Annotated in this window: 199 protein-coding genes, 1 tRNA gene, 4 pseudogenes and 1 riboswitch (1 of these 205 only partly in view); of the genes and pseudogenes, 111 read left to right on the forward strand and 93 right to left on the reverse strand. The window is 65.7% G+C overall.

The genetic code is table 11. The features are described from left to right. Positions 1–78: 78 nt before the first annotated feature. Entirely contained in the window at positions 79–1,521 is a 1,443-nt protein-coding gene (locus AC1C2M_RS09400) for a helix-turn-helix domain-containing protein (protein WP_495436097.1), read from the reverse strand. 123 nt (positions 1,522–1,644) lie between these two features. Between AC1C2M_RS09400 and AC1C2M_RS09405 the strand changes: the two genes are divergently transcribed. The 5 genes from AC1C2M_RS09405 (at position 1,645) to AC1C2M_RS09425 (ending at position 5,884) form a co-directional block, all read left to right on the forward strand. Next, positions 1,645–3,522 carry a phosphoenolpyruvate carboxykinase (GTP) gene (locus AC1C2M_RS09405; protein ID WP_495436099.1) on the forward strand — a complete coding sequence of 626 codons (1,878 nt, stop codon included), beginning with the start codon at positions 1,645–1,647 and terminating at the stop codon, positions 3,520–3,522. A gap of 227 nt (positions 3,523–3,749) precedes the next feature. After that, positions 3,750–4,082 (forward strand): hypothetical protein, encoded by a 333-nt coding sequence (locus AC1C2M_RS09410; RefSeq protein WP_495436100.1) that lies wholly within the window; start codon positions 3,750–3,752, stop codon positions 4,080–4,082. A gap of 54 nt (positions 4,083–4,136) precedes the next feature. Continuing rightward, the gene (locus AC1C2M_RS09415) at positions 4,137–4,676 is read left to right on the forward strand and encodes an ArsR/SmtB family transcription factor (RefSeq protein ID WP_495436102.1); all 540 of its coding nucleotides are present in this window, start codon (positions 4,137–4,139) and stop codon (positions 4,674–4,676) included. Further along, positions 4,676–5,542 carry a M23 family metallopeptidase gene (locus AC1C2M_RS09420; protein WP_495436104.1) on the forward strand — a complete coding sequence of 289 codons (867 nt, stop codon included), beginning with the start codon at positions 4,676–4,678 and terminating at the stop codon, positions 5,540–5,542. The genes AC1C2M_RS09415 and AC1C2M_RS09420 overlap by 1 nt, the downstream gene beginning before the upstream one ends. 84 nt (positions 5,543–5,626) lie before the next feature. Further along, positions 5,627–5,884, forward strand: a complete 258-nt coding sequence (locus tag AC1C2M_RS09425) for a zinc-ribbon domain-containing protein (RefSeq protein WP_495436106.1) — start codon at positions 5,627–5,629, stop codon at positions 5,882–5,884. 10 nt (positions 5,885–5,894) lie between these two features. Here AC1C2M_RS09425 and AC1C2M_RS09430 read toward each other — a convergent pair whose 3' ends face one another. Continuing rightward, on the reverse strand, positions 5,895–7,835 hold the full coding sequence (locus AC1C2M_RS09430; RefSeq protein ID WP_495436107.1) for an ABC transporter ATP-binding protein: 1,941 nt from the start codon (positions 7,833–7,835) through the stop codon (positions 5,895–5,897). A gap of 36 nt (positions 7,836–7,871) precedes the next feature. After that, positions 7,872–8,087, reverse strand: a complete 216-nt coding sequence (locus AC1C2M_RS09435) for a hypothetical protein (RefSeq protein ID WP_495436109.1) — start codon at positions 8,085–8,087, stop codon at positions 7,872–7,874. A 141-nt stretch (positions 8,088–8,228) separates the two neighbouring features. Between AC1C2M_RS09435 and AC1C2M_RS09440 the strand changes: the two genes are divergently transcribed. Beyond that, positions 8,229–8,900 carry a GAP family protein gene (locus tag AC1C2M_RS09440; protein ID WP_495436111.1) on the forward strand — a complete coding sequence of 224 codons (672 nt, stop codon included), beginning with the start codon at positions 8,229–8,231 and terminating at the stop codon, positions 8,898–8,900. A gap of 152 nt (positions 8,901–9,052) precedes the next feature. On the opposite strand, the gene AC1C2M_RS09445 is transcribed toward AC1C2M_RS09440, so the two are convergent. From AC1C2M_RS09445 to AC1C2M_RS09485, 9 genes are all read right to left on the reverse strand, one after another. Beyond that, entirely contained in the window at positions 9,053–9,880 is an 828-nt protein-coding gene (locus tag AC1C2M_RS09445; protein ID WP_495436113.1) for a class I SAM-dependent methyltransferase, read from the reverse strand. A gap of 160 nt (positions 9,881–10,040) precedes the next feature. Next, positions 10,041–11,396, reverse strand: a complete 1,356-nt coding sequence (locus tag AC1C2M_RS09450) for an MFS transporter (protein WP_483405498.1) — start codon at positions 11,394–11,396, stop codon at positions 10,041–10,043. A gap of 164 nt (positions 11,397–11,560) precedes the next feature. Beyond that, a complete protein-coding gene (locus AC1C2M_RS09455) occupies positions 11,561–12,577 on the reverse strand; it encodes an alcohol dehydrogenase catalytic domain-containing protein (RefSeq protein WP_495436114.1) in 1,017 nt (338 codons plus the stop codon). Positions 12,578–12,670: 93 nt separating this feature from the next. Further along, a complete protein-coding gene (locus AC1C2M_RS09460; protein ID WP_483405500.1) occupies positions 12,671–14,068 on the reverse strand; it encodes an Nramp family divalent metal transporter in 1,398 nt (465 codons plus the stop codon). A gap of 227 nt (positions 14,069–14,295) precedes the next feature. Next, positions 14,296–14,766 (reverse strand): 6,7-dimethyl-8-ribityllumazine synthase, encoded by a 471-nt coding sequence (gene ribH / locus AC1C2M_RS09465; protein WP_483405501.1) that lies wholly within the window; start codon positions 14,764–14,766, stop codon positions 14,296–14,298. After that, positions 14,763–16,043, reverse strand: coding sequence for a 3,4-dihydroxy-2-butanone-4-phosphate synthase (ribB, locus tag AC1C2M_RS09470; RefSeq protein ID WP_495436116.1), 1,281 nt, complete (start codon positions 16,041–16,043; stop codon positions 14,763–14,765). The genes ribH and ribB overlap by 4 nt, the downstream gene beginning before the upstream one ends. Continuing rightward, positions 16,040–16,699, reverse strand: a complete 660-nt coding sequence (locus tag AC1C2M_RS09475; RefSeq protein WP_495436118.1) for a riboflavin synthase — start codon at positions 16,697–16,699, stop codon at positions 16,040–16,042. The genes ribB and AC1C2M_RS09475 overlap by 4 nt, the downstream gene beginning before the upstream one ends. Position 16,700: 1 nt before the next feature. Next, entirely contained in the window at positions 16,701–17,756 is a 1,056-nt protein-coding gene (gene ribD / locus AC1C2M_RS09480; protein WP_495436120.1) for a bifunctional diaminohydroxyphosphoribosylaminopyrimidine deaminase/5-amino-6-(5-phosphoribosylamino)uracil reductase RibD, read from the reverse strand. Positions 17,757–17,855: 99 nt separating this feature from the next. Further along, a riboswitch (FMN riboswitch) is annotated at positions 17,856–18,005 on the reverse strand. A gap of 76 nt (positions 18,006–18,081) precedes the next feature. Beyond that, positions 18,082–19,053 (reverse strand): sugar-binding transcriptional regulator, encoded by a 972-nt coding sequence (locus AC1C2M_RS09485; protein ID WP_483405505.1) that lies wholly within the window; start codon positions 19,051–19,053, stop codon positions 18,082–18,084. Between the two features lie 192 nt (positions 19,054–19,245). Here AC1C2M_RS09485 and AC1C2M_RS09490 point away from each other — a divergent pair, with 192 nt between their 5' ends. The 3 genes from AC1C2M_RS09490 to glpK all read left to right on the forward strand — a co-directional run bounded on the left by AC1C2M_RS09490 (position 19,246) and on the right by glpK (position 23,481). Continuing rightward, the gene (locus AC1C2M_RS09490) at positions 19,246–20,973 is read left to right on the forward strand and encodes a glycerol-3-phosphate dehydrogenase/oxidase (protein WP_495436122.1); all 1,728 of its coding nucleotides are present in this window, start codon (positions 19,246–19,248) and stop codon (positions 20,971–20,973) included. 153 nt (positions 20,974–21,126) lie between these two features. Further along, a complete protein-coding gene (locus AC1C2M_RS09495) occupies positions 21,127–21,879 on the forward strand; it encodes an MIP/aquaporin family protein (RefSeq protein WP_495436498.1) in 753 nt (250 codons plus the stop codon). Between the two features lie 87 nt (positions 21,880–21,966). Beyond that, positions 21,967–23,481 carry a glycerol kinase GlpK gene (glpK, locus tag AC1C2M_RS09500; protein WP_495436123.1) on the forward strand — a complete coding sequence of 505 codons (1,515 nt, stop codon included), beginning with the start codon at positions 21,967–21,969 and terminating at the stop codon, positions 23,479–23,481. 63 nt (positions 23,482–23,544) lie between these two features. Here glpK and AC1C2M_RS09505 read toward each other — a convergent pair whose 3' ends face one another. The 4 genes from AC1C2M_RS09505 to AC1C2M_RS09520 form a co-directional block, all read right to left on the reverse strand. Next, positions 23,545–24,300, reverse strand: a complete 756-nt coding sequence (locus tag AC1C2M_RS09505) for an HAD family hydrolase (RefSeq protein WP_495436126.1) — start codon at positions 24,298–24,300, stop codon at positions 23,545–23,547. After that, positions 24,297–24,893 (reverse strand): GNAT family N-acetyltransferase, encoded by a 597-nt coding sequence (locus AC1C2M_RS09510; protein ID WP_495432812.1) that lies wholly within the window; start codon positions 24,891–24,893, stop codon positions 24,297–24,299. The genes AC1C2M_RS09505 and AC1C2M_RS09510 overlap by 4 nt, the downstream gene beginning before the upstream one ends. 54 nt (positions 24,894–24,947) lie before the next feature. After that, positions 24,948–25,952: a tryptophan--tRNA ligase gene (gene trpS, locus AC1C2M_RS09515; protein ID WP_495432813.1), complete on the reverse strand. Its 1,005-nt coding sequence runs from the start codon at positions 25,950–25,952 to the stop codon at positions 24,948–24,950. A gap of 119 nt (positions 25,953–26,071) precedes the next feature. Beyond that, on the reverse strand, positions 26,072–26,923 hold the full coding sequence (locus AC1C2M_RS09520; protein ID WP_495432814.1) for an exodeoxyribonuclease III: 852 nt from the start codon (positions 26,921–26,923) through the stop codon (positions 26,072–26,074). Between the two features lie 184 nt (positions 26,924–27,107). On the opposite strand from AC1C2M_RS09520, the gene AC1C2M_RS09525 reads away from it, so the two are divergent. The 8 genes from AC1C2M_RS09525 (at position 27,108) to AC1C2M_RS09560 (ending at position 42,651) form a co-directional block, all read left to right on the forward strand. Continuing rightward, the gene (locus AC1C2M_RS09525; protein ID WP_495432815.1) at positions 27,108–28,403 is read left to right on the forward strand and encodes an FHA domain-containing protein; all 1,296 of its coding nucleotides are present in this window, start codon (positions 27,108–27,110) and stop codon (positions 28,401–28,403) included. Positions 28,404–28,525: 122 nt separating this feature from the next. Then, positions 28,526–29,947 (forward strand): serine/threonine-protein kinase, encoded by a 1,422-nt coding sequence (locus tag AC1C2M_RS09530; protein ID WP_495432817.1) that lies wholly within the window; start codon positions 28,526–28,528, stop codon positions 29,945–29,947. Continuing rightward, positions 29,917–35,787 carry an Ig-like domain-containing protein gene (locus AC1C2M_RS09535; RefSeq protein WP_495436128.1) on the forward strand — a complete coding sequence of 1,957 codons (5,871 nt, stop codon included), beginning with the start codon at positions 29,917–29,919 and terminating at the stop codon, positions 35,785–35,787. Before AC1C2M_RS09530 ends, AC1C2M_RS09535 begins: the two co-directional genes overlap by 31 nt. 53 nt (positions 35,788–35,840) lie before the next feature. Beyond that, positions 35,841–36,809, forward strand: a complete 969-nt coding sequence (locus AC1C2M_RS09540; protein WP_495433073.1) for an AAA family ATPase — start codon at positions 35,841–35,843, stop codon at positions 36,807–36,809. A 9-nt stretch (positions 36,810–36,818) separates the two neighbouring features. Beyond that, on the forward strand, positions 36,819–38,219 hold the full coding sequence (locus tag AC1C2M_RS09545; RefSeq protein ID WP_495436130.1) for a DUF58 domain-containing protein: 1,401 nt from the start codon (positions 36,819–36,821) through the stop codon (positions 38,217–38,219). Next, complete coding sequence (locus AC1C2M_RS09550) at positions 38,216–40,507, forward strand: transglutaminase TgpA family protein (RefSeq protein WP_495436132.1); 2,292 nt, start codon at positions 38,216–38,218, stop codon at positions 40,505–40,507. Before AC1C2M_RS09545 ends, AC1C2M_RS09550 begins: the two co-directional genes overlap by 4 nt. A gap of 49 nt (positions 40,508–40,556) precedes the next feature. After that, complete coding sequence (gene ptsP / locus AC1C2M_RS09555) at positions 40,557–42,191, forward strand: phosphoenolpyruvate--protein phosphotransferase (RefSeq protein ID WP_495436133.1); 1,635 nt, start codon at positions 40,557–40,559, stop codon at positions 42,189–42,191. A 52-nt stretch (positions 42,192–42,243) separates the two neighbouring features. Next, positions 42,244–42,651 carry a hypothetical protein gene (locus AC1C2M_RS09560; RefSeq protein WP_495436135.1) on the forward strand — a complete coding sequence of 136 codons (408 nt, stop codon included), beginning with the start codon at positions 42,244–42,246 and terminating at the stop codon, positions 42,649–42,651. Positions 42,652–42,741: 90 nt separating this feature from the next. Here AC1C2M_RS09560 and AC1C2M_RS09565 read toward each other — a convergent pair whose 3' ends face one another. The 4 genes from AC1C2M_RS09565 to sdhC are packed head-to-tail and all read right to left on the reverse strand — an operon-like array spanning position 42,742 to position 46,131. Continuing rightward, positions 42,742–43,503, reverse strand: a complete 762-nt coding sequence (locus AC1C2M_RS09565) for a succinate dehydrogenase iron-sulfur subunit (RefSeq protein WP_495436137.1) — start codon at positions 43,501–43,503, stop codon at positions 42,742–42,744. Positions 43,504–43,505: 2 nt separating this feature from the next. After that, positions 43,506–45,308 (reverse strand): succinate dehydrogenase flavoprotein subunit, encoded by a 1,803-nt coding sequence (sdhA, locus tag AC1C2M_RS09570; RefSeq protein ID WP_483405530.1) that lies wholly within the window; start codon positions 45,306–45,308, stop codon positions 43,506–43,508. Between the two features lie 28 nt (positions 45,309–45,336). Beyond that, positions 45,337–45,783 carry a succinate dehydrogenase hydrophobic membrane anchor subunit gene (locus tag AC1C2M_RS09575; RefSeq protein WP_483405531.1) on the reverse strand — a complete coding sequence of 149 codons (447 nt, stop codon included), beginning with the start codon at positions 45,781–45,783 and terminating at the stop codon, positions 45,337–45,339. A 15-nt stretch (positions 45,784–45,798) separates the two neighbouring features. After that, positions 45,799–46,131 (reverse strand): succinate dehydrogenase, cytochrome b556 subunit, encoded by a 333-nt coding sequence (gene sdhC, locus AC1C2M_RS09580; protein ID WP_232528915.1) that lies wholly within the window; start codon positions 46,129–46,131, stop codon positions 45,799–45,801. 276 nt (positions 46,132–46,407) lie between these two features. On the opposite strand from sdhC, the gene AC1C2M_RS09585 reads away from it, so the two are divergent. After that, complete coding sequence (locus AC1C2M_RS09585; protein ID WP_495436139.1) at positions 46,408–47,523, forward strand: mannose-1-phosphate guanylyltransferase; 1,116 nt, start codon at positions 46,408–46,410, stop codon at positions 47,521–47,523. 46 nt (positions 47,524–47,569) lie between these two features. Here the strand turns inward: AC1C2M_RS09585 and AC1C2M_RS09590 are convergent, their stop codons facing one another. Together AC1C2M_RS09590 and AC1C2M_RS09595 are read right to left on the reverse strand one after the other, a co-directional pair. Further along, positions 47,570–48,745, reverse strand: coding sequence for a hypothetical protein (locus AC1C2M_RS09590; protein WP_495436141.1), 1,176 nt, complete (start codon positions 48,743–48,745; stop codon positions 47,570–47,572). Between the two features lie 96 nt (positions 48,746–48,841). Continuing rightward, positions 48,842–49,798, reverse strand: a complete 957-nt coding sequence (locus tag AC1C2M_RS09595; RefSeq protein ID WP_495436142.1) for a 5'-3' exonuclease — start codon at positions 49,796–49,798, stop codon at positions 48,842–48,844. Positions 49,799–50,071: 273 nt separating this feature from the next. Between AC1C2M_RS09595 and AC1C2M_RS09600 the strand changes: the two genes are divergently transcribed. From AC1C2M_RS09600 to AC1C2M_RS09625, 6 genes are all read left to right on the forward strand, one after another. Continuing rightward, a complete protein-coding gene (locus AC1C2M_RS09600) occupies positions 50,072–51,157 on the forward strand; it encodes a BMP family lipoprotein (RefSeq protein ID WP_495432826.1) in 1,086 nt (361 codons plus the stop codon). Between the two features lie 81 nt (positions 51,158–51,238). Next, entirely contained in the window at positions 51,239–52,753 is a 1,515-nt protein-coding gene (locus AC1C2M_RS09605; protein ID WP_495436144.1) for an ABC transporter ATP-binding protein, read from the forward strand. Beyond that, positions 52,750–54,021 carry an ABC transporter permease gene (locus tag AC1C2M_RS09610; RefSeq protein WP_495436146.1) on the forward strand — a complete coding sequence of 424 codons (1,272 nt, stop codon included), beginning with the start codon at positions 52,750–52,752 and terminating at the stop codon, positions 54,019–54,021. The genes AC1C2M_RS09605 and AC1C2M_RS09610 overlap by 4 nt, the downstream gene beginning before the upstream one ends. After that, the gene (locus AC1C2M_RS09615; protein ID WP_495436148.1) at positions 54,018–55,298 is read left to right on the forward strand and encodes an ABC transporter permease; all 1,281 of its coding nucleotides are present in this window, start codon (positions 54,018–54,020) and stop codon (positions 55,296–55,298) included. Before AC1C2M_RS09610 ends, AC1C2M_RS09615 begins: the two co-directional genes overlap by 4 nt. Before the next feature lie 2 nt (positions 55,299–55,300). Then, complete coding sequence (locus tag AC1C2M_RS09620) at positions 55,301–55,720, forward strand: cytidine deaminase (RefSeq protein WP_483405538.1); 420 nt, start codon at positions 55,301–55,303, stop codon at positions 55,718–55,720. Continuing rightward, positions 55,713–57,014: a thymidine phosphorylase gene (locus AC1C2M_RS09625; RefSeq protein WP_495436149.1), complete on the forward strand. Its 1,302-nt coding sequence runs from the start codon at positions 55,713–55,715 to the stop codon at positions 57,012–57,014. The genes AC1C2M_RS09620 and AC1C2M_RS09625 overlap by 8 nt, the downstream gene beginning before the upstream one ends. Before the next feature lie 33 nt (positions 57,015–57,047). Here AC1C2M_RS09625 and AC1C2M_RS09630 read toward each other — a convergent pair whose 3' ends face one another. Both AC1C2M_RS09630 and uriH read right to left on the reverse strand, forming a co-directional pair. Then, positions 57,048–57,824 carry an HAD-IIB family hydrolase gene (locus tag AC1C2M_RS09630; RefSeq protein ID WP_495436150.1) on the reverse strand — a complete coding sequence of 259 codons (777 nt, stop codon included), beginning with the start codon at positions 57,822–57,824 and terminating at the stop codon, positions 57,048–57,050. A 94-nt stretch (positions 57,825–57,918) separates the two neighbouring features. Then, on the reverse strand, positions 57,919–58,863 hold the full coding sequence (uriH, locus tag AC1C2M_RS09635; protein WP_495436152.1) for a uridine-preferring nucleoside hydrolase UriH: 945 nt from the start codon (positions 58,861–58,863) through the stop codon (positions 57,919–57,921). Between the two features lie 96 nt (positions 58,864–58,959). Between uriH and AC1C2M_RS09640 the strand changes: the two genes are divergently transcribed. The 3 genes from AC1C2M_RS09640 (at position 58,960) to AC1C2M_RS09650 (ending at position 60,917) form a co-directional block, all read left to right on the forward strand. Continuing rightward, a complete protein-coding gene (locus AC1C2M_RS09640; RefSeq protein WP_495436153.1) occupies positions 58,960–60,081 on the forward strand; it encodes an adenosine deaminase in 1,122 nt (373 codons plus the stop codon). Positions 60,082–60,189: 108 nt separating this feature from the next. Beyond that, entirely contained in the window at positions 60,190–60,648 is a 459-nt protein-coding gene (locus AC1C2M_RS09645) for a PTS sugar transporter subunit IIA (RefSeq protein WP_483405543.1), read from the forward strand. Then, positions 60,645–60,917 carry a PTS sugar transporter subunit IIB gene (locus AC1C2M_RS09650; protein WP_483405544.1) on the forward strand — a complete coding sequence of 91 codons (273 nt, stop codon included), beginning with the start codon at positions 60,645–60,647 and terminating at the stop codon, positions 60,915–60,917. The genes AC1C2M_RS09645 and AC1C2M_RS09650 overlap by 4 nt, the downstream gene beginning before the upstream one ends. Positions 60,918–60,943: 26 nt before the next feature. Here AC1C2M_RS09650 and AC1C2M_RS09655 read toward each other — a convergent pair whose 3' ends face one another. Together AC1C2M_RS09655 and AC1C2M_RS09660 are read right to left on the reverse strand one after the other, a co-directional pair. After that, positions 60,944–62,653 (reverse strand): phospho-sugar mutase, encoded by a 1,710-nt coding sequence (locus AC1C2M_RS09655; protein WP_495436155.1) that lies wholly within the window; start codon positions 62,651–62,653, stop codon positions 60,944–60,946. Continuing rightward, a complete protein-coding gene (locus tag AC1C2M_RS09660; RefSeq protein ID WP_483405546.1) occupies positions 62,653–63,483 on the reverse strand; it encodes a purine-nucleoside phosphorylase in 831 nt (276 codons plus the stop codon). Before AC1C2M_RS09660 ends, AC1C2M_RS09655 begins: the two co-directional genes overlap by 1 nt. A 147-nt stretch (positions 63,484–63,630) precedes the next feature. On the opposite strand from AC1C2M_RS09660, the gene AC1C2M_RS09665 reads away from it, so the two are divergent. Continuing rightward, the gene (locus AC1C2M_RS09665) at positions 63,631–65,067 is read left to right on the forward strand and encodes an NAD(P)H-quinone dehydrogenase (RefSeq protein WP_108390358.1); all 1,437 of its coding nucleotides are present in this window, start codon (positions 63,631–63,633) and stop codon (positions 65,065–65,067) included. 112 nt (positions 65,068–65,179) lie between these two features. Here the strand turns inward: AC1C2M_RS09665 and AC1C2M_RS09670 are convergent, their stop codons facing one another. Further along, positions 65,180–66,946 (reverse strand): acetyl/propionyl/methylcrotonyl-CoA carboxylase subunit alpha, encoded by a 1,767-nt coding sequence (locus AC1C2M_RS09670; RefSeq protein ID WP_495436157.1) that lies wholly within the window; start codon positions 66,944–66,946, stop codon positions 65,180–65,182. 133 nt (positions 66,947–67,079) lie between these two features. Then, complete coding sequence (locus tag AC1C2M_RS09675; RefSeq protein ID WP_495436159.1) at positions 67,080–67,718, reverse strand: Maf family protein; 639 nt, start codon at positions 67,716–67,718, stop codon at positions 67,080–67,082. A gap of 76 nt (positions 67,719–67,794) precedes the next feature. On the opposite strand from AC1C2M_RS09675, the gene AC1C2M_RS09680 reads away from it, so the two are divergent. Genes AC1C2M_RS09680 through AC1C2M_RS09695 form a run of 4 tightly spaced genes read left to right on the forward strand, consistent with a single transcriptional unit; the run spans position 67,795 to position 72,085 of the window. After that, the gene (locus AC1C2M_RS09680; protein ID WP_495436161.1) at positions 67,795–69,066 is read left to right on the forward strand and encodes a class I SAM-dependent RNA methyltransferase; all 1,272 of its coding nucleotides are present in this window, start codon (positions 67,795–67,797) and stop codon (positions 69,064–69,066) included. 46 nt (positions 69,067–69,112) lie between these two features. After that, on the forward strand, positions 69,113–69,760 hold the full coding sequence (locus AC1C2M_RS09685) for a response regulator transcription factor (protein ID WP_495436162.1): 648 nt from the start codon (positions 69,113–69,115) through the stop codon (positions 69,758–69,760). Further along, the gene (locus AC1C2M_RS09690) at positions 69,750–71,075 is read left to right on the forward strand and encodes a sensor histidine kinase (protein WP_495436164.1); all 1,326 of its coding nucleotides are present in this window, start codon (positions 69,750–69,752) and stop codon (positions 71,073–71,075) included. The genes AC1C2M_RS09685 and AC1C2M_RS09690 overlap by 11 nt, the downstream gene beginning before the upstream one ends. After that, positions 71,072–72,085, forward strand: a complete 1,014-nt coding sequence (locus AC1C2M_RS09695) for a DUF8320 family protein (RefSeq protein WP_495436165.1) — start codon at positions 71,072–71,074, stop codon at positions 72,083–72,085. The genes AC1C2M_RS09690 and AC1C2M_RS09695 overlap by 4 nt, the downstream gene beginning before the upstream one ends. A gap of 271 nt (positions 72,086–72,356) precedes the next feature. On the opposite strand, the gene AC1C2M_RS09700 is transcribed toward AC1C2M_RS09695, so the two are convergent. Next, on the reverse strand, positions 72,357–72,638 hold the full coding sequence (locus tag AC1C2M_RS09700; protein WP_483405553.1) for an acyl-CoA carboxylase subunit epsilon: 282 nt from the start codon (positions 72,636–72,638) through the stop codon (positions 72,357–72,359). Next, the gene (locus AC1C2M_RS09705; RefSeq protein WP_483405894.1) at positions 72,635–74,206 is read right to left on the reverse strand and encodes an acyl-CoA carboxylase subunit beta; all 1,572 of its coding nucleotides are present in this window, start codon (positions 74,204–74,206) and stop codon (positions 72,635–72,637) included. Before AC1C2M_RS09705 ends, AC1C2M_RS09700 begins: the two co-directional genes overlap by 4 nt. Before the next feature lie 145 nt (positions 74,207–74,351). On the opposite strand from AC1C2M_RS09705, the gene AC1C2M_RS09710 reads away from it, so the two are divergent. The 5 genes from AC1C2M_RS09710 (at position 74,352) to AC1C2M_RS09730 (ending at position 78,991) form a co-directional block, all read left to right on the forward strand. Beyond that, a complete protein-coding gene (locus AC1C2M_RS09710) occupies positions 74,352–75,170 on the forward strand; it encodes a biotin--[acetyl-CoA-carboxylase] ligase (protein ID WP_495436167.1) in 819 nt (272 codons plus the stop codon). An 86-nt stretch (positions 75,171–75,256) separates the two neighbouring features. Continuing rightward, positions 75,257–75,808 (forward strand): PH domain-containing protein, encoded by a 552-nt coding sequence (locus tag AC1C2M_RS09715; protein WP_495436169.1) that lies wholly within the window; start codon positions 75,257–75,259, stop codon positions 75,806–75,808. A gap of 161 nt (positions 75,809–75,969) precedes the next feature. Continuing rightward, a complete protein-coding gene (locus tag AC1C2M_RS09720) occupies positions 75,970–77,103 on the forward strand; it encodes a 5-(carboxyamino)imidazole ribonucleotide synthase (RefSeq protein ID WP_495436171.1) in 1,134 nt (377 codons plus the stop codon). Positions 77,104–77,120: 17 nt separating this feature from the next. Beyond that, the gene (purE, locus tag AC1C2M_RS09725; RefSeq protein ID WP_495436172.1) at positions 77,121–77,630 is read left to right on the forward strand and encodes a 5-(carboxyamino)imidazole ribonucleotide mutase; all 510 of its coding nucleotides are present in this window, start codon (positions 77,121–77,123) and stop codon (positions 77,628–77,630) included. Continuing rightward, on the forward strand, positions 77,627–78,991 hold the full coding sequence (locus AC1C2M_RS09730) for an LCP family protein (protein ID WP_495436174.1): 1,365 nt from the start codon (positions 77,627–77,629) through the stop codon (positions 78,989–78,991). The genes purE and AC1C2M_RS09730 overlap by 4 nt, the downstream gene beginning before the upstream one ends. Before the next feature lie 474 nt (positions 78,992–79,465). Here AC1C2M_RS09730 and AC1C2M_RS09735 read toward each other — a convergent pair whose 3' ends face one another. Both AC1C2M_RS09735 and rfbD read right to left on the reverse strand, forming a co-directional pair. Beyond that, positions 79,466–80,602, reverse strand: coding sequence for a glycosyltransferase family 4 protein (locus AC1C2M_RS09735; protein WP_495436176.1), 1,137 nt, complete (start codon positions 80,600–80,602; stop codon positions 79,466–79,468). Next, entirely contained in the window at positions 80,599–81,474 is an 876-nt protein-coding gene (gene rfbD, locus AC1C2M_RS09740; RefSeq protein WP_495436178.1) for a dTDP-4-dehydrorhamnose reductase, read from the reverse strand. The genes AC1C2M_RS09735 and rfbD overlap by 4 nt, the downstream gene beginning before the upstream one ends. 87 nt (positions 81,475–81,561) lie before the next feature. Here rfbD and AC1C2M_RS09745 point away from each other — a divergent pair, with 87 nt between their 5' ends. Together AC1C2M_RS09745 and rfbA are read left to right on the forward strand one after the other, a co-directional pair. Then, positions 81,562–82,170 (forward strand): dTDP-4-dehydrorhamnose 3,5-epimerase family protein, encoded by a 609-nt coding sequence (locus AC1C2M_RS09745; protein ID WP_495436180.1) that lies wholly within the window; start codon positions 81,562–81,564, stop codon positions 82,168–82,170. A 3-nt stretch (positions 82,171–82,173) separates the two neighbouring features. Continuing rightward, positions 82,174–83,034: a glucose-1-phosphate thymidylyltransferase RfbA gene (gene rfbA / locus AC1C2M_RS09750; RefSeq protein ID WP_495436182.1), complete on the forward strand. Its 861-nt coding sequence runs from the start codon at positions 82,174–82,176 to the stop codon at positions 83,032–83,034. A gap of 24 nt (positions 83,035–83,058) precedes the next feature. Here the strand turns inward: rfbA and AC1C2M_RS09755 are convergent, their stop codons facing one another. From AC1C2M_RS09755 to AC1C2M_RS09790, 8 genes are all read right to left on the reverse strand, one after another. Continuing rightward, positions 83,059–83,622, reverse strand: coding sequence for a GtrA family protein (locus AC1C2M_RS09755; protein WP_495436184.1), 564 nt, complete (start codon positions 83,620–83,622; stop codon positions 83,059–83,061). A 54-nt stretch (positions 83,623–83,676) separates the two neighbouring features. Then, complete coding sequence (locus AC1C2M_RS09760) at positions 83,677–84,606, reverse strand: glycosyltransferase family 2 protein (RefSeq protein ID WP_495436186.1); 930 nt, start codon at positions 84,604–84,606, stop codon at positions 83,677–83,679. A 50-nt stretch (positions 84,607–84,656) separates the two neighbouring features. Next, entirely contained in the window at positions 84,657–85,790 is a 1,134-nt protein-coding gene (locus AC1C2M_RS09765) for a glycosyltransferase family 4 protein (RefSeq protein WP_495436187.1), read from the reverse strand. Between the two features lie 13 nt (positions 85,791–85,803). Further along, positions 85,804–86,952 (reverse strand): glycosyltransferase family 4 protein, encoded by a 1,149-nt coding sequence (locus AC1C2M_RS09770; protein ID WP_495436189.1) that lies wholly within the window; start codon positions 86,950–86,952, stop codon positions 85,804–85,806. After that, positions 86,949–88,736 (reverse strand): hypothetical protein, encoded by a 1,788-nt coding sequence (locus tag AC1C2M_RS09775; protein WP_495436191.1) that lies wholly within the window; start codon positions 88,734–88,736, stop codon positions 86,949–86,951. The genes AC1C2M_RS09770 and AC1C2M_RS09775 overlap by 4 nt, the downstream gene beginning before the upstream one ends. A gap of 86 nt (positions 88,737–88,822) precedes the next feature. Further along, the gene (locus AC1C2M_RS09780; protein WP_495436192.1) at positions 88,823–89,782 is read right to left on the reverse strand and encodes a GDP-mannose 4,6-dehydratase; all 960 of its coding nucleotides are present in this window, start codon (positions 89,780–89,782) and stop codon (positions 88,823–88,825) included. Beyond that, positions 89,782–90,774, reverse strand: a complete 993-nt coding sequence (locus AC1C2M_RS09785) for a GDP-mannose 4,6-dehydratase (protein ID WP_495436194.1) — start codon at positions 90,772–90,774, stop codon at positions 89,782–89,784. Before AC1C2M_RS09785 ends, AC1C2M_RS09780 begins: the two co-directional genes overlap by 1 nt. Before the next feature lie 94 nt (positions 90,775–90,868). Then, positions 90,869–93,013: a carbohydrate binding domain-containing protein gene (locus AC1C2M_RS09790; RefSeq protein ID WP_495436195.1), complete on the reverse strand. Its 2,145-nt coding sequence runs from the start codon at positions 93,011–93,013 to the stop codon at positions 90,869–90,871. A gap of 207 nt (positions 93,014–93,220) precedes the next feature. Here AC1C2M_RS09790 and AC1C2M_RS09795 point away from each other — a divergent pair, with 207 nt between their 5' ends. The 7 genes and pseudogenes from AC1C2M_RS09795 to AC1C2M_RS09825 all read left to right on the forward strand — a co-directional run. Continuing rightward, positions 93,221–93,964 carry a polyprenol monophosphomannose synthase gene (locus tag AC1C2M_RS09795; protein ID WP_495436197.1) on the forward strand — a complete coding sequence of 248 codons (744 nt, stop codon included), beginning with the start codon at positions 93,221–93,223 and terminating at the stop codon, positions 93,962–93,964. A 34-nt stretch (positions 93,965–93,998) separates the two neighbouring features. Then, positions 93,999–95,732: a hypothetical protein gene (locus tag AC1C2M_RS09800; RefSeq protein WP_495436199.1), complete on the forward strand. Its 1,734-nt coding sequence runs from the start codon at positions 93,999–94,001 to the stop codon at positions 95,730–95,732. Between the two features lie 7 nt (positions 95,733–95,739). Further along, entirely contained in the window at positions 95,740–96,099 is a 360-nt protein-coding gene (locus tag AC1C2M_RS09805) for a hypothetical protein (RefSeq protein ID WP_495436200.1), read from the forward strand. Beyond that, positions 96,096–97,613 (forward strand): glycosyltransferase family 4 protein, encoded by a 1,518-nt coding sequence (locus AC1C2M_RS09810; RefSeq protein WP_495436202.1) that lies wholly within the window; start codon positions 96,096–96,098, stop codon positions 97,611–97,613. The genes AC1C2M_RS09805 and AC1C2M_RS09810 overlap by 4 nt, the downstream gene beginning before the upstream one ends. Beyond that, entirely contained in the window at positions 97,613–99,100 is a 1,488-nt protein-coding gene (locus AC1C2M_RS09815) for a glycosyltransferase (RefSeq protein WP_495436204.1), read from the forward strand. Before AC1C2M_RS09810 ends, AC1C2M_RS09815 begins: the two co-directional genes overlap by 1 nt. 1 nt (position 99,101) lies before the next feature. Beyond that, complete coding sequence (locus AC1C2M_RS09820; RefSeq protein ID WP_495436206.1) at positions 99,102–100,028, forward strand: ABC transporter permease; 927 nt, start codon at positions 99,102–99,104, stop codon at positions 100,026–100,028. After that, positions 100,028–100,759, forward strand: a pseudogene (locus tag AC1C2M_RS09825) (ABC transporter ATP-binding protein); the annotation flags it as partial. The gene AC1C2M_RS09820 and the pseudogene AC1C2M_RS09825, both read left to right, overlap by 1 nt. Positions 100,760–100,812: 53 nt before the next feature. Here AC1C2M_RS09825 and AC1C2M_RS09830 read toward each other — a convergent pair. The 3 genes from AC1C2M_RS09830 to AC1C2M_RS09840 all read right to left on the reverse strand — a co-directional run bounded on the left by AC1C2M_RS09830 (position 100,813) and on the right by AC1C2M_RS09840 (position 105,125). Then, on the reverse strand, positions 100,813–102,120 hold the full coding sequence (locus AC1C2M_RS09830; protein WP_495436208.1) for an O-antigen ligase family protein: 1,308 nt from the start codon (positions 102,118–102,120) through the stop codon (positions 100,813–100,815). After that, on the reverse strand, positions 102,117–103,490 hold the full coding sequence (locus tag AC1C2M_RS09835) for an O-antigen ligase family protein (protein WP_495436210.1): 1,374 nt from the start codon (positions 103,488–103,490) through the stop codon (positions 102,117–102,119). The genes AC1C2M_RS09830 and AC1C2M_RS09835 overlap by 4 nt, the downstream gene beginning before the upstream one ends. 78 nt (positions 103,491–103,568) lie before the next feature. Next, on the reverse strand, positions 103,569–105,125 hold the full coding sequence (locus AC1C2M_RS09840) for a glycosyltransferase (RefSeq protein ID WP_495436211.1): 1,557 nt from the start codon (positions 105,123–105,125) through the stop codon (positions 103,569–103,571). Positions 105,126–105,348: 223 nt separating this feature from the next. Here AC1C2M_RS09840 and AC1C2M_RS09845 point away from each other — a divergent pair, with 223 nt between their 5' ends. After that, the gene (locus tag AC1C2M_RS09845) at positions 105,349–107,448 is read left to right on the forward strand and encodes a glycoside hydrolase family 43 protein (RefSeq protein WP_495436213.1); all 2,100 of its coding nucleotides are present in this window, start codon (positions 105,349–105,351) and stop codon (positions 107,446–107,448) included. 69 nt (positions 107,449–107,517) lie between these two features. Further along, the gene (locus tag AC1C2M_RS09850) at positions 107,518–108,660 is read left to right on the forward strand and encodes an acyltransferase family protein (RefSeq protein WP_495436215.1); all 1,143 of its coding nucleotides are present in this window, start codon (positions 107,518–107,520) and stop codon (positions 108,658–108,660) included. Between the two features lie 55 nt (positions 108,661–108,715). On the opposite strand, the pseudogene AC1C2M_RS09855 reads toward AC1C2M_RS09850, so the two are convergent. Continuing rightward, positions 108,716–110,071: pseudogene (locus tag AC1C2M_RS09855) on the reverse strand (glycosyltransferase); the annotation flags it as partial. Positions 110,072–110,305: 234 nt separating this feature from the next. Continuing rightward, positions 110,306–111,484 (reverse strand): acyl-CoA dehydrogenase family protein, encoded by a 1,179-nt coding sequence (locus AC1C2M_RS09860; protein ID WP_495436216.1) that lies wholly within the window; start codon positions 111,482–111,484, stop codon positions 110,306–110,308. Between the two features lie 210 nt (positions 111,485–111,694). Here AC1C2M_RS09860 and manA point away from each other — a divergent pair, with 210 nt between their 5' ends. After that, positions 111,695–112,918 (forward strand): mannose-6-phosphate isomerase, class I, encoded by a 1,224-nt coding sequence (gene manA, locus AC1C2M_RS09865; protein ID WP_495436218.1) that lies wholly within the window; start codon positions 111,695–111,697, stop codon positions 112,916–112,918. 2 nt (positions 112,919–112,920) lie between these two features. On the opposite strand, the gene AC1C2M_RS09870 is transcribed toward manA, so the two are convergent. After that, the gene (locus AC1C2M_RS09870) at positions 112,921–113,895 is read right to left on the reverse strand and encodes a GlxA family transcriptional regulator (RefSeq protein ID WP_495436220.1); all 975 of its coding nucleotides are present in this window, start codon (positions 113,893–113,895) and stop codon (positions 112,921–112,923) included. Positions 113,896–113,980: 85 nt separating this feature from the next. Here AC1C2M_RS09870 and AC1C2M_RS09875 point away from each other — a divergent pair, with 85 nt between their 5' ends. The 5 genes from AC1C2M_RS09875 to AC1C2M_RS09895 all read left to right on the forward strand — a co-directional run bounded on the left by AC1C2M_RS09875 (position 113,981) and on the right by AC1C2M_RS09895 (position 120,557). Further along, complete coding sequence (locus AC1C2M_RS09875) at positions 113,981–114,121, forward strand: hypothetical protein (RefSeq protein ID WP_495436221.1); 141 nt, start codon at positions 113,981–113,983, stop codon at positions 114,119–114,121. Between the two features lie 82 nt (positions 114,122–114,203). Then, on the forward strand, positions 114,204–115,163 hold the full coding sequence (gene galE, locus AC1C2M_RS09880) for a UDP-glucose 4-epimerase GalE (protein ID WP_495436222.1): 960 nt from the start codon (positions 114,204–114,206) through the stop codon (positions 115,161–115,163). A 238-nt stretch (positions 115,164–115,401) separates the two neighbouring features. Then, positions 115,402–115,719: a WhiB family transcriptional regulator gene (locus AC1C2M_RS09885; protein ID WP_483405592.1), complete on the forward strand. Its 318-nt coding sequence runs from the start codon at positions 115,402–115,404 to the stop codon at positions 115,717–115,719. A 226-nt stretch (positions 115,720–115,945) separates the two neighbouring features. After that, a complete protein-coding gene (locus AC1C2M_RS09890; protein ID WP_495436224.1) occupies positions 115,946–119,146 on the forward strand; it encodes a glycosyltransferase family 2 protein in 3,201 nt (1,066 codons plus the stop codon). Continuing rightward, the gene (locus AC1C2M_RS09895) at positions 119,136–120,557 is read left to right on the forward strand and encodes a DUF5719 family protein (protein ID WP_495436226.1); all 1,422 of its coding nucleotides are present in this window, start codon (positions 119,136–119,138) and stop codon (positions 120,555–120,557) included. The genes AC1C2M_RS09890 and AC1C2M_RS09895 overlap by 11 nt, the downstream gene beginning before the upstream one ends. 50 nt (positions 120,558–120,607) lie before the next feature. Here the strand turns inward: AC1C2M_RS09895 and AC1C2M_RS09900 are convergent, their stop codons facing one another. Then, positions 120,608–121,048, reverse strand: coding sequence for a metallopeptidase family protein (locus AC1C2M_RS09900; RefSeq protein ID WP_483405595.1), 441 nt, complete (start codon positions 121,046–121,048; stop codon positions 120,608–120,610). Positions 121,049–121,121: 73 nt separating this feature from the next. Between AC1C2M_RS09900 and AC1C2M_RS09905 the strand changes: the two genes are divergently transcribed. Next, on the forward strand, positions 121,122–121,331 hold the full coding sequence (locus AC1C2M_RS09905; protein WP_108390403.1) for a DUF3499 family protein: 210 nt from the start codon (positions 121,122–121,124) through the stop codon (positions 121,329–121,331). A 40-nt stretch (positions 121,332–121,371) separates the two neighbouring features. Continuing rightward, positions 121,372–122,862, forward strand: a complete 1,491-nt coding sequence (ahcY, locus tag AC1C2M_RS09910) for an adenosylhomocysteinase (protein ID WP_495436228.1) — start codon at positions 121,372–121,374, stop codon at positions 122,860–122,862. 312 nt (positions 122,863–123,174) lie between these two features. On the opposite strand, the gene AC1C2M_RS09915 is transcribed toward ahcY, so the two are convergent. Next, positions 123,175–124,026, reverse strand: a complete 852-nt coding sequence (locus AC1C2M_RS09915) for an RDD family protein (RefSeq protein WP_495436230.1) — start codon at positions 124,024–124,026, stop codon at positions 123,175–123,177. A 17-nt stretch (positions 124,027–124,043) separates the two neighbouring features. Between AC1C2M_RS09915 and AC1C2M_RS09920 the strand changes: the two genes are divergently transcribed. Both AC1C2M_RS09920 and AC1C2M_RS09925 read left to right on the forward strand, forming a co-directional pair. Next, a complete protein-coding gene (locus AC1C2M_RS09920) occupies positions 124,044–125,039 on the forward strand; it encodes a stage II sporulation protein M (protein ID WP_495436232.1) in 996 nt (331 codons plus the stop codon). 166 nt (positions 125,040–125,205) lie between these two features. After that, entirely contained in the window at positions 125,206–125,655 is a 450-nt protein-coding gene (locus tag AC1C2M_RS09925; protein ID WP_495436233.1) for a hypothetical protein, read from the forward strand. A gap of 93 nt (positions 125,656–125,748) precedes the next feature. Here AC1C2M_RS09925 and AC1C2M_RS09930 read toward each other — a convergent pair whose 3' ends face one another. Next, positions 125,749–126,732, reverse strand: a complete 984-nt coding sequence (locus tag AC1C2M_RS09930) for a DMT family transporter (protein WP_495436235.1) — start codon at positions 126,730–126,732, stop codon at positions 125,749–125,751. Between the two features lie 34 nt (positions 126,733–126,766). Here AC1C2M_RS09930 and AC1C2M_RS09935 point away from each other — a divergent pair, with 34 nt between their 5' ends. Further along, positions 126,767–127,384, forward strand: a complete 618-nt coding sequence (locus AC1C2M_RS09935; RefSeq protein ID WP_495436236.1) for a TetR/AcrR family transcriptional regulator — start codon at positions 126,767–126,769, stop codon at positions 127,382–127,384. On the opposite strand, the gene AC1C2M_RS09940 is transcribed toward AC1C2M_RS09935, so the two are convergent. From AC1C2M_RS09940 to AC1C2M_RS09960, 5 genes are all read right to left on the reverse strand, one after another. Beyond that, a complete protein-coding gene (locus AC1C2M_RS09940; protein WP_495436238.1) occupies positions 127,362–128,669 on the reverse strand; it encodes a DUF58 domain-containing protein in 1,308 nt (435 codons plus the stop codon). The genes AC1C2M_RS09935 and AC1C2M_RS09940 overlap by 23 nt on opposite strands. Next, positions 128,670–129,755, reverse strand: coding sequence for an AAA family ATPase (locus AC1C2M_RS09945; RefSeq protein WP_495436239.1), 1,086 nt, complete (start codon positions 129,753–129,755; stop codon positions 128,670–128,672). A 68-nt stretch (positions 129,756–129,823) separates the two neighbouring features. Continuing rightward, entirely contained in the window at positions 129,824–131,068 is a 1,245-nt protein-coding gene (locus AC1C2M_RS09950) for a DUF4350 domain-containing protein (RefSeq protein ID WP_495436241.1), read from the reverse strand. Then, positions 131,065–131,769, reverse strand: a complete 705-nt coding sequence (locus tag AC1C2M_RS09955) for a DUF4129 domain-containing protein (RefSeq protein ID WP_495436242.1) — start codon at positions 131,767–131,769, stop codon at positions 131,065–131,067. Before AC1C2M_RS09955 ends, AC1C2M_RS09950 begins: the two co-directional genes overlap by 4 nt. After that, the gene (locus AC1C2M_RS09960) at positions 131,760–133,082 is read right to left on the reverse strand and encodes a proline-rich domain-containing protein (protein ID WP_495436243.1); all 1,323 of its coding nucleotides are present in this window, start codon (positions 133,080–133,082) and stop codon (positions 131,760–131,762) included. The genes AC1C2M_RS09955 and AC1C2M_RS09960 overlap by 10 nt, the downstream gene beginning before the upstream one ends. Positions 133,083–133,336: 254 nt before the next feature. Between AC1C2M_RS09960 and mtrA the strand changes: the two genes are divergently transcribed. From mtrA to secA, 6 genes are all read left to right on the forward strand, one after another. Continuing rightward, the gene (gene mtrA / locus AC1C2M_RS09965) at positions 133,337–134,023 is read left to right on the forward strand and encodes an MtrAB system response regulator MtrA (RefSeq protein ID WP_483405608.1); all 687 of its coding nucleotides are present in this window, start codon (positions 133,337–133,339) and stop codon (positions 134,021–134,023) included. An 8-nt stretch (positions 134,024–134,031) separates the two neighbouring features. After that, positions 134,032–135,738 carry an MtrAB system histidine kinase MtrB gene (gene mtrB, locus AC1C2M_RS09970; protein WP_495436245.1) on the forward strand — a complete coding sequence of 569 codons (1,707 nt, stop codon included), beginning with the start codon at positions 134,032–134,034 and terminating at the stop codon, positions 135,736–135,738. Further along, positions 135,735–137,441, forward strand: coding sequence for an LpqB family beta-propeller domain-containing protein (locus AC1C2M_RS09975; RefSeq protein ID WP_495436247.1), 1,707 nt, complete (start codon positions 135,735–135,737; stop codon positions 137,439–137,441). The genes mtrB and AC1C2M_RS09975 overlap by 4 nt, the downstream gene beginning before the upstream one ends. 87 nt (positions 137,442–137,528) lie before the next feature. Continuing rightward, complete coding sequence (locus AC1C2M_RS09980) at positions 137,529–138,305, forward strand: ComF family protein (RefSeq protein WP_495436248.1); 777 nt, start codon at positions 137,529–137,531, stop codon at positions 138,303–138,305. Between the two features lie 70 nt (positions 138,306–138,375). Further along, complete coding sequence (hpf, locus tag AC1C2M_RS09985) at positions 138,376–139,041, forward strand: ribosome hibernation-promoting factor, HPF/YfiA family (RefSeq protein WP_483405612.1); 666 nt, start codon at positions 138,376–138,378, stop codon at positions 139,039–139,041. A gap of 212 nt (positions 139,042–139,253) precedes the next feature. After that, positions 139,254–142,061 carry a preprotein translocase subunit SecA gene (gene secA / locus AC1C2M_RS09990; RefSeq protein ID WP_495436249.1) on the forward strand — a complete coding sequence of 936 codons (2,808 nt, stop codon included), beginning with the start codon at positions 139,254–139,256 and terminating at the stop codon, positions 142,059–142,061. A 139-nt stretch (positions 142,062–142,200) separates the two neighbouring features. On the opposite strand, the gene AC1C2M_RS09995 is transcribed toward secA, so the two are convergent. Continuing rightward, positions 142,201–142,758 carry an Rv3235 family protein gene (locus tag AC1C2M_RS09995; RefSeq protein ID WP_495436250.1) on the reverse strand — a complete coding sequence of 186 codons (558 nt, stop codon included), beginning with the start codon at positions 142,756–142,758 and terminating at the stop codon, positions 142,201–142,203. A 268-nt stretch (positions 142,759–143,026) separates the two neighbouring features. Between AC1C2M_RS09995 and AC1C2M_RS10000 the strand changes: the two genes are divergently transcribed. Next, positions 143,027–143,635, forward strand: coding sequence for a hypothetical protein (locus AC1C2M_RS10000; RefSeq protein ID WP_495436251.1), 609 nt, complete (start codon positions 143,027–143,029; stop codon positions 143,633–143,635). Positions 143,636–143,646: 11 nt separating this feature from the next. Here the strand turns inward: AC1C2M_RS10000 and AC1C2M_RS10005 are convergent, their stop codons facing one another. After that, positions 143,647–143,940, reverse strand: a complete 294-nt coding sequence (locus tag AC1C2M_RS10005) for a helix-turn-helix domain-containing protein (RefSeq protein ID WP_483405616.1) — start codon at positions 143,938–143,940, stop codon at positions 143,647–143,649. A 128-nt stretch (positions 143,941–144,068) separates the two neighbouring features. Between AC1C2M_RS10005 and AC1C2M_RS10010 the strand changes: the two genes are divergently transcribed. From AC1C2M_RS10010 to AC1C2M_RS10020, 3 genes are all read left to right on the forward strand, one after another. Then, complete coding sequence (locus AC1C2M_RS10010; RefSeq protein ID WP_495436252.1) at positions 144,069–144,695, forward strand: SAF domain-containing protein; 627 nt, start codon at positions 144,069–144,071, stop codon at positions 144,693–144,695. A gap of 5 nt (positions 144,696–144,700) precedes the next feature. Continuing rightward, positions 144,701–145,948, forward strand: a complete 1,248-nt coding sequence (locus tag AC1C2M_RS10015) for a CpaE/TadZ family protein (RefSeq protein WP_495436254.1) — start codon at positions 144,701–144,703, stop codon at positions 145,946–145,948. 110 nt (positions 145,949–146,058) lie between these two features. Next, entirely contained in the window at positions 146,059–147,552 is a 1,494-nt protein-coding gene (locus AC1C2M_RS10020; protein ID WP_108390421.1) for a sensor histidine kinase, read from the forward strand. A 130-nt stretch (positions 147,553–147,682) separates the two neighbouring features. On the opposite strand, the gene AC1C2M_RS10025 is transcribed toward AC1C2M_RS10020, so the two are convergent. After that, a complete protein-coding gene (locus AC1C2M_RS10025) occupies positions 147,683–147,931 on the reverse strand; it encodes a WhiB family transcriptional regulator (RefSeq protein ID WP_090711166.1) in 249 nt (82 codons plus the stop codon). 307 nt (positions 147,932–148,238) lie between these two features. Here AC1C2M_RS10025 and AC1C2M_RS10030 point away from each other — a divergent pair, with 307 nt between their 5' ends. After that, positions 148,239–148,568 (forward strand): hypothetical protein, encoded by a 330-nt coding sequence (locus tag AC1C2M_RS10030; RefSeq protein WP_495436255.1) that lies wholly within the window; start codon positions 148,239–148,241, stop codon positions 148,566–148,568. Between the two features lie 344 nt (positions 148,569–148,912). On the opposite strand, the gene bcp is transcribed toward AC1C2M_RS10030, so the two are convergent. From bcp to aroA, 3 genes are read right to left on the reverse strand one after another with little or no spacing between them, the layout of a single operon-like run. Then, a complete protein-coding gene (gene bcp, locus AC1C2M_RS10035; RefSeq protein WP_495436256.1) occupies positions 148,913–149,416 on the reverse strand; it encodes a thioredoxin-dependent thiol peroxidase in 504 nt (167 codons plus the stop codon). Positions 149,417–149,425: 9 nt separating this feature from the next. Beyond that, complete coding sequence (rsgA, locus tag AC1C2M_RS10040; protein WP_483405621.1) at positions 149,426–150,484, reverse strand: ribosome small subunit-dependent GTPase A; 1,059 nt, start codon at positions 150,482–150,484, stop codon at positions 149,426–149,428. Beyond that, positions 150,481–151,842 carry a 3-phosphoshikimate 1-carboxyvinyltransferase gene (gene aroA, locus AC1C2M_RS10045; RefSeq protein ID WP_495436257.1) on the reverse strand — a complete coding sequence of 454 codons (1,362 nt, stop codon included), beginning with the start codon at positions 151,840–151,842 and terminating at the stop codon, positions 150,481–150,483. The genes rsgA and aroA overlap by 4 nt, the downstream gene beginning before the upstream one ends. A gap of 152 nt (positions 151,843–151,994) precedes the next feature. Here aroA and AC1C2M_RS10050 point away from each other — a divergent pair, with 152 nt between their 5' ends. The 3 genes from AC1C2M_RS10050 to AC1C2M_RS10060 all read left to right on the forward strand — a co-directional run bounded on the left by AC1C2M_RS10050 (position 151,995) and on the right by AC1C2M_RS10060 (position 155,242). Continuing rightward, on the forward strand, positions 151,995–152,609 hold the full coding sequence (locus AC1C2M_RS10050) for a sigma-70 family RNA polymerase sigma factor (RefSeq protein ID WP_483405896.1): 615 nt from the start codon (positions 151,995–151,997) through the stop codon (positions 152,607–152,609). Next, positions 152,606–152,851: an anti-sigma factor family protein gene (locus AC1C2M_RS10055; RefSeq protein WP_483405623.1), complete on the forward strand. Its 246-nt coding sequence runs from the start codon at positions 152,606–152,608 to the stop codon at positions 152,849–152,851. Before AC1C2M_RS10050 ends, AC1C2M_RS10055 begins: the two co-directional genes overlap by 4 nt. 147 nt (positions 152,852–152,998) lie before the next feature. Continuing rightward, on the forward strand, positions 152,999–155,242 hold the full coding sequence (locus tag AC1C2M_RS10060) for an MMPL family transporter (protein WP_495436258.1): 2,244 nt from the start codon (positions 152,999–153,001) through the stop codon (positions 155,240–155,242). Positions 155,243–155,364: 122 nt separating this feature from the next. Here the strand turns inward: AC1C2M_RS10060 and AC1C2M_RS10065 are convergent, their stop codons facing one another. After that, a complete protein-coding gene (locus AC1C2M_RS10065) occupies positions 155,365–157,086 on the reverse strand; it encodes a cation:proton antiporter (RefSeq protein WP_495436260.1) in 1,722 nt (573 codons plus the stop codon). Positions 157,087–157,223: 137 nt separating this feature from the next. Further along, complete coding sequence (locus AC1C2M_RS10070; RefSeq protein WP_495432891.1) at positions 157,224–160,913, reverse strand: multifunctional oxoglutarate decarboxylase/oxoglutarate dehydrogenase thiamine pyrophosphate-binding subunit/dihydrolipoyllysine-residue succinyltransferase subunit; 3,690 nt, start codon at positions 160,911–160,913, stop codon at positions 157,224–157,226. A 134-nt stretch (positions 160,914–161,047) separates the two neighbouring features. Between AC1C2M_RS10070 and guaB1 the strand changes: the two genes are divergently transcribed. The 3 genes from guaB1 to AC1C2M_RS10085 all read left to right on the forward strand — a co-directional run bounded on the left by guaB1 (position 161,048) and on the right by AC1C2M_RS10085 (position 165,010). Further along, positions 161,048–162,487, forward strand: coding sequence for a GMP reductase (gene guaB1, locus AC1C2M_RS10075; RefSeq protein ID WP_495436262.1), 1,440 nt, complete (start codon positions 161,048–161,050; stop codon positions 162,485–162,487). Between the two features lie 179 nt (positions 162,488–162,666). Beyond that, positions 162,667–163,968 carry a hemolysin family protein gene (locus AC1C2M_RS10080; RefSeq protein WP_495436501.1) on the forward strand — a complete coding sequence of 434 codons (1,302 nt, stop codon included), beginning with the start codon at positions 162,667–162,669 and terminating at the stop codon, positions 163,966–163,968. Continuing rightward, positions 163,961–165,010 (forward strand): hemolysin family protein, encoded by a 1,050-nt coding sequence (locus AC1C2M_RS10085; RefSeq protein WP_483405628.1) that lies wholly within the window; start codon positions 163,961–163,963, stop codon positions 165,008–165,010. Before AC1C2M_RS10080 ends, AC1C2M_RS10085 begins: the two co-directional genes overlap by 8 nt. Here AC1C2M_RS10085 and AC1C2M_RS10090 read toward each other — a convergent pair. Then, positions 165,007–166,113 (reverse strand): NADH:flavin oxidoreductase/NADH oxidase, encoded by a 1,107-nt coding sequence (locus AC1C2M_RS10090; RefSeq protein ID WP_495436264.1) that lies wholly within the window; start codon positions 166,111–166,113, stop codon positions 165,007–165,009. The two genes, AC1C2M_RS10085 and AC1C2M_RS10090, sit on opposite strands and share 4 nt — an antisense overlap. A gap of 75 nt (positions 166,114–166,188) precedes the next feature. Here AC1C2M_RS10090 and AC1C2M_RS10095 point away from each other — a divergent pair, with 75 nt between their 5' ends. From AC1C2M_RS10095 to AC1C2M_RS10120, 6 genes are all read left to right on the forward strand, one after another. Then, on the forward strand, positions 166,189–167,028 hold the full coding sequence (locus AC1C2M_RS10095) for an ADP-dependent NAD(P)H-hydrate dehydratase (protein WP_495436265.1): 840 nt from the start codon (positions 166,189–166,191) through the stop codon (positions 167,026–167,028). A 121-nt stretch (positions 167,029–167,149) separates the two neighbouring features. Then, a complete protein-coding gene (locus AC1C2M_RS10100; RefSeq protein ID WP_495432894.1) occupies positions 167,150–167,584 on the forward strand; it encodes an FMN-binding protein in 435 nt (144 codons plus the stop codon). Further along, a complete protein-coding gene (locus AC1C2M_RS10105) occupies positions 167,574–168,566 on the forward strand; it encodes an FAD:protein FMN transferase (protein ID WP_495436267.1) in 993 nt (330 codons plus the stop codon). The genes AC1C2M_RS10100 and AC1C2M_RS10105 overlap by 11 nt, the downstream gene beginning before the upstream one ends. 54 nt (positions 168,567–168,620) lie before the next feature. Then, complete coding sequence (locus AC1C2M_RS10110) at positions 168,621–170,159, forward strand: FAD-dependent oxidoreductase (RefSeq protein WP_495436268.1); 1,539 nt, start codon at positions 168,621–168,623, stop codon at positions 170,157–170,159. A 291-nt stretch (positions 170,160–170,450) separates the two neighbouring features. Next, positions 170,451–171,728, forward strand: a complete 1,278-nt coding sequence (locus tag AC1C2M_RS10115) for a glycosyltransferase 87 family protein (protein ID WP_495436269.1) — start codon at positions 170,451–170,453, stop codon at positions 171,726–171,728. Positions 171,729–171,746: 18 nt separating this feature from the next. Continuing rightward, complete coding sequence (locus tag AC1C2M_RS10120) at positions 171,747–172,061, forward strand: thiamine-binding protein (protein WP_495436270.1); 315 nt, start codon at positions 171,747–171,749, stop codon at positions 172,059–172,061. Positions 172,062–172,124: 63 nt separating this feature from the next. Here the strand turns inward: AC1C2M_RS10120 and AC1C2M_RS10125 are convergent, their stop codons facing one another. The 6 genes from AC1C2M_RS10125 to AC1C2M_RS10150 all read right to left on the reverse strand — a co-directional run bounded on the left by AC1C2M_RS10125 (position 172,125) and on the right by AC1C2M_RS10150 (position 178,916). Beyond that, entirely contained in the window at positions 172,125–172,772 is a 648-nt protein-coding gene (locus tag AC1C2M_RS10125) for a response regulator transcription factor (protein WP_108390437.1), read from the reverse strand. 28 nt (positions 172,773–172,800) lie between these two features. Beyond that, entirely contained in the window at positions 172,801–173,976 is a 1,176-nt protein-coding gene (locus AC1C2M_RS10130) for a hypothetical protein (RefSeq protein ID WP_483405636.1), read from the reverse strand. Further along, positions 173,973–175,169 carry a sensor histidine kinase gene (locus AC1C2M_RS10135; RefSeq protein ID WP_495436271.1) on the reverse strand — a complete coding sequence of 399 codons (1,197 nt, stop codon included), beginning with the start codon at positions 175,167–175,169 and terminating at the stop codon, positions 173,973–173,975. Before AC1C2M_RS10135 ends, AC1C2M_RS10130 begins: the two co-directional genes overlap by 4 nt. 127 nt (positions 175,170–175,296) lie before the next feature. Further along, the gene (metX, locus tag AC1C2M_RS10140; protein WP_495436273.1) at positions 175,297–176,511 is read right to left on the reverse strand and encodes a homoserine O-acetyltransferase MetX; all 1,215 of its coding nucleotides are present in this window, start codon (positions 176,509–176,511) and stop codon (positions 175,297–175,299) included. A 63-nt stretch (positions 176,512–176,574) separates the two neighbouring features. After that, positions 176,575–177,471, reverse strand: coding sequence for an oxygenase MpaB family protein (locus tag AC1C2M_RS10145; RefSeq protein WP_495436274.1), 897 nt, complete (start codon positions 177,469–177,471; stop codon positions 176,575–176,577). A gap of 122 nt (positions 177,472–177,593) precedes the next feature. Next, the gene (locus AC1C2M_RS10150) at positions 177,594–178,916 is read right to left on the reverse strand and encodes a bifunctional o-acetylhomoserine/o-acetylserine sulfhydrylase (RefSeq protein WP_483405640.1); all 1,323 of its coding nucleotides are present in this window, start codon (positions 178,914–178,916) and stop codon (positions 177,594–177,596) included. Between the two features lie 206 nt (positions 178,917–179,122). On the opposite strand from AC1C2M_RS10150, the gene AC1C2M_RS10155 reads away from it, so the two are divergent. Then, a complete protein-coding gene (locus tag AC1C2M_RS10155) occupies positions 179,123–179,902 on the forward strand; it encodes an SDR family NAD(P)-dependent oxidoreductase (protein WP_495436276.1) in 780 nt (259 codons plus the stop codon). 30 nt (positions 179,903–179,932) lie between these two features. Further along, positions 179,933–180,679, forward strand: coding sequence for a phosphotransferase (locus tag AC1C2M_RS10160; RefSeq protein ID WP_483405642.1), 747 nt, complete (start codon positions 179,933–179,935; stop codon positions 180,677–180,679). On the opposite strand, the gene AC1C2M_RS10165 is transcribed toward AC1C2M_RS10160, so the two are convergent. After that, on the reverse strand, positions 180,676–181,968 hold the full coding sequence (locus AC1C2M_RS10165) for a GNAT family N-acetyltransferase (protein ID WP_495436277.1): 1,293 nt from the start codon (positions 181,966–181,968) through the stop codon (positions 180,676–180,678). The two genes, AC1C2M_RS10160 and AC1C2M_RS10165, sit on opposite strands and share 4 nt — an antisense overlap. 56 nt (positions 181,969–182,024) lie before the next feature. Between AC1C2M_RS10165 and AC1C2M_RS10170 the strand changes: the two genes are divergently transcribed. The 5 genes from AC1C2M_RS10170 to AC1C2M_RS10190 all read left to right on the forward strand — a co-directional run bounded on the left by AC1C2M_RS10170 (position 182,025) and on the right by AC1C2M_RS10190 (position 185,035). After that, entirely contained in the window at positions 182,025–182,540 is a 516-nt protein-coding gene (locus AC1C2M_RS10170; protein ID WP_495436278.1) for a phosphoribosyltransferase, read from the forward strand. 9 nt (positions 182,541–182,549) lie between these two features. Then, positions 182,550–183,275, forward strand: a complete 726-nt coding sequence (locus AC1C2M_RS10175) for a type 1 glutamine amidotransferase family protein (RefSeq protein WP_483405645.1) — start codon at positions 182,550–182,552, stop codon at positions 183,273–183,275. Further along, positions 183,272–183,976, forward strand: coding sequence for a uracil-DNA glycosylase (locus AC1C2M_RS10180; RefSeq protein ID WP_495436279.1), 705 nt, complete (start codon positions 183,272–183,274; stop codon positions 183,974–183,976). Before AC1C2M_RS10175 ends, AC1C2M_RS10180 begins: the two co-directional genes overlap by 4 nt. A gap of 104 nt (positions 183,977–184,080) precedes the next feature. Further along, the gene (locus AC1C2M_RS10185) at positions 184,081–184,659 is read left to right on the forward strand and encodes a GNAT family N-acetyltransferase (protein ID WP_483405647.1); all 579 of its coding nucleotides are present in this window, start codon (positions 184,081–184,083) and stop codon (positions 184,657–184,659) included. A gap of 7 nt (positions 184,660–184,666) precedes the next feature. After that, complete coding sequence (locus AC1C2M_RS10190) at positions 184,667–185,035, forward strand: hypothetical protein (protein ID WP_495436280.1); 369 nt, start codon at positions 184,667–184,669, stop codon at positions 185,033–185,035. 531 nt (positions 185,036–185,566) lie between these two features. Here AC1C2M_RS10190 and AC1C2M_RS10195 read toward each other — a convergent pair. From AC1C2M_RS10195 to AC1C2M_RS10205, 3 genes are read right to left on the reverse strand one after another with little or no spacing between them, the layout of a single operon-like run. Beyond that, a complete protein-coding gene (locus AC1C2M_RS10195) occupies positions 185,567–186,385 on the reverse strand; it encodes a hypothetical protein (protein WP_495436281.1) in 819 nt (272 codons plus the stop codon). After that, positions 186,382–187,296 carry an ABC transporter ATP-binding protein gene (locus tag AC1C2M_RS10200; RefSeq protein WP_495436282.1) on the reverse strand — a complete coding sequence of 305 codons (915 nt, stop codon included), beginning with the start codon at positions 187,294–187,296 and terminating at the stop codon, positions 186,382–186,384. The genes AC1C2M_RS10195 and AC1C2M_RS10200 overlap by 4 nt, the downstream gene beginning before the upstream one ends. Next, a complete protein-coding gene (locus AC1C2M_RS10205) occupies positions 187,293–187,655 on the reverse strand; it encodes a GntR family transcriptional regulator (protein ID WP_483405651.1) in 363 nt (120 codons plus the stop codon). The genes AC1C2M_RS10200 and AC1C2M_RS10205 overlap by 4 nt, the downstream gene beginning before the upstream one ends. Before the next feature lie 104 nt (positions 187,656–187,759). Here AC1C2M_RS10205 and AC1C2M_RS10210 point away from each other — a divergent pair, with 104 nt between their 5' ends. The 3 genes from AC1C2M_RS10210 to AC1C2M_RS10220 all read left to right on the forward strand — a co-directional run bounded on the left by AC1C2M_RS10210 (position 187,760) and on the right by AC1C2M_RS10220 (position 190,444). Beyond that, positions 187,760–189,193, forward strand: coding sequence for an amidase (locus tag AC1C2M_RS10210; RefSeq protein ID WP_495436283.1), 1,434 nt, complete (start codon positions 187,760–187,762; stop codon positions 189,191–189,193). Positions 189,194–189,319: 126 nt separating this feature from the next. Next, positions 189,320–189,904, forward strand: a complete 585-nt coding sequence (locus AC1C2M_RS10215) for a carboxymuconolactone decarboxylase family protein (protein ID WP_495436284.1) — start codon at positions 189,320–189,322, stop codon at positions 189,902–189,904. 66 nt (positions 189,905–189,970) lie between these two features. Continuing rightward, positions 189,971–190,444, forward strand: coding sequence for an SIP domain-containing protein (locus AC1C2M_RS10220; RefSeq protein ID WP_495436285.1), 474 nt, complete (start codon positions 189,971–189,973; stop codon positions 190,442–190,444). A 208-nt stretch (positions 190,445–190,652) separates the two neighbouring features. On the opposite strand, the gene AC1C2M_RS10225 is transcribed toward AC1C2M_RS10220, so the two are convergent. Beyond that, positions 190,653–192,926 carry a hypothetical protein gene (locus AC1C2M_RS10225; RefSeq protein ID WP_495436287.1) on the reverse strand — a complete coding sequence of 758 codons (2,274 nt, stop codon included), beginning with the start codon at positions 192,924–192,926 and terminating at the stop codon, positions 190,653–190,655. A 144-nt stretch (positions 192,927–193,070) separates the two neighbouring features. On the opposite strand from AC1C2M_RS10225, the gene AC1C2M_RS10230 reads away from it, so the two are divergent. Next, positions 193,071–193,901 carry an aldo/keto reductase gene (locus AC1C2M_RS10230; protein ID WP_495436288.1) on the forward strand — a complete coding sequence of 277 codons (831 nt, stop codon included), beginning with the start codon at positions 193,071–193,073 and terminating at the stop codon, positions 193,899–193,901. A 37-nt stretch (positions 193,902–193,938) separates the two neighbouring features. Here AC1C2M_RS10230 and AC1C2M_RS10235 read toward each other — a convergent pair whose 3' ends face one another. The 4 genes and pseudogenes from AC1C2M_RS10235 to AC1C2M_RS10250 form a co-directional block, all read right to left on the reverse strand. Continuing rightward, the gene (locus AC1C2M_RS10235; RefSeq protein ID WP_495436503.1) at positions 193,939–194,970 is read right to left on the reverse strand and encodes an LLM class flavin-dependent oxidoreductase; all 1,032 of its coding nucleotides are present in this window, start codon (positions 194,968–194,970) and stop codon (positions 193,939–193,941) included. A gap of 237 nt (positions 194,971–195,207) precedes the next feature. Beyond that, positions 195,208–195,603: pseudogene (locus tag AC1C2M_RS10240) on the reverse strand (Fe-S oxidoreductase); the annotation flags it as partial. Next, entirely contained in the window at positions 195,564–196,991 is a 1,428-nt protein-coding gene (locus AC1C2M_RS10245) for a dihydrolipoyl dehydrogenase family protein (protein WP_495436290.1), read from the reverse strand. The gene AC1C2M_RS10245 and the pseudogene AC1C2M_RS10240, both read right to left, overlap by 40 nt. Positions 196,992–197,029: 38 nt before the next feature. Beyond that, on the reverse strand, positions 197,030–197,845 hold the full coding sequence (locus tag AC1C2M_RS10250) for an arginase family protein (protein WP_495436292.1): 816 nt from the start codon (positions 197,843–197,845) through the stop codon (positions 197,030–197,032). 136 nt (positions 197,846–197,981) lie between these two features. Between AC1C2M_RS10250 and AC1C2M_RS10255 the strand changes: the two genes are divergently transcribed. Then, the gene (locus AC1C2M_RS10255; protein WP_495436294.1) at positions 197,982–198,728 is read left to right on the forward strand and encodes a gamma-glutamyl-gamma-aminobutyrate hydrolase family protein; all 747 of its coding nucleotides are present in this window, start codon (positions 197,982–197,984) and stop codon (positions 198,726–198,728) included. A gap of 178 nt (positions 198,729–198,906) precedes the next feature. On the opposite strand, the gene AC1C2M_RS10260 is transcribed toward AC1C2M_RS10255, so the two are convergent. The 4 genes from AC1C2M_RS10260 to AC1C2M_RS10275 all read right to left on the reverse strand — a co-directional run bounded on the left by AC1C2M_RS10260 (position 198,907) and on the right by AC1C2M_RS10275 (position 203,421). Next, positions 198,907–199,689, reverse strand: a complete 783-nt coding sequence (locus tag AC1C2M_RS10260; protein WP_483405660.1) for a PspA/IM30 family protein — start codon at positions 199,687–199,689, stop codon at positions 198,907–198,909. A 40-nt stretch (positions 199,690–199,729) separates the two neighbouring features. Next, entirely contained in the window at positions 199,730–201,838 is a 2,109-nt protein-coding gene (locus AC1C2M_RS10265) for a TPM domain-containing protein (protein ID WP_495436296.1), read from the reverse strand. Between the two features lie 136 nt (positions 201,839–201,974). Then, positions 201,975–202,766, reverse strand: coding sequence for an alpha/beta fold hydrolase (locus AC1C2M_RS10270; protein ID WP_495436298.1), 792 nt, complete (start codon positions 202,764–202,766; stop codon positions 201,975–201,977). A 79-nt stretch (positions 202,767–202,845) separates the two neighbouring features. After that, the gene (locus AC1C2M_RS10275) at positions 202,846–203,421 is read right to left on the reverse strand and encodes a hypothetical protein (protein ID WP_495436299.1); all 576 of its coding nucleotides are present in this window, start codon (positions 203,419–203,421) and stop codon (positions 202,846–202,848) included. Between the two features lie 138 nt (positions 203,422–203,559). Here AC1C2M_RS10275 and AC1C2M_RS10280 point away from each other — a divergent pair, with 138 nt between their 5' ends. From AC1C2M_RS10280 to AC1C2M_RS10290, 3 genes are all read left to right on the forward strand, one after another. Then, positions 203,560–204,081, forward strand: a complete 522-nt coding sequence (locus AC1C2M_RS10280; RefSeq protein ID WP_495432920.1) for an NUDIX hydrolase — start codon at positions 203,560–203,562, stop codon at positions 204,079–204,081. A 223-nt stretch (positions 204,082–204,304) separates the two neighbouring features. After that, a complete protein-coding gene (locus AC1C2M_RS10285) occupies positions 204,305–205,087 on the forward strand; it encodes a class I SAM-dependent methyltransferase (RefSeq protein WP_495432921.1) in 783 nt (260 codons plus the stop codon). A gap of 434 nt (positions 205,088–205,521) precedes the next feature. Next, positions 205,522–206,364 carry a DUF3097 domain-containing protein gene (locus AC1C2M_RS10290; protein WP_483405666.1) on the forward strand — a complete coding sequence of 281 codons (843 nt, stop codon included), beginning with the start codon at positions 205,522–205,524 and terminating at the stop codon, positions 206,362–206,364. A gap of 5 nt (positions 206,365–206,369) precedes the next feature. Here AC1C2M_RS10290 and AC1C2M_RS10295 read toward each other — a convergent pair whose 3' ends face one another. Genes AC1C2M_RS10295 through AC1C2M_RS10305 form a run of 3 tightly spaced genes read right to left on the reverse strand, consistent with a single transcriptional unit; the run spans position 206,370 to position 210,476 of the window. Beyond that, positions 206,370–207,374 carry a DUF2804 domain-containing protein gene (locus AC1C2M_RS10295; RefSeq protein ID WP_495436300.1) on the reverse strand — a complete coding sequence of 335 codons (1,005 nt, stop codon included), beginning with the start codon at positions 207,372–207,374 and terminating at the stop codon, positions 206,370–206,372. Then, complete coding sequence (locus tag AC1C2M_RS10300; protein ID WP_495436302.1) at positions 207,361–209,157, reverse strand: glycoside hydrolase family 2 protein; 1,797 nt, start codon at positions 209,155–209,157, stop codon at positions 207,361–207,363. The genes AC1C2M_RS10295 and AC1C2M_RS10300 overlap by 14 nt, the downstream gene beginning before the upstream one ends. Further along, on the reverse strand, positions 209,154–210,476 hold the full coding sequence (locus AC1C2M_RS10305) for an MFS transporter (protein ID WP_495436304.1): 1,323 nt from the start codon (positions 210,474–210,476) through the stop codon (positions 209,154–209,156). The genes AC1C2M_RS10300 and AC1C2M_RS10305 overlap by 4 nt, the downstream gene beginning before the upstream one ends. A 226-nt stretch (positions 210,477–210,702) precedes the next feature. On the opposite strand from AC1C2M_RS10305, the gene AC1C2M_RS10310 reads away from it, so the two are divergent. The 3 genes from AC1C2M_RS10310 to AC1C2M_RS10320 all read left to right on the forward strand — a co-directional run bounded on the left by AC1C2M_RS10310 (position 210,703) and on the right by AC1C2M_RS10320 (position 212,288). After that, the gene (locus AC1C2M_RS10310; RefSeq protein ID WP_495436306.1) at positions 210,703–211,041 is read left to right on the forward strand and encodes a PadR family transcriptional regulator; all 339 of its coding nucleotides are present in this window, start codon (positions 210,703–210,705) and stop codon (positions 211,039–211,041) included. Next, positions 211,034–211,621, forward strand: a complete 588-nt coding sequence (locus AC1C2M_RS10315) for an HAAS signaling domain-containing protein (RefSeq protein ID WP_495436307.1) — start codon at positions 211,034–211,036, stop codon at positions 211,619–211,621. The genes AC1C2M_RS10310 and AC1C2M_RS10315 overlap by 8 nt, the downstream gene beginning before the upstream one ends. A gap of 337 nt (positions 211,622–211,958) precedes the next feature. Then, positions 211,959–212,288, forward strand: coding sequence for a hypothetical protein (locus AC1C2M_RS10320; protein ID WP_495432928.1), 330 nt, complete (start codon positions 211,959–211,961; stop codon positions 212,286–212,288). Between the two features lie 14 nt (positions 212,289–212,302). On the opposite strand, the gene AC1C2M_RS10325 is transcribed toward AC1C2M_RS10320, so the two are convergent. From AC1C2M_RS10325 to AC1C2M_RS10340, 4 genes and pseudogenes are all read right to left on the reverse strand, one after another. Continuing rightward, a complete protein-coding gene (locus AC1C2M_RS10325) occupies positions 212,303–213,439 on the reverse strand; it encodes an amidase (protein WP_495436309.1) in 1,137 nt (378 codons plus the stop codon). Then, positions 213,384–213,716, reverse strand: a pseudogene (locus tag AC1C2M_RS10330) (hypothetical protein); the annotation flags it as partial. The pseudogene AC1C2M_RS10330 and the gene AC1C2M_RS10325, both read right to left, overlap by 56 nt. Before the next feature lie 86 nt (positions 213,717–213,802). Then, positions 213,803–213,875: transfer RNA gene (locus AC1C2M_RS10335), tRNA-Arg, on the reverse strand. Positions 213,876–213,948: 73 nt separating this feature from the next. Beyond that, positions 213,949–214,380, reverse strand: coding sequence for a hypothetical protein (locus tag AC1C2M_RS10340; protein ID WP_483405674.1), 432 nt, complete (start codon positions 214,378–214,380; stop codon positions 213,949–213,951). Between AC1C2M_RS10340 and AC1C2M_RS10345 the strand changes: the two genes are divergently transcribed. The 7 genes from AC1C2M_RS10345 to thrB all read left to right on the forward strand — a co-directional run bounded on the left by AC1C2M_RS10345 (position 214,367) and on the right by thrB (position 222,156). Further along, positions 214,367–214,573, forward strand: a complete 207-nt coding sequence (locus tag AC1C2M_RS10345; RefSeq protein WP_483405675.1) for a hypothetical protein — start codon at positions 214,367–214,369, stop codon at positions 214,571–214,573. The two genes, AC1C2M_RS10340 and AC1C2M_RS10345, sit on opposite strands and share 14 nt — an antisense overlap. A gap of 134 nt (positions 214,574–214,707) precedes the next feature. Further along, a complete protein-coding gene (locus AC1C2M_RS10350; RefSeq protein ID WP_495436311.1) occupies positions 214,708–216,375 on the forward strand; it encodes an arginine--tRNA ligase in 1,668 nt (555 codons plus the stop codon). 2 nt (positions 216,376–216,377) lie between these two features. Further along, complete coding sequence (locus AC1C2M_RS10355) at positions 216,378–217,214, forward strand: LmeA family phospholipid-binding protein (protein ID WP_495436313.1); 837 nt, start codon at positions 216,378–216,380, stop codon at positions 217,212–217,214. A 214-nt stretch (positions 217,215–217,428) separates the two neighbouring features. Then, a complete protein-coding gene (lysA, locus tag AC1C2M_RS10360; RefSeq protein ID WP_495436314.1) occupies positions 217,429–218,832 on the forward strand; it encodes a diaminopimelate decarboxylase in 1,404 nt (467 codons plus the stop codon). Beyond that, entirely contained in the window at positions 218,829–220,139 is a 1,311-nt protein-coding gene (locus AC1C2M_RS10365) for a homoserine dehydrogenase (RefSeq protein ID WP_495436315.1), read from the forward strand. Before lysA ends, AC1C2M_RS10365 begins: the two co-directional genes overlap by 4 nt. Before the next feature lie 2 nt (positions 220,140–220,141). Next, positions 220,142–221,224 (forward strand): threonine synthase, encoded by a 1,083-nt coding sequence (gene thrC, locus AC1C2M_RS10370; RefSeq protein WP_483405680.1) that lies wholly within the window; start codon positions 220,142–220,144, stop codon positions 221,222–221,224. Continuing rightward, positions 221,221–222,156: a homoserine kinase gene (gene thrB / locus AC1C2M_RS10375; protein ID WP_495436316.1), complete on the forward strand. Its 936-nt coding sequence runs from the start codon at positions 221,221–221,223 to the stop codon at positions 222,154–222,156. The genes thrC and thrB overlap by 4 nt, the downstream gene beginning before the upstream one ends. Before the next feature lie 167 nt (positions 222,157–222,323). Here thrB and AC1C2M_RS10380 read toward each other — a convergent pair whose 3' ends face one another. Next, a complete protein-coding gene (locus AC1C2M_RS10380; protein ID WP_495436318.1) occupies positions 222,324–223,325 on the reverse strand; it encodes an SRPBCC family protein in 1,002 nt (333 codons plus the stop codon). Continuing rightward, positions 223,322–223,567 carry a hypothetical protein gene (locus AC1C2M_RS10385; RefSeq protein ID WP_483405683.1) on the reverse strand — a complete coding sequence of 82 codons (246 nt, stop codon included), beginning with the start codon at positions 223,565–223,567 and terminating at the stop codon, positions 223,322–223,324. Before AC1C2M_RS10385 ends, AC1C2M_RS10380 begins: the two co-directional genes overlap by 4 nt. A 346-nt stretch (positions 223,568–223,913) precedes the next feature. Here AC1C2M_RS10385 and rho point away from each other — a divergent pair, with 346 nt between their 5' ends. Both rho and prfA read left to right on the forward strand, forming a co-directional pair. Beyond that, positions 223,914–226,325: a transcription termination factor Rho gene (gene rho, locus AC1C2M_RS10390; protein ID WP_495436320.1), complete on the forward strand. Its 2,412-nt coding sequence runs from the start codon at positions 223,914–223,916 to the stop codon at positions 226,323–226,325. A gap of 117 nt (positions 226,326–226,442) precedes the next feature. Next, positions 226,443–227,522, forward strand: a complete 1,080-nt coding sequence (gene prfA / locus AC1C2M_RS10395) for a peptide chain release factor 1 (protein ID WP_108390484.1) — start codon at positions 226,443–226,445, stop codon at positions 227,520–227,522. Between the two features lie 97 nt (positions 227,523–227,619). Here prfA and epsC read toward each other — a convergent pair whose 3' ends face one another. Further along, complete coding sequence (gene epsC / locus AC1C2M_RS10400; RefSeq protein WP_483405685.1) at positions 227,620–228,183, reverse strand: serine O-acetyltransferase EpsC; 564 nt, start codon at positions 228,181–228,183, stop codon at positions 227,620–227,622. 2 nt (positions 228,184–228,185) lie between these two features. Beyond that, positions 228,186–229,124 (reverse strand): cysteine synthase A, encoded by a 939-nt coding sequence (cysK, locus tag AC1C2M_RS10405; RefSeq protein WP_483405686.1) that lies wholly within the window; start codon positions 229,122–229,124, stop codon positions 228,186–228,188. A gap of 165 nt (positions 229,125–229,289) precedes the next feature. Between cysK and prmC the strand changes: the two genes are divergently transcribed. Continuing rightward, positions 229,290–230,165 (forward strand): peptide chain release factor N(5)-glutamine methyltransferase, encoded by an 876-nt coding sequence (prmC, locus tag AC1C2M_RS10410; RefSeq protein ID WP_495436321.1) that lies wholly within the window; start codon positions 229,290–229,292, stop codon positions 230,163–230,165. 172 nt (positions 230,166–230,337) lie between these two features. After that, positions 230,338–230,686: the 5' portion of an L-threonylcarbamoyladenylate synthase gene (locus tag AC1C2M_RS10415; protein ID WP_495436323.1), read on the forward strand. 338 nt of this gene lie beyond the right edge of the window; the window shows 349 of its 687 coding nt (coding positions 1–349); the start codon lies at positions 230,338–230,340; the stop codon falls past the right edge of the window.

The following is a 230,686-nucleotide window of genomic DNA, read 5'->3' on the forward strand; positions in this document are numbered from 1 at the left end:
GGTGCCCTGCCGAGCAGGGGTCCCGCGGGGCGCTGTCGGCGTGCTGCCGGAGGCGCCTACTCGGTGCGTACTGGGTGCTTACTCCGTGGAGTGCCTTTCCAGGAAGGTGTACACCTCGGAGTCGTCGACACCGGGAAAAGTCCCGCTCGGCAGCGGAGCGAGCACGTGCGCGTGCAACCTCGCACTCGGCCAGGCGTTGTCGCGCCAGCGCTCGGCGAGCGTGGACGGCGGACGGCGGCAGCACGACGGGTCGGGGCAGGTCGACGTCGCGCGCGCCGTCGTCTCCCGCCCGCGGAACCATTTCGCCTGGTTGAACGGCACCCCGACCGAGATCGAGAATTCGCCAGCGCTGGTCGTGCCCGTCTGTGTTGCGCACCAGAAGGTGCCGGCGGGAGTATCGGTGTACTGGTAGAGCTCCGTCGTGCGGTTGGTGCGTTCGAACGCACTTCGGGCGCTCCACTTGCGGCACACCAGCTGGCCCTCGATCGCGCCGGTGACGTCGACGGGAAGCGGAAGGTTGTCGTTCTCGTAGCCCTTCGCGAGGGAACCGTCCTCACCGACCCGCAGGAAGTGGAATGGCATGTCGAGGTGCCTCGTCGCGAGGTTTGTCAGCCGGAGCGCCGCGGCCTCATGGGTCACGCCGAACGCGTCACGGAAGTCCTCGACCGCCAGGTTCCGTTCGCGTTTCGCCTGGGTCAGGAAGTCGACGGCGGCTTTCTGCGGCATGAGACAACAGGCGGCAAAGTAGTTGATCTCGAGCCGTTGCTGCAGAAACGCGGCGTAGCTCGTCGGCCGGGTGTGCCCGAGCAGCCGGTGCGCCATCGCCTGGAGTGCCATCGACCGGAGGCCGTGACCCCCGGGAATGGAGGCTGGCGGCAGGTAGATCCGGCCGTTGGCGAGGTCGGTGACACTTCTCGCTGAGTGCGGCAGGTCATTGACGTAGATCAGGCTCAGGCCGAGTTGTTCGGCCATGATGCTCACCGTGCGGTGGGTGAGCGCTCCGCGCACGTGACCCGCCGCTGCGAGGCGGGCTTCAGCGAGCTCCTCGATCTCCGGCAGGTAGTTGTCGCGCTCGCGCATGTTTTCCCGCAGCTCGGTGTTCGCGCGACGGGCCTCCTCGGGCGTGGCGATCGCCTCCGTCGCCTTCCGCTGGAGTTCGCGGTGCAGGCCGACGAGTGCTGCGAGTGCGTCATCGCTCATGCCTTTCGTCGGTTTGACGGCGGGCAGGCCCAGCTCGGTGTACAGCGAACTCTGCTGGAAGCGTCGCAGTTCGATCTCGAGCGCCGCCCTCGGGTTCGGTGCCTCGTTCGACAGCAGATCGGTCAGCGCCACACCGAGGGCGGTTGCGATCGCCTGGAGCGTCGAGAGCTTGGGTTCGCGCTTGCCGTTCTCGATGAGGGAGAGCTGGCTTCCGGCGAGATCAACGCGCTCCCCGAGATCATCGAGTGTCAGGTTGTGCTCGGTTCGAAAGTGACGGATGCGATGCCCCAGCGTGGAGAGATCGGAGGTCGGTCGAGTCATGCCTTTACCGTAACCGAAAGAAGGGCGATTCTTAACGTCACTTTCTTGATTATCCGGGGGATTTCTTTGTGAGAGTGGATGCAGGTCAACTTTTACAGCACGCAACGCAGCAGAGGAGCTCCCATGTCGATCGCCGAAGTCGACCGTCTCACGGTCACCACTCCGACCCCCGGGCTCCTCGAGACGGAGTCCGCCCCGACCGCTGGCACCGAAGCATCCGCCCCCCTCGACAAACTTCGTGCCTGGGTCGACTCGATTGCCGCACTGGCGCAGCCCGACGAGGTCGTCTGGTGTGACGGGTCGGTCCGTGAGAGTGACAGGCTGACCAAGCAGATGGTCGCCGAGGGCAAGTTCATCAAGCTCAACCCTGAGTGGCGCCCCAACAGTTACCTCGCCAGGAGCGCGCCGAGCGATGTCGCCCGGGTCGAATCCCGCACTTTCATCTGCTCGGACAGGGAAGAGGACGCGGGGCCGACGAACAACTGGCAGGACCCCGAGTCGATGCGTGGTGAACTGGATGCTGTCTTTTCGGGAAGCATGCGCGGTCGCACGATGTACGTCGTTCCGTTCTCGATGGGCGCTGTCGGTGGCCCGCTCTCACAGCTCGGGGTTCAGATCACCGATTCCGTCTACGCCGTGCTCTCCATGGGCATCATGACCCGCGCGAGCGACACGGTTCTCGACCTCATCGCTGACGGTGTTCCCTGGGTGAAGACCGTGCACTCGGTCGGTGCGCCGCTCGGCCCAGACGATGAAGATGTGCCCTGGCCGTGCAGCGAAACCAAATACATCGTGCAGTTCCCCGAATCGCGAGAGGTGTGGTCGTACGGCTCCGGTTACGGCGGCAACGCCCTGCTGGCCAAGAAGTGCTTCGCGCTGCGCATCGCGAGCGTCATGGGGCGCGACGAGGGCTGGCTCGCCGAACACATGCTCCTCGTTCGCATCATCTCGCCCGAAGGCAAGAAGTACCACGTCGCTGCCGCGTTCCCGTCCGCCTGCGGCAAGACGAACCTCGCGATGCTGCGCCCCACGATCCCGGGCTGGCGCATCGAGACCCTCGGTGACGACATCGTCTGGCTCCGCCCCGGTGAGGACGGCAGGATGTGGGCCATCAACCCCGAAGCCGGATTCTTCGGCGTCGCCCCCGGCACCGGCCAGTCGACCAACGTCACCGCCGTTGAAACGCTCTGGGGCAACACGATCTTCACCAACGTTGCGCTGCGTGACGACGGGGACGTCTGGTGGGAGGGCCTGACCGATACGGCTCCCGATCACCTCATCGACTGGGAGGGCAACGACTGGACGCCCGACTCCGGGCGGCTGGCGGCTCACCCGAATTCCCGCTTCACCGTGGCAGCAGCCCAGTGCCCGTCGATCGCCGATGACTGGGAGGATGCCGTTCCTCTCGACGCCGTACTGTTCGGCGGGCGGCGCGCCACCAATGTCCCTCTTGTCGTCGAGGCCACCGACTGGACCCACGGCGTATTCATGGGCGCGACCATCTCAAGCGAGAAGACGGCGGCCGCCGAAGGAACCGTCGGTGAGCTGCGGCGCGATCCGTTCGCGATGCTCCCGTTCTGCGGGTACAACATGGCCGACTACTGGGCGCACTGGCTGGCGGTTGGTCAGAAGCTCCGCTTCGACCGGGCCCCGCGAATTTTCCAGGTCAACTGGTTCCGCAAGGGCGCCGACGGCGGTTTCCTCTGGCCGGGCTTCGGCGAGAACTCGCGGGTGCTCGAGTGGATCGTTCGCCGCATCGAGGGACAGGTGCCGGCGCAGGAGACGCCCGCGGGTCGCATCCCGGTGCTCGCAGACCTCAACCGGAACGGTATCGACGTCTCCGATGACGCTCTTGAGGCGCTGTTCGCCATCGATCCTGAGTCATGGCTGGTCGAGGCCGACCTGACCGAAGAGTTCTTCAACACCTTCGGCTCCAGGGTGCCACCGGCCCTCCGCGCCGAGCTCGCCTCGCTGCGTTACAGGCTGCACCAGAGCCGGTAGCCAGGCCATGCAGCCAGCCTGACAGGGATGCCGCGAGGTGCCCGGAAGTGTTCTGAGACACCTTGGCGGGACCGTCTCAGAGCACTTCCCGGTACCTCGCGGTCGCTGTGGTTGTGGTCCGATGTCGGCGACCGGTTCCGCGGCAGTCGCTGGCCTCCTCGCCGGTGGTGGTCCTAGGATGGCGCCGTGCTGTCGATGACTGCGAGGACGGGGCGAGCATGAGAAACGTGCCGGAAGAATCAGTCGAGATTCTCTACCGGATCGCGGCCGCGCTCGAAAAGGACGGCCCCATCGAAGTGGGGACCATGTTCCGGAGCCCCGGGCTCAGAGCGGGAGAGGCGATCGTGGCGTTCCTGGGATCGGAGAACCGCTTTCTTGTGAAGCTGCCGCGGGAACGCGCGGATGCCCTGGTTGACGCGGGTGATGCTGAACCGGTCACCATGGGAGCGCGCACCATGCGCGAGTGGATCGCGATCCCGCCAGCGGACGGAGTGCCGGAGACAGAGGCCAGGTGGAGTGCGTTCGCCCGCGAGGCGTTCGCCTACGTCCGAAGTCTCTGAGGCCCCTGCAGCGTGAGTTTTATTCGTTACTACGTTTTATCGTAGTATCGACCGGTGGATGATCAGAGTGAACTACAGACGCTGAGGGAACAGATACTCGCGCTTGCTTCGCGGGTGGCGACGCTTGAGAGCGGTGCGACGACCCACCCGCGGGTGGCTGAGCCTGGAGCCGAATCCGCTGGCGCATTCTGGGCGCTGTCAGGCCTGCGCTCGCGGTTAGCGGACCACGCATCGACGCGGGATGGCGCGGTGCTGCTTGTCGGCGCCGTGACGCTCCCGACCGGGGCGCCAGTTGAGTGGCAACAGGGCGCCGGCACCTCCGGGCTGTTCGAGGTGGAGTGGAGCGATCGGGCTGCGGCATTCGCGGCGCTCGGACACCCGGTGCGACTGGAGCTGCTGCGACACATTCTCTCGGGCACCCACGCGACCGCCGACCTCGCCGCGCTCCAGTCGCTCGGAACCACGGGCCAGCTCCACCACCACCTGCGGCAATTGGTCTCGACCGGATGGGTGACGCAGAGCGGGCGGGGCAGCTACGAGGTCCCCGCTCGTCGCGTTGTCCCCCTGCTCGCGTGTCTCGTGGCGGTGGAGTAATGCGGTCGCTTATGGGGCTCTACCGCGTCCGAAGCGTGATCCTCGTGGTCTCCGCCGCACTCATCGTCGTGGAGGGAGTCCTGGATGCTGTGATGGAGGACGGTCCGGTCAGCAGAGTGCTTGGTCTGCTCCCGTTGGTTGGCGCACTCGGACTTCTGGCGGTTCTCCTCAGTATCGCCCTGGCCGCCAAACGGCTTCCCGTGCGTCCTCCGGTCACCGTCACTTCGCCGGTCGGCGGGCGCTGGCTGGGAATCAACAGCCCAGAGACCAAGGTGCCAAGTCACGGCATCCGTGCGTATGGGCAGGCGTATGCCATCGACCTTGTCCATGAGCCTCTGGATCGGGAGCGACCCGCATTTGGTTCGGGATCGCCGATGCGGCCTCCGGCCGACTACCCGGCATTCGGGCAGCCGGTTCGGGCGATGATCGACGGCGTCGTTGTCAGCGCGTCGGGCAGCCACCGCGACCACCGCGCGCGCTCCACCTGGCTCGGGGTGATCTACATGATGGTCGAGGGAGCTCTCCGTGAGGTCGGCGGGCCGGGGTTCATCGTGGGAAACCACGTCACGATCCGGGGCGCCGATGGCGTGTACGCCCTGGTCGCACACCTGAAAAAGGACTCGTTGCTCGTGGCGGAGGGCGACAGGGTCGAGGCGGGCCAGCTCATCGCCGCGTGTGGAAACACGGGAAACACGAGTGAGCCGCACGTCCATGCCCAGCTCATGGACCGCCGTTCGCTGTGGACAGCGCAGGGCATCCCTTTCCGGTTCGCAGGCATCCGTGTCGATGACGACGGTGAGTCACGGGAGGCTCTTCCCGGCGACGGCCAGCACATGGACGCCGCCTGCGTGGTGGAATCGCGCTGACCGGGATGCGTTCTGCCCGGAAGTGGTAAGCGGCGGCGGCGCAACCCCTCCTCGTGGCCGCCGTGGATTACCTACACTCGACGGATGCTCCTCATTTTCGGAACAACGCTCCGCAACCGGGTACTCGTCGTTGTGAACTTCCTCTGCCAGTTCTGCGGAACACATGCCTCGCAGGACGTCATCGAGAGCGCAACGAAGGTCTCAGTGTTCTTCATCCCGCTGTTCACGCTGCGCAAGCAGTACTTCGTCACCTGCTCGAACTGCGGGGGAACCACCCCGCTCACCAGGGAGCAGGCCACCCACGGAATCGAGTGGGCGGCCCGTAACCGCCAGGTCAGCTGACCCGCCGCGCCTAGACCAGGAGCTGGTGCTTGGCGAGTTCCTTGTAGAGGGGGACGGATGCCACAAGCTCGGAGTGCGTACCCGAGCCGACCACGCGGCCCTGATCAAGCACCACGATCGTGTCGCTGTCGACGACCGTCGAGAGGCGGTGCGCGATCACGATGAGTGTGCGGTCCTCGGCCACTGCGTCGATCGCGAGCCGCATCTTCTGTTCGTTCACGCCGTCGAGCGACGACGTGGATTCGTCGAGCAGGAGGATCGGGGGAGCGGAGAGCAGCGCTCGCGCGATGGCGAGGCGCTGACGCTCTCCACCGGAGAGCATGATGCCCTCCTCGCCGACCGGTGCGTCGAGTCCGAGCGGGTTGCGGTCGAGCACGTCGGTGAGGTTGACCGCGTGCAGTACGCGGATGCAGTCCTCGTCGGTGGCGTCAGGGGTCGACAGCAGCAGGTTGTCGCGGATGGATCCGGCGAGCACTGGGGCGTCCTGTTCCACGTACCCGATCTGCGAGCGGAGTTCCGTGCGCGGCATCGTACGGATGTCGACGCCGCCGAAGCGGATCGCCCCGGCTTCAGGGTCGTAGAACCGCTCGATGAGACCGAGGATCGTTGACTTGCCTGCCCCGGACGGGCCGACAAGTGCGGTGCGCTGACCCCGAGCTGCCGTGAAACTGACCCCGCGCAGCACCGGGTCGCCCGGCCGGCGTTTGTCGGTGTTGGCAACCGGCGCGAGGTCGCTCGTCCGGTCGCTGGGTGTGAGGGTGTCGCGGTGCGGGTCGACGCCAGCGGCGGCATCCTTGTCCGTCCCGGTTCTGTCATCGACGGCCGCAGCCGGGTAGGAGAAGACCACCGAATCGAACTCGATCGCGGGCGCGCTGGCGGAGCGGATTCCGGGGGCGGCGACGGTCGCGGCGATGGCGGCATCCGCATCGTCTTCGCGTGGCAGGTTGATGATCTCCTGGATGCGGCCGAGGGCGCCGAGCGCCTGGTTGGTCGCGGAGATCGCACCGAATGCCTGGCCGAGCGGCATGATCATCATGAAGAGGAACAGGATGAAGGCGACGAGGCTCGCGATGGTGATCGCGCCGCTCGCCACCCGGAACCCGCCGACGCCGAGCACGACGAGGAACGACACCTGCATGGCGATGCCGGCGACGGGGACGACGAGGGCGGACACCTTCGCGACCTGGATGCCCATGCGCCATGCGCCCGTGGCGTCGTTGTCGACGGTGGCGATCTCGCGATCCGTTGCGTTCGATGCCCGCACGGTTCGAACCGAGCTGATGGCGCGCTCGACCGATGCGGCGAGGTCGCCGACCTTGGCCTGCGCGCGCTGGCTCGCGACCCGGATCTTTCCGGAGAGCGCGACGACGGTGACGATCGACACGGCGATGACGAGCGCGGTGAGGCCGAGCAGCACCGGGTCGATGATGAGCATGGCGATGAGGGCGCCGATAAATGTGATGATGCCACCGACGGCCTCGACGAGGCCCTGGGTCAGCACGGCGCGGAGGAGCGTGGTGTCGCTGCTCACCCGGGACACGAGGTCGCCCGTGCGGCGGGTGTCGAACTCGGAGATCGGCAGGTGCAGCATGCGTGCGACGAGTTTGCGGCGGCTGGAGAGGACGACGCCCTCACCGGTGCGCTGCAGGAGGTAGTGCTGGTAGCCGGAGATGACCCCGGAGACCACGACGAGCGCGATGAGTGCCCAGACCAGCCCGCCGAGCGCCTTGCCCTGCTCGACGATGCCGATGACCTGGCTGACGAGAAGCGGCTGGGCAAGCGATGCGGCCGAGCCGAGGATGCTCAGCGCGATGATGAACCAGAGGATCCGTTTGTGTTCGAAGAGGTAGGGGATCAGTTCACTGAACCGGGCGCGGGGGCCCTCATCGGTTTTCGGCGATCGTCCGGAGAGAGAGCGGCGGGCGGGCCGTGTACTGCTGGGGGCTGACATGCGGGTGTCCTTGGATCCTTGGGGAATGACGGGAGGTCAGCTTCGACCATACTTCTTGTGAACTGCTTGTTTGCTCACACCGAGTGCGAGCGCGATCAACTGCCAGGGTGCGTTGGCGTTTCGAGCCCGGCGGACGGCGATTGCTTCGACCTGGTCGAGTTCCTTGCGGAGTTTGGCGATGGCCCGGAGGGCCGCGATCGGGTCGTCTGAACCTGCTTCCCCGGCCAGTGTCGCGATGGTTCCTGTGCTCATGGCGTCCACGATAGTTGACGAGTTGCAGGCCGTCAACCTTTGTTGACGAACGCGGCCATGCACGGCTGCCGTGACGTTTGCAACCCGCCTCCCCGCGCCAACGACGCGGATAAGCTGGATACCCTTCCAGAAGGAGCACACATGGGTTCGGTAATCGGCGAGATCCTCACAGCCGCAGTCGGTATAGCGCTCAGCCCTATTCCGCTGGTGGCAGCGATTACGCTGATGCTCACGCCGAAATCTGTTCCGGCGGGCCTTGGTTTCCTCGGTGGATGGCTGCTCGGTGTGATCGTGCCGGTCGTCGCTATCACCGCGATCGCCAACGTCCTCCCGGAAGACGCGGGGGATGACTCGACGCCGATCGCGGGGATCGTGAGGCTTGTGCTCGGTGCGCTCCTCGTTTATCTCGCCGTCGGACAGTGGCGGCTTCGCCCGCTGCCCGGCCGCGCCGGCGTATTGCCGCGGTGGATGGCCGCTGCCGAGGAGATGACGGTTACGCAGGGGATCGCGCTCGGCTTCGGGCTGGGAGCGCTCGCGCCCAAGAACCTCGCGCTCGGGATCGCAGCAGGACTCACCATCGGCGGGGCCGAACTCAATCTCCGCGACACGATCGTCAGTGTGCTCATCTTCGTCGTTATTGCAATTTCGACCGTGCTGATCACCATCGTCGGGTACCAGATGGCCACAGATGCGTGGCAGAAGCCGCTCGCGGATCTGCGCACCTGGCTCGTCCGGAACGGCCCGACCGTGCTCGCGGTCGCGCTCCTTCTCCTCGGCGCCGAACTCATCGGGGATGGCATCAGCTCATTCTGAGCCGCCCCGCCGCGAGAACATCAGTTCCGGTCGAAAGCATCCGGCGGAACTGATGGGTTCGACCGGAAGTGATGCTCTCGACCTTTTGGTGCTTCGCAGACGCACAAAACGGATGCCGTCCCGCGCGACACGAGGGACGGCATCCGTTCGCTCTATGGGGCTCTCGTCGCGGTGACGAGCAGGTACTCCCACTCGAGCGTGCAGCCGCCGGCGTCGAACCGATTGACCAGGTCGACCAGATCGCGGTCGAGGGCCGCAATCCGGTCGGCGTCATCGCCGATGTTCTTGTACGTGACGATCGTCGGGCCATAGCGCGCTTTGAAGTAGTCGCGCAGTTCTTCGGCTGAGTTGAATCGCGTCACCTGCAGGATCTTGTGAGTCGAGGTGAACTCGGTCACCCGATCACCGATCAGCGACTTGACGTGCTCCTCCGAACCCCAGAGCGGCGGGGGAGAGGCGCCTGGTGGAGGCGGGGGAGCGTACGGCTTCATCGTCGCGAACATCTGCCCGATGAAGCCCTCGGGGGTCCAGTTGATGAGCCCGATTCTGCCGCCGGTCCGGCACACGCGGAGCAGCTCGCCGGCGCTGACCTCGTGCCGAGGGGCGAACATGATGCCCACCGTCGACATGACGGTGTCGAACGCGCCGTCGGCGAACGGCAAAGCCTCGGCATCGGCCTGCCGCCAGTCCAGCTGGACCCGAAGCTCTTCCGCCCGGCGTGACCCCGCCTCGAGGAGCTCAGGAGTGAGGTCGCTTGCGACGACATCGGCTCCCGCCTGCGCTGCGGGGATGGCGGCGTTGCCTGACCCGGCCGCGATGTCGAGCACGCGCTGGCCGGGCCCGATCCGGAGCGCTTCCACGATCGTTGCGCCGAGGTCCGAGATCAGGTCAGCGGCGAGTTCGGGGTAGTTCCCCAGAGCCCACATCGTGCGATGTTTGGCTTTCAATGCCTTGTCGGCATCGGTGGTGACGTCGGTCATTGTCTTCCTTTCGTTCGCGCGGGGCCGGTACCAGCTCCGCTGGTGTTGTGCCCTCAGTATGGGACCGGCGGCGGTGCGGCGAAACGGGGTCGTGAGCCTTAAACGACGGATGCCGCCCCCGCGTGAGGCGAGGGACGGCATCCGTTGTTGAGACGTGAACTTATCGGTCGATGTCGACGTCCTTGGTTTCCTTGCCGATGATGAGCGCCACCAGTGTGATGAGGCCCATGACGGCGAGGTAGACGCCGACGAGGACCGGGCTTCCGTCGGCTTCAGCCCACAGCCACACGGCGATGAACGGGGCGACAGCGGCGCCGAGGATCGACGACACGTTGTAGGAGATGCCGGATCCGGTGTAGCGCACGTTGGTCGGGAACAGCTCGGGCAGGAGTGCACCCATCGGACCGAAGGTCATGCCCATGAGGCTGAACCCGATGATGAGGAACGCCATCACGCCGACGAACCCGCCGCTGAGCAGCGGCACCCAGAGCAGTCCGAACACGATGATGCCCGACGTGACGATGATCAGTGTCTTGCGGCGGCCGAACTTGTCTGCCCACGGGCCTGACAGCAGCGTGAAGATACCGAAGAAGACCACGCCGGCGATGAGCATGAGCACAAACGTGTTGTAGCTGTAGCCGAGGCCTGGCTGCTGGCCCTCCGCCGGGTCGATCGGTGCGCGGCCGTAGCTCAGCGAGAACGTCGTCATCAGGTAGAACAGCACGTAGGTGGCGAGCATGAAGAAGGTGCCGAGGATGAGCTCGCGCCAGTTGGTCTTGAAGACCAGCTTGAGCGGCAGCTTGGAGACCTTGCCCGACTTCACGGTCTTGGTGAAGGCGTCACTCTCGACGAGCTTGAGTCGTACCCAGAGTCCGACGATGACCATGACCGCGGAGAACAGGAACGGGATGCGCCAGCCCCAGTCGAGGAACGCGTCAGACGGCCGCGACGGGTCTTCGGAGGGGAGGACGAAAGCGATGATCAGGAACAGGCCGTTCGCGATGATGAAGCCGATCGGGGCGCCAAGCTGCGGGAAGGTGCCGTACCAGGCGCGCTTGCCGACCGGTGCGTTCTCGGTAGCGACGAGAGCGGCACCGCTCCACTCGCCACCGAGCGCAAAGCCCTGGGCGAGCCGCAGCACGACGAGCAGCAGCGGGGCGAACCAGCCGATGACGAGGTACGTCGGGAGCAGACCGATGAGGAAGGTAGCGATACCCATCGTGAGGAGGGCAGCGACCAGCGTGGTTTTGCGCCCGACCCTGTCGCCGAGGTGCCCGAAGAAGACGGCTCCGAGCGGACGGGCGACCATGGCGGCACCGAAGATGGCGAACGACGACAGCAGGGCGGTCGTCTCGTTGCCGGCAGGGAAGAAGAGGTACGGGAAGACCAGGACGGCGGCCGTCGCGTAGACGTAGAAGTCGTAGAACTCGATGGTCGTCCCGATGAGGGACGCGAGGACGACCCGCGACTTCGGGTTGGCTGGAGCCTGTGAGGGGATGGTGGCTGAGGCTGACATGGTGCTCTCTCGTCGGTGAAGGAGCCATTGGAGGCGCGGGCCGGTCGCGTCTGCCAACCCCAATGGCGGAACATACAGTGGGTCGCGCTTGTGGCGCGGCTTTCACACCTTACGCCCAGTCTTCTCGAGGGCAAAAACCCCATAGCCGTGATCGGTGCAAATCATCAGGAGCCGTTAAATTCGATCAGTACCTTGCAACTCGCAGCGCCGTCGGCGGCGACCGCGAATGCTTCCCTGGCGCGCTCGAGTGGGAACGTGTGTGTGATCAGGTCGTCTGCCATCGGCGTATCTCGCAACACAGCAAGCGCGCGATCCATCTCATCGGTGAAACGGAAGGCCCCGCGAAGGTCGAGTTCATGGCTCACCAGGAGAGCGAGTGGCAGTGCAATCGGGTCGAGCGGAAGATTGCCTACCTGCACGATGGTCCCGCCGACGGCGACCGTCCGAAGCAGCTGTGCGAGAGAGGCTGGCGCCCCCGACGCTTCCAGCGCGACAGCGAATTCGTCTGACGCAGCCTGGCCAACGTCGAAGACCTGATCAGCGCCGACCCGGCGTGCCCGATCGCGCGCCGCATGGGCCAGGTCTGTCGCGAGGATTTTCCGCGCTCCCGCGGCTCGCAACGCGATGATCGACAGCGCACCCACCGGGCCGCACCCGCTCACCATCACGGTTTGTCCCTCGACATCACCCGCTCGGACCACCGCGTGCAGCGCCACGGAGAAGGGCTCCGCCAGCGCCGCCCTGCGCAGGCACAAGCCCTCGGGGACGAGTCGTACCTGATCGTGGTGAACGACAATTTCCTCGGCGAAAGCGCCGTCTCTGTGCGGGAACACCGCCGCAGAGCCGAGGTAGGTGAGATTCGGGTGCAGGTTCATTCGTCCGGTCAAGCGCGCCGGCAGAACTCCGCTCGTGGACGCTGGGTGAACGACTACCCGCGCTCCCTCGTCAATCGAGGTCACAGCCGCGCCAACAGCGGTCACTGTGCCCGACAGTTCGTGGCCAGGAACGAACGGATGCTCCTGCACAGCGCTTCCGGATCGGCCCGATTTCCAGTACGAGATGTCTGAACCGCAAATGCCTGCCCATGCCACTCGGATCAGAACCTGGTCTCGGCCGACAACCGGGGCGGGGCGGCTCGTCAGCCGCAGGTCGCCTGGTGCATGGAGTTCGAGGACGCGCATAGGACTTTCCCAACTGCGAGGCCGACACGGTGATCGGCGTGGACAGGAAACTACTCAGGAGATTGCCGGCGGTGAAACGGGTTGAGTCCGATGTCAGAACGCGTTGACCAGTCCGATCACGCCGACGGCGATGATGGATAGCGCCGAGATGAGCAGCATGACCGTTGTCGCCCGGCCGTCCTTAACCCGCTGGTCCGTTTGGGTGCGTGACAGGTAAACGGTCGCGATGGCAACGCCGATGAGGAAGACGGCGTTGAGTAATCCGGCGATAATCACGAGCGGCAGCGGCGATGAGACGATCGTTCCGAAGAGCCCCCAGATGATCGGCAACACGATCATGATCCAGCGCATCCAGCGGTCCCGCTGCTTCTGGTTGAACCAGTCGAACGCACCGAAGAGCGAGAGGGTGTTCCCGATTTGGCGGCCGAGGCTCGGAACGTTCGCGATGATGGTCTTGAACAGCGCTACCCCGGCGCCGAGCAGGAAGACCGTTGCGCCCCATGCCCCGACGCCGGCCTCGAAGGTTCCAGAGAGCGTCGTCATGACCTCTGTGCCCTCCGGCACAATGCCCTGCGGATGCAGGACGGCTGCCCCGAGCATGTAGAAGGCGGCGGTGCTGATGGTGTAAATCACCCAGGACACCCAGGCGTCAACTTTCATGACACCGATCCAGCCGCGGGCTCGACGCTCCCAGGCTTCGGACGCGTCCTTGGGGCCGGTCCACGCTGCGTAGCCTTTTTCGACACACCAGTAGGTGTATGCCGTCATCTCTCCGGCCCCGACCCCGGTGAGTCCGAACATCGACAGGGCAATGCCCATGGCGCCGACGGCGATCTGGAACTGGAATCCCTCACCGAGGTCGGCGCCGGTCCAGGCGAACTCGGTCCTCTGGATCAGGAACACCATCGCGACAGCGAAAGCCGTCACGATGAAGACGAGAACCGTCGACACCCGCTCGACGACTGTGTACTTGTTGGCGATATGGATGAGGATCGCGAGGACCGCGAGGATCGCGACCCACGATCCGATCGAGACCAGCGAATACGGATCGTCCCCGAAGGGAAACAGCGTGCTGAAGGCGAATGCTGCAGCGCTGATTACTCCGGCCTGGCTCGTGAGGAACTGGAGGAACATGAGCAGGACGAGCCAGGCCATCCACCCGCGCTTACCGAGGCGCGGTGGTACGTCGTCGTAACCGGCAACGGCGACGCGACCGGTCGATATCGTCCATCGCGCAAGCTCGATCTGCACCCAGACTTTGACGAACGTCGACACGAAGACCAGCCAGAACAGCGTGAAGCCGGCCTGAGCGCCGAGGGCGGTTGCCGTCAGCAGTTCTCCGGAGCCGACGACCGCGGCTGAGGTAATCATCCCTGGCCCAAGGAAACGGAACCGGCCGGCGAGCGTTGTCGGCGGCTCCTTGACCTGAGTCCCGTCGAGAATGTACGGATCTGAGCGGGTGATCGTGGTCGCGTCAGATGGCGTCGTCATGATGGCCTCCTTGCCAACTCGCGCCGGTGTCGGCCCGACACACCGGCCAAGTTAGCAGTTCACTCGACGGGAGGCCAGAGGGTGCACCTGAAGCGGAGGCGGGTGCACCCTGGGAGGAGAATCGTGGGGTCTGCGGCCGATAGCCGGTTAGCCCCCGCGATGTTCCTCCCGAACCGTCGGCGCCGGGGCGCATGGCGCAGGGTGCGGGGCGGGTGCGTCGCGGCGCGCTACCCCCGCAGCTGACGGAGCAGCACGGCGGTCGCGACGGCGGCCTCGGCGGCCTCACGGCCCTTGTCCTCCTTCGAGCCGGGCAGGCCGGCGCGGTCGAGCCCCTGCTGCTCGTCGTCGAGGGTGAGCACGCCGAATCCGACGGGCTTGCCCGTCTGCAGGGTGACGTGCGTGAGGCCGGAGGTTGCGGCATCCGACACGTACTCGAAGTGGGGAGTGCCGCCGCGGATGATCACGCCGAGCGCCACAACCGCGTCAGCTCCCGCCTCCAGGGCGACCTTCGCCGCGACGGGCAGCTCGAAGCTGCCGGGAACCCTGACCAGGGTGTAGCTCGCTCCGGATTCGTCGAGAGCCTTCGTCGCTCCCGCGATCAACCCGTCGGTGATCTCGGTGTGCCACTGGCCAGCCACGACGACGATGCTGAGGCCCTCGCCGTTCGCGGCGATAGCGGGGGATCCGTGTCCACTCATGAGCGGGTTCCTGCTTCCTGGCCCTCGGCCATGATCTGTGCTGGTGCGTATTCGTGACCCATGCGGTCGCGCTTGGTTTGGAGGTACGACTCGTTGAGTGCGCCGACGCCGACGACGAGCGGCACCCGTTCGGTAACGGTGATGCCGAACTCTTCGAGCTGACGGGCCTTCTCCGGGTTGTTGGTGAGCAGGCGGATCTCGGTCAGCCCGAGGTCCTGAAGGATGGCGGATGCCGCCTGGTAGCTGCGGGCGTCTCCCGGGAGCCCGAGCGCGAGGTTGGCGTCGAGGGTGTCGAGTCCCTCCTCCTGCAGCTGGTACGCACGCAGCTTGTTGATCAGGCCGATACCGCGTCCCTCGTGGCCGCGCAGATAGATGACGGCCCCGTCGTGTCTCCGGATCGTGTCGAGTGCAGCGTCGAGCTGTGGGCCGCACTCGCACTTGAGCGAACCGAAGGCTTCGCCGGTGAGGCATTCCGAGTGCACGCGCACAAGCGCGCCCGGTTTCGGATCCCCGGCGATGATGGCGACGTGATCGGCTCCCGTGTTCCTGTCCCGGTACGCCCGGATGCGGAATGTGCCGTGCGTCGTTGGAACGTTCGTCTCGACCTCGAAGAGGACGGGAGAAGACGGGGCAACGGGCGTCAGCTCTTCCGACGGTTCCGGGCCCGCCTCCTGCTCGGTGACGAAGTCGATGAGCGCCGCGATCGTGATCACAGGGAGGTCGTGCTCCAGTCCGAGCTCGATCAGCCCGGGCAGGCGCATCATGTCGCCGTTCTCGTCGATGACCTCACAGATAGCGCCGACGGGGCTGAGCCCGGCGAGTCGCATGAGTTCGACGGCGGCCTCGGTGTGACCGGCGCGTTCCCGCACTCCGCCATCGACCGCGCGGAGCGGCACGATGTGGCCCGGCCGGATGAGATCGGTCGCCAGGACGCCCGGGTTGCCGAGCACCCGAAGCGTTGTGGCACGGTCGGCCGCGCTGATGCCCGTCGTGACATGCTCAGCGGCGTCGACGGTGATCGTGTATGCCGTCCGGCGTACGTCCTGGCTCGCGGGAACCATGATCGGAAGCTCGAGCCGGTCGGCGAGTTCGTTCGACATCGGAGCGCAAATGTAGCCGCTGGAGTGCCGCACGGTCCAGGCGACCCAGTCCCTGGTTGCAAGCTCGGCAGAGAGAATGATGTCTCCCTCGTTCTCGCGTCCTTCATCGTCGGCCACGAGTACCGGTTTGCCCTCACGCAGCGCTCTCAGCGCCTGGGGGATTGTCGCGAGGCTCATGCGTCGCTCCTTTCACCGGCGAGTTGAACCGCCGGCATCCGTTCTGCAGTCGACCGCAGGGCGAGCATCCGCTCGACGTGCCGTGCGACGATGTCTGTTTCGATATTGACGGTGTCTCCGACGCCGCGGGCACCGAGGGTGGTCGCGGCGAGCGTCTCGGGAATGAGGGAGACCTCGAACCACTGGTCGCTCTCGGTGGGGGGCGACACGTCGCTCACGGTGAGCGAGATGCCGTCGACGGCAATCGAACCCTTGCGCGCGACGAGGGGCGCAAGCTCCGGGGCCAGACTGAACCGCACGACCCGCCACGCGCTGCCGTCGGTCACCTCGAGGATCGTTGCGGTCCCGTCGATGTGGCCCTGCACGATGTGGCCACCGAGCCGGCCGCCGACCTCCGCTGCCCGTTCGAGGTTGACCGCGCGGCCGGGCGCGACGTCGTCGAGTGTGGACATCCTGAGTGTCTCAGCCATCACGTCGACGGTGAAGGTCTCGTCGGTGCGGTCCACAACAGTCAGGCATACGCCCGACACGCTGATCGAGTCTCCGTGGCGCGCACCGGTCACGGCGACCGGCCCCCGCACGGTGATGCGAGCGGCATCCGTCGAGCGGTCGACCGCGGTGACCTCGCCGATCTCTTCAACTATTCCGGTGAACATGTCAGAGGTTTCCTTTCGGGAGTGCGACGATCAGCAGATCGTCGCCAAGCGTCTCGACCGACTCGATCTCCAGGCGGCGCATCTCGTCGATCGAGCCGACGCCGATGTCGCCGAGCGCCGTTCGAGGGCCGCCCAGGAGTGCCGGGGCGATATAGAGGAGATATTCGTCAACGAGGCCAGCGGCCGTCAGCGCGCTGATCAGCGTCGGGCCTCCTTCGACAAACAGTGAGCGGATGCCGCGCTGCGCCAGGCTCTCGAGGTCGGCGGCGAGGTCCCCGCCACTCAGCAGAACGGGGGAGTGCGGGTGGTCGAGGAGTCGGGCGTTGTCGGGAACCGCGCGCGTCCCGAAGATGACGGGGATGGGCTGGTCGGGGAGAAGTGCGCCGTCCTCGGTGCGGGCGGTGAGCGCCGGATCGTCGGCGAGGACGGTACCCGTCCCGACGCCGATCGCATCGGCGGCGCCACGTCGGCGGTGGACGTCCGCTCGGGCAACGGGGCCGGTGATCCACTGGCTCGAGCCATCGGCGGCGGCACCGCGACCGTCGAGCGACTGTGCCCACTTCGCGATGACGTACGGGCGGCCGAGGCGGGTGGCGCGCAGCCAGTCGGCGATCAGCGCTTCTCCTTCGGCCGTGAGCACGTTCGGGATTACGTCGACACCGGCAGCCCGGAGGCGGCCTGCGCCACCGCCGGAGTGGCGACCCGGGTCGGCCACCGAGTACGCAACGCGCGAGATTCCGCGGTCGATGAGCGCCTGGGTGCACGGGCCGGTTCGCCCGGTGTGATTGCACGGTTCGAGGGTGACCACCGCCGTTGCACCGGCAGGAACTGGCCCGTCGAGGTGCGAGAGCGCATCGACTTCCGCGTGGGCAGTGCCGGCGCCGCGGTGCCAGCCTTCGGCGATGACGGCACCGCTCGCGTCGGTGATGACGCAGCCCACCTGCGGGTTCACCCCGCGTTGCGGCCCACGCCGGGCGAGGTCGAAGGCCCGGCGCATGGCTCTGTCGAGGACAGCGTCGCCCGAAGCGGTTACGGCTTCGGCTGTGTCGCTCACCATTCGGATCTTCTCTCGTCTCGCAAGAGCTCCGGGGGTTGCCGCGACCGGCGCGTGGCGCCGTTCGAGCCGCGCCACCCGGCAGATGGCTGCCCAGTGTCGCGCGTGCTGCCTCCCATCCGGACTGAGCGTTGCTTTCGCAACCCATTACCGTCGGTGCTGGAGTTTCACCAGCTCAACCAGTCGCATTGCTGCGACCGGCTCGCGGACTGTCACCGCCGGTTCGGACTTTCACCGACCCCGGAGCACGTTTCTGATGTCCATCGTAGGTCAACAGTGGCGAGCCTGGTCTATTCCCATCGGTTTCCGTCACGCACCGCGGATGGCGTCAGCCGCTGACGAGCATTCTGGCCGTGCCCGAGTCGACGATGAGGTCTGTGACGAGGCCGGCAGCGAGAGCGCCCCTGAGGCTCTGCAGTTTGGTCTGGCCGGCGACGACGCACACACGCCTCGCGGTGGCGGCGAGCACGTCGATGCTTGGACCGCTCGAGCGGTCATTGAGCGGGATGCCGTCGGTCGAGCCGTCTTCGCGGTAGAACACTGTGGCGACATCGCCAACGACACCGGCCGCGCGGAGCTGGGCGAAGTCGTCGTCGTCGAGGTAGCCGCCGATGTAGACGTGGCTTGGAACGCCCGAGAACGGCGAGCCCAAGCCGAAAACGACGACGTCGAGGCTGTTCTGCAGCTCGACGACGCGGCTGATACTCCGCTCCCGCCAGAGTGCTGCCTTCGTCGCAGGGTCGTCGAAGACTGCCGGGACCGGGAACTGCTGCACTGTTGCGCCGTACGCGGCACCGAACCGCTGAAGGATCTCGCTCGCGTAGAGAAGACCCGTTGTGCGCGGGTTCGCGGCGCCATTGAGCTGGACGATCGACGTGTTGTGCGTCGGCTTGGCGAGCAGGTGCCTGGACAGGGCACTCATGGTCGATCCCCAGGCCACTCCCATCGACATGTTCGAGTCGAAGAACCCGCCGAGAATCCGTGCAGCGGAGATCGCCACCCGCTCGAGGCGGTCAACGTCGCTCGTCTGGTCGGGGACAGGGACGACGTGTGCAACGACACCGAACGCCGCCTGGATATCGCCCTCGAGTTGACGGGGCATGTCGAGGGGGGACTTCACCTGGATCTCCACGAGGCCGGTTTCGCGGGCGTGCCCGAGGAGCCGCGATACCGACGAGCGGGAGGTATGCAGTTCGTGAGCGATGGCCTCCATCGTCAGGTCCTGCAGGTAATACAGCTGGGCGGCCGTCAGAGCGTCCCTGGTCTTGGGGGACAGTGAAACGGCAGGTGACTGATTCATGAACTCTCCTTGCACATCTGTGCACTGAGTTTGCACAGAAGTGAATATAGCCGAAGAATCTGATGGGACCACGAGAGCGCGACGTTCTCGACGCCAATACGTTCCCCACGCCGGCAGCAGCGCGCCGACCAACACCCCAACGAGCTTCCCGGCAGCAGTGTGCCGACCCGCACCACAAGAAGGAGTCACACGATGAACGACCACGACGCCCGCCGGCCGGAGCGCAGGAAAGCCGTGGAAGCGCTTCGCGCCCACCCCAACTCGAAGGTGCTCATCATCGGCGGCGGGATCAACGGTCTGGCGACCTTCCGCGACCTCGCTCTGCAGGGTATCGACGTCACGCTCGTCGAGCGCAACGACTACTGCTCCGGAGCATCCGCAGCGTCAAGCCACATGATCCACGGCGGCATCCGCTACCTGGAGAACGGCGAGTTCCGCCTGGTCAAGGAATCGGTCACCGAACGCAACGGGCTCATCAAGATTGCGCCGCACTACGTCAAGCCGCTCGAGACCACGGTGCCGATCTTCTCGACCTTCTCGGGGATCATCAGCGCCCCCATGCGCTTCCTCACCCACAAGCAGGGCAAGCCGCAGGAACGCGGTGCGCTCCTGATCAAGGTCGGCCTCACTCTCTACGACGCATTCTCCCGCGACGGCGGTAGCGTGCCGCGCCACCGCTTCGTCGGTAAGAAGAAGGCGCTCAAGGCGTTGCCGCAGCTCAACGATGGCATCAAGTACACGGCGACTTACTTCGACGCATCGGTCCACGACCCTGAGCGCCTCGCACTCGACGTGCTGCACGACGGACTCGCCGCAGGCCCCCACGCGCGGGCAGCGAACTACGTCGAGGCAGTGGGACTGGACGGCGGCTCGGTTCGCCTCCGCGACACGGTCTCCGGCGAAGAGTTCGTCATGGCGGCCGACGTCGTGATCAACGCGTCTGGTCCGTGGACCGACCTCACCAACGCCGCTCTCGGTCAGGAGACCGCGCTCATGGGCGGAACCAAGGGCTCGCACATCGTCCTCGACAACCCGGAACTCCTCGCGGCCACCGGCGGTCGCGAGATCTTCTTCGAGCACAAGGATGGCCGCATCGTCCTCATCTACCCGCTCAAGGGCAAGGTCATGGTCGGAACGACCGATCTCGAGGCCGACCCGCGCGAGAAGGCCGTGTGCACCGAAGAAGAGGTCGACTACTTCTTCGAACTCATCGAGCACGTCTTCCCGAATGTTCCCGTGAATCGCAGCGAGATCGTGTACCGGTTCTCCGGCATCCGACCGCTCCCGGGTCACGGCGACCTCGCTCCCGGCTTCGTCTCCCGTGACTACCGGATTGTGTCGTCTCAGCTCGGCACATCGACGATGCTCAGCCTGGTCGGCGGCAAGTGGACGACGTTCCGCGCACTCGCGGAGCACCTGGCGAACGATGCGCTCGCGTTGCTCGGGGCCAGCCGCTCCGTGTCCACGCTCGGTACCGCGATCGGTGGCGGAGTCGGATTCCCCAGGACGGATGCCGCGATGCGCGTCTGGATCGCCGACAACTCGCGCGAGGTCGGCAGGGTGCGCGCGACGCAGCTGCTCGAGCGCTACGGAATGCACGCGAGTGCGATTATCGAAGAGTTCGCCGAGTCGGGAGACACCCCTCTCCGGTTCGCTCCCGACTACAGCGTCCAGGAGATCCAGCGGATCGCGCGCACCGAGTCGGTGGTTCACCTGACCGACGTTGTCCAGCGCCGGACGAGCATCGCCTTCACCGGGGGTGCGTCGATGGGCCTCCTGACGGAACTGGCCGGCATCCTTGCTCCCGTGCTGTCCTGGACCGAAGAGGAGACGCTGCGGCAGATCACGACCGCGGCCAGTGTTCTCCGCACGGAGCACGGCGTCGCCCTCGCGACCGACGAGTCGATTTCGAGCCGGTAACAGCGACGGCGGAACCCGTGGAATAACCGTCCGTATTCTCACCTCGTGCCCTTGTCTCGCCCCGTACTTCGTCTGTACGTTTCACTGTGAATCGAAAAACACCCCTATCCGGGGGCATTCGGCTCGGAGCTAAACAAGGAGGTCAACGTGGACATCACATTAGGACAGGTCTTTCTCTCGGAGGTCGTCGGAACGGCGCTCCTCATCCTTCTCGGTGGCGGAGTCGTCGCCAACGTTGTGCTGTCGAAGACGAAGGGGTTCAACGGCGGCTGGCTGCTGATCAACTTCGGTTGGGGCTTCGCCGTCTTCATCGGTGTGCTCGCCGCTTACCTCTCGGGTGCCCACCTGAATCCGGCAGTCACTGTCGGTCTGGCTGCCGCGGGGACCGAGGAATTCGTGCCGGGGATTCCTGTCGATTTCTTGTCGGTTCTGACCTACTTCGGTGGGCAGATGCTCGGTGCCTTCCTCGGAGCGGTTCTCGTGTTTCTCACCTACAAGCAGCACTTCGACGAGTCGGATGACCCGGCTGCAAAGCTCGCTGTTTTCTCGACAGGCCCCGCCATCCGCGGCTACGTGTGGAACACCATCACCGAGGTCGTCGGCACGTTTGTGCTCGTGTTCGCCGTGATCTCGTTCAGTCGACAGGGTGAGACGCCGGGGCTCGCTGCTCTCGGCGCGCTGCCCGTTGCTATCGTGGTTGTTGCCATCGGTATTTCGCTCGGTGGACCAACCGGATACGCCATCAACCCAGCCCGTGACCTCGCCCCCCGGATTGCACACGCCGTCCTGCCGATCAAGGGCAAGGGCACAAGCGACTGGAGCTACGCCTGGGTGCCGGTCGTCGGTCCGCTTCTCGGTGGGGCGATCGCCGGCTGGTCATCGCTCGTTCTGCTTCCGGTGATCTAGCCGGGCCCCCAGCACGGCGGAGCTCGCACCGCCGTGCTGCACACATCTGTTCACTACGAAGACACGACACATACAAGGGAGTACGACATGGCGGATTACATCATCGCAATCGACCAGGGAACCACGAGCACCAGGGCGATCATCTTCGACAAGTCAGGATCGATCATCTCGACGGGTCAGCTCGAGCACGAGCAGATCTTCCCGAAGGCCGGTTGGGTGGAGCACGACCCCACAGAAATCTGGAACAACACGCGTGAGGTGATCGGTCAGGCGCTCTCGAAGGCCAACCTCACCAGGCACGACATCGCATCCGTCGGCATCACCAACCAGCGTGAGACCGCCGTCGTCTGGGACAAGACCACGGGAAAGCCTGTTTACAACGCGATTGTCTGGCAGGACACGCGCACCCAGCCGATCGTCGACCGGCTCGCGGCTGACGGGGGAGTCGAGCGGTTCAAGCCGACCGTTGGCCTCCCGCTCGCCACCTACTTCTCGGGAACGAAGATCGTCTGGATCCTCGAGAACGTTGAGGGTGCGCGTGAGAAGGCGGATGCCGGCGACCTGCTGTTCGGGACGACCGACAGCTGGGTGCTCTGGAACCTGACCGGCGGAACCGATGGCGGCGTTCACGTCACCGACGTGACCAACGCGTCGAGGACCCTGTTCATGGACCTCGAGACGCTGCAGTGGGACGACGAGATCCTCGCGGCGTTCGACGTGCCGCGGTCGATGCTCCCCGAGATCAAGTCCTCGAGCGAGATCTACGGGCACGCCCACAGCCACAGCCTCCTCCGCGAGACGCCGATCTCCGGCATCCTGGGCGACCAGCAGGCAGCGACGTTCGGCCAGGCCGCGTTCGACACTGGCGAGTCCAAGAACACCTATGGCACCGGTAACTTCCTCATCTTCAACACCGGCGAGGAAATCGTGCACTCGAAGAACGGGCTGCTCACGACGCTGGGCTACAAGCTCGGGGACGCGAAACCGCACTACGCGCTCGAGGGATCGATCGCCGTGACCGGGTCACTCATCCAGTGGCTGCGCGACAACCTGGGTCTCATCAACTCGGCGCCCGAGGTCGAAACGCTCGCGAGGACGGTCGACGACAACGGTGGCGTATACATCGTGCCCGCGTTCTCCGGACTGTTCGCGCCGTACTGGCGCCCCGAGGCGCGCGGCGTGATCGTTGGCCTCACCCGGTTCGTCAACAAGGGTCACATCGCTCGGGCAGCGCTCGAAGCAACGGCTTTCCAGACCCGTGAGGTCCTCGACGCGGTCAACGCTGACTCCGGTGTGGACCTGAGCGAGCTCAAGGTCGACGGTGGCATGGTCCAGAACGACGCACTGATGCAGTTCCAGGCCGACATCCTTAACGTTCCCGTCGTCCGACCGGTGGTCGCTGAGACCACCGCGCTCGGTGCGGCATACGCCGCCGGCCTCGCCGTCGGCTTCTGGGACAGCCTCGACGACCTGCGCGGAAACTGGCAGGAAGACAAGCGCTGGGAGCCGAAGATGGACGCCGAGGAGCGCGACCGGACGCTCCGTCTGTGGAAGAAGGCAGTGACGAAGTCATTCGACTGGGTGGACGAAGACGTCCAGTAGTTCACGGTCGAACGGGCCCGTCCTCTCCGGAGGGCGGGCCCGTTCGCGTTTGCCGCGGCGCGGCTACAGCTCGTCGAGTGACCCGATGATGCGCACACCGGCGGCAGCTGCCGCTTCCCGGGCCGCAGCGATCGCACTGGTTCCCACCGGCGTCCCGTGCCCGAGTGCCCCGGCGACGACGTTCTCGCCGAACCGGTTGAGCCACACGCCGGTGAGTCCGGCATGAGCGGCGCCGATGGCATCCGTTTCCAGGCGGTCGCCAACGTAGGCGGCGTCCGATGGCGCGACACCGAACAGGCGGCATGCCTCGTGGAAGATCCGCGGGTCAGGTTTCGCGAATCCCACAGCGCCCGACGCGATGACGTGTTCGAACCGGTCGGCGAGGCCGGTGCGGTCGAGCTTGACCTGCTGGTAGTCCGGTTCACCATTGGTGATGACGCCGACGCGGGTTCCGGCATCCGCCAACCGATCCAGGCAGGGGAGCGCGTCGTCGAACAGTCGCCAGCTCATCCGGTAGCTGTCGAAGTAGGTGTCGAACCAGGTATCGGCCTCGGCGTCGCCGAGTGAGACGCCGTGCGCGGCTGCAAAGTCCCGGGCACGCGCGCGGCGCTGGCCGGCGAAGGTCAGCTCCCCGGAGAGGTAGCGGTGATAGTGCTGCTCCTCGAGCGAGTGCCAGAGAGTCACGGCGGCGTCGCGGTCGTTGACCTCGAGATGCCCGGGAACGAGATCGACGTGGCGCAGGATGCCACGGGAGACAGCACCGCGATGGTCGAGCAACGTGTCATCGAGGTCGAACAGAACGACGGAAGGAGCGCTCACCGTGAGAGGACCTCTGCTGGCCAGCCCGCCGCGGGGCCCGGCCTGTCGGAGACGGTGAGCTCAGCGCGGTGGCTCGGCGCAAACTCACCGAACCGGGCGACCTCGGCACGACTGACGCCGGTGTACCGGAACCCGACCTTGCGGGCGACGAGCGCCGACGCAGGGTTGCCGATGAGCGCTTCCCAGACGATGGTGGTCTTCGGCCGGGCGCTGTCAGCGAACCACTCACTCTCGAACGCCCAGTCGCAGACCGCGGCGACGGCCTCGGGCATGTAGCCCTGGCCGCGCCACGGCGCGCCGAGCCAGAACCCGATCATGGCCTGGGAGTCGTTCCAGTCGCGCAGGGACACCACGCCAAGGATCGTCGGCTCGTTCCGGCGGCGGAGGGCCCAGGTCAGCTCCTTGCCGCTCGTCCAGCCCGGCTGGACCACCCTGGTCAGGAAGTTCTCCGCGTCGCGCAACCGGTACGGCTGCGGCACCGTCGTGAAGTCCTGGATGAGATCATCCTGACAGTACGCAAAGATGAACGGGACGTCTGCCTTCGCCGGCTCGTCGAGGATCAGCCGGTCGGTTTCGATGCGCACAACGTCCATGGAGTCAGCCTACCGGCGAGCTTTGTGTCGACGACGGCCTGCGTTGATCGGAGGCTACGAGCGCGGCAGCAACCCGACGCGCTCGTATGCGGCCGCGAGTGTCTTCTCGGCGACCTCGTTGGCCTTCGCGGCGTTCTGGGCGAGTAGCCGGTCGAGCTCGGCCGGGTCGTCGAGCAGTTCCAGTGTGCGGGTGCGCACCGGCTCGAAGACGGCGTTCACGGCGTCGACGACGCCCTTCTTGAGGTCGCCGTACCCCCGTCCGGCGTACTCGTCCACTATCGCGTCGATGGTCCAGCCCGACATCGCCGCGAAGATTGTGAGCAGGTTGGACACACCAGGCTTGGCCTCGCGGTCGAACCGGATCGACGCTTCGTCGTCGGTTACCGCGCGCATGATCTTCTTCTGGTTCACCTTGGGGTCGTCGAGAAGCTTGATCAATCCAGCCTCGCTCTCGGCCGACTTCGACATCTTCGACTCCGGGTGCTGCAGGTCGTAGATCTTCGCCGTTTCCTTGAGGATGATCGGCTCAGGCATCGTGAAGGTATCGCCAAACCGGCTGTTGAATCGCCCGGCCAGGTCGCGGGTCAGCTCGAGGTGCTGCCGCTGGTCTTCTCCGACGGGCACCACGTTGGTCTGGTACAGCAGGATGTCGGCCGCCATGAGCACCGGGTAGGTGAACAGGCCCACCGTGGTCGAGTCGGCACCGAAGCGCGCCGACTTGTCCTTGAACTGCGTCATCCGCCCGGCCTCGCCGAAGCCGGTGATGTTGTTGAGCACCCACGACAGCTGCGCGTGCGCCGGCACGTGCGACTGCACATACAGCGTGCTCTTCGACGGGTCGATTCCCGCCGCGATGTACTGCGCGGCCGTCGACCTGGTGCGGGCCCGCAGCTCGTCGGGGTTCGGCGAGCTGGTCAGCGCGTGCAGGTCGACGACGCAGTAGTAGGCGTCATACTCGGCTTGCAGCGCAACCCACTGCTGCAGCGCCCCCACGAAATTGCCGAGGTGAAGTGAGTCGTTCGACGGCTGCATTCCGGAGAACAGTACGGGCTTGGTCATGAGGGTCCTTTGGTAGCTGTGCCCGGTGTGGGCGAAAGTTTTCTTCGGTAGAACGGATGCCGCTGGGCGCTCGAATCGATCGGCTCACGATATCGCGCCGCCTGCGCTGCGAGAGGCTGTCAGATCGCGTAGTCAACAACGACGGGGGCGTGATCGCTCCATCGCTCGGCGTGGCTGGCCGCCCGGTCGACCCGGTAGTCCTTCACCGTTGCGGCGAGCTCGGGAGTGGCGACGTGGTAGTCGAGTCGCCAACCGGTGTCGGTGTCGAACGCGCGCCCGCGCTGCGACCACCAGGTGTATGGTCCTTCCACCTCACCGGCCCAGGTGCGGCCGACGTCGACCCAGCCGAGTCCCGGACCGGTTGTTCCGTCGACGCACTCGACCTCTTCGCCGCGCTGGCCGAAGAACCTGTCGAAGTACGCACGCTCCTTCGGGAGGAAACCGGCGTTCTTCCGGTTGCCCTTCCAGTTCTTGATGTCGAGTTCACGGTGCCCGACGTTAAGGTCGCCGAGCACGACCGCATATTTCGAGTGTGCAGCAATCTCGGGAAGGCGCGCGGTCATGGCATCCAGGAACTTGTACTTCTCCACCTGCTTCGGTGTGTTGTCCTCGCCGGAGTGAACGTAGGTGGACACCACTGTGATGATCTGGTCGCCGACCTCGTAGTCGGCTTCGAGCCAGCGGCCCGCGCTGTCGAAGTCTTCGGCACCGAACTCGACCCGGTGAATGTGTGCCTTGGCGCGGCTCACAATGGCGACACCGGCACGTCCTTTGGCCGTCGCCGGGTCGTGCAGGATGTCCCACTCCGAGCCGAGCAGGTTTTCGAGGTCACTCGTCGCTGCCCGGACCTCCTGAAGAGCGAGGATGTCGATGTTCGAGGCGTCGAGCCAGTCGCCCATTCCCTTGCGGAACGCCGCTCGTACTCCGTTTGTGTTGACCGAGGCAATGCGAAGCGGGGAGGAAGTTGACATTCCTCCAGTTTAGATCAGGGCGGTGGCACGCCCCTGAGCGGCCGCGGAGACTTGCAGAGGTGGGCGCCCCGCGTCAAGGGAATACCATATTGGGCGGGTGAAGGGGCAGAATGGTGCGACAGGCGCGCTCCGAGGGCTGAGGGGTACCCGGCCTGTACTGTTTTGAGACGGTTTGAGGGACGAAGTGACGACACTGCAGCGCACACGCATACGACCGGACTACCGCTATGCCATGACGAACCAGGGCCAGCCGTGGATCTACATCGCCGGGGACTCGATACTCGTGGCCATTCGCACTCCGTCGGAGCCGGCTGTGGTCGAGGCCCTCTGGGCCCTGGTCCACGGCGGTTCTGCGACGTTCGATCAAGTGACAGCCACAGTGCCGAACACGCGCGACGGAGCGCCTGCGTCCTTCGTCGTCGTCGAGCGCGCCGACGAGGGCGACAGCGGGTCAGCGCTCACCCTGCTCGTCCACGGCGATGGTGTGCTCGACCTGCGGGTGAATGAAGAGTGGCAGCGCATCGCCCCTCCGGCCGGTCAGGCCTGGTTGCGTGACTCGGTCACCGGTGTCTCGGCTTTCGCCACTGGCGCGCTCTCCCCGGGTTCCGGTTCCCCCGCCGGGGGAGTGTCGTTCCCGCTCGGGGCCGGAGTCATCGTCGCCAACCGGATCGACTGGTCAGCTGTCGCAGCGCCGACGGATGACGCGGTTCCCGCCCCGAGTTCAGCTCAGACCGAGACGACCGCGACACCGGCGGGCGCCCAGGCCCCTGATGCTTCAGCAGTCCCTGCGCCAGTTGCTCCGGCGTCGGCAGCCGCGCCAGGCGCATCATCGGTTACGCCAGCGGATGTTTCTCTCGCAGCGGCGGCGGGGCTCCCGCCCGTTCCACCATCCCCGTCAGCGCCCCCGGCCGACACGCCGTCCCTGACGCACCGTCCCGCTGCCGCCAGGCAATATTCGCCGGCCGAGACCGACACCATCATCCGCCCGCCGGTTCAGCGAGTGAAGGCGCAGGACGATCCCCAGATGCGCCACGACGGCCAGACGGTGCTTCGCCGCGACATCGCACCGCCGATCGAGGACGAGACGGTGCTGCGCGAAGCCCCGCTCGTGCCGGATGACCCCAAAACCCTCCTGTACGGTTTCCGCATCAACGGTGGCCAGGCGTACCCGCTGGACGCGGTGCACTACTTCGGCAGAAACCCACGGCAGCCCCGCATCCCGCTCCCGGACCCGTCACGCCTCGTTCCCGTTGTCTCTGCGTCGAAGTCGGTGTCTGCGACGCACCTCGAGATCAAGCAGATCGGCGACTCCATCGTCGCCACCGACCTCAAATCGACCAATGGTACGTCGGTGATCGCACCGCAGAGCCACTGGCAGCGCTTGCGCGCCGGGGAGAGCGTCGTCGTTATCCCAGGCACGTTTATCGACATCGGCGACGGCAACGTCATCGAAATACTGCCCCCCTGGCCGGGGGTATAGAAGTTTTGGTTTCTCCCTAGAATGGGAGAGAGGCCGAGGGGATTGCGGTAGTTGTTTTCCTTGTGCCCGTGAGCCGTCCTCTCGACGCGCAATTTCCAGATTGGGAGGACCATTTGCGCCGCTTGCCATCACTGCCTCCCGCTCTCCCGGGTTTCTCCTTTGTGCGGATTCTCGGTTCAGGTGGCTTCGCCGATGTCTTCCTGTACGAACAGGACAGCCCGCGCCGACAGGTCGCCGTCAAGGTGATGCTCTCCGAGTACGTCAACGTGGAAGTGCGCCGGATGTTTCAGGCGGAGGCAGACCTGATGGCGCAGCTGAGCCCTCATCCGGCGATCCTCACCGTCTATCAGTCGGGGGTCGCCTCAGACGGTCGGCCATACCTGGTGATGGAACTGTGCTCGGCGACGATCGGCGAGACATACCGTGATGACCCCCTGTCGGTCTCGGAAGCCCTTCGCATCGGCATCAAGATCGCCAGCGCCGTCGAGACGGCGCACCAGGCGGGTGTGCTGCACCGCGACATCAAGCCGGCCAACATTCTCATGACCGCCTACGGCAACCCCGTGCTCAGCGACTTCGGGATCGCCGGAACCCTCGGCGAGTCGGTGATCGACGACACAGTCGGAATGAGTATCCCCTGGTCAGCGCCGGAAGTGCTGCACAGTGAGACGAACGGGACGATCGCGAGCGAGGTGTTTTCACTCGCAGCGACGACGTACTCGTTGCTCGCCGGCCGGGCGCCGTTCGAGACCCCGCGACAGGACAACTCCTCGGCGTCGTTGATCTCCCGTGCGAGCAAGGGCAAGCCAGAGCCTCTCGGCCGCACAGACGTTCCGGACAAGCTCGAGCGCGTCCTGGCCCGCAGCATGTCGCGGCGTCCTGAGCAGCGTCCGCAGTCCGCCATGGAGTTCATTCGCGAGCTGCAGGGCGTTGAAGCCGAACTCGGCTTCGCCCAAACCCAGCCAGATGTCGCCGTTCACGCCTGGGCGCAGGCCGCCGTGGTGGATAACGCCGACAGCACCCGCGTCCACTCGATCCGCACGGTGGATCCCGGCAGACGGCGCCGTCGCACGGCCGAAGACGCCTTCCAGAGCCCCGGCGCCACCCGCGGCGCGGCCAGGGACTCCCGGTCAACGCCCGTCGCTGACCGAAGCTCGGGGGGCCAGGCGCCGCTCACGCACGGCCCCGCTTTTGTGACCGCCATCGTTATCTGCAGTGTCCTCGTTGTGCTCCTCGCCGTGACCACGGTCTTCGTCCTGATCAGGACCGCGGCATCCGACGCCATCCCGACGGTCGCTAATGTGGCCGCAGACCTTCGCGGGTCAATCGTGGTGTTCAGCTGGCCAGACCCGGGAATCGGAGACAGGGACTCCTTCCAGATCCGCATGCCGGACGGCGCGGCATCCATCCAGAAATCCACCGAATTCACCGTGGACGCCGAGCCGGGCGAACGTGCGTGCATCACGGTGCGGGTGATGCGGGACGGTGCTCTCGGTCCGTCGAGCAGCGAGAAGTGCGTCGACGTGCCGACTGGATCCGGCTGATGATCAGGGCCTGGATTCGCAAGCGCCGGTCGCTCATCGCGACGTTGACGAGTGGCACCGTAATCTGTGCCCTCATTGCGACGGCTGCGGTGATCTCTGACGGATACCGGGCACAACAACTCGATCTGGGCGACGGCGCGGTCTGGGTGGTCAACCAGGAGCGACAGGCCATCGGCCGCGCCAACACCCAGGTTTTTGAGCTGAACACAGCGGTCCGCGCAACCTCGACGCAGATCGAGGTGCTGCAGTCCGGAGAGACAGTGCTCCTCGTCGACAGGGTGCGCAGCTCGTTCGACATCATCGATCCGACGACCTCCGAGGTCACCGAGAGCGTCCCTCTGCCGCCGGGCGATACCGAGGTTGCGCTCGGCACCGAGCGGTTGGTGGTCGAGTCCGGCGGCGACATCTGGTTCGTCCCGCTCGTCGACCTCGCGACCTTCGATGCTGAGTCAGCACCGGCACTCTCTCTCGGGGCGGATGCCGTCACGTCGGTCAATGCGGACGGGGACCTGTTCGTCTTCGCGCCGGAAACCAGCAGCGTCTATCGGGTGCCGGCGGACTCCGACGCGGCCACCGACGTCACCGAGGTTCCCGAGCCGACCGGTGGCGTGCAGCTGAGCTCCGTCGGCCCGGATTTTGTTCTGCTCGACGAGGCAGAGTCGAGCATCAGCTTCGATGGTCGAATCGTGCAGCTTCCGGATGCGACAGGTGCCAGGCTGCAGCATCCGTCCACGTCGGGTGACCGCGTCCTGGTCGGACTCGACGGTGGCATCGTCGCGGTTCCGCGTGGTTCCGACGATGTAGCCGTGCTGAGAGACGGGGCGGCGGGGGCAGCGACCCGGCCGATCATCGCCGGGGACTGCGCGTACGGCGCGTGGTCGGACGGGTCGGTATTCACCGAGTGTGACGGCAGCGCAGACACCGCGCAGATCGACGGGCTCTCCGCGGCCGCGAACCTCGTCTTCCAGCCCAATGGTGCGCACGTGCTCCTCAACGACGTCGTCGGCGGAAATTCCTGGGCGGTTCAGGCGGGCAACCGGGTGATCGACAACTGGGACGATCTCGTCGCCCTCGACGATGACGAGCTCACGGTCGAGGACAACAACGAAGACACGCCCCCCGAATACGACGAGACGCAACAGCCGCCGACGGCCGTCGCCGACGACTTCGGCGCGCGGCCAGGGAGGACATCGCCGCTGCTCGTTCTCCTGAACGACTTCGACCCCAACGGTGACGTGCTGATGATCGACTCCGTCACATCGCTCCCGGAGAGCGCCGGGCGGGTCGATATCGTCAACAACTCCCAGCAGTTGCAGGTCACGCTCACGGTGGGCGCGACAGGCACCCACCAGTTCGACTACACCATCTCAGACGGCAGGGGCGGAACCGCGACGGCCACTGTCACAGTTGCGGTTCGCCAACCGACGGAGAATGCAGCGCCGGCCCAGATGAGGACGACCAAGGCGTCGGTTGCGAGCGGGGCCCGGCTGTCGCTCGCCGTCCTCGGCGACTGGGTCGACCCTGACGGTGACCCGTTCTACCTGACCCAGGCGAGTGTTGCTGCTCCCGACCTCGTCCAGCACACGCCAGACGGCACAGTGATCTTCACCGACGCAGGCCTCGGCGGCACGCTCAAGGAGATTGGCCTTGTCGTGTCAGACGGCTCACTCGACGGCACCGGCACCCTCGCGGTCACCGTGGCACCGGCGGGAAGCGTCCCCATCATCGCTGAATCGTTCCCCGTCATCGCACTCGCGGGTCGCGAGGTCGAGGTCGCGCCGCTCGTGCACGCCCGCGGCGGCTCCGGTCCGCTCCGGCTCGCCAACGTGCCGGCGAAGGACGGCGCGACGATCACCCCCGACTACGACAGCGGGACTTTTCGGTTCACCAGCACCGAGACGCGCACCCACCACATCGACTTCTCGGTCACGGACGGGACCGTGACAGCAACAGGGGTCGTCCGGATCCAGGTGATTGCCCCGCCCGACGCCGGGGCGAAGCCGGTCACTGTTCCACACACGGTGTTCGTCCGCGAGCAGAGCAGCGAGACCGTCGATGTGCTCGCCGGTGACTTCGACCCCGCCGGTGGCGTCCTGGTCCTGACCGGGGTGTCGAATATCGCGCCGCTCTCCGGCGTTCGGGTGGAGATCCTCGAACAGCGGATGCTGCGCATCACCCTGACCGCGCCGCTCGAGGCTCCGCTCTCGTTCAACTACAGCGTGTCGAACGGTGTTGCCGTTGCCGATGGCACGGTCACCGTGGTGGAGATCCCCAACCCGGTCAAGCGGCAACCGCCAGTGGCCTTTCCCGATACCGTTTCCGTGCGCGTCGGCGATGCCATTGATGTTCCTGTTCTCGCGAATGACACTCACCCTGAGGGCGACCCGCTGACGCTTGCGGCCGAGCTCGCGAGCCCGTTGCCCGAGCGCGGTGGGCTGCTCTTCACCGCGGGAAACATGTTGAGGTACCTCGCGCCGCAGACGCCGGGAAACTACACGGCGGTCTATCGGACGACGGCACCCGACGGGCAATGGTCGGACGCGCAGGTCACGTTTACCGTGCGCGAAGCCGACCTCGTCTCGAACGCGGCACCCGTGCCCAAGACGGTCGTCGCCCGGGTGTTCTCGGGCGAACGCGTCCGCATTACCGTCCCGCTCACCGGGATAGACCCGGACGGGGACTCCGTTCAGCTCATCGGGCAGAGCTCGAACCCGGGCAAGGGAGCCGTCGTCGGCGCCGGAAATGACTGGTTCGACTACGAGGCCGGGGCATACTCGGCGGGGACCGACAGCTTCGAGTACACGGTCGTCGACGCTCTCGGAAAACAGGCGACGGGACTCGTGCGAATCGGGATCAGCGCCAAGCTCGATGGCTCCCGTGTGCCGGTCGCCACGCCTGACGAGGTGCTCACCCGACCGGGATCGACTGTTGCCGTTCGCGTGCTGGCGAACGACTCAGATCCCGACGGCGGCGCGTTGACCGTGATCGGTGTCGAGCCGACGGGAGAGGGCGCGACCGCGGCCATCGACGGCGACGTGGTTCGCGTGACCGTTCCGAAGGGGGAGGGACGGTACGGCTTCATCTATGAGATCGAGAATGAGGGCGGCAACACCTCGAGTAACTTCCTCACCGTGGTCGCCCGTGACGATGCCCCACTCGCGCGCCCCATCGCATCCGACGTCGTCCTTACCATCGACGACATCCGCAATCGGGTGGTCATCGATGTCAACGTCCTGAAGAACGTCTTCTGGGCGGACGGACCGGCCTCGGAGCTCGACGTTTCAGTTCCGACGGGGTTCAGCGAGCTCGCCTCGGTGACGCCGTCCAAGCGGGTGCGGGTGACGCTCAGCACCGAGTCGCAAATAGTGCCGTTCCGGGTGAGCAACCCCGATGATCCCTCGGTTGGTGCCCTGGCGTTCATCTGGGTGCCAGGGCTCGATGCCGCCCTGCCGCAGCTGCGGCCTGGAATCAAACCGATCAGTGTGGTCAGCGGAGAGCCCGTCGTTATCGCGCTCAACGACTATGTCATCGCGGCCGCAGGGAAGACGGTGCGGCTGACGGATGCCGCCAGGGTGCGGGCGACGAACTCCGATGGTTCTGACCTCGTCGTCGACGCGTCAACACTTCGATACACGAGCACCGAGCTGTATTTCGGGCCGGCGTCGATCTCGTTCGAGGTCACGGACGGCGAGAGCGCGAGCGATCCGAACGGCAAGGTCGCAACGCTCGTTCTTCCGATCGAGGTGGCGTCCCGCGATAACCAGCCGCCCGTCTTCACCGGGGGTTCGATCGATTTCGAGCCGAGCCAGGTGAAGACCATCGACCTGGTCAAGCTCACGACGTATCCGTACGCGGATGATGTGGACGAACTGGAATACCGGGTGCTTGACCCTCGTCCGTCCGGGTTCACTGTGTCGATCCGGGGGCAGGAGCTCACGGTGACCGCTGCAGCCGACATCGAGCGCGGCGCATCGCCGAGCATTCTCATCGGTGTCCGCGACGCGGTGAATGACGGGGTGGCCGGTCGCATCCAGCTTGCGGTCGTGCCGTCGACGCGGCCGCTCGCTGTGCCGGCCGCCGACACGGTGATCGCCCAGCGGGGCACGTCGACACCGGTCGACGTGCTCGCCAACGACAGCGCAACCAACCCGTTCCCCGGCTCACCGCTCCGCGTGGTCGCGGTTCGCGGCCTGGATGGAGGAAACCTCCCCGCCGGGGTCAGCGTCGTGCCGAGCGCAGACAACTCCCGGTTGACGGTCACCGTCGCACAGGATGCCGCGGCCATCGATACCTCACTCCAGTACCAGGTTGCTGATGCCACTGGCGACCCGGCGCGGTACACGTGGGGCGCGGTACGAATCTCGGTCCAGGACCGCCCTGACCCTGTGTCCAACCTGCGTGTGACCGGATTCGGCGATCGGAAAATCTCGCTGAACTGGACACCGGGCGCGGCCAACAACTCACCCCTCTCCGGCTTCGACGTCGAGTTGTTCAGGGCGGGAACCCAGACCTCGCTCGGTGTCACGACCTGCGCATCCACGTCCTGCGAGGTCCCTACAGCGGGCAACGGCAGGGCGAACGCGGTTCGCGTTGAGGTCAGCGCACGCAACGCGAGGGGCGAGTCAGACCCGGTCCGATTTGGCGAACCGGTCTGGTCCGACGTCATCCCCGCCGCTCCGACCGGCCTGTCGGCCACGCCGCTCGACGGGGCCCTGCTGCTGAGCTGGAACGCGGTTCCGCGGCCGGGGCAGGGCAGCGATGTGCGGAACTATCAGGTGACCGTCGGGGGAGTATCCCGTGGTGAGATCAGCGCGTCCTCGTGCTCATCGACGTGCTCCACGCGTATCGGCGGCCTCAGCAATGGATCGAGCGTCGAGTTCTCGGTGTCCGCCCGCAACGACGCGATTCCGGCGCTCACCACCTGGAATGCCGCTTCGGACTCGGCAAAGCCTTTCGGTGCTCCTCGCGGCGGCGCAATCGCCGTATCGAGTGACGCCGCGAGTGCCAGCGCGACGGTCAGCTGGAGCGAGTTCGACGGAAACGGGGACCCGATCGGTGGATACTTCGTCGGGCGGTTGAGTTCCGGCTCAGCACCGTCCGACGCCTGCACGGTGTCATCGCCGCCGCCGGGGCAAGTGTCCGCACCCACAACAGGTGGCGCCATCGAGGACGTCGTTGCCGTCTCGCCAGGTACGTTCAGCCACACTTTCGACAACCTGACCAACGAAGGTTCGGGTTACTCGTTCGTGGTCTGGGGATACAACAGGGCCGGGTGTGCGGCGACCGAGGTGAAAACCGACATTGTCCGGCCGCTGCCCGGCGCCGTTTCTGTGACCGGGACCATGCGGTTCACCGACCCCTCTGAGACCGAACGCGATTATGCCGTCACGTCTGTCGCGCCAGCCGGTTTCACCTACGAGATCAGCATTCCCGGCAGCGGCAACTGGGAGGCGTTCAGCGGAAGCGGCTACCCGCGCCAGCTCCTCGGACTCGGCTTCGGCCAGCCCGTGTCGTTCGAGATCCGTGCGTGCAACACCTGGGGCAACCAGGCCTGCGGGCCGGTATCGCTGGACACGGCGCCGGAGCCATCGATCAGCCTGACTCCGTCAGCGCTGTCATACGATGCGACCCTCGCTACGTGGAGCTGGGCAGCCGATCCTGATAACGGTTCACTTCCTGTTTCGTATTCATGCGGGGCAGTGAACGACGCGACAATCACGGGGACCCGGACCGGGAACACTTGTGTCCTGAGCGCCCATCCCGCCGATAGCCAGGTGTGGATAGACGTCGTTGTAAAGGTTGACGAGGTCGACTACAAGAAATCCTTCTTCAGGCCATGATGGAGTCGACGGAATACCGCGTGAACCGCGGCATCACGAAAGGCACAACCCAGATGACAATGACATCCGAGCAGGCCACCTGGTTTGCGGGCGTGTGCGACCAGCTCGTCGAGAACGTCGAGCAGGTGCTCCTCGGCAAGAATCACGTGATCCGGCTGTCCTTCGTCGTGCTTCTCAGCCGCGGGCACCTCCTGCTCGAGGACGTGCCAGGCACGGGAAAGACCTCCATGGCCCGCGCCATGGCCGAGAGCATCGCCGGTGTCGCCAGCCGTGTGCAGTTCACGCCGGACCTCCTGCCGGGTGACATCACCGGTGTCAGCATCTACGACCAGCGCAGCGGGAGCTTTGACTTTCACCGCGGCCCCATCTTTGCGAACATCGTGCTGGCCGACGAGATCAACCGCGCAAGCCCCAAGACCCAGTCAGCGCTGCTCGAGGTCATGGAGGAGGGGCACGTCACAGTTGACGGGATCACCCACCCCGTCGGCACCCCGTTCATGGTCATCGCGACGCAGAACCCGGTCGAGCAGGCCGGCACCTACCGCCTGCCGGAAGCGCAACTCGACAGGTTCATGATGAAGACGTCGATCGGCTACCCGGACCACCAGTCCACGATCCGGATTCTCGAGGGCTCAGACCAATCGGAAGCGGTGGAGTTGACTCCGGTTGTTCCGGCGTCGACCATCGCCGAGATGACCCGACTCGCCACAACAGTGCACGTCGACGCGTCACTCCACGACTACGTCGCGAGGATCGTTGAGGGCACGCGGCAGGCCGCAGAGGTGCGGCTCGGGGCGAGCGTGCGCGGGGCGCTGTCCCTGGTGCGTGCATCGAAAACGCTCGCTGCGGCATCCGGCCGGTCATTTGTCATCCCCGACGACGTCAAGTCGCTGGCGGACACGGTGCTCGCGCACAGGCTCATTCTCGACGCCGAAGCGGAGTTCGACGGGGTGAATCCGTCGAACGTGATAGCCCAGGTCCTCATCGATACCCCACCACCGCGCGACGCGGCTGCGGCCTAGGACCGCGGCGTGGCCGGTCCGGGCGGCGTCAGGGTGGTGACGGCCGCACAGAAGAAGATCCAACCATCGCGATCGGTGTCGGCCGTCGCACCGGCACAACCGGACGTTCACAACGCGAGGATGCGACTCGTCGGCTCGAGAGAAGGAGTGCTGGCCGAAGGCGTGGTCGGTGCGGTTCGGTTCGGTCGGGCTGCCCGCACTGTGTTCGCCCGTTGGATCGGCGTGACGGACGTTGTCACCCCGCTGGGCTGGGCGGTCATCACGAGCGTCGTGCTCGCGTTTCTCACCGGCTACGGCCTGGGCTGGCAGGAACTCGTCGCCGGCGCGTGGGCAGGTGCTGTTGTGCTCGCGGTCGCGGCTCTCTTCCTCATCGGCCGGATGAGCCATGAGGCCGCGCTGACGCTGCCCGTCAGCCGGATCACCGCGGGCGAGCGGGCGGCGGTGCAGGTCGAAGTCCACAACCCGTCGCGACGGCTGCTGCCGGGTGTCCGGCTCGAGGTGCCTGTCGGCGAGGAAATCGCCGCGTTTCAGATCCCGGTGCTCGGCCAGGGAAGCACGTTCGAGGACGTGTTCACGGTGCCAGGCATTCACCGCGGCGTGATCCCCGTCGGCCCGGTCCGGGTCGTCCGGACCGATCCGCTCGGACTGGTCAGGCGCGAAAAGCAGTGGGACGAGAAGATCGACCTGTTCGTACACCCCAGGACCATCCCGGTACCGAGTCTCAGCACCGGGTTCGTGCGCGACCTTGAGGGCAACCCCACGCGCGACCTCACCGCGACAGACGTCTCTTTTCACGCCATCCGGGAGTACATGCCGGGCGACGAGCGCAGGTCGATTCACTGGAAGAGCACCGCGAAAACCGGACAGTTCATGGTGCGGCAGTTCGAAGAGACGCGCCGAAGCCATCTCATGGTGGCGCTGAGTCTCGCCGAGAGCGACTACTCCGGCGAGGATGATTTCGAGATGGCCGTGAGTGTCGCCGGCTCCCTCGGGGTGCGCGCCATCCGTGACGCCAGAACGGTCTCGGTCGTCGCGAGCGAGTCGACCCCCGAGTTCGCGCGGCGCAAGCTGTTCGCGATGAAGACTCTCGCCGCAATCAGCCCGTCGCGGCTGCTCGACGATCTCAGCAGGGTAGAACCGGGAGCTACAGCCCTGGACGTCTCCGACCTCGCCAGGGTCGCCGCAGACTCGATCGCGGGCATTTCGCTCGCGTTCCTCGTCTGCGGTTCCGCGGTGACTCCGGCGACGCTTCGACAGGCGTCTCGGCACCTCCCCGCGGGCGTCGAGGTCATCGCCGTTGTCTGCGACCCCGAGATCGTGCCAAGTTTCCGGACCGCCGGTGAGCTGTCTGTCCTCACCATCGGGTTCCTCGAGGACCTCCAGCAGGCGATGGCGAGAACCACGGCGTGACAAGTCTCAGCAAGGCCACCAGGAGCGTGCTGTGGAACACCGCGTTCACCGTCCTCGCCGTCGCCGCGGCCTCGGCACTGTGGTGGCCGATTTACCAGGTGACGCGGTTCGTGCTCGTCGCGGTCGTCGCGACAGCCCTTGGCGTCGCGATCGTCCTCATCGCCCGGAGGTTGCGGCTGCCTGGCTTCGCCGTCGTTCTCATCAGCGTGCTCGTGTACCTGCTCGTCGGGGTCCCGCTCGCCCTCCCCGATGAGACACTCTTCGGCGTTCTGCCGACCTGGCACGGGCTGGTCGACCTCGTTGTCGGCACGGGGCGGAGCTGGAAACAACTGGTCACGATCCTGCTTCCGGTCGGGGCGTACCAGGGGCTGCTCATTCCGCCGCTCGTCAGCATCCTGGCCGTGACAGTGATCACGCTGTCGATCGCCGTGAGGACCAGCCGGCCCGCATTCGCCGTTGCCTTGCCCATGCTCCTCGGCGTGCTCGGCATCGTCTTCGGCGGAGAGATCGGCTGGGAGTCCGTGCCGCTCGGACTTGCGGTGGCGGTCATCACGCTGGTCTGGCTGGTCTGGATCGGCCGGCAGTCGCCGGGCAAGGGGGATCGGACGGATGCTGTCGCGGCTGTTCGCACGTCGTCACGGGAGCGTCGCCGTGCCGCCATCGTGAGCGGGGTGAGTGCTGCGGTGATCATCGCCCTCGCAGCGTGCGGCGGCGCCGTCATGGCATCCGTTCTTCCACCGGCAGCGGAACGCCAGGTGGTTCGCTCGCACATCGAGCAACCATTCGATCCACGCGCATACCCGAGCCCGCTCTCCGCTTTCCGGAGCTTCCACCAGCCCGACACCGCCGGGATGGAAATGCTCACGGTTGCCGGCCTTCCCGAGGGCGGCCGCTTGCGGATGGCGACGCTCGACACATACGACGGCGTCGTCTTCTCGGCGGGGACGGAGGACGTGACGGCGGGCTCTGGGACGTTTGTCCGGGTGCCGTATCGCCTCGACCAGCAGGCAAGCGGCCGGATCGTCACCCTCGATGTGACGATAGCCGGTTACTCCTCGATCTGGGTGCCGGGTGCTGGACACCTCAGGCAGATCGACTTCGACGGACCACGCGCCGCGGGGCTGGCCGATTCATTCTTCTACAACGACATCACGGGAAGCTCGGCGGTGGTCGGCGGATTCGCGCCAGCGGACAGCTACCAGCTGGAATCCGTTGTCGCCCAGGCCCCATCGCTGACCGAACTCGTCAGGATCCGCCCGGGTGCAGTTGGCACCGGAAGCGCCATCGAGCTGCCCCGCGCCATGACCGAGCGGCTGGACGCGTACACCGCGGGGATTTCGGGCGCAGGGGCCAAGCTCGTCGCGATGATCGAGGGACTCAAGAGCGACGGATACATCAGCCACGGCGTCGGCGAGAACGAGCCGACGAGCCTGTCCGGGCACGGCATCGACCGCATCACCACGCTCTTCACCGAGCGACCGATGGTCGGTGATGAGGAGCAGTACTCGGTCGCCGCCGCCCTCATGGCCCGCCAGCTCGGGTTCCCCGCCCGCGTGGTCGTCGGGTTCCAGCCCTCGGTCCGGCAGGACGCGACGGTGACAGTGTCGGGCGATGACATCAGCGCGTGGATCGAGGTGCAGTCGAGTGACGGTACCTGGCTGACGGTCGACACCACCCCGCCGGTCAGGGAGATCCCGGAAAAGGAGCCGGATGAGCCGACCACTGTGTCCCGGCCGCAGTCCGTCGTTCAGCCACCCGTCGAGGAACGCGACGCCGACACCGAGCAGATTCCCGCCGAGGACAGCCTCGACGAGGAGGACGAACCGCTTGACCCCCTGCTCGCGGCTCTCCTTGTGGCGGCACAGGTCATCGGCGTACTCCTTCTCGTTGCCGCTGTGATCGCCTCGCCCTTCCTCGCGGTGATCGCGGCAAAGGCCAGGCGGCGCGCGCTCCGGCGCTCCCGCCGCACACCGTCGGAACGCATTCGCGCCGGCTGGCAGGAGTTTCAGGACACCGCTGTTGACTACGGCGTCGAACCGCCGCCATCGGCGACCCGGCGGGAGGTGGCGGCGGCTGCAGGCAGCAAGCGGGCCATCGCCCTCGCATCCGTCGCAGACCGGGCGACCTTCTCGGTGCAGAAGCCGAGCGACGAGGATGCCGATCTGGTGTGGACGGCCGTTGACGATCTGCGACGCTCATTCGGCCGGGCCCGTACGCGCCGCGAACGCCTCAGGGCGGCGACGTCGCTGCGCTCATTCAGGATCAGGCCCCGCCGTTCGGCACCGTAGCCGGGAGCCTGGGCGAGGTATGGTCGGATGCACCGGAGAAAGGTGCAACATGTTGCTGCGCGGCACTGGAGTCGGCCGGGGTATTGCGATTGGACCCGTCGTCCGAATGCCGGACCCGCTGTCCGAGCCCGATGAGAAGAGGCGGACGACCGACGCCGACAGCGAGTATTCGCGGGCGCTGGCCGCGCTGACAACAGTCGCTGCCGATCTCACGGATCGTGCCGGACGAGCGGGCGGCGAAGCCGAGGGAGTGATTCACGCACAGGCGATGATGACCCAGGACCCCGCGCTCCTCGATGACGTACGATCCAGGATCGATGCCGGTTCCACCGCGGAACGGGCGGTCTTCGAGGCGTTTCACAGCGTCAGGCAATTGCTGCTGTCGATGGGAGGCAGCCCGGCAGACCGCGCTGTCGATGTCGCCGATGTCTCCCAGCGTGTGATCGCACAGCTTCGAGGTGTCGCGCCGCCCGGTGTTCCCAGTGTCGACTACCCGTTCGTTCTCCTCGCCAGGGACCTCGCACCGTCAGACGCTGCGATGCTCGACATCGGGCAGGTGCTCGGGCTCGTCACGCTCGGGGGAGGGCCAACGTCGCACACCGCGATTCTCGCGAGGTCGAAGGGGATCGTCGCCGTCGTCGGTGTTGCGGATGCCGCTGGGATCGACGACGGGGCGACGGTGCTCCTCGACGCGGGGGAGGGAACCGTCACAGTGGCGCCGACCGCGGAGGAGATCGCCGCGTCACGTGAACGGCTCCTGGCGCGACGGGTTGCCGTCCCGGTCGGGCCTGGCACCCTCGCCGATGGCACCGGAATCGAACTGCTTGCAAACATTGGCAGCCCGGACGAGGCGGAAGCCGCCCTCCAGCAGGGCGCTGAGGGGATCGGGCTGTTCCGCACCGAGTTCCTGTTCTTCGGCGCGCGCACCGCGCCGACAGTGGCTGAACAGCAGGCTGTCTACCGGCGGCTGTTCGCGGCGTGTGAGGGCAAACGGGTGGTCGTACGAACCCTCGACGCCGGCAGCGACAAACCGCTGTCCTTTCTCGGAACGGGCGCTGAAGAGAACCCGGCACTCGGGGTCCGCGGCATCCGTGCCCTTCGCGCGCATGAAACCGTGCTCCGCGACCAGCTCCTTGCCCTGGCCGCCGCAGACGCCGAAACCGATGCCGATGTCTGGGTGATGGCTCCGATGGTGGCGGATGCCGATGAGACCGGTTACTTCGTCGCCCTCGCGCGCTCTCTCGGCATCCGTGTTGCCGGCGTGATGGCAGAGGTGCCCTCGTGCGCGCTCATGGCGGGGCAGGTGCTCGGGATCGCCGATTTCGTGTCGATCGGCACCAACGACCTCACCCAGTACACACTCGCCGCTGATCGGAGGCTTGCCGCTGTTGCCGGATACTCGGACCCGTGGCACCCGGCGGTCCTTCGCCTGGTGAAGATGCTCGGAGATGCGGGGACCCAGTCAGGCCGCCCGGTGGGGGTGTGCGGGGAAGCGGCGGCAGATCCGATGCTTGCCGTTGTCCTCGTCGGGCTCGGAGTCTCCAGCCTGTCGATGGCGCCGTCGGCACTCGACGCGGTGCGCACCCAGTTGCGGCAGCACACGCTCGAGCATGCCAGGGCGCTCGCGGTTGCCGCGCTCGGCGCGTCGACGGGCGCTGAAGCCCGGGCACGCGTCCGCGACTGACGCTGGGCGGACGGGAGAGAGGGAATCCGGGGGCGATCGATATACTCGCCGCATGCGGATCCGCCCCGTAGATCTCGTCGACGTCCTGGTCTATCTCGTGGTGCTTGGGGTGTTCATCCAGCTGTTTCCCGACGTCATATCCGAAACGTTCCTGTTGGCGTTCCTGACGGCAGTCCTCCTGAAAGTCGTCCTTGAGGTCGTGCTGAGGGCGAAAAAGAAAATCGTCGCGCGGATCCGGTCGGCTGACAGTCTTCTGGTTCGAATCGTCAGCGCGATCACCCTGTTGCTCGTGCTGCCGGGGAGCAAGTTCGCGGTGCTTGAACTGGTTGCCCTGGTATTCGGCGACGCCGTCCATCTCGGCGGATTCTTTCAAGTGACCGCACTGATCATCGTTCTCATGCTTGCCAGAGGCGGCGTGCGATGGGTGCTCAGCCGGACCGACGGGAGCGCATCAACTTAACCGGCATCGGGCTAAACGGGGCATCGGGGCGCAGCAACGACGAAACCCCCGCTCACAAGAGCGAGGGTTTCGAGGAGAGTGTGACGAGCGTTACGCCTTGCCGCGCATGATGGCCTGCTTGACCTCTGCGATCGCCTGCGTGACCTGGATGCCGCGGGGGCAGGCATCCGTGCAGTTGAAGGTGGTGCGGCAACGCCAGACGCCTTCTTTGTCGTTGAGGATGTCGAGGCGAACCTTGGCGGCGTCATCCCGGGAATCGAAGATGAACCGGTGCGCGTTCACGATCGCTGCCGGACCGAAGTACTGGCCATCGGTCCAGAAGATCGGGCAGGACGAGGTGCACGCTGCGCAGAGAATGCACTTGGTCGTGTCGTCGAAGCGAGCGCGGTCGGCGACGGACTGGATCCGCTCCTTGCCTGCACCCGGCTTCGAGGACGGGATCAGGAACGGCTGGACCTCGCGGAACGACTCGAAGAACGGGTCCATGTCGACGATGAGATCCTTCTCGAGCGGAAGTCCCTTGATCGCTTCGACGTAGATCGGCTTCGAAATGTCGAGGTCCTTGATGAGCGTCTTGCACGCCAGGCGGTTACGGCCGTTGATGCGCATGGCATCCGAACCGCAAATACCGTGTGCACAGGAGCGGCGGAAGGTCAGTGACCCGTCCTGTTCCCACTTGATCTTGTGCAGCGCATCGAGGATGCGGTCGGTCGAGAACATTTCGACGTCATAGTCGACCCACCTGGGCTCGTCGTCAACTTCCGGGTCGAACCGGCGAACGATGAGGGTGACGATGAACGGCTTCAGGGCGTCGTCCACCGGTGCCGGAGCGTCAAGAGTGGCTGTTGACATGTCTAGTACTTCCTCTCCATCGGCTGGTAGCGGGTCATCACGACGGGCTTCCAGTCCAGGCGGATGTGGTCGGCGGCATCCGAAGAATGCGGGTCGCCGGTCAGGTACGCCATCGTGTGTTTCATGTAGTTCTCGTCGTCGCGGTCGGGGAAGTCGTCGCGCATGTGGCCGCCACGGCTCTCCTTGCGGTTACGGGCGGAGTAGACGACGACCTCGGCTAGGTCGAGCAGGAAGCCGAGCTCGATGGCCTCGAGCAGGTCGGTGTTGTACCTGCGGCCCTTGTCCTGGACGCCGACGTTCATGTACCGATCGCGAAGGTGCTGAATCGTGTCGGTGACCTCAGAGAGCGACTCGTCGGTGCGGAAGACCTGCGCCTTCATGTCCATCTGTTCCTGGAGCTCCTTGCGGAGCACCGAGATTCGCTCGGTTCCCGGGTTGCTGCGCATGCCCTCGATCATCTCGCGCACAAAGGCGGCGGGGTCCTCGGGCAGCGGCAGGAACTCGGCGGTCTGCACGTACTGGACAGCGTTGTTTCCGGCTCGCTTGCCGAAAACGTTGATGTCGAGCAGGGAGTTGGTGCCGAGCCGGTTCGAGCCGTGCACCGAGACACAGGCGCACTCACCGGCGGCGTAGAGGCCGGGAACGACAGTCGTGTTGTCGCGGAGCACCTCTGCGTTGTTGTTGGTCGGGATTCCGCCCATCGCGTAGTGCGCCGTCGGCATCACAGGCACCGGCTCGGTGACCGGGTCGACGCCGAGGTAAGTGCGCGCGAACTCGGTGATGTCGGGGAGTTTGGTCTCGAGGACCTCGGCGCCGAGGTGGGTGCAGTCGAGGTAGACGTAGTCCTTGTTCGGACCGGCGCCGCGGCCTTCAGCTACTTCCTTGACCATGCAGCGCGCAACGATGTCGCGGGGGGCGAGGTCCTTGATGGTCGGGGCGTAGCGTTCCATGAACCGCTCGCCGCTCGCATTGCGGAGGATGGCTCCCTCGCCACGGGCACCCTCGGTGAGGAGGATGCCGAGACCGGCGAGCCCGGTCGGGTGGAACTGGAAGAACTCCATGTCTTCGAGCGGGAGCTTCTTGCGCCAGATGATGCCGACGCCGTCGCCCGTGAGGGTGTGCGCGTTCGAGGTGGTCTTGAAGATTTTGCCGAATCCACCGGTGGCGAAGATCGTCGCCTTCGAGTGGAAGACGTGCAGGTCACCTGTGGACAATTCGTATGCGACAACACCGGCGGGCTGTTCGACTCCGTCGACCTCGCTCATGATGACGTCGAGCACGTAGAACTCGTTGAAGAAGTTGATGCCGAGGCGAACGCAGTTCTGGAACAGCGTCTGGAGGATCATGTGGCCGGTGCGGTCGGCGGCGTAGCAGGCACGGCGAACAGGGGCCTTGCCGTGGTCGCGGGTGTGGCCACCGAACCGGCGCTGGTCGATCTTGCCCTCTGGCGTCCGGTTGAACGGCAGACCCATGTTTTCCAGGTCGATCACCGCGTCGATGGCTTCCTTGGCAAGGATCTCCGCAGCGTCCTGGTCGACGAGGTAGTCGCCACCCTTGACCGTGTCAAAGGTGTGCCACTCCCAGCTGTCTTCTTCGACGTTGGCGAGGGCCGCCGCCATGCCGCCCTGAGCCGCGCCGGTGTGCGAGCGGGTCGGATACAGCTTGGAAATCACAGCGGTCTTCGCGCCGGGGCCTGCCTCGATGGCTGCCCGCATGCCGGCGCCGCCGGCGCCAACGATGACGATGTCGAACTGGTGGTAGTGAACTCCATCGATGATGGTGGAGTCGCTTGGGTCCTGAGTCACAGATGCATCCAAAATGTTCAGTTGTTCGTTACGCGGCGCAGAACGAGGGGAGGAGATCGGCGGGCTGGCCGACGGGGCACGGGTCGAACGTGAAGACCACGAGGGTTCCGAGGAGGATGAGGATGGCGACGGCAGCGAAGATCGCACCCTTGAGGATGCCTCGCGTCATCTTTCCGCGGGCGTAGTCGTTCACGATGGTGCGCATGCCGTTACCGCCGTGGATGAGGGCGAGCCAGAGCATCGCGACATCCCACCACTGCCAGAACGGATCGGCCCACTTGCCGCCGACGAACGCGAAGTCGATCGCCTTGACGCCGTCGCCGACGATGAGGTTCATGAAGAGGTGTCCGAAAATGAGCACGACCAGGATGACACCGGAGGCGCGCATGTAGATCCAGCCCCACTTTTCCCAGTTGACTCCCTTTTTGCGGGCGGGACGTACCGGGGTACGGGGAGCTTCGATTGTTTGCGACATGAGGTTCTCCCCTTTCTAGTGGCTGAAGACGTTGATGAGGTGGCGGGGCACGAAGCCGAGCATCGTGATGACCCAGAGCGCGATGACCACGTAGAACATCACCTTCTGGTACTTCGAGCCCTTCTGCCAGAAGTCGATGAGCACGATGCGCAGACCGTTGAAGGCGTGGAAAACGATCGCGCCGACGAGTGCGACCTCACCGAGGCCCATGATGGGCGTCTGGTAGGTGCCGATGACCGCGTTGTACGCCTCGGGTGACACGCGCACGAGCGCGGTATCGAGGACGTGAACGAGGAGGAAGAAGAAGATAGCGACACCGGTGATGCGGTGCAGGACCCACGACCACATGCCTTCACGGCCCCGGTACAGGGTTCCTGCCGGGCGTCGGGAGGTGGTCGTGCTCAATGGTGGTGTTCTTTTTTCAGTCTGCACTGACACGAACGGCCCTCCCTGATCGAAGCCAAGAAACCACCGACTTCGGCGGTCGTGCGTCACAACGGCGCGTTCTGACAGTCTACGTTCACCGTCGCCGGTTCGCCGGTTAGGCGAACCTAAGTGTCTCGACATCAAGACAAACGACGAGGCTCCCGCGCCCGTTCAGCCCGTCACGGTACCCTGAGTTCCATGACAAGTCCTCTCGAACGCTTCTTCAGCGTTATCCCTGCCGGCGGAATCGGGTCACGACTGTGGCCGCTGTCGCGAGCAGATGCACCCAAGTTCCTGCACGACCTGACTGGGTCGGGAAGCACTCTTCTTCGCGCGACGTGGGACAGGCTCGCCCCCCTTTCCGGCGAAGACCGCATCATGGTGGTCACCGGTCGCGCGCATCGCGCAGCCGTCGAATCGCAGCTGCCCAACCTCCTCGACGAGAACGTCGTACTCGAGAGCGAGCCCCGTGATTCCTCTGCGGCGATCGGTCTCGCCGCCGCAATCCTGCTCCGTCGTGACCCGGACGTGATCATCGGCTCATTCGCTGCCGACCACGTCATCAACGGCGACAAGGTGTTCCGTGAAACCGTCAGCCAGGCGATCATGGCTGCGGATGCCGGATACATCACGACCATTGGTATCCAGCCGACCGAGCCGGCGATCGGCTTTGGGTACATCCACTGCCTCTCTCCTCTCGCGGTTGAGGGTGCCAGCTCCGCCATGCTCGTCGATTCCTTCGTCGAGAAGCCCGACCTCAAGACGGCGAAGGCGTATGTCGCCGACGGCGGTTACTTCTGGAATGCCGGCATGTTCATCAGTCGCGCGGACGTCCTCCTCGAAGAACTCGCGAAGAATCAGCCGGAACTGCACAAGGGCCTGCTCGCGCTCGCTGACGTCTGGGACGACCCTGCTGCGCGCGGACCAGCGGTCGATCGGATCTGGCCAGGCCTGCCCAAGATCGCGATCGATTACTCCGTCGCGGAGCCCGCGGCGGCGGCAGGACGACTCGCGGTCATCCCCGGATACTTCGACTGGGACGATGTCGGAGATTTCGCGTCGCTCGCGAAACTGAACTCTGGCGGACGTAAAGCGGAACTCGCGATTCTCGGCGAGAACGCCCGGGTCCTGTCGGATGCTTCGAGCGGCATTGTGGTCAGCCAGACCACCCGGGTGATCAGCCTGATCGGTGTCAAGGACATTGTGGTCGTCGACACACCGGACGCCCTGCTCGTCACGACGAGTGCCAATGCTCAGAGGGTCAAGAGCGTTGTCGACGCACTCAAGCTCTCCGGCCGGGACGACGTCCTGTAGCACCCCGCTGAAGGGTCGTCGCCTCCCGAGGAACCGACGACCCTTCTCAGCCCCGGCGCCGAATCCGCGATTCCGTCCACCTCAGCGGCGCCGTCAGGTTCCAGGACTTCGTGCTGCGAATCTCGGCCACGTCTCGTTCGGCGGCGTTCGCCCGGGTCTCGGCAGCAACGGCGCGCTCGATGTTCGCGGCCAGGTCGGCGCGAAGGCGCGAGACCTCCCTCTCGGAATCGTCGAGCTGCGCCTTCAGCCCCGCCGCGTGCTCGGTGACTGAGGTGACCTCGGCGATGGCCGCATCGCGTGCCTCGATGGCCGCATCGCGCGCCGCCAGGATCGAGGCCAGGCTATCGCCGGCCTGGGCGGCCCACATCGCGTGTTCCTCGTCGTCCAGGATCGGGATGAGGTTTTCGAGCGGCTCTTCGAAGTGCTGGATGACGGTCGACTCCTCTCTCGGGGTGTCGTAGCCCAGTGCTTCGAAGACCTCGGGCGTGAAGTGCTCGCCCGTGACCCCGATGTACTCACCGAACGACAGGGCGGTCGTGACCGCAAGCTTGCCCGTTCTCCTCCGAATTGCCTGTTTGACGGCATCCTGGCTCGTGCCAAGCGGGAAGACTCCTGACGGCGCCAGGCTCGCGTTGATGGCCTCTCCGCTTCTCTGGAAGTAGCTGCTGTCAGCCATGGCGCCGAGATAGCGGTCGACGATGGGCCGCCGCTCCTCATAGTGTGACCGGCGGAGCGCGAATGCCCAGGCGTGGTCCATGGGATAGAGGGTGTCGAGTCCGCGGTTCCGTGCAACCCGGGTGTCACCGGTTGCTGAAGCAATCGCGATCCTGCCGAACGGCGTCACGTAGTCCAGAAGAGCAGACAGCGCCTCGGTGTACAGGGGGGAGAGGACATAGTCGTCTTCGAGGAAGACCGCCCATTCGCCAGGCCGCTCGAAAGCGGCAGCCTCGACCGCCGCAAAATGCGCGGCGATGCCGAGGTTGACCGGCTGCGACATGACCGTCGCTTCGGGGAATCTGTCGCGCACGAGTTCCGCGATTTCGCCGGTCCGGTCAACTCGACCGAGGTGCTCGTCCTTGGACCCGCTGTACCCGTCGATCGAAAAGATCATGTCGTCCGGCGAGACCTGAAGCCGCTGCCTGGCGAGAGAATCGAGGAATCGGGAAGTTTCTTCCGGGCGGTTGAAGAGCAGCGTGGCGACTGTGTAACGAAAACGGTCCATGCGTCCATCCTCCCCCGGATGAGTGACAGCCCCCAACCTGGCGTGGGTCCCTCTGGCCACCGTTCACTCCGGGCGCCGTTCCCTCAGGGCGCGGTCTCACTCCGAAGCGTCGGCCGGACCCGCTGCTGTCGGATTTCCGAGCGCGCTGAGCGCCCGGTCCGCCGCGCCCCCGAGGCCGAGGTCGACCGCGAGCTGCCTCGCTGCAGCCAGTTTTTCAATCGGCAGTGGGGTGATGCTCGCCTCGGGGACCTCCAGGTCGAGGGTGCGGACGACGCCGACGACGGTTGGCGCAACTTTCAGGTAGTCGGCGGCGGCGAGAACTTTTGCTCTGACCGACTCAGACATCCCTTCATTGGGTTCAGCGCTTGCCGTGATAATCGCGTCGAGATCGCCGAAGGTCCCGATCAGGCCGGCTGCGGTCTTGTCGCCGACGCCGGCGACGCCCGGCAATCCGTCAGAGGGATCACCGCGAAGGGCGGCGAAGTCGGCGTACTGGGAGGCCTCAACCCCGTACTTATCCCGAACAACGCTCTCGGTGACGACCTCGAGCTTGCTCATTCCGCGCGCGGTATAAATCACACGTATGCCTCTGGCGTCGTCCACAAGCTGGAACAGGTCCCTGTCTCCAGTGACCACGTCGACGGGGCCGGTTGCCTGGGTCGCGAGGCTGCCGATGACGTCGTCGGCTTCGTGCTCGGGTGCGCCGATGACGGCGATCCCGAAGGCGTCGAGGACCTGCCTGATGATCGGGATCTGGGCGAGCAGAAGTTCCGGTGTCTCCTCGACATAGGGTCCGTCTGGCACGACCTCGGCAACGCGGTGCTCCTTGTAGCTGGGAAGGAGGTCGACCCGCCACCCCGGCCTCCAGTCGTCGTCCCAGCACGCGATGAGTTCGGCCGGCTGGTACTCGGTGACCAGTTTCGCAATGAAATCAAGAAGCCCGCGCACGGCGTTGATGGGAGTACCGTCCGGTGTACGGAGGGTGTCAGGCAGTCCGTGGAACGCACGGAAATACAGGGAGGCCGTGTCGAGGAGCATCAATGGTCCGGTCATGAGTCGATTCTGGCACTGGGCGATGCGGGCAGAGGTGATCCGGGCGTCCCTGCGCGACAGTCCCGACGCTGCACATTTGTGCGCATGCGCGCTCATCGGTGCTCATAAGAGCACGACGAACCTCGCACGGGGGGTTCCGTTTAGGCTCACGGGAGCAGCTATGTAACGCTTCTGTTTCGAGAGATGCTCACGGCGTCGTGGGCTGAATACTTTCGGTAACGTGGCGGATACCCGCCCTCGCGAGCCCCGCAGGGCAGCATCCTGGAGGATACATTGACAATCAACACCCGTAAGGCTGCCTTTGTCGGCCTTGCCAGCGCAGGCGTTATCGCCCTGCTTGCCGGCTGTGGTCAGGCGCCCGCCGAGAGCGGCGACTCAAACGAGGCGGCATCCGACTTCCTCCCCTGCATCGTTTCTGACGCAGGGGGATTCGACGACAAGTCCTTCAACCAGTCCAGCTATGAGGGCATGGTCGAGGCGGCTGACGAGCTCGGCGTCGAAATCAAAGAGGTCGAGAGCGATACCGAAGATGACTACGCTCCGAACATCACCAGCCTCGTCGACCAGGGCTGCGACCTGATTGCGACCATCGGCTTCGCCCTCGCCGACGCGACGAAGGCCGCTGCCGAGGAAAACCCCGACGTCAACTTCATCATGCTCGATGACAACTCGATCGAGGCTGACAACGTCAAGCCGATCATCTACGACACGGCCGAGGCGGCATTCCTCGCCGGCTACGCGGCGGCGGACTACTCCAAGACCGGCGTCGTCGGTACCTTCGGTGGAATGCAGTTCCCGACGGTCACCATCTTCATGGATGGCTTCGCCGAGGGTGTTGAGTACTACAACCAGCAGAAGGGGACCGACGTCAAGGTTGTCGGCTGGGATGTCGAAAGCCAGACCGGTTCGTTCACCGGCGGCTTCGAGGCCAATGACACAGCCAAGCAGCTGGCGACGACGCTCATCGGGCAGGACGCAGACGTTCTGCTTCCGGTCGGTGGACCGATCTTCCTCAGCGCCATCGAGGCAATCAACGACTCGGGCAAGGATGTCGCGATGATCGGTGTCGACGCTGACCTCTACGAAACCGCTGATTCGGGCAACGAGCTCTTCCTGACCTCGATCCTCAAGCAGATGAAGTCCGGCGTCAACGACGTCGTCCTCGAAGCGGGCGACGACGCGTTCGACGCGACCCCGTACGTCGGGACGCTTGAGAACGACGGAGTTGGCATCGCGCCGTTCCACGACTTCGAGGGCAAGGTCAACGACACGCTGCAGGCTGAGCTCGACGAGATCAAGGCAGGCATCATCGACGGGTCCATCGAGGTCAACTCGCCGTCGTCACCTGCGGCTGAGTAGTAATTCGGCTCAACCCACTCCCAGCGCGGGGGGATCGGCTTCGGCTGGTCTCCCCGCTCTGCATGAACGTAGGATTCACCCATGAAGCTCGAACTGCGCGGCATCACGAAGAGGTTCGGTTCTCTCGTTGCCAACGACCACATCGACCTGGTCATCCAGCCGGGAGAAATCCACTGTCTCCTCGGCGAAAACGGAGCCGGCAAATCCACGCTCATGAACGTGCTTTACGGGCTCTACCAGGCCGAGGAAGGTCATGTGCTTCTCGACGACGTCGTCCAGCACTTCCAGGGCCCCGGTGACGCCATGCGCGCCGGCATCGGCATGGTGCACCAGCACTTCATGCTCATCCCCGTTTTCACCGTCGCCGAGAACGTCATGCTCGGACACGAGCAGACCGGCTTCGCCGGAAAACTGGACCTCGACGCCGCCCGCGCAAAGGTGCGCGAAATCTCCGCGAGGTTCGGGTTCCACGTCGACCCCGACGCGCTCGTCGGCGACCTTCCCGTCGGTGTGCAGCAGCGCGTCGAGATCATCAAAGCGCTGTCCCGTGATGCGAAGGTGCTCGTCTTCGACGAGCCGACGGCTGTGCTCACCCCACAGGAGACCGACGAGCTCATGGGCATTATGCGCCAGCTCAAGGGCGACGGCACCTCGATCGTCTTCATCACCCACAAACTGCGAGAGGTGCGGGAGGTCGCTGACCGGATCACCGTCATCCGCCACGGAAAAGTGGTCGGCGAAGCGTCGCCAACGGCATCAAACTCCGAACTTGCGGCGCTCATGGTCGGCCGTGCCGTTGAGCTGACCGTGCACAAGGAACCCGCGCACCCGGGAGCGGCGAGCCTCGTCGTCGAGAACCTCGATGTGATCGACCCGCAGGGGCTCAAGGTCGTCAACAACGTCAGTTTCGATGTGCACGCCGGCGAAATTCTTGCGATCGCAGGGGTTCAGGGCAACGGCCAGACCGAACTCACCGAGGCGATTCTGGGTCTGCAACCGCGCGTCACAGGCAGCATCACCCTCAACGGCGAAAAGCTCACCGGGCTCAGCGTCCGGAAAATCCTCAACGCCGGCGTCGGGTTCGTTCCTGAGGACCGCACCGAAGACGGGCTCGTCGGTGAATTCACGATCGCCGAGAACCTCATGCTCGACCGTGCAGACTCTGCGCCCTTCGTTCGGAGAGGCAACCTCCAGCTCGGTTACCTCGCCGAATTCGCGCGTGAGAAAAAGGACGAGTTCGATATTCGCGCCGAGTCCATCACCACGCACGCTGGCAGGCTCTCCGGCGGTAACCAGCAGAAGGTTGTGCTCGCACGCGAACTCAGCCGTGACCTCAAACTCTTCGTTGCCTCGCAACCCACGCGGGGAATCGACGTCGGATCCATCGAATTCGTGCACAAGCGAATGGTGGAGACTCGCGATGCCGGCATCCCGGTCATCGTTGTATCAACGGAGCTCGACGAGGTCGTCGCTCTGGCAGACAGGATTGCAGTGATGTACAGAGGTTCCATAGTCGGCATCGTCCCCGGTGACACCCCGCGGGACGTACTCGGCCTCATGATGGCGGGCGAAACCCCGGCTGGAGTTGCCGCGTGAGCGAGACCACCGCACCAACCGCGCCGGGTGACAACACCCCCCAGCGGTCGGTCAGGCCCGACGCGCCGCGCGCGAATCAGGTCCTCAACGACATCCTCAACGGCAACGTCGTCATCTCGATCCTCGCCGTTCTCTTCGCCCTGATCATCGGCGCCGTGCTCATCGCCGTCACCAACGAAGACGTGCAGGAGGCGGCAGGTTACTTCTTCGCCGCACCGGGCGACACGTTCGCGGCGATCTGGAACGCGGTGTCCGGCGCGTACGGCGCGCTCTTCCAGGGCTCGATCTACAACTTCCGACGTGACTCCTTCCTCGACGGCATCAAGCCGTTCACCGAGACGCTGACCTTCGCAACGCCTCTGATCGTTGCGGCGCTCGGTATCGGGATTGCCTTCCGTGTCGGCCTGTTCAACATCGGCGGACGCGGGCAGATGCTCATCGCCGCCGCGTGCGCCGGCTGGGTCGGCTTCTCCTTCGAGCTGCCGTGGGGCGTGCACCTCGCGATCGCGGTGATCGCCGGTATCGTCGGTGGTGCGCTGTGGGGAGGGCTCGTCGGTCTGCTCAAAGCCCGCACCGGTGCCCACGAGGTGATCCTCACGATCATGCTCAACTACGTGGCCTTCTACCTGATCTCGTGGATGCTCCGGACCCCCGGCCTGCTCCAGGCACCCGATTCGGTCAACCCGAAATCTCCCGCGATGCTCGAGACCGCGATCTTTCCCGAGCTCCTCGGCCCGCGCTACAACCTCCACGTCGGATTCCTCCTCGTCATCGCGGCGACGATCTTCGCGTGGTGGCTGCTCAACCGGTCGAGTCTCGGGTTCCAGTTCCGTGCCGTCGGTGAGAACCCGAACGCCGCGCGCGTCGCGGGTATCAACGTCAAGAACACCTACGTCCAGGCGATGCTCATCTCCGGTGGGCTCGTCGGTCTCGCCGGTGTGATGCAGGTGCTCGGAACCGTGACAACGGGCTTCTCGGCCGGTATCGACGCCGGGATCGGTTTCGACGCGATCACTGTTGCGCTTCTCGGTCGAAGCCGCCCGCTGGGGATCTTCGCCGCCGGTGTTCTCTTCGGAGCGTTCAAGGCCGGAGGGTTCGCGATGCAGGCGGCCGAAGGCATCCCGATCGACATCGTCACCGTCGTGCAATCTCTCATCGTGCTGTTCATTGCCGCACCACCGCTGATCCGCGCCGTGTTCTTCCTGCCGAAGCAGGGCGCACCGAAGCGACTGAAGCTCAACGTTTCACAGGAGGTGGCGGCGAAGTGACAACGACAACCGCTGAAGAATCCGTCTCCGCCAGCCTCGAGACGGCGACCATTAAGAGCTGGAAGACGCCGATCGCGTACGCGATCTTCACCCTCATCGCCATTCTCCTGTTCGTGGTCAACGGTCGCGACGGCACCAGCCGTTTCCGCCTGTCGAGCGATGCAGATGTCATCCAGCTGCCGGTGATCGACGCACCGACACGACTGACCTGCGTTGTGGTTGTGGTCCTGCTCCTCGCGATCACGGCATACGCCACCTGGCTGTCGAGCCAGGCCAAACGCGTGCCGCTGTGGCTCACGATCGTCTTCGCCGCCGCGCTCATGTGGGCGTTCCTCACCTGGGCCGCTGCCGGCGAGACCATCCCGATTACGGGCCTGCTGCTCGGAACCGTTGCTCTCAGCGCCCCGCTCATCTTCGGTGCTCTCGGCGGCGTGATCTCCGAGCGTGTCGGTGTCGTCAACGTCGCCATCGAGGGCCAGCTCCTTGCCGGCGCTTTCCTCTCCGCGTTCGTGGCATCCGTCACGGGCAATCCGTGGGTCGGGCTGATCGCCGCGATGGTGGCGGGCGTGCTCGTGAGCTTCCTGCTCGCGGCGTTCAGCATCAAGTACATCGTGGATCAGGTCATCGTCGGTGTTGTGCTCAACGTGCTCGTCGCCGGGCTCACAAGCTTCCTCTACTCGACGGTGCTCACGAGCAACACCCCGCTGTTCAACTCGCCGCCGCGGTTCCCGCGCATCAGCATCCCGTTGCTCAGCGAGATCCCGATCCTCGGTCCAGTGCTGTTTCGCCAGACGGTCATCATCTACTTCATGTACATCGCCGTCTTCGTCGTCTGGTGGGCCCTCTTCCACACGAAGTGGGGCCTCCGGCTCCGGGCCGTCGGTGAGCACCCGCAGGCCGCAGACACCGTCGGCATCAAGGTCAACGCCACCCGGTTCTGGAATGTCGCACTCGCCGGTGCGATCGCCGGATTCGGCGGCGCATATTTCACCCTCGGCAGCGTCGGCGGATTCACCAAGGAAATGACGGCCGGCGCGGGCTTCATCGCACTCGCTGCGGTGATCTTCGGCCACTGGCACCCCATCCGTGCGACACTCGCCGCACTGCTGTTCGGGTTCGCCACGAACCTGCAGAACGTGCTCGGTGCCATCGGCTCCGGCGTGCCGAGCGAGTTCCTCCTCATGCTCCCGTACGTCGTGACCATCTTCGCCGTCGCCGGCCTGGTTGGGCACGCACGCGGGCCAGCAGCATCCGGCAAACCATACGTAAAGGCGTAACCGTGACAGATTCAATTGACTGGGGTGCGTTGCGCGAAGCTGCGACGGATGCCATGACCCGTGCCTACGTCCCGTACTCGAAGTTCCCGGTCGGCGTCGCCGCGATTGTCACTGACGGTCGTGTCGTCACCGGGTGCAACGTCGAGAACGCCAGCTACGGCCTCACCCTCTGTGCCGAGTGCGCACTCGTCTCGATGCTTCACCTCACCGGTGGCGGCCAGCTCGTCGCGTTCACGTGCGTCGACGGCGAGGGGAACACGCTGATGCCGTGTGGCCGCTGCCGCCAGTTGCTCTTCGAGCACGCTGTTCCAGGGATGCTCCTCGAAACCGTTTCCGGCATCCGAACCATTGATGAAGTACTGCCTGACGCCTTCGGCCCGCGCACACTGAACGAGTACGCGGGAGAAACGCGCAATGACTGAAGCACCACTCGAAGCATTCGACGCTGTCGACCTCATCCGCACCAAGCGTGACAAGGGTGAACTGTCGACGGATGAGATCAACTGGCTGATCGACGCCTACACGCGTGAGTACGTCGGTAACGAACAGATGGCCGCGCTGGCCATGGCGATCCTGCTCAACGGGATGAGCCGCCGCGAGATCCGTGACCTGACCCTCGCGATGATCGCGTCTGGCGAGACCATGGACTTCTCCGGCCTCGGCAAGACCACCGTCGACAAGCACTCCACCGGCGGGGTCGGCGACAAGATTACGCTTCCCCTCATGCCGCTCGTTGCGTCGTTCGGCGTCGCGGTTCCACAGCTCTCCGGGCGCGGCCTTGGCCACACGGGTGGGACGCTCGACAAGCTCGAGTCGATCCCCGGCTGGCGGGCAGACCTCTCCAACGAGGAGATGTTCAGCATCCTCCGCGATGTCGGAGGCGTGATCTGCGCCGCTGGCAAGGGACTCGCTCCCGCAGACAAGCGGCTCTACGCGCTGCGGGACATCACGGGCACGGTTGAGGCGATCCCGCTCATCGCGTCGAGCATCATGTCGAAAAAGATCGCCGAGGGGACAAGCGCCCTCGTCCTCGACGTGAAGTTCGGCTCAGGCGCGTTCATGCGGGACTACGACAAGGCGGAGGAGCTCGCCCGCACCATGGTGTCGCTCGGCCAGGACGCCGGAGTGAAGACCTCTGCACTGCTCACCAACATGAGTGTGCCGCTGGGGCTCGCGATCGGAAACGCCAACGAGGTGCGCGAATCTGTTGAGGTGCTTGCGGGCGGCGGTCCGGCCGACATCGTCGAACTCACTGTCGCGCTCGCTCGCGAAATGCTCACGCTCGCCGGCCAGCCCGATGCCGACGTCGAGGAGGCGCTCAAGGACGGTCGAGCGATGGACACCTGGCGCCGGTCGATCATTGCCCAGGGCGGTGACCCGGATGCCGCGCTGCCGGTTGCACGTGAGACGCACACGGTGACGGCCGAAGCCGACGGCATCCTGATCCGCCAGGAGGCGCTGCCGTTCGGGATTGCCGCGTGGCGCCTCGGGGCAGGCCGTGCTCGTGCCCAGGACCCGGTGCTGCACGCCTCGGGCATCGACCTGCACGCCAAACCCGGAGACGTGGTTCGCGCGGGCGACCCGCTGTTCACGCTCTCAGCCGATGACGCTGGCCGGTTCCCGCGGGCGCTCGAAGCGCTCGAGGGTGCGTTCGAGCTGGCGGCACCGACGACGGCGTTCACGCCGGAGCCGCTGGTACGCGCCAGGATCGAGTGATCCGGGCGCGTGCCAGCGCGCGTCGCGAGGGTTCTAGCGGTGCGCGGCCTGCGCGCGGAGCTCGGGGATGAGCTTCTCGACGTACGCGGCGGTCTCTTCCCAGCCCTCGACAGCGTGGGTGCGAACACCGAGGGCCTTGACCGGGTAGTCGTTGCCGTTCTCGTCGAGCCGGTCGCCAATGAACAGCATGTCGTCGAGTGGGATGCCGGTGAGCTCGGCGAGTTTCTTCATGCCGTAGGCCTTGTCGATGCCCTGACGGGTGATGTCGACGGAGGTTGAACCGCCGGAACGGACTTCGAGGTCCGGCAGGTCCTGCTGGACCGCTTCGCGGAGTGTGTTCTTCTTCTCACCGGTGGGATCCCAGGCCTGCTTGGCCGCGACCGGCGCTGCCTGGCCCAGGGCGGAGAAGGTGATCTGCGACCCACGGTCTTCGAGGATCGGGCCCCAGGTGTCGCTTTCCCAGTAGCCGAGCTCCCTGGCGCGGGTCTCAACAGCCGCGAGTGCGCGGGCTTTCTGGTCTTCCGTCAGGTTCTCGGCGTAGATCTGCTTCCACAGTTCGCCCTCGTTGCGGTAGTACTGGGTGCCGCAGGTTGGCATGAGGTGCAACCGCTCGAGGTGGCTGGAACTCGGGTCGGGAAGGTTGTCGATGGCCTGCATCTTGAACTGCGAGAACTGTCCGCCGGAGATGATGCACACCTCGACGACCTCGAGCAGTTCACTGAGCAGTTGGGACATGCGGGGGTCCATCGGGGACTTCGATGGAGCAAGGGTGTCATCGAGGTCGAATGCCACGAGGGTTGTCTTTGTCATGAGCCGAGAGTCCTTATACACAGAAAAAATGCCCCGCAATCAGGGCCAGTCCCGCTAAGACTACCAAGAACCCCGGAGCGTCGCCCCGAACGCGTTACGCCGGATCGCCGATGCGCTCGAGGGCATCCACGATCAGGTCCCAGAACTTCGCCGTGTCGAGGCCCATCGCTGCCTGTGTCGTACAGCCAGCGGGGGCAGGCGCCCTGACGTCGGCGACCGTCATCCCGAGGGTGAGTGTCCCCGTCAATTCAACGTCGAGGGGCACCTTCTGTACGGTCATGACGCTGGGGTCGATGACGAAGGCAACGGCGCACGGATCGTGGACAGGGGGAGCGTCGAACCCCTGCACCTCGCGGTAGGTCCGACGGAAGAATTCGATGAGTTCGCCGACGAACCGGGCCGGGGCGGTGCCAACGTCGGCGATTCTCCGGCAGACAGCGTCTGTCGCGAGCGCCTGGTGGGTGAGGTTGAGGCCGACCATCGTCAGCGGCCAGCTCTCGTGAAAGACGATGTGGGCGGCCTCAGGGTCAATGCCGATGTTGAACTCCGCGGTCGCTGACCAGTTGCCTGTCCCGACGCCGCCTCCCATGAGCACGACCTCCCTGACCCTGTCGACGATCCGTGGCTCCTTCCGAGCGGCCATCGCGATGTTGGTGAGCGCCCCCGTTGGAACCAGCGTGACGGTGCCGGGCTCGTGCGCCATCACCGTGTCGATGATGAGGTCGACGGCGTGCCGCGGATCGAGTGTGAGCTCGGGTTCCGGCAGTCGGGGACCGTCAAGGCCGGACTCGCCGTGGATCGCCTGGGCCGTCTGAACCGGTCGCACGAGCGGGTGTGAGCATCCCGCCGCGAACGGCACCCCGGTGATTCCGACGACGCGAGCGACGGACAACGCATTGCGGGTGACTTTCTCGAGCGTCTGGTTGCCCGCCACGGTCGTGACCGCCAGGAGGTCGATCTCGGGATTCCCGTGGGCCAGCATCAGTGCGATCGCGTCGTCGTGGCCGGGATCACAGTCCAGGATGATCTTGGTTGGCATCCTCCCAGACTAGGCGGGGTGCACCGGGCGGCACTCGTGCAATCCGGGAGCCGGACGGACCGTGTGCCTGGCCCGCGTGCGCGGTAGTCTTGGCGAGTGAATTCAGCGAACGAGTACCAGCTGCCCCGCGGCATCGACATCGCGAGCCTCCCGAAGGTCTCGCTCCACGATCACCTCGACGGAGGCGTGCGCCCTCAGACGATCATCGAACTCGCTGATGCCATCGGCTACGACGTTCCCGAGTCCGACCCTGACAGGCTCGCTGACTGGTTCCTCACCCAGTGCGACGCCGGCAACCTCGTCGACTACCTGAAGACGTTCGACCTCTCCACAGCCGTCATGCAGACGAAGGAGGGGCTCACCCGCATCGCTCGCGAGTTCGTGGAGGACCTCGTTCTCGACGGCGTGGTCTACGGCGAGGTCCGCTGGGCACCCGAGCAGCACCTCGGCCGCGGTCTCTCCCTCGACGAAACGGTCGAAGCGGTGCAGGACGGGATCGAACAGGCCATCGATGACGCCGAGCGGGCCGGAAGCAGCATCCTCGTCGGCCAGCTCATCACCGCCATGCGTCACGCTGACCGGTCCCTCGAAATCGCCGAACTCGCCGTCCGCCACCGCGACCGTGGGGTTGTCGGGTTCGATATCGCCGGCGCAGAGGCGGGATTCCCGGCCAGCCGCCACCGGCTCGCCTTCGACTACCTCGCAACCGAGCACATGCCCGTCACGGTCCACGCCGGCGAAGCCGACGGGATCGACTCCATCAACAGCGCACTCTTCGATGGCCGGGCGCTCCGGCTCGGACACGGCGTCCGACTCGCCGAGGATGTCACCGTCGAGCGGAGCGACGATGACGGCATCTACGTCTCGCTCGGACCTGTCGCCCAGTGGGTCAAGGACCGTGAGATCGCGCTCGAGCTCAGCCCGTCGTCCAACCTCCAGACCGGGGCGATCGCCCAGTGGGGGACCGACCTCGTCGACCACCCGTTCGACCTGCTCTACCAGCTCGGTTTCAAGAACACGATCAACGTCGACAACCGCACGATGAGCGGCACCAGCCTCACCCGCGAGATGGGTCTCCTGGCGGATGCCTTCGCGTACGACCTCGATGACCTCGAAGTGTTCCAGCAGAACGCCGCATCTGCGGCCTTCCTCCCGCTGGAAGACCGGGAGGAACTCGCCGAGGTCATCGCAGCCGGATTCGACGCCGCACGCGGCTGAATGAAGATCTGACACACCGGAAACGAACCTGAAACCTCCACGTTCAGGTTGTGCGGGTAGCCTGAGATCGATTCCGATCGACTTTCACCGCGAACGAACGAGCCAACGATGACACTGCCCCCTCTGCCTGACTCAGCGGTCGAACTCGGCCGGGTCGCCCGCGACTGGCGCGAGGCCATCCGTCTCGCCGGCGATGCCCTCGTGAAGAGCGGGGTCACCACACCCGGCTACACCGACCGCATGATCGATGTGATCGAGGAGTTCGGGGCATACATCGTCATCGCGCCGGGCCTCGCGCTCGCGCATGCACGGCCAGGCGACGACGTTCGTCGCGAGGGCATCGCCGTTGTCACCCTCGCTGAGCCCGTCGCTTTCGGGCACCCACACAACGATCCGGTGAACGTCATCCTCGGCCTTGCCGTGACAACTCCGGAAAGCCACGTGACGAGTGTCGCAGCGCTCGCCAACGTCTTCAACGACGCGGCGGCGATTCCCGCCGTCGCCGCCGCAACCACGCCAGACGCCGTGCGCGCGGTTCTCGGAGCCACCCAGGAGGAAGCCGCATGAAAATTGTCGCGATCTGTGGAGCCGGCGTCGGAACGTCCGGCATCCTGAAAGTCAACGCTGAGCGGGTTCTGGAGCGACTCGGCATCGACGCGGATGTCACGGCATCCGACATTGCGAGCATCGCGACGTCAGCAGCGACGGCGCAGGTGATTCTCACGTCGCCGGAACTGGTCGAGCACATCGGCAAGACCTTCGCCGACATCGTCGTCATCGAGAACTACTTCGATCTCGAGGAGCTCGAGCAGAAGCTCGACAAGGCGCTCGGTTAGAGCGCCCTGTCGAGCAGCGCCCGTTCTCAGGCCGTGGCGCGGCTGGCGACCTCGGCCAGGTCTGCCTTGATCGCCGCGAGGACGCCGGATGCCTCTGACCGCTTCGAGTTCGGACGTTTCACGTCCAGGTAGAACTTGATCTTCGGTTCGGTGCCGCTCGGCCTGGCCATCACCCGTGACCCGTCAGCGAGCACGAACCTGAGCGCGTCGGTCGCGGGCAGTCGGCCGAACCCGGTGATGAGGTCATCGATCTCGTCCACTTTCACGCCGCCGAGTTGCTGGAGCGGTTCTGCCCTGAGGTAGGCCATGATTTTCGAGATGTCCCCGAGGTCGGTGACTCGCAGCGACAGCTGGTCACTCGCGAAGTAACCGAACTTCTCGGCGAAGTTGTCGAGCATGCCGGCGATGGTTCCACCGGCCGCCTTCGCCTCGCTCGCCAGTGCCAGGAAATCGATCGCGGCAGAGATGCCGTCCTTGTCGCGCACCGTTTCCGGGTTGACGAGGTACCCGAGGGCTTCCTCGTAGCCAAAGATGAGGTTGGGCACGCGAGACACCCACTTGAATCCGGTGAGGGTTTCAGAGAACTCGAGCCCGTACTCGCGGGCAACGACACCGAGGGCGGGGGAGGAGACGATCGAGCAGGCCAGTGCGCCATCGTTCGTTCCTGTGGCAGCGTTCTGCCGTGCGGCACGCCAGCCGAGCAGCCAGCCGACCTCGTTGCCCGAGAGCTGGCGGTAGCCCTCTTCCCGCGAGGCGTCGGGGATCGCGATCGAGAGCCGGTCGGCGTCGGGGTCGTTGGCGACGATGAGTTCAGCACCGACTTCGCGGGCTTTGGCGTATGCGAGGTCGAGCGCGCCGGGTTCCTCCGGGTTGGGGAACGAGACCGTGGGGAACGCTGCGTCGGGGAACTGCTGCTCGGCGACAGGAATCGCGGGTGCCAGCCCCGCCTTGTCGGCGACCCGGGAGAACGTCTCCCAGCCGACGCCGTGCATCGCCGTGTAGACAACGGTGAGTTCGACCGGTGCGGTTGTCATGACCCGCGCCGTTGCGTCGACATAAGCATCGAGCAGATCCTCGCCGGCGGTTTCGAATGAGTCGCTGCGAGGCAGTTCGAGCACGTTCTGTTCGGCCGCGACGCGAGCGATGTGGCCTGCGATCTCGGCGTCGGTCGGCGAGACGATCTGGGATCCGTCGTTGTCCCGGCCGAGGTAGACCTTGTAGCCGTTGTCTGCCGGCGGGTTGTGGCTTGCCGTGACCATGACACCGGCCGACACATCCAGGTGCCGAACGGCGAAGGCGAGGACCGGGGTGGGTAGAAGCCGCGGAAGAAGAACGGCACGAACGCCAGCGCCCGCCATAATTTCGGCGGTGTCGCGAGCGAAGACCGCTGAGTTCTTGCGTCCGTCGTAGCCGATCACGATGCTCGGCTGTGACTCGCGCTCGAGGAGGAACGCGGCGAGGCCGGCGGCGGCCTGCGAGACGAGGACGCGGTTCATCCGGGCGGAACCGGCCTCGATCCGGCCGCGGAGCCCAGCGGTACCGAAGGCGAGCCTCGTGTCGAACCGGCTGTGCAGGTCGGCGATCGCCTCGGCAGAGCCCGCGTCGGCCGCGTCGAGCAGTGCCTCGAGCTCCGCGCGGGTCTCGGTGTCGGGGTCCTGATCGAGCCAGGCACGCGCGGACCGGAAGACGTCCTCGTCCTGTGTGCCAGCGGCATCCGTCGTCTGGATGTCGGCCATCAGATCGCCGCCACGATCCTGGCGAGGAGGCCCGAGATGCGGGTCTCGGCGTTGCGGCCGGCCTCGATGACCTCTTCGTGGCTGAGCGGAGTCTTCTGGATGCCTGCCGCGAGGTTGGTGATGAGCGACATGCCGAGAATTTCAAGGCCGACCTGGCGAGCGGCGATTGCCTCGAGGGCGGTCGACATGCCGACGATGTGGCCGCCGATCGCCTTCGCCATCTGGACCTCAGCCGGGGTCTCGTAGTGCGGGCCGCGGAACTGGCAGTAGACGCCCTCATCGAGGTCGGCGTCGATGGTGCGTGCCAGGTCGCGGAGACCCGAGGAGTACAGGTCGGTGAGGTCGACGAAGGTCGCACCTTCGAGCGGCGAGTCGGCCGTGAGGTTGATGTGGTCGCTGATCAGTACGGGGGTGCCCGGTGTCCAGGTCTCCTTGATGCCGCCGGCGCCGTTGGTGAGGATCATGGTGGTCACGCCGGTCGCCGCTGCGGTGCGGACGCTGTGCACGACCCGGCGAACGCCGTGGCCCTCGTAGTAATGGGTGCGTGCGCCGATGACGAGGGCGCGTTTCCCGTTCTCGAGCAGGATTGAGCGGAGCGTGCCGACGTGGCCGTCGAGCGCCGGCTTTGAGAAGCCGGTGATCTCGTCGGCGGGGATGGTCGCTACCGTCTCGCCGAGCAGATCAGCGGCCCTGCCCCAGCCGGAGCCGAGGGTCAGGGCGATGTCGTGCTGGGGGACGCCTGTCGCCACGGCGATTTCCGCGGCGGCCGTTGCGGCGACGTCGAAGGGGTTCGCGCTCGGGTCGTCGAGCGGGTTCAAGAATTCTGACATTCCGCCATCCTATTCGCCGGGGCCTGCGCCGTCCCGCATCCGAAGGGTGCCGCCCGGCGCCGCGCGGATGAGCAGCGACCGGAGGAACTCCGCCGCGCGGCGCCGTGCAGGTTTTGGCTGGCCCCTCTCACCTGAGAGAATGGAGCAATGACCTACGAGTTCGAGCGCAAACAACGGATCGCTGTACTCGGAGGAGGGCCAGGCGGGTACGACGCCGCAATGGCCGGAGCCCAGCTTGGCGCCGACGTGACGCTGATTGAGCGCACCGGCGTCGGCGGCGCAGCGGTGATCACCGACGTCGTGCCATCGAAGAGCCTCATCGCGACCGCAGAGGCGACCAACGCCGTCCGCAGCGCGAGCGACCTCGGCGTGCAGTTCTTCAGCAGGAACGACGCCGGCAAGGCTGTGAAGCCCGAGGTGACGGTGAACCTCGCTGCGGTGAACAAGCGCCTGTTGAGCCTCTCCCGCCAGCAGTCGGAAGACATGCGCGCCAACCTTGAGCAGGCCGGCGTGCGCATCGTGCAGGGTGACGGCCGACTCGACGGTCGGGACGCCATCATCGTCTCGACGGAGGGCGGCGGCCGCGGCACCGACTTCGACCGGATCGAAGCCGACACCATCGTCGTCTCCGTCGGCGGAAGCCCCCGCCAGTTGCCGTCGGCGATGCCGGACGGCGAGCGCATCCTCAGCTGGACCCAGCTCTACAATCTCAAGGCGTCCCCCGAGCACCTCATCGTTGTCGGCTCAGGGGTCACCGGCGCCGAGTTCGCGTCGGCATACCGGGCGCTCGGCTCCGAAGTCACCCTTATCTCCAGCCGCGACCAGGTGCTCCCTGGTGAAGATGTCGATGCGGCCGCCGTGATCGAGAAGGTGTTCAAGCGCAACGGAATGACGGTGCTCAACAAGTCGCGGGCGGAGAGTGTCGTCCGCACCGAGAACGGTGTGGTCGCGACCCTCTCCGACGGGCGCACCGTCGAGGGAAGCCACTGCCTCATGGCCGTCGGCGCGATCCCCAATACGGCGGGTATCGGCCTCGAAGAGGCCGGCGTGCAAATGAACGAGGCCGGCTACATCCGGGTCAACCGGGTCGCCCGAACGAGCGTTCCGAACATCTACGCTGCCGGTGACTGCACCAACTTCATGCCGCTGGCATCCGTCGCTTCCATGCAGGGCCGCGCGGCGATCTTCCACGCCATGGGTGACGCTGTGAACCCCACCGAGCTGCGCAACGTCGCCGCGAACATCTTCACCCAGCCCGAGATCGCCACGGTCGGCTGGACCCAGAAGCAGATCGAAGAGGGCCTCGCCCAGGGCGAGATCTACAAACTGCCGCTGTCACGGAACCCGCGCGCGAAGATGCAGGGCATCAAGGACGGCTTCGTCAAGCTGTTCGCGCGCACCGGGAGTGGCACGGTCATCGGCGGCGTTATCGTTGCGCCGAACGCGAGCGAGTTGATCTTCCCGCTCGCTATCGCCGTGGAGCACAGGCTCAATGTCGATGAGATCGCGCGTGCGTTCGCCGTGTACCCGTCGCTGTCCGGCAGCATCACGGACGCAGCGAAGGCAATGCACATCGTCCACTAGGGCGTCCCGGTCACAAAGGCCCAGCGGGTCTCGGCAAACGGATGCCGTCACGCACGACGTGCGTGACGGCATCCGTTTTCGTCGTCCTGCCGAAGGGCTGCGCGGAATGAACCTACGCGTCGGAGATCGTGAGGAGCTGGTGGCCGCTCGACACCGTCGTGCCGACGGCCGCACTGATGTCGCCGATCGTCCCGTCCTTGTGGGCGGTGATGGGCTGCTCCATCTTCATCGCCTCGAGGACGACGACGAGGTCGCCCTTCACGACGCGCTGACCGGCTTCGACCGCCAGCTTGATGATCGTTGCCTGCATCGGTGATGCGACCGAGTCGCCGGTCGCGGAGCTCACGGTGCCGGCACCGGAGTTGCGGCGGGGAGCGCTGGTGAGCCGACGGCTGGTTCCCGAAGCGGGGATGAGACTCGTGGGCAGGCTCACCTCGATGCGCTTGCCCTCGACCTCGACGACGACGTTGTGGCGCGTGGCCGACGGGCGTGAGGCGTCGAGTTCGCCGTTCCATGGCTCGATGTCGTTGACGAACTCGGTCTCGATCCAGCGGGTGTACACGCCGAAGGTGCCGTCCTCCGCGGTGAACGCGGGGTCGCGGACGATCTTCCGGTGGAACGGGATGACTGTCGGCAGCCCGGAGACCTCGAACTCGTCAAGCGCACGGCGTGACCGCTCAAGCGCCTCGGTGCGGTCCTTGCCCGTGACGATGATCTTGCCGAGGAGCGAGTCGAACGCGCCCGAGATCTCGTCTCCGGCCGTGACGCCTGAGTCGAGGCGGATGCCGGGGCCGCCGAAGGTCTTGAAGACGTGGATAGGGCCCGGCTGAGGGAGGAACCCGCGACCGGGGTCTTCACCGTTGATGCGGAACTCGATCGAGTGCCCGAGCGGCTGGGGGTCGTCGTAGTCGAGGATGCCACCCTCCGCCAGACGGAACTGCTCGCGGACCAGGTCGATGCCCGTGATCTCCTCTGAGACGGGGTGCTCGACCTGAAGTCGGGTGTTCACCTCGAGGAACGACACAGTGCCGTCCTTGCCGATGAGGAACTCGCAGGTTCCCGCTCCGACGTAGCCGACCTCTTTGAGGATGGCCTTGGACGCGCTGTACAGCAGGTCGTTCTGCTCATCGCTCAGGAACGGGGCAGGTGCTTCCTCGACGAGCTTCTGGTGCCTGCGCTGCAGTGAGCAGTCGCGGGTCGAAACGACGACGACGTTGCCGTCGACGTCTGCGAGGCACTGGGTCTCGACGTGGCGCGGCTGGTCGAGGTATTTCTCGACGAAGCACTCGCCCCTGCCGAACGCGGAGATCGCCTCACGGGTCGCCGAGTCGAACGCCTCGGCCACTTCGGAGAGTTCGCGGGCGACCTTGAGTCCGCGACCGCCGCCGCCGAACGCGGCCTTGATCGCGACAGGGAGGCCGTGCTCTTCGACGAACGCGAGCACCTCGTCTGCGCCAGAGACCGGGTTGAGTGTGCCCGGCGCGAGCGGGGCACCGACCTTCTGGGCGACGTGCCGAGCCGACACCTTGTCGCCGAGCTGCTCGATGGCCTCGGGTGACGGACCGATCCAGGTGATACCCGCACCGATCACCGCGCGGGCGAAGTCTGCGTTCTCGGCGAGGAAGCCGTAGCCGGGGTGGATCGCGTCGGCGCCAGAGCGGCGAGCGATCGACAGGATCTTGTCGATGACGAGGTAGGTTTCCGCGCTCGTCGTGCCGTCGAGGGCGTATGCCTCATCGGCGAGGGTGACGTGGAGGGCGTCGCGGTCCTGGTCGGCGTACACCGCCACCGAGCCGATTCCGCTGTCGCGCGCTGCGCGAATCACTCGAACGGCGATTTCGCCCCTGTTGGCAATGAGAACCTTCGTAATACGCGACACAGTTCCCTAGCCTAAGTGCGAACCGCCCAGGTGATTTGGTTGGTGCACACAAAAATGCACCGAGAAGCACTGGCGATGCCTACAAAAGCAGGGATTCCTACAAAGGTCCGCGGATGTCGTGAGCGGCGGATGCCTACAGCGCGCCGCTTCGGTTCCACAGCGACGTCCAGTCGTGGCCGAGTTCACGCACCAGACGTCGCAGAGTGGGCAGTGAGAGGCCGACGACCGTCGAGGGATCGCCGGAGATGTGAGCGATGAACGCGGCGCCGAGGCTGTCGATCGTGAACGCGCCGGCGACGAAGAGCGGTTCTCCGGTGGCGATGTACGCCTCGAGCTCCTCGTCGGTGATGTCGGAGGCGAACGTGACATCCGCGTGCGCAACGGCTCCAACACCGCGCGGCTCGGCACCAGGGCGCTGTTCGATCAGCCAGTGTCCCGAGTGCAGCCGCCCTGTCGCTCCGCGCTGGTTGCGCCACCGCTCGAGTGCAACCTCGGGGGTATGAGGTTTGCCGTAGATGACGTCGTCGACGACAAAGACTGAGTCTCCGCCGAGGATGAGGCCGTCGAACTCCGGGTTGAGCGCGGCAACTGCCTCGGCCTTGGCCCTGGCGAGGAGTTGCACCGTGTCCTGGGGAGACAGCGCACCCTGTCCCGACGCGGCGGTCACCGCGGCGTCTTCATCGACGTCCGACGGTACGATCACCGGTTCGATACCGCTCTGCCTGAGGAGCATCAGCCGGGCCGGAGAGGTGGAAGCGAGGTATAACTGCACGGCGACTCCTGCGGTTCGGGGTGGGCGGCTGTCGCGCGAGTGTGCGGGGTGTGCTCATCCATGGGACGATTCATAGGTGAATGCGCAGTCGAACAACCCAGCAGATGTCGAGCTTGAGATAACAAACGTAGCCCACGGCGGTGTGTTCGTGGCCCGGCTGGAGGGCCGGGTGGTCTTTGTCGCCGATACCCTGCCGGGCGAGCGGGTGCGTGCCCGGATCACCGAGAGTTCGAAGAAAAGCTTCTGGCGCGCGGAAACCGTTGAGGTGCTCGAGGCATCGCCGCACCGGCAGGCGCACGTCTGGGCGTCGTCGTCGATCGACGTCGACCCCGCCGACCGTGCCGGTGGAGCCGAATTCGGCCACATCGAGCTTTCTCACCAGCGTGAGCTCAAGCGCCAGGTGCTGACTGACTCGCTCCAGCGCTTTGCCGGCGTCGAGAGCGACGTCCAGGTCGAAGCGGCTCCCGGTGATGACGAGCGCGAGGGTCTTGCCTGGCGCACCCGGGTCAGCCTCCACGTCGACGCGGACGGCACTGTCGGCCCTTATGCCGCGCGCAGCCACCGGGTGATTCCCGTCGGTGACCTTCCTCTCGCCGTCGACGCCGTGGCATCCGCCGCCCCCCTCGACCAGAAGTTCCGAGGTGCCGAGTCGGTCGACATCATCGCCCCGAGCAGCACCGGGACCGCGCGGGTCGTGGTCCGCGAGCCAGCGAAGAAGGGCGTGAGCCCCGCAAACCGGCGTGAGCAGACCATCGTCGAGCGCGTCGGCGACCGTGAATTCGTCCTCGACGAGGGCGGATTCTGGCAGGTGCACCGGTCGGCGGCCCAGCTGCTCACCGACGTCGTGCAGTCGACGGTGGACGAGGCGCTCTTCGACCCGCGTGCCGCCAACCTCGACCTCTACGGTGGTGTCGGCCTGCTCGCAGCGGCGATCGGTGACAAATTCGGCAGCACCACGAGGATCACCAGTGTGGAGTCGTCTGCACGGGCAACCGATCACGCGTCGGAGAACCTCTCGGACTGGATCGGGGCCCAGAGCATCACGGCGCGCGTCGATGCGTACCTGCGTGGTCTCGTCGCCAACTCCAGCGCCGCTGACCGCTCACGGCTCGAAGCCGCAACCGTCGTACTCGACCCGCCGCGCTCCGGTGCGGGTAAGGAGGTCGTTGCGAGCCTCGCCGAGCTCCGTCCTGCACAGCTGGTGTACGTTGCGTGCGACCCGGTCGCCCTCGCACGCGATATCGGATTGCTTGCCGCCGAGGGGTACTCGCTCGCCTCGCTCCGGGCGTTCGACCTCTTCCCGCACACTCACCACATCGAGTCGGTCGCGCTGCTCACGCGGGACTAAGCTCGACCCACTGGTTTTCCGTTACCTCCTAGGATTGGCACCTCCGTTGCGCATAGCCGTTATTGACGATCATGAGTCGGTCCGGATGGGCCTTCGCGCCGTGTGCGAGTCGGCCGGTCATACTGTCGTGCACAGCGCCTCGAGCGTCGGGGAGTTCCTCGAGCAGTCCAACGGCGTCCCGTGCGACGTCGTCGTGCTCGACCTGAACCTCGGCGACGGCAGCAACATCACCGACAACGTTCGCGCGGTGCACGGCTCCGGATCCGCGGTGCTCATCCACTCGATCGCGGACCGTGTCGCATCGGTTCGTGAGGCGCTCGCCGCTGGGGCGGCAGGCGTCATCCCGAAATCCGCGCCGACGGATGCCGTTGTCGCGGCTATCGAAACCGTCGCGAGCGGTGAGGCACTCAACAACCTGGAGTGGGCCAGCGCCATTGACGCCGACGGTGACTTCTCGCGGGCGCAGCTCGGTCGTCGCGAACGGGACGTGCTGCACCTGTACGCGTCCGGTTTGCCCATGAAGGACGTCGCGGTTCAGCTCGGGATCGCGCAGTCCACGGTGAAGGAATACCTCGACCGGATCCGCGGCAAGTACGTGGAGGTCGGTCGACCGGCACCGACGAAGGTCGACCTCCTGCGCAGGGCCGTCGAAGACGGGATCCTGCCCGAACTCAACACCGGCGATGACAACTGAGCCAGCGAGCAGGCCTGGACCGCTCTTCTCGCCGGTCCCGCGCGGTGCCGTGCTCGACGGCCTCGACCGCAGCACGCTCAACCGGACGATCACCGATTCGCGGTTCAGCCTCGTCCGGATTGAAAAGCTCATTGCAACGTCGATCAGCGTCATCGGGCTGGTCTTTGGCGCGCAGACGCTGAGCATCGCGCTCGGCGCCGGCGTGGTGGTGCCCGGTATCCTCGGCGGCGTGTACATCGGTGTGCTTTTCGGCACACTCGGCATCGTCATTCTGCTGTGGTTCAGCCCGAGGCTCCAGCGCGTCGCCAACACGGCGTTCGCCCTGCTCTACCTGGCCGCGCTGGCGTACTGGCCCGTGGCCACCGACGGGGCCAGCGCGTCGAGCCCCGCTGAGCCATGGACGTGGTACCTCTGCGCCATCGCGTGCGGTGCGGCCGCCCAGGCCTTTCGGCCGGTTCTCGCGGTTGCGTACATCGTGGTGACTCCAGCGGTGTACGGCATCACCGGTGTGATCGACAGCTCGGGTCAGATGATCCGCGGCGAGATCGCGCTGCAGAACGCCCTGTACGGTTCGATGATCGGACTCGTCATCTTCGCCCTCATCATGACCTTCCGCCATGCAGCGCGGCGCGTCGACGAGGCACGCGCCGCAGCATTCGCACGCTACGACGACGCGGTGCGGCAGCACGCCACGGAGCTCGAGCGCATCCAGGTCGACGCGCTTGTGCACGATACGGTCCTGGCGTCGCTCCAGGCCGCAGACCGCGCGCGGCGCCCCGAGGAGGCGTCCCTCGCTGTGTCGATGGCCAGTGATGCGATCAAGCGGCTCGCGACCCTCGACGACCCACTCTCAGACGTTGCGGAGACAGCCTCGCTGCACAGCCTGGTCAGTGGCCTCGAGGCATACGCTGGCGCCCTCGACACGAACTTTGAGGTCATTCTCGACCCGGCCACTGACCTCGCCATTCCGTATCCCGTTGCCCAGAACCTGTACCTCGCTGCAACCCAGGCGATGGCCAACAGTGCCCAGCACGCCGCTGGCGGGGTTCCGGACGCGGAGGTTGAGGTGCACAGGCGCATCCTCGTCACAGTGTGCGACGCGGACGGTGTCGCTATCGATATCTCCGATGACGGGGTTGGCTTTGACCGGCTCGCCATCGAGCCGAACCGGCTCGGCCTGCGCGTCTCGATCATCGAACGTGTGGTTGCCGTCGGTGGCTCTGTCGAACTCGACTCCACCCCGGGCAGGGGGACGACCATCAGCATCCGCTGGACGCCGGTCGCAGCCCGCGCGGCGGAAGGCGTGCGCGCATGATCAGTCTGAACCGCTGGGTGATGCTCGCGCTCGCAGCGGCCTTCTCGCTCTACCACGTCGTGCGAGGCCTGATGACCCTGGGCCAGGCAGAGTCACCCTGGCCGAGCATCGCAGCCATGGTCCTCTATCTCGTGGCGACCGTCCTGAGCCTGTGGCCGACGAGCCCGACGGCCATGCCAGGCTGGCTGGCCGCGCTGGACCTCGCCACCGCGGTGAGCGTGCCGCTGCTCGTGACGAGCGAGCTCAACCCGCAGGTCAACAACGGCTATGCGACCTGGCACGTCGCCGCCATCGGAACGCTCATGACGATCGCGGTTGTGCGGCGGCAGGAACTCATTGGCTGGATCGGCGTGCTCTTCCTCACCGTCCAGTCCGTGCTGTGGTGCGGTATCGGTACGAGCGTCGAGATCGGCGTCACCGGGAGCATCATGTGGGTGATCGTCGCGAGCGTGCTCACCAGGTCACTCGTGAAGGTGTCACGCGACGCCGAGAACCTGGCGGTTGCAGAGCGCGAGTCAGCCAAGTGGCAGGCGGCGCAGGATGCACACCAGGGTGAACGGCGACGGCGGCTCGAGCAGACCGCTGTGCGCGCGCTTCCGATGCTGCGCGAGATCATCCTCTCCGGCGGTGAGCTGAGCGAGGAACAGCGGATGGAGAGCCGGGTGCTCGAAGCGGGGCTCAGGGACGAGATCCGCGGCCGCAGGCTGTTGAACTCACGGGTTCGCGAGAGTGTGCTGGCGGCACGCCGCCGGGGGATGACGGTCTCTGTGCTCGACGAGGGCACGATCGACGACCTCCCCGAGGCTGAACTCGACGCGATCCTCAACCGAGTGGCGGATGCGATCGACGCGACCGACGCGACACGGATGATCATCCGCACGGCTCCCGCTGACACCGGCGTTGCTGTGACCCTCGTCGCGCTCGGGCCGTCGACGGACCCCGCCGAGCCCGGCGATTCAGTCAGGCTCTTCCTCGAGATTCCCCGATCGGTGCCCGCCGACGCAGACTGACGGCATCCGGCAGCGCAGCGGTAACAGAACACGCAGCGTTAACAGAAGAAGGGCCGGCTCTTCCGAGCCGGCCCTTCTGAAGCCCCGGGTCAGGGCGCTAACCCGAATAGCGACCTGACCCGCCCCCAAATACCCGCCAATACCCTAGTTCGGCGACCTATCTGGTGGTGTAACTCTCAAGAATGGAGAGACACCTGCGTTATTCATTCTGCAATGCTTCGGATGCCTCCACCAGTCGGCTCTTTGGGGGACACGCTGGGCGGGCAGCAGGCTACCTGACGTGCCTGCCCGGACGGAACGAGCGCTCGTCCTGCATCGAACGCTGCGAGAGCTGCCAGTCAGACTGCGTCGCGGCCTGTTCTGGTGCCTTCGCGAGTTCTTCCACAACAGCAGCGCTCAGCACCGCGGTCACCGCCGCGATCTCGCTCGGCGTCGGTGACCCGCGCTCGACGCGCACGCTGAGTCCGATTTCCGTGCCGACATCCGTCGAGAACGCGCTCGAATCGCGTGCTGCCCGATCACGGCGACCCGCGCGGGTGCTCTCGCCGGTCACAGCGGGATGTTCCCGTGCTTCTTGGGCGGCAGGCTTGCCCGCTTGCCCTTGAGCGAGCGCAGGGCCTTGATCACGGCGACGCGCGTTGCCGCCGGCTCGATGACCCCGTCGAGTTCGCCGCGTTCGGCGGCGAGGAAGGGGCTCGCGACGTTGTAGGTGTACTCGTTCGCGAGCCTGGTGCGCACGGCGGCGACGTCTTCACCGGCGGCCTCTGCACGCTTGATCTCACCGCGGTAGAGGATGTTGACGGCACCCTGGCCGCCCATCACGGCGATCTCCGCTGTCGGCCAGGCGAGGTTGATGTCGGCACCGAGCTGCTTCGAGCCCATGACGATGTACGCGCCGCCGTACGCCTTGCGCAGGATCACGGTGACGAGCGGAACCGTCGCCTCGGCGTAGGCGTAGAGCAGTTTCGCGCCGCGGCGGATGACGCCGGTCCACTCCTGGTCGGTGCCCGGCAGGTAGCCAGGAACGTCGACGAGGGTGAGGATCGGGATGCTGAAGGCGTCGCAGAAGCGGACGAACCGTGCCGCCTTCTCGCCGGCCTCGATGTTGAGGGTGCCCGCCATCGCGTTGGGCTGATTCGCGATGATTCCGACCGTGCGGCCCTCGACCCTCGCGAAGCCGATCACGATGTTCGGTGCGAACAACGGCTGGACCTCGAGGAAATCGCCGGAGTCGACGACATGCTCGATAACGGTCTTCACGTCATACGGCTGGTTGGGGGAATCGGGGATGACGGTATTCAGCTTGCGGTCGGCATCCGTAGTCTCGAGCTCGACCTCGCTCTCGTACTCGGGAAGTTCCGCGAGGTTGTTGTCCGGCAGGAAGCCGACGAGGGTTCTGGCGTAGTCGAGGGCATCTGACTCGTCGCTCGCGAGGTAGTGGGCGACGCCCGACCGCGTGTTGTGCGTGAGGGCACCGCCGAGGTCTTCCATGCCGACGTCTTCGCCGGTAACCGTCTTGATGACATCGGGTCCCGTAACGAACATCTGGCTCGTCTTGTCGACCATGATCACGAAGTCGGTGAGCGCGGGGGAGTAGACGGCGCCACCGGCGGCAGGCCCCATGATGATCGAAATCTGCGGGATGACACCGGATGCCGCTGTGTTGCGCCGGAAGATCTCACCGTACTTGCCGAGGGCGACGACGCCCTCCTGGATCCGAGCTCCGCCGGAGTCGAGCATGCCGATGATCGGTACGCCGGTCTTGATCGCGTGGTCCATGATCTTGATGATCTTTTCGCCGGCGACCTCGCCGAGCGAGCCGCCGAAGATTGTGAAGTCCTGCGAGTAGACGGCCACCTGGCGCCCGTGGATGGTGCCTGTCCCCGTGACGACGGCGTCACCGTACGGCCGGGACTTCTCCATCCCGAAGGCGTGGGTGCGGTGGCGGACGAACTCGTCGAGTTCGACGAAGCTGCCCTGGTCGAGCAGCTCAGTGATCCGCTCCCTGGCGGTCATCTTGCCCTTGGCGTGTTGCTTGGCGATCGCGGCCTCACCGGATGCCGTCACTGCTTCGTGGTAGCGGCGCTTGAGGTCGGCCAGCTTGCCGGCCGTTGTGTACATGTCTGGGGCGTCGGAATCGTCGAACTTTGCTGCGTCTTCGGTCACTCTTTCACTCTAGTGTGCAGGGATAGCGCCATACCGTTGGTGATTGTCTACAGAGCCGCCGCTGTCGTCTTGTTCGCGGACGCCGCGTACCCTGAAACGCATGACGAACACTCCGGCCCGGTTTCCGCTCGCATCTGCCGTCGCTTCACGACTCGACGTACTCGAAACAAGTACATCGACGAACGACGAACTCGTCGCGAGAGCACGAGAGGGCGCCGCTGTCTGGCCGAGCTTCTCTGTCGTCGTGACGGACAACCAGACAGCGGGCCGCGGGCGCCTCGGGCGTCAGTGGACGGCGCCCGCCGGGGCATCGCTCGCCATCTCCGTGCTCGTTCGGCCCGGCCCGACGTTCCCGCTTGACTCGCTCGGCTGGCTGCCGCTCGCCGCCGGACTCGCGATGGCCCGCGCCGTGAATAACGCTCTCGGATCGCTGGGGACGGCAACGATCAAGTGGCCGAATGACATTCTCGTCGATTCGAGCAAGATTTCGGGCGTGCTCTCCGAGCTCGTCGATGCCGAGACCGGGGCTGTCGTGATCGGTGCAGGGGTCAACCTGACGATCTCCGATGAGGACCTGCCGGTTCCAACAGCGACATCGCTTGCCGTCGAGGGAGTGCCTGACCCCGACCCCGACCGGATCCTGGCCGACTACCTCACCGAGCTCCGCTCGCTCGTTGAGAATTTCCTGGATTCCCGGGGGGATGCCGCGGCGAGCGGCCTGCAGAAAGCGGTGACGGAATCCTGCTCAACTCTCGGTGAGCGTGTGCGGGTGGAACTGCCCGGTGGAAACGTCCTTACCGGCATAGCGCGAGGCATCGACAGTTCGGGGCGCATCGTGGTGCAGGCGGACGGCTCACCAGACGTCACGCCGATCGCAGCGGGAGACGTCACGCACCTGCGCACACAAGCGCCCGCCTGACGGTGTGCCGCGAACGGGGGACGGTGATGCTTCCGGTCGCGGCGGTGCTGTCTTTCACCGCTCACGCGGAATGATAGGAATAGAACATGACCGATGAGACGCGCGCCCTGCCCGGCACTGACGCCGGACGCGCGAGCGTTCCCACCGAGCGCGTTGTCGCCCGGTTGCGGTCGAATGCCCGCGCGCTGTTCTGGTCAGCGCTCGTCTTCATCGCCCTTCCCGGCGGGACGGTCTTCCTGTTCACGGCCTATTCCAAAGCCTGGATCCGCACGCTCATCGTCATCCTTGCCATTCTCATCTTCGCTGTCGTGGTCCTGCTCCCTTACGTGTTCTGGCTCAACCGCCGCAGCACGATCACGACGCGCCGCATCATCGTGCGCCGGGGCTTTTTCATCCGCGAGCGCAGGGAGATCTTCCACAGCCGTGGTTATCACGTCGCGCTCAAGCGCAGCTGGCTGCAGAGCGCGTTTCGCTCGGGCGACATCGTCATCACCTCGGGGGTGGAGAAGCCGATAGTGCTCCGCGATGTCCCCGGGGCAGACGCCGTGCTCGAGGCGCTGCAGGACCTGGTCGAAAAGAACCAGGTTGTGCTCTCGCCTCACGCCGGCGCAGCGGGAACCGTCACAACGGCGTTTTGACCGACGGTGGCGCTGGTGCCATCGAACCCACGGGTTGGGCGCTGGCTCACCGATGCGCGAAGATGGACTCGCGCGGGCAGTTAATGCGACCGGTGACTAGGAACCGCCGGGCGTTCCCGCTCGCTCTCGTCCGATCCTGTTCCGTTCGTTGGAGATGACCCGTGGTCCGTGTTGGCGTAATTGGTGGCGGGCAGCTCGCCCGCATGATGGTCCCGCCCGCGGTGAACCTCGGTATCGACATCCGGGTGCTTGCCGAAACCGAGGGTATGGCAGCCCACATTGCGGCGACGCAAATCGGCGACTACCGTGACGCTGAGACTGTTCTGCGGTTTGCCGAGGATGTCGATGTCGTTACTTTCGACCACGAACACGTCCCGCAGAAGATTCTGAGGCAGCTCATCGACCGAGGGGTCTCGGTGCATCCGGGGCCCGACGCATTGCTCTACGCCCAGGACAAGCTGCTGATGCGTGAGAAGCTCACCGAGCTTGGGCTCCCGGTGCCGATCTGGGCGCGGGTGACGACGGAGGACGAGCTTCAACGCTTCCTCGACGAGAACGGCGGGCGGGCGGTGCTCAAGACGCCGCGCGGCGGCTATGACGGCAAGGGTGTCCGTGTCGTGTCCGCCGCTCACGAGGCGACCGACTGGTTCGCTGCCGTCGCGGAAAGCGGATCGGATGACGGCTTGCTCGTCGAAGAGCTCGTCGAATTCCGACGCGAACTCGCGCAGCTTGCTGCCCGCAGGCCGTCCGGTGACATCGTCTTCTGGCCCGTCGTCGAATCGGTGCAGCGCGACGGTGTCTGCGCCGAAGTGATCGCCCCGGCCCCCGCGTCGGCCGGCCGCGTCGCTGACGTTGCCGCGCAGATCGCGGGCGACGTGGCATCCGGTCTCGGGGTCACCGGGGTCTTCGCCGTCGAACTGTTCGAGACGACGGATGACAGGCTGCTGGTCAACGAACTCGCGATGCGCCCGCACAACTCGGGGCACTGGACCCAGGACGGCTCGACGACGAGCCAGTTCGAGCAGCACCTCCGCGCTGTGCTCGATCTGCCGCTCGGGGCCACGGGCTGTCGCGACCCGCACACCGTGATGGTCAATATTCTCGGCGGCCCGAGTGTGGGGACACTGGCCGATCGTTATGCGGATGCCATGGAGATCCACCCAACGGTGAAATTCCACAACTACGGCAAGGAGCCGAGGCCCGGCCGCAAAGTCGGGCACGTCAACGCGGGAGGCGACGACCTTGATGACGTTGTCTACCAGGCGCGTGCCGCAGCGGCGTTTTTTCAGGACTGACAAATAGCATGGAACCCATGTCACTCTCCGCTTCAGAGCGCCCCCGTGTCGGACTGGTCATGGGCAGCGATTCGGATTGGTCTGTCATGGCCGATGCGTCCGCGGTGCTCAGCCTCTTCGGTATCGATCACGAGGTCGAGGTGGTGAGTGCACACCGCACCCCCGAAAAGATGATCGCCTACGGGCGGGATGCCCGCGCTCGCGGCCTTGAGGTGATCATCGCCGGAGCGGGTGGCGCGGCACACCTGCCCGGCATGCTCGCTTCAGTTACGCCGCTCCCCGTCATCGGTGTCCCTGTGCCGCTCGCGCGGCTCGACGGTATGGACTCATTGCTGTCGATCGTGCAGATGCCCGCCGGCGTGCCGGTCGCGACGGTGTCGATCGGGGGAGCGAAGAACGCCGCGCTCCTCGCCGTTCGGATCCTCGGAACGTCTGACGGTGCGCTCCTCGACCGGATGACGGAGTACCAGGCGGACCTGGCCGTCCAGGTCGAAGCAAAGAATCAGGCTCTTCAACAGAAACTATGAGCGTTTACACCGCGAGCCCGATCCGCTATCCCGATCTTGGCGCCCCAGCACTGATGACCCGGCGCGCCTGGTGGCTCGTCGTACTCAACTTTCTCATCCCCGGCTCACCGCAGGTACTCGCCGGCAACCGCAAGCTCGGCAGAATCGGCCTCGCGGCGACGCTCGTCCTCTGGCTGATCGTGGCGGTGGCCATCGTCGCTTACTCCCTCTGGCGCACGGCGACGCTGTCCATCGTGACCAACTCGTTCGCCCTGACCGGTGCGCAGGCGCTGCTTGTCGGGTATGCCGCGCTGTGGTTCGTGCTCACCATCGACACCCTCAGGCTGGTACGACTCGTGCGAGCTCGGCCGAATTCACGCTTCTGGATTGCAGCGTTCACGGTGATCCTGCTGGTGGCATCCGTCGGAACAGCAAGCGCTGGGGCGTACTACGCCGGCGTGGCGCGCGGGACGCTCAGTTCGATCTTCGGAGCGGGCGCCGCATCGGTTCCGCCGGTCGACGGCCGCTACAACATCCTCCTGCTCGGTGGAGATGCTGGCCCTGACCGTGACGGGCTCAGACCCGACAGCCTCTCCGTGGTGTCCGTCGACGCCGACACCGGCCGGGTGACGATGATCGGGCTTCCGCGCGATATGCGCAGGGTGCCGTTCTCGGACGAGTCGCCGATGGCTGAGCTGTACCCCAACGGATACCGCAACTGCGACGTGAGCGTGTGCAAGCTGAACTCGGTGTACACCGAGGCCGAACTGCGGCACAGCGAGCTGTACCCGGATGCCACGTTGACCGGGTCGACTCCGGGGATCGAAGCGACGAAGGAAGCGGCAGAGGGCATCACCGGCCTCACGATTCAGTATTACGCGCTCATTGACATGCAGGGTTTCGCCGACCTCATCGATGCGCTCGGCGGCGTCGAGGTCACCGTGAAGAAGCGACTGCCCATCGAGGGTGACGAGAATCTCAAGGGAGTCACCGAGTGGATCGAACCGGGCACGCAGACGCTCGATGGCTACCACGCGCAGTGGTACGCACGGTCCCGGCACAACACCAGTGACTTCGACCGGATGGAGCGGCAGCGCGAGCTGCAGGCCGCGATCCTCCAGCAGTTCACCCCGGCGAACGTGCTGACCAAGTTCCAGGCTATTGCGCAGGCCGGATCCCAGGTGGTCAAGACCGACGTTCCGCAGGACATGCTCGGCTATTTCACGAACCTGGCCATGAAGTCGAAGGAGCAGCCGATCACGTCGGTCGAGCTGACGCCGGCGAACGGTATCGATCAGGACGATCCGGATTTCGATGCGATTCGCACTCTCATCCGCGCGGACCTGTATCCGCCTGAGCCGACGGAGACGCCGGCGGGCTAGACGCGTGGGGTCCCTTAGGGCCAGAGCGTTTCGTAGAGGGGCATCGTGTCTTCGTCGATCGACCGGCCGACGCTCGCTTGCCAGGCCGTTACCCATCAGCCGTTGCGGAAGTAATACTGTTCAGCGTTAATCCATCGGTCTGGATTGTCGGCGTCCGGTTCCAGAACCTCGCTGTAGTCCTGTCGGATGGCCTCGATTTCGGGGAACCTGGACGGACCCGCACCCATTACTTCGGGCATATTCAGGTCGACCTCAGCGTAAGTGTCAAGGAATGTCTGCGTGTAAATCGCCCTGCAGTCGGTGGGCAGGGGACGGGGGGAGTCGTCGGGTGGGGAAGGTATCGGTTCGCTGCTGCTCGGAACCGGACTCGAAGACGGGGTCCGGGTGACGGTTGGCCGAGGGGTTTGCGATTCGCTCTGGGCGTTGGGCGCACCGTCATTCCCGGCAAGCTGGCAGTCGAGCGATCGGTACTTTCTACAGATCCGCGTGTAACGCCCACACCCGCTCGGCCGAATCACGCCAGCTGAACGCTCGCGCCCGGTCCTGACCCACGATTCGCATCCGGGCCGCCCGCTCAGAGTCCGTGAGGACGGATGCAATGGCGTCCGCGAGCCGCTCGCCGTAGCCCTTCTTGCCGCGCTCCACCGCAACGCCGGCTCCTCCGGCGACTTCCATGAGGGCGGGGTCATCGGAGTGCACGACGGGTGTGCCGAAGGAGAACGCCTCGATGAGGGGCAGGCCGAACCCTTCCTGAAGGCTGGGGTATACGAACACGCTCGCTCGGTCGAGGACCACGGCCAGATCCTCATCGCCGAGGTAACCGAGCGCCCGTACGCGTCCTTCGGGCAGCCCGGCTTCATCCGCGACCACCGCGAGGGACAACTCACCCCACGTGTCCGGGCCGAGGACGAGGAGCGGAAGATCGGGGGCGCCGGCGGCGCCAAGTCCATTGATCAGCGACGTGATACCGCGACGGGGGTCAAGCGATCCAACGGTGAGGATGTATTCGGCGGGGAGCTCGAGCTTGCTGGCGCGCCACTCCGCGTCGGCGGGCAGCCGCAGCTCGGATGCGACGGCTCCGGAGATCACACGCACCCGAGCGCCGAGATCGACGATCTCGGCCAACTGCTCCGCGACGGCGTGCGTGGGCACCACCACCGCATCGGCGTGTTTCCGTGCCCGTTTGAGCATGGCCTTGTGCCACGCGACGCTCGTCGGAGTGAGGGACTTGGGGTGCGTCCACGGGAGGGTGTCATGAATCGTGACGACCATCTGCGTTGCGTCGAAATCGCGGTCGTGGCGATGAAGCGGCGCGAGAAGACTCGGAGAGTGGATCATGCCGGTGCCGAACGACGGAACGATGCCAAGCTGCCACGCTGTCGCGAGCTCCCTGCGGGGCAGCGTCGTGCGGTGAAGCGCGGCCAGCCCGGGCAGGGCATCCTCAACGGCGGTGATTTTCTCGGGTGGCAGCGCCGAGACGATGCCCTCGACCGCGCAGCCCTGTGGGGCGGTCTGGATGAGGGCCCGAGTGAGTTCTTCGGTGTAACGGGAGATGCCGTTGGGAAGTGGCGTGACCATTTGGTCGACGATGACGCGAAGCGTTGTTGTCATGAGGTCTCCTGGTTCATCACTGACGGACGCGGAACGGCGCCGGTGGCGACCGCTTCGGCGAGGGCATCCCGCCACTGCCGCATGGGTTCAAGGCCTGCTGCAGTCCACGCGTCATGGCCGAGCACCGAGTATGCCGGGCGGGGCGCCGGACGCACGAACGCTGACGAATCGGTCGGACGCACACGGTCCGGGTCGAGCCCAACCTCTTCGAACACCGCCCGGGCGAAGTCGAACCATGAAGCTTCGCCGGAATTCGTGCCGTGATAAATTCCGGCCGGGGCATCCGAGTCGCAGAGAGCGACGATCTGCCGCGCCAGGTCGCGAGTCCAGGTCGGCTGGCCGAGTTGATCGGTTACCACCGTCACGGTCGGGTTGGAGCCGGCGAGCCGGACCATCGTGGCAGCGAAGTTCGGTCCGTGCTCCCCATAGAGCCACGCCGTGCGGACAATAGAGGTGCCGTCCGGATACGCGGCGAGTGCCAGTTCCTCCCCGGCGGCCTTGGTTCGCCCGTACGCTGACAGCGGTTCCCGCGGACTGTCCTCACGGTACGGGGAGTTCGCGTCTCCCCTGAAGACGTAGTCCGTCGATATCTGGACCAGCCGCGCGCCCGACTCGGCGGCAGCAATCGCCAGGTTCTCGGCGCCACGCGCGTTCACAGCCCAGGCAGCATCTTCCTCGGTCTCGGCGTCGTCGACCCGGGTGTACGCGGCGGCATTGATGACGACGTCGTTGCCCCGTACGGCATCCCGGACAGCGCCGAGGTTGGCCACATCAAGGTCGGCGCGACCGAGCGCGGCCACGTCGCGCCCCGCGAGAGCCTTTCGGAGGTCGGTTCCGAGCATGCCGTTTGCTCCGGCGATGAGATAGCGCACAGTACGTCCTTTGTCAGGTTCGGATCGAGTCTATTTGCTCTGGCTGGCTGTTCCGGTGAGCCATCGGCCCGTTGGTAGACTGCCCGCGTGCAGATCCGTGAACTGAAAATACCCGACAGCTACGAAATCACCCCGCGCCAGTTCGATGACGACCGCGGGACTTTCCTTGAGTGGTATCGCCACGACACGCTTGCCGAGGCAACCGGGCGTTCCGTGGACCTGGCACAATCCAATACTTCGGTGTCCAGGCGAGGCTCGGTCCGCGGCATCCATTTTGCGCAGCTTCCTCCGAGCCAGGCGAAGTACGTCACCACAACCCACGGGGCCGTACTCGATTACGTCATCGACATTCGCGTCGGCTCCCCGACCTTCGGCGAATGGGATTCGGTGCTCCTCGACGATCGGGAGCGAAAGGCTGTCTTCCTTTCGGAGGGGCTCGGCCATTGCTTCGTTGCCCTGACCGAGGGTGCGACGGTCAGCTACCTGGTGACGGACATTTACCGACCAGACCGCGAGCACGGAATCAACCCGCTCGACAGTGAGATCGGCCTGGTCTTCCCGGATGAAGCCGGTGTCCCGCTGCTCTCGCCCAAGGACACTGACGCCCCGGGTCTGACCGAAGCCGCCGCCCGCGGGCTGCTGCCGAGCTGGGACGAAACGCGGGCGTATTACGAAAACCTGCGGAAAGGGAACTGACCGTTGCGAGGAATCATTCTTGCCGGGGGATCCGGCACGCGGCTCTGGCCCATTACCAAGGGCATTTCGAAGCAACTGATGCCTATCTACGACAAGCCGATGATTTACTATCCGCTGTCGACGCTCATGATGGCGGGAATCACCGAGATCCTCATCATCACGACGCCCGAATACAACGGCCAGTTCAGGGCTTTGCTCGGCGATGGGTCCGACATCGGGATCACACTGGAGTACGCGGTCCAGGAATCGCCCGACGGCCTCGCCCAGGCCTTCCTGATCGGCGAAGAGTTCATCGGTGACGAGAGCGTCGCCCTCGTCCTCGGTGACAACATCTTCCACGGAACCGGCCTTGGCACCGCGCTGAGGAACCACGGCGACGTGGATGGGGCGCTGATCTTCGCGTATCACGTGGCGGATCCGACGTCCTACGGTGTCGTCGAGTTCGACGACAACTTCGCCGCGGTGTCCATCGAAGAAAAGCCGGCACGTCCGAAGAGCAATTATGCGGTGCCTGGTCTGTACTTCTACGACAACTCGGTTGTGGAGATCGCAAAGACCATCGAGCCGAGCGCGCGTGGTGAACTGGAGATCTCCACGATCAATGAGCGGTACCTCGACGCGGGGAAGCTGCAGGTTCAGGTGCTGGATCGCGGAACCGCGTGGCTTGACACGGGGACGTTTGAGTCCATGATGCAGGCCTCAGAGTATGTTCGGGTCATCGAGGATCGGCAGGGCCACAAGATCGGCTGCATTGAGGAAGTGGCCTGGCGATCCGGCTGGATCGATGATGCGCAGCTTGAGAAGCTCGCAGCGCCGCTGCTCAAGGGAGGCTACGGGAAGTACCTCGCGAAGCTGCTTGAGTGATCAGGCAGACTGACGAACGCAGAGTCAGCGTTTGTCAGGCAGGGGAGTGCTCGCGGTACTTGCAGGGGGCTCCTCGAAGAGGGCGAGTTCTGCCTCCTCCAGCTTCGAACCGGCGTTGATGCCGTCCGCACGGTGGTGACCGTATACCCAGTACCTGTAGAGGACGAACCGGAAGACGGTGCCGATGGCCATCCCGACGATGTTGCTCGAGATGTTGTCGGCGAGAAGGGACTGGTACCCGAGGATGTAGTGGCTGACGTAGAGACACGCCAGCTGGATGAGCATCCCGGCGACAGACACCGCCGCGTACTCGAACAGTTCAAGCATGAAGTTCTTGCGCCTGTGCTCCCGGAACGTCCAGTAGCGGTTGCCGATCCAGTTGAAGATGATCGCGACGGTGACGCTGACGGTCTTGGCCCCGAGCGGGCTTTGCCACCAGGTGTCGTCGCCGAGGACACCAAGCCGCAGCAGGTTGAAGATGCCAACGTCGATGATGAAGCCGATACCGCCGACAACGCCGAACTTGAGCGCGTACCGCGCGATGCCGTTCCAGACGTAATCGATCGCGGTCTTAAGGGTGGTCGCCATTTCTGGCCCTTCTTGCTTGGAACTGGAAACAGTATCTGTCCCCGGGGGTAAATCCTAGAGCGCGCGCGGAGGGGCGCTTTCGGGGGAAACTGCCGATGGGCGGTTGCTTTGCGCCACGGCGCGCCGTTGTTCGTGCCACGATCGAACCCGAAGGCCGGCGTGGAGCGCGAGTCGCAGGGGCAGGAGAACGGGGCCCGGATATTTGCGATCCAGGAACTGTCTGGCGCTTCTGTGGTGGGCAGCGATCATCGCAACCGAGGCGCCCTGGGTAGAGTGCCCACCGTGATGCTCGATGCTGGCGGCCGGCTCGTACACATTGCGATATCCGCGCAGTCCCATGCGGTAGCAAAGGTCGACATCCTCGAAGTACATGAAGTACGACTCGTCAAATCCGCCGACTTCGTCGTATGCGCTCCGTCGGAGCAGCACGCAGGCTCCGGAGAGCCATCCAACGTCTCGGACACGCGGAGGATCTGCCTCGTCGGAGTGGTAGGCCGCGCTCCACGGATTGCTTTTCCACACGTTCGCGAAGAGAGCATGACCGATTCCCGTGCGGAGCGATGGAATGCGCCTTCCCGACGGATAGGTCGCGCCGTCGGTGACAATTCGTGGCCCAACGGCACCAATGCGTGGGTCATCCAGAGCGCGAGCGAGCAGGTTGTCGATCGCGCCAGGGTCAAGGACCACGTCGGGATTGACGACGAGGATCCAATCGATTCCCGGATCGAGGGCCTGGATGCCCCTGTTCATCCCTCCGCCGTAGCCGGGATTGTCCGGGCACGGGAGGTAGGTTGCACCGGCACGGCTCGCGATCGCCTCTGCGTCATCGACGCCGGGCTTATTGTCGACGACGACCAGTTCTACGTTCGATGACGTGGCAGCGGTGAGGCTGTCGATCAGCGTGGACAAAACTGACGCTGATGCGTAGGTGACGGTAACGACGCCGATTCTGGGGGGCACGTGTACGGGGTTCTGATCGGGCATCGGATCCATAGTAGCGCGCCCGTCTGGGTGGCCACCGATGCGGCGTTTCCTCATCGCCCGAGCGATTCGGTGATGCGCCAGATCTTTTCCGCCGAGCTGGACCACGAAAAGTCCCTGGCCCGAGCTGCGCCGCGGGTTGTGAGTTCCGCAGCGAACGACCGGTCGATGCAGAGTCGGTTGATCGCCTCTGCCAACCGTTCCGGATAGGTCGCCTGACCGTTGCGCGCCACGGAGAGCCCGGCGCCCCCGGCCACTTCCACCAGGGCAGGGACGTCGGAGTGGATGACGGGAGTCGAGAGCGAAAACGCCTCGAGGATTGGCAGTCCGAATCCTTCCGCCAGGCTCGGCATCACGCAGGCAACGGCCCGAGACATCGTTACGGCGAGATCGGCATCCGTGAGGTAGCCAAGTACACGCACGCGGGAGGCCGGAACACCATGGGCTTCTGCGACACCGGCGACGTCGACGCCGCCCCAGCCGGTCGGCCCGACGATCACCAGGTGAACGTCGTGAGCGACCATCGGCATCGCGGCGATGAGCGAGCCGATTGCCTTGCGCGGCTCGAGCGTGCCGACGCTCACCACGAATCGCTCGGGCAGCCCGAGCCGGTCAGCCCTGGCTTCCGCGTCCGGGGGCGTGCGCAGGGCGGAACTCGGTGCCCCGGGAACTACGTGCATCCGGTCGCCGAAATCGACGAAGTCGGTCAGTTCATGAGCTACCGCGTGGGTGGGAACGAGAATGGCGTCCGCGAACCGGGCAGCCCGCTCGGCCATTGCCCGGTGCCAGGACACCCCCCGCGGAGTCAGTGTTTCAGGATGCGTCCAGGGAACGGCGTCGTGGAAAGTGACGAGCCGTGACGATTTTGCCGGTGCCCGTCGAGAGAGCGGGGCCAGCGCGCTCGGGGAAAAGATCGGCCCGCCCGGCAGCGGAAGAGGAAACCCGTACTGCCACGCGAGCGCGAGGCCGCGGCGGCCGACGGGGATCCGTACTACTGCGTCGAGACCAGGAACCGCAGCGGCGACAGACGCGCTGGTGTGTCTGGACACCGTGGACACTATCCCATTGATCGTGACGCTGTCTGGCTTCGACGTGACCAGCGCACTGGCGATCTCGGCCGTATATCGCCCGATGCCGCCCGGGGTTTTCGCCGTGAGCTGTTCAAGAACAATTGAGAAGTTCGGCACAGTGTTACCTCCGTCAGATCCGTGAAGAAACTGATGCGAAGACCCTCGAGTGCACCGCGGCGCTTCGCCTCCAGGTGAACTCACTGGCCCTGGCGACGCCTTTGGCCGCAAACGCCTCAAGCTCGTCGGGGGAGGAGAGCATCACGACCAGTTGCGCAGCGATGCTGGCCGCGTCGACATCCGCATACGCGACGGCGTCGCCTCCCACCTCGGGAAGAGCCAGCCGACGCGTTGTGAGAACAGCGGACCCGCACGCCATAGCTTCGAGTACAGGCAAGCCAAAGCCCTCACCAAGGCTGGGGTAGGCCACGACCCGGGCACCTCCGAGGAAGGCACTGAGCATCTCGAGGGGAAGGTATCCCGCCAGGATCACGCGACCGTCCTCGGGCACCGCGGCAATGTGGCGTTCCAGGTCGGTATTCCAGCCGGCGCCTCCGGCGATGACCAGGTCGGGCGCGTCGGCACCCAGTCTCTTTACCACGGTGGCGTAGGCGTCGATGAGCTCTGGCAGGTTTTTGCGTGGCTCGAGTGTGCCAAGGAAGGCGATGTATTCGCGGTCACCCAGTTCAAGCCTGGCTCTCATCGCGCCGATCTCGCCGGGGCGCGGTACGTGAAATTCTGTGGGATCGACTCCGTGATAGGCCACATGGAATCGAGCCCGATCGGCGTCAACGAAGCGGCACACTTCATCTGCGGTCGCCGCGCTCGGTGCGATCAGTGCGTCAGCGTGCCTCGAGGAGAATCGAATCCAGGATCGAAAGAAGCGTCGCTTCAGTGCTGTGTGAACCTGCGGGTCACTGAAAAACGTCGCGTCGTGCAGGGTGACGACCCGCGGCATCCGCGTGAACAGCGGCATCGTGTAGTGGGGCGAAAAAATCACAGTAGCGCCGGTTGCCCGCGCGATCCGTGGAAGCCTGACCTGTTCCCAGATCAGCCTGGCCGCCGGATGCTGCCACCGAGGTGCAATGGACACGATCGTGGCGCGGGGGGCCAACCGTTTGAAGTGCTCGGCGTCCCGGCGTTGGCACACGACAACGACATTCCCGGTCAGCTCGCCGACAACCCCGTCGACATAGCGCCCGACCCCGCCCCGGTCTGCCGGGACGGCGGTGGCGTCGACGAGGACACGTGTCGCATCGGAGTGTTCCGGCGCAGAGATCATCGTGTCTCGTTCTCTTCCAGCTCGAAGAGAAGATATCTCTGCCGGTCATCCGAGGAGATCAGGTCGGGCGATCCAGCGTCATCGACGGCGTCGACGTACGGTTTCCAGCCGTCCACGTCACCGGTGTACCCGAGCTGGTCGACCAGGACGGCGCACGCTCCAGACTCCTCGACCCGGTCAGCGAAGTCTGCGGGCGTTGTGACGTCTGCCCAGTAGTCACCGGAATAGGTGCCGCCGACCGCTCCGTAGCTCCACCTGAGAGTGCTGGTGGGCGATGAGAGGACATAGGGGAGGAACTCGGAGTAGTCCTCCAGTTCGCCAATGGGGCCCGACTCAGGGAACCGTTTGAGCGGGAGCTGAACAACACCGCAGTCCTCATCGAGCATCTGTTCGGCGTCGCTGAAGAACTGCCGGTATTCACGATCGGCGGTTGGCGCGAGGTTTATCGCTGACGATACGCCCGCGAGCTGGTCGACCGCGGCGATCGCCGCAAAGAAAACCAGAGTGGGGATTAGCCGGGACGCCCGCAGCGCCAATCGGTCAACGACGAGCGCGAGAGCGCCGATCGCGAGCATGATGAGCACGATGCTCATCCGTACCCATGCGCGCAGTTCAGGACTCACCAGAATCGCAAAGAGACTGCCAAATCCAGCAACGGTGAAGAACAGCAGCGCCCACAGGAAGGCGAAGGACAGTGCGCGGAGCCGGGCGTCGGACAGGAGAGCCAGCACCGGCCCACCAGGGGACGAGCCCTGGCGGGAGACCAATGGCAACATGACCATGAGCAGAACGATCCCAAAGCCAAAGAGCGCGACCAAGGGAGTTCCCGTTGGCTCTGCGGTTGCGGCGACGTTGGTTCCAGCGGCGTAATCCGCCGAAAACCGCGCCAGCGGGCTGAACCCGGACCCCGTCCAGGGGAAGATGAGGCTCGTGATCTTCCCACCGTGGAACTCGGACTCGAAGCTGGACCGATCAGAAAAGTATCGGCTGTACCGCTCGCCGAAGTTGAGGGAGAGAATCCCGAGTTGAATGACAACGAAGCCGATGAGCGACACAACTGTCACTGCCGGCCACAGGAGCGGTGCCCACGACGATTTCTCGATCAGTATGCGTATCGCGCGGAGGGCGAGCAGGCCGAAGAGAATCAGAAGCGCAAACACGAAGTAGTACGACAGCGAGAGCGATACGGCGAGCGTGAGAGAAAGAATCGGAATCAAGCGACGCATAACGCGCGCTTTGCGTGTCGGCGCGTCTTCGCTCCACCGCTCAAAGGGGTTGCTTGAGCGGCTGAATACCATCAGGAGAAGAATCCCGACGAGCGGCACCGCCCAGTAGTTCGCCACGAACGCATGGCCGAAACCGACGCGCTGGAAGTGAAACGGGGCGAGCGCAAGGACCAGCCCGAAAACTGCGGCGGTTATGCGTCGTGTCCGCAGCGCACGAATGAACGCATAGCTCGCCACGCTCACGAGAAAGAACCCGAGCAGGTGGTAGACGTTGATCAGGGTGATGCCGTCGCGCACGAAGAGGGAGAGAAACTCCATGATCGCCGCTGACGCCGGGTCATACATGGGGGCGAAAAAGAGACTCTGCCCGCCGGGGAAACCCAGCAACGGGTTAGTGGAGAAGAAGAAAGTGTCAGAGGCTGCGGTGCCCACCATGTAGTGCAGCATTTCGTCGTCCGCCATCCCCGACTGCCATCGCTGGCCGAGGTCGCCCGGACTGATTCTGAGCGCAACCACACCGAGAATCAGTCCGACCGTACCGACAGAGAATGCCCACACTGCTTCGCGGAGTACTCGGGCCCAACGCGGCCCTCGTTCAGGACGCGAGCCGGTGGTGGTCCTTCCCGCCGTCTCCCCTGTCACGCTCACGACGCGTTGAGCTTGAGATCGTTCTCGACCATCGCCGCGACGATTTCCTCGAACGTCTTCGTTGGCTTCCAGCCGAGGGTGGAGGTGATGTGCGTCGGGTCGCCCCGCATCTCGGAAGCGTCGGCCGGGCGGACCAGTGACTGGTCGACCTCGATGTGCCGTTCCCAGTCGTCGATTCCCGCGGCGCTGAATGCGGCGCGAACGAAATCTCCGATCGTGTGGGATTCCCCGGTGGCAATCACGAAATCGTCAGAGGCGTGCGCCTCGACAACCATGGTTATCGCCCTGGCGTAGTCGGGCGCCCATCCCCAGTCCCGGCGAATCTCGGTATTCCCGAGCGTCAGGGTGTCCTGCTTACCCAGCGCAATCCGCGCGGCGGCTTCCGTAATCTTGCGGGTAACAAAGGCCGTGGGTCGACGCGGGGACTCGTGGTTGTACAGAATGCAGTTCGCGGTCGTGAGGCCACGGTTGCGGTACACCTTCGTCAGCGCGTGTGCGTACGCCTTGGAAGCACCGTACGGGTTCACCGGATTGATCGGTGTCTCCTCGGTCTGCGGCGAAATCGCTGCCTGGCCGAAGATCTCAGCGCTCGAGGCCTGGACGAACTGGGCTGGGCGGTCCGCCGGACGCTCGAGGGAACTCATCGCCTCGAGCATCACGGCGACCGACAATGCGTTGGTCTCGGCGGTCAACACAGGCTCAGCCCACGAACGGGCCACCGAGCTGATCGCCGCGAGGTTGATCAGGACGTCCGGGCGCAGCTGGGCGATGGTGCGCGTCAGCGTGGCGTGGTCGGTGAGGTCCACAACATGGTTGATGGCACCGGTTCCGCCGCCCGCCCGCTGCAGGGCCGATTCGTGCACGAGGCCGTGCACATCCCAGCCCTGCCCAAGCAGGATCTCGGCTGTGTAGCTGCCGGTCTGGCCCTGAATTCCTGTGATGAGCGCGCGAGGCACTATGCTCCCTGGACTGGGTTTTCCTTCTGGCGCTCCAGATCAGCGTCGACCATCATCGTCACGAGTTCCGGGAACATGACCTTTCGCTGCCAGCCCAGCTTCTCGTGAGCCTTGGTGGCATCGCCGATGAGGAGATCCACCTCGGCCGGGCGGAAGAACCGGGGGTCCTGGAACACGTGCTTTTCCCAGTCGGGGATGTTCACGTGGTTGAACGCGATGTCGAGGAACTGGCGGACGGAGTAGGTCTCGCCGGTCGAGATGACGTAGTCGTCAGCCTCATCCTGCTGAAGCATCCGCCACATCGCCTCGACGTAGTCGCCGGCGAAGCCCCAGTCGCGCTTCGCATCGATGTTGCCGAGCGCAAGCTGGTCCTGCAGGCCGAGGGCGATGCGCGCAACGGCGATGCTGATCTTCCGCGTGACGAACTCAGGTCCACGGAGGGGAGATTCGTGGTTGAACAGCACGCCTGACGACGCGTGCATACCGTAGGACTCACGGTAGTTAATGGTCATGTAGTGACCGAAGACCTTGGCGACGCCGTACGGGGAGCGAGGCCAGAGCAGCGTCGTCTCCTTCTGCGGGACTTCCTGGACGCGACCGAACATTTCGGAGCTCGACGCCTGGTAGAAGCGCACCTTGTCGGCTGCATCGCCCGCGTAAAGGCGGATCGCTTCGAGCATGTTGAGCACGCCCATGCCGGTCACATCGCTGGTGAGCTGTGCGTTCTCCCACGAGTAGGCAACGAACGAAATCGCGCCGAGGTTGTAGACCTCGTCCGGGCGGGAAGCGTTGAGGGCGCGAACCAGGCTGGAGATGTCCAGAAGGTCACCGGTGAGGATCTTCACCTCTGGTGCCCACTCCTGAATGATCTTCATCTTCGGGTTGTTTTGGCCACGGACCAGACCGTAAACTTCGTATCCCTTGCTCAGCAGAAGCCTGCTGAGGTACATGCCATCCTGGCCAGTTACTCCGGTAATGAGTGCGCGCTTCATGGATTTGTCGTCTTTCGTGTCGGTGTAGTTGCCGACTAAAGCATAGCCGGACTCAGGTGGTGGCCCTAAAAGGCCCGGGTCCCGTCGGCGGATTTCAGTAGAGCTGCGCCGCGTCGACCCAGAGGGTGGCGTTTGTGCTGTTCTCGTAGATTTCGAACTTGAAAGACGTGTGCCCGGTCTGTGAAATCGGGAGCCGGACCTGGACTTTCGTCCAGGTCGAACCAACGGTGAACGGGACAGAAGCAACCTCGGCCGTTCCCCCAAGAGCCCACAGGGCGAGGCTCCCGGTGAATGGCGTTGTGGTCGACGAGCGGAGCCAGACCTCCGCGGTGTACGTCTCGCCGACCTTCGGCTTCCTCTCGACGACCTGCGCGAGGGAGCTGTTGTTCGTTCGCGTATTCGTCGCGGCGAAGTATTCGCCCTCGATAGCTGTGGCCGCGCCGCTGCTGCGATAGACGGCGTGCTCGATGGTGCCGTTCCCCGTTCCCCATCCGGTGAAGAGGTTGCCTTCGAAAGATCCGGCCGTGAGCAGGTTCCGGCTGAGCTGGGAATTGTCGAGGAGGAATGTCGTCCCGGTGTCGGCCATATAGAGCTCAACCCGGAGCGTGGAGATAGGGGCGGTGCCGGCGCTGAAGGTCACACTGACTTCCTGCCATGCCCCCGTTGCGGCAAACGTGGTTTTTGCCAAATGGTTTCCGGATTTGCCCATGCCCCAGAGTGCCAGTGTGCCTGTCGACCGCTTGGACGCGTCCGCGGCCTTGACCCAGATGCTCGCCGTGTACCTGTCGTGCGGCAGGGGCTCGACACGAACGTCCTGCGCCAGCGAGCGGCCACCGACCGAGGTGTTCGTCGCGGCGTACCACTCGCCGTTTTGCGCTCCGGCCGGATCCCGGTATACCTGCTGGTTGACGAAACCGTTCCCGTGGACCCAGCCGTCGAAGCTGCCCTCGAATGACGGTTCGACCATCATGTTCTTGGGTATTGGCGCTTTCCCGAAGGAGATGCTCGCGTTGTCCGCGAAGATGGTCTCGTTTGGCGTGTCCATATAAACGTCAAGACGGATGAGGTTGTGGTTCGATTTGGTGACAGGCAGCTGGACGGTTATCTGCTGCCATGCTCCGGCCACCGAGAACTGCTGTGTGGCGTTCTCGAGCTTTCCATCGAGGCCCCACAGCGCCACCCGGCCTTTAATCGGGGTCGAACTCGAACTCCGGAGCCAGATGGTGGCTTCTGCTTGTTCACCGATATTCGTCGGGCGGGTGATGTCCTGAGTGAACGAGCGCCCGGCGACCGGGGTATTGCTGGCAAAGTGCCAGTTCCCGTTCTGCGCCACCGACGGGTTCTGATAGACCGCCATGTTGATGCCACCGTTGCTCGAGCCCCAGCCGGAGGTAGATCCGCCCTCGAACGACGCGGACTGAATCCAGTTCGTCGGGTTGCCGAACCAGTCGGTGAACAGTCGCCAGAAATTGCGGTTGCCGTACGCCGAACACGAGTCCCCGGTGCCGGTCAGGTTTCCGAGCGCGGCGGCGTTGGGCTGGTACGGGGTGTAGATGTAGAGGTTCGCCGTCGCCTGGTTCTCGATGAACACTGGCGCGGCTCCGCAGGAGGCGTTCGGGTGCCACTGGATGTTGTTCCATCGGCCGGGTCGGTAGCTCCACTGTGAGCTGGTCTTCGTGTACCGCTGGAACTGCTGTGCCGAGTTGAATACCTGGTTGTAGAAACCGTAATACTTCGTGTCACACGGAGCAGTGTCAGGGCAGGCGTAGCCCATTGCGGCCTGATACTGACGGGTGGTCGGGCTCGTTTCGGTGATCAGGCCCTGTTCTTTCTGAAGCAGGACGATCAGCACCTGGGGGTTGATGTCGCACGCGGCCCCGACGCGCTGAATGATCGACGCCGCCGATTCGCTGGCCCTGCCGGTGTACTCGGCACAGTACGAAGTGGCAGCGCGAGTTGTGGTGTTCTCGGTGTAGTTCTTCAGGCAGGTGGGACCGGTTGTGGCCTTGCAAGTGATGAGCTGAGAGTTCAGGAATGACTGGACCTGCACTGTTGACATGGCCGCACTGTTGAAGAATGTTTCATCGCTGATGATGTTGCCGGCTTGAAAATTCTTAGCCTCGGCAGCCTCGCTCGTGTCTGCCGGGCTGACCACGCTGAGCGTGGCACCGGCGAAGATCGCCGCAGCAGCTACCGCGACTATGCGGATGGCGAGGTTCCTACGGGAAGTCTTGAGCATTGCTACCTAATCAGATATCGCGACGCGTGCGCGGAAGGACGTTTCTGCTTAATCTATATCCGGGGGGACCCCGTGGAGGCACGCCGCACCACGCGTCGGCCCCCGTTCTTCCAGATTCGCGGTGATACAGTCGTCCGAGACTTTTACAACGACTGAGTAGTGTCATGCTCCGTCATGCCGTCTGCCGCTCACTCAAGGGACAACTGCATGTTACGCATAGCCATCGCCACGCCCACCTACCAGGAGGCGGGCAACATCGAGACACTGCTCAAGGGACTCAGCGCCGCTTGCGCGACGGTGGACGACGTGGATTTCACGGTATTCGTTCTCGACGACTCGTCGCCGGACGGTACAGCGCAGGTCGTGCGCTCCGTCGCGCCGAGCTACGAGACCAGCAGGTTTCGGATCGAAGTCGTCGTGAAGAAAGACAAGGCGGGACTCGGCGCCGCGTACATTCACGGCTTCACCATAATTCTCGCTGGCGACTACGACTATGTGCTTCAGATGGATGCCGACATGTCACACGATCCTGGATACATTCCACAGTTCGTGAAGGCCGCACAGGCGGGAACAGAGTTCGTCGTGGCATCGCGGTACATTCCGGGCGGCGGGACGCCGGACTGGACGTGGAAGCGTAAGTTCCTCAGCCGCGGCGGAAACACGTACGCGCGGCTGGTGCTCAGCCGCCGCATCACCGATTACACGGGCGGGTTCAACCTCTATTCCTCGCGGCTGCTCTCGGAGATCCTTCGCGACCCGATCAGCGCCAACGGATACGGTTTCCTCCTGGTGCTCAAATACCGGGCCCTTCTGAAGTGCCGGAGTTTCAGCGAAATCCCCATAGTTTTCGTGGACCGTACGCACGGAACCTCAAAGATGCCGACGGGCACCCTGTGGAAGAACTTCGCGCTCGTTCCGCAGATCAGGGCGCGAAGCGGCCGTGTCGTCTGAGGCGGGAGCCGGCACATCCTCACCGGGGCCGACGGTGAAACGCCCGGCCCGCGCTCTCGCGGAGGCTCTCGGACTCCTCGCGATTCTCTCGCTCTCAGCCGTCGTGATCGCCCAGATGCTTCGGGGGCCGTGGGCGAACTACCTGTTCTACAACGGTGATTCTGTCGTCCTGCCGCTCATCGAGAAATCGATAGCGGCCGGCGATGAGTTTGAGTGGGTGTTCTCGTCACAGCTTTTCCTGTTTCCGGAGGCCGTGCTATTCGCGGTGAGCAGTGCGTTCACCGACGATCCCCGGATCGCGTTGCTCGCGAACGCTTTTGTCAACATTCTGGTGCTCTACGGTCTGCTGCGGAGCGTTGCGGCGCAGATCGGCCGCCGGGTCGGGACGCCGGTACGCTGGCAGGTCGCAGCGACCGTCGCGACCACAGCGATGTTCCTCTTCTACGTCGTGCTCGAGCCAGTACCTGACATCAACAGAACGACGCTCGCGTCCCTCTCCCTGATGACCACGTACTATTACGGAACTGTGCTTGCCGGGCTCGCCCTGTTCAGCCTGACACTGTGGTTCGTCGGTCGGTCGATCGATGAGGCCGGGTTCAGCGCGAAGCGCGCCGTCCTCTACGTGGCGGGGACGCTCGTTGTCGGTGGGCTGTCCGCGACATCGAACCCGCTCTTTCTCCTGCAGTACGTTGCCCCCGCCGTCGTGTTGTTCGTCGTGCTCCTGGTTTTTCGGGCACTTTCCTGGCGCGCCTTTGTGACGCTCGTCGTTGCCAATCTCCTCGTCGTTCCGATTTCGCTGGTGGGGCGTTCGCTGCTCTCCTCGTTCGTCTCGGCCGATGTGTCTGACTATCTCCAGTTCGACCTGATGGGGGAGAGCGTCCAGTACATCAAGACGATCATCCTGGCCTGCTTTGCGACCGAGCGCGGCACTCTGGAGTTCATTCTGAGCGTCGCGGTGCTGTACCTGAGCTGCCACATGTTCGTCAGGGGTCTCTACCGGCGTGCGCGCCGGCGGACCGGCACCGGGACATCCGCCGGGGAATTGTTCACGTACGGATTTGGCGCCCTGTCCGCGATCGCGCTCATCTTCGGTTTCGTCGTCACGGGATCGATGACCACCAGGTACCTCCTGCCCCTCCTCGTTTTTCCCCTGGTTGGCTTGATCGTTGCGTTACTCACCGTGGCCATACCGGTCGTCAGAAGGGTGCCCCGTTCGAAGCGCTACCCGGTAATCAGACCGATTGCTGTCGGCGTTGTGCTCGCGGCGATAGCCGCTGGTGGCGTGTGGGGCTCCGCGTCGACCGCCCGGTCGCTCGCCGAATCGCCATATTCCATCCCGGACTGCCTCGACGAGTTCCGCGGAGACGAACCGGTGAACGGGGTGGCCTCGTTCTGGCTGGCGCGGCAGCTTGAGCTCTATCAGGATTCGGACGGCGCCATACTCCAGGTGAAGTCAGACCTCGAGATCGAGCCGTGGATGGTCAACCTTGCCGCATACGAGGATCGCGACTTCACCTTCGTTCTCGTGCAGCGGGAAAGCGAGGCAGAAGAGGTCGTCAATATCCTTGGAGCTCCCGCACGAACGATCGATTGCCCGGAATACGACATCCTCGATTATGAGTCGGCGCCCGGTGAAGAAGAGCTGAACGCGATCATCGACGAATCGGTTGAGGAAAACCAGCGCCTGCACGGCTTTTCGGTCGGCCATCAGGGTGGAACACCCGAGGGGATTGGGTTCCCTTCGGGCCAATCTTCGGTGGCGCTATGATTGAACAATGCCTGAACTGACCCCCGGCGAGGAACATGCTTCCCAGCCCGCCGTGAACGAATCGTCTCAAGCCGGCACATCAGAGACCGCTGGCACGTCGCAATCGCTGGATGAGCTCCGCGCCGAGAGGGACCGCATCCGCAAGGAACTCGACGAATACAAGCAGGCGTCGCTCACCGACTGGATGGTCATTGCCCACACGGAGAACCGGATTCTCGGCGACATGCAGAACACCATCTCGTGGAAGGTCACCAAGCCGCTTCGCGCCGCCCGCCGGTTCCAGTTGATGGCTGCTGAACGGGGACTCGGCGAGGCCAGTCGCGCAGGCTTGACCTATGTTTCACGTCGCTTGAGCAGAAAACGTTGAGCACGCTCGAGAAACAGGAACTCCTCGGTGCCGCTCTTGATCAGCGCCTGACCGCGGTTGCACCCTACCTGTACCCGGACGGGGTCCCGCAGGAGATTTACGACAGGGGAACAGCGATCCTGCTGGAATTCCTGGCCGAGCACGTCGCACGTCACGGGTCGAACGAGGATGTGTGGCTTCTCACCGTCGCGGTGAGCGGAGGCATGCCCACGCCAGCTGCACTGAAATCGTGCGAGCGCCGGTTGCGCCTTGCGCCGCCTGAACGAGCATGGGTCGCGTTGCTTGAGGCAGTCGTTGAGAGCACGGCGGGGCGGGGGCTCGGTCTCCAGAAAGAGCTCAAGCTCGTTGTCGGCGGTGTGGTGGTTGACGTTGACTTTTGCGCCCGCCACGCCCATAACACCGGAGTTCAGCGCGTTGTCAGGCAGACGATGGCCCGATGGAGCAGGACTCGCGAGCTGACGTTTGCCGCCTGGATGACCGGCGACGTCGGGATGCGCACGCTGACCGATATTGAGCGCGCCCGTGTCGTCAGCTGGGGGACCCCTCCCGACGAGAGCGCCGACGAGAACCCCGCCGACGCCGAAAAGGGCACAATGCTGGTTGTCCCGTACCGTTCTACGGTTATCCTCCCGGAGGTCGCTCAGCTCGGACTGTGCGAGCCGCTCGCGGCCCTCGCCGAGTTCTCCGGCAACCAGGTCGGAATGGTCGGCTACGACGCCATCCCGATTGTGAGCGCCGACACGGTTCCAGAGGGCGAAACCGAGCGGTTTACCCGATACCTGGCGATCGTCAAGCACGCCAACCGCGTCGTCGGCATCAGCGAGGCCGCGTCCGAGGAGTTTGCCGGCTTCGCCGATGCCGCTCGCGCACAGGGGCTCGCTGGGCCGGAGACCGCCACGGTCGCTCTACCCGTTGATATTCCCGATGTGACACTTCGTCCGCACGTCGAGACGTCGAACATCCCACTGGTGCTCGTCGTTGGGAGCCAGGAGCCCCGAAAGAATCACTACGCGCTCCTGTTCGCGGCCGAGCGCCTCTGGCGCGAGGGCATCAGTTTCCGCTTGCGCTTCATCGGTGGCGGAAGCGCCTGGTACACACGTGGCTTTGACCGTGCAATTCGAAATGCCAAGAAAAAGGGATACCAGGTCGAGGTCCTGCGCGGCGTGAGTGACGACGTTCTCATCGCCTCATACCGTGAGGCCCGGTTTACCGCCTTCCCGTCGCTTCACGAGGGTTACGGCCTGCCCGTGGCCGAATCCCTCGCGCTCGGCGTGCCTGTTTTGACGACCAATTACGGGAGCACCGCGGAAATCGCCAGGGACGGCGGTTGCGTTCTGGTCAACCCTCGTGACGACGACGCTATAGTCTCGGCGATGCGAGAGCTCGTTACCGACGACGCACTCTGTGACCGCCTGCGGCAGGAGATAGCCGAGCGCCCGACCCGGACCTGGGATGACTACGCAGAAGAACTGTGGGCTGGTCTGGTCGAGCCACTGACGGGACGGAACAAGTAATGCAGACAACTGTGCTTTCCCGCCTTCGCATCCTGGCGAGCGGACTCGGCGTGTCCGACCGCGGGGCCGATTCCGAGGACCTGCTCGCCGCCGTGGCCGAACACTTTGTTGAGCCTCGATTCGACACCGTGTGGCTTGCCCTCTCGGTGTTGCAGGCGGAGCTTCCCACGCGGAGTTCCGTGGTCGCGACCAGGCGGAGTTTCCAGACCGAGGATGCCCGAAAAGTCCTCCTCGCCCTGCCGCGCGGGCCGTTTGGATTGGTTCTCAACGCCAGGAACTCGGTTCGCCTCATGACGGAGTCGACGATCGTCGATGTCCACCACACGGCTCGAACCGAACTGGCCACCGGCATCCAGAGGGTCGTCAGGATGACCATTCAGCGATGGTCATCGGGCGATGCCGCCGTACTGGTCGGCTGGACCGACAACATGAAGGCGATGAGGCGCCTGTCTGCTGATGAAGAGCAGAACGCCCTCTACGGCGAGGTTCCTCACGCGACACGTCAGGACGCCAGGGAAGTCGCCATACCGTGGCGCAGCAGGTACATCCTTCCTGAGCTCGCCATTGAATCCGACCGCACCGACCGCATCGCGGCCATGGCGGAATTCTCCGGCAACCACACCTCGGTCATCGGCTACGACTGTGTCCCGCTGACCTCGGGGGAAACCACGGGCATGGGAATGGGAGCTGCCTTCGCCAGGAACCTCGTTGCCGTGAGCAACTTCGACCGGGTGGCCACGATCTCTGTTGCCGCCAAGGTGGAGTACCAGGGCTGGAGGCGAATGCTGAACAGCGCTGGCCTCAGCGGTCCCGATGTGCGCGAGGTCATACTCGCGAGCGAAGCGACGGACTCAACCCCGGAAGACATCGCACTCGCGAGCGAGCGGCTTGTCATGGACGATCTGCCGCTTCTGCTCTGTGTCGGCAGCCACGAGCCGCGCAAGAACCACCTGGCGGTGCTGTATGCCGCCGAGGTCCTCTGGCGCGAAGGACACGAGTTCTGTCTCACTTTTGTTGGCGGAAACGCCTGGAACAGTGAGGCAACCGTCCAGCAGATCAAGGAGCTGAAGGCCAAGGGACGCCCGGTACAGAGCGTCCGCGGCATCCCCGATGCAATCCTGTGGGGCGGGTACCGAATCGCTCGAGCCGTTGTCTTCCCGTCGTTCAATGAGGGTTTCGGTCTTCCGGTTGCTGAAGCCATCGCTGCGGGTACGCCGGCCGTTACCTCCAACTTCGGAAGCATGGCGGAGATCGCCCGCCACGGTGGCGCGGTTCTCGTCGACCCGAGAGACGACAACGACCTCCTGGACGGACTTCGCAAGGCAATGTTCGACCCCGAGACCAGGCAGCGCCTGGCAGCGGAACTGGCAACGGTTCCTGTCCGCACCTGGGACACCTATGCGGCCGAACTGAGGGAGTACTTCGACAACGAGTCGGTCCTCGACTCGTCGCCCGCCGACGCGCGCCTGAAAAATCTGGACGGATAACATGACTGAAACTGCCTCGCAAAGGGCGCAGCGTCTCGCAGCGCTTCCCTTTGATCGCTCGGGCGCCGCGAAGCTCTCGGCGCTGACCGGCGTGATCAGCGCGGCCCGCGAAGCGTGGGCGCACCGCGAACTGCTCGACCTCCTCATCAGGCGCGAACTGAAGGCGCGGTACAAGGACAGCTCACTCGGGTTCGTCTGGAGCCTCATTCGCCCGCTTGTGATGCTGGCGATCTACTACTTTGCAATCGGCAAGGTCCTCGGAGCGGAACGCGGGATCCCGTCGTTCGCAATCTTTGTTTTCGCCGGGTTGACCCTGTGGGGACTGTTCTCTGAGATCATCACGTCGGGGACGATGTCCATCCTCAGCAACGCCGGGCTCATCAAGAAGGTCTATCTCCCGCGGGAGATCTTCCCGCTGGCGGCAACGGGCGCATCGATATTCAACTTCGCTGTCCAGCTGTGCGTGTTGATTCTCGCCACGATCGTGCTCGGGCAACCGCCCCTGCATATGGAGATTCTTTACGCGCCCCTCGCGGTCGGTGTTGTGCTGATTTATGGAACAGCGCTGAGTCTCCTGCTGAGCGCGGTGAACGTCTATCTCCGGGACGTGCAGTACCTCGTCGAGGTTGCCTTGCTCGTCTTCTTCTGGTTGTCGCCGATCGTGTACTCGTTCGGGTTCGTCGTCAGCGCGATCCGTGACGCAGGAATCGGGGCCTGGGCGATCGAGCTTTACCTGCTCAACCCGTTCAGCCTCGCGGTCGTCGCATTCCAGAAGGCTTTCTGGGTTGCGGGAGCTGAGGCAGGCGCGATCTATCCGGATGACATGGCGCTTCGGCTCGTCATCATGGCGATTGTCGGAATGGTATTCCTTTGGTTCGCGCAGCGGGTATTTGCCCGTCTGCAGGGTAATTTTGCGCAGGAGATTTAATGGCGGCCACACCGGTTCCGGACGTAATCCATGTCCGCGACGTGTCTAAGAGATTTGTTATCCGCAAAGACAAGTCGCTGAAGGAGCGGGTCGTCAACTTCAGTCGTTCGAACCTCCACAAGGACGATTTCTGGGCGTTGAGAGACGTCACCATCGACATCGCCGCTGGCACGACCGTCGGTCTGGTCGGTGCCAACGGCTCGGGCAAGAGCACACTGCTCAAGGTGATCGGCGGCATCATCGAGCCGACCGACGGCTACGTCGAGCGACGCGGGCGGCTCGCCGCGCTGCTCGAACTCGGCGCCGGTTTCCACCCCGACCTGACGGGCAGGGAAAACGTATTTCTCAACGGGTCCATTCTCGGCTTGAGCCGCGAGCAGACCGAAGAGTACTTCCAGTCAATCGTTGATTTCTCAGAAATCGAGGACTTCATCGATACCCAGGTGAAGTTCTATTCGTCCGGTATGTATGTGAGGCTGGCGTTCGCCATCGCCGTACACGTGAATCCTGACATCCTTCTCGTCGACGAGGTCCTTGCGGTCGGTGACGAACCGTTCCAGCGCAAGTGCATGAACAAAATCCGGGAGTTCCAGGCGGAGGGCCGCACCATAGTCCTCGTTTCGCACTCCGCAGAGCAGGTGCTCGAACTGTGCGACCGCGCTGTCGTTCTTTCCCACGGCAAGGTGGTGTACGACGGCCCGACCGTCGAGGGCATCGCTGCGCTGCGGGAGAGCTTCGGAGGCTAGCCAGGTCAGGGGCTCTTGAGGGCCAGAGGCAGCCGCCTCTATTCGATCGGAACCGGCGGTGTGGATGTCCGCAGGCGTGTGCGCCAGCTCATGTTCTGTGACGCCTTCACCGCACACACAACCAGGAGAAGCCAGCCGGCGTCGACGAGAACGAAGCTCTCGGCGGCGCTTGTCGCCGCGAGGGCGACGAGGACGAGTGCCGGCCAGGCGTAGGTCACGGTTCGTCGGTTGGAGGCCAGGAGCCAGGAACGCACGAAGGCAAGTACCAGCAGACTGACGAAGAGGCACAAACCCACGATGCCCACCTGCAGGTAGACATCGAGGAACGCGTTGAGCGCGGAATCGTGATCGCGGATGAGCGCGTTGTTGATGTAGCTGTACGGAGCAACGTCCTGCCAGAAACCTGTCCAGCCCCACCCTTCGATGTCGTGTACAGGGACGAGCTTCCACGCCTGGAACCAGAGAAGGTAGCGGTATTCGAACTCGCTCCCCGCGTTGAGGAGCGCGAGGACCCGAAGCCGCGACAGGTAAGTGACGTACAGGACGACGATCGTTAACCCGGCGAGGGCGAACTGCAGAGTCCTCCTGGTGTCCCTCGGTGCCTGACGGAGGCCGTACAGGGCCAGTGCGGCCATTCCGAGCGCTATCGCGACGAGGATGGTGACCGGGGATTGGCTGAGACCGAGCGCGGCGACGGCGACAACCAGTGAATACGTCACAACCACCCTCGGCACCGAGCGGGTGCGCCACTCGACCACAAAGGTGACGAGCGCGATGAGTGCCATGAAGCCCAGCATGTTGCGCGTACCGAACACGCCCTGAATCGGACCGCCCAACGCGATGTTTCCCTGCACGCCCATGAAGGCAAAGGGCATGTCGAGGACGAGCCCTGCGAGCACCTCGACCGCGATCGAGATCGTGAGCAGAGCCCGAAGAACACTTCCAACCGAGCGTACGATCTGGATCATGTCCCTCGTGAGCGCAACGGTCAGACCGAGGAACGCAATGGCGATCTGGTAGAGCGAACTCGAGAGCGTTGCCACCTCGTGGTCCGTCCAGAACACCGACAACAGGCACCACCCCATGAAGGCCAGGATCGAGATGGGGAGAAGACCGTGCCACTCGATGGTGTCCCATCGCGCGATCACGACCAGCACGGCGAGGGGAACCAGGGCGAGGAGGACCCCGACGAGCCCGTTCCAGCCGAGGACGGATCGGATCAGGGGGGCGGTAAAGGCAACACCAAAAATCGTGATGCTCAGCGCAGCCGTCGCCTGGGCGCTCGCGAGGCCCCGAATGAGCGCGGCGAGTACCGGATGGTGCGGCAGAGGGCGTGGTGAGCTCATCGAGCGGTTTCAGCAGCGGTGACGGGGCTGAGACTGGGCCGCGCGACGGCATCCATCACGGGATATTGCTTGGTCTTGAGTACGAGCGCAACGACCAGCACCCACCCGGACTCGACGAGAATGCGGCTCTCGGCAACGGACTGGACGACGAGCGCGACGGCGATGAGGATGGGCAGGATCGAGAGCACCGTGTACGGGCGGTCGGCACGAAGGTCGAACCGGGGACGATCGACGGCGGCGAACCAGCAGCGCCAGAGCATCGACACGATCACGGCGGCGAACAACACCACGCCGACGGCGCCGAGCTGCAGCCAGACGTCAAGCCACGCGTTGTGGGCGTGGAGCTGCTCCACGCCATTACGCACGACGAGCCCGTCGAACGGTTCCACCCAGCCAATCCACGGGCTGGAGTACCCCCAGCCGAACCACGGGCGCTGCTGGGCGAGTTCTGAGACAGCGTTCCAGATCCCGATTCGGCCGGTCATGTCGCTGCTTTTGCCGAAGAGGGCGAGGAAGAGGTTGCTGAAGACGGTGACAAACAGGATGCCGGCCGCTGCGATCGCGGCGATGCCCAGGTACACGCGGGTGCGGGCGCGAGGAGTTGTGCTTCGCCGGATCAACAGCACGGCACCGAGTACGACGGCGGCGGCGACAGCGGCGAGGATCATGGTGCTCGACCGGGTCAGGCCGAAGATCAGGACGGCGAGCGCCAGCCAGGCGATGCCCCAGCTGCGACGGACGCTTCCCGCGGCGAGTTGCAGGCCGAACACGATGATGCCGAGCAGCGCGAGCACGGCGAGGAGGTTCGAATTGCCGAGGATGCCCTGAATCCGACCGCCCTCGAACAGCAGGTTGCGCGACCACATCGCCAGCAGCGGTGGTTCCTCACCGCCGAAGTCGACGAACAGCGGCAGCACCGGGGCGCGCACGATCAGCGCGACCCAGAGTTCGAACAGGATCGACAGGCCAAGCACCCACTTGAGCGCGACCGCGAGCACCCGAACGAACTCGGTCCAGGTGAGAACGAGGGCGAGGTAGATGCCGACGATCGTCGTCAGGAGCGTTCCGGTGAGCGTCAGGAGAGTTGCGGACGGGTACGCCGACCACGCGGTGGAGATGGTTGCAAACCCGAGAAAGGCGATAAGCGCCTTGGGCAGTCGCGACCTGTCGAGCCGCGGCCTTAACTTGATCATGGTCACGGCACACGCCAGAGCGACGATGATCGCGACCGCCGAGAACCCCCAGATGGTAATGAGGTTGCGGATGCCGTCACCCGCGAACGCGACGAACAGGGCGAGCGTGCCGATTCCCGTCGCCCAGAGTCGCTCGGTGGAGAGCTCGACCGGCGGCAGCACGGGGGACGTCGTCATGGGTTACAGGTTATCGCGGTTCGGAGAGCTTGCCTCGGACGCGTGGCCGCATCCTCGTCGCCGGGCGTCCCGGCGTCCTCACCGTGAACGGCGGCCGCCTGTACCGGCCGTGCGCAACCGGTGCCACCGCCTGGCGAGTCCCCGGCGGATCCGGAGCGCCAGCGCATCAAGCGGTTCATCTGGAGCGGCGCGCCGTGGACCGGCGCCGGCTGCGGCTCGATCGAGTTCGAGAGCCCAGCGTCTGGTGATCGCCTGGTCCGAGTACGCGGCGGATGTCTTCACTGCGTTGCGGCGCATCGCATCGAGCTTTTTCGGCGGGAGGCCGACCAGTCGCTGGATCACCGCCATGAGCGCGGTGATGTCGCCGGCGGGAACGAGGAAACCGTTGACCCCGTCGCGGATGATGTCGGCCGGGCCATACGGGATGTCGTACGCGACGGGGAGGCAACCGGCAGCCATTGCTTCGACGAGAACGAGCGGAAATCCCTCGCTTTTCGAGGTCAGAAGAAGGAAGGAACTCTCACGCAGGTGATTCCTGGCATCCGGCTGGTAACCGTGCAGCTGGACGCCACCATCGGTTTTTGCAATGGCGGCCTCGACCTGGCCACGTTTCGGTCCGTCACCGTAGATGTCGAGAGTGACGGGAGTGGACGCGGCGCGAGCCGCAGCGATGGCACGGACAGCGTGGTCGACCCGTTTGCGGTCGTCGAGCGCCGAGAGCATGATGCCCGAGTGCGCGTTCCGCGCCGGGGGTGCGGCTGACCCGCGCGGAACCTCTCTCCCGTTCGGGATCACGGCGGTACGAGCACTCGGCCCCAGCAGCGGCAGCGCTTCAGCCCGTTGCCGTTCAGTCAGGAAGACCAGCAGGCTGAAACCGGTGGGATTCTCGAAGACCGCGGCCCTCGACGCTCGAATTGTGTGGCCGTCGGATGCGAGGTGTGAACCGTGGAGCACGTGTGCCGAGACGACATTCGATCGCTTGTACCCGACCATGAACCGTGCGCTGGTCTTGCTGTCCACGATCATCGTTGCCTGCTCGCTGTCGCGCACTTCGTCGAGCCACCACCGGTACAGGGACCAGGCGCCGTTCCACGCCTTCACCGGATTGCCCGCGCGATCGCAGAACACTATCGTGCGCCCGCCGGTCGTCCCGCGCTCCGTGACGTCCCGCCGATCGCTTACAGCGAGGGAACCGTCGAGCCTGTAGTGGTCGACCTGCAGCGGGGTGGAAGCGTCATCGCTGTACCTCGTGCGATTCATTACCCGGCCGTTTCGTTCGCCGCCGACGTATGCCCCGGCGTCGTCGAGCGGGGTGAATCCTTCGACGAGCTTTCGACCGGGAACCGCGGCCGCCACGCCGGCGTAGTCGTCGGGGGACGGGTACTCGCGGAGCCAGTCCCACAGGTTCACCACGCGCATACCCCCGACGATCTTTCCCGTCGCGCGAAGCCGCTGCTCCAGTTCGGGGTAGTCGGGGCGGGTGTCAAAGGTGAGGACGTCGACTCGCACGCCCGCCAGCCGGACGAAAGCCCTCGAGCGATGCAGCAGAGCTCCGGTCATGCCGCCGAATGTGTCTGAGATTCCCCACGTGACCGCGTAGTGGTGACCCCTTCGCATGGCAATTCGAGCTGGCACGGCGCTCCCTTCCTGACTTGACCCCGGGTGGCGTGCGACCCGGGTCCGGAATAGTAACCCCGGGAAAAGGCACGCGACAGAGCCGCCCCAGACGAAGCCAGAGCGACAAAGCGAATCGGCGACGATGCGAACTGGCGCAGACGCGATGCGGCGACGGGGGTGGACAGTGCCCGCACAGTCGTGGTCCACTCGGGGGACTCGCTCACCTCACCGTGGAGGCACCATGAGAAGGACGCCATTGGTCGCAGGCCTTGCGGCTGCCACCGTCATGTTCGGTGCAGTGCCGGCCACTGCAGTGGGAGCGAGCGAGGTGTCGGCGGGTGCGCGGACCGTCGCCACGGCTGCCGCCGTCACCGAAACGTATTCGAACCCTCTCACCCTCACGCTGCCTGACGGGCGCCTCGCTGAGCAGTGTGCAGACCCCGACGTCATCCGGTCCGCGGATCCCGCTGACCCCGCCTGGTACCTCTTCTGCACGAGGGACGCGCTCGATGCGGGGGAAACCAACGATGACGGGTCGTTGCGTTTTTACAGCATCCCCAGCTACCGGTCGACCGACCTGGTGAACTGGACGTTCGTGGCAGAAGCGTTGCCGGAGAAGCCCGCGTGGATCGGCGACGGCGACATGTGGGCTCCGGACGTCGTCTACCTCAACGGCACGTACTTCCTGTACTACACGGCGACCCAGACGACGGGTCCCGGCGGCGGCCCTGCCATCGGGGTTGCGACCGCAGCCACCCCGGCCGGGCCGTGGACCGACGCGGGTGGGCCGGTCGTCGAACCCATGGCTGGGCGCTGGGTCTTCGACCCGGAAGTGATCACCGTCGATGGCCAGAACTACCTCTACTTCGGAAGCTACTTCGGCGGGCTTTCGGTGCGCGAATTGAGCGACGACGGGTTGAGCACGGATCCAGCGAGCCAGGTCGAAATCGCGATCTCGAACCGTTACGAAGGAACCAGCGTCGTCGAACACGAGGGCTACTTCTACCTCCTCGGTTCGGCCACGAACTGTTGCGCAGGGCCGGCAACGGGCTACAGCGTTTTCGCCGGTCGATCGACCAGCCCGACCGGGCCGTTCGTCGACCGCACAGGCACTTCCCTGCTCGCTGGGCGTGTCGGGGGTACCCCTGTGCTGCACCAGAACGGCAACCGCTGGATCGGCACAGGTCACAACTCGGTAGTGACGGATGTTGCCGGTACTGACTGGATTGTGTACCACGCGGTCGACCGTCATGACCCCTATCTGGTCCAAGGTGGCACCTATACGAAGCGCCCGGTGCTCATGGATCGGATCGACTGGGTGGATGGCTGGCCCACCGTCCGGGGCGGACGCGGCCCGTCTGACACCCCGCAACCCGCGCCCGTCACGCAGGCGGGTGTGCCGCCGTCCCCCTCGCCGGATGCGCTCAGACAACCGGAACCCGCTGACCTGATCGCGGGGCTCTCGGATGACTTCGACGGTGATGCGCTTTCGCCGCAGTGGTCGTGGATTCGCCAGCCAGACCCGTCGACGTACAGCGTCGGGGACGGAGAGTTCCGATTCGACACGCAGGCAGCGGACCTCGGCCCTGACCCCGGCGCCGCCGGACTCCTCACCGAAGAGGCACCAGAGGGGGACTATGTTCTCGAGACGAGACTGTCGGTGTCGGTGCCAGCGGAGGGCTGCTGTCAGAACTACGTCCAGGGCGGAATCGTGATTTATGCCGACGACGGCAATTTCATCAAGCACGCCGTTTCATCGATCTTTGAGACGAGGCAGACCGAGTTCGCGAAGCGGCAGAGCCCGGTGCCTGAGGGATACCCGGTCTACGGGAACAGCGTCGGGGGGCCGGTCGGTGAATACACCTACCTGCGGATTGTGCGCCAGCACAGCGATACCGAAAACCTTTACACCGGTTACACCAGCCTCGATTCGGTGACGTGGGAGGAGTCGGGGACCTGGACGACACCGCTCGGTGCGACCACCCGTATCGGGCTGGTCTCGATGGCAGGCGCCGGGTTCACCAGCACGTTCGACTACGTCAGAGTGTCGACGCTCGCTGCGCAGCCGACGGACCCCGCCGAGCCACCGGTCGTACCGACTCCTGCCGCGCCGGCCGTTCCCGGTCCAGACGCAACAGCGGCTCCGGTCGTTCCCGGAGACCCGCTCGCTGGTGCCCCGGGAGCGGATGCGAGGGCGAGGGGATCCCTGTCGCAATCCGGTGCCGACCTGACGTCCGTCCTCGCCATCGCCTGCATCGGGGCGGCGCTCGCGGTTGCGGGTGTTTTCCTCCTGCTGGTGAGGAGGACGCGCGCTCGGCGCGACGCCCGTCGGCCGGACTGATGGCAGGCGCCCCTCACTGAACGGCTCGATTCCGGGAACTCCCAGCCGCGTCCGCTTAACGTGGAACGAATGGGAACAGGGCAAACCGAACGCATGCACGCGCTCGACGGCGTGCGCGGCGTCGCCGCCGTCGTTGTCGTGCTCTACCACCTGACGCTCATGGCGCGACCGCGACTGGAGGAGACCGCCGGGCTCTGGGAGTGGATCACCCAGTCTCCGCTCAGGCCGCTGACCGCCGGCAGCGAAGCGGTGCTCGTCTTCTTCGTGCTGAGCGGACTCGTCGTCTCGATCCCCGCGCTTTCGGCCACCTTCGACTGGCTCCGTTACTACCCGAGCCGTCTCATTCGCCTCTATCTCCCCGTCATCGGTGCTGTGCTGTTCGCTGTCGTACTGATCCTCGTGGTTCCCCGGTTCCCCGGCGCGATCACCCCGGACAGCTGGCTCGACAACCGGGTGGCGTCGAGTGTCTCGCTCGGGCGGATCATCGAAGAATCGTCGCTCCTCCCGCAGACCTACACGATAGTGAACGTGCTGTGGTCGCTCCGCTGGGAGGTGGTGTTCTCGGTGCTGCTGCCGGTGTTCATCGTCGTCGGGCTCGCGGTGCGCCGCCGGCCCTGGCTCGCCGCTGTCACGTCGGTCGCCCTCATGATCGCTGGCCGGGTGCTGCAGGTCGACGCGCTCGTCTACCTGCCCACGTTCTTCCTCGGCACCATGATGGCCGTTCACCTGCCCCAGATCCGGGCATGGGCCGATCGGGTGAACCGACGCGGCGGCAGGTTCACCTGGGGGACGCTTGCGCTGGCATCCGTCGTTCTCCTCGTCCTGAGCTGGCTCACCCGCGACATCGCCCCGGCGGGCTCCAGCGCGAGCGCCGCCCTGTGGGGGCTCGCCGGTGTGGGTGCTGCCGGGCTCATCGTCGTGGCGATCGGGTCGCCCTTCGCCGAACGGATGCTGTCAGCCCGCCTGCCGCTCTGGCTCGGCCGTGTCTCGTTCAGCCTCTATCTCGTGCACGTGCCTGTGCTGGCGAGCGTGGCCTTTCTCATTGGGGACGCCGCGTGGTGGCTGGTTGCGCTGATCGCGTTCCCGGCCAGTTTTGCCATCGCCTGGCTATTCCACGTCGCAGTCGAAACACCAGCGCATCGACTGGCGCGGCGGGTGGGAAACCGCGTCGCTTCGCGGCGCGATCGAGTTCCGACGCCCATCGTTTCGTAATCGCTTCGTCGGAGTACCGCGACGCTGTCTGCACGGCATTACGTCTCATCGCGAGTACCTCTGCCGCTGGGAGGCTTACCAGCCGCTCGATCGCAGCGCTGAGAGTGGAGACATCGCCGGGCGGAACGAGGAATCCGTTGACCCCGTCCCGGATGATGTCCGCAGGCCCGTAGGCGATGTCGTAGGAGATCGGCAGGCAACCAGCGGCCATCGCCTCAACGAGAACGAGGGGGAACCCCTCGCTTCGAGAGCTCAGCAGAAGGAACGAACTCTCCGAAAGGTGAGTGCTGGCATCCGGGTCATATCCGCGCAGCGTGATCCCGTCCCCGGCCTTCGCGATGGCCGCCTCAACGCGACCTCGTTCGGGCCCGTCGCCGTAGATGTCGAGGGTGACGGCCGCGCCGGCGGCCCGTGCCCCGGCAATCGCACGCACTGAGTGCTCGACCCGCTTGCGTTTTTCGAGCGCCGACAGCATGATCCCCGACGTGACGGGGCGGTCTTTCGGTGCCGCGGTCGCTCGTGGCACTGCGCGGCCGTTGGGAATTACGGCGGTGTTCACCCGATCGCCCAGGAGCGGCTCCGCCTCGGTTCGCTGGCGTTCGGTGAGGAAGACCAGGGTGTCGAACGAGCGGGGGTCATCGAACACCGCCGCCCGCGATGCGCGCACCGTCGTCTCGTCCGATCCCGCGAGGTGCGAGGCATGGATGACGTGCATGACCAGCAGCTGCGGCCGCACGTAACCGACCATGAACCGTGCGCTCGTCTTGCTGTCGACGATCATCGTCGCCGGGCCGTTGCCGCGCATCTGGTCCAGCCACCAGCGGTAGAGCGCCCAGGCCCGGTCCCACGCCCGCACGGGCTCGCCGGAGGTGTCACACAGCACGATGCTGCGACCGCCGACCGTCCCGCGGTGCCTCACGTCGCGGCGGTCGCTGACCGCGAGCGTGCCGTCCGCTCGGTAGTGATCGACCTGAAGCTCGGTCACACCGTCCTCGGCGTATCGAGTGAGACTCATGATCACGCCGTCGCGGACCCCGGCGAAGTATTTCTCGCTCCGGTCGAGGGGAGCGAACGCTGAGGTGAGATTTTCACAAGCGGATGCCCTGGTGCGGGCAAACTGCCCGGGTGACGGGTGATCGCGCATCCAGTCCCACAGGTTGACCAGCCTCATGCCGTCGATGAGCCTGCCGCCCTGGCGCAGGCGGCGTTCGACGTCCGGGTAGTCCGGGCGCGCATCGAAGGTCAGGACGTCGACGTCGGTCCCGCCGAGGCGGACGAAAGCACGGGAGCGGTGGAGGAACGCCCCGGTCATGCCGCCGAAGGTGTCGGAGATTCCCCAGGTGACGACGAAATGTCGGCCCTGGCGCAGTCGAACGCGTGAGATTTCGCGCTCCTTCCCGTCGCAACACATGGGCGGGAGCGTCCCCGCACGTTCAAGCGTACCCGTAGGGGAGTAGAGCGGGCGCGCCCGCCACTGCTCCTCGCCCGCGGGCAGCGCGATGCGCAGGAGAGAGCGCGTTGATCAGGATGGGATCGCGGAAAGCGACCTGAACAACGCACTATTGCCTGAAAGGCGGGCGCCGGCATCCGCTCGCCTCCGATCGGGCGGGGCGGCTCAGCCGCCCGCGCCCGGCCGGGGTGGAGGCTAGACGAACGCCGCCTTGCCGGTGATGGCCCGCCCGACGATCAGTGAGTTCATCTCCCGAGTGCCCTCGTACGAATACAGTGCCTCGGCATCAGCGAAGAACCGCGCAGCCTCGTAGTCGAGAACTATGCCGTTGCCGCCCATCGCCTCGCGGGCCCAGCCGACGGTCTCGCGCATCTTCGCGGTGCAGAAACCCTTGGCGAGAGCGGAGTGTTCGTCGCGCTGGGTGCCCTCGTCGAGCATCTGGGAGACCCGCACGCACATGGCCATCGACGCTGTGATGTTGCCGAGGCACTTGGCGAGCAGGTCCTGGATCAGCTGGTGCTCGGCGATCGGCTTGCCGAACTGCTCGCGCTCCTTTGCGTATGCAACGGCGGCTTCGTAGGCGCCGACCGAAACCCCGACGCTCGACCACGCGACGGCGGCGCGGGTGAGGCGAAGCACCTTTGCTGTGTCGCGGAACGAGTTGGCGTTCGCCAGCCGCATGCTCTCGGGGACGACGACGTTGTCGAGGGTGATGTCGGCGTTCTGGACGGGGCGAAGCGCGATCTTGCGCTCGATCTTCGTGGCGGTGTAGCCGGGGGAGTCGGTCCGGACGATGAAGCCCTTGACCTGGCCGTCCTCGGTGTCCTTGGCCCAGATCACCGTGATGTCGCTGAAGGTGGCGTTGCCGATCCAGCGTTTTGAACCGTTGAGCGTCCACGAGTCGCCGTCCCGCGTCGCCGTCGTGCGCAGGCCGCGCGCGCTGTCGCTTCCCGACAGTGGCTCGGTCAGGCCGAATGCACCGATGACCTCGCCGCTCGCCATCTTCGGCAGCCACTCGCTCCGCTGCTCACGGGATCCGCACACGCTGATCGATCCCATGGCGAGACCCTCCTGCACGCCGATGAAGGTCGCCATCGACGCGTCGACCCGTGCCATCTCCATGGCGACGAGTCCACGGAACACTGCCGAGTTCTCGAACGGCCGCACTTCCTCGAACCCGTAGCGAGCGACATCGGTCTCCAGGAACGACGCGATGAGGTCGTGGGGGAACTCGGCGCGCTCCCAGTAGTCGTTGATCACCGGCCGGACCGTGGTTTCCATGTAGCTGCGCACTCGCATGAGCGCGTCTTTCTCCCGATCGGAGACGAGGCTTTCGAATCCATAGAAATCGCTGGCGAGTGGTTCAAACGACATTCGTGCTCCGTTGCGTTGGGGTCGGTCATCCGGGTGAACCGGACTCGAATGAAGCCTACGGACGCGCGGCTTTCCCGCACAATCGCTTGCCGTTTGGGGCAAGAGAGAACGGATGCCCGTGGACGGCTCTTGTAGGGTGTCAATGAACGCTCACCGCTCGTGTCTGGCTTCGAAACGTCGACGCTCGACCACTTGGATAAGGACCAGCCCGTGTTGATTCCCCTCCGCAACGACCCTCGTGATTATGCGTGGGGGTCGACAACGGCCATCTCCGATCTCCTCGGAACTGTGCCATCCGGCGGGCCTGAGGCTGAACTCTGGCTCGGCGCCCACCCCGGGTCACCGGCGCGCGTGCTCGATCCATCGATGACCGGTGGCGCGGCGACGCTCGCGGACTGGATCGAGAGCGACCCTGCCGCTGCGGGGCTCGCCGAACCGCGCTTGCCTTTCCTCCTGAAGGTCCTCGCCGCAGACGCTCCGCTCTCGCTGCAGGCCCACCCGACACCCGCTGAAGCCCGCGCAGGATTCGAGCGGGAGAACGCCGCTGGCGTTGCGCTGGACGCGGCGAACCGCAATTACCGCGACGCCTTCCACAAACCCGAGTTGATCTACGCGCTCAGCGAGACGTTCGATGCGCTCTGCGGATTCCGTCCGGTCGCTGACTCGCTCGTCGACGTCGACGCCCTGCTCGCTGCGCCGGGCCTCAGTGCCGATGCCATCACCGCGTTGCGCGCGTTCCGCGACCGCCTCGCGGCCGGTGCCGACGGCGTTGGTACTGACGCCGATGTGCTGCGTTCAGTCGTTGAATACCTGCTGACCGATGATGTGTCGGCTGTGGTCACGGCGGTCACGGATGCCGCTCAGTCCGCGCCCGAAACGCCCGCGGTGAACACCGTGCGGCGGCTTGCCGGGTTCTACCCGGGCGACCCCGGAATCGTGGTCTCGCTCCTGGTGCGCAGTGTCACCCTGAAGCGTGGAGAGGTGCTGTACCTGCCGGCGGGAAACATCCATGCCTATCTCGGTGGCCTCGGGGTCGAACTCATGGCCGCGAGCGACAATGTGCTGCGGGGTGGCCTTACTCCCAAGCACATCGACGTCCCCGAACTGCTCAGCGTTCTCGACTTTACGCCGTTGCCCGTCCCGTACCTCGAGCCGCGCCCTGTCGGCGATGGCACCGAGGCCTTCGTTCCCGACGTGCCCGATTTTGAGCTCATCCATGTCTCAGGGCTGGGAGAAGGGTCAACTCAGCTCGAGCTGACCGGGCCGGCCATCGCCCTGGTCACTGACGGGAGCGCAACCGTCCGAGGGGCATCCGCGCACCGCTCTGTCGAACGGGGCGACGTGCTGTACATCACACCGGACGAGGGTCCGCTCACAATCTCCGGTCCTGGCGAGATGTTCCTCGCGACGACCAGGTTGTCGGCCGACAGCTGAGTTCAGCCGACCATCTCTTCGTCGCTCGCTGTGCAGCTGAAGGTACGGCGGTACGAATTCGGGGTCGTGTGCAGGACCTTGAGGAAATGGTGACGCATCACCGCCGATGAGCCGAAACCGCTCTCGGCGGCGATCTGCTCGAGTCCGTAATCGGTGCGCTCGAGCAGCTGCTGCGCCCGCATCAGTCGTTGCCTGTTGAGCCAGGCTGCCGGGGTCGCTCCCAGCTCGGCGCGGAACCGCCGGGCGAAGGTGCGCTCGGACATCAGTGCCTGTGCGGCGAGCACGTCGACGGTGAGGTCCTCGGCGAGGTTCTCGAGCATCCAGTCCGTGACAGCGGCAAAGGAGTCGCTCCGACGCTCTGGCACCGGCGCCTGGATGAACTGTGCCTGCCCGCCGTCCCGCTGTGGCGGAACAACCATGCGGCGAGCGATGACGTTCGCGGCCGCTGCGCCGAGCTCCGTTCGGACGAGGTGGAGGCACGCATCAATTCCCGCGGCCGTGCCTGCACCGGTGATCACGCCGCGGTCCTCGACGAAGAGCACGTCGGGGTCGACGTCGGTCAGGGGGTATTCGCGGGCGAGCTGGTCTGTGTACATCCAGTGCGTCGTGCTCCGGCGCCCGTCGAGGATTCCTGCTTCGGCGAGGGCGAAAGCACCGCTGCAGACCGAGAGGATCCAGGCGCCCCGTTTCTCGGCGTCCCTCAGGAGGTCGAGGACCCGCTGGTCAGGGTCGCCACCCGTCACCGAGTACGCGGGGATGGCGATCAGGTCGGCGTCCGCAGCCGCGCTGAGGTCGTCGGCGACGACGATGTCGAAACCCAGCTTGGTCTTCACGGGGCCAGGGTCCGCTGTCACGATCCTGAAGTCGAAACCGGGTCCGCCCGAGTCGGTCCTGTCGATACCGAAGACCTCGCAGATCACGCCGAACTCAAATGGCGCCATGTCGGGCAGGGCGACCACAGCGATTTTCTTCAACATTGGGACCTCCGGCTGGCGGAAAAGAATCGAACAATGGCGAGTCTGCCACTGTTGGCAGGAAACAGCAATGCATAGATTTACAGCCATGATCCTTCTTCTTTTCCTCGTCCTGGCCGCCGTTGTGATTGCAACGGTCGCCTGCGCGATTGCCCTCACCCGCGACGGCTACCGTCGCGTTCCGACGCGTCGGCCCGGTCCAGCTGAAAGGCGTCGGTTCATCGTCTAGTTCGCTCGCCGGTTCTCTTCGGCTTTTTCGGGTGCCATAGGCTCTGTGTGGGCACGAACAGTGCCCACACAGAGGAGGCAACATGACCTGGCTGGTCACCGGCGGAGCCGGATACATCGGAGCGCACGTCGTTCGCGCGTTCACCGAACAGGGCATCGACGCGGTCATCCTGGATGACCTGTCCAGCGGTCACGAGTCGTTCGTTCCGCGCGACGTTCCCTTCGTTCGGGGAAACATCCTCGACAGGGACCTCGTGCTCGACACACTGCGCCGGTTCAACATCACCGGCGTCGTGCACGTCGCTGGCTTCAAGTACGCCGGCGTTTCCGTCCAGCGGCCGCTGCACACCTACGCGCAGAACGTGACGGGGACTCTTGCGCTCCTCGGCGCCATGGAGGACGCCGGTGTGAACCGCCTGGTGTTCTCGTCGAGCGCGGCCGTCTACGGAACGCCGGACACCGACATCGTTACGGAGGAGACGCCGAAGAACCCTCAGTCTCCGTACGGTGAGTCCAAGCTCATCGGGGAATGGCTCCTGCACGACCAGGGTGTCGCCCAGGGGCTGGCACACACCTCCCTGCGCTACTTCAATGTCGTCGGCTCCGGTTATCCCGACGTTTACGACACGAGCCCGCACAACCTGTTTCCCCTCGTCTTCGACGCTCTGATCGATGGTCGGACGCCGCGGATCAACGGCAACGACTACCCGACCCCTGATGGCACGTGCGTTCGGGACTACATCCACGTCGCCGACCTTGCCCTGTCGCACGTCGCCGCCGCGAGGAGGCTCGACGCCGGCGAACCGATCGAGCCCGTGTACAACCTGGGCTCGGGAGAAGGCGTCTCGGTCGGCGAGATCATGACCGCCATGCGCGAGGTCACCGGGATCGAGTTCGAGCCCGAGCTCGCGCCCCGTCGTCCCGGTGATCCCGCTCGCATCGTGGCATCGGGGGAACTCGCGGCACGCGACCTGGAGTGGACGATGCGCCACACGCTCAGCGACATGGTGTCGAGCGCGTGGAGCGCTCGCTCGACGGTCTGAGACACCTGCCTCCGCCGGGGTCGTCCATCGCGGACGGCCCCGCGCGGTGGGGTGGATTCTCTCCCCGGACCCCGGTTTTCGAGAGAAGTTGAGCCGCCCGCGACACGCCGGTGAATGCGGGATGAACCCTCCATGGGGGGTTGAGGGTTTACGATCTGCGACTTGACGTGGCGGAATTACACGGGTGTAATTAGCTATAGCGCCGCGTGGCGCACGGGTAACAAGTGGGGAGAGGGATATGGCGCCTGAATATCGCTCCGGTGTTCCCGAGGACTGGTTCGTCGATCCGGTACAGCTCGGAGTTCCTGGTGTCCGCAAGGCTGTCGACGACGACAACCCGCTTGCGTGGCAGTCCGACTCGCTCTGCGCGCAGACGGATCCCGAAGCATTCTTCCCCGAAAAGGGCGGCTCGACTCGCGATGCGAAGCGCATCTGCACGAGTTGCGAGGTGCGCACACAGTGCCTGGAGTACGCGCTCGAGAACGATGAGCGTTTCGGCATCTGGGGTGGCCTCTCCGAGCGCGAGCGCCGGAAGCTCAAGAAACGCGCCGTTTAGTTCTTCACTGCTCAGTTCTGCACTGCTAAGTTCCCGCCGTTTAGCTCTGCGCTGCTAAGTTCGCGCCGCTAAGTTCCCGCCGCTGAGTTCTCGCGGTTCAGCTTGCGCTATTCAGTAATTCGCGCGCGGGGGTTGCGGCCCGTGACGCACCCGCTCGGGCCAGCCATTCCGTGCCACGCCGACACGGTCAGCCGTGTCATGACCAGGTCGACATAGTCTGGACGCGATGTTTCCCCGAGTAACCGCGATCCTTGTTGTGCACGATGGCACTGGCCCCACTGGCTCGAGCCACCTGCAGGACACGCTTGATGCCCTCGCAGCCCAGACCAGACAGCCAGACGCGATAGTCGCCGTTGCGTGTTCGTCGCCCGCCTCCGTCACGGAAGCCCTCGAACGAGCCGGCGTCGATCGGATCGTCGAGGCCGATGTCCGGTTGACCTTTGCACAGGCCCTCGCCGAGGGCGCGCGGGTGATTCCGCACGCGGGGGGCGAGGACGAGTTCCTCTGGCTGCTCGCACAGGACACGGCCCCAGCGCCGGAGGCACTGGCGCGACTGGTCGGGGCGCTCGAGGTTGCCCCCTCCGTCGCCGCTGCCGGCCCCAAGGTCATGGATGCCAGGGACGGCGCGACAATCGTCTCTCTCGGCCAGGCCCTCACGCCGCTCGGTGCCACAGTGTCGCTCGTCGGGGAAGAACTCGACCAGGGCCAGCACGACAGCATCTCCGACGTGCTCGGCGTTGCCCCGGCTGGCGTGCTCGTTCGCCACGCCGTCTGGGAAGAGGTCAGTGGGTTCGACACGTCCTTCGGCGCCACCGACGATTCTCTTGACTTCTGCGTGCGGGTTCGCCTGGCAGGACACCGCGTCGTTGTCGTACCAACAGCCGTGGTCTTCACCGCCGGCGACGGAATCGCCGGACCGTCGCGGTCGCGCCGCGCCGCGGCGTACCGAAGGAGGGTGCGCCAGTCGCGCGGAGCCCAGTTGTATCGCCGACTCGTTTACGCTCCGGCAGCTCTCGTTCTGCTGCACTGGCTGTCACTCGTTCCGCTCGCCGTTGCCCGCAGCGTGTGGCGCATCGCCACGAAGAATCCGGGCCTCGTCGGTGGCGAGTTCGCCGCGGCGTTCCAGGTCGCATTCAGCCCGATTCGGGTCGCCAGGTCCAGGAAGAATCTGCACAACGCGAAGACCATCGGCTGGTCAGCTATCTCGCCCCTCCGCATCCCATTCGCCGAGGTGCGGCGCAGGCGCCTGCTCAGGCGGGAGGCTGGCGCTCCGGTCTACACGGTCGAGCGCAGCGATCTTCGTTTCTTCACCGGCGGTGGCGGCTGGCTCGTCATTGCCTCGGCGCTCGCCAGTGTCGGCCTCTTCTTCTCCCTCCTGGCCGCCCCGGCCGTTGAAGGGGGAGGGATGCTTCCGCTCTCGGCCTCCGTCGCCGGACTGTGGCAGAACATCGGCTTTGGCTGGCGGGACATCAGCATAGGTTTCACCGGCGCAGCCGACCCCTTCTCCGTGGTCATGGCCCTGCTCGGATCCGTGACGTTCTGGGACCCGTCGTACGCTCTCGTGGCCCTCACACTCCTCGCGCTTCCCCTGGCAACGCTCGGCGGCTGGTTCGCTGCGACCAGGCTCACCGAGTCGAGCGGCTACCGGATTGCCGCAGCGGTTCTCTGGACCGTTGCCCCGCCGTTCCTCACCGCGCTCATTGACGGTCGACCCGGCGCGATCCTTGTGCACCTTCTGCTGCCGTGGCTGTTCTACGCCGGATGCGTCGCCGCGCGTTCCTGGGCGGCATCCGCTGTCGCGTCGATGCTGCTGGCGATGACCGTAGCTGCTGCGCCGTCGCTCGCTCCCGCGTTCCTCGTGATCTGGGTACTCGCCCTCTGTGTCAGCGGTCGGCACATCGCCAGGATCGTCTGGCTCATCATCCCGACCGCAGCTCTCTTCGCGCCACTCATCTGGCAGCAGGGGATCGTTCGTGGCCGGTGGCTCCTCCTCCTCGCGGATCCCGGCGCCGTACTCGGCTCCCTCCCCACAACGGGCTGGCAGCTGGCCCTCGGCTTGCCGGGCGGAAACCCTGCCTGGGACTCGATCACCGCAGCCATGGGGATCTCCGGCCTGCCCGCTCACCTCGTCGTGCCGGCCCTGCTCGCGCCAATCGCCGCGATGGCACTCATCGCGCTCTTCCTGCCGGGCAGCGCCAGGGCTGCCGTGTTGCTCTTCGTCGGCCTGCTTGGCCTGGCGACGGCTCTCGGTGCGACCCAACTCGAGATTTCGCTGAACGGGGCGACGGCCACCAGCGTCTGGGCCGGGTCTGGGCTGAGTCTCTACTGGCTCGGTCTCACCGGTGCCGCGGTCGTCGGCTTCGACAGCATGCGCAGGGCGGCAGTCGTTCCCGCAATCGTCGTCTCGACGCTCGCACTCGTGGTCGCCGTTCCCATTGCAGCGATGCTTCCGCTGGGGCACGGTGCCATTGTGGCGAGCGATGGCCGCACGCTGCCGGCATACGTCGCGGCGGCAGCCGCCACGAACCCCTCGCTCGGCACGCTCATCGTCACCCCCCAGCCGGACGGCGGAATCTCCGCGCGGATCGTCCGCGGAGCCGGTGACACCCTCGACAACCAATCGACGATCCTCACGACCGGTGAGAATCTCACGAGTAACGACGAGCAGGTGACTGTACTCGCGGGCAACCTCGTCTCACAGGGTGGCTACGATCCCGCTCCGACGCTCGCCGCGCTCGACGTCCAGTACGTTCTGCTCCCTCCCGCCGTCGTCGAGATGGGTGAGCAGGTCAGTCCCGAAGCGACAACGACGACGAGCCGCGCGTCGGCAGCCCTCGACAGCAGCCCCGTGCTCGCCCACATCGGACCGACCGACCGCGGAACCCTCTGGCGGTTCGAGGGTGAAACCAGCGGCTCTGCCGCTGTCGGTCCCGTCTCCGTCTTCTCGACGCCGGTCCTGATCGGCTGGGCTATCGTCTTCGGATTCGCCCTGCTGCTCTCGGTCCCGACGGCCGCATCGCGTCGCGCCGCCGAAGAGTCCCCCCGAACCGTGGGCCGACGCGAGGTCCGCGAGCCGGTCCGCCGTCTCAGCCGCGCCGAACGCGCACAGCGTAAGGCCGACGCAGAAGCCGAAGCGAGCCTCGCCGCCGGCATCGCGTCGGAGGCGGAAGCCGAGGAGAAACGCGAAGCCGCTGACGCCGCCGCCGCAGCCTCGCCGGACGCTGCTGCCGACACGACCGCCCCCGCTGACTCGGACGCACCCGCCGAAACCGACGCATACGCCGATACGGACGCACCCGCCGACACGGACCAGCCGCAGGCCAGCGCGGATCCTGACGCCGACGCATCCGCCGCCGCCGCGGAGGACGCCGAGACCCGGCCGCACGCAACACCAGGGACCGAAAGCGAGTACAGCCATGGCCGCTAGCAGAACCAGGGCTGCCACGAGCGGCCGCATGATCGCGGGCGTCATCGGTGTCGCGATCGCGGGTGCCTCCGTCTTCGCCGTCGGCACCCTTGACCTGCCGCGCGTGAGGGCAGCGGTCCCGAGCGCCGTCATCACGCCGACGGCCGCCGATCAGGCGCGGGTGTGCGCCGGGCCATTGCTCCAGCTCGCAGGCGACGGGTCGTCGAGCGCTTCGTCCTTCGGAGCCGCGGAACTCACTGTCGGATCTGAATCCGGTTCTGAGCCGACGCTCAGCCCGCTTGCCGCACCCCATAATGTCGAAGCGGATGCCTTCGGGTCGCCCACTGTGGTGAGCGTGCCGAGCGGTACGGATGCTGAGACGGCGCCCCTGCTCGCGGCGGCACAATCGCAGTCTGCCGGGCTCGATGAACTGGCCGGCTTCGCTGCGGGCTCGTGCACCGAAGCCAGCGCCGAGAGCTGGCTGGTTGGCGGTTCGACCGACGTTGGCCGAACGAGCGTCATCACCCTCACCAACCCGACGCGCTCAGACGCCATCGTCGACCTCACCATCTACGGGGAAGCCGGCGTCGTCGACGCTCCGGGTTCACAGGGAATCATCGTCAAGGGCGGTGAGCAGAAACTGCTGTCCCTCGCGGCCTTCGCGCCGAACCTGATCAGCCCGATCGTGCACATCGAGAGCAGGGGAGGGCAGGTCGCTGCCGCGATCCAGCACAGTGTCATTCGAGGCCTCACGCCGAGCGGAGTGGAATATGTTGCTCCGACGGCGCCGGCGGCCAATCGCCAGGTCCTGAGCGGGGTCGTGCTTCCGTCGAACGCTCCGGCCGTCTCCGATGAGGACTACGACGACAACAGCCCGGCCGTTCGGATGATCGCGCCCGGAACCGAGACCGCGCACGTCACGGTGACATTCACGAGCGAGCAGGATGCCTCATCGCCTGAACCCCTCGAGTACGACCTCGAACCCGGTGTCGCAACGGAGATCAGCCTGGGCGGCCTGACCGCTGGCAGCTACACCATCGACATCCGTGCGGACCAGCCTGTCGTCGCTGGAGCACGCACTTCCGCCGCCGTCGGAGAATCGAGCGACTTCGCCTGGTTCCAGGCCTCAACGGCGCTGCCTGACACGGTGATGATCGCGGTTCCCGCGGGAGACAGCCCTGTGCTGCACCTCGCCAACCCCGGAACCGACACCCTGGACATCGAGCTTGTCTCGGCCGGCGGGATCCTGACCGAGACACTCCCGGGTTCTTCGTCTGTTGCGATCCCGGTATCCGGCGGGACCTCGTACGAGGTCACCGGTGTTGACGGTGCGTTCGCCCAGCTCAGTCTCGAGACAGCGACAGGGTTCAGTGCTTTTTCCGTGCAGCCAGCCAACCCCTCCGCGACGCCGGTGACGGTCTACCCGCGCTAACGGACTCCGGTGTCGGGCCTCGCGGGCCCGGCACGGAACCAGCGCGGGAGTCAGAAGTGGAATCGGTCGGGGCCGAGATCCCAGGGGTCCTTGCCGATCAGTTCGGCCGTCGCCCGGAAAACACAGCTCTCGATCATCATCCGCTGGTGGAGTTCATCGTCGCGGTGCAGCTTGCTCATGCGCTGGATCGGCAACCGATACAGCACAACCCGTTGCTCGGACTGGCTGGTCCACCAGCGGGCAACGCCGTCCGTGTCCTGACTGCCGGCCGGCATCGAACCCACCTCAAAACGCACGGCCGCGAGTTCCTCCGGCCAGGTCGCGCGCAGAAAGTCTGCGGCGGCAGCGACCGTCATATCGAACGTGTCGATGCGGTTCTTGAGCGGCGGCAGGTGTGGGCCCGTCGCCGCGCTTCGCCCGGCCCGGCCGTGCCTGTCGTGCCTCACCGCTCGCCGCTCAAAGGTGCTGCTTCGTGAACCGCGTCGTGCCATGCAGCCATCCTATTCGCCGGTGAGATCGGCGAGGTGACCTCTGGCGCCTTCGAGCGGATGTATCGTGAATGGAATGTTGGACAGGCCATGTACGAAAGTCGGATGCTCGCGCGAAGCGGTCTCGACGCTCACCTACGATTACGGCGATTCGATGGCTGTCGTCGGGCCGCTCAGCCTTGCGCGCGAGCCGCACACCTACGATCTCTGCTCATTCCACGCCGAACGGATGAGCGTCCCGCAGGGCTGGCAGGTCGTCAGGCATCAGGTGCTGAATAACAGCTAGCTCACCGGGTTGTTCACGCCGGGTCTGCGAGAATGGAGGAATGACGTTTTCTTCGCCCGCAGCATCCGCTACCGCTCTTCCGTTTAAGGTCCGTGACCTTTCGCTTGCAGAGGCGGGCCGCCACCAGATCCGCCTCGCCGAGAACGAGATGCCTGGGCTCATGGCCCTTCGCGCCGAGTTCGGCGAATCGCAGCCGCTCGCTGGAGCCCGCATCGCCGGTTCGCTGCACATGACCGTGCAGACCGCCGTTCTCATCGAGACGCTCGTCGCCCTCGGTGCGCAGGTGCGCTGGGCGAGCTGCAACATCTTCTCGACCCAGGACGAGGCTGCCGCGGCCATTGCCGTCGGCCCGACCGGAACCGGTGACGCCCCCGCCGGCGCCCCGATCTTCGCCTGGAAGGGTGAGACGCTCGAGGAGTACTGGGAGTGCGCCGAGCAGATCTTCGACTGGAGCGCTGAAGCCGCTGCTGCCGGTGCCGGCTGGACCGGCCCGAACATGATCCTCGACGACGGTGGAGACGCCACGCTGCTCGTGCACAACGGCCGCAGCTACGAACTCGCGGGTGCCGTCCCCGAGACCGCCGACGACGAGAGCCACGAGGGCCGCGTTGTCCTCGACCTGCTGCGCCGTTCGCTCGCTTCGTCCACCGACCGCTGGACGAAGATCGCCGAGGAGATCCAGGGCGTCACCGAGGAGACCACCACGGGTGTTCACCGCCTGTACGAGCTGTTCAGGAACGGCGAACTGCGGTTCCCGGCGATCAACGTCAACGACTCGGTCACCAAGAGCAAGTTCGACAACAAGTACGGCATCCGCCACTCGCTGCCCGACGGCCTCAACCGGGCCACCGACGTCCTCATCGGCGGCAAGGTCGCGTTCGTCGTCGGCTACGGCGACGTCGGCAAGGGTGCCGCTGAAGCGCTCCGCGGCCAGGGCGCTCGCGTGATCGTGAGCGAGGTCGACCCGATCTGCGCACTGCAGGCAGCGATGGACGGCTACCAGGTCGCCAAGCTCGAGAGCGTCGTCGACCAGGTCGACATTTTTGTCTCCGGCACCGGAAACCTCAACGTCATCACCACCGACCACATGCTGAACATGAAGCACCTCGCCATCGTCGCGAACGTCGGCCACTTCGACAACGAGATCGACATGGCCGGACTCGAGAAGATCGAGGGCGCCGAGCGCGTCGAGATCAAGCCGCAGGTGCACGAGTGGCGCCTGCCGAACGGCCGGTCGATCCTCGTGCTCAGCGAGGGGCGCCTGATGAACCTCGGCAACGCCACCGGGCACCCGTCGTTCGTCATGAGCAACTCGTTCACCAACCAGGTACTCGCGCAGATCGAGCTCTACGCGCACCGCGAGAACTACCCGGTCGGCGTGTACGTGCTGCCGAAGCACCTTGACGAGAAGGTCGCCCGCCTCCACCTCGACGCACTCGGCGTTGAGCTCACGCGACTCACCGAGGAGCAGGCGGCATACATCGGAGTGTCGGTCGATGGTCCGTACAAGGTGGATCACTACCGCTACTAGGTCTTACGTGTGAGCGACGGCGTCGCCTGGCTTCGGCCGGGCGGCGCCGTTTGCGTGGGGCCACGGTTCGTCCGTCGCGGATGTCGGGCTTCTGTGCCGGTTGTCGGCATTCGCGACGGATGAGCCGGCCAGCAGTTGCGACAGGAGTTTCGTCCGTCAAGGATGTCGGGCTTCTGTGCCGGTTGTCGGCACTCGCGACGGATGAGCCGGTCGGCAGTTGGCGACAGGAGTTTCGTCCGTCACGGATGTCGGGCTTCTGTGCCGGTTGTCGGCATTCGCGACGGACGAAGGGGGACGCGCCGAGGCGAATCGCTACCTCTCGGGGAACCCGTGCGGGCGCCCCGTCAACACGGGCGTGAGCGCCGCGAGCCGCTGCTGCTCGAGCATGTGTGCCGCGTACTCCCTGTCGCGGCGCACCGCGGCGACAGCGTAGAGGAACAGCACGGGGTCCGTGTCAGGAACGGGGGAGACGAACGCTGCGGCCTCCGCGGCCAGGTTCCGACCCAGCCGTGCGCGGGTCTCCGGCGTGAGCTTGTCGACCTGGTCGAGGAACTGGGCGATCCTGCGTGACAGGCGGTCAGGCATCCGCCCCACATCGGCGATGGTTGCCCAGCCCTGCAACGCCGGTGGTACGCCGTAGACCGAGTGATCAGCCCTCGGCACCCGCTCCTGCTGCGCGTAGGTGCCCGCAAGAAGATCGCCGAGCCGTTTCGAGCGAGCGGAGAGCAGGCCGGTGATGGCTGCGACGCCACCGAGGGTCATGTAGATCTCGAAGAACCCGACGAGGGCGCGGATGAACGCGTGCCGGAAACCCGTCGCACCGCCGTCGTCGCGGACGATGCGCGCGCCGATCGCAAGCTTGCCGAGGGAACGACCGTGGCTCAGCGTCTCGATCGTCGTCGGCAGCGCGACGGTCGAGAACGCGATGATTGCCGTTGAGAATGCGGCTGTCGCTGACTGGTCGATGACGCCCTGGGTCGCGAGGACGAGCAGGAGCCACAACAGGCCTGCCGCAACGAGGACCGACAGCAGGAAGTCGATGATGGCGCTCGCAGCACGCAGGATGAAACTCGCGGACTGAACGTCGAGGGCGACGGCTTCACCGGTGATCAGGAGCGAAGAGTCAGACAGATCCGACATGTGTGTGCCGGAGGAGTCAGTCATGAATAGTATCTAATCAGATGGATCTCGACGCCTACAGTGCCGCGCACCGAAATGAATGGGACCGCCTCGACTCGCTCGCGTCGAAGCGGTCGTTGTCGGGCGCTGAAGCCGACGAACTCATCGATCGGTACCAGGCCGGGGCAACGCAACTGTCTGCGATCAAGACGACAGCGGGATCGACCAGACAGGGCGATCGGCTGAGCGTCACCCTGTCGAAGGCGAGACTGCGCTTCACCTCGGCGTCGACCAACGTGCTCAGCCAGCTGCCACGGTTCTTTATGCTCCAGTTGCCCGCTGCGCTCTACCGGCTGCGCTGGCTGACGCTCGCCGTTGCGCTCGCGACCGTCGCCGTCGCCGCGCTCTGGGCGGCGTGGGTGCTGAACGACCCTCAGGTGCTCGCGAACCTCGGTGACACGGAGGAGCTTCGGCAGGTTGCCGAGGAAGATTTCGCCAATTACTACTCAGACAACCCCGCCGCCTCGTTCGCCGGGCAGGTCTGGACGAACAACGCGTGGATCGCTGCGCAGTGCATCGCGTTCGGAATCACGGGAATCTGGGTGCCCTATGTCATCCTGCAAAACGCCCAGAACCTCGGGCTCAACGCCGCAGTTCTCTTCAGCTTCGGCCACGGCGACACCTTCTTTCTCTACATCGCGCCGCACGGCATGCTCGAACTGACCGCCATCTTCGTTGCCGCCGCCGGTGGGCTGCGGATCTTCTGGGCGTGGGTGTCGCCGGGCAACCGCACGAGGGCGCAGGCGCTCGCCGAAGACGCCCGTGCCTTGTTCACCGTGGCGATCGGCCTCGTTTTCGTCCTGCTCGTCGCCGGCATCCTCGAGGGATTCGTGACACCGCAGCCGTGGCCGTGGCCCGTGAAGATCGGGCTGGGGGCTCTTGCCCTCGGCGCGTTCCTCTTCTACATGCTCGTGATCGGGCGACGTGCCTACCGAGCCGGCGAGACCGGCGACCTCGTTGCCTTCGAAGCCGGGGCGCGGCGTATCTACGCGAACTGAGCGGTTCTGCCGGCGGAAGGGGCGCGCGCGGCGTGTCGACCGCGCTGACGCTGGCACGTGAACGGCGTGGCCCCAGTTGTGGGACCGTGCCGGCGGGTGACCCCACCCATCGATATGCTCGGTTTCATTCGAGCATCCGGGGGTCTTCGTGAAAAAATTGTCGATCTTGATCGGCGCGTCTGTGGTGTTGGCGCTTTCCAGCTGCGCGGCTGCAGAGCCGCCTGCCGCATCGCCGGTTCCGACCGTCACGGTGACGGCGACTCCTGAGCCAGCAAAGCCAGAGCCACGTGGCCCGGATAGTCCAATTGAGGCCATCGACGCCTACGTGATGTGCCTCCCATGGGCGACTGGCTATTCCGCGCACCCGATGGAGGTCGAGGTCGCCTCATTCGACGACCCGCGCACCGTAGTTACGGTCCGGTCGGACGGAAACTGGTTCGTCTACCTGCACGTCATCAACAACAGGGCGGGATACGACGGCCAGGAAATGGCCACCGGGTGCCTGCTCAAGGGGACGATGGGAAACGTGGAATGGACAATGACCAATACCGGGGCGTGGCAGGACCCGACGACATTTGAACCTGACGGGTACGAAGAAGCCTTTCCCGGCGACTAGCGGAGGAGCGCGTTCAGGGCGGTAATGCGACCCGGCGCAGCCACCAGTAAAGGCCGTAGGCCGCCACCGTCGGAATCACGGCGGCGAGAGCGGCTAGTGGCGCGCACCCTCGCGCGCCGGGGCTTCCGCCTGCCTCGCCGCCTGCTTCGTCGCGTGCTCGCCGCGAACAGCATCCGTCGGCCGGTTCTTCAGCTCGCCCGTCAGGACCAGGGCAACGCCGCCGCCGCACAGGGCGAAACCGACGAGGGTGAGGGCTGTCAGTGGCTCGCCGAGAAGCAGGAAGCCCGCAACCGCCGTCATTGGGGCGACGAGGAACAGCAGGGCGTTGAGTGCTGTGATGCCGACTCTTCGAAGCAGCCACCAGTACAGGCCGTAGGCGGCCAGGGTGGGGAAGATCGCCATCAGAATGATCTGGAGCCAGAACACCGGTGAGGCCGGGGGCAGCAGTGTGCCAGTGACCGCAGCGAGGACGAGGGATGCGACGGCCGTCACCGTGACGTGGATGGTCATCGTGGTCAGCACAGGAAGCTGTGCCGCGCCGCGCCGGTCCAGGAAGGTGGCCCCGACGAGGCAGACCATGGCGAGTGCGGGCAGGACGTAGGAGAGGGGAGGGGCGTCAGACCCCGTCATCTGCGTCTGGACGACGAGCAGCACCCCGAGCGCGCCGAGGACGAGTCCTCCCCACTGGCCGATCCGCACCCGCAGCCCGAGCAGCGGGCCGACCAGCGTCGCAACGATGAGCGGCTGAACGGCGTCGATCAGCGCGGTGGTCCCCGCGGTGATGCCGCTGGCGACCGACGCGTAGACGAAGACGCAGTACCCGAACTGCGCGAACAGGCCGACGACCGCCTGGTGTCCGATGTCGGCGGCAGACACACCGCGAAACAGTTTCCGGGTCCGGGCAAGGAGCAGGAGGAGGAGCGCGACGGGAATGAATCGCCAGACGAGCACGGTGGCCGGAGCGACGTCGACGGTTGCCATCGCCGCGATGACGAACCCCGAGCTCCAGGAGGTGACGAATCCGGCAGCGGCCAGCACGGTGACCACCGCTCCCAGTACACCGACCTGTTTACTCATTCGGTCGACTATACAGGACGGTATAGTAAGCCGCATGACGGTCACTCTTCCGGACCAGCCCTCGCTGACGCCCGCCGCGCGCCGGATCCTCGACGCGGCCTCTGAGTTGTTCTACGAGCGCGGCATCCACGCTGTCGGCGTCGACACCATCGCCGCGGCCGCCGGTGTGACGAAAAAGACCCTCTACGACCGGTTCGGGTCGAAAGAGGCGCTCGTGGTGTCGTATCTCCGGCACAGGGAAGCCCGCTGGCGAGAGCACCTCGCTGCCTGTCTTGCACGCACGCCTGAGCCAGGAGTCGAGCGTATTCTCGGCGTCTTCGACGCAGCGATCTCCTGGTCGGGCACGAACAGCCCCAAGGGGTGCAGCGCGATCAACGCTCGCGCAGAGCTCGACGACAGCCAGGACGGGGCCGTGTTTCCTGAGGTCTCCGGCCAGAAGGCGTGGCTGCTCGGGTTGTTTGCCGAGCTGTGCCGCGACGCGGGAGTTCCTGACCCCGACCGCGCAGCATGTACGCTCATGCTCCTCTACGACGGTGCGATCGTGACTGTCGGGATGGGAACGTTCGACAGCCCGTTTGAACTCGCGCGCGACGTGGCGCGTGCGCTGCTGGAGTCGAGGCAGGCGGACGTTACAGCCGGCCAGCAGCCTTGAGCGCGATGTACCGGTCAGCGAGGGCCGGCGGCAGCTCATTGGGCGAGGCTGTCACCACCTCAGCGCCGAGCTGACGAACGGCGGCGGACACGCGCGCCACGTCGAGTAGTGCCCGCTCGGCTGCAGCCGCCAGGTAGATCTCGTCGCGATTGCCCCTGGTTTGGCTCGCTTCGAGTGCAAAGGGATCGGTGACGGATGCCACAACGACCGTATGGCGGGCCGTCAACTGGGGGAGTACCGAGAGAAGCCCCGTCGACGCCCCCGGCGCGTCGATCGAGGTCAGGAGAACGACGAGGGAGCGCTGGGTGGTGATGTTGCGCACCTGGCCTGGCACCGCCTTCCAGTCCATTTCGAGCAACTCAGGATCGATCCCCGCCATGGTGTCGACGAGCTTCGACAGGAGGTCGGCCCCGGTTGCCCCCTGCACGCGTCCCCTGACGCGCCTGTCGTATGCGACGAAGTCGACCCGGTCGCCCGCCCGGATAGCGAGTGCGGCGAGCAGCAGTGAGGCTTCGAATGCGGTGTCGATCCGCGGCTCGTCGGCCACCCGCACCGCCGAGGTCCTGCCGGTGTCGAGCACGATCACCACGCGCCTGTCCCGTTCGGGTCGCCACGTGCGCACCACGACGTCGCGCCGTCGTGCCGTTGCGCGCCAGTCGATCGAGCGCACGTCGTCGCCGCGGACGTACTCGCGCAGCGAGTCGAACTCGGTTCCCTGGCCGCGAACCATCACGCTCGTCGCGCCGTCGAGTTCACGCAGTCGCGCGAGCCGCGATGGCAGGTGCTTGCGGGCGTGAAACGGCGGGAGCACGCGAATCCGGCCGGGCGAGGCGAGTGTCGCCTGGCGGGCCGCCAGCCCGAGGGGGCCCCGCGAACGCACGGTGACCTGCTCGACCCGCCGTTCGCCGCGACGTGACGGAGTGAGTTGCACCGTGATGACCCGGCGTTCGCCCGGGGGAATGGTGACCCGCGTGCGGTTCGTCGCCGGTCCCGCCGACGGCTGCCAGGCATCCCGCACCGTCGCCCGGAGCGTGCGCCGACCCCGGTTGGTGAGGTAGAGCTCGCTCGTGACGCTCTCTCCCAGCCGGGTGCGTGAGGGCAGGGACCTCGAGGTCGAGACCAGGCGGGGGGATGCCGCGAGCACGAGATCGAGGAGGGCCGCGAGCACGCAGAACACCAGCCACAGCCCGAGCACGACGCCCGGTTCGCCGGTGATCGAGCCAAGCACGATGACCGGAACAACGCCGAGTGCGACGAGCGCGACGAACCTCCCCGAGATGGTCATTTAGATCGGGACCTGCACCTGCGTGAGAATCGACCGGAGGATCGCGTCGGATGCGACACCCTCGAGCTCCGCCTCCGGCCGGAGCTGGAGCCGGTGCCGCCAGACCGGAAGCACCATGGCCTGCACGTGGTCGGGGGTGACCGAGGGGTAACCGCTGAGCCAGGCCCACGCCTTCGCCGCCGCGAGCAGCGCCGTTGTTCCACGGGGACTGACGCCCATGCGCACGCTCGGACTCTGCCGGGTCGCCCGTGCGAGGTCGACGACGTAGCCGAGCACGTCAGCAGACACCCCGGTGGCCGCGGCGGCACGCTGGGCGTCGGCGAGGTCATCGGCATCGAGTACGGCCGTGACGCCTGCAGCGGAGAGGTCGCGTGGGTTGAAGCCCGCGGCGTGGCGCCGAAGCACCTCGACCTCGAGTTCCCGCTCGGGAATGTCGAGGACGAGTTTGAGCAGGAACCTGTCGAGCTGCGCTTCGGGCAGCGTGTAGGTGCCCTCGTACTCGATCGGGTTCATGGTCGCGGCGACCATGAACGGGGTGGGGAGCGGCTGGGTGACCCCGTCGACGCTCACCTGGCGCTCCTCCATCGACTCGAGCAGCGATGACTGGGTTTTCGGGGGAGTCCTGTTGATCTCGTCGGCGAGGAGGATATTCGTGAAGACGGGGCCGCGCCGGAACTCGAACTCACCGCCCTTGGCGTCGTAGATCAGTGAGCCTGTGACGTCACCCGGCATCAGGTCCGGGGTGAACTGCACGCGCTTCGTGTCGAGATCGAGCGCCGAGCTCAGTGTGCGAACGAGCAGCGTTTTCGCGACACCGGGAACACCCTCGAGCAGAACATGGCCCTTCGCCAGCAGCGCGATGATGAGACCGGTGACCGCCGCCTCCTGCCCGACAACGCTCTTGGCGACCTCGCGCCGCACCTGGACGAGTTTCTCCCTGACTTCAGCGACCCGCGCGGGTCCGCCGTGTGTCGGGGTACCGTCAGCCGCGAGGGGATACGGGTTCGGTGGAACCGCCGCACTCGGGTGCTCGATGAGGGGCTGCTGCGGGTACTGGTTGCCCTCGACTGGCTGCTGCTGTGACATCTGAGTTCTGCTTCCGGTTGCGAGTGGGGATCTGTCGGAACGGCTGCGGCACGATCGCCGCCTCCACGTTACGACGGGCGGGCGGGTGGTCGCGGGGTCACGGCGGCTGCCGTTGCCCGCTCGAGTTCGGCAAGAGCGTCGGAAATGGCGACAACGTCGCGCTCCGAATTCGGCACGGTGTCGACGAGGATGCCGCGGACCTGGTCGCGAGGACGCGAGAGCAGAGCCGCAGCGGCATCCGCTACCTCGTACACCGTCGCGTGCCTGGAGAGGCCGAGTGCCCCGCCGAGTCGTGCGGTTGCGCCCATCCGAAGCGCATCGATCGCGCGCGTTCGCGCCGACACTCGCTGGTAGAGCCGTGCCCTGCCCTCGAGTGTTTCGCCGGCGGGCACCGTCACGGGGAGGTCCTCGGCGACGAGCGGACCAAACCGGCGCCCGCGCCAGAACATGGCGACCAGCGCGGTGATCGCGAGGAGAGACGTGGTCGGCACGAGCCAGATCGGGGTCAGTTCGGCGACATTGGGCGGGCCGGATGCTTCGACATCGGCAATCGTCGGCAGGTACCAGACGAGTCGCTCGGTCTCGCCGAGCAACCCGAGGGCGAGGGCGGCGTTGCCGTTCTCGATCACCCGGTCGTTGCTGAGCAGGTCGACCGGTCCCACCAGGGTGAGCGTGCCGTTCTCAGTCGGCAGCTGCACCACACCGAAACCATCGGTGTCCGCGGGGAAGCAGCCCACGGCATCCGAATCGCCCGTGATCCGGAAGGTGGCGCCGGCGCTGATGCTCCCGGCGCGTTCGGCGGCAGGCAGGTCGCAGTCCGCCGTCAAGGCGACCGACTCTTCGCTCCTGCCGGCGGCGAACACGCCGGGCGCGAGCGACTGGAGCTGGGTGAAGGTGGGTCCGAGGATCACCACCGAATCCGCGGCGCTGACGAGCTCGGACAGCCTCGCGTCGGAGAGGTAGCCGGACGGGTCGAAGACGGCGAGGGTGGTTCGGGCCTGGTCGGCCTCCACCATCGCTTCACTGAAGGACTCCGGCAGCAGCACATCGACGCCCTGGCTCCGCAGGACCTCGGCGGTGGCCTTCGCCCCGGTCGGCGCCGGGTTCGCCGGGTCGAGTTCGATTCCGCTCGATGTGCCGCCCCGCGTGAGCATGAGGGTGGCAACGACGACGACGGCGGAGACCAGGGCGACACCGATCCAGAACACCGCGCGCCTGAGGACGGTGCGAGCGAGGGGCGTCGTCACCTGATTTCCGGCGACGTCGGATGCCGCGGCGTGCGCTGTGCGCTCCTTGAGGTCGTTGGCCGTCACGCGGAGCTCTCCTCGCTGACGGCCTCAAGCCGGGCTGGCGTGCGCGCGTCAAGTTCATCATCGAGCGCGGCAAGTTGGCGATACTGCTCCGCGGTGCCCTCCGCGCCGAGGTAACGGACGCCGTCAAATGTCCGTGCGGCGTCGGCGAGCCGGAGGCGCGCGTCAGGAAAGGCGTCGGCGGCGCGCTCGGCGAAGTCGTGCGCGGTTGTGCCGGGTGAGACGAAGACAACGGTGCGTTCGGTGAGGCTCCTGGCGATGGCCCTGAACCGGTACCGGATGGCGGCGGTCCAGTCGCCGGCCGCCGCTGACCGGTCCGACGCCACCCGCAGCTCGTCGGCGGACCGGGTGTCATCATCACCGAACAGGCCGCTCACCGCTGCGCTTCTGCGGTTGAGTCGCGGGACGCCCCAGACCAGCAGGGCGACAGCGATCGCGAGTATGACGGCCGCGACGATGGCAACCGGTATCCAGTCGGTCGGTACTGCCTCACCGGGCTGGAACAGGCGCCCGAGCCAGTCGAAGAACTCCTGGGAGAGCCTGTCGAAGAGGCTGGGTTGCGCCGCAGCGTACTCGGGTTTACTCAACTCCTCGATGAGCCAGTCCCGTGCCTCGGGCGCTGACGGATCGACGGGCACATCCGCCGTCGGATGCGTGATTCCGGTGAACCGGCCGCCGGCTACCGCGAGCCCGCCTAGGCCCACGGCGATCCCGGACCGGTCCCTGCCTGCGTCTGGGGAGGGTTTGCTCGGACGAGGTAGGGGTCTTCGACCGTCTGGTCGCCCGTCTGCCGCGCCTCGACGAACCGGATGAGCTCGAGATCGAGTCCCTCCTTACGCATCCGAAGGTCGACATAGATGAGGGCGATCGCTGCGGACGACACGACGGAGGTGATCGAGCCGATCAGGAGTGAGAGCACGATCATGATCACGTAGAGCACGACCGGACCGATCCAGCTCTCCGCCGACGTTCCGGTCGGGTCGATCGCCGAGACAGCCATGATGTAGAGGAAGCTGATCGGGCTGATGACGATCTGCGACACAGTGCCGACGATGAAGGCGATGAGGTACTGCACGCCGAGGGTGCGCCAGAAGTAGCCGTCGGTGAGGCGCCAGGACCGGCGGATCGCGGCGACCATCGTCGCCCGTTCGAGCACGATGATGCTCGGCACTATCGACAGCTTGATGCTTACCCACACGCCGACCACGACGAGGGCGATAGCGGCGAGGATCGCGAGGATGATGCCGGCCGCGACGAACCCGCCGCCGAGGACGACGAGGAGCCAGACGATCCCGACGATGACAGCGACCACGGCCAGGACGGCACCGGTCGCGACGAGGACCCAGAGCAGCAGGCTGCCAAGGCGGGGCCAGGTTGCCTTCCACACGGCCTTAAGGGTGAGCTTCTCGCCGAGGGTCGCGCGCGCAACCTCGGTGACAATAACGCCCTGGAGGAAAACTGTGCCAACGAGGGTGATCAGGAACGGGACGAGTGAACCGACAATGATGCCGGCGATCCCGCCGGCCGCGACGGCATCCTGATCCTCCGGGGCGGCAGCGGTGATGCGCGAGATGAAGAAGAACGTGATCACGCCGATGACGAGAAGGCTGATGATGACGGTGACGGCCTGCACGAGGAGCGCGCTGCCGAACGTCGCCTTCGGGTTTCGTTTGAGGGCGAGGAACGGAGCGGAGAGCAGAGTGCCGAACCCGAGCGGGCGCAGGGGAATCAGCCCCGGTTTGGGGGGAGGGGTCCACCCTGGCTGTGAGAACTGCGGTGCGCCGTACGGATTCTGGCCGTACCCAGGCTGGGATGGAGCCTGCCCATATGGGTACGGGTTTTGACCGTACTGGCCCTGGCCGGAGGGGTTCTGACCGTAGGTGTCCTGACCGTACTGGTTGCCCTGGCCGTACCCGTTCGAGCCGTGAACACTGGGGTCGTAGTCGTTCGGGGCGGCAGGCTGTTGCGGCTGGCCGGATGGCGGCGACGGCTGCTGCCCGGAAGGAGAGGGCGACACGCGCTCACCGTAGCGTGGTGGCTCCTCCGGCTGGCCCGGTGCCTGCCAATTCTGGTCGTGTGTCATTCAGCGGCCCCTCCGTCGCGAAAACATGCCGTGCTCATCGTGGCACATCTGATCCGCGCCCCGCGAACCTTACTCCGGTCGGGCGAAATCGGTGCAATACGCAAAGTCCCCGGCTGGAGCCAGTAATCTGTTCGAGTACCCATGGCTGTCGTCCCCCCGCGTCAGCCGAAGAAACGAGAACGAGGCGTATGAACGCACGGATCCTGGTTGTCGACGACGACACAGCGCTGGCCGAGATGATCGGCATTGTGCTGCGAACCGAAGGGTTTGAGCCGCACTTCTGCGCCGATGGCAGCGGCGCCGTTGACGCTTTCCACGAGGTAAAGCCGGACCTCGTGCTTCTTGACCTCATGCTTCCAGGTATCGACGGCATCGAAGTCTGTACCCGCATCCGTTCCGAATCCGGCGTGCCGATCATCATGCTGACGGCCAAGACCGACACCGCCGATGTGGTCAAGGGACTGGAGTCCGGCGCAGACGACTACATGGTGAAGCCGTTCAACCCCAAAGAACTCGTCGCCCGGATTCGCACCCGCCTGAGGCCGACGCCCCAGCAGGCGCAGGACACCCTGCAGATCGGTGACCTCGTCGTCGACGTGGCCGGCCACGAAGTGCGACGTGGTGACGTGCCCATCAACCTCACCCCCCTTGAGTTCGACCTGCTGCTGACGCTGGCATCCAAACCGCAACAGGTCTTCACACGCGAGATGCTTCTCGAGCAGGTGTGGGGATACCACTACAAGGCTGACACCCGGCTCGTGAACGTGCACGTTCAGAGGCTCAGGGCGAAGGTCGAGTTTGATCCGGATAACCCACGCATCGTCATGACTGTTCGCGGTGTCGGCTATCGTGCCGGTTCCGGCGTCCCGCTCTAGAGCGCCCTATGGTGTTCAGCCGGGAAACTGACGAGCAGGGCCAGGGTCATTCGGGGCCGAACACCGGTGTCGCCGGGGCCAGGTTCGCCAACTGGAGAACGTGGCCGTCGAGAGCGGCCAGATCGTGGCGGCGTTCGCTCCAGTTTCGCACCGTCGTTGTGACGCTCGGTCTCTCGCTCGCGGCCGTGCTGATCTCGAGCGTGTACATGTCGCTGTCCATCGGCAACGACCTCTTCTCCTCCAGGGTCGATCAGGTGCAGCAGGACTCTTTCCGCGCCACGACCTCGGCCCAGAACCTTCTCGATTCGTCGAGCGAGCAGGACCGTGCCGGGATCCAGGAGCTGATGAGCGCTGCCCGCACCGAAATTGCCAGGACCTCGAGTTCGACGCTCATCGCCGGTTACCGGGCACCCGGCCAGCCGGCGAGCGCAGCGGCCCCACAGGATTTCGAGAGCCCGCAGCTGACCGGGGTGATCAGCGACGCGCTCAGGGCGAGCGTCCAGAAGAACCCCGACGAACAGTGGTGGCAATCCGTGTCGCTTCCGACGTCCAATGGCGGGACAGCACCCGGCATCGTCGTTGGCACCGAGATCACACTGCCGGAGGGCAGCAGGTACGAAATCTATATCGGGTACAACCTCAGCGACACTGAGGAGACGCTGCTGTTTGTCCAGCGCACCCTGATCATCGGTGGACTCGCGCAGTTGCTGCTGCTCGGCTCTGTGGTCTGGGTGGTTGTTCGGCTCGTGGCCAACCCGATCCGGGTTGCCGCCGAAACCAGCCAGCAGCTCGCCGCTGGAGAGCTCGAGGTGCGCATTCCGGAGAGGGGCGAGGACGAACTCGCCACGCTCGCCCAGTCGTTCAACGCCATGGCGGACAGCCTCCAGCTTCAGATCAAGGAACTCGCTGACCTGTCGCAGGTGCAGCAGCGATTCGTCTCCGACGTCTCGCACGAACTTCGAACGCCGCTGACCACGATCCGCCTCGCTGGCGATGTGCTGTACGACCAGCGCGAGACCTTCCCTCCCGCCATGGCGCGCACCACCGAGTTGCTTCACACGCAGACCCAGCGGTTCGAGATTCTTCTGGCCGACCTGCTGGAGATCTCGAGGTATGACGCCGGCTCTGTTCAGCTGGAGATCGAACCATCGAGCCTCGTGCATCTCGCGGAAGATTCCATCGAGGGTGTTGCTGCGCTCGCCGAGCAAAAAGGATCAGAGATCCGGCTCGTCGCTCCCGGCGGGTACTCGCCCGTGGAAATGGACCCGCGGCGCATCAGGAGGATCGTCCGCAACCTGCTCGGTAACGCCATCGAGCACGGTGAGGGACGTCCGATCATCGTCACTGTCGACAGCAACGAGCGAGCCGTAGCGCTCACGGTGCGCGACTACGGGCTCGGAATGACCGAGGCGGATGCCGAGCGGGTCTTCGACCGGTTCTGGCGCGCTGACCCCTCCCGAAAGCGGACGATCGGCGGAACGGGCCTCGGCCTCGCCATCGCCCTCGAGGACGCTCAACTCCACGGAGGTACCCTTGACCTGTGGTCGCGGGTCGGCCACGGCTCCTGTTTCCGCCTGACCCTGCCGAGGGTCAGCGGTGGCAGCTTCACCGTCTCGCCCCTCCCACTCCCGCCCGACGACGCCGAAGGTCCTGGTCCCGTGAATACACTGTCACCGACGGATGCCGACGGCACGGTGTCAGGGGAGCGGTCATGACCCCGAGGCGGCTGGCAACGAGGCGGCTGACATCGAGGATCGCGGCCGGCCTGGCGCTCTCCCTCGCCGTCCTGCTCTCCGGCTGCGCCGGCATCCCTCAGTCAGGCGCTCCGCAAATCGGCCAGGTGGTGCCAGCCGACGGAGATCCGGAGGTCGAGTTCCTCGCTGTCGGACCGGAGAAGGACGCGACCCAGGAGCAGATCGTCAGCGGCTTCATCGACGCTGCCTCCAGCCCACGGGACGACTACGCCACGGCGCGCGAATACCTCTCACCGTCGATCCGGTCCGAGTGGAACCCGGATGCGAGCGTCCTGGTGGACCTGGCCAACCAGCGCGTCTTCGCCCCCGTCGATGAACTGAACATGCTGGTGACGCTCGAGCCTGTGGCATCCGTTGACGCCGCGGGAGAGTTCACCGAGTTCACAGATCCGGAGACCACGAGCAGCGTGTACTCACTGGTACAGATCGACGGCCAGTGGCGGATCAATTCAGCGCCGGACGGCGTCGTGCTCGACGAGCAGAAGTTCAGCGAGGTGTTCAACCCGTATTCGCTCAGCTTCTTCGACCCGACCTGGACGCACCTCGTGCCTGACCTGCGCTGGTTCCCGTCGCGGGCGTCGACAGGTACCCAGATCGTCGCCGCTCTTCTCGCCGGCCCAAGCGAGTGGTTGAGCGGTGCGGTGAGCTCCGCCTTCCCTGAAGGGATCAAGCTGACCAGCAAGGCGGTTCCCGTTGTCAACGACGTGGCACAGGTCGACCTCACCAGTGAAGCATTCGACGCGGATGAGGTAACGCTTCAGCGGATGCAGGCCCAGCTGTCTGCGAGCCTCTCTGGTGTGTCCACCATCACCTCGGTGAGTATCGCCGTCAACGGCAACGTGCAGAACATTCCGGCGCTGACCCTCGCTGGAACCCGCGTCGACCCCCGGGCGCTCGCGTTGACCGAGGACGGTTTTGGGTTCCTCGGGGGCGGAACCGTGGAGCGGATTCCTGGCCTCAGCCCGCAGATCGAAGCGCTCGGGGCAACAGCGGCCGTCGTGAACCAGAACTATTCGCTCGCCGCAGTGCTCACGCCGGGCGGCGTCTATGCGGTGCGCCAATCACAGGAAGCCGGGCTCAGGGTCGACGCACGAGCTGACCTGATCGCGCCGTCACTCGACAGGTTCGGGTTCCTGTGGTCGGTTCCCGAGAACGAGCCGGGAGCGTTGCTTGCGCTCAGGGCGGACGGTTCCCAATCGCCGGTTGCGTCCAGCTGGCCTGATGCCTCGAGCATCCAGTCGATTCAGGTGTCACGCGACGGAACACGGGTACTCGCGCTTGTGCACACGGTGGGCCAGCCCCGGCTGCTTGTGGCCGGGATCACCCGCGCCGCGGACGGCACACCGGTCAGCCTCGGTGAACCTCTCGGGTTCGCGGCCGGCGCCGGCGTCGGGCTGTCGGCGACCTGGGTCGACGACGTCACCGTCGCCTCGCTCGTCGGAGCGTCCGACGGACGGGGAGAGGTCGTGACCCAGGTGATCGGTGGCGAATCGGGAGCACTCGCCATGGTTGATGACGCGGTGCAGATCGTCGGTGGCAACACGGTCAGGCAACTCCGTGCACTCTCGTCGACCGGAAGTGTCGAGGTGCTGCGAACCTCCGTATGGCAGACGACGTCGAAGGGTGTGTTCTTCCTGGCCACCCAGCTCGGCAGCCCGGACTAGTCCTCACCAGCTCGGGGGAACGCGCGAACTCTCCACCGCTCCGTTGCCACCCTGTCCGTCAGTGGCGGGCCGGGACATGCTCGGCGGATGAATCACAGCGGCAACGCGGAGCCGGACTCCGACCCGGACTTGGGCTCGGACTCGGGGGTCGTGGCGGCAGGTGTGCGCTCGGCGTTCCGCGAGGCGATGGGGCTTCTCCTTCCTGTTGCGTGCGTCGGCTGCGGTGAACCGGACGTCGCGCTCTGCGCCGGGTGTGTTGCGAGCGTCGGCGAGCCCCCGGCGGTGCGTGACATCGGGGATGCGTTCCCGGTGTGGGCTGGCGCCGAATACGACGGTGCCGTGAGGCGCGCCATCCTCGCGCTCAAGAATGACCAGCGAACCGATGTCGCCGCGGTACTCGCCCAGATCCTCAGGACGGCGTTCGACCTGGCGCTCGCCGAACTTCCGCGCCACGCCGGAACGGTCACCGACCTGAGGCTCGCCGCTCTCCCGTCGAGCAGGGCGGCCTACAGACGAAGGGGATACCGGCCGGTCGACAGGGTGCTCAGAAAGGGAGGACTCGCGGCGGAGCATCCGCTCAGGCTGGTCCGACAGCCTGCCGACCAGGTTGGCCTCGGTCGAGCGGGTCGAGAACGCAATCTTGTGGGGTCGCTTCGGGCCTCGGAGCGTGTTGCCGGAGGGAGTTTCCTCGTTGTCGACGACGTGGTCACGACGGGTGCGACGCTCAGGGAAGCACGCAGGGCGCTCGACTCCGCCGGGGCACGGACTGTCGGTGCCGTGGTCATCGCGGCAACGCCACTGCGCATCATAGCAACGCGCCAACCACACAGTTTGCCGAGTGACTTCTCATGCGGCGCGGACTAGCGTGGGGTCTAAAGGCGCGAAAGGACCGCCCATGAATATGCGGCGGTTCGCGCAGATCTGGGAGGTTGACGTGGAAATTAACATTGTCGGACAAGGCCTGGGACTCACTGATCGCTTCCGCGATTACGTCGAGGAAAAATCAGAGAAAGTGGCCCACCTGTCAGACCGTGCCCTCGCATTCGAGGTCAAGGTCAGCCGCCATCATGATAAGAGTGGCAAGCCCGGAGACGACCGGGTCGAGCTGATGCTCATCGGTCCAGGCCCGCTCATCCGGGCTGAGGCATCGGGCTCAGACAAGTACGTTGCCTTTGATCTGGCAATGGGAAAGTTGCTCGAGCAGGTACGCAGGGCGAAGGACCGCAAGAAAGTGCTGCGGGGAAAACGGCGAACGTCGTTGTCGACCGCGAGCGCTGAGGGCTTCAGCGGCATCGACCTCCAGCCCGCTGACCCTGACGTGATCGACCGGGTCGCGACAGGAGTGCTGACGACGGTGGATGACAGCGACAGCGAATCCGAGGAGGAGTACTCGCCGGTTGTGATTCGCGAGAAGGTGTTCCCCGCAGAATTTATGACCGTCGACGAGGCGGTCGACAGGATGGAGCTGGTCGGGCATCCGTTCTTCCTGTTCGTCGACGCGAAAAACGACAGGCCGAGCGTGGTCTACCGGCGCAAGGGCTGGGACTACGGTGTCATCGGTCTCGATGACGAAGCGGCGGAGTCGAAGAAGCGGGCGTAACCCGCAACGGATGCCGTGAGGCACGTTGCGAGCGGGTGTCGGAGCGATCCGGCACCCGCTCGTGTGTTCCGGGTGTTTTCGCCGCCTTTATCAGGGCGCTCTCACCGGACTGGACGCTAACATGGGTAGCGTTGTCGACTGACGTTGATTACCGTGCACACGGCACGGTGGCGCGATACTCGCGTGCCCTAGATAAAAGTGGAGTGCAATTCGTGGCCTCAGTACTAGAGAGGGTTCTTCGCGTTGGCGAGGGCCGGATCCTCAAGAAGCTCGAAAACCTGACCAAAGCTGTTAACTCGCTCGAGCCGAACTTCGCGGACCTCACCGATGAGGAACTTCGCAATGAAACAGCCGAGCTCCGCGCCCGGTTCGAGAAGGGCGAAACCCTCGACGACCTGCTTCCCGAGGCGTTTGCCGCCGTACGCGAGGCGGGAAAACGCACCATCGGGCTGAGGCACTTCGACGTGCAGATCATGGGTGGAGCGGCTCTTCACCTCGGCAACATCGCCGAGATGAAGACCGGTGAGGGCAAGACGCTCGTCGCCACGCTCCCCGCGTACCTCAACGCGATTGCGGGCAAGGGTGTTCACATCGTCACGGTGAACGACTACCTGGCGACCTACCAGTCTGAGCTTATGGGCCGGGTGTTCCGTGCCCTCGGCATGACCACCGGTGTCATCGTCGCCGGACAGACCCCGGCTGAGCGGCGCGAGCAGTATCTCTGCGACGTGACCTACGGGACCAACAACGAGTTCGGGTTCGACTACCTCCGCGACAACATGGCGTGGCAGTCCAAAGACCTCGTACAGCGTGGCCACTACTTTGCCATTGTCGACGAGGTGGACTCGATCCTCATCGACGAGGCGCGGACGCCGCTCATCATCTCCGGCCCGTCGTCAGGCGAGGCAAACCGCTGGTTCAATGAGTTCGCCCGCCTCGCGAAGATCCTCGTCGAGGGCGAAGACTACGAGGTCGACGAGAAGAAGCGCACCGTCGGTGTGCTCGAACCAGGTATCGAAAAGGTCGAGGACTACCTCGGCATCGACAACCTCTACGAGTCCGCGAACACGCCGCTGATTTCCTTCCTCAACAACTCGCTTAAAGCGAACGCACTGTTCAAGAAAGACAAGGACTACGTCGTCATGAACGGCGAGGTCATGATCGTCGATGAGCACACCGGCCGTATTCTCATGGGCCGTCGTTACAACGAGGGAATCCACCAGGCGATCGAGGCGAAAGAGGGCGTTCAGGTCAAGGCCGAGAACCAGACCCTCGCCACGGTCACGCTGCAGAACTACTTCCGCCTGTACTCGAAGCTCTCCGGCATGACCGGTACCGCCGAGACCGAGGCCGCTGAGTTCGTCTCGACCTACAAGCTGGGCGTCGTTCCGATTCCGCCGAACAAGCCCATGCGGCGAATCGACCAGCCGGACCTCGTGTACAAGAACGAGGAGACGAAGTTCGCGCAGGTCGTAGAAGACATTGCCGAGCGCCACGAGAAGGGCCAGCCCGTCCTCGTCGGAACGACCAGCGTCGAGAAGAGCGAATACCTCTCCCGCCTGCTCGCGAAGAAGGGCATCAGGCACGAGGTTCTCAACGCGAAGAACCACGCGCGAGAGGCCGCGATCGTCGCCCAGGCCGGCCGGCTCGGCTCGGTGACCGTCGCAACGAACATGGCCGGTCGTGGAACAGACATCATGCTCGGCGGAAACGCTGAGTTCCTGGCTGTCCAGGAGATGAACCAGAAGGGCCTCAGCCCGAGCGAGACTCCCGAGGAGTACGAGGCAGCCTGGGATGACGTCTTCACCGCCGTCAAGCAGAAGGTCCAGGAGGAAGCGGACAAGGTCATCGAAGCCGGCGGACTCTATGTGCTCGGCACCGAGCGCCACGAATCCCGCCGCATCGACAACCAGCTCAGGGGCCGGTCGGGCCGCCAGGGAGACCCGGGCGAGAGCAGGTTCTACCTGTCACTCACCGATGACCTGATGCGCCTGTTCAACTCCGGCGCCGCTGAAGCCCTCATGGGCCGCGGCGGGGTTCCCGACGACATGGCCATCGAGTCAAAGGTCGTCAGCCGTGCGATCCGGAGCGCACAGTCGCAGGTCGAGGCGCGCAACGCCGAGATCCGCAAGAACGTGCTCAAGTACGACGATGTCCTCAACCGTCAGCGCGAGGCTATCTACGCTGACCGCCGCCACATCCTCGAGGGCGACGACCTGCACGAGCGCACCCAGAAGTTCCTTGAAGACGTCATCACCGAGGTGCTCGATGTGCACGTCGGCGAGGGCAACGGAGACGACTGGGACTTCGACGCACTGTGGGTCGACCTCAAGACCCTGTACCCGATCAGCCTGACCATCGATGAGGTTATCGCTGAGGCCGGGCAGAGGGGCAAGATCAACCGCGAGTTCATGCGTCGCGAGATCCTGTCGGATGCCAAGCTCGCCTACGCACGGCGTGAGGAACAGCTCGGCTCACCGGCGATGCGCGAACTCGAGCGGCGCGTTGTGCTCCAGGTCATCGACCGTCGCTGGCGCGATCACCTGTACGAGATGGATTACCTCAAGGACGGCATCGGCCTGCGGGCGATGGCACAGCGTGACCCGCTGGTCGAGTACCAGCGCGAAGGCTTCAGCATGTTCCAGCAGATGATGGGACAGATTCGCGAAGAGAGCGTCGGTTACCTGTTCAACCTCGAGGTCGAAGTCACCAAGGGTGCGAGCGAGGAAGTCACCTCCGTCGAGGCCAAGGGGCTCACCCGGCCGGACGACGAGGACGAGAACCTCAGCTACTCCGCCGCGACCGAGACCGGTGACGTCGAGGTTCGCAACCAAAAAGGCCAGGTAGAGAAAGCGGCAACGGCGCGCGCCAGGCAGGCGACAGCCGCCCGGTCAGCGCAGCCGGAGGCCGCAGCACCGGTCGCAACGGCCGAGCGTGGAGCTTTCGGTCAGAGGGGCCAGGTCACTCCACCCGTCGGAGGCAACCGCGCCGACCGCCGCGCCCAGGGTAAGAAGAAGTAACAGCGCGGCACACGCAAGCAGTGCAACACAAGCCCCGGCCCTTTTGGTGTCGGGGCTTGTGTCGTAAGGGCAGGCGTCGTAACCGCAGGAGTCGTAACGGCAGTCGTCGTTCCACCGCCGCGGCTGCCCGGGTGCCCGCCTAGAGAATGCCGATGGAGGTGGCGCGCCATCGCTTGTCGACACCCTCGAGCCGAATGGCGACCGCCCGCGCTCGTGGCTTCTCGTAAACCATCACCACAGCCTCGATCACGCCGTCTGCCGGCGAGCTGGTCGTGATCCTGCCGATGACCAGGACGGGCCGCGTGGCTGGTGTCCCCTTGATCTGCCGTGCCCTCGCCGAAATCAGTTGCCGTTTGAGGAGGTGTTTGTAGACATCCTCGCTGATCCAACGAGCGAGTTGATCGATGTCACGTGCTCCTCGCAGTACCTCCATGACGCATCGCGTCAGGTTCTCCAGAAGCGGTTCCGGCGGCGGGAGCAGCTCGGTCGGGGTTTTCTGTCTGCCGAAGAAGCGATCGGTGTCGAAGTGGTCCCCGCCAGACCCACGTGCACCGTGCGGCCCCGCAGGGCCGGGCGGGTCGGTGGAACGCTGCCGCTGATCATGGGCGGGGACGGGATCGCCCGGTGCATTCTCCCGGGGAGGCCCCTGTGGTTTCCGCGACGGTGGAACTGGCTCGCCTGAGAACGGAATGCTCATGCGTGGCTCCGTAGAGTGACTGTCGGTGCTTGATGGGGCACGATGACCGGCGACGGACCGGCGATGACGCCACGGGGCAAGGCGGCAGCGGTGACAGGACGTGTGTTCGGGTCCACGCGAGACCTGCGTCAGCAGTTGCCCGGAACGTCCCGAGCAGGGTGAGGCTTCGAGACGGTACTTTTGCAGGTTCGAACCATCGATGTAAACCCCGGCGGCAGAATCTGTGGATAACTCACGTTCCCGATCGCGGAATGTGTACCCTTCCAGAATGCGCTGGGACAGCCTTTTCGATGACCTCGAGAGTCAGCTCGAGCAGGAGCTTCACTCGGACGAGGGTGACCTCCGCGCTGAGGAATACCGGCACCGGCTTGGCCGGCTGACGCTGAGGGAACGACTCTCGACGTTCAGCGGTCACGACGGCCGGGAGCGTGAACCGCTGTCGATCGAACTCATTACCGGCGAAGTCCTCGTCCTGATTCCGCAGTCGTTCGGCAGGGACTGGTTCTCCGCAGACCTGGCCGGGCAGGGAGCGCCAGCCAGTGCCGTTCTGGTTCCCGTCGGAGCGATCGCCGGTGTGATCGTGCCAAAGGCATCCGTCTCGCGGAGTCTTGATGTTCCGGAGGTGACGGACGGTGCGCCGCGGCTCACGGATCGAATCGGCCTCGCCTTCGCGTTGCGCGACCTCTGCCGACGGCGGTCCTTTGTCGAGGTCCACTGCGCAAGCGGCGTTGATGCCTGTCATTCCGGCACCATCGACAGGGTAGGCAGAGACCACGTCGATCTTGCCGTGCACGAGCCGGGAGCGCCACGCAGGGAGCGGAACGTGGCGCACCAGCGACTGATCCCGTTCGACATGGTCGCGTACGTTCGCCTGTGACCCAGTCCCTGTCAGCCCTCGTCGTGGTTCGGCTTGATGATCGTCCCGCGTGCAATCTCGGGGAGGCTCGCGATGTCGGACTCCTGCCACAGGCTCATGCGCCTGGCTTCCTCGTACTTGCCCGCGATGTAGGCCTCGAGCACCCGGTGTTCGATGCGCCATCTTCCGGGCGCGCCGATGCTGATGGCGGGCAACTCAGCGGTTCGGATCAGCTCTGTCACCTCTGCTGTCGAGATATTGAGGATGTCCGCGGCGTCGGCAACCGTGAGGAAGCGGCCTACGGAGTCTGACGAGACCGTATCCATACGTCGATTATGAGGCTGCCGATCACCGGGGTGCCCTCTTGTGGATAACTTTCTCGCGTCATCGTGAAAGTTGGCAGCATGGAGGTCCGCAGGGCCGCCCCTGCGACCGCAGGGAGACAGGAGGGCCCATGGACGCGTCCATTCCGTCGGTTTCCCGGCGAATCCGGGCGGGTTTGGACCCGCGATTCGCCGTTGGGATCGTGCTCATCGTCAGCTCGATCGTTGGTGTCTGGTTTGTCGTCACGTCGGCTGAGCGATCCACGGGCGTCTACGTCGCACGCACGACGCTGAGCGTTGGCGACGTGATCCGGGCCGGCGACCTCACCGTCCAGAACGTGCGCCTCGGAGACGCAGACGCGAGATACGTCACAGCCGGAAGCATCCCGGAGGAAGGACTTACCGTGGTCAGGACCGTGCTCAAGGGGGAGCTCGTGCCGCGGTCCGCGGTGGGAACCGACGCCAGCGTCGGGGTGAGCGCACTGGTCGTCGGGTCGACGTCGATTCTCCCGGAGTCCGTGGAGGCCGGTTCGCTCGTCGACGTGTGGACCGCACAGGTCGAGGATGACGGAACCTTCGCTCCGCCCGTCGTTCTCGTGGCGGGAGCAGCAGTTGTCAGGGTGGTCGAACAGCAGGGACTCGTCGTGGCAGGGGGACAGGACGTCGAGGTCCTCGTGCCGAAGGGCAAAGTCGCAGCGGTCCTCGCCGCCGTCGCTGGAGGCGATGCCATCTCGGTTGTCCCTGCGACGGGGAGGTGACGGCGGTGGTTGCTCTCGCCGTTGCCCTCGACGGTGACACCGAAGACCGGGTAGTCCCCGCGCTTCTCGAGAGCGGGCACTGGGTCGACGTCCGGGTTGGAGAGCACGCCGACCCGGTGTCGGTGCTCGATGGGGCGACGGCAACCGTTCTCCTCATCTCTGCGGCGCCAGACAGGCTCACCTCAAGGGTGCTGGCGTGGTGCGACGCGCACGGCGTCCGGGTCGTTGCCGTGACGGCATCCGAACGGGACGTTCGTAATGCCAGGGCGCTGAACCTGCTCGAGGTGGTGTCGAGCGACGCACCTCTCGACGAGATCGACACCCTGGTGCGTGGCGGGCTTGTCGATCGGCCGGCGGCTCGCACCCAGGAACCCGGCCGCATTCTCGTGGTCTGGGGTCCCGCTGGCGCCCCTGGGCGCACAACTGTTGCCATAACCCTCGCCACCGAACTCGCGGCGGCCGGCAGGTCTGTCGTGCTGATCGACGCCGACACGCACGCGGCGTCCATCGCTCCAGCGCTCGGTCTTCTCGACGAGTCGCCGGGCTTCGCGGCAGCGTGCCGCCTCGCGGGCAAGGACGGTCTCAGCGTGGCCGAGCTGGAGCGGATCAGCCAGACCTACCCGGTCGGCGGCGGATCGCTTCGCGTGCTCACGGGGATCACTCGCGCCTATCGCTGGCCCGAACTCAGCGCGGAGCGGGTCAGGCGAACCCTCGATGCGTGTCGGGAGTGGGCCGACTACGTCGTCGTCGACACCGGCTTCAGTCTGGAGAACGATGAGGAGATCTCAACGGACCTCTTCGCGCCGCGTCGCAACGCAGCGACGCTCACCTGTATCGACGCGGCGGACGAGATCATCGCCGTCGGTGCGGCCGATCCGATCGGGCTCCAGCGGTACCTTCGTGCGCACGGTGACCTGCTCGAGCGGGCGGCCGGCATCCCTGTGACGACGGTCATCAACAAGGTGCGAAGCGGCTCGGTTGGCCTGAATCCGTCAGGGCAGGTCAAAGCGACCCTGCAGCGGTTCGGCGGTATCGGCGACCCGGTGCTCATCCCACACGACGAGAAGGGGACGGATGCCGCGCTGCTGGCAGGCAGGGCGCTTCACGACGCGAGTCCGAGGTCGTCGGCGCTCGCGTCGCTGCGCCGGTTCACGGCCAGCCGCATCCTGCCGCCGCCGGAAGAAGCCGTCACGCGCCGGTCCCGTCGGCGCGAGCGCCCCCGCCAGCGCATCGGTCATGTGAGCCAGGCCTGATTGGGGTTCGACGCACGGGTGACACCCGCCAGCGCTGGCGGCCGCTGGGGCTGGCGCGACGGCATCCGGCACGGGCTCGTACCGGTCAGCAGCACCCATAGACTGGACGAATGTCAACGCTCAGTGACCTCGTACTCGCCCAGGGGCGCTCCACCGAAGCCGATGTCGATTGGCTGCACATGCTCGTCGGCGACGCTCAACTGCTCGCAGACCTGGCCTTCGCCGATATCGTGCTGTGGGTCCCTGACCGGGACGGCGGCTTCATCTCGGTCTCTCACTACCGGCCGTCGAGCGCTGCAACCCTGTTTTACCGTGACTTCGTCGGACAGCCGATCAAGGCGCAGTGGCGAGCACAGGTGAGCGATGCGTTCGAGAACGCGCGCATTGCCGACTCCACAGCCCCTGACTGGTACGAGGAAACACCGACACGGGTCCGAGCCGTCCCGGTCATGCGGAGGCTCAGCTCGAGTTCGCCCGAGAACTCACCGACGCCGATCGCTGTGCTCACCCGCCACACCAACCTCGGTGAGGCCCGTACTCCGAGCCGGCAGGAGCTCACGTTCAACGAGTGCGCTGACGACCTGTTCGAGATGGTGGCAACAGGCGACTTCCCCGACCTCTCGGCCCCCACCGGACCGCGCAGGGGCGCGCCTCGCGCCTCCGACGGGCTGATCCGCCTCGACGTCGACGGGATCACGACCTTCGCGAGCCCGAATGCCCTGTCGGCCTTCAACCGGATGGGATTCGCCGAGGAGCTCGAGGGGGAGTCGCTCGCCGAAGTGACCACCAAGATCCTGCCGAGCAAGCAGGTCATCGACGAATCCCTGCCCCTCGTCGTCACCGGTCGCGCGCCCTGGCGCACGGACATCGAGGCCAGGGGAGTGACGGTGTCGCTTCGCGCGATTCCCCTCCGTCACCGTGGCGAACGCGCCGGGGCGATCGTGCTCTGCCGCGATGTGTCCGAACTTCGCCACCAGGAACGTGAGCTCATTACGAAGGATGCCACGATCCGCGAGATCCATCACCGGGTCAAGAACAACCTGCAGACCGTGGCATCCCTGCTGCGGATCCAGGCGCGGCGGGCGCACAACGATGAGGCTCGCGAGGCGCTGTCACAGGCGATGAGGCGGGTGGCTGCCATTGCCGTCGTGCACGACACGCTGTCGGAGGGGCTGACCCAGGACGTCAACTTCGATGAGGTGTTCGAGCGTGTGCTCATGCTCATCGCCGAAGTGGCATCCAGTCACAACACGACGGTGCACCCCCACAAGACCGGTGAGTTCGGGGTGCTCCCCAGTGCATACGCGACGCCGCTCGCACTTGCTCTCACCGAACTCGTCACGAATGCCGTGGAACACGGACTCGCGGGCCGCGACGGAGAGGTCGAGATCGTCGCTGACCGATCGGGAGACGAACTCACTGTCCTCGTCCGCGACAACGGTGTCGGGCTCCAGGAAGGCAAGGTCGGTTCGGGACTCGGGACCCAGATCGTCCGCACGCTGATCCAGGGTGAGCTCAGTGGAACGATCGACTGGCACACGGTCGTCGGCTCTGGAACCGAGGTCACGATCGAGGTGCCACTGCGCTGGATCTCTCGCACGTAGCATCCGCTGTCTTCTCAATGACGAGTGCAGAAAAGACCGTTGCCCACTCTCCGGAGAGAGTGGGCAACGGTCTTTTCGTTGTCAGTGCCTGAGGTCTGGCGCCTGGGCGCGGTGCCTCAGGCCCGTCGGCTCAGGAAGCGCGGCGGGCGCGGGCGGCGCGGCGCTTGAGCGCGCGACGCTCGTCTTCGGAGAGGCCACCCCAGACTCCCGAGTCCTGACCGGTCTCGAGGGCGTACTGGAGGCAGATTTCGGTCACAGTGCACCGACCGCACACGGCTTTCGCCTTGTCGATCTGGTCGACTGCCGGGCCTGTGTTTCCCACCGGGAAAAATAGTTCAGGATCTGCGGTGAGGCAAGCGGCTTTGTCGCGCCAGTCCATGGGGGTACTCCTTTGAATTGCGGGTATGCGACCTCTGTGGTCGAAAATGGAAACGGGCCCGGATCTGAGAGGGCGATCACACGATGGGATCCGCTCACCTCTTTGTGAACCGCAGATCGAGGCCTCAATTATGTTCCCATAAGGGCTCAGTCAAATCAATAGATTTGGGTGCGATATACCTGTGAATAACGCTCCCGACACAAAACGGACACACGAAAGGTCTACAATTTCCAGTTTTTCACCCGAGACGCGAGGATCTCTCGCGATTCGCCTGCTCACCGGCCTTTTGTTCATCGAGGCTTTGGCCATGATTTGTGTCGTGGTTGTTCTCGTCTTCGACGTCCTCACCCAGCCGGCGGCATCCTTCGCCAGCGCACTCGCCCTCACCGTGCTTGCCGGCATCGCCGCTGCCTTCGTATCGGCCGTCGCCGTCGCTCTGGCGAGGCGCTCACCGTGGAGCCGTGGAGCCGCTCTGGTCTGGCAGCTCGTGCAGCTCGCGGTCGCGGTCGGTGCCTTCCAGGGTGCGACAGCGCAACCGGCGTGGGGCTGGGCGATCCTGGCACCGACTCTTGTCGCGCTCGTGCTGCTCTTCACGAAGAGCGTGATGGAAGCGCTCCGGCGCCCCGAGGTGGAGTAGCCCGGCACCCCCGCGGCGTCGCGCGCTGCAGTTGCATGCCCGCGCGGCAGAAGCTTCTGCCGCGCGGGCATGGATGTGTAGCGCTCGCGGGCGGCGGATGCGGCGCGGCTGCGGGATGCAGCGTGGTGCGGATGCCGTCGGCAGGGGGTGTGAGCTGCCGCCCGAGCCGCCCGAGCCGCCCGAGCCGCCCGAGCCACCCGAGCCACCCGGGCTGTGCGCGTGCCTGGTCGCGCGCGCGCCGGCACCCGCGGCGTCGAGCGCTGCAGTTGCATGCCCGCGCTGCAGAAGTATCTGCCGCTTGGGCATGGATGTGTAGCGCTCGCGAGCTGCGGATGCAGCGCGTGTCAGGCTACGCCGAGCTTCTTCCGCAGCGAGGCCACGTGCCCCGTCGCCTTGACGTTGTAGAGGGCGAGCTCGATCGCGCCCTTCTCGTCGATCACAAAGGTCGAGCGGAGCACCCCGGTGATGATCCTGCCGTACGAGTTCTTCTCGCCGTACGCGCCATACGCCTTGTGGACGGCGAGATCCTCGTCGCTGAGGAGCGGGAAGGTGAGCGCGTCACGCTCGGCGAAAGCGGCGAGCTTGTCTGGCGAGTCCTTGGAGATGCCGAGAACCGTGTATCCGGCAGCCTGAAGTGAACTCAGGCTGTCGCGGAAGTCACAGGCCTGGGTGGTGCACCCAGGGGTCATCGCTGCCGGGTAGAAGTAGAGGATGACCTTTGAGCCGGCGAAGTCCGCGAGGGAGACCGGTGTCCCCGCCGAGCTCGGCAGGGTGAACGATGGAGCGGTCTCGCCCGGCTGCAGCCGCAGCGGAGCGTCGGGAGCGGTGGAGGTCGATGAATCTGTCATGGTTCCAGCCTAAGCATCTCTTGTGGCCGCGCGGGTCGCGAAGGTAGCCAGCAGCCGCTGCAGCGAGTCGAGTCGCGCAGGGCCCGTCTCGCCGAGTTCGCCGGATTCAACGGCCTCGATGATGGCGCAGTCCGGCGCATCCGGCAGGTGGGTGCAGCCCCGGGGGCACCGCTCGGCCGCCTCCGCGAGGTCGGTGAATGCCTTGAGGATGTTGGCGGGGTCGATGTGTCCGAGCCCGAAGGAGCGGACACCGGGTGTGTCGATGACCCACCCTGTGCCGTTCTCGTTCTCGATCCGATAGGACACCGTCGACGAGGAGGTGTGCCTCCCGCGCCCGGTGACGACGTTGACGTGGCCCGTCGCCCGCTGCGCGCTCGGCACCAGCGCGTTCACCAGGGTGGACTTGCCGACACCGGAGTGGCCGACGAAGACCGTGTCGTGGCCGATCAGGGCGTCGGTGATCTCGGCGAGCGGCATCCGGTCCTCCGCGCTCGTGAACACGAGCAGGTCGAGCCCGGCAAAGTTCTTCAGGAAGTCAGAAGGGTCGGCCAGGTCCGTCTTCGTGATGCAGAGAATGGGGCGGATGCCGGCGTCGAGGGCGGCGATGAGGTACCTGTCGACGAGGCGCTCGCGTGGTTCAGGATCCGCGGCAGCGACGACGACGAGCATCTGGTCGGCGTTCGCGACGATGACGCGCTCGACCTCGTCGGAGTCGTCGGCGCTTCGGCGAAGCAGCGTCGTGCGCGGAACGATCCGAACGATGCGGGCGAGAGTGCCTGGCTCACCGGAAAGGTCACCGACCACGTCGACACGATCGCCGTTGACGACCGCGTGCTTGCGGAGTTCGGATGCCCGTGACGCGGTGATCCGGCGTTCCTTCTTCGTGCCTTCATCGAGCAGCACCGTGTACCGGCCGCGGTCGACGGCGAGGACGCGTGCGGTCTGCGCGTCGTTGTGCTCTGGCCGGGTTTTCGTGCGCGGCCGGTTGCCCTTGCGGTTCGGCCGAACGCGGATCGACGACTCGTCGAATTCAGGCTCGTCGTCGTCGCCGGTGTCCCACCAGCTCATGCGCTGACCGCTTTCGAGAGCATCGTCGTCCACAGTTCGGGGAACTGGGGGAGGGTCTTCGCTGTTGTCGCGATGTTCTCGATCGACACACCTTCGACGACGAGGCCGATGATTGCGCCCGCCGTCGCCATTCGGTGATCGTGGTAGCTCGACCAGACGCCGCCCGAGAGCGGCTTCGGCACAATCGAGAGGCCGTCGTCGAGCTCGGTGACGTCGCCGCCAAGCTGGTTGATCTCGGTGGCGAGAGCGGCAAGCCGGTCTGTTTCGTGGTGACGGATGTGACCGATTCCGGTGATCGTCGACGGCGACTCCGCGAGGGCGGCGAGTGCGACGAGCGGCGGCGCAAGTTCACCCGCCGTGGTGAGGTCGAGGTCCACCCCGAGGATGCGGCCGGTTCCGGTCACGGTGACGCGGTCACCGTCGATGGAGACTGTCGCGCCGAAGCGGGGGAGGATGTCGAGCAGTTCGGCGCCGACCTGAGTGGTCTCGGCGGGCCAGCGCGGAATGGTGACGCTGCCGCCAGTGACGACCGCCGCAACGAGGAACGGTGCCGCATTGGAGAGGTCGGGTTCGATGTCGACGTCGAGACCGGCGATAGGGCCGGGTTCGACCCGCCAGGTGCCAGGGGCGGGCGAAGTCACCGTCACCCCGCGAGCGGCGAGGGCGGCGATCGTCATGTCGATGTGCGGCAGGCTCGGCAGGCGCTCGCCCGCGTGCGTGAGGGTGAGCCCCTCGTCGAATCGCGCGGCGGCGAGGAGGAGTGCCGAGACGAACTGGCTCGAGCTCGATGCGTCGATGGTGAGTTCCCCGCCACCGACCCGGCCGGTGCCGTGAACGGTGAACGGCAGCGATCCGCGTCCGTCGTCGTTGATGTCGACGCCGAGCTCGCGGAGGGAGGAGATCAGTGTCTTCATGGGGCGACCGCGTGCTGAGTCGTCGGCATCGAACGTGGTCGGGCCCAGGGCAAGGGCGGCAACGGGAGGGACGAATCGCATCACGGTGCCGGCGAGGCCGCAATCAACGGTGGTCGAACCGGTCAGTTCGCCGGGCGTCACCAGAAGGTCAGGGCCGAACTCGCCGGTGGCATCCGTCTCGGTAATCGTTGTGCCGAGGGACCGCAGGGCCTCAACCATGTTCTGGCTGTCGCGCGAGTGCAGGGGTGCACGCAGCAGCGACGGCGACTCGGCCAGGGCGGCAAGCACAAGTTCCCGGTTCGTCAGCGACTTCGAGCCGGGGAGAGAGACAACCGCCTCGATCGGCCCTGGGGCGACGGGTGCAGGCCACGGCTTATCGCCGGCGGGCTGGGAGCGGTCGCCGTAGATGTCGAACTCCGGTGCGGAATATTGAGACTCAAGCATTGTTTATCTAATGTATCGGCCATTACAGCTTTGGAGGCATTTCGGCAATGACAGTTCGCGTCCTTGAACGACAGGTGAGCATGCCTGTCGCCGCCGGGCTAGTTCCCGACCTCACGGGCGGTCTCGTCAAAGCGGTCGTAGACTTGCCTGTGATGACCACCGTGGACGATAACCCAGCCCCTGAACCGGTCGAAGACCCGCGAGCACTGTTTGAAGAACAGGCCCTGCCCTTCATCGACCAGCTGTACGGCGCGGCCATGCGCATGACGAAGAACCCGTCTGACGCGCAGGACCTCGTCCAGGAGACGTTTGTGAAGGCGTATGCGGCTTTTGGGCAGTACACGCAGGGCACGAATCTCAAGGCGTGGCTGTACCGCATCCTCACAAACACGTACATCAACATCTATCGCAAGAAGCAGCGCGAGCCGTACCAGGGCACGATCGATGACCTCGAAGACTGGCAGATGGGTGGCGCGGAGTCGACAACGGCGACGTCGTCCCGATCGGCCGAGGCGGAGGCCATCGACCACATGCCTGACAGTGCGGTGAAGGATGCCCTCCAGGCAATCCCTGAGGACTTCCGACTCGCGGTCTACCTGGCAGACGTGGAAGGTTTTGCGTACCAGGAGATCGCCGACATCATGAAAACCCCGATCGGGACCGTTATGAGCCGACTGCATAGAGGCAGGCGGATGCTGCGGGACCTTTTGGCTGATTACGCAACGGAGCGCGGCATCGACACGCGCCCGACAGGAGCTCGAAAATGACAGATTGCGGATGCGACCAGGCCAAGCGCGACCTTGAGGAGTACCTCCGGAATGAGGTCTGCCAGGCGAACGCCGCCGACATCAGGGAGCACCTCGAGCACTGCGCGTCGTGCCAGGAAGAAGCTCTGCTCGCGCGCACGCTGACGGATGCCGTCCAGAGGGCGTGCAAGGAGACAGCGCCGGAAGACCTCAAGCTGCAGGTGCTGGCGAAGCTCCGTACTGTGCAGGCGTCGCACTCCTGAGGCGAAGCCTCAGGCACGGCGGCAGCCCTCACTCAGGCAATCCAGTCTCCGTGACGTCGACCCTCAACCGTCTGCGGAACTGACCCCCTTCGATTTCCAACTTTTGATCGACGCGGTCGCCCTGGTCGCGATCGTAACGTTGAGTGTGTGATCAAGACTTCTGCCTCTCGTCGAGACTCGCGCGTTCCTGTCTGGCTGCGCATTCTCATCCCCGCCGCTCTCATCCTCGTCTGGTTCGGGCTCTTCGGAGCCGGCGGTGCGAGTTTCGGCCAGATCAGCGAGGTCAGCACCAACGACCAGTCGCAGCAACTGCCGGCAAGCGCAGAGGCAACGAAAGTCCAGGACCTTCAGGCGGAGTTTCGCGATGACGATGTCATCCCGGCGATCGTGGTCTTCGAACGCGACGGCGGTCTGACCGAGACCGACCTGGCCGAGATCGACGCCACCGTCGCCGAGTTTGCCGACGTGGATGGCGTTCTCGCCGAGGAGAGCTCACCGCCCATCGTGTCCGATGACGGCGATGCCGCGCAGGTCGTGATGGTGCTCGACACAGACGTGAAGACGGCGGACACGGTCGAAGCCCTGAGGACAGTCCTCACCGACGACCCCATCGAGGGCGTCACCGCACAGATCACCGGACCGGCAGGACTTGCCGCCGACCTCACCGATGCGTTCGCCGGAATCGACGGGCTGTTGCTGCTCGTCGCCCTCGGCGCCGTGTTCGTGATTCTTGTCGTCGTCTACCGCTCGCCGCTCCTCCCCGTACTGGTCCTGTTCTCGAGTCTCTCGGCGCTGTGTGCGTCGATCCTCGTCGTCGTGCAACTGGCGCGGGCAGACGTCCTGCTGCTCAGCGGCCAGACCCAGGGAATTCTCTTCATCCTGGTGATCGGCGCTGCCACGGACTACTCACTGCTCTACATCGCGAGGTTCCGGGAAGCCCTGGTTACCGAGTCGACCAAATGGAAGGCGACCTGGGCGGCACTCAAGGGTTCGTGGGAGCCCATCCTTGCCTCGGGCGGAACCGTCATCGCCGCGCTTCTCCTGCTCCTGTTCTCCGACCTCAACTCGAACAAGTCGCTCGGACCCGTCGCGTCGATCGGCATCGTGTTCGCACTTCTTGCCTCACTCACACTTCTGCCCGCGCTCCTGTTCTGGGCGGGGAAGGTCGCGTTCTGGCCGATCCGCCCCAAGGCCGAGGCCCGCGACATCAATCCGATCGCCGACGACAGGAAGGGCCTCTGGCCCGGGCTCGCCCGCCTGATCGCCAGGCGCCCCCGGGTGATCTGGATCTCGAGCGTCATGCTTCTCGGTGTGCTCTGCCTCGGGATGTTCCAGCTCAAGGCAGACGGGGTGGCTCAGAGCGAGTTCGTACTCGGTGAGTCGCAGGCCCGCGACGGACAGGCGGTTCTCGCCGACCACTTCCCGGCAGGATCCGGTTCGCCGACGGTCATCATCGCCCCAGAGGACGAGCTCGAAGCCGTCTCCGACATCGTCCTCGGCACCGACGGCGTCGATTCGCTCACCGTGCTCGCAGAGGACTCGCCGTCGGGATCGCTCCCCGTCACTGAAGACGGTGTCCAGCCGCTTGGCCCTCCTGGCACCCCGGTCCCGGAGCCCACAGTTGTTGACGGCAACGTGCTGCTCTCGGCCACCCTCTCCGACGCCGGCGACTCGATCGCCGCCGAGAACGTCGTCGTGGAACTCCGCGAGGCGCTCGCGGACATCTCGACGGAGGATGCGCCGGTCCTGGTCGGCGGCACGACGGCCATCGCGCTCGACTCGAACACGACGGCGATTCACGACCGCAACCTGCTCATCCCGTTGATTCTCGCGGCGATCACTCTCATCCTGATGCTTCTGCTCCGGTCGATCGTTGCTCCGTTGCTGCTGATCGCCAGCGTTGTGCTGTCGTTCGGTGCGGCGCTCGGGGTTTCTGCGTGGGTATTCAACGGCATCTTCGACTTCCCTGGAGCAGACCCGTCAGTCCCGCTGTTCGGCTTCGTCTTCCTGGTGGCCCTCGGGGTGGATTACAACATCTTCCTCATGACGAGGGTGCGCGAGGAGTCGAAGAACCACGGCACAAAGCAGGGGATTCTGCGCGGGCTCGCCGTCACAGGTGGTGTCATCACCTCTGCGGGGCTGGTTCTCGCCGCCACGTTCGCGGCACTGAGCGTCATTCCGATCCTGTTCCTGCTCCAGATCGCGTTCATTGTCGCATTCGGTGTGCTCCTCGACACCTTCCTGGTGCGCACGCTGCTCGTACCAGCGTTGAGCTACGACATCGGGCGCGCCATCTGGTGGCCGAGCAAGCTCTCGCGTGGCATCCATTCGACTGACCGGCAGCCCGCCGCTGACGTGGATGAGCCCGTGGCCGCTGGGCGCACAAGCTAGCCAGAGGGCTGGGAAGAAGCGGGGCCCGGGAACGGGGGCACAGGGGCACGGGGAAGAACCGGGGCACGGGGGAGAAGGCGGTGAACGGATGCCACGGCATCGGTTCACCGCCTTCGTGTGTGTCACTGCCGTCCGACGCGACCGCTCAGCTGGGCAAGCCGGGACTCCTCGAGGTCGAGGATATTCTGGGCCCGTTCCATCACCCTCGAGCTGTACGCGCCGGTAGCCCGGGCGTCGAGCAGCGCGTCACGCTCCGCCTGCAGCACCCGCAACCGAAGAATCCGGTGCTGCTGGTGTGGCCCCGGTCGACCCGAGCGGGTTTCGGCGACTGACTCGCTGCGCATGATGCTGTCCTCCCGCACCCGCTCGATGACGTCGGGGGAGAACTCGCCCCCGTTCTCGGCGAGCAAATCGGGATTGTCGAGGGTGGCCAGTCCGACGTCGCTGATCTCGTTGATAAGCCCGGCCAGTTCTGCCCGGTCTGCGGCGGGATCGGTGCCGACGATCCCCAGTTTGCGGATGAGGATTGGCAGCGTACCGCCGTTGGCGAGCAGTGTGACAACGGCGACAGTGAATGCGATGAGGATCAGTTGCGGTCGGTACGGGATGTCGGTTGGCAGTGACTGCGCCGCCGCGAGAGTGACGACGCCACGCATCCCCGACCAGGCGAGCACCGCTCCACCTCTCCAGCCGAGCCCCTCCGAGGTGAGGAAGGTCACGTCTGCCCGCCGGCGGGTGAGGAACCGGCGAACACGCTTCGTGTTACCGGGAGAGGGCACACCGCCAGACTCCCGGTCGTCGAGTTTCCTGATCGCGGAGTCGAGGTACTGCTCCTGCCCCTCGGCGCGTCGCTGGTCGCGGCGCAGTATCGCGATGAGCGGGATCACGAAGAGGGTGCGGATGAGCATGAGGAGAATGCTGGCGAGGATGCCGAGGCCGATGGCTGCGGTCACGCTGAGGTCGTCTGCCTCCACCTGGTCGATGAGCGTGCGGAGCTCGACGCCCATCAGGAGGAAGACACCGTTCTCCAGCACGAACTGTGCTGTGCGCCAGTTCAGGCGCTCGGCGATCCGGTCACGGGAGCTGAAGTACCTGGCACTGTTGTGGCCGGTGATCAGCCCGGCGACGACCACCGCGAGGACCCCCGAGGCATTGAGCTCCTCTGCGGGCAGGAAGGCCAGGAATGGCACGGTGAACGACAGCGTGGTGTTGAGGATCGGGTCGTCGAACTTTGATCTGACCCAGACCATCGCGTAACCGACAGCGGTACCGATGACGATGGCGGCAGCGACCGCGTAAGCGAACTCCCCGGCCACCTCCGCGAGCGAAACCGCCCCGGCAGACGCGGCAATCGCGGAGCGCAGCAGCACGAGTGCAGTCGCGTCGTTCACCAGTCCCTCGCCCTCGAGTACGGTGACCAGGCGCGGGGGGAGACCGAGCCGCTTTCCGATCGACGTCGCGGCGACAGCATCCGGCGGGCTGATGACAGCTCCGAGAGCGATCGCAGCGGGCAGGCTGAGGTCCGGGAGGATGAGGTAGAGGGCGAAACCCGTGATGAACGCCGAGACAATCACGAGCAAAACGGAGAGGCCGGTGATCGCCTTGAGGTTGCGGCGGAAATCGACGAGGGGGACGTTGACCGCTGCCGCATAGAGGATCGGCGGCAGGACCACCGAGAGAATCAGCTCGGGCGGTACGACGATCTCGGGGACGCCCGGCACGAAGCTCGCGCCGATCCCGACGACGACGAGGAGGAGCGGACTCGCCACTCCGAGCCTGGGGGCGAAGCGCGCGACGACGACGATGGCCAGGACTCCGAAGAGCGCGAGGATGGCGTATTCCATGGCCCAAGAGTAGGTCGGATGCCGTCACGCGTGGAGTGCTTGCTGGCGGGCGCCCGCGGTGGTACGCGGCCGGAATCAGGGAACACGAGAGGGGTGCCGGCCGAAGCCAACACCCCTCTCGGTCGCTTGCGACAGGCCTAGAGGGTGAGTGCCCTCGACAACAGGTCGGCCTGCTCGGACGCGTGGCGCTTCGCCGAACCCGTTGCGGGCGACGCTGATGCGGCGCGGGAGACAACGCGGATGCTGCGCTCTCCGACGTGCTTCGACGCCTCGAGCGCGATGAACGGCCATGCGCCCTGGTTCTCCGGCTCGTCCTGTACCCACACCAGTTCGGCGTTCGGGTACTGGGCGATCACCGCGGTGAGGTCATCCTTTGGCAGCGGGTAGTACTGCTCGAGCCGCACGAGGGCGACCTCATCGTTCGGCTGCTTGGCGAGTTCGGAGACGAGGTCCCAGTGGATCTTGCCCGAGTGCAGAAGAACACGCTTCACCGCGGCCTTGTCGGTGATCCGGGCATCGTCGATGACGGGCTCGAACCTGCCGCTCGTGAAGTCCTCGACACTCGACGACGCACCGCGGAGGCGGAGCATGGCTTTCGGCGTGAAGACAACGAGCGGACGACGGGGCCTCGCGTACGCCTGGCGGCGCAGCAGGTGGAAGTACGACGCGGGAGTCGATGGGCGGGCCACCGTCATGTTGTTCTCGGCGCACAGCTGCAGGTAACGCTCGATCCTCGCGGACGAGTGGTCTGGTCCCTGTCCCTCGTAGCCGTGGGGCAGCAGGAGCACGACGCTCGAACGCTGTCCCCACTTCTGCTCGGCACTCGAGATGAACTCGTCGACGATGGTCTGGCCACCGTTGGCGAAGTCACCGAACTGGGCTTCCCACAGCACGAGCGCGTCGGGGCGTTCCACGGAGTATCCGTATTCGAAGCCCATGACCGCGTACTCCGACAGGAGCGAGTCGTAGATCCAGAACCGTGCCTGGTTGTCGGCGAGGTTGGCGAGCGGGAGCCACTCCTGACCGTTCACGCGGTCGTGGAGGACGGCGTGGCGCTGCACGAAGGTGCCGCGTCGGCTGTCCTGGCCGCTCATGCGCACCGGTGTGCCCTCGACGAGGAGGGAACCGAGAGCGAGGAGCTCGCCGAATGCCCAGTCGATGTTGCCGTTGCGGCTCATGTCGAGCCGCTTCTGCAGCAGCTGCTGCAGTTTCGGGTGCACAGTGAACCCGGCTGGCTTGTTGTTGAAAGCGTCTCCGATGAGCTGCACGACGGCCTCGGGCACGCCCGTGGTCTCCGGCTCTCCCGAGTAGCCGTCGTCATCGGCCATGTCATCGAGGATGATGGGCGTCGACGCCGTCTGGGAGGCGTGGGTTTCCATGAATGCCCGCTCGAGGCGGTCCTGGAAGTCGCGGTGGGATGCCTCGTACTCGTCTTCGGTGATGTCGCCACGACCGACGAGGGCCTCGGTGTAGAGCTTGCGCACGCTGCGCTTCTGCTCGATGAGGTTGTACATCAGCGGCTGCGTCATCGACGGGTCGTCGCCCTCGTTGTGACCGCGCCTGCGGTAACAGATGAGGTCGATGACGACGTCCTTCTTGAATTCCTGGCGGTACTCGAGGGCCAGTCGCGCAACACGGACGACGCTCTCGGGGTCGTCACCGTTCACGTGCCAGATCGGGGCCTGGATCGTCTTGGCGACATCGGTCGAGTACACGGACGAGCGGCCTTCACCCGGAGTCGTCGTGAAGCCGACCTGGTTGTTGACGACGAGGTGGATTGTTCCGCCCGTGCGGTAGCCGCGCAACTGAGACAACTGCATCGTCTCGAGCACGATTCCCTGGCCAGCCATCGCTGCGTCACCGTGGACGAGGATGGGGAGCGTTGAGTAAGAGCCGATCGGCTGGCGATCCTGCTTCGCGCGGACGATGCCCTCGAGGACACCGTCGACAGCTTCGAGGTGTGACGGGTTGGCGGCGAGGTACACCGGGAGCTCGCTGCCGTCGGAGGCGCTGAAGGTTCCCTCGGTGCCGAGGTGGTACTTGACGTCGCCGGAGCCCGATGCCTTCTTGGTCGTTCCCTCGAACTCCTGGAAGACCTGTCCGTAGGTCTTGCCTGCGATGTTGGTGAGGACGTTGAGGCGTCCGCGGTGGGCCATTCCGATGGCGGCACCGTCGAGTCCCGCTTCGGCAGCGCCCTGCAGGATTGCGTCGAGAAGGGCGATGGTCGATTCGCCGCCCTCGAGGCTGAAGCGCTTCTGGCCGACGTACTTGGTCTGCAGGAAGGTCTCGAATGCCTCTGCCTCGTTGAGCTTGCCGAGGATGCGCATCTGCTCGTCGTGGGTCGGCTTGGCGTACGGTCGCTCCACCTTCTCCTGGATCCACTTGCGCTGTGCCGGGTCCTGGATGTGCATGTACTCGAGGCCGATGGTGCGGCAGTACGAGTCACGGAGCAGGCCGAGAATGTCGCGGAGTTTGGCCTGGCGCCTGTCGCCGAAGCCGCCGGTGACGAACTCGCGGTCGAGGTCCCAGAAGGTCAGGCCGTGGTTGAGGATGTCGAGGTCAGGGTGCGACCGCTGCACGTATTCGAGCGGGTCGACATCGGCCATGAGGTGGCCGCGCACCCGGAACGAGTTGATGAGCTCCTGAACGCGAGCGGTCTTGTTGACCGTGTCGCTGAGGTCGACCGAGATGTCCGGTGCCCAGTGCACCGGGTCGTACGGGATGCGGAGGGCGGCGAAGATGTCCTGGTAGAACGACTTCTGACCGGTGAGGAGCTCGTGGACCTTCTTGAGGAACTCGCCGGAGCCTGCGCCCTGGATGACGCGGTGGTCATAGGTCGACGTGAGGGTGATCGTCTTGCCGATGGCGAGCTCGACGAGCGTGTGCTCGCTCGCGCCCTGGAACTCCGCCGGGTAGTCGAGGGCACCGGCGCCGATGATGCAGCCCTGCCCCTTCATGAGGCGCGGCACGGAGTGCTCGGTACCGATACCACCCGGGTTCGTCAGCGACACCGACGCGCCCTTGAAGTCATCGGCGGTCAGCTTGTTGCCGCGCGCACGGGTCACGAGGTCCTCGTACGCGGCGAGGTACTCACCGAAGGTCAGCGTGTCTGCCTTCTTGATCGCGGGAACGAGCAGCGCGCGGCTGCCGTCCGGCTTGGGGATGTCGACGGCGATACCGAGCCCGACGTGTGCCGGTGCGACAACACTGGGCTTGCCGTCAACGACGTCGTAGTAGACGTTCTGGCTGCGGAAGTCCTTGAGGGTCTGGATCAGGGCCCAGCCGATGAGGTGGGTGAAGCTGACCTTGCCGCCACGAGCGCGCTTGAGGTGGTTGTTGATGACGATTCGGTTGTCGATCATGAGCTTGGCGGGGATAGTCCGCACGCTCGTCGCCGTCGGAACCGTCAGGCTGGTTTCCATGTTGGTCGCGAGCGACTTCGCCATGCCGCGCAGCGGCTGCACGGTGTCCTGCGGCTCCTCGCGTTCGGCGTCAGAGGCATCAGGCGCTGCCGGTTTCGTCGGCGCGGTGCGCGGGGCATCCGCCGGGATCGGCGCGGCTTTCGGCTGCACAGACGTCGTCTTCGCTTCCGGCTGCGACCCGATGACAGGGATCGGGGCGGTGAGCGGGTGCGAGGGAGGGGCAGGACGCGTAGCAGCGTCGCCCTTCACTGGCGAGTAATTCTCGAGAATCGGCCACCACGACTGATCAACGGAATTCTTGTCGACAATGTACTGTTCGTACATCTCATCGACGAGCCACTCGTTAGCTCCAAATTCACCCGACGAACCGTCGTCAGTTCCCACACCGGTCAACTGGCTTGACACCGCCAGACCACCACTCTCTCCATTGAATTGAGCACAACAGCGACATCCGTGGGAAGCGCTGTCAGATCCAGTTCTCAAGCCTAATCCCTTTGGCCGGATGCTGCGGCCCTTCATCGGGAGGTACCGTGGAGTTCATGGAGTTCTACGGGCAGAAACCAGATTTCGATCTCACCTATTCGGACGTTTTTCTCGTCCCATCGCGGTCGGCGGTGACCTCGAGGCTCGACGTCTCCCTCGCGCCGGGAGACGGCACGGCCGCGCGCATTCCGATTGTCTCCGCCAACATGAACTCGGTGACGGGACCCCGCCTGGCCGCAACGCTCGCGCGGCGCGGCGGGCTGGGTGTGCTTCCCCAGGACATGCCGCTTCAGGATCTCGATTCGGCGATCCGGTGGGTCAAGGACCAGCCCGTCGAATACGACACGCCGATCGAGTTCTCCGCTGACGCCACAGTCGCCGACGCGCTGCTCATGACCCCGGCGCTGGCCGGACACGGCATCGTCCTGAGGTCATCGACCGGGGAGTACCTCGGATGCCTGCCGGCGACCGCACTCGGATCGACGCGTCCCGACGCGAAGCTCGGTGATTTGCTGCACGAAAGGCTCACGTCGATCGATGCGGAGGACGTGACAGACCCGCGGAGCGCCTTCGACCTGCTCGTCGCGGCCGACCTCGACTTTGCCCCTGTGCTGCGGCACGGAAAGTTGATCGGCACCCTGTCGCGCACGAGCGCGTTGAGGGCAACCCTGTACAAGCCGGCACTCGACGCCTCCGGCCGTCTGGTTGTCGCGGCAGCGATCGGCATCAACGGCGACGTGGCGGCCAAGGCGCGTGCCCTCGCCGCCGCCGGTGTCGACGTGCTCGTGCTCGACACCGCCCACGGACACCAGGAGGGGATGCTCAGAGCTCTCGCAACGGTCAAGGCACTCGGACTCGGACTCCCGCTCGTCGCAGGCAACGTCGTGACACCGGTCGGCGTCAACGACCTCGTCGAAGCCGGGGCCGACATTCTCAAGGTCGGAGTGGGCCCCGGTGCCATGTGCACGACCCGGATGATGACGGCCGTCGGCAGGCCGCAGTTCTCCGCGGTACTGGAAACCTCGGAGGCCGCTCGTGACCTCGGTGCCCACGTGTGGGCAGACGGAGGGGTGCGCTACCCGCGCGATGTCGCCCTCGCTCTCGCCGCCGGAGCGTCGAGCGTGATGATCGGGTCCTGGTTTGCCGGAACCGTCGAAGCACCCGGAACCCTGCACACGGATACCGACGGGCGGCTGTACAAGGAAAGCTGGGGGATGGCATCCACCAAGGCTGTCCAGGAACGGTTCGGACGACTCGACCCGTATGAGCTGGCTCGCAAGACACTGTTCGCCGAGGGCATCTCGTCGTCGAAGATCTACCTCGACCCCGGCCGCCCGAGCGTTGAGGATCTGCTCGACATGATCACCTCGGGAGTTCGGTCGTCGTTCACCTACGCCGGGGCATCGAGCGTCGAGGAGTTCCGGGAGCGCGCCCTTGTCGGTGTGCAGTCGGCCGCGGGATACGACGAGGGCAAGGCGCTGCCGGTGTCCTGGTAACGACCCGGTTCGCCGCTCGGCCTGGTTTTCTGCCCCGCCGTCTCAGATACTTCGCGGCGGGAGCGATGGCCGCCTGCGTATAATTGCGAGCACAATGGACGACCCCCCTTCTGCTGAATCGCCCGCCTTCTCACAATCTGCCCCTCTCGCGTGGGAGGTGACCGGTGTTTGAGTGGATCATGCTCGGCGTCGGGTTGCTTCTGACCGTCGGCACCGGCCTCTTCGTCGCCAGCGAGTTCGCGCTCGTGAACCTCGACCGCTCCGAACTCGAGGCGCGCCAGGAGCGCGGCGAGTCCCGGCTGGGCATGACGATCGCCGCGCTGAGGATCACGTCAACGCACCTGTCGAGCGCCCAGCTCGGCATCACCCTCACCACTCTGCTCACCGGGTACACGATGGAACCGGCGATCACGACCCTGCTCTCCGAGCCGCTCGTCTCCGTCGGGCTTGCTGAGGTCGCCGTGGTCCCCGTGGCGACGACCGTCGCGATCGTCGTCGCCACCCTGCTGTCGATGATCATCGGTGAACTCGTTCCGAAGAACTTCGCCCTCGCACTGCCGGTCCAGACCGCCAAGCTCGTCATCCCGTTCCAGTCGGTGTTCACCGCTGTCTTCAAGCCAGCGGTTGTGCTGCTCAACGGCAGCGCGAACGGACTCCTGCGATCGATCGGGATCGAGCCGAAGGAAGAGCTGTCCGGCGCGCGCACCGCTGAGGAGCTCTCGAGCCTCGTGCGTCGAAGCGCGGGAGCAGGCACCCTGGAAAGGGACACGGCCACTCTGCTGAACCGCACTCTGCTGTTCGCGAGCCACACCGCAGCGGATGTCATGACGCCACGACCGCGCGTCGAGGCGGTACGCAGGGGAGATTCGGCCAGGCTTGTGGTTGAGCTGGCGCGAACGACCGGTTACTCCCGGTTCCCCGTCATCGATGAGGATGCCGATGACGTCGTCGGCCTCGTGCACGTCAAGCAGGCCATCGCGGTGCCTCGCGCCAAGCGTGGGGACGTGCCGGTGTCTGCGCTTCAGTCCGAGATCGTGCGTGTTCCCGAGACCATGCGCCTCGATGCCCTGCTCAGCGAACTGCGCGGCCGCGGTTTCCAGATGGCTGTCGTCGTCGATGAGTACGGCGGAACCGCCGGAATCGCCACTCTTGAGGACCTGGTCGAGGAACTCGTCGGTGAGGTCGCCGACGAACACGACCGCACGCGAGCGGGAGTCGTCCGCACGCTCGGCTCCATCGCCTTCCCCGGTGACCTCCGTCCAGACGAACTGCTCGAACGCACCGCGATCACGGTCCCAGAGGACGGACCGTACGAGACCGTCGCGGGATTCGTGATGAGCGAGCTCGGCAGGCTGCCCGTGGTGGGCGACACCGTAGAGATCGACTCCGGCACGTTGCGGGTCGATCGACTCGACGGTCGCCGTATCGATCGCATCCGTTACACACCCCACCCGCTCGAGGAAGGAGCCGACCATGAGTGACTGGGCTGGAATCGCCTGGCTCGTCGTCCTGCTCGCCGGCAACGCCTTCTTCGTTGGTGCCGAGTTCGCCGTCATCTCGGCCAAGCGGTCGCAGATCGAACCGCTGGCCGAACAGGGCAAGCGCAGTGCCATCACCGCCCTGTGGGCGATGGAACACGCGACGCTCATGCTCGCGACCAGCCAGCTGGGTATCACGGTGTGTTCGCTGCTGATCCTCAACGTGTCCGAACCCGCGATCCATCACCTGCTCGAGGTCCCGCTCGCGATCACCGGGCTCCCCGAGGAAATGGTCGGAACCGTCGCATTCATCGTGACGCTGCTGCTCGTCTCCTACCTGCACGTGGTGTTCGGCGAAATGGTGCCGAAGAACCTCTCGTTCTCGGTGCCCGATCGTGCGGTGCTGCTTCTCGCGCCACCGCTGGTCTTCGTCGGCCGCGTCTTCAAGCCGGTGATCTGGGCGCTCAACGGGGCGGCCAACGCGGTGCTCAGGCTGTTCGGGGTGGAGCCGAAAGACGAGGCCACGTCGACGTTCACCCTCGACGAGGTGGCGAACATCGTCTCCCAGTCGACGCGTGAGGGCCTGCTGCTCGACTCGACCGGCGCACTCGTTGCGGCTTTCGAGTTCACCAACAAGAAGGTCATCGACGTCGCAATTCCCCTCGAGAACCTCATCACGCTCCCCGAGAACGCGACACCGACCGACGTTGAGCGCGCGGTCGCCAAGCACGGCTTCTCGCGTTACGTGATCGTCGATGAGAACGGTCTGCCGTCCGGCTACCTCCACCTCAAGGACGTCCTCAGCCTGGAGTCGGATGACGACGAGGACGAGTCGGACAAGCCGGTTCCCGCCAAGCGCATCCGCCATCTCGTGTCGATTTTCGAGGACACCGACCTGGAAGACGCCCTCGCGATCATGCGACGGTCAGGCGCCCACCTCGCCCGCGCGTTCAACAGCGAGGGCGACAACACCGGCGTGTTGTTCCTCGAGGACATCATCGAGGAACTCGTCGGCGAAGTTCAGGATGCCACGAGGCGGCACTAGCGGTCGGCCGGCGCCGGGTTCGGAACCGGGTACGGCGCCCGCTCGTACTGACCGGGCAGGTAGTCGATGCTCGCGCCGAGTTCGGCCGCCGCGCGCAGGGGGAAGTGTGGGTCACGGAGCGCTTCGCGGCCGATCAGGACCGCGTCGGCGCTGCCCGACGCGACAATGTCCTCGGCCTGCCTGGCCTCGGTGATCAGGCCGACCGCGGCGACGCCGACGCCGGCAGCAGCCCTCACCGAGGCAGCGAACGGCACCTGGTAGCCGGGCGAGAGCGGGATATCGACGCCGGCGATCGCGCCTCCCGTCGAGATGTCGAAAAAGTCCACTCCGGCATCCGCCGCCCAGCGGGCCGCTGTTGCCGTCTGGGTCTCGTCCCAACCGCCCTGCGCCCAGTCGGTGGCTGAGAACCTGACGAACACCACGGCGTCACCGGCGTTCTCCCTGACCGCCTCGACGACCCTGAGCAGCAACCGTGCGCGGTTCTCGAGCGATCCGCCGTAGCTGTCGGTGCGAGTGTTGACGAGCGGGCTCAGGAACTGGTGCAGCAGGTACCCGTGCGCGGCGTGAATTTCGAGCACGCTGAAACCCGCCGTAACGGCGCGGCGAGCTGCAGCGGCGAAGTCGGCGACCACGCTGTCGATGCCAGCCTCGTCGAGCTCGCGCGGGGCTGCAAAGCCGTCGAATGCCTCGGTCGTCGGGCCGACGGTCTCCCAGCCGCCGTCCGCGATGGGCAGGCTGCCGCGACGCCCCTCGCTGCCCCACGGGGCGAAGGTCGACGCCTTGCGCCCGGCATGGGCGAGCTGGATACCCGCTGCAGCGCCGTGCGACTCGATGAACCGAACCACGCGCGCCCAGGCATCCGCTTGTTCGTCCGTCCAGATCCCTGTGTCGCGGTCGCTGATCCTGCCTTCGGGGCTCACCGCGGTGGCCTCGGAGATCACGAGTCCGGCGCCGCCGACAGCGAACTGACCGAGGTGCACGAGGTGCCAGTCGGTCGGGATGCCGTCCCTTGCCTCGACGGAGTACTGGCACATGGCCGGGATCCAGACGCGATTGCGGATCGTGAGGTTCCTCAGGGTGAGTGGAGCGAACAGGGTGGGCATCGATCTCCTTCGAGCGGCGCGCTGTGTGCGAACCACGGCTGTTCAACCTATCCCACAGGCCTCTATCGTGAGGGTATGGAGAGCGAATGGATGCCGTGGGCCGAGCGCGATGCAGCAGCATACGTTGCGGTTCCCACTGAGCGCGATGATAAGTACAGCCGCGGCGTGCTGGGGGTCGTCACCGGGTCTGCCGAGTACCCCGGTGCCGGGGTCCTCGGCGTCGAGGGGGCAGCGCGTACCGGGCTTGGGATGATCAGGTATCTCGGCGACGCGACGAAGCTCGTGCTGTCGCGACGCCCCGAAGTGGTGACCCTTCCCGGCCGGGTGCAGGCGTGGCTCATCGGGTCGGGCACCGATTCGGGGGAGCTGGGACTGCTCGAGACCCTGTTCTCCGATGCCCTCGCGTCAGACGAACCTGTCGTTGCCGACGGCGGTGCGCTCGAGATGGCGGCAGAAGCGCCGAGGGCCGGGGTGATCGTCACACCCCACTACCGGGAACTGGCGCGCATGCTCGCGCACGTCGGCGAGAACGTCTCGGCCCAGACCATCGCGACAACGCCGTCGGTCTGGGCCAGTCGCGCCGCTGACATCCTCCGCGTCACCGTGCTGCTCAAGGGCAGCACCACCTTCATCGCCGAGCCGCTCGGAGCGAGAATCGCCGTCTCCGGTGCGCCCGGCTGGACGGCGACCGCCGGCGCAGGCGACGTGCTCGGCGGTGTGCTCGGTGCGCTCGTCGCGACGCACGCAGACGGGGCGTTCGAGCCCGGAACGCTCGCACGGCTGGCGGCATCTGCGCAGGTGCTGCACGCGACTGCGGCACACCTCGCCTCACGCGGCGGCCCGATCGTTGCGCTCGACATCGCTGAGGCGCTGCCCGATGCGGTCAGGCAGGTGCTTGCCCTCCGCGTCGACTGACGGCATCCGCGCACTTCTCACAGGGATGTCCCAGCCCCACGGTGCGCAGAATTTCGTCGCTTCTCGCTACCATTAGTTTCAGCTACAACTAATTAGGACAACCGCGAGAACGGAATCAGCCATGCAGGTAAGCACCAGATCCCAGGCGGCAGCAGCCCTGGCAGGACTCGCCGTCATCGGCGGACTGGCCGGCTGCTCGGCGCCGTCCGGCCAGGCAGCGAACGACGATGGCAAGACCAAGGCAGCGCCGGAGGCCGGCACGGAATACGCCGACGGCGAGTACACGGCGACGGGCGATTACACCTCGCCGGGCGGTGAGGAGACGGTCACCGTGACGCTCTCGCTCGAGGACAGTGTCGTGACCGCGCTCGACGTGGTGGGGAGCGGACACACCCCGAACGGCAAGAAGTTCCAGGGCGAGTTCATCGACAACATCTCTGACATCGTCGTCGGCCAGCGGATCGACGAGTTGAAGGTCTCCAAGGTCGCCGGCTCGTCCCTGACCAGCGGCGGATTCAACGCGGCGATCGATGAGATCAAGGGCGATGCCGCGTGACCCTGACGCGCTCGTGATCGACGATGAGTCCGCTGGACCCGGTGTCGGGCCCCCGACCGCGGGAGCGGCGGGCTCTGTCGAATTCGACGCGATAGGCACCCGCTGGCAGATCGACTCGGACCGGCCGATCTCTGCCGGCCTGGTGAGAGAGATCACGAAGCGGATCGACGACTTCGACCGCGTCTGGTCACGGTTCCGCGACGACTCGACGGTGACGAGGATTTCGACGGTCGGCGGGGCCTGGGACCTGGGACCGGATGCTCCCGCACTGTTCAGCCTGTACCGGCGCCTCGGCGAGGCAACAGGTGGCGCTGTCTCGCCGCTCGTCGGCGATGCGCTCGCCGCGCTCGGCTACGACGCGTCGTATTCTTTTCGCCCGAACGGCGTCCGGGCGCCGGCGCCGGTGATGACCGACGTCGCCACGCTGGACGGCACGGTACTCACCGTGAGCCGTCCGGTATCGATCGACATCGGCGCTGCCGGCAAGGGCTACCTCGTCGACCGCGTGGCCGAGCTTCTCCTGGCCGGCGGCCACAGCTCGTTCACTGTCGACGCGTCAGGCGACCTGGTGCACAGCGGCCCGCCCATACGGATCGCGCTCGAGCATCCGTTCGACCCTCACCTCGCCATCGGAGTGCTGAGCCTCGCCGGGGGAGCGCTCGCCGCATCCGCAACGAACCGGAGGGCATGGGGGAACGGGCTGCACCACGTGATCGATGGCCGTACCGGAGAACCGGTGCGTGAGGTCGTTGCCACCTGGGCGACCGCCGAGGATGCGGCCACGGCCGACGGTGCGGCGACGGCGTTGTTCTTCACGAGTCCTGCAGCGCTGCGTGCTTCGCTCGGCGCTGGGGGGCAAGGTATCGAAGCGCCCAATATCGACGCGCCCGGTATCGAAGCGCCCGGTATCGAAGGGCTCCGCATGTTCACCGACGGATCGGTCGAGTATTCTTCGGGGTTCTCCGCCGAGCTGTTCCGGTAAGGGCTGTTCCGATGAGGGCTGGCTGATGCGAATTCCGCGACGAAAGGTGTCCCGATGCGAGATGTTCCGGTGAGAGATGTGCCGAAGAGAGCTGCGTCGCTGAGAGGCACGTTCGACACCGCGCTCGGCCGCGTCACGACGTACCGGCAGGTCCTCGTCCTCCTCGTCCTGCTTACCGGGGTGAGCATGCTGTTGAGCGCGACCGGACTGCTCTTCTTCACCCCGCTGGAACTGGTGTGCGGCCTCCTCGTCGCTGTCGGCGCCAGTTACCTGTCCAACGCCGTGGTCGCCCGCCTGTTCCGGGTGGTTCCGAACGCCGAATCGGCGATCATCACCGGCCTCCTGCTGTTCTTCATCTTCCGCCCGAGTACCGAACCCGGTGAGCTCGTCGCCACTGCGGCCGCTGCGCTCGCAGCCACGCTGTCGAAGTACCTCCTCGCCGTTCGGGGCAGGCACATCGTCAATCCGGCCGCTTTCGGCGCCGTGGTCGTCGGGGTAACCGGACTCGGCGTGTCGTGGTGGTGGGCGGGAAGCCAGGTTCTCCTCCCGGTCGTGCTCGTCGCCGCGTTCCTCGTGCTGTATCGCACGCGTCGCCTCGCAATGGCCGGTGTCTTTGTCGGCGTGAGCGTTGGCGTCATCGCCGCTGGGCTGGTCGGGGGTGGCATGTCGGTCGGTGCGGCACTGCTCACGCCGTTCACCTCGTATCCCGTCGTCTTTCTCGCCGGGTTCATGCTGAGCGAACCGCTGACCCTCCCGCCGAAGCGCTGGCAGCAGCTCGCTGAGGCGGCGGTGGTCGGAGTGCTGTTCGCCCTGCCGTATTCGATCGGACCGCTCTACTCGACGCCGGAACTCGCGCTTGTCGTCGGTAATGTCCTCGCCTTCGTCGTGACCCAGCGCCGTGGCATCCGCCTCGAAATGGTGTCGCGTCGCCGGATCGGCCCGTCGATCGTCGAGATGACGTTCCGGCCGGCCGCGCCGGTGAGATTCGAGCCAGGGCAGTACCTCGAGTTGCAGGTGCCGCACCGCCCTGCCGATGCGCGTGGGCAGCGGAGGGTGTTCAGCATCGCGTCACCGCCGGCATCCGCCGACGTGTCGATCGCGTACCGGGACAGCGCGAGCAGTTTCAAGACCGCGCTCGGCAACCTCGAGCCTGGCGACCGCGTGCGGGCGACCGGGATCTGGGGCGACTTCCTGCTGCCGCGGGATGCCGCACGGCCGGTGCTGCTTGTCGGCGCCGGTATCGGGGTCACACCGTTCCTGAGCCAGCTGGCCGCTGCCGGTGGGAGCGGGCGCGACATCGTGCTCGTCTACACCGTCGCGGATGCCGCTGAGCTGGCTGTTCTCGACGGCCTCGACCTGGCGGGCGTGCGCGTTCTGGTGCTCGCTCCGGAGCCTCCCGCCCGTCTGGCCGACGGTGTCAGCTATCTGGGGGCCGGCCGCATCGATCGCGATCGCCTCGCCGCAGCCGTTCCCGACGCTGGGTCGCGTGAGGCATGGGTGTCGGGGCCGCCCGCGTTCGTCGACGACATTCGTCCGATCCTCCGCGCCGTCGGAGTGCGCCGCATTCACAAGGATTACTTCTCGGGGTACTAGCTCGCCGGTGGGTGCCTGATCGGGGTACCAGCTCGCCGGTGGGTGCCTGGCCGCCCGGTGTCGCGCGTTCGGGTGACACCTGCTGTGGGTGTGCACGCCCGGCACCCGCAACAACCGTCACTCGAAGCGTTACACGGGGTGCATCGGCGCCCGAGTGAGCGTGTCGCGGCCTACGTTCGGGTGACACCTGCTGTGGGTGTGCACTCCTGGCACCCGCACCAACCGTCACTCGAAGCGGTACACGGGGCGCATTGGCGACTGTGTGAGCGTGTCGCGGCCTAGGATGATGCGGTGAGCAGGTCGATCGGGGTGTGGGGCGCGTTCGTCCTCGTGCACGTCACCCTCGGCTGGATCTGCCTCGGCATGCCCGGCACCGGTATCGGCGCGTACGCGATCGGGCTCCCGCTGGGCGACGTGACCCTCGTGTACCAGCGCTGGGTCGAGCAGGCGCTCGCCGGAGACGGAATTCCGGGCATCGACGGGCGGTGGGTGTACCCGGCTGCGGCGCTCCTGCCGCTGTTCGCCGCGATGGCCGCGGGCCCGGGGAATTACGGGCTCACGTGGCTTGTCCTCGTGACCGTGCTCAATGCCGCCGCGCTCGCCGTGCTGCTCGGGCGTCACAGCTCTCCGCGTCGCGTCGCTGCGGCGTGGTGGTGGATCGCGTTCACGGCAGCCCTCGGACCGATCGCCCTCGCTCGCATCGACTCGATCACCGTGCCGCTCGCGATCATCGCCCTCCTGGTTCTGGCGAAGCATCCGCGTGTGGCCGGCACCCTGCTGGCTCTTGCCACCTGGATCAAGGTGTGGCCCGCGGCGATCATTTCGGCCCTCGTGATCGCGTCGCGCCGCCGGTGGGACATCGTCGCCGCCGGGCTGGCCACGAGCGCGGTGATCGTATTTCTCGTTGTCGCTGCCGGCGGGGCAGAGTTCCTCTTCGGTTTCGTCACGGAGCAGGCCGATCGTGGGTTGCAGATCGAAGCTCCCGCGGCATCCTGGTATCTCTGGCTGGCGGCGCTGGGATCAGGGTCGAGCGCCATCTACTACAGCACCGAGATTCTCACCTTCCAGGTGACTGGGCCGCACGTCGACACGGTCGCAGCCGTTCTGACGCCCCTGAGCGCCGTCGTGGCGGCGGGTGTGGCGTTCGCGGGCGTCGTGGCGGTCAGGAGGGGCGCCCCGGTGGTCCGCGTTCTGCCGCCGCTCGCGCTGGCGCTCGTTGTCGCGCTCCTGCTCGTGAACAAGGTCGGGTCGCCACAGTTCGTGACGTGGCTGATCGCGCCCGTCGTGCTTGGCGTCGTCTGGCGGGGGCGCCGCTATCTCGTTCCGGCGGTCATCGCCCTGATCATCGCCGCGCTCACGCATCTGGTCTACCCGTATCTCTACGGGCACCTTCTTCTGGCTGACCCGGTTCTGGTCGCGATCCTGACGGTGCGAAACCTCGGTTACGCGGTTCTGCTCGGCTGGGCGATCACGGCCGTTGTTCGGGCGGGCCGACGCGTTCCGCCGAGAGGCCCTGTCACCGGTGCAACCGACGGAGTTAGCATGGAGAACGAGACCGCACACCGCTGAACTAGCCAGGGAGTAGTCATGCTCGTCGCCTTCAGTGTCGCACCGTCCGGCGGCACCAACCCCGATGCGTCACTGCACGATGCCGTCGCCGCGGCCGTGAAGATCGTGCGGGAGTCCGGGCTTCCCAACTCGACTGATTCGATGTTCACGACGATCGAGGGGGAGTGGGACGAGGTCTTCGACGTCATCAAGCGCGCGACGGATGCCGTCTCGCGGTTCGGACCGCGCGTGTCACTCGTGCTGAAGGCCGATATCCGCCCGGGGCACACCGGTGAACTCACCGGCAAGGTCGAGCGGCTGGAACGCGCGCTCGAGGAAAACCCGTCGGAGTGACCCGGTCACCCGGCCTTGGGGCCGGGTACCGGAAATGACCCGCTGCAGCGGGTCGTGTGCTGGTCAGTCGAGGATGATGCCGTCGAGGATCGCGCGCTTGCGGAGCGCGACCTTGGTTCCGACGTCGAAGCCGGACGCGCGGTACTTCTCGCGGATGCGCTTGAGGTAGCTCTTCGCCGTTTCCTCAGAGATACCGAGTTCGTAGGCGACGCTCTTGACCGGTTCGCCCGCGGCGTAGAGTGCCATGACCCTGCGCTCCTGGGCGCTGAGCTTGGGAGATCCGCTCTTATTGGCGTTGAGCGCGATGTCGAGCTCGTGCGAGATGAACGACTCACCGATCATCGCCGACCGGATGGCCTCGACGATCATCGAGGGGTCTTCGGTCTTCACGAGGTACCCGAGCGCGCCGGAGGCCAGTGCCTCGCGGACGACGGCGGGATCCGAGTACGTGCTCATGAGCACCGTCTTCACGCCCGTCGTCTTGAGCGTCGAGAGCTTGAGCGACACGGGGATGTTGTCCTTGAGGTCGAGGTCGAGAAGCACGACATCGACGGGGAACTCGGGGTGGGTGAGCAGCTCCGGCCAGGTTGGGACGGCGGCGACCATGGTGATGTCGTCCGCTGCGCCGCGAATCCACTCGGTCAACGCTCCAAGAAGCATTTTGTGATCATCGACGATCGCAAGCCGAATGGGTGCCTCTGCACTGCTCATCTGTCTCCCCCTCTAAGCATCCGTTGGCCTAGTGGTCAATCGGATTGTCCACGGTGCACTCTATGACAACCATCAGCGCGCCGGGCGTAGTGCTATCAACATACCGTCCTGCACGGCCAAGATGCTGCCATGTGGCCGGTTCCACGTCAACGCGCCGCATCCCCTTCGCCTCAATCCGGATCGGGAAGCGGATACCGCCCGAGCGATCCGTGCCCTGGGCAGCCGCAGGACCGAGGGTCACTATCGCTTCCCGCGTCGTGCGCTGTTCCCCGTACATCAGCAGCCAGAGTGCCGACAGCAGACCGTCGCGCTGGCGCTGGTTCAGCAGCCCGGCAAGCGATTCCGGGTCGCGCAGGTCGACAGCCCCCGACAGGAAATCGGACTCGCTGATGGCGTGGTGAAGCCAGGTGTGTCGCCGGCCAGCGATGAGGTGGAGTCGCAGTTCGGTGGCGAGCGCTCCGGCGCGGGCCGCACGCTCGTCCTCGAGCGGGAGTGGCTCGCGGCCGCTCGCGATATCGTCGAAGAGCCGCTCGATCTCGAGGTCGATTGACGCGAGTTCCTCGGATTCGAGCATGCTCACGCCGAACGCGGGCGCTGTGACCGTTGATTGGATGAGCACGCGGTCAAGGGTCATCATCACCATTCGCCGGTACGAGCCCACGATGGCCGCGCCGATGAGCGGTGGCATGATCGCGAGGGTCCAGAGCAGGATGTCCGATCCGAGAGCGAGGGTGTCCGGCCCGGGATTCACGGCATAGTTCACCGCAAGCGCCACGGCGAGTGCTGTTGTGACGATAATCAGGTCCCGAACCGGACGGATGCTGGCGATTCCAAGAAGCACGCCGCCGACCGCGATAGCGGCGGTCGGGAAGAGCCCGAGGTCGCTGAGGCCCCACACGGCCGCCAGATCGAGCACCACGACAGCGGCGAGCCCGATGCTGAGCATGACAAAGGCGAAGTTGCCGAGGATGAAACCGTTGGCGCGCACCACGATGATGGTCGCAACAGACGCTCCGATGAGGAGCAGCCAGGCGGCGACATTCAGGGGCAGGTTCGGGTATTCGGACACGTGGAGCGAGAAGCGCCACAGGCAGCTCAGGATGATCATCGCTCCGGCGACAGCGAGTCCCGTGCCCAGCTGGTGGGTCCCGAGCGAGGCTCGCGCTGCGGCGGTCCGGTTCGGCCTGCGGGCAGTTCTGGTCACTTGGGAACCTCCAGTACGACCGTCGTCCCGGCGTCGGGAGCGCTGAAGACACGGACGCTTCCACCCGCGTCGCGCACCCGCGCGACCACGGACTCGGCGAAACCGAGCCGCCCGCCTTCGACCGCCTGCGGATCGAAGCCGACCCCGGCATCCGTCACGACACCGCGGACAACCTCACCGTCATCGCTGAGGGTGACGTGGGCGACCGTTTGTCCCGAGTGCCTTCGCACGTTCTCGAGGCACTCACTGAGCGCGAGGACGAAAGCCTCGAGTTTGGTGCCGGGGAGACCGAGCTGGCCAGAGCCGTGCCAGTTGATGTCGAGCCCGATTGAGCCGAACCGTCTCTTGAGCGCCTCGAGGGTGCCGCCGAGGGCGAGTTCGGCGGTGTTGGTCAGGGTGTACTCGCCGCTCGACTTGGGCTGGGGGGATTCGCCGAGGCGCAGTCTGGTGAGCAGGGCCCCGTCGGATTCGGCCTGGGACCTGAGCGCCTCGGGGGCAACTCCGACGCCGGAGTGAGCGAGCAGCGTGAGCGTCGCGAGTACTGTGTCGTGCAGCAACCGGGCGTCCCTGTGCCGCTGGGTTTCCGTCTCGGTGGCTCGGCGCTCCACGTTGTGTGCCCGGCCGATGCTCGCAACGCGGGCCATGATGCGCGGGAAGCTGGACCGGAGCCACAGGCCGAACATCGTCGAAACACCCCAGCCGACGGAGATGAAGACGAGAAGCGGGAGAGTGCGGGGGTTCACGCCGGTGCTGAGGGCGAGGATGGTTCCTATCGTGCTGATGAACGCGAGAGCAAGGCAGGCGAGCTGCCCCCAGGTGGAGACGAGGATCGTGGCCATCGACCCGATACCCCAGGCACCGATGGCCGAGATGGCGCTCCCCGTTCCCATGTTGAGCTGACCATCTGCGGGGATGTAGATCGCGGCGATGGTGGAGAGCCCGATGCTGTAGGTGAGGATCATCCAGAGCGGGTCGGGCCGGTAGGTCATGATGATTTGCGCGGCGGCCAGGGCAGCGAGAAGGAGCACACAGGTCAGGTAATTCGGAAACTCCATCGCGCCGGGAAGTGACAGGCAGATCAGAGCGGTGACTGTACCCGTGAGGCCGAAGAGCCGGGTGGTGCGGTACAGCAGTCGCGCGAGTTGCCAGCTGAAGCGATCCCGCTCTTCGGCACTCAGTCGTTTCGGGCTCATCCTTCGCCCGTGAAAGCACCGAACGTGCGCTGGAGGAGCGGATGCGCGTCATCGAGGGTGCCAGCCATGTTCGGCAGTATATTGCCAGCCCGGTGTTCGCGAACGTCGACGCGGCCGGTTCTGCCGCTCAGGCGGCAGGCGATTCCAGCAGGCGCGAGAGGTGGAAGCTCACGGCGACGTGTTCGATCAGGAATCCGTCGTGCCCGTACTCGGATTCGATGACCGCCGGGGTGGTTCCGTCGATACCGGTGCGGATGCCCGCGGCGATGCGTTCCTGGCCTTCGACCGGGAATAGTCGGTCAGAATCGATTCCAAGCACGAGCGTTGGGGCACGCACCCGACCGAGGGCTTCCTCGATCCCGCCGCGGTCGCGACCGACATCGTGCGAGTTCATCGCCTCGACGAGCGTGATGTAGCTGTTGGCGTCGAAGCGGCGAGTGAACTTGTTGCCGTGGAAGTCGATGTAGGACTCGACCGCGTACTTGCCGCCGTCACCGAGGGGGCTGATCGGGGACTGCCAGCTGCGTTCGAACCTGTCGTTGAGTTCGGTCGGGCTGCGGTAGTTGAGCAGTGCCATCCGTCTCGCGAGGGCGAGCCCCCGATGCGGACCCCCACCGTCGCGTGCGTCGTAGAAGTCACCGCCGGCGAACAGGGGATCGGTCTTGATCGCCTCGATCTGCACCGAATTGAGCGCGATCTGGTCTGCCGTGGTCAGGGGAGGTGCCGCGAGGACCGCGAGACGGCCAACCCGCTCCGGAAAGCCGACGGCCCACTCCAGCGCGTGCATTCCACCCATCGAGCCGCCGATGACCGCCGCCCAGCGCTCAATGCCGAGCGAATCGGCGAGGGCAACCTGCGCTCTGACCTGATCGCGGATCGTGGTGAACGGAAACCGTGACGCCCATTCGAACCCGTCGGGCGAGAAGGAGGCTGGTCCGGTCGAGCCCTGGCAGCCGCCGAGCATGTTGGGAGTGACGACGAACCAGACGTCGGTGTCGATCGCGAGTCCAGGCCCGACGATCTCCTGCCACCAGCCGGCCGTGGGGTGACCTGGACCGGCCGGGCCCATGACGTGGCTGTCGCCGGTGAGCGCGTGGGCGATCAGAATCGCGTTGTCTTTCTCGGGGGAGAGGGTGCCGTAAGTCTCGAAGGCGATGCGGACGTGTGGCAGGCTCTGTCCGCTCTCGAACTCCAGCGGACCGAGGTCGGCGAACAGGCGGAATCCACGCGGGTCGCCGTCACGCCACGCGCCCGTTGCCGGGGGCTTGCCGAGCACGTGCCTGGTGTCCGCCTCGGTGATAAAACGGGACGGGACCGTGTCTTCGGGTGTCTGCCAGTCCATGCGTCCATTGTGCCCAACCGGAGTCCAGGCCGCCGTCGTGTTACGACTGGCGGCTTGATTCGCTCAGACGGATGCCGATATCCGCGCGATTCTGCGAAGCGCGGCATCCTCGGAGGTCGACCGACGGCCAAGAATGCGTCGGACGCCGCCGAGAACCACCCGGGTGGTCGTGATGGCGGGCCACAGCGGTCGGCGAAGGCCGAGGAGCTCACGGTACTCGCGGGGGATCGACGCCACCGCGCCGGCGAAGAGCACCCGGTAGGCCGGAATGACGGCTCGTGACAGCGGCGGATTGCGGATGAAGTGCACGATCTCGGTCACTCGCTCGTCATGTTTCAGGGTGCCTGCCGCATACACCGAGTGCAGATGTTCCTCCAGCTCAGCGGCCGATCGGGGTGGCTGCTCGACGCCGATGAGCTCGCCGGCCTTCGCCCACTCGCTGACATAGGCGTCTGCGCCGCCGGGAATCGCTGAACCCCAGAGAAGCTGGCAGGCCAGGAACGAATCGGTGAAGACCGAGTGCACCCAGTCGAGGAGTTCCGGATCGTCGGCCGCGTACTCGCGCTCATCGCCGTTCGCGTCGAGGTACGTTCCCGTGACGCGTTCGTGGAACCGGCCGACGCGCTGCGACTCGGTGACGGCGGTGGCCGTGTCACCGAAGGTGACGGTCATCAGCCAGCGGATGGTGCCGGACAGGCGGCCGAGCGGGTCTTCCCGATACCTCGACCAGTCGTGCACGCCGGCCAGTGCGCCCGGATGGAGTGCCTGCATCAGGAGCGATCGGATGCCGGCGACCATCGTCGGGAGTTCACCGTGCACCAGCCACGACGCCGAGCCCGGACCGAAGAAGCCGGCGTCATCACCGGCCTCGAGCCGGTCCACCCAGGCGGGTCGACCTTCGCTCGAGCCGGAGAGTGTGCTCAGGAGATGCGACTTCCACGCGTCGGCCAGCCTCGTCATCGGGCGAGGATAGCTCCGGCTGCTGAGAGCGCGCCGACCGTCCGGTCGCCGGCAGCTCCGGCGATCGACAGTTGCGGCGATCGTCCGGCGCCCCGGCATCCGCTCAGGGGTTCCTGACCCGGCTACGCCCGCGCGGCCTCGACGACCTTTCGGGCAGCGGCGAGACCCTGCTCGAGGTCTGCCTTGAGGTCAGCGACGTTCTCGAGGCCGACCGACAGGCGCACGAGGCCGGGCGTGACCCCGGTGGTGAGCTGCTGCTCAGGGGTGAGCTGGGAGTGCGTCGTCGACGCCGGGTGGATAACGAGAGAGCGAACGTCACCGATGTTGGCGAGGTGGGAGAACAGGCTCAGCGAGTTGACGAGCTCACTTCCGGCGTCGACGCCGCCCTTGAGCTCGAAGCTCAGCACGGCTCCGACACCCTTCGGCGCGTACTTGTTCGCCGCCGCGTACCAGGGGCTCGACGGCAGTCCCGAGTAGTTCACGCTCGCGATGTCCGGGTGGCTGTCGAGCCACTCCGCGATTTCCTGCGCGTTTTGCACGTGACGCTCGATCCGGAGGGACAGGGTTTCGATTCCCTGGATGAGCTGCCAGGCGCTCGCCGGGGCGATGGCCGCACCGAGATCGCGGAGCAGCTGGACGCGCGCCTTGATGATGTACGCGAGGCCATCACCGACAGCCGTCGTGTAGCTTGCACCGTGGTACGACGGGTCCGGCTCGGTGAGGCCGGGGAACTTCTCCACGTTCTTCGACCATTCGAACGTTCCGCCATCGACGATGACGCCGCCGATCACCGTGCCGTGGCCACCGAGGAACTTCGTCGCCGAGTGCACGATGATGTCCGCGCCGTGCTCGAACGGCCGGATCAGGTACGGCGTCGCAATCGTGTTGTCGACGATGAGCGGGATGCCTGCCTCGTGCGCGATGCTCGACACCAGCGCGATATCGAGGATGTTGATGCGTGGGTTGCCGATCGTTTCGGCGAAGAACAGCTTCGTGTTCGGGCGGATGGCGCGGTGCCACTCGTCAGCGTCGTCCTGGTCCTCGACGAACGTCGTCTCGATGCCGAGCTTCGCGAGCGTGTACTTGAACAGGTTGTATGTACCGCCGTAGATCGAGGACGACGAGACGATGTGGTCGCCCGCCTGGGCGATGTTGAGGATCGAGGCCGTCGACGCGGCCTGGCCGGACGCGAGAAGGAGGGCGCCGCTGCCCCCTTCGAGAGCGGCGACCCGCTCTTCGACGACGGCCTGCGTCGGGTTCTGGATCCGGGTGTAGATGTTGCCGAACTCGGCGAGGGAGAAGAGGTTCTTCGCGTGGTCCGCGCTGTCGAACACATAGCTCGTGGTCTGGTAGATCGGCGTCGCGCGAGCCTTTGTTGTCGGGTCGGGCGCAGCACCCGAGTGGATCTGCTTGGTTTCGAACTGCCAGGAAGCTGAATCGGCCATGATGAGCTCTTTTCGGGTGAGGGGGCGGGGGACACGCGGGCTGGGGCTTGGCCCTCATTCGAGACTAAGCACCGTGACAGCAGGCACACAATCCCACCGCAACATGACGTAATCGGGCCCAGCGCAACATGGCGTAGTCGAGCCGCCAAAACACGGCGGTCGAGCGGATCGCCGGTCCCTCGTGGACCCGCCGCTACTCTGGAGCAATGACGAGAAGACGCGCAGTGGTGACAGGGGCAAGTTCAGGAATCGGCGAGGCGACGGTTCGCCTGTTCGCGAGCCGTGGCTGGGACGTCGTCGGCGTCGCCCGCCGGCGGGACCGGCTGGAGGCGCTCGCCGCGGAAACCGGTGCGCACGTCGTTGTCGCCGACGTCACGGTGCAGGCCGACGTCGACCGCATGCGGGACGAGGTGGCGGCATCCGGTGGTGCTGATGTCCTGGTCTGCAATGCCGGCGGTGCTTTCGGTATGGACTCCGTCGAGGCGAGCGACCCCGATGACTGGGCGAGGATGTTCGACGTCAATGTGCTCGGCACCAAACGGGTGATTTCCGCGCTGCTTCCCGTTCTGCGCGACACGGTCGAGGCTCCGGATGCCGCGTCGATCGTCGGTGTCACATCGGTCGCCGGTTTCATCGCTTACGAGGGAGGCGGAGGGTACAACGCCGCCAAGTTCGCTGAGCGGGCGCTCTTCGCCGTGCTCAGGCTGGAACTCGCCGGTGAGCCGATTCGCGTCATCGACGTAGCTCCGGGCATGGTGCACACCGAGGAGTTCTCGCTCGTGCGATTCGGCGGTGACCAGGCCCGCGCCGACGCGGTCTACGACGACGTGCCGGACCCGCTCGTTGCCGATGACATCGCCGAGGCCATCGTGCACGCCGTCGAACTGCCCGCGCGCGTCAACATCGACTCGATCGTCGTGAAGCCGGTGGCCCAGGCAGCCCTGCACAAGGTGATCCGTGGCGAACTCGCGATGAAGCGGAGCTGAACGGCCTGACTCGCGTGTAGGTTCTTCGGCATGACGAATACCGATGGCGCGCTCGCTGGCGGAAACATGAATGCCGTCACCAGGATCGGGAACACGGTTCGGAGAACAGCGGGGCCGTGGACGCCGACGGTGCACCGGTACCTTCGCTACCTCGAGCGCAACGGCATCGACTGGGCGCCGCAGCCGATCCGGTGCGATGACGACAACGAGGTGTTGAGCTTCATCCATGGGGATGTGCCGGTCTATCCGCTTCCCACCTGGATCTGGGACGATGCGGTGCTCATCGACGGCGCGAAGAAGCTCAGGCAACTGCACGACGCGTCGATCGGATTCGGCGTCGACACGGCAATCTGGCAGTCGCCGACGAAGATTCCCTCAGAGGTGATCTGCCACAACGACTTTGCGCCGCACAACCTCGCCTTCGCCACCGACGGTTCAATCGTGGGTGCGATCGACTTCGACCAGGCCTCGCCGGGCCCCAGGCTCTGGGACCTGGCCTATTTCGCCACCCGCGCCTGCCCGCTCACCCGGCATCCGCCCGCCGGCGCACCCGGTGCCGACGACGCCAGGCGACGTGTCGAGCTGATTCTCGAGGCGTACGGGTCGGATGCCACCTGGCGCGATGTTCTGCGCGTTGCGGCGACCCGGCTGTGGGATCTGGCGGAATTGTCGCGGGAGAAGGCGGAGGAACTGTTCAAACCGGAACTCAGGGCGGAGGCTCTCGCCTACGACCGTGACGCCGAATACCTCGCGTCGGTTCTCCGGGCGTCCGCCTAGAAGTGCGTGATGCCGTAGACGGGGCCGTCTGATGCCAGCAGGCCCTTGAGCCGCCGAGCCGCGCCGTCGGTGTGCTCGATGAGCTGTCCTGCAGCGCGAAGCACAACGGGATCGGCGCCGCCGAGGTAGAGCGAGCTGAGCACCCACGCGTCGAGCTCGACGTCGGGGGTCGCGGAATCCGCGCGTTCCACCCGCGCCGTGGCATCCGTTACCGAGATCCGGAACACGCCGTCGGCGAATCCGAGGTCATCGATGACGCGGAGGACGATGTCGCCGTCGGTGACGTACGGGCGCGCCTCGAGCGCGGCGATCGGGTCGAGGATACGCAGCCAGACCCAGTCCTCGGCGGCGGTGACGGTGATCGCCCTCGGGTCGGCGAGTGCCCAGGACAGTGGGTCGTCGAGCCGACCTGCCCGCCAGGTCACCGAGTCGCACAGTTCGATCGACGCGAGGTAGTACCAGAGGCCCAGGTAGGCGTTGTCGTCGGCCGCGACGAGGTCGAGGACCTCGACAGACCGCGCGTCTGTTCCCTTGCCGCCGAACCGGTAGGAGACGTAACCGTCGATCTCGCCATCGGTGTCGTAGTGCAGCGCCGCGCGGATCGCGCGGTCTTCGTCCTTCGTCTCGTCGGCCTGCCCCGAGATCCGACCCCAGATGCCGGCGTGCCTGCCGACGGAGCCGGTCTGGCTGGCGTGGAACCGGTCGAACACGGCGGGGGCGATATCGATGAGATCGCGGGCGTCGACCCACTCGGCGGTCCCGGTCGGCGTCGTGAGCAGCCGGAAGCGCGCGTCGGTGGCGACGGAGACGTTGTTGGCCCAGGTGGCGGGACCGAACCCGAACCGGCGGTAGATGGTGGCTTCGGTTGCCGTCAGTGCGGCAATCGCCATTCCCGCTTCGTGAGCGCGAGTGAGGCTGTCCGTCATCATGCGGCGGAGGAGGCCCTTGCGGCGGTGGGTCGGACGCACGGTCACGGACGAAATCAAGTGGGTGGGCACGAGGCAACCGCCACCGACGTTGACGGTCTTCTCGAACGAGGCGAAGGTGGCGACGGGGTATTCGGGCGGAAGCGAGGACGCGCGGCGCGTGACCGGGTAAGCACCGGTGAGGACCTGGTCGTCCGTCCTCAGGCGGACGGCTGCCCTGGCGACGGCCTCGTCGGTCATGCGGGGGTAGTGGAACGCCTGGTTCTCGATCTGGATCCAACCCACCGTCTCGGCGAAGTTGTCGTCGGTCGGTGCGGCCGCGCCGAAGACGTGGAGTTCGTATTCCTTCTCGTGTTTGCTCACTGCTTAACCGTACCTTGGTGTTCTGAGGAGGAGTTCCTGAGGGGTACCGTGAACCCATGACACCCGCGGCCGAGACCAGCTCCCCAGCCCCCGCTCCAGACCGCGAGGTCCTCAGTTGGAACGAGTTCGGTTCGGCCTCACGCGAGCTGGCGAAGGCCATTCTCACTTCGGGTTTCACCGCCGATATCGTCGTTGCCATTGCGCGCGGTGGCTTGCTTCTCGCCGGGTCGATCTCGTACGCCCTTGGCACGAAGAACTGCGGCAGCATCAACGTCGAGTTCTATACCGGTGTCGACGAGCGACTGCCGGAACCCGTGCTCCTGCCGCCGCTTCTCGACGCTCCGGCGCTCCTCGGCCAGAATGTGCTGCTCGTCGACGACGTCTCTGACTCCGGTCGCACGCTCGCGATGGTGGTCGACCTGTTGCGCGGGCACGGCGCGACGGTGCGCACGGTGACCCTCTACTCCAAGCCCCGGACGGTCCTCGAACCCGACTTCGTCTGGCGCAGGACAGACAGGTGGATCACCTTCCCGTGGTCGGCGTTGCCGCCGGTGACCGCCGACGCACCGTAGGCTCGACGTATGAGTGTGCACCTGGTTGGCGGCGGTTGGTCCGAATCGAAGAGTTCCGCGGTCTATGACCTGTTCGTTGCGGAGGCTGCTGAACGCGCGGAGTCCGAGTCCTTCGATGGTGCGCCGCGCATCGCCGTGATCGTGGTCCGCGATGAAGACGGTGATGCACACGCGGCGAAGCTGGTCGATGCCGCGTCAGCAGCCGGGGCGTTCGAACCTGTGGTCACCTCACTCGCGTTCGGCGAGACCGCGACGCCCGCTGCACTGGCCGGCGTGCACGGGATTATCGTCGGCGGCGGGTTGACGCCCGCGTACCTCGCGAGCCTCACGCCGATCTTTGGCGAAATCAGGCGGCTCGTCGCATCCGGCGTACCGTACCTCGGCTTCTCCGCTGGGGCCTCGATCGCATCCGAGCGTGCTCTCGTCGGCGGCTGGCGGATCGGTGGCGTCGAGGTCAGCCCCGAGGCGGGTTCTGAACACCTGGATGAGGTCACCGTTGAGAACGGCATCGGCCTCCTCGATATCTCGGTCGACGTGCACGCCGTGCAGTGGGGCAACCTGTCGCGACTCATCGCGGCAACCGAAGCCGGCCTCGTCGACGGCGGCGTCGCGATCGATGAGAACACAGCCTTTGTCGTCGGCGAGGGCGCTCTTCGCGTCGTCGGCGCCGGCAGCGTGTGGCAGGTCCTGTCCACTGACGGTGGTGTCCGCGTCTCCTCACTCGCCGCGGGATGAATTTCACCCTCACCGAGCTCGCCGCCCAGGGTCTGGTCGATCCGGGCTGGGCGAGCGCGCTCGAGCCTGTGCAGCCCGAGCTGAATGCCCTTTCTGCGTTCCTTGACGCTGAGACGGAGTCGGGCAGGGGATTTCTGCCCGCACCGGAGAATGTGCTGCGCGCTTTTCGGTCGCCGCTCGACGGCATCCGGGTGCTCATCGTCGGGCAGGATCCGTACCCGACACCGGGGCATCCGATCGGCCTGTCGTTCGCTGCGGATCCGCACGTCAGGCCGCTTCCGCGAAGCCTCGTCAACATCTACCGAGAGCTGAACGACGATCTGGGCGTCGCGCCCGCCGAGTCCGGCGACCTGAGCCCGTGGACCGATCGCGGTGTGCTGCTCCTGAACCGTGTGCTCACCGTGTCGCCGGGCGTCGCGGGTTCGCACCGGCGGAAGGGCTGGGAGGCGGTGACCGAGTGCGCCATCCGTGCCATCGCGGCGAGGGACAAGCCGCTCGTCTCGATCCTCTGGGGAAAGGACGCTCAGGCTCTCGCGCCCCTGCTCGGCACGACCCCACGGATCGAGAGCGTGCACCCGAGCCCGCTCTCGGCCTCGCGCGGGTTCTTCGGCTCACGGCCGTTCTCCCGGGCCAACGAACTGCTCGTCGAGCAGGGCGCTGAGCCCATCGACTGGCGGCTGGACTCGACGACCCTCTGGTGAGACGCCTCCGACGGCAGTCTCCGTCGCCCGCAGAGATGCCGGTCCGCACCGACGATTCCGGAAGACGAAACGGGATCGACACACGGGTCATCTACTCTTGAACCGTGCTTGAAGAGGAATACCAGCCCCGACGCCGATTGCCGCCGCACCTGCGCAAAAAACCCGAGCCAGAGACGCCGTTCAGTTACACGATTCGCGAGGCGCGGCCGGAGGACCTGCCGCACATTCGCGAGATCTATAACTACTACGTCGCCAACAGTGTCGTGACCTTCGACGAAGACAAGATGTCGCTCGCGAAGTGGAAGGCGAAGTTCGCCCAGCTGCAGAAGCTCGGCCTGCCGTTCATCGTCGCCGAGTCGCCGAACGGGGTGATCCTCGGCTACGCGCTGGTGTCGCCGTGGAAGGACAAGCGGGCGTACCGCTTCACCGTCGAGAACTCGATCTACCTGGGCCCGGCGTCGACGGGCAAGGGGCTCGGTCGTGTGCTGCTCGGCGAACTCATTGACCGCTCGAAGAAGGCCGGTCTGAAGGAGATTCTCGCCGTGATCAGTGACAAGGGCGCCGAGGGCTCGATCGCGCTGCACGAGTCCTTCGGGTTCGTGGAGATCGGGCGGATGGGGCGGGTCGGGTTCAAGTTTGAGCGCTGGCTCGGCACCGTTTTGCTGCAGAAGTCGCTGAAGTAGGCGCGCGATGACTGAATCTGCGCCACTTGAGCGCCCGGCCAGGAGCACGCCGCTTCGTGCGTACGCCGGGGAGATCCATGCGGACCCGGATGCCGTCTTCGCGGCTCTCGAGCGGCGGTTGCGTGAGATCTCGACCGAAGTCTCGCCCGCCGTCGACAGCGCCGCGCGTTTCATCGCAGTGCAGGGCAACTGGTGGTACCGGGCTGAATACCGGGTGATGGCATCCGACGATGGCGCTCGTATCGAGCACGAGCTGCTCAACGTGGCACCGAGGGTGCACTGGGTTGGGCCGCTCGCCGGACGCGCGGTGCTCGCGGACTCGCCAGCCGCCTTCGGGCGACTCCTGACCGAGCTGGCGGCCGAGCTCGAGCGCTGAGTCGGGCGCTCACCGCGTCGTTGCGTCTCCGCCGCTCGCCCACTGAACTGCTTCGGCGTTCGACTGTCACGAATGCGCGGCAAACGCGCTGAAACCCGCCATTTGCGACGGTTGAGCGACGGGCCCGAACTGCTTCGGCGTTCGACTGTCACGAATGCACGGCAAACGCGCTGAAACCCGCCATTTGCGACAGTTGAGCGACGGGCCCGAACTGCTTCGGCGCTCGACTGTCACGAGTTCACTGCAAACGCTCCGAAACCATGCATTTGCGACAGTTGAACGAGGGCACTGAACTGCTTCGGCGTTCGACTGTCACGAGTGCACGGCAAACGCCGCCGAACCGGGCATTTGCGACAGTTGAACTCGCCGCGCCGAAGGCGTACACGCGGAGGTACACGGTCGCCCCGGCTCGGAGTGCGCGGCGGTGGTTCACACGCGACAAAGGCCGGTGGAGCTGTCGCCCCACCGGCCTTTGTGCTGAGTTCCTGCACCGAACGCCCGCGGTCACCGTGCGTTCGACGTGTGCGGTTCCTATCCGCGGGAGGTCGCCCGGCTGAGGATGAAGTATCCCGCGAGTGCCGAGAGCACCGTCGGTACGAGCAACCAGGCAACGACCCCCTGTGGTCCTGAGGCGACGAACCATTCGCCGACGAGGTGCCAGGTCTGCGTCAGGGTAACCAGTGCCACAGCACCGACAATCAGGATGATGGTGATCGCGCCTGCGACCAGGAGCCCGTTCGTGCGCCAGCGCATGAAGATCGTTCCGCTCACCGTGCCGATGAAGGCGAAGAACATCATGGCGACGGTAAACACGAAGAGCCGTTGCCAGAGCTCACCCGAGCCGAAGTACACCGAGGTGAACATGTGGCCACCGAAACCCCAGCCGTTCGTCCATTCCTCCACGTAGGAGAGCACTGTGAGGATCACGCCGTACGACACCGAGAGCAGGAGGAACGCCAGTGTCGAGCCGAGGTAGAACTCGCGGCGGGTGAGGCTGAGCCCAAGCGCATAGGCGAACGTCATATTCATGGCCTGGGCGCCGACGACGAGCATGTACACGAAGATGTAGAAGGATGCGCCACTCCACTGCGTGCCGTCCAGGGCGTCCTGCCGGTCGCCGCCTGTGACGTTCGCTGCGATGATCCACCAGATCAGCATGTTGATCAGCCAGATGAACGCCAGGATCATCAGGGGGATCCAGTACACCGTCCACTTGTTGATGAGGTTCAGCCGAGCGGCGTTCCAGATCCGGTTGAGGGGCTGGGGGTTGCTCGCTGTCACCGGGTTCGAGGGAGTACCGGCCACCTGTCGGGTCCGTTGTGTGCCTTGCGTTGAGGATGCTGTTGTCATGATTGGATCTCGAATTCCTTCTCGGTGACGTTGGTGCGGCGAACGATGAGTTGTTGGAGAGAGACAGGGGAGAGTTCAAGGCCCGCGCTCGCGGCCTCTCGCCTGTCGTCGGCGCTGAGCGGGCCGACGGTGACGGATGCCAGGCCCCCGATTCCCTCGCGGGAGAGGACCTCGCGGTCGGCGACGAACGCGTCAACGGCGCCCCGCATGCCGACGACGGTTGTCGCTGAACCCCGGAGAGCCTCGGCGGCCTCGTCGATGATGATCGAGCCCTGGTCGATCACGAGGACGTGCTCGAGGAGCTGCGCCACCTCATCGATCAGGTGGGTGGAGAGCACGACGGTGCGGGGGTGCTCCGCGTAGTCCGCGAGAAGCCGGTCGTAGAAGAGCTGGCGAGCGACAGCATCCAGTCCCAGGTAAGGCTCGTCGAAGAACGTCAGCGGGGCGCGCGACGCGAGGCCGACGATGACGCCAACCGCAGACAGCTGGCCGCGGGAGAGTTTCTTGATGCGGCGGTCGACGGGGAGTCGGAACTCCTCGACGAGCTGTTCGGCGAAGTCGGCATCCCAGTTCTCGAAGAACCATGGCGCGCTCGCAAACACGTGCTTCGCCTGGAAGTCGTCCGGGTAGCGCTGGCTCTCCTTGATGAACGAGATGCGGCTGAGCACCCGTGCGTTCTCGGCGGGAGGCTCACCGAACACGCGGACGTCGCCCGATGTCGCGAACTCCTGTCCGGTAAGTACCTGCATGATCGTGGTCTTTCCCGCTCCGTTCCGGCCCAGGAGGCCGGTGATCGTGTTGGGTGTGATGTCGAAGTCGACGTTGTTCACCGCGGTGACCTTGCCGAATCGCTTGGTGAGGTTCCGCACGCTGACGACAGCGTCGGATCGAGAGTCTGATGTGTGAGTCATGCTGAGACGCCTTCCGTAGAGATCATTTCGCTGAGCTGGTCGGGATCGATCCCGAGTTTTGCTGCCTCGGCGATGAGGGGTCGTACGAATTCATCGCGGAAACGGTCCTTTCGAACCTGGATGAGTCGGGCGCGGGCGCCCTCGGCTACGAACATGCCGATGCCTCTCTTTTTGTAGAGAATTCCGTCGTCGACGAGGCGGTTGACGCCCTTTCCGGCGGTTGCTGGGTTGATGCGATAGAACGCGGCGAATTCGTTCGTCGACGGCACCTGGCTCTCCTCAGGAAGAGAGCCGGCGATGATGTCGTCTTCGATCTGTTCCGCGATCTGCACGAATATTGGTTTGCCTTCGTCGATCACGGCGCCTCCGGGGTTGCTCGGTTAGTTACTTCACTAACTAACCAACATCCTTTCTTTCGGTTTGTCAAGCAAATTCGAGAACAATGGCGGATTAAGCTCGTTGGGTGACCGAACTTCATGAAATGAGTGCGCTCGACCAGTGGCTGGCCCTGCAGCGGGGGGAGTTCTCACCGCGCGAGCTGGTGAATCACTACCTCGAACGGATCGAGCGGCTCAACCCCGACCTGGGCGCGTTCGTTACGGTGACAGCGGATGCCGCGATCCGGCGGGCAGAGACCCTCGAGTCCGTCGTGTCACGGACCAGTCCGCTGTGGGGCCTGCCGACCGCTGATAAAGACCTGACTCAGCGCCGCGGGGTACAAACGGGCTTTGGCTCCAAGGCGTTCACGGGGACTATCTCTCACCGATCCGACGAGATCGTTGAGGTGCTCGACGACGCGGGAGCGATCAGTCTCGGCAAGACGAATACCCCGGAGTTCGGCATGTACGGCTACACGGAGTCCCGCGTTGCCCCGCCCGCACGGAACCCGTGGGACCTGTCGCTCGGTGCCGGGGGCTCCAGCGGTGGGGCTGCTGCTGCGGTGTCTGCCCGGCTTCTGCCCTTTGCGCCGGGGAGTGATGGGGGAGGGTCCATTCGGATTCCCGCTGCGGCCTGTGGTCTGGTCGGAATCAAGCCGTCTCGCGGTCTTGTTCCGGCGGGTTCCGGTATCGATTCTGTCGGCGGGCTGGCCGTCAAGGGGCCGATCGCCCGCAGCGTCGCGGATGCTGCGCTCCTGCTTGACGCCATGATCGCGCGTCGCAATGGCCGCATCGATCACCATTTCACCCTGCGGGCGCCCGACGACAACGACGGTGATCTGCTCGGTGCTGCGGTGCGGGGTGAGGGCAGGTTCAATATCGGGGTGCTTCGAAACAGCCCGTTTGACGACGCGAGGGACATCGTCATCGCGCCGGAGGCATCCGCAGCCCTCGATATTGCGCTGGCGCAGTTGTCGTCGACCGGACACGGCATGGAAGAGGTTGTTCTCTCGCACGGTGGCGTTTACGCCGATGCGTTCCGGCGACTGTGGCAGATTTCGGCCGCGACGATCCCGGTGTCCGACGACAGTCTCGAGTTGCTCGAGCCCGTGACGGCCGAGCTGGTGCGCGGCGGTCGTCAGATCGGGGCCAGGGAGGTGATGGAGACGTTGTCGATCATGAGCGGATTCGAGCGTTCAGTCATTGCGCAGTTCTCGCAGTTCGATGCAGTGATCTCGCCCGCGCTCGGTCAGCTGCCGAGGCCGGTTGGTTCGTATGATCTGGAGGACCCCGACGAGAACTTCTGGCAGCAGGTGGAGTACTCGCCGTTCACGTCATTCGTCAATGTAGCCGGGTTGCCCGCGATTACTCTCCCGATCTCGGAGACCAGTGAGGGGTTGCCGATGGGAGTGCAGCTGATCGGACGGCCTGGCGGTGAGGCGACACTGCTGTCGATCGGAGCCCAGCTGGAGCGCCGGATTCGGTGGCAGCACCGGAGTCCGGCTTTCGCGAACCGCTGAGCCGCTGGCCACGCCTTCGCTTGTGCACTCCGTGGCCGGAACGTGCGGTGCGCAGCTCCTACGGCTGCGGGTAGGTGTTTGTGTGACATTTGTGACACTCCAGCGTTCCTGCATCATGATGGACAGATGACTAAAGCTGCGCGGGTTCACCTCTCCAAGACGTTTCCGTCTGTGTACGAAAAGCTGGCGGCGCTGTCCACGGAGGTGGGCCAGGTCGCTCGGGACAATGGGATCGAGCCGCTGTTGTCAGAACTCGTGCAGATGCGCGCATCCCAAATCACGGGGTGTGCGTATTGCCTTCGGGTGCACACGAAGAAGGCCCTCGCGCTCGGTGAGACGACCGAACGGCTCACCGTTCTTTCCGCCTGGCGGGAGGCTGGCCTGTATTCCGAGCGTGAGCGTGCTGGGCTTGCCCTGTGCGAAGCGATGACGCTGATTTCGGATGGTCATGTTTCCGATGAGGTGTACGAAGCAGCGAGAGCTGTATTTTCCGAGAAGGAATTTGCTGCGCTCTCCTGGGTGATCGTGTCGATCAATGCGTTCAACCGAATTGCAGTGACGAGTCGTTACCTCGTCGATCCGGTGTCTGCCGAATCGGCGGGCTCGGCTCACTCTGGTTCACCCGACAATCCCCGCGAAGCACCCGCAACCCAACCCGCTCCGGAACGGAGTCAGGCCGGAGGGCCCGACACTCACGCCGGAGCCCACTGAGAACCGGCTGGGGACGGGCTCCACTGTCTGGTGGTTAAGGTAAGGCTTGCCTATACTGAGAGGGACATGACAGTACAGCGCCGCACCGACCACGCCGGTCACAAGGTGAACGAATCGAACCATAAGCACCGTGTTCAGTTTCTGATTGCCGGTGACGAATCGTCCCTTCCCGAGCTTGAGGCGGTCCTGTCGACTCTTCCGCTGTGTGCAACCGGTCGGGTGTTCGTTGAGGTCGAATCCGAAGATCAGATCGGTTCGCTGGATGTTCCGCCGCGGATGACAGTGACGTGGTTGCCCCGGTCGCGTCGTTCGGGTGTTCCCGGATCTGGCGCCGGTTGTGCTCAGGGTGAGGCCTTTTCGCGGGCCGTTCGGGCGTGGGCTGGCGAGATGCTGTGCAGCGCTCCCGAAGAGGCGCACATTTGGCTCGGTGGCCACTATCGCGGTGTTGCGGAAGCTCACGAGTACCTTACGACCTCTCTTGGTGTTGCGGCCGACGTGATTCAGACGCCACCCGCGTACCGCCTGGGCGTTTCGCGCTAACATCCCCGGTCCGGTCCGGCCCGGTCCTGCCGGTCTGCGTCGGAGTGGAGTGGGTTCTGGCCGTCCGCTTTTGTCTGGTCCGGTCCGTCTGCTTTGGTCCGTCTGCTTTGGTCACGTCTGCTCCAATCCGGCGTGGCTTGCTCGGCTTGGCCTGCTCTGGGTCAGAGCCTCGAGCGCGTTCGGTCGATGGCTGCGGCCGACGATTGGTCTAGTCCGGTGGCACATACCAGGTCTCCATAGCCCGTTGACTCGATTCGCGGCGGCGTGGGGATTGGGATTGATCAGCCGTTCGGTCTCGGTTCGCGGGCCGCGACGAGCCCGAAGGAGACATGGGCCCCGCAGGTGATCCCGGTGCCTGGCGGGATGGTGCCGCCGGTGGAATCGGTGGTCGTTCGCGAGGCTGGGGCGACGTGGCAACCGATGGTGTCTCGGACTGGGCAAACTCTGGCGATGGCGATGGCGATGGCGATGGCGATGGCGATGGCGATGGCGATGGCGATGGCGGCGGCGGTGCCGGTGCTTGCGGTGGTGATGCCGGCGGCGGTGACGGCGAAGCACTGACGCTCCGGTTCGAGCTGATCCGGTCGGCCGTGCCTCCCGTGTGTCCCGCACCTCGCGTGTGTCCCGCGCGTCCCGCACCTCCCGTCCCGCTCACACTGTCGTCTGCGCTGCCGTCATTACTCGCCGGTTGCCGGGGCGTGATGGCGCGTTGCTTTCGTTGTTCGAGTGCGCGGGGCGGGGGTTGTTTGAGGGCGGAGCGGCTGCGGAGGGGGCGTGGTTTTTGCTCGGGGTCGAGGGTTTTGGGTGGAATGGCGGAGTAGGTGGTGCCATTGCGGATGATTTTCCAGCCGGTGTTGTGGATGAGCATGTGGTCTTCGCGGCACATGAGGATTCCGTCGGCGATGTTGGTGAGTCCGTGGTCGGCGGCCCATTCGTTGATGTGGTGGGCTTCGGTGTAGGACGGGGGTCTCGTGCAGTCTTCGAAGACGCAGCCGCCGTCACGGATGGCGAGGGCGATGCGTTGCTTGGTGGTGAAGCGACGTTGTTCGCGGCCGACATCGAGGGGGTTGTTGTTCTGGTCGACGAGGACCGGGCGGGTGCCGGTGGTGCAGATGTGTCGCTCGATGATGTTGCCGGGGATGGCTTCTCCGGTGTCTTCGTTGAATCCAGTGCCGGTGAGGTGGCCGTCGGCGTCGCGGGTGTCGAGTTGGTCCTGGGTGATCACGATCCGGACTCCGGGCTGGCGGTTGCCGAATGCTGTGTTCGGGTCGGCTTCGGCACCGGCTTTGAGGGTCGCCATCAGGAGGTCGAACACGAGTTGGTCGTTGCTGCGGGGGTCGTCGATGAGGCGCTGGGCGCGTTCGGCGTCGGCGGGATCGATCATGCGGGGGCCGCCGCGGCGGGGTCGCATTCCAGCGCCGACGAGTTGGTCGATGTATGCCGCTGATTCGTCGTCGAACTCGACCCACGCGGTCCTCACGCCGTCGGCGGAGCGGGAGAAGCGCCATTTGCGGTTCTCGAAGTGTTGATCCCAGCGGAGTCGGACGCCAACCGGGTCGATCTGGTCACGGAGGAACCGGGCCCGCCGGCCGAGCTCGTCGGCGTTGGTGCCGACGGCGTCGGTGAGGATCTGTTCCGCCGAGATCCGGAGGTCGTCGGCGCTGACCCGTTCGTTGGGTTCACCCAGGCCTCGCATGATGATCGTGACCGCTTCAGGCTTGAGGATCCGGTCGCGGACCGCACGGGTGAGGGGCTCATGCCACGGCACCTCGGGTGCCGGTCGCGTGGCCGCGGGCCCTGCGTCCACACCATCGCGACCGACGGAACCATCTCGTCCGCCGTCGAGGCCGTCACCTGTGCCCGGGCCGCCATCAAGCCCACCGAGGCCATCGAAAAGGCCATCGCCCGAGCCGCCGCTGCCGATCGGATGGGTGGCGGCATCCGCCTCGCCCATCGCTTCACCGAGCTTCACCTGGCGGACCGCTTCAACCCGGGTGGATCCGGTCAGTCGTTGCACCATGTCGACGGCATTGTGATCGCCGTTACGTTTGGCCAACCCGGAGTAACCGAGCTCACGAGCGGAACGCTTCGCGACCACACCGGCGGTCGCGGCGACCACGGCATCCGCCTCGGACCGCAACCGTGACGCATCACGCAGAAGATCCTGGAGTTCGGCGTCGCTGGCCCGGTCAATGAGGATCGACAATGGTGCGGGTTCATCGCAACCTGACCGGTGGGCAGCGGCGGTCGGGGAATCATCGTTCGATGGCGCCGTACCGGGCAGCGCCGCATTGGGTGGCGCCGTATTGCGTAGCGCCGCACCGGGCAGCGCAGCACCAGTCAACGCCGAGCGGGGGACACCGGAAGGGCCAGCGTCAGATACCGCACTAACCGACCGAGGCGTGAGAGTGGCCTCAAGCGAAGCGATTCGATCGCACACGTCGAGTGCGACCTGGCGAACCTGCTCCGAGATCTGAACCATACTCAAATTTTACCAAACGATCCGCCAAATTGGAAGATACGTTCGAAGATATCTCAAAGTAGAGCCGAAAAAAATAGAACGAAGGCTCCCCACAGAATCTCCCTCCACCGCCCACCTTCACACCGGCGCGACCATAATGGACCCATGGATCCCCGCACAGTCCCCGCCCTCACGCTCAATGATGGCCACCGCATCCCCCAGGTGGGCTTCGGGGTGTACAAGGTTCCTCGTGAACGAACAGCGGATGCCGTCGTGACCGCCATCGAAGATGGCTATCGGCACATCGATACCGCGACCCTCTACGCCAACGAAGCCGAGGTGGGAGAGGGCATTCGCCGCTCGAGAATTGCCCGCGATGAGATCTTCGTCACCACCAAGGTCTGGAACACCGACCAGGGCTTCGACGAAACACTCCGAGCGTTCGACACCAGCATGAGCCTGCTCGGCCTGGACGTCCTCGACCTCTACCTCATCCATTGGCCCGCGCCGACCCAGGACCGCTACGTGGACACCTGGCGCGCACTCGAGCGTCTCCAGGCCGACGGCCGGGTTCGGTCCATCGGCGTCAGCAACTTCCACCCGCACCACCTGGAGCGGCTCTTCGCAGAAACGGATGTCGTCCCCGCGGTCAACCAGATCGAGCTGCATCCGTGGCTCCCGCAGCAGGCGACGCGTGAATTCAACGCGGCCCACGGCATCCTCACCGAGGCATGGTCGCCGCTCGCGCGCGGTCGCGTGATCGGGAACCCGACCCTCGACGCCATCGCCGACAAGCACGGCGTCACTGCCGCGCAGGTCGTGCTTCGGTGGCACGTGCAGCTCGGAATCGTCGTCATTCCGAAGTCTGTCACTCCCGAGCGGATAGCCGCCAACATCGACCTGTTCGGCTTTGAACTCGACGCCGAAGACCTCGCGAGCATCGCGACCCTCGAGTCGGGCGAGCGCACCGGTCGCGACCCCGACGACCTGGACTAATTCGCGCGACAACCTCAGGCGACCCGCCAACGACGCGTTACCCCAGCTCGGCCCGCACCTGCGGGAGCACCTCGGTCGCGAGCAACTCGATCGAGGTCATCACCAGAGGGTGAGGGAGACCAGACCAGTCCATCTGCAGCGCGTGCCGATCGTGCGCCAGGTGACCGTGAAGCGCAATGATCTTGTCGGCCACCTCGTTCGGACTTCCCGCGAAAATCGCGCCACGGCGCGCCGTCTGGGTGTCGAACCCCAGCCTGCTCGGCGCCGTGAAACCGCGCTCAGCCGCGATCGCCGTCATCGACCTGTGCCAGTACGGGAAGAACGTATCCTTCGCCTCCTGGCTCGACTTCGCCACAAATCCCGGACCCGAGACAGCGACTTTGAGGGCGGATGCCGCGTGGCCGGCCGCCGCTCCCGCCTCGCGATACAGCCGGGCACGTGGCGCGAACTGCTCGGGTGAACCGCCGATGATGGCGTAGTTGATCGGGAGCCCGAGGTACCCGGCGCGCATCGACGACTCGGGGTTTCCACCCGTGGCGATCCAGATGTCGAGCTTGCCCGAGTGAGGCCGAGGCAGGATGAGCGCATCGGCGAGTGCTGGCCGGTACTTGCCGTGCCAGGTCACTCGCTCATGAGCGTTGATCTCGAGAAGGAGCCCGAGCTTCTCCTCGTAGAGTTCGTCGTAGTCGGCAAGGTTGGCACCGAACAGCGGAAACGACTCGATGAACGACCCGCGACCGGCCGCGATCTCCACCCGGCCTCCCGTGAGGAGATCGATCGTCGAGTACTGCTGGAACACCCGAACCGGGTCTTCCGTGGAGAGCACGGTGACCGCGCTCGAGAGCCTGATGTTGTTCGTCACCGAAGCAGCCGCCGCGAGCACCGTCGCCGGCGACGTGATCGAGTATTCCGGGCGGTGATGCTCGCCGATTCCGAACCAGTCGAGGCCGAGCTCATCGGCCAGTCTGATGCGCTCGATCGTGTTCCTGAGCTGCTGTTCGGCGGGCTCCAGCTGCCCGGATTCGGGGTTCAGCGGAATGTCCCCGAAGCTATAGACGCCCAGCTCCATGCTCACGATCCCTCTTCCTGCGACGCAACCGCCTGCGACGCAACCGCCTGCGACGCAACCGCGTGCGAGGCAACCGCCGCAAGCACGAGCACTACCACGGGCGTCGACTCAGCCACGATCACTTCCAGCACCTCACTTTCCGTGGGCAGCAGGGCGGCCAGCGGCGGGTCGCCCGGCACGAGAACCGGAGGGATTCCCCGCGGCCACGCGTCCGGCGGCGGCACGCCCGGCCGAAGGACGCCGGATGTAACCGCCCTTCTCGAGCCCTGCCTCGATCTCGAACCGGTTCTTGAGCGGATCCCGCCCGGCGAAGAAATACAGGATCGGGAAGACCATCCCGTATCGCTGCCACTGCTCCTTGTGCACCGCCTCGTGCTCGAGCACATCGGCCGACACGTTCCGGTCGGTGAGGTAACACCCGCCGACACACGACCCGCCTCGGCCAAAGGTCCATTTCGGCATCCCGGTGAAGACGAAGAGCCCATTGCGGCGCGTGATCTTTCCCGTCGACCAGATCGAGCCCCAGATGAAACCGACGGCGGTCGCGTACAGATAACCGGCGCGGCTGAACAGCGAATTCGAACCCACGCCCGTCACTCTCCGGCCCGGTAGGTCTCGAGCAGCCGAAGCCAGATCTCGCTCATCGTCGGGAACGCGGGCACCGCGTGCCACAACCGGGTGAGCGGCACCTCACCGACGACAGCGATGGTGGCTGCGTGCAGCAGCTCCGCGACATCCTGCCCCACAAAGGTCACCCCGAGCGCAACGCCTCGGTCCTCGTCAACGACCATCCGCGCGTGGCCCTCGTACCCGTCGGCGTGGAGACCCGAGCCCGACACCGCACCGAGGTCGTAGTCGACGACGCGCGTGCGGTAGCCGGCCTTCTCCGCCGCGGCAGCGGTGAGTCCAACGGTCGCCACCTGCGGCTCGCTGAAAATCACCGACGGCACACGTTCGCGATCAGCGGATGCCGCCAGGTCGCCCCACGGTTCGGCCTGCGTTTCCGGCGCGCGAACGCGGGCAGCGATCGCCTTCCCGGCGGCCCGGCCCTGGTACTTGCCCTGGTGGGTGAGGAGCACACGGTGGTTGACGTCGCCCGCCGCGTACAGCCAGCCGCCATCCACTCCGTCGACACGGAGCGAATCGTCAACGCTGATCCAGTCACCAGGTGTGAGTCCGACGGTCTCGAGCCCGATGTCTGTGGTTCGCGGCGTGCGGCCCGTCGCGACGAGAACCTCGGCGGCCGTCACGGTTTCACCGGAGTCCAACTCGATGACCGCCAGGCCGTCGTCGTCGCGGCTGACCCCGACGGGTGCACCGTGGAGGACGGTGGCGCCGTCGGCGCGAAGCCGCATCGTCACCGCTTCGCCCGCGAACGGTTCCAGTCCGGACAACAATCCACTTCTGGCGATGACGGTCACCGTCGACCCGAGCGCGATGAACGCGGTCGCCATCTCTGCGGCCACCACTCCGCCGCCAATGATGGCGAGCGACTCCGGCACGTCCTTCACGCTTGTCGCGTTGCGGCTCGTCCACGGTTCCGCCTCGGAGAGGCCGGGGATGTGGGGGATCAGGGCGTCTGACCCGGTGCACACAGCGACGGCCTGCCTGGCCTCGAGAACGACGGTCTCGCCGGCATCCGTCGTCACTTCGACGGTGCGCACTCCGGTGAGCCGCCCGTGCCCACGGACGAGGTCGATCCCCGCGCTCTCGAGCCAGGGCAGTGAGCCGGTGTCGTCCCAGTCGCTCACGAACGAGTCGCGGCGCGCGAGCACCGCAGCGACATCGAGTGGTCCGGTGACGGACTGCTTCGACCCGGCCACCCGCAGTGCAGCGTCACGGGCCGACGGCGGCCGCAGCAGCGCCTTCGAGGGGATACACGCCCAGAATGAGCAATCCCCGCCGACTAGTTCACGCTCGACGATCACGCACGTGAGGCCAGCTTTCGTCGCGTAATCAGCGACATTCTCACCCACCGGTCCTGCCCCGAGGACGATGAGGTCGTACTGCTTCTCAGTCATGACCCGAGGCTACCGGTCACCACCCACGCTGCGGAATGTCAGCGCGCGAGCGCTCCAATGATTCGCAGGATCGTAGGCAGGTCGTCGACCGCTCGTTCGGGGCTCGACGGCGCGAAGCCGCAGATCGTGGCACCCGCGAGCTCGAACGAACCGCGGACGGCGCCGATGAGGTCCACGAGGTGTGCCGCAGGGAGGCCGAACGGCTCAGCCCACGATGTGCCCGCGATGTCAGCGGGGTCGAGCACGTCGAGGTCGATGTGAATGAAGACCTTCGATGCTCCGGATGCCGAAACCGCCTCGAGCACGGATTCCGGCGTCCAGTCGTCGACAGACAGCATCCGGATCGCGCGTTCGTCGATCACGACCTGCTCGGCATCGTCCATTGAGCGTGCGCCGAGAATGACGACCTGTGAGGGATCGAGCGGAGCGGTTGATGCCAGCTCGGGAATACCTTCGCCGAGCAGCGAGCGCAGCACCATGCCATCAAACGAACCGGATGGTGACGACACGGCGTCGTTGAGGTCGGAGTGGGCGTCGATCCACAGGACGCAGACATCGCCGTCCGCTGCCGCGTATTCGATCGAGGCGAGGGCAACAGCGCACCCTCCGCCGATCGTGATCACGGGCGCCGTCGCCTCACGGAGGGCCGCAAGCTGGTGTTCACGGATGACGAGGAGCGACGAGAGCCGATGTACCCCGGTGTCGAGCGATTCGCCGGCTTCGACGGGAACCTCGACTCGAACCGTCGCGGTGGATGGCAGGTCGCCGCCGATCGCGTCGGCACCATCGATGAGTCGCATCGCTCGGGAAGAACCGGAACCCTGCCACGCGGGCACCACCATGAAAGTCGCCATTTTCTTAGTATCCGGCAGCGGATCGGGTTTTGCCGAGACCCCTGCGCTTACCGGTGTGTTGCGCGGTGTTGCACCGGCATACGGTATTTCTGTCGGGGAGAGGGCAGAATGGAACCACAACCCGAAGGAGGCCGCCGTGTCTGACGCCGCTGCGCGCCTCGTTGTCGTCGAGGTCACCACTCGCCGCGAGAACGCTCCCGAGTACGACGCCTACGTCCGGACCATGATCGACCGGGCGGCCCACGAGGCACGCGAGACCGGTTGGGATGTCACGCAGCTGTCCGCCGCCGACCTCGGAGTCAACGGGCTGCTCGATGCGGCCGACTCCGCAGACGCCATCATCGTCATGGGCGGCGAAGACATCGATCCCCAGTTCTACGACGGCGAACGCGGTTACGAGGGCGAAAGCCATCACTTCGAAATTGCGGATGCCGCACAGATCGAACTTGTTCGTCGCGCCGCCGCAACGCGGACGCCGGTGCTTGGCATCTGCCGCGGGCACCAGGTCATCAACGTCGCGCTCGGCGGCACTCTGCTGCAGCACGTTGAAGCGCCGGGACACCGCGTCACCGATCTTCCGGTGGAGTACGCCCTGGTCGAGCACCCGGTCCGCCTTGAGCGCGGGTCCAGGATCGCCGAGCGCTTCGGTCGCGAGCACATCCTTGTGCAGAGCGCGCACCACCAGGTCGCCGACCGGCTCGGCGATGGCCTGACCGCTGTGGGCTGGGCGCACGACGGCCACATCGAGGCCATCGAACACGAGTCGCTGCCCATCACCGGTGTGCAGTGGCATCCAGAGGGCCTCCTCGCGCCCACCGGGCAGCTCCGCGTCCTGCTCGACGGTCTCGCGGCCGAGACCCGCGTTCAGCTGCAGCGTTCCTGACCTCGCCCGTCCCGGCATCCGCTCACCGGGTTCTTCTGCAAGCGGTGGCTGTCGACGACGGATGCCGCAGCGCACGGTTAACAGGAAATCGCACGATTATCAGGACCGGTCGTTGAGAACCTGCCTGATAACCGTGCGATTGCCTGTCAATCCCGCGAGCTAGGCGGCGGGTGACGTGCTACTCACCCGGCGTGTACGGCGCGCCCTGTGTGACGGCGGGTGCGCTTGAGTTGCCCGAGACGGCGCGCGAGCCGCCGGACTTCAGTTCGGCGAGCCGCGCCTCGACCTCGGTCATTTCGCCGATGTCCTCGAGCGACTCGAACTGGGCGTCGAGGCTGGAGGCCGCGAGTTCCTGCTGGCCACGGACCTTGGCCTCCTCGCGACGGATCTTGTCTTCGAACCGGCTGACCTCGCTGGTCGGGTCCATGATGTCGATGCTCTTGACGGCATCCGCGACCTTCTTCTGGGCCTCGGCGGTCTTCGAGCGGGCGATGAGCTCGCTGCGCTTCGACTTGAGCTGCTCGAGCTTGCCCTTCATGCCATTGAGGCCGTTCTTGAGCTGGTCGACGACCTGGGTCTGCGACGCGATCTGCGGCTCGGCCATCCTCGCCTCGTTCTCGGAGGTGATCTGGCGCTGCAGGGCCACCTTCGCGAGGTTGTCGAACTTGTCGGCGTCTGCACTGTTGCCCGCCGCACGGTACTCGTCTGCCTTGCGACTCGCGGCGAGTGCCTTATTGCCCCAGTCGCCTGCCGCACGCACGTCTTCGGCGTGGTCCTCCTCGAGGAGGCGCAGGTTTCCGATCGTCTCGGCGATGGCGCTCTCGGCCTCAGCAATGCTGTTGGTGTAGTCACGCACCATCTGGTCGAGCATGAGCTGCGGGTCTTCTGCCTGGTCGATGAGAGCGTTGATGTTCGCTTTCGCCAGCTGGGCGATGCGCCCGAAGATTGACTGCTTGGTCATAGTTCTTCCTTCCGATCGATTGATGTCATGAAGCGAGCCGTTAGAACCGGCCGCCTCCTCGTCGGGAGCGTGAACCGCTCCCGCCGAAACTTCCCGCGCTGCGACCGCTTGACCGGCCGCCGCCAAAGCCGCCGCCACCGAAGCCGCCGCCGCCGAAGCCGCCGCCACCGGAACGGCCGCGCGAGCTTCCGCCGCCCCCGCCGAACATGCCGCCACCGCCGCCTCCGAACATTCCGCCGCCGCCACCGCCGAGTACCTGGCCGATGAGGATGCCGCCGAGAATCGCACCCATGGAGCCGTCGCTCGAGCCTCTGCCGCCACCGCCCATCACGTCACCGAAACCTGTGCCGTAGCCACTGACGTCGGTCTGGGCATACTGCATCGACTGCCGGGCGAGTTCGTTGGCTCGTTGCGCGTAGATGAGGGCCGATTCGCTGTCGGATTCCCGCGACTGCATGGCGAGGCCGAGGTTGCGTTCAGCCTCCGCGAGGCGGGTACGGGCCTCGGCTCCGACCGCGCCGCGACGGGTCGTGATGTACTCCTGCGCCGCCGCAACCTGATCCTGTGCACTCGTCAGGGAGTGCAGGAGCATCGACTGCGTGCGCCGGCGCTGGCCTTCGGCGTCGCGGACCTGGGTGAGCACGCTGTCGATGGTCGAGTCCGCTGCTTCGAGCCGCTGGACGAGCTCGTGAGGCGAGTATGGGCCCGCCGAACGATCGGCGCCGAGCTCGGCGAGGATTCCCTCTGTAGCGCCGATGACGTTGGCGAGAGAACCCTCCGGGTCGGGCTGCGAGCGGGCAAGCTGCAGGTCGTTCTCGAGCTCGGTGACCAGGGCGCGGATCGATTCTTCCGCCTTAGCCAGGTCAGCCGCAGCGTGGTCGATGGCGTCGAGGAGGATTCCCGCCTGCTCGATCGATTCTTCGGCAGCACGGATGCCGACGGCTGCGGTTGAGAGGTCGCCTTCCGTCAGGTCCTGATCCGCGGCATCGAGTCCTGTCGCTGCGAACCGCAGCCGCTCGTCAGCCTCTTCCACGTTGTCGGCGACAGCCGAGAGAGCGGCGGGACTGTAGCGGCCCGAGAGGGTGGAAAGCGTTGCCTCTGCAGCGGGCCTGCGCTGAGAGACACGCTCGAGTTCGGAGCGAAGCCGCTTGACGGCATCCGGTGCGGTCTTTTCGATCTGCCTCAGTTCGTCGAATGCCGCAGCCTCGCGATCGAGCGCGTCGTTGGCGCTCGCGCAGAGGCGGATGATTTCGGCGTTCCAGGCGCGAACCTGTTGCTCAGTGTCGGGTTCGGCGTCGTCGAGACGCTGCTTGATCGTGAAGGCCTGCGAGAGGGTGGTCTTTGCCGTCGCGATGGCCTCACGGAACTTGGCCGCCGACTCCTCGCCGTACTGGGCGATGGCGAAGCCGAGTTCCTGTTCGCTTGTACGCACGGCGTCGTCGGTCTCGATCAGGGCACTGCCGGCCTGGCGATCGAGGTCCTCGGTGGAGATCGCCGCGAGTTCGGCTGGCTCACCAGCGCGCGGATCGACGGCCGGGGTCTTCTTGCGGCGCCGCATCAGGACGATGACCAGGACGACAGCGATCGCTGCAATGACGAGAAGGATGATCCAGACGGTGCCGCCGGACAGGCCGCCGCCACCGCCGGTGCCAACAGCATCCGTCACAGCGTCACCGTTGATCGCGTTGGTGAGCCCCTGGGCGGCGGCAACGCCCGCGCCTGCCCAGTTGCCGTCGGAGAGCTCGGGGAGGACGAGGCGCTGTTCGATCTCACCCAGCTGTTCGTCGGTGACCGGTCCACCGGAGTCACCGGAGAGGTAGTACACACGGGCCTCTGTGGCGACCGCGAGGATGTACTGGTTCGGACCGAGCCCGTTGTTTTCCGCCGTGGTGTTGGCCCACTCGGCGGCGTCGCTCGGGTCTTCGAAGGTGTCGACGTAGACGACCCAGAGGTCGGCGCCGGTTTCGGAGCGCAGTGTGTCGATTGCAGTCTCGATCGACTGGGTTCCGCTCGAATCGAGAACCCCCGAGTCATCGACGACCCGCGAATCACCGAGGATGACGGGCTCAGCTGCAGACGCAAGAGCTGGGGTTCCAAGGACGACGGCGACCGCGAGTGTCACAGCGCCCCAGATCGAGCGTGCCCGCATCGGCTCACCTTCGGTTGGGGTTGGAGGTACGGTGCGAGTCTATTGTTCGGTCACTGAGGGAGTCCAGAGAACGAAGCCCCCTGGGTAACCCGCGCGAGGTTGTGGTAGGCGGGTGCTCGTTCATCCCACGGATGCCTCAGGCGTCGCGACGTGAGGCGCGGTCCAGCCAGTCTTCGATGAGTACTCCGAGCAGTTGCGGGCGCTCGTGCATCAGGGCGTGGCCTGCGCCGTCGATGACCGCCAGAGTGGCCCGCGGGTACCTCTCCATCAGGGCTGTCGCGTGCGCGTAGCCCGCTGTTGCGTCCTGTCGTCCCGCGACGATCAGGGTTGGAACGTGGAAGGGTTCCGTTCCGACGTCGACGCTCCATCGGCCAAAGATGCGCTCGAGAGCCGTCTGGTCGACGAGCGCGGTGCTGAGCGCCACGTGGTCCCGATACCGGCGGGCTGTGGCTCGCGTCCTGACGACGAAGTAGCCGTCGAATCCGTCCCGATGCTCGGGTTCGAGGTCTTCATATGCGTCGGCGTCCTGCTGCACCGCTCGATGCTCGGGCAGGTTCAGCGATCCGTCACCAAATGGGCACAGCAGCGCCAGGCCGAGCAGGAGGTCGGGGCGCACCGCAGCGAGTCCGCGGGCCAGGTAGGCGCCGTAAGAATGTCCGGCGAGAAGGACAGGTCCGCCAGAGATCTGGTCGATGAAGTCGGCGAGCAGGGCAACCACGTCACTATTGCTGGTGAGGCCCTCGGCCGTCGAGCGACCCATTCCCGGCAGATCGGGATAAATCCGGCGGTAACCAGCCGAAGGGACGACGGCTTCAAGTGCCGCTTCGATGTCACGGTGGTCAACGCCGGCACCGTGAAGGGCGACCAGGGGGATGCCGTCTCCGTGCTCGGCGTATGAGATGAGGACTCCGCGTATTCGGGTTTCCATACTCCGAGATCGTAGTGACGCGTCTCGGTGAGGGGAACGGGGGTCCGGATGCCAGCGGTGCCAGCATTGCAAAAAGAGATCAGCGCGTGTGACGGCCGCTCATCTGGACGCGGCCGAACGCGTCAGGGGCCTCTGGTGTCAGCGCCGGGAACTGCTTCGCATAAAGGTCGGCGACCCGCGAATTCTGCGCTCTTACATCAATGTGATGAGGAAGAGTGCCAGCCCAGTTCGCAACCTGCGCTCGCAACGCGGCCGCTGATGAGTCACCTGGAAGTCGCCCGTGATTGTCGAAGGACATCACGCTCCGTTTGAATCGCACATCCAGAGACGCGCCTCGGGTGGAGGACAGGAACACTAAACGTTTGGGGTCCAGCAGTCGCCACGCCGCGTGCAGGAGAACGGCACCGACGATAGAGATGGTCAGGACTGCGATGTATACCGCCCCGATCACCAGGGCCCAGGTCGCGTCGAGTAAAAGGGCGAGAGAGGCCAAAGGCACGGCGAGGGCGACCGCCCCGATCACCACGGCAACGAAAAGTGCGCGTTGTTTCCGGGTAGCCAGGAGCTGGGCAGACATGGTAATTGCCGCCAACCGCCAGAAATCGGCCATCGTCGCAGCGGACGGTCCAATGGGCCGGGTCGATGGAAGAGTCACCCCAGCAGACTATCGCCGCCCGCTTTTTCACCCGCCCGGTCGTGGCAGCAGATCCTGCGGGTTGCCTCTGCATACAGGAGGCGGCATATCGGGTGCGGGCCCTAGGCTAACGAGCGACGGCGGACGGGGGAGGGCGGCTTGGCTGATGGCTCGGTGCGCGTTGCCGATGCGGCGCGCGACGATATCGCCGCGGCACACCTCTCGGAAGCCGGAGTCCTGGCCTGGTTCCAATCTGAGTGGATGGCTGACCAGCATCCGCTGGCCGCCGATGTCTGGGTCTTCTCGCCGGACTCTGACCGCGTGCTCGTTGTCGAGCATCGATGGCGTGGGCTGGTGCCGCCCGGCGGTCGGGTCGAGGACGGTGAGACTCCTCGAGAAGCGGCGAGCAGGGAACTCAGGGAAGAGACGGGACTCGACCTGGACCTCGGGGAGCGACCGGCCTTCGCCGCGGTTCGCTCGTACAGGTCGGATTGGCCTGTAACGCTGAGTCTTTCGTACTGGGCGATCGCCGACACCCAAGCTGCCCTCCGCCCCGAACCCGGGCAACCTGCACGGTGGGTCTCCATCGATGACGACTGGCGCACATTCCACCCCGACGACGCGCGAGTGATGAGACGTTTCGTTGCGGAGTTGCGTGAGCGTGAAGGAGTCGCCCGTTGACCGATCCTGGTCTTCGCAGCTGGCCGCCGAGCGACGGCCGCTTCCGTCACTCTGATGTGTCAGCGCCCATAGGGCGCGGTGACGCAGGTGGGGCGGATGCCAGCTGCGTCGTTTCGGGCGGTAAATCCGGGGGTCGGGGCACAATAGGTGTGTGGACTCTGCGATTCTCCGCCCGAAACGCTGAGAGGGCGGCACGGCAGGACGACGCTTCCAGGGAGGTCGCATGACTGATCGACAGTCCGACGGAAGCGCCGGCGACGCGAACTACGGCGCGATCGGTGAGGGCTATACGGCATACCGCCAGCCGGACCCCCGAATTGTGGCGGCAATTAACGCAGCGTTCGGTGGAGCACACACGATCATCAACGTTGGCGCGGGTGCCGGGTCGTATGAACCGATCGACCGTGACGTGACGCCGGTCGAGCCGAGCGCGACAATGCGCGCACAGCGACCACGCACGCTCGCCCCCGCGATCGACGCGACGGCCGAGGCGCTGCCGTTCGAGGACGCTGTTTTCGACGCGGCGTTGGCGTCGTTCACGGTCCATCAGTGGGCGGACCTTCGCGCCGGGCTGAGCGAGCTGCGCCGTGTCACCGCGGGCCCCGTCGTCGTTCTCACGTGCGATCCGACCGCCCTCGATCGTTTCTGGCTGTCTGAATACGCACCGGAGGTCATCGCGACCGAGGCCAGCAGATATCCGAGCATTGCCGACATTGCCGACGCGCTCGGCGGAACCGTTGAGGTATCCGCGATTCCGATTCCTCTGGATTGCACCGACGGGTTCGGTGAGGCTTACTACGGTCGGCCCGAGGCGCTGCTGGACTCCGGTGCGCGACTGGCGAACTCTGCGTGGAGTTTCGTCGAGCCATCAGTGGGGAAGCGCTTTGAGGCGTCGCTGCGGGCTGATCTCGACTCCGGCGCTTGGGACGCCCGCCACGGTGCACTCCGCAGCGCGCCGACCTTTGACGGCTCGCTTCGGCTGATCGTGTCGCGCCCGGCGCAGTAATCGAGGGATCACGACGCGGTCATCGATCGGTTAAATCGACATCGCAAGGGCTGATGCAAACAAATACAGGAGGCCCGTCATCAGGCCAATGAGTTCGCGGGGAGAACAAGCCAGCTGTCCGTGAGCAAATCCGCTCACGGACAGGTCGCCGTGCGTTCGCTGATCGACGCTGCGGGTGGCATCCACTTGCCGTCACCGGCCAGCGGATGCCAGTGGTGTCGTTTCGGGAGGTAGATCCGGGGGTCGGAGCGTCAGAGGTGCGTGGACTCTGCGATTCTCCTCCCGAAACACCACGGCGCGGCAGGTGAGTGGCGACTGCTACCCAGCGCTACGGGCGTGTCGCGCCCGTAACCAGCCCCGCTGTAGCTCCGTGAAGAGTCGAACCGCAGCGTGGCATCCGCCCGCCGTCACCGGCCGCGACTACCGTTGACGACGTGAGTTATGACCCGTACGGAAGCGATGTCCTCGCCACCGATTGGCGAAAGAGCAAGACCCCGCCACCCGAGGAGCACGAAGCGGTACCCGACCTCGTCGTCGAAGAAATGATGACCGGCTGGTGCGGTGCCGTCACCGGGATCGAGGGCAAGACGGTGCAGCTCGAAGACCGCCACGGCAAACGTCGCGTCTTCCCGCTCGGCCCCGGGTTCCTGCTCGAGGGCAAGCCGATCATCCTCACGGTGCCGAAGAAGAAGGCCCCTGGTCCGACCCGCACGGCCTCGGGTTCGTTCGCCGTGGAGGACTCACGGGCACGCGTCGCGCTTCCCTCCCGCATCTACGTGGAGGGCAGGCACGACGCCGAACTCGTCGAAAAGGTCTGGGGCGACGACCTGCGCGTTGAGGGCGTCGTCGTCGAGTACCTCGGCGGCATCGATGACCTCGCCGCCATCATCACCGACTTCGCGCCAACCCCGACTCGCAAGGTCGGGGTGCTCGTTGACCACCTCGTCCCCGGTTCCAAGGAGACCCGAATCGCGGATGCCGTCATGCGCGGAAAACACGGAGGCAACGTTCTTATCGTTGGTCACCCCTACATTGATGTCTGGCAGGCCGTGAAGCCGGCGCGCGTCGGACTCAAGGAATGGCCCAACATTCCGCGGTCGATCGAGTGGAAGAAGGGCATCTGCGCCGCCCTCGGCCTGCCGAACGAGAGCCAGGCTGACATCGCCCGGGCGTGGCAGGCGATCCTCGGCCGGGTGCGCAACTACTCAGACCTTGAGCCGGCGTTCCTCGGCCGGGTGGAGGAACTCATCGACTTCGTGACGGCGCCGACCCCGTAGCCCGGTCACCAGCGGTTGCGGACGTCCTCTGCCCAGCCCGTGATCCCCGAGAACGAGACGCGGTTGCCGGTGTCATCGAGCAGCCAGCCGTTGAACGTCCCGAAACACTGGTGCCCGAACGACGAGAAGACCTTGAGGTCGGTGGCCGACACTTTGTCATAGAACGGCGTGAAGGTGATGTCGCCGGAGTCGCCGAAGATATGCCACGGCGCGAGCCAGTTCTCGGTGTCGTACTCCCAGGTCAACTCCTCGCTGATCTTGCTCATCCGCCCGTCAACGAACAGGGCGTTCTCGGTCGACCCGGTGCCGTCCGTCCACTTGGAGCCGAGCTGCACCCCGATTACCCGTCCGTCCCAGACCCCGGAACCCGCAGCCCAGTTCCAGTGCATCGAGTACGGCCAACGGCCCCTGCCGTGGTCGAGGGTCGCCCAGGATGCCCCGCGGGGGATGTCGATTGCGGCGCCGTCGATCCGGATCGTGCCGGATGCCGGCCGCGCGACGTCTTTCACCGTGTACTGGAACCGCGTCTTAGACCACGGCACCACAACGCCGAGCGCTTCATGTCCCTCGGGCCTCGCGGCGAGAACGTCGAGGTGAACGAGCGAGGTGTCCGCCTGGAGCCGGGTTCCGCCCTCTTCCTCGGTGATCTCCACCTGCAGCGGGCGGGTGCGCACTCGCGCCGGTCCGCCGCCAAGGGTGCCGGGCAGGGTGACACTCCCGCTGAGCGGTCGGATCACGCCGGTGTGGATGACGTCCTGCGACTCGCGATCGAAGAGCCACAGGTCGTGCACCGAGGCGTAGTCGAGGCTCGAGACGGTGACCGAGACAATGTGGGTGGGCGTCGTGACCGCCCAGTACTCCCAGCGTTTGTTCCTTCCCCAGCCGCGACCGAACTTACCGATGCCGTCAGTGGTGTGGAGCGGCGTCCGTGAAAAGCCGACAGCGGCGGGGTTCAGCCGCCCGTCCGGACCGGTCAGCGCGACGGGCCTGGTGATTTCACTCTCGCGCATGGGCGGGTGGGTCCTCTCGGGGTGTTTGGGTGTTGCCCGCGGTAAGCCGCGCGTTGACGCGCCGGACAACATCCGGGGTCAGCTTCACGATCCGGCGGTCGTAGGTCAGGATGCCGTTGAGCTCGTCTTCGACGTCGGAGAGCTGTGTGTAGACCGTCGCTGCGAGTCCCTGCGGGACGGCCGGGATCACCTCAGCGTCGTGCAGCCGCTCGAACGCCGCGTCGAGCTCGGCGTGCGACCGATAGCGCCGGTAGCCGAACTCCTTGTCGCTGAACGCGTGCCCCGGCTCGCGGTAGCTGTACCCGCCGTACTCTGAGAGCACGACGACGCGGCCGTCCTCTCGCCACGAGCGTCGCATCCGGAACGGCCGGATGTACACGTGCAGGCTCTTCACATCGCCAGCGCCCTGGTCGTGCCAGCCGCTCGCGTGGTCGATGGTGCGCGTCGGGTCGAGTGCCCGGACCTCGTCGGCAATCTCTCTCGCGTCGAACTGGCCCCAGCCCTCATTGAACGGCACCCACATGGCGATGCTCACGACGTTCGACAGCAGCTCGACGGTCTCGCGAAGTTCGCGGCGGAACTCGGCTCGCCCGCCGGCATCCGCTCGCCCGAACAGGTCGTAACGGTCGTCTCTGAACCGAACGGGAGTTGCGGCGGGCAGGGTGATCACCGCGGGACGATAGGGCGCGCCGCCGTTGACCATGTCCTGCCAGACCAGGATGCCGATCCGGTCGCAGTGCGCGTACCAGCGGAGCGGTTCGATCTTGATGTGCTTGCGCAACATGGTAAAGCCGAGATCCTTCATGGTGCGGATGTCGGCGATCAGTGCGTCGTCGGATGGCGCGGTGTAGAGACCGTCGGGCCAGTAGCCCTGGTCGAGTACTCCGGCGTGGAAGTAGGGCTTCCCGTTGAGCAGCAGTCGCGGCACGCCGCCCGCGTCCGTGCCGGTGCCGAACGAGCGGATGCCCACATAACTCGTGACCTCGTCGGTGCCGAGAGTGACGCGGACGTCGTAGAGGAACGGGTCCTCGGGGCTCCACGGGCGCACGTTTGCACCGAGGGGAATCCGGGTGGGGGAGTTGGCCTGCACCGTCGCCTCGGCCACCGTCTGTCCCTCGGCGGTGACGACGACTGTTGCGGGCGAATCCGAATCGGAGATCACGGTGACCTCGACGGCGCCAGCCTCGAGCTGCGGCGTGAGCTGGAGGCGCTCGATGTGAGCCTCCGGCACGGATTCGAGCCACACTGTCTGCCAGATCCCGGACTGGGCGGTGTACCAGATGCCGCCGCGGTCGAGCTTCTGTTTGCCGTGCGACGCCGGCACGGTGTCCGACGCATCGTGAACGGCAACGGTGAGCGTCGCGCTGCCGCTTCCGACGGCATCCGTCACATCGATCGAGAACGGGAGGTACCCGCCGACGTGCGAACCGACGGATTCACCGTTGAGAAACACCTCGCACTCCGAGTCGACGGCGCCGAAGTGCAGGAGAAGACGGCCGACATTGAAATCGGAGGGCAGGTCGAGCTCGCGCCGGTACCAGAGCGTCTGGTCCGGGGCGAGCTGGCGGTTGACGCCCGAGAGCGCCGATTCGGGGGAGAAGGGCACGAGGATCGGCCCGTCCCACTCGGTCGGTTCGGCCTCGTCGTCGGTCCTCGCGCGGATCGCGTATTGCCACCGGCCGTTGAGGTTGACGTAGCTGTCACGCACCAGCTGCGGCCGCGGGTACTCGGGGAGGATCGCGTTCTCGTCGAGCGCATCGCCCTCGATCGTGGTCAGGTTCATGCTGCTGTTCTCCTTTTCAAGGCTCGGAGAGGGAGGATGGCGACCAGGAGCACCGCCGCTGCGGCGAGGAAGATCCACGCCGTCGGGACCTGCTTCTCGACGCCGAGGTCGACGTACGTTTCGGCGGCGCCGACGATTACTGCTGCGCCGAGAAAGGGACCGGCGACCATCGGAATGAGCACGGCCGCGATCATCCGGAGTCCCTGCACGCTCCCGACCCGATCGGTCGGAGTGTGGTCCCGCACCGTCGCGGTAAGTGCCGCGATCGAGAGCATGAAACCGGTCATCATCACGATCCCTGCGAGGATCACCGGCACCATGTCCCGCACGAAGAACATGAGGATCAGGCCGGTTGCGAGCAGGGCGACGGCAGGGGGGATCGATCGGACCTTGCCGAATCGGTCGATGAGTCGTCCGCCAAGAACGCTGAGAACGGATGCCGTCACCAGCACGGTTCCGAGAACAATGGCGTAGCCGTCGATCCGCAGGGTGCGCTGGATGTAGATGATGAGGTACGGGAGGAAGACCTGCGTGCTCGTGCCGACGATGGCGAGGCACACGAGCGTCACGTAGAGCGTCGGGTTCTGCCGAACGGCACTCGGTCGGAGGCCAGCGACCACGGCGGAGAAGTAGCCGCCGGGTTGGGGCGAGACGGTCACCGGGTCGCGGACGAGAAACCACGCGACGACGCCGACGAGGCTGGTCGCGCCACCGATGAGCAGGAAGAACTCGCGCCAGGCGCCGGCCTGAGTCAGCCCGTCGAGCGCGCCGAACACGATGAGCATCGCCAGGAGCGGGAGGATCGCAAGCACCGAATCCACCCGACCCCGGTTGGCTGGCACCGTCGACTCGGTCACCCAGGCGTTGAACGCCGCATCATTCGCACCCGCCCCGATCACGCTCATGAGGCAGTCGAGGAGAATGACCGCGAGAACGGTGAGAACGACGGCATCACCGACAGCGGCGAGCTCCCGGATGCCGTCAACGCTGAGAAAACCGAAGGCCGCTGTGGTGAGCCCCCACAGCACGTACCCGATCGCGATGAACTCGCGGCGCCGGCGGACCCGGTCGCTCGCCGCGCCGAGGAGCATGGTGGCGATCGTCGCGCTGGCGGCGCTCGCCGCAACCATGAGCGCGAGGACTGTCGGGTTGTCGGTGATCGTGTCGTAGACGAACACGTTGAGGTACATGTTCTCGATGGTCCACGCGAGCTGCCCGACGAGCCCGACGAGCACGATCGAGGTCCAGACCCGACCGCTGAGCGCTGGCGCAGTGCGCTGGGCAGACCCGGGTGTGCCGGTGACGGGCGTCGTAATCATCGTGGTCCTCATCATCGGGGAATCCGGCCTGAGACGGCCTCCGCTGATCATATCGGCGGGCGGCGGTAACCGCGCGGGCGGCCGCGAAACAGGAGGTCGCACGATTATCAGGATGCTCGTGGCGAGATCGCCCTGATAACCGTGCGATCTCCTGCAAACCCGTCGGCGGCGGGAGCCGTGAGTAAAACTTCTTGCACTAGCTTGCCATGCAAGCTAGCTTGTGAACATGACAGCGGACGTTGGTGCACAACTGCGCAAGGGCGTGGTCGAGTACTGCGTGCTCGGGCTGCTGTCGCGCGAACCAATGTACGGCTGGCAGCTCTCCGAGACGCTGACGGCGGCGGGCATGATCGCGAGCATCGGCACCCTCTATCCCGTTCTCGGTCGCTTGCGCGAGAAGGGCTTCGTGATCTCGTTCGATGAGGCCTCCGACGCAGGCCCCGTGCGCAAGTACTACCGGCTGACCGCAGCGGGAGAAGAGCGCCTCGACGCGTTCCGGCAGCAGTGGGCACCGTTCCACGACACGGTGCGACATCTCATCGAAGGGAACCCCGTCCATGACTGAACAGACCCCGCAGGTCGTTCGCAGTTACCTCGCCCAGCTGGATTCGGCACTCGAGGGCATGCCCGCCGAGCTCGCCCGCGACATCCGTTCCGGCGTGGAAGAGGAACTGGCCGGGCTCGATGCCGGAACGGCATCCGCACGCATCGAAGAACTCGGGGATCCCGTATTCATCGCCGCCGAGGCGCGGGATGCCATGGGCACGGTTCCGGCGCAACCAGTCGTTCTCGCGGCCCCGGCGAGCACGCTGAGCGCGTCACGTGGCTTCGCCATCACCGCTGCGTTGCTCGTCGGGATCGGCGGGTTTATCGTGCCGATCGCCGGCTGGATCGTTGGCATGGTGATGATGTGGATGTCGTCGGCATGGCGTCGGTGGGAAAAGTGGGTGGCCACGCTGGCCATACCTGGCGCGGCGATTCTCGCGATGATCGTTGCCGCGATCGGCTCGGCACTCGGGCAGCCCAACGGCCAGATGGTGTTCGGGATGCTGTCCGGCTGGCACGTTTTCCTGATTGGCGTGCCGTCGACGATCGTCGTCGGCATCTGGCTGCTCTGGCGCGCCAGGGGGCGCGTTTTCGCCTGACAGCGATCACACCCCGCCACCGTTGTTTTGAGTAAGTCAAAACAACCGTGTACTCTGGAAAATACGGAACGACCGCTCAACGCTGCGCCGGGTGCGCGGATTGAGAGATTTCCACCCGGGTGCAGCGAGTTGATCCGCCGCCCGAATCGGTGGGATCAGCGGCATCAGACGCCGAGCAACGTCGGACCGGAGACGGCCGCACGCGCCCGAATGCGCTGCGGCGCCGTGCCTGGCAACACAGCCAGATGTTCAAAGCCTGAAGGCAGAGGCCAGGCGCCCGTCGGTCGTGTCGCGGAAGCGGCACACAGAAGCTCACACCCGAATAACAGGAGAACCCTTGTCACGCTCTTACCCCCAGATGACCGAAGCGACGCTACTCCTGGGAAACATCTCAGCAGAACACGTCTCGCAGCAGCACGTTACGCCCCCGGCGCTGAACGATGACGAGTACATCGCAACGCTGTCCACCAGTAGCCCGGGAGCGCCAGGCTACGTCGTCGGACGACGCGTTCAGGGCAAGGCTTACGACCGAATCGTGATGAACTACGGGCCCGCCGACAAGCCCTGGCAGCGGACCTGGCGTCTCGATGTTGACCGCGGAACCCGGGTCAACTACCAGATCCTCGACGACACGTCCTCGAACGGGTTTGCCACAGCCGAACGCTGATTGGTTCGCCTGTCTCAGTCCGCGAAGATCGGTGGCACCCGCTCGCGCCACGGCATCGCCTGCTCAAGCTGGGCCGCAACGGCGAGAAGCAGGTCTTCACGACCGTGCGCGGCCACGATCTGAACGCCGATCGGCAGTGATTCCCTGCTCTCGCCGAGGGGCAGGCTGATCGCCGGGTTGCCCGAGATGTTGAACGCTGCGGTGAACGGCCCGTACTCCGAAATCCTGGCGAGCCACTCGCGGGCGGAGTACCTGTCGTTGTCGTAGTCGAGGGTTCCGTGCGGCGCCGGCAACTGCCCGATGGTCGGCGTGACGAGCAGGTCGAACGTCTCGAAGAACCCGGCGACTGAGCGGGTCACCCGATGCTGGGCGTCGATCGACGCCAGGATGTCGAGTGCGCTCGCTCGTGCAGCCTCCTCGAGCACGCGTCGCGAGACACCCTCGAGCAGCGCCGGATCCGGCCGCCGTGGTGCCCGCAGCATCGCGCCACCGGTCGAATACACGGCGAGCATTTCGCCCTCGATCAGGTCGTCAGCATCGAGGGCAGGCATTGCCTCGGTGATTGTGTGCCCAATCCACTCGAGGGTCTCGGCCGCGCGCACTGTCGCGAGCCGCACGGTCTCGTCGGCCGTGGCATCCGACCACGCAGTCGACTGCAGTGCGACTCGCAGGCGTCCCGGATCCTGTTGCGTGCTGTCGACGAACGGATGCCGCGGTGCGAGCGACGTGTACTTCTCGCCGACGGTCGGTGCGCTCACCGCGTCGAGGAGAAGAGCGGTGTCGCGCACGGTGCGGGTGAGCGCGAACTCCGTGATGAGGCCGAACCCAGCCTCGCCGGCAAGCGGGCCCGACGGGGTCCTGCCGCGCGTGGGCTTGAGTCCGACCAGTCCGCAACTCGACGCGGGAATGCGGATCGAGCCGCCACCGTCGTTGGCGTGCGCGAGTGGAACGGCGCCGGCCGCGACGAGTGCAGCGCTTCCGCCGCTCGAGCCGCCGACGCCCCGGTCGAGAGACCACGGGTTGCGCGTGATCCCAATACCGACGCGACTCCGTGGCGAAAGTGAGACCCAGCTCCGGTGCCGTGGTCTGGCCGAGGGCAACGAGCCCTGCCCGGCGAAACCGGGCCATGAGTTCGTGATCGACCGCTGCAAAGGCCCGGTTGATGCTCCGGCTACCGAGGGTGAACGAGATATTCCGCGCGAACGGACCGCTGTCCTTGATGAGGAACGGCACGCCGGCGAGAACACCGGCAGCGTCGGCGTCGAGTGCGGGGTCGAAGAGTTCCAGCGTCAGAGCATTGAGGTCGGGATTCACCGCTGCGATTGCCTCGCGGGCAACAGATTCAACCTCGGCACCGGTCACCTCACCGGCCGCGATCAGTTCGCGAACGCCTGTGGCGTCGAGCGCTGAGTACTCTCGCAGCTGCACACGGACTCCCTTGACTCGTGGATCACGCTAACGAAACAAAAGACCCGGTCAGCCTGAAATTCAAGCTGACCGGGTCTTTCTCTATGTGCCCTCGGAGGGATTCGAACCCCCGACCTGCGGTACCGGAAACCGACGCTCTATCCCCTGAGCTACGAAGGCGTACAACTCAAAACTACCAGAATTTCAGCGCGCCGATTGCCCGCGTCCGACGGTTGTTTCGATCGTGGAGGAGCTACGCCGGAAGATTCTGCATCGCCGCGATGGCCAGCTGCTCAACGTCGCCGGGTTCGAAGAACGTCGTCGACCGTGCCGCGATCCAGTAGGAGCCCGTGAAGATCTGCGCTTCGCCCTGGGAATCGATGACCGTGAAGTAGCCCTCGATGGGCGGCGCGCCATAGGTCGGCACCGGAGTGCTCTCCGTTATGGCGACGTTCTTCAGCGCTGTGAGCTCGTCATCGCTGAGTTTGGCCACTGCGATATCGATGGTGTCTTTGCTCGTGTTGTTAACCCACTGGCACGTGAGCCCGTTCATGCCGGCGATCTTGCCCGGCTTGGTGTCCGGGTTCGGTGCACCGTCGGCTACAAGGCTGAAGTTCGGGTTGTAGTCGTACATGTCGTCGGCGGTGATGAGTTGGTCGCACGACGCGCCGATGGGCTGGCTCACGACCGGTGTCTCGCTTGGCGGAACCGTCGCGGTCGGTGTCGGAGTCGGTTCGCTCGTCTCGCTTGAGCTCGGCTTCGGGGTCGGGCTCGCGGAACTCGAAGGCTCGGCGTCCGGGGTGCATCCCGTCAGCATGACAGCGCCGACGGATACGGCGACGATCAGCGCGAAGGAACGGGAAGAGCGGGGGAACTGAAGCGAGGTGGCCATGGATGTCTCTCTGTGAGGATGTACAAAAGATACCAAGCCACGCGTGCTCCGACGATGATGCCGGATGGTGCGTCGGGGGTCCGAAGGGTGAGGCACGGGCGCTGCCGTAGAATTGACTCTGTGACCCCTGACGATCTCTCCGCTGCCCTGTTCGACCTCATTCTCCCACTCGCCGAGAGTCACCGCGAGGGATCGAGCGCCGAGATCCGGCGGGAAGACGTTGTTCTTGAACGCCCGAAGAACCGCGACCACGGCGACTGGGCATCGAATGTGGCGATGAAACTGGCCAAGCGACTCGGGACGAACCCACGCGAGTTCGCCGCACAGCTCGCTGCGTCACTCGCCGACGTCCCCGGCGTCGCGACCGCCGAGGTCGCCGGACCCGGATTCATCAACGTGCGCCTCGACGCAGCGGCGGCGGGAGCGCTCGCGAAGAAGATCGTTGACGAGGCTGAGGCCTACGGCCGCAACGAGTCGCAGGCCGGAAGGGCGATCAACCTGGAGTTCGTTTCGGCTAACCCAACCGGCCCGCTCCACATCGGCCACACCCGCTGGGCAGCGCTCGGTGACTCGATCGCCCGCGTGCTGAAGGCATCCGGAGCAAACGTCGCAAGCGAGTACTACATCAACGACGCCGGCAGCCAGATGGACACCTTCGGTGCCTCCGTGCTCGCCGCCATCCAGGGCAAGCCGACGCCGGAGGGCGGATACCCCGGCGCATACATCGCCGAACTCGGTCGCCAGGTGCTCGAGCTTGAGCCGAACCTGCTCGAGAAGGACGAGGCCGAAGCCCTCGCCACCGCCAGGGAACTTGCATACAAACTCCAGCTCGCCGAGATCGAGAAGTCGCTCGCGAGCTTCAACGTGCACTTCGACGTCTGGTTCTCCGAGCGCACACTTCACGCGAAGAACCCGGACACCGGACTGAGCGCCATCGACGAGGCCGTCGACCGGCTGCGCGCGCAGGGCCACGTCTTCGACGAGGACGACGCCGTCTGGGTGCGCACCACCGACTTCGGTGATGACAAGGATCGCGTCATTCGTCGCGGCAACAGCATCTACACCTATTTCGCAGCGGATGCCGCTTACTACCTCTCGAAGTCCGACCGCGGTTTCGAGCACAAGATCTACCTGCTCGGCGCGGATCACCACGGCTACGTGCACCGGCTCAAGGCGCTTGCCGGTGCTGCCGGCGACAACCCGGACACCGACATCGAAATTCTGATCGGGCAGCTCGTGAGCGTCAACGGCGCCAAACTCTCCAAGCGAGCGGGCAACATCATCGAGCTCGACGACCTGCAGGCCTGGATCGGAACTGACGCGCTGCGTTACTCGCTCGCGCGCTACCCGGCAGACTCGCCGCTCACGCTCGACCCCGAGCAGCTGAAGAAGCGCAGCAACGACAACCCGGTGTTCTACGTGCAGTACGCACACGCCCGCACGCGCTCCGTTGCCCGCAACGCCGAGGCTGCGGGTGTCGACCGGTCGGCGTTCGCCCCCGAACTGCTTGACCACGAGACCGAGTCCGCGCTGCTCGGCGCACTGCAGGAATTCCCGCGAATTGTCGCCCAGGCCGCCGAACTTCGCGAACCCCACCGCATTGCCCGCTACATTGAAGAAGTTGCGGGTCTGTACCACCGCTGGTACGACAACTGCCGGGTGATCCCGCTCGGAGACGAACCGATCGGCGACGTGCACCGCTCGAGGCTGTGGCTCAACGACGCCACAGGCCAGGTCATCCGCAACGGTCTCGACCTCCTCGGCGTCACGGCTCCAGACAGGATGTAGCGATGACCTCCTCGGATATCGACGGCTGGGAGACGCTGAGCAGCCATGCAACCGTGACCGAGGATTCCGAGCCGCCGCGCAGGAAAAACCGCACCGCACGGTGGATTGCCGTTGTGCTGATCGTCGCCGCGGTGATCGCTCTCGCGATCGGCGGGCTGTTTCTCGCCGAGAACGTCACGAAGGGCATCGCGACGGACGCGATCGCCGTCGCTGTCGAATCCAGCCTGCCCTCAGCGGTCGATGCTGATGTGGATGTGGACATTGCGGGGGAGTGGGTGCTGTTCCAGATCTTCTCGGGCAGCCTCGACAAGGTCACGCTGACGAGCGATGACGCCATGGTGGATGGCAGCCCCGCCGACTTCACGCTCGTCGCGACAGACGTGCCGCTCGACCTCAAGCAGCCCGTCGGTGACATCGACGCCACGGTGAGCCTCGGACCAGGCTCGATCAACGAACTCCTCACGCTCCCGGGGAACGACGCGGAGGTGGCACTCGGCGATGGCACCGTCAGTTACGCGGATTCGGCATCCATTCTTGGTTTCACCCTCGGCTACCTCGTCGAGGCGACGCTGTCACCCAACGGAACCGACGTACTTGCCACTCCGGTGGCCGCTACAGTGACGTCGGATGTCGGGTCGCTCGACGTCTCAGGTCTGATCGAACGGATACTCGGGGCCCAGCCCGTGCGCATCTGCGTCGCCGACCGCTTGCCCGTTGGCGTAACGATCACGAGCATCGACGTCACTCCGGAGAGAGCGACACTCAACCTCCGCGCAAGGGATTTCACCCTCAATGGTGAGTCGCTGCGAGCGCGCGGCACCTGCCCCGATCCGGTGTGATGCCCGCGGGCCGCGAGGGTAGCGGGCCAGGCCGCCAGGGTAACGAGCTGATGCCCTTCCCAACAACGAGCTGGATGCCCGGCAGCGCATACGGCCCGTGCCAGAATTTGCTGACGCTCGCGATTCCCGCACCCTGAGGACTTCTCGGTAGGATTTGGGAGTCTCCACCGCACCCTCACGCGGTACTCCATCACCCGCACGATTGGTTTCTGCCGTGGCTTCTCACCCACTCGCCCCCGCGTGGCTGGCGGTTCCCGACGACGCCAATTCCCTCTCTCCAGCGGTGTTCAGCCGAAACATCGGCCGCGATGACAGCGGAGCGCTCACGGTTGCCGGCGTTCCGGCCACCCAGATCGCCGAGACGTTCGGAACGCCCGTCTACGTCTTCGACGAAGCCGATGCCCGCGAACGGGCCAGCCATGTGCTCGCCGCCTTCTCCCGCGAGTTCGAAGCGATCGGGTCGAAAGCAAAGGTTTATTACGCGGGTAAGGCGTTCCTCTCCACCGAGATCGCACGCTGGGTAACCGAAGCCGGCCTCAACATCGACGTCTGCTCGGAGGGAGAACTCGCCGTTGCCCTCGCCGCCGGCGTGGACGCATCGCGCCTCGGTCACCACGGGAACAACAAGTCGCTCGCTGAGATCGACAGGTCCGTCTCCGTGGGAATGGGTGCGATCGTGATCGACAGCCTCCAGGAAATACCGCGCCTTGCGGATGCCGCGGCGAGGCACGGTCGCCGTCAGGCAGTCCGGCTCCGGGTCAACAGCGGTGTGCACGCGCACACCCACGACTTCCTCGCAACGGCGCACGAGGACCAGAAATTCGGGCTGCCACTCGAGCACGCGGCGGATGCCGTCGCCGACATCCGTTCGTTCGACTCCCTCGAATTCCTCGGTCTCCACTGCCACATCGGGTCACAGATTTTCGGTGCTGACGGTTTTGCCGAGTCCGCGGCACGGTTGCTCGCGGTGCACAGGGAACTGCTCACGGCGGGACCGGTGCCAGAGCTCAACCTCGGCGGTGGCTTCGGTATCGCGTACACGACGGCTGACGATCCCGACTCGATCGACGACCTCGCCGCCGCGATCGCCGGCATCGTCGCCGCGGAGTGTGCGCGCCTCGAGATCCCTGTTCCTCTCGTCGCATTCGAGCCGGGTCGCGCGATTATCGGCCCGAGCGGGTTCACCCTCTATGAGGTGGGTACGACGAAAGACGTCGAATTGATCACGGATGCCGGCACGACGGCGACGCGACGCTACGTCAGCATTGACGGCGGAATGAGCGACAACGTCCGGCCAGCGCTCTACGGTGCCGACTACTCCGTGCGGATCGCCAGCAGGACGAGCGCCGCAGAGCCGGTCCTCATCCGTCTCGCCGGCAAGCACTGCGAATCAGGCGACATCGTCGTCTCGGACGACTACCTCCCCGGCGACGTTGCACCGGGCGACCTCGTCGCTGTCCCGGCGACGGGAGCGTACTGCTGGTCGCTCGCGAGCAACTACAACTACCTCGGGCGACCGCCCGTTGTCGCCGTGAAAGACGGCACAGCGCGGGTTATCGTCCGCGGTGAAACCGAGGCTGACCTACTGGCGCGCGACGCCGGATTGGATGCACGATGACTGAATACCGCACAGTTCGGGTGGCGCTGCTCGGCGCCGGGTCCGTCGGTTCGCAGGTGGCGAGGCTTCTTCTCGCCAACGGCGAGGAACTGGCCGCCCGTGTCGGAGCCAGGCTCGAGCTGGCCGGTATTGCCGTCCGCAACGTCGACGCCGAGCGCGACGTGGAATTGCCGCGCGAACTGCTGACCACCGACGCCGAGTCGCTCATTGTCGGGGCAGACATCGTCATCGAACTGATGGGCGGCATCGAGCCGGCGCGCAGTTACATCCTCTCCGCCATCAACTCGGGGGCCGATGTCATCACCGGCAACAAAGCGCTGCTCGCCGCCCACGGTCCCGAACTCTTCGCCCAGGCGGAGCAGGTCGGGGCAGAGATCTACTACGAGGCGGCTGTCGCTGCCGCCATCCCGATCATCCGGCCGCTGCGCGACAGCCTTGCCGGCGACAACATCAACCGGATCCTGGCCATCGTCAACGGGTCGACGAACTTCATCCTCGACCGCATGGACCGCTTCGGCGACAGCATGGAGGATGCCCAGAAGACCGCGTTCGAGCTCGGGTTCCTCGAGGCCGACCCCACTCTCGACGTCGGCGGCTACGACGCAGCCCAGAAGGCGACCATCCTCGCGAGCCTCGCGTTCCACAGCAGTGTCGACCCGGAGGGCGTTTACCGCGAGGGCATCGAGCACATCACACCCGAGCAGATCGAGGCGGCCAGGAAGGCCGGTTACGTGATCAAGCTGCTCGCCATCACCGAGCGCATCACCGCCGAAGACGGGACATCGGGCGTCTCCGCACGCGTGTATCCCGCCCTCGTGAGCCGTGAACATCCGCTCGCCGCTGTGCACGGCGGAAACAACGCGGTCTTCGTCGAGGCTGAAGCTGCCGGCCCCCTCATGTTCTACGGTGCGGGTGCCGGGGGAGTGCAGACGGCGTCCGCCGTGCTGGGCGACCTCGTTTCCGCGGCCCGCCGTCACGTCGCCGGTGGTCCCGGTCTCGGTGAGTCCACCCACGCCGACCTTCCGCTCCTTCCCATCGGCGAGGTCGTCACCAAGTACCAGATCACCCTGAGGGTCGATGATCGCCAGGGTGTTCTTGCCGAGGTCGCCACGGTTCTCGCCGACGGCGGCGTCTCGGTCGAGACTGTCGAGCAGACCATCGAATCGACGGAGGACGTCCCGACGGCGTTCCTCGTCATCGGCACGCATGCCACCAGGGAAAGAGCTCTCCAGTCCACCGTCACGGCGCTCAACGCGTCCGGTGTGGTTGAGTCAGTTGTCAGTGTTCTACGAGTTGAAGGAGTCTAGTAATGGCGAAGCAGTGGCGCGGAGTTCTGCACGAGTATGCAGACCGCCTGGACGTAACGGCCAAGACCCCGATCATCAGCCTCGGTGAGGGTGGAACCCCGCTCATCTACGCATCAGCACTGTCGGCTCGAACCGGTGCAAAGGTCTGGGTCAAGTACGAGGGCATGAACCCGACCGGATCCTTCAAGGACCGCGGCATGACGATGGCGGTCTCCAAGGCCGTCGAAGCCGGAGCAAAGGCCGTCATCTGCGCGTCGACGGGCAATACGTCGGCATCGGCTGCGGCTTACGCGACCCACGCCGGCATCACCGCGGCTGTTCTCGTGCCGGAGGGCAAGATCGCCATGGGCAAGCTGGCCCAGGCCATCGCGCACAACGCGCAGCTGATCCAGGTGCAGGGCAACTTCGATGACTGCCTCGACATGGCGCGTGAACTCGCCGCGAACTACCCCGTCCACCTCGTCAACTCGGTCAACAACGACCGCATCGAGGGCCAGAAGACCGCGGCGTTCGAAATCGTCGAGGTGCTCGAGGACGCACCCGACTTCCACTTCATCCCGGTCGGCAACGCGGGCAACTACACCGCGTACACCCGTGGTTACACCGAAGAGCTCGAGCGCGGCATCTCCACCAAGCTTCCGCGCATGTTCGGGTTCCAGGCGGCCGGCAGCGCGCCGCTCGTCACCGGGGAGATCGTCAAGCACCCCGAGACCGTCGCGAGCGCGATCCGCATCGGCAACCCCGCGTCGTGGGAGCTCGCTCTCGCCGCGCGCGAGGCGACCGACGGTTACTTCGGGGCCATCGAGGATGCCAAGATCCTCGAGGCGCAGCGCATCCTGTCGCAGGAAGTCGGGATCTTCGTTGAGCCGGCATCCGCCATCAGTGTTGCCGGATTGCTCGAGCGCTCAGAAGCGGGGCAGGTCCCAGCCGACGCCACTGTTGTGCTCACCGTCACTGGTCACGGGCTCAAGGACCCGCAGTGGGCTCTTCGCAACGCCGACGGGGGAGACATCACCCCGACGATCGTCCCTGTCGACGTCACTGAGGTCGCGAGCGTTCTCGGGCTGGCCAAGGGGTCGGCGTGAGCCTGGCCGGTCGAAGCGTCACCGTCCGGGTACCGGCCACGAGTGCAAACCTCGGGCCGGGCTTCGACACCCTCGGCCTCGCGCTGAGCCTGTACGACGAGGTCACCGTCACGGTTCGCGATGAACCGGGTGCGACGGTCGAGATCATCGGTGTCGGCGACGGCGAGGTTCCGACGGACGAGACCAACCTCGTGGTCTCGTCGATGGCCTACGCGTTCCGTGCCCTCGGTCAGGACGTTCCGGGTGTCGATGTCGTTGCGCGCAATGTCATTCCGCACGGTCGCGGCCTCGGGTCGTCCGGCGCGGCGGTTGTCGCGGGGATCGTCGCGGCCCAGGGCCTGCTCGACGGCATCGTCGACATCGACGATTCGCAGTTGCTCAAGCTGGCTACCGAGCTTGAGGGGCACCCGGACAATGTGGCGCCCGCGCTGTTCGGCGGGCTCACCATCGCGTGGGTCGAGCCGACCGGTCCGCAGCACAAGAAGCTCACCGTGCACCGCGGTGTCGCGCCGCTCGTCTTTGTCCCGCAGCACACGCTGTCGACGAAGCTCGCGCGGAGCCTCCAGCCCGAGAACGTTCCGCACTCGGATGCCGTTTTCAACGTTTCGCGATCGGCGCTGCTGATCGCTGCGCTCACGCAGAGCCCCGAACTCCTGTTCGCGGGGACGGAAGACAAACTGCACCAGGACTATCGGGCATCCGCGATGCCGGAGACCTACCGTCTGGTCCTTGCGCTCCGAGCTCACGGTTTTGCGGCTGTCGTTTCTGGCGCAGGTCCGTCGATCCTGGTGCTCGCTGACGGCCCCGGGCAGCGGCTGGAGGCGGCGGAACTCCTGGCGAGCGAGTCCGACACCGAATGGGACGCCCTCTTCCTCGCCGTGGATGTGAAGGGCGCATCGCGAAGCGATGCGAAAGGCGGCAGCCCCAACTAAGGCAACCTCAAAAACGAGACGTCTCCCTCAACCACACTCAAACCGAACCCGTGCGTGGTCGCGCGTCCCCCCAACCACACTCAAACCGGACGCATGTTCCGAACCCGTGCCTGGTCGCGCGTCTCCCTCAAGCACACTGAACCGAGGCGCGAGTTGCGTGCCCGCATTCACCGAAAAACCCGACTAATCCCTCCGCCGACCTGCACCAGCCCGAGCCAGGCCAGGAATCGCTGCAGCGGGCGCAGCGGCCAGCGCGCAATGCCTCGCCAGCCGCTCGAGCGAGGCCAGGACATCGCCAACCGCAATTGGGTTCCGCCGGGTGCTGGTGCGAGTTCGATCGACAGGACGTTCGCATTGCCACGTGTGGTGTCCGGGTAACTCGTGCGCCAGGCGATCCGAACCGGTTCGGCTGAGTCGACAAGCTGCACTCGCCGTCGCCGGTATTCCCTCTTTACGCGTGCCGGTTTGCCGTCGGGGTGCACGGTGGGGGTGATGGCCAGCCAGCTGTCGCCAACGGTCGGCGTGTCGGTGTGGTCATCGCCGTCGGATTCGATCGCTCCGACACTCGGATTCCATTCGGGCATGCGCAGGGGATCCGCGAGCAGCGCCCAGACCGTCTCGACACTCGCGGGGACGAAGGCTTCGGTGTGGCCAGTGACGGAGTGTGGCATTCCCGCGGTGCCGGCCGGTCGCTGCGCCGGGGGATTCGGCTCCTCGGTCGTCAGCGCGGCCTCGACCTGGGCCGCCGAGAGGTCGAGCCGGGCGAGAAGGTCATCGATGAGTCCGCTGGGCTCGGCGATCAGCTCGCGCAGCACGGCGGCTGCGTCTCCAGAACCGTTATCGCCGGCGCGCTTGAGCAGGGTGAGTGCCCGCGGCGTCCACTCATAGCCGCGGGTCTCGTGAAAGACAATGCGACCCGGTTCCGGCTGGTCGATCGCGACACCGATGCGACGTAACTGGTCCGAGTGCATGGCATCGACGGCAGCTCTGGCACGATCGAGCGTGATGCCTGCTGTGCGAAGTGCCCTGCCGGCGACCTGGTCGCTCAGAACGAGCGCCATGAAGAGGTCCTCGAGGTCAGCATTGCGTTGCCCGCGTCGCGACGCCTCTTCCATCGCGGCCAACGAAAGCGTCTGGATCGTCGCTGCGGCGGTGGTGAACGAGCTCACTGGGTCCTCCTGGGTACGGGAATCGAGGGGTCTACGCGTTTTGCGTACTTCTTGTGAACCGCCTGGCGGGTGACTCCGAGGGCGTCTGCGATCTCAAGCCAGCTCATTCCGGCGCGGAGAGCGGCTTCAACCTGCTTGAGTTCAAGTGCATCAGCGAGGGCGCGCAGGGAAACAATCGCGCGCAGGCCCACACGGGGGTCCGTCGTGTTCGCCGCCGTCGCGGCGAGCGTCTCGGTTTCCATGCAAGCAACCTATGTTGCTTGTTGCAGTTAAGCAACCCCAGTTGCTTAACTCAGTGCGGCGCATCGTTGTGGTCGCCCGAACTGGGGCCAAATCGCGACACGGCGTGACAGTGACGCTGTTTACCTGCCGGGTGCTAGAGTGGGAGGCATCCCGACAGGCAAGCCGATAAGGCAAATCTGGCCTTCGGGTCATTTCTGCAAACCCATCGCCATCGCAACGGCAGTGTGCCTGTGATCTTCGGTTCGAAGAGCAGACAGGGCGCCAGTCAATCTGACTTCCGCCACAGCTGAAGATGAGCTCTCCTGACGCGCTCGACGTGGATCAGGGGGAAGGAACCCACTTTTAGTGACTAACGTCAACATCCGTCTTGATACGGAATCAGGCGCAAACCTCTCGTCCCTCAAGGTCTCTGACCTGCAGCTGCTTGCCAGCCAATGGGGCGTTCAGGGCGCATCCAAACTTCGCAAGGGAGAACTCGTGGAGAGAATTGCCGAAGCCCAGGCCGCTTCCACTCCCGAGGTAAACGGCGAGGCTCCGGCCGCGTCGGCCGCCTCGGCTGAGCAGGCCCCCGAAACCCAGGTCCCCGCGCCGGACGCAGTTGTCGCGCAGGACTCACCGGTTGAGGTTCCTGCTGTGACGGAGGCAACTCCCGCCGAGGAGCCGACAGCTCCTGTCACCAGGAAGCGCGCACCGCGTCGCGCCTCCACCGGTGCCACCAAAGCGGGCGAGCGCGTTCAGGCTGCTGGTCACGTGAACTCCGACGGTGCACCACTCATTCCGGATGCTCCGGTGGCGGACACCGCCGTCGTCGCTCCGGTGGAAGCACCGCAATCGGCCCAGGGCGAGTCAACTCCCGTCGAGGCACAGGCGACCGACGCCCAGGCAACTGACGCGCAGGCAACTGATGCACAGGCAGCCGACGGACAGGCTGAGGGCCGCGAGAGTGGATCCCAGCGTTCAGGCCGCAAGAACAACAGGCGCGGACGCGGCAGCAAGGCTGACCGTGCCGAGAACGCCGACCGCACAGAAAACGCCGACCGTGCCGAGAACGTGACGGTCGAGGCTGACGCTGACGCGGCATCCGACACCGACACCGACACCGATGCATCGCAGGCCGATTCGTCGCAGGGCGAGCGCCAGGGCCGCGGCCGTGGACGTGGCCGTGGACGCGGTGGCGACAACGCCAACCGCGATGACGACCGCACTGGCAACGAGCGCAACGGTAACGAGCGCAACGGCAACGACCGCAACGGCGACAAGAACGCTGATCGCGACCGGAACGCTGACCGTAACGGCAACGACCGGAACGCCGACCGTAACGGCAACGACCGGAACGCTGACCGTAACGACCGCGACCGGAACGCCGACCGTAACGACCGCGACCGGAACGCCGACCGCAACGACAAGAACAACGAGCGCAACGCCGATCGTGCGCCTGCCTCCGACCGCCAGGATTCCGATCGGAACGCGGGCAACCGCCAGCTCGAGCGCGATGACGAGGGTGGCCGTAACGGCCGCAACCGTTACCGCGACCGCAAGCGCCGTGGCGGAACCGACTCGGCCGACTTCGAGCCCGAAATCGCCGACGACGACGTGCTCCTGCCCGTCGCCGGAATCCTCGACGTTCTCGACAACTACGCCTTCGTGCGCACGACGGGCTACCTGCCCGGTTCGAACGACGTCTACGTCTCGCTCGGCCAGGTCAAGAAGTACAACCTGCGCAAGGGCGACGCCGTCGTCGGCGCGATTCGCCAGCCGCGCGAGAACGACAGCAACGCGCGCCAGAAGTACAACGCGATCGTCAAGGTTGAGTCCGTCAACGGCCAGAGTGTCGAAGAGGCTGCTAACCGCGTGGAGTTCGGCAAGCTCACCCCGCTCTACCCGCAGGAGCGTCTCCGTCTCGAGACCGAGCAGGGCAAGCTCACGCAGCGCATCATCGACCTGATCGCTCCGATCGGCAAGGGACAGCGTGGACTCATCGTTGCGCCGCCCAAGGCCGGCAAGACGATCGTGCTTCAGCAGATCGCCAACGCCATCTCGATCAACAACCCCGAGGTTCACCTCATGGTTGTCCTCGTCGACGAGCGTCCCGAAGAGGTCACGGACATGCAGCGCACGGTGAAGGGTGAGGTCATCGCCTCCACCTTCGACCGCCCAGCTGAAGACCACACGACGGTCGCCGAACTCGCCATCGAGCGCGCCAAGCGTCTCGTCGAGCTCGGTCACGACGTCGTCGTGCTCCTCGACTCGATCACCCGCCTCGGACGCGCGTACAACCTCGCTGCACCGACCTCGGGCCGGATCCTCTCCGGTGGAGTCGACGCATCAGCTCTGTACCCGCCGAAGCGTTTCTTCGGCGCCGCGCGCAACATCGAGAACGGTGGATCGCTCACCATTCTCGCCACGGCGCTCGTCGAGACCGGGTCCAAGATGGACGAGGTCATCTTCGAAGAGTTCAAGGGCACAGGCAACTCCGAGCTTCGCCTGTCGCGCCAGCTGGCCGACAAGCGCATCTTCCCGGCCGTCGACGTCAACGCGTCGTCCACCCGCCGTGAAGAGATGCTGCTCGGTGCAGACGAAGTCAAGGTCACCTGGAAGCTGCGTCGTGCCCTCGCTGGCCTCGACCCGCAGCAGGCACTCGAGGTCGTCCTCGGCAAGCTCAAGGAAACCTCGTCGAACGTCGAATTCCTCGTTCAGATGCAGAAGACGATGCCCCAGCCGGTTTCCGGTTCGGGTCACGACCGCGATCACCGCTAGCTGAGTTCACGAACCCGTTTGCCTCGAGCATTCGGCCCCCGAGGGTCGTTTGCCCGGGGCAGGCGGGTTTTCTCGTGGGACAGATGGCAGGATGAAACGTAAGGGACGGAACAAGGCATGTTTGAATCGGTAAAGACTCTGATCGAAGAGCACAAGGATCTGCAGGATCAGCTCGCCGATCCGGCGGTGCACGCAGACCCGGCTCGCTCCAAGAAAATCAACAGGCGGTACGCCGAACTGTCGAAAATCATCGCGGCGTACAACGCCTGGCTCGAGGCGCAGGACGACCTCGCTGCGGCCCGTGAGCTCGCCAAGGAGGACGAGGCGTTCGCCGCCGAGGTCCCCGGGCTTGAAGAGGGACTCGCGACGGCGCAGGAGAAGCTTCGCCGCTTGCTCATTCCGCGCGATCCCGACGATGGCCGTGACGTCATCATGGAGATCAAGGGTGGAGAGGGCGGCGCCGAGAGCGCGCTGTTCGCCGCCGACCTGCTGCGGATGTACCTGCACTACGCAGAGTCCAAGGGCTGGAAGACGGAACTCCTCGAGCGCACCGAGAGTGACCTCGGTGGATATAAGGACGTCCAGGTCGCGATCAAGTCGAACGCCACTGACCCCTCACAGGGTGTCTGGGCACACCTCAAGTACGAGGGCGGCGTCCACCGCGTGCAGCGCGTTCCGGCGACCGAATCGCAGGGACGTATCCACACCTCGACGACGGGCGTGCTCGTCTTCCCCGAGGTCGACGCACCCGAAGAGGTCGAGATCAGCCAGAACGACCTCAAGATCGACGTCTACCGGTCGAGCGGCCCCGGTGGCCAGTCGGTCAACACGACCGACTCCGCTGTGCGGATCACCCACCTTCCGACCGGCATCGTCGTTGCGATGCAGAACGAGAAGAGCCAGCTGCAGAACCGTGAGGCCGGAATGCGTGTCCTTCGCGCGCGCATCCTCGCCCGCCAGCAGGAGGAGCAGGCCGAGCTCGACAGTGCCAAGCGCAAAACCCAGATCCGCACCATGGACCGGTCAGAGCGCATCCGCACGTACAACTTCCCCGAGAACCGGATTGCAGACCACCGCACCGGCTACAAGGCGTACAACCTTGATGCCGTGATCAACGGCGCCTTGGATCCGCTGATCGAGTCAGCGATCCAGGCCGACGAAGAGGCGCGTCTCGCCGACATCGGCGACACCAACTAGTCGTTCCACATCGAAAAAGCCGGTCATCTCGCGATGACCGGCTTTTTTGCGACGAAAACGGATGCCGCGTGCACGCGGGTGCACCGCGGCATCCGCCCTAGATGTTGTATTCCGGTTCGGTGAGTCCGTAGGTTTTCCCCTGTATCCGCGGCCTCGCCCGAGCCGGCACGCCGACCAGCACAGAGAGGGCCGGTGCGTCCTTCGTGACGACGGCGTTGGCGCCGACGATACTGCCCTTGCCGACGACGACGGGGCCGATGATCTTCGCACCGGCACCGACCTGTACGCCGTCCTCCAGTGTCGGGTGTCTTTTCTCCCGACCGCGGCTCTTTCCGCCGAGCGTGACGCCGTGGTAAAGCATTACGTCGTCGCCGATCTCCGCCGTCTCACCGATGACGACGCCCATCCCGTGGTCGATGAAAAAGCGGCGCCCGATGACGGCACCCGGATGGATCTCGATACCGGTCAGGAACCGCGCGAACTGTGACAGGGCACGCGCGGGCATTTTCGCGCCGCGAACCCACATCCGGGAAGAGAGCCGGTACGCCCACACGGCGTGCAGTCCTGAGTAGGTCAGGAAGATCTCGACGCTGCCGCGGGCGGCCGGGTCGTGAACGCGTGCTGCTGTAATGTCTTCCCGGATGCGGGTGAGGATTCTCATTCTCAGTCGAGCAGGTCGGACCAGAGCGGGGTGGAGATGTAGCGTTCACCCGTGTCGCAGACCATGGCGACGATGCGCTTGCCCTTGTTCTCCGGGCGCTTGGCGAGCTCTGTCGCCGCCCAGATGATTGCGCCGGACGAGATGCCAGCGAGAATGCCTTCCTCGGCGGCGAGGCGTTTGGCGACGCGGACCGAGTCCTCGAAACTCACATCGACGACCTCGTCGTAAATCGTGGTGTCGAGGATGTCGGGGATGAAGTTGGCGCCGATGCCCTGGATCTTGTGCGGGCCGGGGGCCCCACCGCTGAGGATGGGGGAGTCCAGCGGTTCGACGACGACGATCTTCACCCCTGGTTTGCGCTGTTTGAGCACCTGGCCGACGCCGGTGATCGTTCCGCCGGTGCCCACTCCGCTGACGAAGATGTCGATGTCGCCGTCGGTGTCACGCCAGATCTCTTCCGCGGTCGTCGTGCGGTGAATCTCGACGTTGGCCTGGTTGGCGAACTGCTTCGCGAGGATTGCGCCCTCTGTCGATGCGACGATTTCCTCGGCCTTTGCCACGGCACCCTTCATGCCGAGGGCGGGTTCGGTCAGGACGAGTTCAGCTCCGAATGCGCGAAGGAGCACGCGACGCTCGGTGCTCATGGACGCGGGCATGGCCAGGATGACCTTGTAACCGCGTGCTGCGCCGACGAGCGCGAGCGCGATTCCGGTGTTGCCGCTCGTGCCCTCGACGATGGTTCCGCCGGGCTTCAGCGCACCGGATGCTTCGGCAGCATCGACGATGGCCACTCCGAGGCGGTCCTTGACGCTCGATCCGGGGTTGTAGTACTCGAGCTTCGCGAGCACGGTGGCACCCGCGTCGTCCGTGACACGGTTCAACTGGACAAGAGGTGTATTGCCAAACGCCTCGGTGATATTGGCGTAGATTTTTCCGGCCACGAATATGCTCCTTGGGTAATGGGGACGCAACTATGCGCGTCAGGTTACAGCTTATTGCTGGGTTTATCCGGCCTGTGACGGCCCGCATTCCGGTCGGGGCGCGCTGGCGAGCGGGTAAGCTCGACCTGCGGCGGCACGACCGCAAGGGATTTGCTAAGAGAGCGCATGACTTCTTTTCACACGACGTCGGTCGGTGACGTCAGGGACCTCGCCATCGCCGCACTGCAGCAGGCGGGAGTTCCGGGCCCGGACGTCGACGCCGAATTGCTCATCGGACACGTGCTCGGGATGGGCAGGGGGCAGGTCCAGGCCGCCGTTGTCATGGGCCGCGAGGTGTCGGCCGAGCACGCGGGTGAGATCGCCGCTCTTGTGGAGCGCAGGGCGACACGGGAGCCGCTTCAGCACATCCTCGGGGTTGCTCCCTTCAGGGCCCTTGAGCTTCTCGTTGGCCCCGGCGTCTTCGTTCCCCGCCCCGAAACGGAGCAGGTGGCCCAGTTCGCCATCGACGCGCTCAGCGCAGACTCCGATCCGGAACCGATCGGTATCGACCTCGGCACAGGTTCAGGAGCCATCGCCCTTGCGATGGCGACAGAGGTCCCTCACGCGCGCATTTACGCAGCCGAGAACTCGGTGGATGCCTTCGTCTGGGCGAAGCAGAACTTCCGTAAGGTGCGCGCGAGCAACGCGACACTGATCTTCGACGACCTCGCGGGGGCGTTCAGTGAACTCGACGGACAGGTATCCGTTGTCATCTCCAACCCACCGTACGTGCCGGCAGCCGCCATCCCGCGCGACCCGGAGGTGCGGTTCTTTGACCCTCCCGCCGCCCTGTACGGGGGAGAGGACGGGCTTGACGTCGTTCGGCAGCTGTCGGTGACGGCTGCCCGGCTGCTTCGACCGGGCGGGACGCTGGTTATCGAGCATGGCGAGTTGCAGGGCGAAGCGATTCGCGACATCCTCACCCGCGACGGCTGGCGCGCCGCCGCGACCTTCCGTGACCTGACCCAGCGGGACCGGACGACAACGGCACTTCGCGCCTAGCCAGCCCCGCCCCCACCCCGCGCGAGAGCATCAGTTCCGGGCGAGCGCATCAGTTGCGCGGGATATTCTCGACCGCAAGTGATGTTCTGGGCAGGGACCGCGCACCCCGGCCGCTGCGACCCGAGACGAATTCGCGGCATCCTCCCACACAGGCTCAGATAGAATCGGCGGAATGTCACGTCTCTTCGACTCCTCCGTGGAATCAGACCTCCTCACCGGCATGCGACTGGCTCGAACGGCGCTTCGCCGCGGTGAGCTCGTCGTGATCCCCACGGACACCGTGTACGGAATCGCCGCTGACGCGTTCTCCCCGAGGGCCGTTCAGCGGCTGCTCGACGCCAAGGGTCGGACCAGGCAGTCACCGCCACCCGTCCTCGTGCCGAGTGTGCAGACCCTCGAGGCACTTGCCGCGGTCATTCCGGATGCCGTCAGGAAGCTCGTCGACGCATTCTGGCCGGGGGGACTGACCATAGTTCTGCCCGCGCAGCCTTCGCTGGCATGGGACCTCGGAGACACCGACG

This window comes from Mycetocola sp. Y444 (assembly GCF_059445295.1).

Bases quoted from the DNA above. Each gene is read 5' to 3' on its own strand.
- AC1C2M_RS09400 (WP_495436097.1), bottom strand. From the start codon at position 1,521: ATGACTCGACCGACCTCCGATCTCTCCACGCTGGGGCATCGCATCCGT.
- AC1C2M_RS09405 (WP_495436099.1), top strand. From the start codon at position 1,645: ATGTCGATCGCCGAAGTCGACCGTCTCACGGTCACCACTCCGACCCCC.
- AC1C2M_RS09420 (WP_495436104.1), top strand. From the start codon at position 4,676: ATGCGGTCGCTTATGGGGCTCTACCGCGTCCGAAGCGTGATCCTCGTG.
- AC1C2M_RS09425 (WP_495436106.1), top strand. From the start codon at position 5,627: ATGCTCCTCATTTTCGGAACAACGCTCCGCAACCGGGTACTCGTCGTT.
- AC1C2M_RS09430 (WP_495436107.1), bottom strand. From the start codon at position 7,835: ATGTCAGCCCCCAGCAGTACACGGCCCGCCCGCCGCTCTCTCTCCGGA.
- AC1C2M_RS09435 (WP_495436109.1), bottom strand. From the start codon at position 8,087: ATGAGCACAGGAACCATCGCGACACTGGCCGGGGAAGCAGGTTCAGAC.
- AC1C2M_RS09440 (WP_495436111.1), top strand. From the start codon at position 8,229: ATGGGTTCGGTAATCGGCGAGATCCTCACAGCCGCAGTCGGTATAGCG.
- AC1C2M_RS09445 (WP_495436113.1), bottom strand. From the start codon at position 9,880: ATGACCGACGTCACCACCGATGCCGACAAGGCATTGAAAGCCAAACAT.
- AC1C2M_RS09450 (WP_483405498.1), bottom strand. From the start codon at position 11,396: ATGTCAGCCTCAGCCACCATCCCCTCACAGGCTCCAGCCAACCCGAAG.
- AC1C2M_RS09455 (WP_495436114.1), bottom strand. From the start codon at position 12,577: ATGCGCGTCCTCGAACTCCATGCACCAGGCGACCTGCGGCTGACGAGC.
- AC1C2M_RS09460 (WP_483405500.1), bottom strand. From the start codon at position 14,068: ATGACGACGCCATCTGACGCGACCACGATCACCCGCTCAGATCCGTAC.
- ribH (WP_483405501.1), bottom strand. From the start codon at position 14,766: ATGAGTGGACACGGATCCCCCGCTATCGCCGCGAACGGCGAGGGCCTC.
- ribB (WP_495436116.1), bottom strand. From the start codon at position 16,043: ATGAGCCTCGCGACAATCCCCCAGGCGCTGAGAGCGCTGCGTGAGGGC.
- AC1C2M_RS09475 (WP_495436118.1), bottom strand. From the start codon at position 16,699: ATGTTCACCGGAATAGTTGAAGAGATCGGCGAGGTCACCGCGGTCGAC.
- ribD (WP_495436120.1), bottom strand. From the start codon at position 17,756: ATGGTGAGCGACACAGCCGAAGCCGTAACCGCTTCGGGCGACGCTGTC.
- AC1C2M_RS09485 (WP_483405505.1), bottom strand. From the start codon at position 19,053: ATGAATCAGTCACCTGCCGTTTCACTGTCCCCCAAGACCAGGGACGCT.
- AC1C2M_RS09490 (WP_495436122.1), top strand. From the start codon at position 19,246: ATGAACGACCACGACGCCCGCCGGCCGGAGCGCAGGAAAGCCGTGGAA.
- glpK (WP_495436123.1), top strand. From the start codon at position 21,967: ATGGCGGATTACATCATCGCAATCGACCAGGGAACCACGAGCACCAGG.
- AC1C2M_RS09510 (WP_495432812.1), bottom strand. From the start codon at position 24,893: ATGGACGTTGTGCGCATCGAAACCGACCGGCTGATCCTCGACGAGCCG.
- trpS (WP_495432813.1), bottom strand. From the start codon at position 25,952: ATGACCAAGCCCGTACTGTTCTCCGGAATGCAGCCGTCGAACGACTCA.
- AC1C2M_RS09520 (WP_495432814.1), bottom strand. From the start codon at position 26,923: ATGTCAACTTCCTCCCCGCTTCGCATTGCCTCGGTCAACACAAACGGA.
- AC1C2M_RS09540 (WP_495433073.1), top strand. From the start codon at position 35,841: ATGACAATGACATCCGAGCAGGCCACCTGGTTTGCGGGCGTGTGCGAC.
- ptsP (WP_495436133.1), top strand. From the start codon at position 40,557: ATGTTGCTGCGCGGCACTGGAGTCGGCCGGGGTATTGCGATTGGACCC.
- AC1C2M_RS09560 (WP_495436135.1), top strand. From the start codon at position 42,244: ATGCGGATCCGCCCCGTAGATCTCGTCGACGTCCTGGTCTATCTCGTG.
- AC1C2M_RS09565 (WP_495436137.1), bottom strand. From the start codon at position 43,503: ATGTCAACAGCCACTCTTGACGCTCCGGCACCGGTGGACGACGCCCTG.
- AC1C2M_RS09575 (WP_483405531.1), bottom strand. From the start codon at position 45,783: ATGTCGCAAACAATCGAAGCTCCCCGTACCCCGGTACGTCCCGCCCGC.
- sdhC (WP_232528915.1), bottom strand. From the start codon at position 46,131: ATGTGGTCGTGGGTCCTGCACCGCATCACCGGTGTCGCTATCTTCTTC.
- AC1C2M_RS09585 (WP_495436139.1), top strand. From the start codon at position 46,408: ATGACAAGTCCTCTCGAACGCTTCTTCAGCGTTATCCCTGCCGGCGGA.
- AC1C2M_RS09590 (WP_495436141.1), bottom strand. From the start codon at position 48,745: ATGGACCGTTTTCGTTACACAGTCGCCACGCTGCTCTTCAACCGCCCG.
- AC1C2M_RS09595 (WP_495436142.1), bottom strand. From the start codon at position 49,798: ATGACCGGACCATTGATGCTCCTCGACACGGCCTCCCTGTATTTCCGT.
- AC1C2M_RS09605 (WP_495436144.1), top strand. From the start codon at position 51,239: ATGAAGCTCGAACTGCGCGGCATCACGAAGAGGTTCGGTTCTCTCGTT.
- AC1C2M_RS09625 (WP_495436149.1), top strand. From the start codon at position 55,713: ATGACTGAAGCACCACTCGAAGCATTCGACGCTGTCGACCTCATCCGC.
- AC1C2M_RS09630 (WP_495436150.1), bottom strand. From the start codon at position 57,824: ATGACAAAGACAACCCTCGTGGCATTCGACCTCGATGACACCCTTGCT.
- uriH (WP_495436152.1), bottom strand. From the start codon at position 58,863: ATGCCAACCAAGATCATCCTGGACTGTGATCCCGGCCACGACGACGCG.
- AC1C2M_RS09645 (WP_483405543.1), top strand. From the start codon at position 60,190: ATGACACTGCCCCCTCTGCCTGACTCAGCGGTCGAACTCGGCCGGGTC.
- AC1C2M_RS09650 (WP_483405544.1), top strand. From the start codon at position 60,645: ATGAAAATTGTCGCGATCTGTGGAGCCGGCGTCGGAACGTCCGGCATC.
- AC1C2M_RS09655 (WP_495436155.1), bottom strand. From the start codon at position 62,653: ATGGCCGACATCCAGACGACGGATGCCGCTGGCACACAGGACGAGGAC.
- AC1C2M_RS09660 (WP_483405546.1), bottom strand. From the start codon at position 63,483: ATGTCAGAATTCTTGAACCCGCTCGACGACCCGAGCGCGAACCCCTTC.
- AC1C2M_RS09665 (WP_108390358.1), top strand. From the start codon at position 63,631: ATGACCTACGAGTTCGAGCGCAAACAACGGATCGCTGTACTCGGAGGA.
- AC1C2M_RS09690 (WP_495436164.1), top strand. From the start codon at position 69,750: ATGACAACTGAGCCAGCGAGCAGGCCTGGACCGCTCTTCTCGCCGGTC.
- AC1C2M_RS09695 (WP_495436165.1), top strand. From the start codon at position 71,072: ATGATCAGTCTGAACCGCTGGGTGATGCTCGCGCTCGCAGCGGCCTTC.
- AC1C2M_RS09705 (WP_483405894.1), bottom strand. From the start codon at position 74,206: ATGTACACAACGGCCGGCAAGCTGGCCGACCTCAAGCGCCGCTACCAC.
- AC1C2M_RS09710 (WP_495436167.1), top strand. From the start codon at position 74,352: ATGACGAACACTCCGGCCCGGTTTCCGCTCGCATCTGCCGTCGCTTCA.
- AC1C2M_RS09715 (WP_495436169.1), top strand. From the start codon at position 75,257: ATGACCGATGAGACGCGCGCCCTGCCCGGCACTGACGCCGGACGCGCG.
- purE (WP_495436172.1), top strand. From the start codon at position 77,121: ATGTCACTCTCCGCTTCAGAGCGCCCCCGTGTCGGACTGGTCATGGGC.
- AC1C2M_RS09730 (WP_495436174.1), top strand. From the start codon at position 77,627: ATGAGCGTTTACACCGCGAGCCCGATCCGCTATCCCGATCTTGGCGCC.
- AC1C2M_RS09735 (WP_495436176.1), bottom strand. From the start codon at position 80,602: ATGACAACAACGCTTCGCGTCATCGTCGACCAAATGGTCACGCCACTT.
- AC1C2M_RS09755 (WP_495436184.1), bottom strand. From the start codon at position 83,622: ATGGCGACCACCCTTAAGACCGCGATCGATTACGTCTGGAACGGCATC.
- AC1C2M_RS09760 (WP_495436186.1), bottom strand. From the start codon at position 84,606: ATGCCCGATCAGAACCCCGTACACGTGCCCCCCAGAATCGGCGTCGTT.
- AC1C2M_RS09770 (WP_495436189.1), bottom strand. From the start codon at position 86,952: ATGATCTCTGCGCCGGAACACTCCGATGCGACACGTGTCCTCGTCGAC.
- AC1C2M_RS09785 (WP_495436194.1), bottom strand. From the start codon at position 90,774: ATGAAGCGCGCACTCATTACCGGAGTAACTGGCCAGGATGGCATGTAC.
- AC1C2M_RS09790 (WP_495436195.1), bottom strand. From the start codon at position 93,013: ATGCTCAAGACTTCCCGTAGGAACCTCGCCATCCGCATAGTCGCGGTA.
- AC1C2M_RS09795 (WP_495436197.1), top strand. From the start codon at position 93,221: ATGTTACGCATAGCCATCGCCACGCCCACCTACCAGGAGGCGGGCAAC.
- AC1C2M_RS09805 (WP_495436200.1), top strand. From the start codon at position 95,740: ATGCCTGAACTGACCCCCGGCGAGGAACATGCTTCCCAGCCCGCCGTG.
- AC1C2M_RS09815 (WP_495436204.1), top strand. From the start codon at position 97,613: ATGCAGACAACTGTGCTTTCCCGCCTTCGCATCCTGGCGAGCGGACTC.
- AC1C2M_RS09820 (WP_495436206.1), top strand. From the start codon at position 99,102: ATGACTGAAACTGCCTCGCAAAGGGCGCAGCGTCTCGCAGCGCTTCCC.
- AC1C2M_RS09830 (WP_495436208.1), bottom strand. From the start codon at position 102,120: ATGAGCTCACCACGCCCTCTGCCGCACCATCCGGTACTCGCCGCGCTC.
- AC1C2M_RS09835 (WP_495436210.1), bottom strand. From the start codon at position 103,490: ATGACGACGTCCCCCGTGCTGCCGCCGGTCGAGCTCTCCACCGAGCGA.
- AC1C2M_RS09845 (WP_495436213.1), top strand. From the start codon at position 105,349: ATGAGAAGGACGCCATTGGTCGCAGGCCTTGCGGCTGCCACCGTCATG.
- AC1C2M_RS09850 (WP_495436215.1), top strand. From the start codon at position 107,518: ATGGGAACAGGGCAAACCGAACGCATGCACGCGCTCGACGGCGTGCGC.
- AC1C2M_RS09860 (WP_495436216.1), bottom strand. From the start codon at position 111,484: ATGTCGTTTGAACCACTCGCCAGCGATTTCTATGGATTCGAAAGCCTC.
- AC1C2M_RS09870 (WP_495436220.1), bottom strand. From the start codon at position 113,895: ATGTTGAAGAAAATCGCTGTGGTCGCCCTGCCCGACATGGCGCCATTT.
- AC1C2M_RS09875 (WP_495436221.1), top strand. From the start codon at position 113,981: ATGATCCTTCTTCTTTTCCTCGTCCTGGCCGCCGTTGTGATTGCAACG.
- galE (WP_495436222.1), top strand. From the start codon at position 114,204: ATGACCTGGCTGGTCACCGGCGGAGCCGGATACATCGGAGCGCACGTC.
- AC1C2M_RS09885 (WP_483405592.1), top strand. From the start codon at position 115,402: ATGGCGCCTGAATATCGCTCCGGTGTTCCCGAGGACTGGTTCGTCGAT.
- AC1C2M_RS09890 (WP_495436224.1), top strand. From the start codon at position 115,946: ATGTTTCCCCGAGTAACCGCGATCCTTGTTGTGCACGATGGCACTGGC.
- AC1C2M_RS09895 (WP_495436226.1), top strand. From the start codon at position 119,136: ATGGCCGCTAGCAGAACCAGGGCTGCCACGAGCGGCCGCATGATCGCG.
- AC1C2M_RS09900 (WP_483405595.1), bottom strand. From the start codon at position 121,048: ATGGCACGACGCGGTTCACGAAGCAGCACCTTTGAGCGGCGAGCGGTG.
- AC1C2M_RS09905 (WP_108390403.1), top strand. From the start codon at position 121,122: ATGTTGGACAGGCCATGTACGAAAGTCGGATGCTCGCGCGAAGCGGTC.
- ahcY (WP_495436228.1), top strand. From the start codon at position 121,372: ATGACGTTTTCTTCGCCCGCAGCATCCGCTACCGCTCTTCCGTTTAAG.
- AC1C2M_RS09915 (WP_495436230.1), bottom strand. From the start codon at position 124,026: ATGACTGACTCCTCCGGCACACACATGTCGGATCTGTCTGACTCTTCG.
- AC1C2M_RS09920 (WP_495436232.1), top strand. From the start codon at position 124,044: ATGGATCTCGACGCCTACAGTGCCGCGCACCGAAATGAATGGGACCGC.
- AC1C2M_RS09930 (WP_495436235.1), bottom strand. From the start codon at position 126,732: ATGAGTAAACAGGTCGGTGTACTGGGAGCGGTGGTCACCGTGCTGGCC.
- AC1C2M_RS09935 (WP_495436236.1), top strand. From the start codon at position 126,767: ATGACGGTCACTCTTCCGGACCAGCCCTCGCTGACGCCCGCCGCGCGC.
- AC1C2M_RS09940 (WP_495436238.1), bottom strand. From the start codon at position 128,669: ATGACCATCTCGGGGAGGTTCGTCGCGCTCGTCGCACTCGGCGTTGTT.
- AC1C2M_RS09945 (WP_495436239.1), bottom strand. From the start codon at position 129,755: ATGTCACAGCAGCAGCCAGTCGAGGGCAACCAGTACCCGCAGCAGCCC.
- mtrA (WP_483405608.1), top strand. From the start codon at position 133,337: ATGAACGCACGGATCCTGGTTGTCGACGACGACACAGCGCTGGCCGAG.
- mtrB (WP_495436245.1), top strand. From the start codon at position 134,032: ATGGTGTTCAGCCGGGAAACTGACGAGCAGGGCCAGGGTCATTCGGGG.
- AC1C2M_RS09975 (WP_495436247.1), top strand. From the start codon at position 135,735: ATGACCCCGAGGCGGCTGGCAACGAGGCGGCTGACATCGAGGATCGCG.
- AC1C2M_RS09980 (WP_495436248.1), top strand. From the start codon at position 137,529: ATGAATCACAGCGGCAACGCGGAGCCGGACTCCGACCCGGACTTGGGC.
- AC1C2M_RS09995 (WP_495436250.1), bottom strand. From the start codon at position 142,758: ATGAGCATTCCGTTCTCAGGCGAGCCAGTTCCACCGTCGCGGAAACCA.
- AC1C2M_RS10000 (WP_495436251.1), top strand. From the start codon at position 143,027: ATGCGCTGGGACAGCCTTTTCGATGACCTCGAGAGTCAGCTCGAGCAG.
- AC1C2M_RS10005 (WP_483405616.1), bottom strand. From the start codon at position 143,940: ATGGATACGGTCTCGTCAGACTCCGTAGGCCGCTTCCTCACGGTTGCC.
- AC1C2M_RS10010 (WP_495436252.1), top strand. From the start codon at position 144,069: ATGGACGCGTCCATTCCGTCGGTTTCCCGGCGAATCCGGGCGGGTTTG.
- AC1C2M_RS10020 (WP_108390421.1), top strand. From the start codon at position 146,059: ATGTCAACGCTCAGTGACCTCGTACTCGCCCAGGGGCGCTCCACCGAA.
- AC1C2M_RS10025 (WP_090711166.1), bottom strand. From the start codon at position 147,931: ATGGACTGGCGCGACAAAGCCGCTTGCCTCACCGCAGATCCTGAACTA.
- AC1C2M_RS10030 (WP_495436255.1), top strand. From the start codon at position 148,239: ATGATTTGTGTCGTGGTTGTTCTCGTCTTCGACGTCCTCACCCAGCCG.
- bcp (WP_495436256.1), bottom strand. From the start codon at position 149,416: ATGACAGATTCATCGACCTCCACCGCTCCCGACGCTCCGCTGCGGCTG.
- rsgA (WP_483405621.1), bottom strand. From the start codon at position 150,484: ATGAGCTGGTGGGACACCGGCGACGACGACGAGCCTGAATTCGACGAG.
- aroA (WP_495436257.1), bottom strand. From the start codon at position 151,842: ATGCTTGAGTCTCAATATTCCGCACCGGAGTTCGACATCTACGGCGAC.
- AC1C2M_RS10050 (WP_483405896.1), top strand. From the start codon at position 151,995: ATGACCACCGTGGACGATAACCCAGCCCCTGAACCGGTCGAAGACCCG.
- AC1C2M_RS10055 (WP_483405623.1), top strand. From the start codon at position 152,606: ATGACAGATTGCGGATGCGACCAGGCCAAGCGCGACCTTGAGGAGTAC.
- AC1C2M_RS10065 (WP_495436260.1), bottom strand. From the start codon at position 157,086: ATGGAATACGCCATCCTCGCGCTCTTCGGAGTCCTGGCCATCGTCGTC.
- guaB1 (WP_495436262.1), top strand. From the start codon at position 161,048: ATGGAGTTCTACGGGCAGAAACCAGATTTCGATCTCACCTATTCGGAC.
- AC1C2M_RS10080 (WP_495436501.1), top strand. From the start codon at position 162,667: ATGCTCGGCGTCGGGTTGCTTCTGACCGTCGGCACCGGCCTCTTCGTC.
- AC1C2M_RS10085 (WP_483405628.1), top strand. From the start codon at position 163,961: ATGAGTGACTGGGCTGGAATCGCCTGGCTCGTCGTCCTGCTCGCCGGC.
- AC1C2M_RS10090 (WP_495436264.1), bottom strand. From the start codon at position 166,113: ATGCCCACCCTGTTCGCTCCACTCACCCTGAGGAACCTCACGATCCGC.
- AC1C2M_RS10095 (WP_495436265.1), top strand. From the start codon at position 166,189: ATGGAGAGCGAATGGATGCCGTGGGCCGAGCGCGATGCAGCAGCATAC.
- AC1C2M_RS10100 (WP_495432894.1), top strand. From the start codon at position 167,150: ATGCAGGTAAGCACCAGATCCCAGGCGGCAGCAGCCCTGGCAGGACTC.
- AC1C2M_RS10105 (WP_495436267.1), top strand. From the start codon at position 167,574: ATGCCGCGTGACCCTGACGCGCTCGTGATCGACGATGAGTCCGCTGGA.
- AC1C2M_RS10110 (WP_495436268.1), top strand. From the start codon at position 168,621: ATGCGAGATGTTCCGGTGAGAGATGTGCCGAAGAGAGCTGCGTCGCTG.
- AC1C2M_RS10120 (WP_495436270.1), top strand. From the start codon at position 171,747: ATGCTCGTCGCCTTCAGTGTCGCACCGTCCGGCGGCACCAACCCCGAT.
- AC1C2M_RS10125 (WP_108390437.1), bottom strand. From the start codon at position 172,772: ATGAGCAGTGCAGAGGCACCCATTCGGCTTGCGATCGTCGATGATCAC.
- AC1C2M_RS10135 (WP_495436271.1), bottom strand. From the start codon at position 175,169: ATGAGCCCGAAACGACTGAGTGCCGAAGAGCGGGATCGCTTCAGCTGG.
- metX (WP_495436273.1), bottom strand. From the start codon at position 176,511: ATGGACTGGCAGACACCCGAAGACACGGTCCCGTCCCGTTTTATCACC.
- AC1C2M_RS10145 (WP_495436274.1), bottom strand. From the start codon at position 177,471: ATGACGAGGCTGGCCGACGCGTGGAAGTCGCATCTCCTGAGCACACTC.
- AC1C2M_RS10150 (WP_483405640.1), bottom strand. From the start codon at position 178,916: ATGGCCGATTCAGCTTCCTGGCAGTTCGAAACCAAGCAGATCCACTCG.
- AC1C2M_RS10155 (WP_495436276.1), top strand. From the start codon at position 179,123: ATGACGAGAAGACGCGCAGTGGTGACAGGGGCAAGTTCAGGAATCGGC.
- AC1C2M_RS10160 (WP_483405642.1), top strand. From the start codon at position 179,933: ATGACGAATACCGATGGCGCGCTCGCTGGCGGAAACATGAATGCCGTC.
- AC1C2M_RS10170 (WP_495436278.1), top strand. From the start codon at position 182,025: ATGACACCCGCGGCCGAGACCAGCTCCCCAGCCCCCGCTCCAGACCGC.
- AC1C2M_RS10175 (WP_483405645.1), top strand. From the start codon at position 182,550: ATGAGTGTGCACCTGGTTGGCGGCGGTTGGTCCGAATCGAAGAGTTCC.
- AC1C2M_RS10180 (WP_495436279.1), top strand. From the start codon at position 183,272: ATGAATTTCACCCTCACCGAGCTCGCCGCCCAGGGTCTGGTCGATCCG.
- AC1C2M_RS10190 (WP_495436280.1), top strand. From the start codon at position 184,667: ATGACTGAATCTGCGCCACTTGAGCGCCCGGCCAGGAGCACGCCGCTT.
- AC1C2M_RS10195 (WP_495436281.1), bottom strand. From the start codon at position 186,385: ATGACAACAGCATCCTCAACGCAAGGCACACAACGGACCCGACAGGTG.
- AC1C2M_RS10200 (WP_495436282.1), bottom strand. From the start codon at position 187,296: ATGACTCACACATCAGACTCTCGATCCGACGCTGTCGTCAGCGTGCGG.
- AC1C2M_RS10215 (WP_495436284.1), top strand. From the start codon at position 189,320: ATGACTAAAGCTGCGCGGGTTCACCTCTCCAAGACGTTTCCGTCTGTG.
- AC1C2M_RS10220 (WP_495436285.1), top strand. From the start codon at position 189,971: ATGACAGTACAGCGCCGCACCGACCACGCCGGTCACAAGGTGAACGAA.
- AC1C2M_RS10225 (WP_495436287.1), bottom strand. From the start codon at position 192,926: ATGGTTCAGATCTCGGAGCAGGTTCGCCAGGTCGCACTCGACGTGTGC.
- AC1C2M_RS10230 (WP_495436288.1), top strand. From the start codon at position 193,071: ATGGATCCCCGCACAGTCCCCGCCCTCACGCTCAATGATGGCCACCGC.
- AC1C2M_RS10235 (WP_495436503.1), bottom strand. From the start codon at position 194,970: ATGGAGCTGGGCGTCTATAGCTTCGGGGACATTCCGCTGAACCCCGAA.
- AC1C2M_RS10245 (WP_495436290.1), bottom strand. From the start codon at position 196,991: ATGACTGAGAAGCAGTACGACCTCATCGTCCTCGGGGCAGGACCGGTG.
- AC1C2M_RS10250 (WP_495436292.1), bottom strand. From the start codon at position 197,845: ATGGCGACTTTCATGGTGGTGCCCGCGTGGCAGGGTTCCGGTTCTTCC.
- AC1C2M_RS10260 (WP_483405660.1), bottom strand. From the start codon at position 199,689: ATGACCAAGCAGTCAATCTTCGGGCGCATCGCCCAGCTGGCGAAAGCG.
- AC1C2M_RS10265 (WP_495436296.1), bottom strand. From the start codon at position 201,838: ATGCGGGCACGCTCGATCTGGGGCGCTGTGACACTCGCGGTCGCCGTC.
- AC1C2M_RS10270 (WP_495436298.1), bottom strand. From the start codon at position 202,766: ATGGAAACCCGAATACGCGGAGTCCTCATCTCATACGCCGAGCACGGA.
- AC1C2M_RS10285 (WP_495432921.1), top strand. From the start codon at position 204,305: ATGACTGATCGACAGTCCGACGGAAGCGCCGGCGACGCGAACTACGGC.
- AC1C2M_RS10295 (WP_495436300.1), bottom strand. From the start codon at position 207,374: ATGCGCGAGAGTGAAATCACCAGGCCCGTCGCGCTGACCGGTCCGGAC.
- AC1C2M_RS10300 (WP_495436302.1), bottom strand. From the start codon at position 209,157: ATGAACCTGACCACGATCGAGGGCGATGCGCTCGACGAGAACGCGATC.
- AC1C2M_RS10305 (WP_495436304.1), bottom strand. From the start codon at position 210,476: ATGATTACGACGCCCGTCACCGGCACACCCGGGTCTGCCCAGCGCACT.
- AC1C2M_RS10310 (WP_495436306.1), top strand. From the start codon at position 210,703: ATGACAGCGGACGTTGGTGCACAACTGCGCAAGGGCGTGGTCGAGTAC.
- AC1C2M_RS10315 (WP_495436307.1), top strand. From the start codon at position 211,034: ATGACTGAACAGACCCCGCAGGTCGTTCGCAGTTACCTCGCCCAGCTG.
- AC1C2M_RS10345 (WP_483405675.1), top strand. From the start codon at position 214,367: ATGGGCTGGCTCACGACCGGTGTCTCGCTTGGCGGAACCGTCGCGGTC.
- AC1C2M_RS10355 (WP_495436313.1), top strand. From the start codon at position 216,378: ATGACCTCCTCGGATATCGACGGCTGGGAGACGCTGAGCAGCCATGCA.
- AC1C2M_RS10365 (WP_495436315.1), top strand. From the start codon at position 218,829: ATGACTGAATACCGCACAGTTCGGGTGGCGCTGCTCGGCGCCGGGTCC.
- thrC (WP_483405680.1), top strand. From the start codon at position 220,142: ATGGCGAAGCAGTGGCGCGGAGTTCTGCACGAGTATGCAGACCGCCTG.
- AC1C2M_RS10385 (WP_483405683.1), bottom strand. From the start codon at position 223,567: ATGGAAACCGAGACGCTCGCCGCGACGGCGGCGAACACGACGGACCCC.
- prfA (WP_108390484.1), top strand. From the start codon at position 226,443: ATGTTTGAATCGGTAAAGACTCTGATCGAAGAGCACAAGGATCTGCAG.
- epsC (WP_483405685.1), bottom strand. From the start codon at position 228,183: ATGAGAATCCTCACCCGCATCCGGGAAGACATTACAGCAGCACGCGTT.
- prmC (WP_495436321.1), top strand. From the start codon at position 229,290: ATGACTTCTTTTCACACGACGTCGGTCGGTGACGTCAGGGACCTCGCC.